This window comes from Kosakonia sp. YIM B13588 (assembly GCF_042788165.1).
Classification (GTDB): Bacteria; Pseudomonadota; Gammaproteobacteria; order Enterobacterales; family Enterobacteriaceae; genus Kosakonia; species Kosakonia sacchari.
Window position 1 is genome coordinate 169731 of the sequence record NZ_JBHZPO010000001.1, and the last position, 230686, is coordinate 400416.

Annotated in this window: 216 protein-coding genes, 2 tRNA genes, 1 other RNA gene and 1 other annotated feature (2 of these 220 only partly in view); of the genes, 105 read left to right on the plus strand and 114 right to left on the minus strand. The window is 53.8% G+C overall.

The window, feature by feature from the left end:
* The 4 genes from ACFX4U_RS00855 to hxpB all read right to left on the minus strand — a co-directional run.
* Nucleotides 1–110 carry the beginning of an L-cystine transporter gene (locus ACFX4U_RS00855; RefSeq protein WP_017456540.1) on the minus strand. It extends 1282 nt beyond the left edge of the window, so only the first 110 of its 1392 coding nucleotides appear in the window; it begins with the start codon at nt 108–110; the stop codon falls past the left edge of the window.
* A gap of 131 nt (nt 111–241) precedes the next feature.
* Complete coding sequence (locus ACFX4U_RS00860) at nt 242–832, minus strand: metal-dependent hydrolase (RefSeq protein WP_200551776.1); 591 nt, start codon at nt 830–832, stop codon at nt 242–244.
* 97 nt (nt 833–929) lie between these two features.
* Complete coding sequence (kduD, locus tag ACFX4U_RS00865) at nt 930–1691, minus strand: 2-dehydro-3-deoxy-D-gluconate 5-dehydrogenase KduD (protein ID WP_305737609.1); 762 nt, start codon at nt 1689–1691, stop codon at nt 930–932.
* Between the two features lie 147 nt (nt 1692–1838).
* Complete coding sequence (hxpB, locus tag ACFX4U_RS00870; protein WP_313509953.1) at nt 1839–2507, minus strand: hexitol phosphatase HxpB; 669 nt, start codon at nt 2505–2507, stop codon at nt 1839–1841.
* 144 nt (nt 2508–2651) lie between these two features.
* Between hxpB and ACFX4U_RS00875 the strand changes: the two genes are divergently transcribed.
* Nucleotides 2652–3188, plus strand: coding sequence for a YniB family protein (locus ACFX4U_RS00875; RefSeq protein WP_313509952.1), 537 nt, complete (start codon nt 2652–2654; stop codon nt 3186–3188).
* Nucleotides 3189–3232: 44 nt separating this feature from the next.
* Here ACFX4U_RS00875 and ACFX4U_RS00880 read toward each other — a convergent pair whose 3' ends face one another.
* From ACFX4U_RS00880 to pfkB, 3 genes are all read right to left on the minus strand, one after another.
* The gene (locus ACFX4U_RS00880) at nt 3233–4093 is read right to left on the minus strand and encodes a fructosamine kinase family protein (RefSeq protein ID WP_305736269.1); all 861 of its coding nucleotides are present in this window, start codon (nt 4091–4093) and stop codon (nt 3233–3235) included.
* 104 nt (nt 4094–4197) lie between these two features.
* A complete protein-coding gene (ghoS, locus tag ACFX4U_RS00885) occupies nt 4198–4488 on the minus strand; it encodes a type V toxin-antitoxin system endoribonuclease antitoxin GhoS (RefSeq protein WP_313509950.1) in 291 nt (96 codons plus the stop codon).
* 110 nt (nt 4489–4598) lie between these two features.
* On the minus strand, nt 4599–5531 hold the full coding sequence (gene pfkB / locus ACFX4U_RS00890) for a 6-phosphofructokinase II (RefSeq protein WP_313509947.1): 933 nt from the start codon (nt 5529–5531) through the stop codon (nt 4599–4601).
* 291 nt (nt 5532–5822) lie between these two features.
* Here pfkB and ACFX4U_RS00895 point away from each other — a divergent pair, with 291 nt between their 5' ends.
* Together ACFX4U_RS00895 and ACFX4U_RS00900 are read left to right on the plus strand one after the other, a co-directional pair.
* A complete protein-coding gene (locus ACFX4U_RS00895) occupies nt 5823–6578 on the plus strand; it encodes a YdiY family protein (RefSeq protein ID WP_313509945.1) in 756 nt (251 codons plus the stop codon).
* Nucleotides 6579–6843: 265 nt separating this feature from the next.
* A complete protein-coding gene (locus tag ACFX4U_RS00900) occupies nt 6844–7059 on the plus strand; it encodes a hypothetical protein (RefSeq protein ID WP_017456549.1) in 216 nt (71 codons plus the stop codon).
* A gap of 164 nt (nt 7060–7223) precedes the next feature.
* On the opposite strand, the gene ACFX4U_RS00905 is transcribed toward ACFX4U_RS00900, so the two are convergent.
* Entirely contained in the window at nt 7224–8669 is a 1446-nt protein-coding gene (locus ACFX4U_RS00905; protein ID WP_313509987.1) for a flagellin, read from the minus strand.
* A gap of 286 nt (nt 8670–8955) precedes the next feature.
* Between ACFX4U_RS00905 and fumD the strand changes: the two genes are divergently transcribed.
* From fumD to selO, 15 genes are all read left to right on the plus strand, one after another.
* On the plus strand, nt 8956–9168 hold the full coding sequence (gene fumD / locus ACFX4U_RS00910) for a fumarate hydratase FumD (protein WP_200551784.1): 213 nt from the start codon (nt 8956–8958) through the stop codon (nt 9166–9168).
* A 591-nt stretch (nt 9169–9759) separates the two neighbouring features.
* Nucleotides 9760–11688 (plus strand): threonine--tRNA ligase, encoded by a 1929-nt coding sequence (gene thrS, locus ACFX4U_RS00915; protein ID WP_017456552.1) that lies wholly within the window; start codon nt 9760–9762, stop codon nt 11686–11688.
* 3 nt (nt 11689–11691) lie between these two features.
* Nucleotides 11692–12234 carry a translation initiation factor IF-3 gene (gene infC / locus ACFX4U_RS00920; protein ID WP_071908164.1) on the plus strand — a complete coding sequence of 181 codons (543 nt, stop codon included), beginning with the start codon at nt 11692–11694 and terminating at the stop codon, nt 12232–12234.
* 92 nt (nt 12235–12326) lie between these two features.
* Complete coding sequence (gene rpmI, locus ACFX4U_RS00925) at nt 12327–12524, plus strand: 50S ribosomal protein L35 (RefSeq protein ID WP_001124225.1); 198 nt, start codon at nt 12327–12329, stop codon at nt 12522–12524.
* Nucleotides 12525–12573: 49 nt separating this feature from the next.
* On the plus strand, nt 12574–12930 hold the full coding sequence (gene rplT / locus ACFX4U_RS00930) for a 50S ribosomal protein L20 (RefSeq protein ID WP_013366084.1): 357 nt from the start codon (nt 12574–12576) through the stop codon (nt 12928–12930).
* Nucleotides 12931–13049: 119 nt separating this feature from the next.
* Nucleotides 13050–13174: a sequence feature (Phe leader region), on the plus strand.
* A complete protein-coding gene (gene pheM, locus ACFX4U_RS00935; RefSeq protein WP_001386830.1) occupies nt 13055–13099 on the plus strand; it encodes a pheST operon leader peptide PheM in 45 nt (14 codons plus the stop codon). (Overlaps the previous feature by 45 nt.)
* Nucleotides 13175–13214: 40 nt before the next feature.
* Nucleotides 13215–14198, plus strand: a complete 984-nt coding sequence (gene pheS, locus ACFX4U_RS00940) for a phenylalanine--tRNA ligase subunit alpha (RefSeq protein ID WP_007374647.1) — start codon at nt 13215–13217, stop codon at nt 14196–14198.
* Nucleotides 14199–14212: 14 nt separating this feature from the next.
* Nucleotides 14213–16600, plus strand: a complete 2388-nt coding sequence (gene pheT / locus ACFX4U_RS00945) for a phenylalanine--tRNA ligase subunit beta (protein ID WP_380217676.1) — start codon at nt 14213–14215, stop codon at nt 16598–16600.
* 4 nt (nt 16601–16604) lie between these two features.
* Entirely contained in the window at nt 16605–16904 is a 300-nt protein-coding gene (gene ihfA / locus ACFX4U_RS00950) for an integration host factor subunit alpha (RefSeq protein ID WP_006820203.1), read from the plus strand.
* Between the two features lie 100 nt (nt 16905–17004).
* Entirely contained in the window at nt 17005–17985 is a 981-nt protein-coding gene (btuC, locus tag ACFX4U_RS00955) for a vitamin B12 ABC transporter permease BtuC (protein ID WP_305736265.1), read from the plus strand.
* Nucleotides 17986–18019: 34 nt separating this feature from the next.
* Nucleotides 18020–18571, plus strand: coding sequence for a glutathione peroxidase (locus ACFX4U_RS00960; protein ID WP_313509888.1), 552 nt, complete (start codon nt 18020–18022; stop codon nt 18569–18571).
* Nucleotides 18571–19320: a vitamin B12 ABC transporter ATP-binding protein BtuD gene (btuD, locus tag ACFX4U_RS00965; RefSeq protein ID WP_313509885.1), complete on the plus strand. Its 750-nt coding sequence runs from the start codon at nt 18571–18573 to the stop codon at nt 19318–19320. The genes ACFX4U_RS00960 and btuD overlap by 1 nt, the downstream gene beginning before the upstream one ends.
* Before the next feature lie 78 nt (nt 19321–19398).
* On the plus strand, nt 19399–19863 hold the full coding sequence (locus ACFX4U_RS00970) for a C40 family peptidase (RefSeq protein ID WP_200551791.1): 465 nt from the start codon (nt 19399–19401) through the stop codon (nt 19861–19863).
* 254 nt (nt 19864–20117) lie between these two features.
* Nucleotides 20118–20831 (plus strand): EAL domain-containing protein, encoded by a 714-nt coding sequence (locus ACFX4U_RS00975; RefSeq protein WP_305736262.1) that lies wholly within the window; start codon nt 20118–20120, stop codon nt 20829–20831.
* Nucleotides 20832–20892: 61 nt separating this feature from the next.
* A complete protein-coding gene (selO, locus tag ACFX4U_RS00980) occupies nt 20893–22335 on the plus strand; it encodes a protein adenylyltransferase SelO (RefSeq protein WP_313509883.1) in 1443 nt (480 codons plus the stop codon).
* A 7-nt stretch (nt 22336–22342) separates the two neighbouring features.
* Here the strand turns inward: selO and hemP are convergent, their stop codons facing one another.
* The 3 genes from hemP to ACFX4U_RS00995 all read right to left on the minus strand — a co-directional run bounded on the left by hemP (nt 22343) and on the right by ACFX4U_RS00995 (nt 24711).
* Entirely contained in the window at nt 22343–22534 is a 192-nt protein-coding gene (gene hemP, locus ACFX4U_RS00985) for a hemin uptake protein HemP (protein ID WP_305736260.1), read from the minus strand.
* 142 nt (nt 22535–22676) lie between these two features.
* A complete protein-coding gene (gene aroH, locus ACFX4U_RS00990; protein ID WP_313509878.1) occupies nt 22677–23723 on the minus strand; it encodes a 3-deoxy-7-phosphoheptulonate synthase AroH in 1047 nt (348 codons plus the stop codon).
* 154 nt (nt 23724–23877) lie between these two features.
* Nucleotides 23878–24711, minus strand: a complete 834-nt coding sequence (locus ACFX4U_RS00995; protein ID WP_016496328.1) for a pyruvate, water dikinase regulatory protein — start codon at nt 24709–24711, stop codon at nt 23878–23880.
* Between the two features lie 331 nt (nt 24712–25042).
* Between ACFX4U_RS00995 and ppsA the strand changes: the two genes are divergently transcribed.
* The 4 genes from ppsA (at nt 25043) to ACFX4U_RS01015 (ending at nt 32217) form a co-directional block, all read left to right on the plus strand.
* Nucleotides 25043–27421, plus strand: a complete 2379-nt coding sequence (ppsA, locus tag ACFX4U_RS01000; protein ID WP_045511496.1) for a phosphoenolpyruvate synthase — start codon at nt 25043–25045, stop codon at nt 27419–27421.
* Between the two features lie 217 nt (nt 27422–27638).
* Nucleotides 27639–29048 (plus strand): MFS transporter, encoded by a 1410-nt coding sequence (locus tag ACFX4U_RS01005; protein WP_313509871.1) that lies wholly within the window; start codon nt 27639–27641, stop codon nt 29046–29048.
* Nucleotides 29045–31423, plus strand: coding sequence for a glycoside hydrolase family 3 N-terminal domain-containing protein (locus ACFX4U_RS01010; RefSeq protein ID WP_313509868.1), 2379 nt, complete (start codon nt 29045–29047; stop codon nt 31421–31423). Before ACFX4U_RS01005 ends, ACFX4U_RS01010 begins: the two co-directional genes overlap by 4 nt.
* A 587-nt stretch (nt 31424–32010) precedes the next feature.
* Nucleotides 32011–32217, plus strand: coding sequence for a hypothetical protein (locus tag ACFX4U_RS01015; protein ID WP_305736256.1), 207 nt, complete (start codon nt 32011–32013; stop codon nt 32215–32217).
* 19 nt (nt 32218–32236) lie between these two features.
* Here ACFX4U_RS01015 and rprA read toward each other — a convergent pair.
* Nucleotides 32237–32344: antisense sRNA RprA (gene rprA / locus ACFX4U_RS01020), an RNA gene on the minus strand.
* A 199-nt stretch (nt 32345–32543) separates the two neighbouring features.
* On the minus strand, nt 32544–33644 hold the full coding sequence (ydiK, locus tag ACFX4U_RS01025) for an AI-2E family transporter YdiK (protein ID WP_200551801.1): 1101 nt from the start codon (nt 33642–33644) through the stop codon (nt 32544–32546).
* Nucleotides 33645–33852: 208 nt separating this feature from the next.
* Between ydiK and ACFX4U_RS01030 the strand changes: the two genes are divergently transcribed.
* The 4 genes from ACFX4U_RS01030 to ACFX4U_RS01045 all read left to right on the plus strand — a co-directional run bounded on the left by ACFX4U_RS01030 (nt 33853) and on the right by ACFX4U_RS01045 (nt 38864).
* Nucleotides 33853–36909, plus strand: a complete 3057-nt coding sequence (locus ACFX4U_RS01030) for an FAD-binding and (Fe-S)-binding domain-containing protein (RefSeq protein ID WP_313509864.1) — start codon at nt 33853–33855, stop codon at nt 36907–36909.
* Nucleotides 36906–37316, plus strand: a complete 411-nt coding sequence (menI, locus tag ACFX4U_RS01035; protein ID WP_160270528.1) for a 1,4-dihydroxy-2-naphthoyl-CoA hydrolase — start codon at nt 36906–36908, stop codon at nt 37314–37316. The genes ACFX4U_RS01030 and menI overlap by 4 nt, the downstream gene beginning before the upstream one ends.
* 208 nt (nt 37317–37524) lie before the next feature.
* Entirely contained in the window at nt 37525–38442 is a 918-nt protein-coding gene (lpxP, locus tag ACFX4U_RS01040; protein WP_175272412.1) for a kdo(2)-lipid IV(A) palmitoleoyltransferase, read from the plus strand.
* A 71-nt stretch (nt 38443–38513) separates the two neighbouring features.
* On the plus strand, nt 38514–38864 hold the full coding sequence (locus ACFX4U_RS01045; protein WP_313509855.1) for a hypothetical protein: 351 nt from the start codon (nt 38514–38516) through the stop codon (nt 38862–38864).
* 61 nt (nt 38865–38925) lie between these two features.
* On the opposite strand, the gene ACFX4U_RS01050 is transcribed toward ACFX4U_RS01045, so the two are convergent.
* The 3 genes from ACFX4U_RS01050 to ACFX4U_RS01060 all read right to left on the minus strand — a co-directional run bounded on the left by ACFX4U_RS01050 (nt 38926) and on the right by ACFX4U_RS01060 (nt 41453).
* Entirely contained in the window at nt 38926–39624 is a 699-nt protein-coding gene (locus tag ACFX4U_RS01050) for an EAL domain-containing protein (protein WP_313509853.1), read from the minus strand.
* Between the two features lie 689 nt (nt 39625–40313).
* Nucleotides 40314–41105, minus strand: coding sequence for an alpha/beta fold hydrolase (locus tag ACFX4U_RS01055; RefSeq protein WP_313509851.1), 792 nt, complete (start codon nt 41103–41105; stop codon nt 40314–40316).
* A gap of 159 nt (nt 41106–41264) precedes the next feature.
* Nucleotides 41265–41453 carry an Ecr family regulatory small membrane protein gene (locus ACFX4U_RS01060; RefSeq protein ID WP_017456575.1) on the minus strand — a complete coding sequence of 63 codons (189 nt, stop codon included), beginning with the start codon at nt 41451–41453 and terminating at the stop codon, nt 41265–41267.
* A 447-nt stretch (nt 41454–41900) separates the two neighbouring features.
* Here ACFX4U_RS01060 and sufA point away from each other — a divergent pair, with 447 nt between their 5' ends.
* The 7 genes from sufA to ACFX4U_RS01095 all read left to right on the plus strand — a co-directional run bounded on the left by sufA (nt 41901) and on the right by ACFX4U_RS01095 (nt 48527).
* A complete protein-coding gene (gene sufA, locus ACFX4U_RS01065) occupies nt 41901–42257 on the plus strand; it encodes a Fe-S cluster assembly scaffold SufA (RefSeq protein ID WP_305736250.1) in 357 nt (118 codons plus the stop codon).
* An 8-nt stretch (nt 42258–42265) separates the two neighbouring features.
* The gene (sufB, locus tag ACFX4U_RS01070; protein WP_313509848.1) at nt 42266–43753 is read left to right on the plus strand and encodes a Fe-S cluster assembly protein SufB; all 1488 of its coding nucleotides are present in this window, start codon (nt 42266–42268) and stop codon (nt 43751–43753) included.
* A 17-nt stretch (nt 43754–43770) separates the two neighbouring features.
* Complete coding sequence (sufC, locus tag ACFX4U_RS01075) at nt 43771–44517, plus strand: Fe-S cluster assembly ATPase SufC (RefSeq protein ID WP_017456578.1); 747 nt, start codon at nt 43771–43773, stop codon at nt 44515–44517.
* On the plus strand, nt 44492–45763 hold the full coding sequence (gene sufD, locus ACFX4U_RS01080; RefSeq protein ID WP_380217666.1) for a Fe-S cluster assembly protein SufD: 1272 nt from the start codon (nt 44492–44494) through the stop codon (nt 45761–45763). Before sufC ends, sufD begins: the two co-directional genes overlap by 26 nt.
* Nucleotides 45760–46980, plus strand: coding sequence for a cysteine desulfurase SufS (gene sufS, locus ACFX4U_RS01085; RefSeq protein ID WP_313509843.1), 1221 nt, complete (start codon nt 45760–45762; stop codon nt 46978–46980). Before sufD ends, sufS begins: the two co-directional genes overlap by 4 nt.
* Nucleotides 46981–46994: 14 nt before the next feature.
* Complete coding sequence (gene sufE, locus ACFX4U_RS01090; RefSeq protein ID WP_017456581.1) at nt 46995–47411, plus strand: cysteine desulfuration protein SufE; 417 nt, start codon at nt 46995–46997, stop codon at nt 47409–47411.
* 102 nt (nt 47412–47513) lie between these two features.
* On the plus strand, nt 47514–48527 hold the full coding sequence (locus ACFX4U_RS01095) for a L,D-transpeptidase family protein (RefSeq protein ID WP_313509839.1): 1014 nt from the start codon (nt 47514–47516) through the stop codon (nt 48525–48527).
* 70 nt (nt 48528–48597) lie between these two features.
* Here the strand turns inward: ACFX4U_RS01095 and ACFX4U_RS01100 are convergent, their stop codons facing one another.
* Together ACFX4U_RS01100 and pykF are read right to left on the minus strand one after the other, a co-directional pair.
* Complete coding sequence (locus ACFX4U_RS01100; protein ID WP_007374746.1) at nt 48598–48834, minus strand: major outer membrane lipoprotein; 237 nt, start codon at nt 48832–48834, stop codon at nt 48598–48600.
* A 308-nt stretch (nt 48835–49142) separates the two neighbouring features.
* Nucleotides 49143–50555: a pyruvate kinase PykF gene (gene pykF / locus ACFX4U_RS01105; RefSeq protein WP_016496308.1), complete on the minus strand. Its 1413-nt coding sequence runs from the start codon at nt 50553–50555 to the stop codon at nt 49143–49145.
* Between the two features lie 996 nt (nt 50556–51551).
* On the opposite strand from pykF, the gene ACFX4U_RS01110 reads away from it, so the two are divergent.
* Both ACFX4U_RS01110 and ACFX4U_RS01115 read left to right on the plus strand, forming a co-directional pair.
* On the plus strand, nt 51552–52808 hold the full coding sequence (locus tag ACFX4U_RS01110; protein ID WP_380217663.1) for an autotransporter strand-loop-strand O-heptosyltransferase: 1257 nt from the start codon (nt 51552–51554) through the stop codon (nt 52806–52808).
* 31 nt (nt 52809–52839) lie between these two features.
* Nucleotides 52840–59643 (plus strand): AIDA repeat-containing protein, encoded by a 6804-nt coding sequence (locus ACFX4U_RS01115; RefSeq protein WP_313507143.1) that lies wholly within the window; start codon nt 52840–52842, stop codon nt 59641–59643.
* Between the two features lie 177 nt (nt 59644–59820).
* Here ACFX4U_RS01115 and ACFX4U_RS01120 read toward each other — a convergent pair.
* From ACFX4U_RS01120 to mdtK, 4 genes are all read right to left on the minus strand, one after another.
* Nucleotides 59821–59897: transfer RNA gene (locus ACFX4U_RS01120), tRNA-Val, on the minus strand.
* A gap of 12 nt (nt 59898–59909) precedes the next feature.
* Nucleotides 59910–59986: transfer RNA gene (locus ACFX4U_RS01125), tRNA-Val, on the minus strand.
* Nucleotides 59987–60600: 614 nt separating this feature from the next.
* Nucleotides 60601–61350, minus strand: coding sequence for a hypothetical protein (locus tag ACFX4U_RS01130; RefSeq protein WP_313507142.1), 750 nt, complete (start codon nt 61348–61350; stop codon nt 60601–60603).
* A gap of 277 nt (nt 61351–61627) precedes the next feature.
* Nucleotides 61628–63001: an MdtK family multidrug efflux MATE transporter gene (gene mdtK / locus ACFX4U_RS01135; protein ID WP_305736244.1), complete on the minus strand. Its 1374-nt coding sequence runs from the start codon at nt 62999–63001 to the stop codon at nt 61628–61630.
* Nucleotides 63002–63315: 314 nt separating this feature from the next.
* On the opposite strand from mdtK, the gene ACFX4U_RS01140 reads away from it, so the two are divergent.
* Nucleotides 63316–63957: a riboflavin synthase subunit alpha gene (locus tag ACFX4U_RS01140; RefSeq protein ID WP_200551815.1), complete on the plus strand. Its 642-nt coding sequence runs from the start codon at nt 63316–63318 to the stop codon at nt 63955–63957.
* A gap of 32 nt (nt 63958–63989) precedes the next feature.
* Here the strand turns inward: ACFX4U_RS01140 and cfa are convergent, their stop codons facing one another.
* The gene (cfa, locus tag ACFX4U_RS01145; protein ID WP_313507140.1) at nt 63990–65138 is read right to left on the minus strand and encodes a cyclopropane fatty acyl phospholipid synthase; all 1149 of its coding nucleotides are present in this window, start codon (nt 65136–65138) and stop codon (nt 63990–63992) included.
* A 308-nt stretch (nt 65139–65446) separates the two neighbouring features.
* Nucleotides 65447–66643 carry a purine nucleoside transporter PunC gene (gene punC / locus ACFX4U_RS01150; RefSeq protein WP_313507139.1) on the minus strand — a complete coding sequence of 399 codons (1197 nt, stop codon included), beginning with the start codon at nt 66641–66643 and terminating at the stop codon, nt 65447–65449.
* Nucleotides 66644–66755: 112 nt separating this feature from the next.
* Here punC and punR point away from each other — a divergent pair, with 112 nt between their 5' ends.
* Nucleotides 66756–67667: a DNA-binding transcriptional activator PunR gene (gene punR, locus ACFX4U_RS01155; RefSeq protein WP_065368642.1), complete on the plus strand. Its 912-nt coding sequence runs from the start codon at nt 66756–66758 to the stop codon at nt 67665–67667.
* Between the two features lie 18 nt (nt 67668–67685).
* On the opposite strand, the gene purR is transcribed toward punR, so the two are convergent.
* The gene (purR, locus tag ACFX4U_RS01160; RefSeq protein WP_305736241.1) at nt 67686–68711 is read right to left on the minus strand and encodes an HTH-type transcriptional repressor PurR; all 1026 of its coding nucleotides are present in this window, start codon (nt 68709–68711) and stop codon (nt 67686–67688) included.
* Between the two features lie 297 nt (nt 68712–69008).
* Here purR and ACFX4U_RS01165 point away from each other — a divergent pair, with 297 nt between their 5' ends.
* Nucleotides 69009–69098 carry a YnhF family membrane protein gene (locus ACFX4U_RS01165; RefSeq protein ID WP_016496299.1) on the plus strand — a complete coding sequence of 30 codons (90 nt, stop codon included), beginning with the start codon at nt 69009–69011 and terminating at the stop codon, nt 69096–69098.
* A 168-nt stretch (nt 69099–69266) separates the two neighbouring features.
* Nucleotides 69267–70436 carry an MFS transporter gene (locus tag ACFX4U_RS01170; RefSeq protein ID WP_305736240.1) on the plus strand — a complete coding sequence of 390 codons (1170 nt, stop codon included), beginning with the start codon at nt 69267–69269 and terminating at the stop codon, nt 70434–70436.
* A gap of 55 nt (nt 70437–70491) precedes the next feature.
* Here ACFX4U_RS01170 and sodB read toward each other — a convergent pair whose 3' ends face one another.
* Nucleotides 70492–71073: a superoxide dismutase [Fe] gene (sodB, locus tag ACFX4U_RS01175; RefSeq protein WP_200551820.1), complete on the minus strand. Its 582-nt coding sequence runs from the start codon at nt 71071–71073 to the stop codon at nt 70492–70494.
* Between the two features lie 124 nt (nt 71074–71197).
* Complete coding sequence (locus tag ACFX4U_RS01180; RefSeq protein ID WP_017456596.1) at nt 71198–72028, minus strand: C40 family peptidase; 831 nt, start codon at nt 72026–72028, stop codon at nt 71198–71200.
* Between the two features lie 339 nt (nt 72029–72367).
* On the opposite strand from ACFX4U_RS01180, the gene ACFX4U_RS01185 reads away from it, so the two are divergent.
* Nucleotides 72368–72712 carry a Grx4 family monothiol glutaredoxin gene (locus tag ACFX4U_RS01185; RefSeq protein WP_016496295.1) on the plus strand — a complete coding sequence of 115 codons (345 nt, stop codon included), beginning with the start codon at nt 72368–72370 and terminating at the stop codon, nt 72710–72712.
* Between the two features lie 38 nt (nt 72713–72750).
* On the opposite strand, the gene rnt is transcribed toward ACFX4U_RS01185, so the two are convergent.
* The 4 genes from rnt to ACFX4U_RS01205 form a co-directional block, all read right to left on the minus strand.
* Nucleotides 72751–73404 carry a ribonuclease T gene (gene rnt, locus ACFX4U_RS01190; RefSeq protein ID WP_305736239.1) on the minus strand — a complete coding sequence of 218 codons (654 nt, stop codon included), beginning with the start codon at nt 73402–73404 and terminating at the stop codon, nt 72751–72753.
* Between the two features lie 92 nt (nt 73405–73496).
* Nucleotides 73497–73904 carry a lactoylglutathione lyase gene (gene gloA / locus ACFX4U_RS01195; protein WP_016496293.1) on the minus strand — a complete coding sequence of 136 codons (408 nt, stop codon included), beginning with the start codon at nt 73902–73904 and terminating at the stop codon, nt 73497–73499.
* 95 nt (nt 73905–73999) lie between these two features.
* Nucleotides 74000–75094, minus strand: a complete 1095-nt coding sequence (locus tag ACFX4U_RS01200; protein ID WP_065368636.1) for an alkene reductase — start codon at nt 75092–75094, stop codon at nt 74000–74002.
* A gap of 56 nt (nt 75095–75150) precedes the next feature.
* Complete coding sequence (locus ACFX4U_RS01205; RefSeq protein WP_065368635.1) at nt 75151–75747, minus strand: TetR/AcrR family transcriptional regulator; 597 nt, start codon at nt 75745–75747, stop codon at nt 75151–75153.
* Between the two features lie 120 nt (nt 75748–75867).
* Here ACFX4U_RS01205 and ACFX4U_RS01210 point away from each other — a divergent pair, with 120 nt between their 5' ends.
* The 3 genes from ACFX4U_RS01210 (at nt 75868) to sodC (ending at nt 77652) form a co-directional block, all read left to right on the plus strand.
* Nucleotides 75868–76107 carry a DUF1289 domain-containing protein gene (locus ACFX4U_RS01210; RefSeq protein ID WP_200551824.1) on the plus strand — a complete coding sequence of 80 codons (240 nt, stop codon included), beginning with the start codon at nt 75868–75870 and terminating at the stop codon, nt 76105–76107.
* Nucleotides 76108–76156: 49 nt separating this feature from the next.
* On the plus strand, nt 76157–77053 hold the full coding sequence (locus ACFX4U_RS01215) for an aldo/keto reductase family oxidoreductase (protein ID WP_313507138.1): 897 nt from the start codon (nt 76157–76159) through the stop codon (nt 77051–77053).
* Nucleotides 77054–77130: 77 nt separating this feature from the next.
* Nucleotides 77131–77652 (plus strand): superoxide dismutase [Cu-Zn] SodC, encoded by a 522-nt coding sequence (gene sodC / locus ACFX4U_RS01220; RefSeq protein ID WP_131412250.1) that lies wholly within the window; start codon nt 77131–77133, stop codon nt 77650–77652.
* Here the strand turns inward: sodC and ACFX4U_RS01225 are convergent.
* From ACFX4U_RS01225 to ACFX4U_RS01235, 3 genes are read right to left on the minus strand one after another with little or no spacing between them, the layout of a single operon-like run.
* A complete protein-coding gene (locus tag ACFX4U_RS01225; RefSeq protein ID WP_313507137.1) occupies nt 77645–79657 on the minus strand; it encodes an FUSC family protein in 2013 nt (670 codons plus the stop codon). The genes sodC and ACFX4U_RS01225 overlap by 8 nt on opposite strands.
* Nucleotides 79657–80517, minus strand: a complete 861-nt coding sequence (locus ACFX4U_RS01230) for an HlyD family secretion protein (RefSeq protein ID WP_313507136.1) — start codon at nt 80515–80517, stop codon at nt 79657–79659. Before ACFX4U_RS01230 ends, ACFX4U_RS01225 begins: the two co-directional genes overlap by 1 nt.
* Before the next feature lie 2 nt (nt 80518–80519).
* A complete protein-coding gene (locus ACFX4U_RS01235; protein WP_305736234.1) occupies nt 80520–80756 on the minus strand; it encodes a DUF1656 domain-containing protein in 237 nt (78 codons plus the stop codon).
* 199 nt (nt 80757–80955) lie between these two features.
* On the opposite strand from ACFX4U_RS01235, the gene slyA reads away from it, so the two are divergent.
* Nucleotides 80956–81396, plus strand: coding sequence for a transcriptional regulator SlyA (gene slyA, locus ACFX4U_RS01240; protein WP_017456607.1), 441 nt, complete (start codon nt 80956–80958; stop codon nt 81394–81396).
* A 96-nt stretch (nt 81397–81492) separates the two neighbouring features.
* Here the strand turns inward: slyA and slyB are convergent, their stop codons facing one another.
* On the minus strand, nt 81493–81960 hold the full coding sequence (gene slyB, locus ACFX4U_RS01245) for an outer membrane lipoprotein SlyB (protein WP_200551829.1): 468 nt from the start codon (nt 81958–81960) through the stop codon (nt 81493–81495).
* A gap of 283 nt (nt 81961–82243) precedes the next feature.
* Between slyB and anmK the strand changes: the two genes are divergently transcribed.
* The 5 genes from anmK (at nt 82244) to pdxY (ending at nt 86845) form a co-directional block, all read left to right on the plus strand.
* The gene (gene anmK, locus ACFX4U_RS01250; RefSeq protein WP_313507135.1) at nt 82244–83368 is read left to right on the plus strand and encodes an anhydro-N-acetylmuramic acid kinase; all 1125 of its coding nucleotides are present in this window, start codon (nt 82244–82246) and stop codon (nt 83366–83368) included.
* A 92-nt stretch (nt 83369–83460) separates the two neighbouring features.
* Nucleotides 83461–83781, plus strand: coding sequence for a C-type lysozyme inhibitor (gene mliC, locus ACFX4U_RS01255; protein WP_017456609.1), 321 nt, complete (start codon nt 83461–83463; stop codon nt 83779–83781).
* Between the two features lie 56 nt (nt 83782–83837).
* Entirely contained in the window at nt 83838–84494 is a 657-nt protein-coding gene (pdxH, locus tag ACFX4U_RS01260; RefSeq protein ID WP_313507153.1) for a pyridoxamine 5'-phosphate oxidase, read from the plus strand.
* 142 nt (nt 84495–84636) lie between these two features.
* Nucleotides 84637–85911 (plus strand): tyrosine--tRNA ligase, encoded by a 1275-nt coding sequence (gene tyrS / locus ACFX4U_RS01265; RefSeq protein ID WP_016496279.1) that lies wholly within the window; start codon nt 84637–84639, stop codon nt 85909–85911.
* Nucleotides 85912–85984: 73 nt separating this feature from the next.
* Nucleotides 85985–86845, plus strand: a complete 861-nt coding sequence (gene pdxY / locus ACFX4U_RS01270; protein ID WP_313507134.1) for a pyridoxal kinase PdxY — start codon at nt 85985–85987, stop codon at nt 86843–86845.
* A 63-nt stretch (nt 86846–86908) separates the two neighbouring features.
* Here pdxY and gstA read toward each other — a convergent pair whose 3' ends face one another.
* Together gstA and dtpA are read right to left on the minus strand one after the other, a co-directional pair.
* On the minus strand, nt 86909–87514 hold the full coding sequence (gstA, locus tag ACFX4U_RS01275; RefSeq protein ID WP_313507133.1) for a glutathione transferase GstA: 606 nt from the start codon (nt 87512–87514) through the stop codon (nt 86909–86911).
* 107 nt (nt 87515–87621) lie between these two features.
* Nucleotides 87622–89124: a dipeptide/tripeptide permease DtpA gene (gene dtpA, locus ACFX4U_RS01280; RefSeq protein ID WP_200551834.1), complete on the minus strand. Its 1503-nt coding sequence runs from the start codon at nt 89122–89124 to the stop codon at nt 87622–87624.
* 743 nt (nt 89125–89867) lie between these two features.
* On the opposite strand from dtpA, the gene ACFX4U_RS01285 reads away from it, so the two are divergent.
* Nucleotides 89868–90293, plus strand: a complete 426-nt coding sequence (locus tag ACFX4U_RS01285) for a CopD family protein (protein WP_313507132.1) — start codon at nt 89868–89870, stop codon at nt 90291–90293.
* Between the two features lie 6 nt (nt 90294–90299).
* On the opposite strand, the gene nth is transcribed toward ACFX4U_RS01285, so the two are convergent.
* From nth to blr, 10 genes are all read right to left on the minus strand, one after another.
* On the minus strand, nt 90300–90935 hold the full coding sequence (gene nth / locus ACFX4U_RS01290) for an endonuclease III (RefSeq protein WP_313507131.1): 636 nt from the start codon (nt 90933–90935) through the stop codon (nt 90300–90302).
* Nucleotides 90935–91633, minus strand: coding sequence for an electron transport complex subunit E (locus ACFX4U_RS01295; RefSeq protein ID WP_313507129.1), 699 nt, complete (start codon nt 91631–91633; stop codon nt 90935–90937). Before ACFX4U_RS01295 ends, nth begins: the two co-directional genes overlap by 1 nt.
* Before the next feature lie 3 nt (nt 91634–91636).
* Complete coding sequence (gene rsxG / locus ACFX4U_RS01300; RefSeq protein ID WP_305736229.1) at nt 91637–92257, minus strand: electron transport complex subunit RsxG; 621 nt, start codon at nt 92255–92257, stop codon at nt 91637–91639.
* A gap of 9 nt (nt 92258–92266) precedes the next feature.
* Nucleotides 92267–93319 (minus strand): electron transport complex subunit RsxD, encoded by a 1053-nt coding sequence (gene rsxD, locus ACFX4U_RS01305; RefSeq protein ID WP_305736228.1) that lies wholly within the window; start codon nt 93317–93319, stop codon nt 92267–92269.
* The gene (rsxC, locus tag ACFX4U_RS01310) at nt 93320–95752 is read right to left on the minus strand and encodes an electron transport complex subunit RsxC (RefSeq protein WP_380217650.1); all 2433 of its coding nucleotides are present in this window, start codon (nt 95750–95752) and stop codon (nt 93320–93322) included. It abuts the gene before it with no gap.
* Nucleotides 95745–96323 (minus strand): electron transport complex subunit RsxB, encoded by a 579-nt coding sequence (gene rsxB, locus ACFX4U_RS01315; protein WP_313507125.1) that lies wholly within the window; start codon nt 96321–96323, stop codon nt 95745–95747. Before rsxB ends, rsxC begins: the two co-directional genes overlap by 8 nt.
* 1 nt (nt 96324) lies before the next feature.
* Complete coding sequence (gene rsxA, locus ACFX4U_RS01320; protein ID WP_313507124.1) at nt 96325–96906, minus strand: electron transport complex subunit RsxA; 582 nt, start codon at nt 96904–96906, stop codon at nt 96325–96327.
* A gap of 77 nt (nt 96907–96983) precedes the next feature.
* Nucleotides 96984–97424, minus strand: a complete 441-nt coding sequence (locus ACFX4U_RS01325; protein WP_017456622.1) for a DUF2569 domain-containing protein — start codon at nt 97422–97424, stop codon at nt 96984–96986.
* Between the two features lie 86 nt (nt 97425–97510).
* On the minus strand, nt 97511–97726 hold the full coding sequence (ydgT, locus tag ACFX4U_RS01330; RefSeq protein ID WP_016496264.1) for a transcription modulator YdgT: 216 nt from the start codon (nt 97724–97726) through the stop codon (nt 97511–97513).
* 245 nt (nt 97727–97971) lie between these two features.
* A complete protein-coding gene (gene blr / locus ACFX4U_RS01335; protein ID WP_313507121.1) occupies nt 97972–98109 on the minus strand; it encodes a division septum protein Blr in 138 nt (45 codons plus the stop codon).
* Nucleotides 98110–98312: 203 nt separating this feature from the next.
* Here blr and ACFX4U_RS01340 point away from each other — a divergent pair, with 203 nt between their 5' ends.
* A complete protein-coding gene (locus ACFX4U_RS01340; protein WP_313507119.1) occupies nt 98313–99353 on the plus strand; it encodes an oxidoreductase in 1041 nt (346 codons plus the stop codon).
* Nucleotides 99354–99393: 40 nt separating this feature from the next.
* On the opposite strand, the gene add is transcribed toward ACFX4U_RS01340, so the two are convergent.
* From add to manA, 5 genes are all read right to left on the minus strand, one after another.
* Complete coding sequence (gene add / locus ACFX4U_RS01345; RefSeq protein WP_313507117.1) at nt 99394–100395, minus strand: adenosine deaminase; 1002 nt, start codon at nt 100393–100395, stop codon at nt 99394–99396.
* 101 nt (nt 100396–100496) lie between these two features.
* Entirely contained in the window at nt 100497–101681 is a 1185-nt protein-coding gene (locus ACFX4U_RS01350; protein WP_313507116.1) for a MalY/PatB family protein, read from the minus strand.
* Between the two features lie 3 nt (nt 101682–101684).
* On the minus strand, nt 101685–103298 hold the full coding sequence (gene malX / locus ACFX4U_RS01355) for a maltose/glucose-specific PTS transporter subunit IIBC (RefSeq protein ID WP_313507115.1): 1614 nt from the start codon (nt 103296–103298) through the stop codon (nt 101685–101687).
* Between the two features lie 166 nt (nt 103299–103464).
* On the minus strand, nt 103465–104994 hold the full coding sequence (locus ACFX4U_RS01360; RefSeq protein WP_200551846.1) for a YdgA family protein: 1530 nt from the start codon (nt 104992–104994) through the stop codon (nt 103465–103467).
* A gap of 105 nt (nt 104995–105099) precedes the next feature.
* Nucleotides 105100–106272: a mannose-6-phosphate isomerase gene (gene manA / locus ACFX4U_RS01365; protein WP_313507113.1), complete on the minus strand. Its 1173-nt coding sequence runs from the start codon at nt 106270–106272 to the stop codon at nt 105100–105102.
* 197 nt (nt 106273–106469) lie between these two features.
* Between manA and fumA the strand changes: the two genes are divergently transcribed.
* Together fumA and fumC are read left to right on the plus strand one after the other, a co-directional pair.
* Nucleotides 106470–108116 (plus strand): class I fumarate hydratase FumA, encoded by a 1647-nt coding sequence (fumA, locus tag ACFX4U_RS01370; RefSeq protein ID WP_313507111.1) that lies wholly within the window; start codon nt 106470–106472, stop codon nt 108114–108116.
* 134 nt (nt 108117–108250) lie between these two features.
* Nucleotides 108251–109651 carry a class II fumarate hydratase gene (gene fumC / locus ACFX4U_RS01375; protein ID WP_313507109.1) on the plus strand — a complete coding sequence of 467 codons (1401 nt, stop codon included), beginning with the start codon at nt 108251–108253 and terminating at the stop codon, nt 109649–109651.
* Here the strand turns inward: fumC and tus are convergent.
* The 3 genes from tus to rstA all read right to left on the minus strand — a co-directional run bounded on the left by tus (nt 109648) and on the right by rstA (nt 112692).
* On the minus strand, nt 109648–110577 hold the full coding sequence (gene tus, locus ACFX4U_RS01380; RefSeq protein WP_313507107.1) for a DNA replication terminus site-binding protein: 930 nt from the start codon (nt 110575–110577) through the stop codon (nt 109648–109650). The genes fumC and tus overlap by 4 nt on opposite strands.
* Nucleotides 110578–110652: 75 nt before the next feature.
* A complete protein-coding gene (gene rstB / locus ACFX4U_RS01385; RefSeq protein ID WP_305736219.1) occupies nt 110653–111948 on the minus strand; it encodes a two-component system sensor histidine kinase RstB in 1296 nt (431 codons plus the stop codon).
* Nucleotides 111949–111969: 21 nt separating this feature from the next.
* Nucleotides 111970–112692, minus strand: a complete 723-nt coding sequence (rstA, locus tag ACFX4U_RS01390) for a two-component system response regulator RstA (RefSeq protein ID WP_065370624.1) — start codon at nt 112690–112692, stop codon at nt 111970–111972.
* 128 nt (nt 112693–112820) lie between these two features.
* On the opposite strand from rstA, the gene ACFX4U_RS01395 reads away from it, so the two are divergent.
* On the plus strand, nt 112821–113156 hold the full coding sequence (locus tag ACFX4U_RS01395; RefSeq protein WP_097402073.1) for a GlpM family protein: 336 nt from the start codon (nt 112821–112823) through the stop codon (nt 113154–113156).
* On the opposite strand, the gene ACFX4U_RS01400 is transcribed toward ACFX4U_RS01395, so the two are convergent.
* On the minus strand, nt 113153–114535 hold the full coding sequence (locus ACFX4U_RS01400) for an amino acid permease (RefSeq protein ID WP_249882043.1): 1383 nt from the start codon (nt 114533–114535) through the stop codon (nt 113153–113155). The genes ACFX4U_RS01395 and ACFX4U_RS01400 overlap by 4 nt on opposite strands.
* Nucleotides 114536–114727: 192 nt before the next feature.
* The gene (gene ydgH / locus ACFX4U_RS01405; protein ID WP_313507102.1) at nt 114728–115672 is read right to left on the minus strand and encodes a DUF1471 family protein YdgH; all 945 of its coding nucleotides are present in this window, start codon (nt 115670–115672) and stop codon (nt 114728–114730) included.
* 502 nt (nt 115673–116174) lie between these two features.
* Here ydgH and pntA point away from each other — a divergent pair.
* From pntA to ACFX4U_RS01420, 3 genes are all read left to right on the plus strand, one after another.
* Nucleotides 116175–117704: a Re/Si-specific NAD(P)(+) transhydrogenase subunit alpha gene (gene pntA / locus ACFX4U_RS01410; protein ID WP_313507100.1), complete on the plus strand. Its 1530-nt coding sequence runs from the start codon at nt 116175–116177 to the stop codon at nt 117702–117704.
* Between the two features lie 10 nt (nt 117705–117714).
* Nucleotides 117715–119103, plus strand: coding sequence for a Re/Si-specific NAD(P)(+) transhydrogenase subunit beta (pntB, locus tag ACFX4U_RS01415; protein ID WP_017456639.1), 1389 nt, complete (start codon nt 117715–117717; stop codon nt 119101–119103).
* A 106-nt stretch (nt 119104–119209) separates the two neighbouring features.
* Entirely contained in the window at nt 119210–120322 is a 1113-nt protein-coding gene (locus tag ACFX4U_RS01420; protein ID WP_200551856.1) for a mechanosensitive ion channel family protein, read from the plus strand.
* A gap of 29 nt (nt 120323–120351) precedes the next feature.
* Here ACFX4U_RS01420 and uspE read toward each other — a convergent pair whose 3' ends face one another.
* From uspE to ogt, 3 genes are all read right to left on the minus strand, one after another.
* Nucleotides 120352–121302, minus strand: a complete 951-nt coding sequence (gene uspE, locus ACFX4U_RS01425; RefSeq protein WP_017456641.1) for a universal stress protein UspE — start codon at nt 121300–121302, stop codon at nt 120352–120354.
* 145 nt (nt 121303–121447) lie between these two features.
* Nucleotides 121448–122200: a fumarate/nitrate reduction transcriptional regulator Fnr gene (gene fnr / locus ACFX4U_RS01430; protein WP_016496244.1), complete on the minus strand. Its 753-nt coding sequence runs from the start codon at nt 122198–122200 to the stop codon at nt 121448–121450.
* Between the two features lie 209 nt (nt 122201–122409).
* On the minus strand, nt 122410–122925 hold the full coding sequence (gene ogt / locus ACFX4U_RS01435) for a methylated-DNA--[protein]-cysteine S-methyltransferase (protein WP_305736213.1): 516 nt from the start codon (nt 122923–122925) through the stop codon (nt 122410–122412).
* A 512-nt stretch (nt 122926–123437) separates the two neighbouring features.
* Here ogt and smrA point away from each other — a divergent pair.
* Entirely contained in the window at nt 123438–124001 is a 564-nt protein-coding gene (gene smrA, locus ACFX4U_RS01440; protein ID WP_305736212.1) for a DNA endonuclease SmrA, read from the plus strand.
* Between the two features lie 76 nt (nt 124002–124077).
* Here the strand turns inward: smrA and ACFX4U_RS01445 are convergent, their stop codons facing one another.
* The 5 genes from ACFX4U_RS01445 to ACFX4U_RS01465 all read right to left on the minus strand — a co-directional run bounded on the left by ACFX4U_RS01445 (nt 124078) and on the right by ACFX4U_RS01465 (nt 128292).
* Nucleotides 124078–124281 (minus strand): hypothetical protein, encoded by a 204-nt coding sequence (locus tag ACFX4U_RS01445; RefSeq protein ID WP_305736211.1) that lies wholly within the window; start codon nt 124279–124281, stop codon nt 124078–124080.
* A gap of 10 nt (nt 124282–124291) precedes the next feature.
* Nucleotides 124292–125362, minus strand: a complete 1071-nt coding sequence (gene buk / locus ACFX4U_RS01450) for a butyrate kinase (RefSeq protein ID WP_380217639.1) — start codon at nt 125360–125362, stop codon at nt 124292–124294.
* A gap of 2 nt (nt 125363–125364) precedes the next feature.
* Complete coding sequence (locus tag ACFX4U_RS01455) at nt 125365–126255, minus strand: phosphate acyltransferase (protein ID WP_313507097.1); 891 nt, start codon at nt 126253–126255, stop codon at nt 125365–125367.
* A 71-nt stretch (nt 126256–126326) separates the two neighbouring features.
* Complete coding sequence (gene phbB, locus ACFX4U_RS01460) at nt 126327–127064, minus strand: acetoacetyl-CoA reductase (protein ID WP_313507096.1); 738 nt, start codon at nt 127062–127064, stop codon at nt 126327–126329.
* A 40-nt stretch (nt 127065–127104) separates the two neighbouring features.
* On the minus strand, nt 127105–128292 hold the full coding sequence (locus ACFX4U_RS01465) for an acetyl-CoA C-acetyltransferase (RefSeq protein WP_313507095.1): 1188 nt from the start codon (nt 128290–128292) through the stop codon (nt 127105–127107).
* A gap of 523 nt (nt 128293–128815) precedes the next feature.
* Here ACFX4U_RS01465 and ACFX4U_RS01470 point away from each other — a divergent pair.
* Nucleotides 128816–129256, plus strand: coding sequence for a MaoC family dehydratase (locus tag ACFX4U_RS01470; RefSeq protein WP_313507094.1), 441 nt, complete (start codon nt 128816–128818; stop codon nt 129254–129256).
* Nucleotides 129256–130449: an enoyl-ACP reductase FabV gene (gene fabV, locus ACFX4U_RS01475; RefSeq protein WP_305736207.1), complete on the plus strand. Its 1194-nt coding sequence runs from the start codon at nt 129256–129258 to the stop codon at nt 130447–130449. Before ACFX4U_RS01470 ends, fabV begins: the two co-directional genes overlap by 1 nt.
* 81 nt (nt 130450–130530) lie before the next feature.
* Here the strand turns inward: fabV and umuC are convergent, their stop codons facing one another.
* A complete protein-coding gene (umuC, locus tag ACFX4U_RS01480) occupies nt 130531–131793 on the minus strand; it encodes a translesion error-prone DNA polymerase V subunit UmuC (RefSeq protein WP_313507093.1) in 1263 nt (420 codons plus the stop codon).
* Complete coding sequence (gene umuD / locus ACFX4U_RS01485) at nt 131777–132211, minus strand: translesion error-prone DNA polymerase V autoproteolytic subunit (protein ID WP_313507092.1); 435 nt, start codon at nt 132209–132211, stop codon at nt 131777–131779. Before umuD ends, umuC begins: the two co-directional genes overlap by 17 nt.
* Before the next feature lie 368 nt (nt 132212–132579).
* Between umuD and ACFX4U_RS01490 the strand changes: the two genes are divergently transcribed.
* Together ACFX4U_RS01490 and ACFX4U_RS01495 are read left to right on the plus strand one after the other, a co-directional pair.
* On the plus strand, nt 132580–133482 hold the full coding sequence (locus ACFX4U_RS01490) for a hypothetical protein (RefSeq protein WP_313507091.1): 903 nt from the start codon (nt 132580–132582) through the stop codon (nt 133480–133482).
* A 62-nt stretch (nt 133483–133544) separates the two neighbouring features.
* Nucleotides 133545–133814: a hypothetical protein gene (locus ACFX4U_RS01495; protein ID WP_249882019.1), complete on the plus strand. Its 270-nt coding sequence runs from the start codon at nt 133545–133547 to the stop codon at nt 133812–133814.
* A 434-nt stretch (nt 133815–134248) separates the two neighbouring features.
* On the opposite strand, the gene ACFX4U_RS01500 is transcribed toward ACFX4U_RS01495, so the two are convergent.
* Entirely contained in the window at nt 134249–135820 is a 1572-nt protein-coding gene (locus tag ACFX4U_RS01500; RefSeq protein ID WP_313507090.1) for a methyl-accepting chemotaxis protein, read from the minus strand.
* 579 nt (nt 135821–136399) lie between these two features.
* Nucleotides 136400–137188, minus strand: coding sequence for a MipA/OmpV family protein (locus tag ACFX4U_RS01505; protein ID WP_380217848.1), 789 nt, complete (start codon nt 137186–137188; stop codon nt 136400–136402).
* 123 nt (nt 137189–137311) lie between these two features.
* Between ACFX4U_RS01505 and ACFX4U_RS01510 the strand changes: the two genes are divergently transcribed.
* The 9 genes from ACFX4U_RS01510 to ACFX4U_RS01550 all read left to right on the plus strand — a co-directional run bounded on the left by ACFX4U_RS01510 (nt 137312) and on the right by ACFX4U_RS01550 (nt 149775).
* Complete coding sequence (locus tag ACFX4U_RS01510; protein ID WP_313507089.1) at nt 137312–138007, plus strand: response regulator; 696 nt, start codon at nt 137312–137314, stop codon at nt 138005–138007.
* The gene (locus ACFX4U_RS01515; protein WP_305736201.1) at nt 138004–139200 is read left to right on the plus strand and encodes a cell wall metabolism sensor histidine kinase WalK; all 1197 of its coding nucleotides are present in this window, start codon (nt 138004–138006) and stop codon (nt 139198–139200) included. Before ACFX4U_RS01510 ends, ACFX4U_RS01515 begins: the two co-directional genes overlap by 4 nt.
* Before the next feature lie 78 nt (nt 139201–139278).
* Entirely contained in the window at nt 139279–140433 is a 1155-nt protein-coding gene (locus ACFX4U_RS01520) for an efflux RND transporter periplasmic adaptor subunit (RefSeq protein ID WP_313507088.1), read from the plus strand.
* Complete coding sequence (locus tag ACFX4U_RS01525) at nt 140430–143486, plus strand: efflux RND transporter permease subunit (protein ID WP_313507087.1); 3057 nt, start codon at nt 140430–140432, stop codon at nt 143484–143486. Before ACFX4U_RS01520 ends, ACFX4U_RS01525 begins: the two co-directional genes overlap by 4 nt.
* A 209-nt stretch (nt 143487–143695) precedes the next feature.
* Nucleotides 143696–145315 (plus strand): EAL domain-containing protein, encoded by a 1620-nt coding sequence (locus ACFX4U_RS01530; RefSeq protein ID WP_313507086.1) that lies wholly within the window; start codon nt 143696–143698, stop codon nt 145313–145315.
* 71 nt (nt 145316–145386) lie between these two features.
* Entirely contained in the window at nt 145387–146451 is a 1065-nt protein-coding gene (locus ACFX4U_RS01535; RefSeq protein WP_313507085.1) for an AI-2E family transporter, read from the plus strand.
* 382 nt (nt 146452–146833) lie between these two features.
* A complete protein-coding gene (gene mdtJ, locus ACFX4U_RS01540; protein ID WP_305736196.1) occupies nt 146834–147190 on the plus strand; it encodes a multidrug/spermidine efflux SMR transporter subunit MdtJ in 357 nt (118 codons plus the stop codon).
* Entirely contained in the window at nt 147177–147506 is a 330-nt protein-coding gene (gene mdtI, locus ACFX4U_RS01545) for a multidrug/spermidine efflux SMR transporter subunit MdtI (RefSeq protein WP_313507084.1), read from the plus strand. Before mdtJ ends, mdtI begins: the two co-directional genes overlap by 14 nt.
* 106 nt (nt 147507–147612) lie before the next feature.
* Complete coding sequence (locus ACFX4U_RS01550; RefSeq protein WP_313507083.1) at nt 147613–149775, plus strand: bifunctional diguanylate cyclase/phosphodiesterase; 2163 nt, start codon at nt 147613–147615, stop codon at nt 149773–149775.
* Between the two features lies 1 nt (nt 149776).
* Here the strand turns inward: ACFX4U_RS01550 and ACFX4U_RS01555 are convergent, their stop codons facing one another.
* The 4 genes from ACFX4U_RS01555 to ACFX4U_RS01570 all read right to left on the minus strand — a co-directional run bounded on the left by ACFX4U_RS01555 (nt 149777) and on the right by ACFX4U_RS01570 (nt 154421).
* Nucleotides 149777–150607: a serine protease gene (locus ACFX4U_RS01555; RefSeq protein ID WP_017456667.1), complete on the minus strand. Its 831-nt coding sequence runs from the start codon at nt 150605–150607 to the stop codon at nt 149777–149779.
* 280 nt (nt 150608–150887) lie between these two features.
* Nucleotides 150888–151235, minus strand: coding sequence for an acid resistance repetitive basic protein Asr (asr, locus tag ACFX4U_RS01560; RefSeq protein WP_289890389.1), 348 nt, complete (start codon nt 151233–151235; stop codon nt 150888–150890).
* 163 nt (nt 151236–151398) lie between these two features.
* On the minus strand, nt 151399–152883 hold the full coding sequence (locus tag ACFX4U_RS01565; protein WP_313507080.1) for a carboxypeptidase M32: 1485 nt from the start codon (nt 152881–152883) through the stop codon (nt 151399–151401).
* 287 nt (nt 152884–153170) lie between these two features.
* Nucleotides 153171–154421 (minus strand): MFS transporter, encoded by a 1251-nt coding sequence (locus tag ACFX4U_RS01570; RefSeq protein WP_017456670.1) that lies wholly within the window; start codon nt 154419–154421, stop codon nt 153171–153173.
* Nucleotides 154422–154541: 120 nt separating this feature from the next.
* Between ACFX4U_RS01570 and ACFX4U_RS01575 the strand changes: the two genes are divergently transcribed.
* The 4 genes from ACFX4U_RS01575 to ACFX4U_RS01590 all read left to right on the plus strand — a co-directional run bounded on the left by ACFX4U_RS01575 (nt 154542) and on the right by ACFX4U_RS01590 (nt 160599).
* Nucleotides 154542–155438, plus strand: a complete 897-nt coding sequence (locus ACFX4U_RS01575) for a LysR family transcriptional regulator (protein ID WP_313507078.1) — start codon at nt 154542–154544, stop codon at nt 155436–155438.
* A 129-nt stretch (nt 155439–155567) separates the two neighbouring features.
* Nucleotides 155568–156788 (plus strand): sugar metabolism global transcriptional regulator Mlc, encoded by a 1221-nt coding sequence (gene mlc, locus ACFX4U_RS01580; protein ID WP_200551883.1) that lies wholly within the window; start codon nt 155568–155570, stop codon nt 156786–156788.
* 125 nt (nt 156789–156913) lie between these two features.
* Nucleotides 156914–157609 (plus strand): dethiobiotin synthase, encoded by a 696-nt coding sequence (gene bioD / locus ACFX4U_RS01585; RefSeq protein WP_044489367.1) that lies wholly within the window; start codon nt 156914–156916, stop codon nt 157607–157609.
* A 95-nt stretch (nt 157610–157704) separates the two neighbouring features.
* Nucleotides 157705–160599, plus strand: coding sequence for an RHS repeat-associated core domain-containing protein (locus ACFX4U_RS01590; protein WP_349350578.1), 2895 nt, complete (start codon nt 157705–157707; stop codon nt 160597–160599).
* Nucleotides 160600–160719: 120 nt separating this feature from the next.
* Here the strand turns inward: ACFX4U_RS01590 and dmsD are convergent, their stop codons facing one another.
* The 6 genes from dmsD to ACFX4U_RS01620 form a co-directional block, all read right to left on the minus strand.
* On the minus strand, nt 160720–161331 hold the full coding sequence (gene dmsD / locus ACFX4U_RS01595) for a Tat proofreading chaperone DmsD (RefSeq protein WP_313507077.1): 612 nt from the start codon (nt 161329–161331) through the stop codon (nt 160720–160722).
* Between the two features lie 39 nt (nt 161332–161370).
* Nucleotides 161371–162228, minus strand: a complete 858-nt coding sequence (locus tag ACFX4U_RS01600) for a dimethyl sulfoxide reductase anchor subunit family protein (protein WP_313507076.1) — start codon at nt 162226–162228, stop codon at nt 161371–161373.
* A 1-nt stretch (nt 162229) separates the two neighbouring features.
* Entirely contained in the window at nt 162230–162847 is a 618-nt protein-coding gene (locus tag ACFX4U_RS01605; protein WP_305736188.1) for a DMSO/selenate family reductase complex B subunit, read from the minus strand.
* Nucleotides 162848–162857: 10 nt separating this feature from the next.
* Nucleotides 162858–165296, minus strand: coding sequence for a selenate/tellurate reductase subunit YnfE (gene ynfE / locus ACFX4U_RS01610; RefSeq protein ID WP_313507075.1), 2439 nt, complete (start codon nt 165294–165296; stop codon nt 162858–162860).
* A 151-nt stretch (nt 165297–165447) separates the two neighbouring features.
* Entirely contained in the window at nt 165448–165729 is a 282-nt protein-coding gene (locus ACFX4U_RS01615; protein ID WP_313507074.1) for a DUF1161 domain-containing protein, read from the minus strand.
* Nucleotides 165730–165815: 86 nt separating this feature from the next.
* Entirely contained in the window at nt 165816–166733 is a 918-nt protein-coding gene (locus ACFX4U_RS01620; RefSeq protein ID WP_313507150.1) for a LysR substrate-binding domain-containing protein, read from the minus strand.
* A 106-nt stretch (nt 166734–166839) separates the two neighbouring features.
* Here ACFX4U_RS01620 and ACFX4U_RS01625 point away from each other — a divergent pair, with 106 nt between their 5' ends.
* Nucleotides 166840–167478: a LysE family transporter gene (locus ACFX4U_RS01625; protein ID WP_313507072.1), complete on the plus strand. Its 639-nt coding sequence runs from the start codon at nt 166840–166842 to the stop codon at nt 167476–167478.
* A 79-nt stretch (nt 167479–167557) separates the two neighbouring features.
* The gene (locus tag ACFX4U_RS01630) at nt 167558–168268 is read left to right on the plus strand and encodes a YnfC family lipoprotein (protein ID WP_313507149.1); all 711 of its coding nucleotides are present in this window, start codon (nt 167558–167560) and stop codon (nt 168266–168268) included.
* Between the two features lie 19 nt (nt 168269–168287).
* On the opposite strand, the gene speG is transcribed toward ACFX4U_RS01630, so the two are convergent.
* Together speG and ACFX4U_RS01640 are read right to left on the minus strand one after the other, a co-directional pair.
* A complete protein-coding gene (speG, locus tag ACFX4U_RS01635) occupies nt 168288–168848 on the minus strand; it encodes a spermidine N1-acetyltransferase (protein ID WP_313507070.1) in 561 nt (186 codons plus the stop codon).
* Between the two features lie 51 nt (nt 168849–168899).
* Nucleotides 168900–169238, minus strand: coding sequence for a DUF1283 family protein (locus ACFX4U_RS01640; protein WP_017456684.1), 339 nt, complete (start codon nt 169236–169238; stop codon nt 168900–168902).
* 148 nt (nt 169239–169386) lie between these two features.
* Between ACFX4U_RS01640 and ACFX4U_RS01645 the strand changes: the two genes are divergently transcribed.
* Together ACFX4U_RS01645 and ACFX4U_RS01650 are read left to right on the plus strand one after the other, a co-directional pair.
* Nucleotides 169387–169713: a YnfA family protein gene (locus ACFX4U_RS01645; protein WP_025263628.1), complete on the plus strand. Its 327-nt coding sequence runs from the start codon at nt 169387–169389 to the stop codon at nt 169711–169713.
* 593 nt (nt 169714–170306) lie between these two features.
* Entirely contained in the window at nt 170307–171770 is a 1464-nt protein-coding gene (locus ACFX4U_RS01650; protein ID WP_349350577.1) for a fructuronate reductase, read from the plus strand.
* 78 nt (nt 171771–171848) lie between these two features.
* Here the strand turns inward: ACFX4U_RS01650 and ydfZ are convergent, their stop codons facing one another.
* From ydfZ to ydfG, 3 genes are all read right to left on the minus strand, one after another.
* Nucleotides 171849–172052, minus strand: a complete 204-nt coding sequence (gene ydfZ, locus ACFX4U_RS01655) for a putative selenium delivery protein YdfZ (RefSeq protein WP_313507068.1) — start codon at nt 172050–172052, stop codon at nt 171849–171851.
* Nucleotides 172053–172220: 168 nt separating this feature from the next.
* On the minus strand, nt 172221–172907 hold the full coding sequence (locus ACFX4U_RS01660) for a GntR family transcriptional regulator (protein WP_313507066.1): 687 nt from the start codon (nt 172905–172907) through the stop codon (nt 172221–172223).
* Between the two features lie 89 nt (nt 172908–172996).
* Nucleotides 172997–173746: a bifunctional NADP-dependent 3-hydroxy acid dehydrogenase/3-hydroxypropionate dehydrogenase YdfG gene (ydfG, locus tag ACFX4U_RS01665; protein WP_313507063.1), complete on the minus strand. Its 750-nt coding sequence runs from the start codon at nt 173744–173746 to the stop codon at nt 172997–172999.
* Between the two features lie 185 nt (nt 173747–173931).
* On the opposite strand from ydfG, the gene dcp reads away from it, so the two are divergent.
* From dcp to ACFX4U_RS01680, 3 genes are all read left to right on the plus strand, one after another.
* The gene (dcp, locus tag ACFX4U_RS01670; protein ID WP_313507062.1) at nt 173932–175977 is read left to right on the plus strand and encodes a peptidyl-dipeptidase Dcp; all 2046 of its coding nucleotides are present in this window, start codon (nt 173932–173934) and stop codon (nt 175975–175977) included.
* A 443-nt stretch (nt 175978–176420) separates the two neighbouring features.
* Nucleotides 176421–176639: a hypothetical protein gene (locus ACFX4U_RS01675; protein ID WP_007374905.1), complete on the plus strand. Its 219-nt coding sequence runs from the start codon at nt 176421–176423 to the stop codon at nt 176637–176639.
* Between the two features lie 49 nt (nt 176640–176688).
* Nucleotides 176689–177117: a hypothetical protein gene (locus ACFX4U_RS01680; protein ID WP_313507057.1), complete on the plus strand. Its 429-nt coding sequence runs from the start codon at nt 176689–176691 to the stop codon at nt 177115–177117.
* 596 nt (nt 177118–177713) lie between these two features.
* On the opposite strand, the gene mgtS is transcribed toward ACFX4U_RS01680, so the two are convergent.
* A complete protein-coding gene (mgtS, locus tag ACFX4U_RS01685; RefSeq protein ID WP_016496180.1) occupies nt 177714–177806 on the minus strand; it encodes a protein MgtS in 93 nt (30 codons plus the stop codon).
* A 109-nt stretch (nt 177807–177915) separates the two neighbouring features.
* Entirely contained in the window at nt 177916–178920 is a 1005-nt protein-coding gene (ftrA, locus tag ACFX4U_RS01690; protein WP_380217623.1) for a transcriptional regulator FtrA, read from the minus strand.
* Between the two features lie 67 nt (nt 178921–178987).
* Here ftrA and ACFX4U_RS01695 point away from each other — a divergent pair, with 67 nt between their 5' ends.
* Together ACFX4U_RS01695 and ACFX4U_RS01700 are read left to right on the plus strand one after the other, a co-directional pair.
* Nucleotides 178988–179401: a rhodanese-like domain-containing protein gene (locus tag ACFX4U_RS01695; RefSeq protein ID WP_313507052.1), complete on the plus strand. Its 414-nt coding sequence runs from the start codon at nt 178988–178990 to the stop codon at nt 179399–179401.
* A gap of 181 nt (nt 179402–179582) precedes the next feature.
* A complete protein-coding gene (locus ACFX4U_RS01700) occupies nt 179583–180686 on the plus strand; it encodes a cobalamin-independent methionine synthase II family protein (RefSeq protein WP_305736176.1) in 1104 nt (367 codons plus the stop codon).
* 32 nt (nt 180687–180718) lie between these two features.
* Here ACFX4U_RS01700 and ydeE read toward each other — a convergent pair whose 3' ends face one another.
* Nucleotides 180719–181906, minus strand: coding sequence for an efflux MFS transporter YdeE (ydeE, locus tag ACFX4U_RS01705; RefSeq protein WP_313507050.1), 1188 nt, complete (start codon nt 181904–181906; stop codon nt 180719–180721).
* 194 nt (nt 181907–182100) lie between these two features.
* Between ydeE and eamA the strand changes: the two genes are divergently transcribed.
* Complete coding sequence (gene eamA, locus ACFX4U_RS01710; RefSeq protein WP_380217620.1) at nt 182101–182994, plus strand: O-acetylserine/cysteine exporter; 894 nt, start codon at nt 182101–182103, stop codon at nt 182992–182994.
* A gap of 35 nt (nt 182995–183029) precedes the next feature.
* Here the strand turns inward: eamA and marB are convergent, their stop codons facing one another.
* From marB to marR, 3 genes are read right to left on the minus strand one after another with little or no spacing between them, the layout of a single operon-like run.
* Nucleotides 183030–183245: a multiple antibiotic resistance protein MarB gene (gene marB, locus ACFX4U_RS01715; RefSeq protein ID WP_016496174.1), complete on the minus strand. Its 216-nt coding sequence runs from the start codon at nt 183243–183245 to the stop codon at nt 183030–183032.
* A 38-nt stretch (nt 183246–183283) separates the two neighbouring features.
* Nucleotides 183284–183664, minus strand: coding sequence for an MDR efflux pump AcrAB transcriptional activator MarA (gene marA / locus ACFX4U_RS01720; RefSeq protein ID WP_016496173.1), 381 nt, complete (start codon nt 183662–183664; stop codon nt 183284–183286).
* A gap of 21 nt (nt 183665–183685) precedes the next feature.
* Nucleotides 183686–184120 carry a multiple antibiotic resistance transcriptional regulator MarR gene (marR, locus tag ACFX4U_RS01725; protein ID WP_017456698.1) on the minus strand — a complete coding sequence of 145 codons (435 nt, stop codon included), beginning with the start codon at nt 184118–184120 and terminating at the stop codon, nt 183686–183688.
* Nucleotides 184121–184361: 241 nt separating this feature from the next.
* Here marR and ACFX4U_RS01730 point away from each other — a divergent pair, with 241 nt between their 5' ends.
* Both ACFX4U_RS01730 and ACFX4U_RS01735 read left to right on the plus strand, forming a co-directional pair.
* Nucleotides 184362–185036 carry a MarC family NAAT transporter gene (locus tag ACFX4U_RS01730; protein WP_313507044.1) on the plus strand — a complete coding sequence of 225 codons (675 nt, stop codon included), beginning with the start codon at nt 184362–184364 and terminating at the stop codon, nt 185034–185036.
* The gene (locus ACFX4U_RS01735; protein ID WP_380217617.1) at nt 185036–186190 is read left to right on the plus strand and encodes an alpha/beta fold hydrolase; all 1155 of its coding nucleotides are present in this window, start codon (nt 185036–185038) and stop codon (nt 186188–186190) included. The genes ACFX4U_RS01730 and ACFX4U_RS01735 overlap by 1 nt, the downstream gene beginning before the upstream one ends.
* A 10-nt stretch (nt 186191–186200) precedes the next feature.
* Here ACFX4U_RS01735 and ACFX4U_RS01740 read toward each other — a convergent pair whose 3' ends face one another.
* Nucleotides 186201–187403 (minus strand): sugar transporter, encoded by a 1203-nt coding sequence (locus ACFX4U_RS01740; protein WP_305736171.1) that lies wholly within the window; start codon nt 187401–187403, stop codon nt 186201–186203.
* A gap of 172 nt (nt 187404–187575) precedes the next feature.
* On the opposite strand from ACFX4U_RS01740, the gene ACFX4U_RS01745 reads away from it, so the two are divergent.
* Nucleotides 187576–188367: a PhzF family phenazine biosynthesis protein gene (locus ACFX4U_RS01745; RefSeq protein WP_305736170.1), complete on the plus strand. Its 792-nt coding sequence runs from the start codon at nt 187576–187578 to the stop codon at nt 188365–188367.
* 51 nt (nt 188368–188418) lie between these two features.
* On the opposite strand, the gene ACFX4U_RS01750 is transcribed toward ACFX4U_RS01745, so the two are convergent.
* From ACFX4U_RS01750 to ACFX4U_RS01775, 6 genes are all read right to left on the minus strand, one after another.
* Nucleotides 188419–189096 (minus strand): SDR family oxidoreductase, encoded by a 678-nt coding sequence (locus ACFX4U_RS01750; protein ID WP_313507038.1) that lies wholly within the window; start codon nt 189094–189096, stop codon nt 188419–188421.
* A gap of 1 nt (nt 189097) precedes the next feature.
* Nucleotides 189098–189568, minus strand: coding sequence for a YhcH/YjgK/YiaL family protein (locus ACFX4U_RS01755; RefSeq protein WP_305736168.1), 471 nt, complete (start codon nt 189566–189568; stop codon nt 189098–189100).
* A gap of 3 nt (nt 189569–189571) precedes the next feature.
* On the minus strand, nt 189572–190732 hold the full coding sequence (locus ACFX4U_RS01760; RefSeq protein WP_313507036.1) for an exo-alpha-sialidase: 1161 nt from the start codon (nt 190730–190732) through the stop codon (nt 189572–189574).
* Between the two features lies 1 nt (nt 190733).
* Nucleotides 190734–192158, minus strand: a complete 1425-nt coding sequence (locus ACFX4U_RS01765) for a sodium:solute symporter family protein (protein ID WP_065368574.1) — start codon at nt 192156–192158, stop codon at nt 190734–190736.
* A gap of 75 nt (nt 192159–192233) precedes the next feature.
* Complete coding sequence (locus ACFX4U_RS01770) at nt 192234–193118, minus strand: dihydrodipicolinate synthase family protein (protein WP_313507030.1); 885 nt, start codon at nt 193116–193118, stop codon at nt 192234–192236.
* Nucleotides 193119–193140: 22 nt separating this feature from the next.
* A complete protein-coding gene (locus tag ACFX4U_RS01775; RefSeq protein WP_305736165.1) occupies nt 193141–194277 on the minus strand; it encodes an iron-containing alcohol dehydrogenase in 1137 nt (378 codons plus the stop codon).
* A 174-nt stretch (nt 194278–194451) separates the two neighbouring features.
* On the opposite strand from ACFX4U_RS01775, the gene ACFX4U_RS01780 reads away from it, so the two are divergent.
* From ACFX4U_RS01780 to ACFX4U_RS01790, 3 genes are read left to right on the plus strand one after another with little or no spacing between them, the layout of a single operon-like run.
* Nucleotides 194452–195699, plus strand: a complete 1248-nt coding sequence (locus ACFX4U_RS01780) for a four-carbon acid sugar kinase family protein (RefSeq protein WP_313507028.1) — start codon at nt 194452–194454, stop codon at nt 195697–195699.
* Complete coding sequence (locus ACFX4U_RS01785) at nt 195692–196678, plus strand: D-threonate 4-phosphate dehydrogenase (RefSeq protein ID WP_349350576.1); 987 nt, start codon at nt 195692–195694, stop codon at nt 196676–196678. The genes ACFX4U_RS01780 and ACFX4U_RS01785 overlap by 8 nt, the downstream gene beginning before the upstream one ends.
* 1 nt (nt 196679) lies before the next feature.
* On the plus strand, nt 196680–197441 hold the full coding sequence (locus ACFX4U_RS01790; protein WP_313507025.1) for a DeoR/GlpR family DNA-binding transcription regulator: 762 nt from the start codon (nt 196680–196682) through the stop codon (nt 197439–197441).
* A 9-nt stretch (nt 197442–197450) separates the two neighbouring features.
* Here ACFX4U_RS01790 and ACFX4U_RS01795 read toward each other — a convergent pair whose 3' ends face one another.
* Nucleotides 197451–198395, minus strand: a complete 945-nt coding sequence (locus ACFX4U_RS01795) for an L-lactate dehydrogenase (RefSeq protein ID WP_313507023.1) — start codon at nt 198393–198395, stop codon at nt 197451–197453.
* A 150-nt stretch (nt 198396–198545) separates the two neighbouring features.
* Here ACFX4U_RS01795 and ACFX4U_RS01800 point away from each other — a divergent pair, with 150 nt between their 5' ends.
* Complete coding sequence (locus tag ACFX4U_RS01800; protein WP_313507022.1) at nt 198546–199025, plus strand: GNAT family N-acetyltransferase; 480 nt, start codon at nt 198546–198548, stop codon at nt 199023–199025.
* On the opposite strand, the gene ACFX4U_RS01805 is transcribed toward ACFX4U_RS01800, so the two are convergent.
* On the minus strand, nt 198979–199857 hold the full coding sequence (locus ACFX4U_RS01805) for a LysR substrate-binding domain-containing protein (RefSeq protein ID WP_313507021.1): 879 nt from the start codon (nt 199855–199857) through the stop codon (nt 198979–198981). The two genes, ACFX4U_RS01800 and ACFX4U_RS01805, sit on opposite strands and share 47 nt — an antisense overlap.
* A 104-nt stretch (nt 199858–199961) precedes the next feature.
* Here ACFX4U_RS01805 and sad point away from each other — a divergent pair, with 104 nt between their 5' ends.
* The 10 genes from sad (at nt 199962) to ACFX4U_RS01855 (ending at nt 211538) form a co-directional block, all read left to right on the plus strand.
* Nucleotides 199962–201350 carry a succinate-semialdehyde dehydrogenase gene (sad, locus tag ACFX4U_RS01810; protein WP_313507019.1) on the plus strand — a complete coding sequence of 463 codons (1389 nt, stop codon included), beginning with the start codon at nt 199962–199964 and terminating at the stop codon, nt 201348–201350.
* A gap of 100 nt (nt 201351–201450) precedes the next feature.
* Nucleotides 201451–203040 carry a methyl-accepting chemotaxis protein gene (locus ACFX4U_RS01815; RefSeq protein ID WP_289892500.1) on the plus strand — a complete coding sequence of 530 codons (1590 nt, stop codon included), beginning with the start codon at nt 201451–201453 and terminating at the stop codon, nt 203038–203040.
* Nucleotides 203041–203102: 62 nt separating this feature from the next.
* Complete coding sequence (gene glsB, locus ACFX4U_RS01820) at nt 203103–204029, plus strand: glutaminase B (RefSeq protein WP_313507016.1); 927 nt, start codon at nt 203103–203105, stop codon at nt 204027–204029.
* Complete coding sequence (locus ACFX4U_RS01825) at nt 204029–204391, plus strand: DUF4186 domain-containing protein (protein WP_200551923.1); 363 nt, start codon at nt 204029–204031, stop codon at nt 204389–204391. Before glsB ends, ACFX4U_RS01825 begins: the two co-directional genes overlap by 1 nt.
* A gap of 72 nt (nt 204392–204463) precedes the next feature.
* Nucleotides 204464–205906, plus strand: a complete 1443-nt coding sequence (locus ACFX4U_RS01830) for a diguanylate cyclase domain-containing protein (RefSeq protein WP_313507015.1) — start codon at nt 204464–204466, stop codon at nt 205904–205906.
* Nucleotides 205907–206096: 190 nt separating this feature from the next.
* A complete protein-coding gene (locus ACFX4U_RS01835; protein WP_313507148.1) occupies nt 206097–207089 on the plus strand; it encodes a diguanylate cyclase in 993 nt (330 codons plus the stop codon).
* A gap of 102 nt (nt 207090–207191) precedes the next feature.
* On the plus strand, nt 207192–208160 hold the full coding sequence (locus ACFX4U_RS01840; protein ID WP_313507014.1) for a sensor domain-containing diguanylate cyclase: 969 nt from the start codon (nt 207192–207194) through the stop codon (nt 208158–208160).
* Between the two features lie 79 nt (nt 208161–208239).
* Complete coding sequence (locus tag ACFX4U_RS01845) at nt 208240–208764, plus strand: GNAT family N-acetyltransferase (protein WP_313507013.1); 525 nt, start codon at nt 208240–208242, stop codon at nt 208762–208764.
* Between the two features lie 116 nt (nt 208765–208880).
* Nucleotides 208881–210332, plus strand: a complete 1452-nt coding sequence (locus ACFX4U_RS01850; protein WP_305736155.1) for a tagaturonate reductase — start codon at nt 208881–208883, stop codon at nt 210330–210332.
* A 291-nt stretch (nt 210333–210623) separates the two neighbouring features.
* A complete protein-coding gene (locus ACFX4U_RS01855; RefSeq protein ID WP_313507012.1) occupies nt 210624–211538 on the plus strand; it encodes a bestrophin family ion channel in 915 nt (304 codons plus the stop codon).
* 164 nt (nt 211539–211702) lie between these two features.
* On the opposite strand, the gene ACFX4U_RS01860 is transcribed toward ACFX4U_RS01855, so the two are convergent.
* Entirely contained in the window at nt 211703–213121 is a 1419-nt protein-coding gene (locus tag ACFX4U_RS01860; protein WP_313507011.1) for a PLP-dependent aminotransferase family protein, read from the minus strand.
* A 92-nt stretch (nt 213122–213213) separates the two neighbouring features.
* Here ACFX4U_RS01860 and ACFX4U_RS01865 point away from each other — a divergent pair, with 92 nt between their 5' ends.
* Entirely contained in the window at nt 213214–213693 is a 480-nt protein-coding gene (locus ACFX4U_RS01865; protein WP_017456727.1) for a carboxymuconolactone decarboxylase family protein, read from the plus strand.
* Here ACFX4U_RS01865 and ACFX4U_RS01870 read toward each other — a convergent pair whose 3' ends face one another.
* Nucleotides 213694–214584: a LysR family transcriptional regulator gene (locus tag ACFX4U_RS01870; protein ID WP_313507009.1), complete on the minus strand. Its 891-nt coding sequence runs from the start codon at nt 214582–214584 to the stop codon at nt 213694–213696.
* 99 nt (nt 214585–214683) lie between these two features.
* Between ACFX4U_RS01870 and ACFX4U_RS01875 the strand changes: the two genes are divergently transcribed.
* Nucleotides 214684–216099, plus strand: a complete 1416-nt coding sequence (locus ACFX4U_RS01875; protein ID WP_313507008.1) for an aldehyde dehydrogenase family protein — start codon at nt 214684–214686, stop codon at nt 216097–216099.
* A gap of 44 nt (nt 216100–216143) precedes the next feature.
* On the opposite strand, the gene ACFX4U_RS01880 is transcribed toward ACFX4U_RS01875, so the two are convergent.
* The 6 genes from ACFX4U_RS01880 to nifL form a co-directional block, all read right to left on the minus strand.
* Nucleotides 216144–217709 (minus strand): methyl-accepting chemotaxis protein, encoded by a 1566-nt coding sequence (locus ACFX4U_RS01880; RefSeq protein ID WP_313507007.1) that lies wholly within the window; start codon nt 217707–217709, stop codon nt 216144–216146.
* 258 nt (nt 217710–217967) lie between these two features.
* Nucleotides 217968–219206, minus strand: a complete 1239-nt coding sequence (locus ACFX4U_RS01885) for an EAL domain-containing protein (RefSeq protein WP_313507006.1) — start codon at nt 219204–219206, stop codon at nt 217968–217970.
* Between the two features lie 207 nt (nt 219207–219413).
* A complete protein-coding gene (locus ACFX4U_RS01890) occupies nt 219414–219926 on the minus strand; it encodes a nitrogen fixation protein NifQ (RefSeq protein ID WP_200551935.1) in 513 nt (170 codons plus the stop codon).
* Nucleotides 219923–221317, minus strand: a complete 1395-nt coding sequence (nifB, locus tag ACFX4U_RS01895; protein ID WP_313507005.1) for a nitrogenase cofactor biosynthesis protein NifB — start codon at nt 221315–221317, stop codon at nt 219923–219925. Before nifB ends, ACFX4U_RS01890 begins: the two co-directional genes overlap by 4 nt.
* A 147-nt stretch (nt 221318–221464) precedes the next feature.
* Complete coding sequence (gene nifA, locus ACFX4U_RS01900; RefSeq protein ID WP_313507003.1) at nt 221465–223039, minus strand: nif-specific transcriptional activator NifA; 1575 nt, start codon at nt 223037–223039, stop codon at nt 221465–221467.
* The gene (nifL, locus tag ACFX4U_RS01905) at nt 223036–224523 is read right to left on the minus strand and encodes a nitrogen fixation negative regulator NifL (protein WP_313507001.1); all 1488 of its coding nucleotides are present in this window, start codon (nt 224521–224523) and stop codon (nt 223036–223038) included. Before nifL ends, nifA begins: the two co-directional genes overlap by 4 nt.
* 354 nt (nt 224524–224877) lie before the next feature.
* Here nifL and ACFX4U_RS01910 point away from each other — a divergent pair, with 354 nt between their 5' ends.
* Nucleotides 224878–225408 carry a flavodoxin gene (locus ACFX4U_RS01910; protein ID WP_313506999.1) on the plus strand — a complete coding sequence of 177 codons (531 nt, stop codon included), beginning with the start codon at nt 224878–224880 and terminating at the stop codon, nt 225406–225408.
* Nucleotides 225409–225444: 36 nt separating this feature from the next.
* On the opposite strand, the gene nifM is transcribed toward ACFX4U_RS01910, so the two are convergent.
* The 7 genes from nifM to ACFX4U_RS01945 all read right to left on the minus strand — a co-directional run.
* Nucleotides 225445–226230 carry a nitrogen fixation protein NifM gene (gene nifM / locus ACFX4U_RS01915; protein ID WP_313506998.1) on the minus strand — a complete coding sequence of 262 codons (786 nt, stop codon included), beginning with the start codon at nt 226228–226230 and terminating at the stop codon, nt 225445–225447.
* A complete protein-coding gene (locus ACFX4U_RS01920; RefSeq protein WP_305736141.1) occupies nt 226227–226670 on the minus strand; it encodes a nitrogen fixation protein NifZ in 444 nt (147 codons plus the stop codon). Before ACFX4U_RS01920 ends, nifM begins: the two co-directional genes overlap by 4 nt.
* On the minus strand, nt 226667–226924 hold the full coding sequence (locus tag ACFX4U_RS01925; RefSeq protein WP_305736140.1) for a nitrogenase-stabilizing/protective protein NifW: 258 nt from the start codon (nt 226922–226924) through the stop codon (nt 226667–226669). The genes ACFX4U_RS01920 and ACFX4U_RS01925 overlap by 4 nt, the downstream gene beginning before the upstream one ends.
* A 2-nt stretch (nt 226925–226926) precedes the next feature.
* Entirely contained in the window at nt 226927–228072 is a 1146-nt protein-coding gene (gene nifV / locus ACFX4U_RS01930; RefSeq protein ID WP_313506996.1) for a homocitrate synthase, read from the minus strand.
* A gap of 9 nt (nt 228073–228081) precedes the next feature.
* On the minus strand, nt 228082–229275 hold the full coding sequence (gene nifS / locus ACFX4U_RS01935; protein WP_313506995.1) for a cysteine desulfurase NifS: 1194 nt from the start codon (nt 229273–229275) through the stop codon (nt 228082–228084).
* Nucleotides 229276–229307: 32 nt separating this feature from the next.
* Nucleotides 229308–230132, minus strand: a complete 825-nt coding sequence (gene nifU / locus ACFX4U_RS01940; protein WP_313507147.1) for a Fe-S cluster assembly protein NifU — start codon at nt 230130–230132, stop codon at nt 229308–229310.
* A gap of 205 nt (nt 230133–230337) precedes the next feature.
* Nucleotides 230338–230686, minus strand: partial view of a NifB/NifX family molybdenum-iron cluster-binding protein gene (locus ACFX4U_RS01945; RefSeq protein ID WP_313506994.1) — the 3' portion only. The gene runs 110 nt beyond the window's last position; the window shows 349 of its 459 coding nt (coding positions 111–459); its start codon lies off the right edge, out of view — the gene reads right to left on this strand; its stop codon occupies nt 230338–230340.

Here is a 230686-nt window from a genome sequence, read left to right on the forward strand (position 1 = left end):
AAACCGACCAGCACTTTTTTTGCCAGGCTCCACTGTTTGTGACGCGCCTGCGCCAGCAAAAACAGCAGTGCCACGAACACTACAACGTTCGCGATGAGTGGAAAATTCATCCCCGTTCTCCTGATATCATTATTCGGTCGGCCTTCTCGGCCGCTCCTGTTGCGCAAGGTTAGCAGAAGTGCTGAAACGGGCTTATATCCAAATGGAATGGGTTATATCGAAATGAAAAAAAAGTGACGATTTAATGTTCAGATTGCTGATGAATAAAGCGATTAAACTGCTCTTGCAGCGACGTTATGATGTGTGATGACCAGCGGACTGCACCGTTTTCGGGCAATGTTTGCGGCATCCATACCGCATAAGTAAATAGCGCCATACATAATACGCGCTCCAGTTGATTACCTTTTTGCGGCACCAGCAGCGGCAGACGGAAGCGCCAGCGACAGGGCCAGAGCAGCGGTACGCCGGCTGGAGTCAGCATGTCCGCCAGAATATGGCTGAGATAACCCACCACCATTCCCTGTAGCGCATCGGCGGGCACTATCCAGCTTTCCGGCACTTTTAAATAAAAGAGCGTCAGTGCCAGAAAAACCGCCAGCAGGCTATGCGTAAATCCGCGATGCCCGAAAGCGCGGGCGACAGGTTTTGATATCCACTTCAGGCGTTGCCCGAGAAAAGATTTCGGATGGTCGATATCCGGCAGCAGGCAGGTGAGAATGGCGGACGGGACAATATGCCACCAGTCACCCTGGGCGAGGACGGGGGTTAACTCAGCGTTTTTGGAAAACACCGCGCAAGCAATGGAAAAAAGCAGGTGTCCTTCCGCCGTCATGGTCAAACTCACTCAACTGTCGATGCATACAGTATAGGATGTTTGTACAGTAGGCGGAAGAGGTGACGGTGTAACTCTTTGTCACAATCCTGAACGTTTAACGCGCCAGCCAGCCACCATCGACGGCAAGGGTGTAACCATTAATATAATCCGCCGCTTTTGAGGCCAGAAACACCGCCGCGCCTTTCAGATCTTCTGGTTCTCCCCAGCGCCCGGCCGGGATACGGTCAAGGATCTCCTGGCTGCGCTCCGCATCTTCCCGCAATTGCTGCGTGTTATTGGTCGCCATATAGCCCGGCGCGATCGCATTAACGTTAATCTGATGTGGTGCCCATTCGTTTGCCAGCAAACGCGTCAAACCCATGACGCCGCTCTTGGATGCTGTATATGAAGGCACGCGGATGCCGCCCTGGTACGAGAGCATCGAAGCGATGTTAATGATTTTCCCGCCATTCCCCTGGGCGATAAATTGCCGCGCCACCACCTGAGAGAGAAAAAAGACCGTTTTCAGGTTCAGGTTCATCACGTCATCCCAGTCTTGCTCACTGAAATCAAGGGCATCGCAGCGGCGAATCGTCCCCGCGTTATTCACCAGAATGTTGATGTGCCCAAAGGTTGCTACGGCTTGCTTAACCACCTCATCAAGACCGTGCTGGTGGCGAAGGTCTGCCTGAATAGCATGGAAACGGCGTCCCAACGCCTGCACGCGGGAAGCAGTTTCCTGCGGCACTTTGCGGCCAACACCGACAATATCGCAGCCCGCTTCCGCAAGCCCTAATGCCATTCCCTGACCCAGCCCGGTGTCACACCCGGTGACGATAGCCACTTTACCCGCAAGCTTAAAGGCTTCCAGTATCATATTTACTCCGGCGTTTTAAATTGTTGTCATGGGCATCTGCGCCTGAAGATCAGGATAGAAGGCGGATAAAGAAAATACAAATAAAAATGAAATAGCGTTTCAAAAAATGAGAGGTAATGGGGTGATTTGTATCACCCCGCAGGAGAATTAACCGCGAAGATGTGTGAGCGTGAGCTGTTCGAGGCTTTCTAGTTTCGCGTTAGCAAGCACGTAGCGCGGGTCAGCGCGATGTTCGGCATCCGGCACAACGATGGAGCGCATTCGCGCCGCTTTGCTGGCAATCATGCCGTTAACTGAATCTTCCAGCGCCACACACGTGAGCGGGTCGACGCCCAGTTTTGCCGCGCAGTCCAGATAAACCTGCGGGTGCGGTTTGCTGTAGGGTAACTTTTCCGCTGAAGCGAGTGCATCGAAACTGTCGCGCAGATCGAACATGGTCAGCACCTTTTCCAGCATGTGCAGCGGCGATGCGGATGCCAGCCCAACTGCCAGTCCGCTGTTCTTACACAGCGCGATGGCTTCATGGACACCCGGCAGCAACGGGCGCTTTTCTTCAACCAGTGAGATGGCGCGCTGAATGATTCTGTCGGTGACTTCCTGACGGCTCGGACCATTCCACGGCTGCTGGGCATACCACAGTTCAACCACCATATCGATGCGCAGGCCAAGCGTATCCGGCAACTCATTACGCCTTGAAATGTCGACGCCAAGGCTTGCCACAACGTCGAGTTCGGCGCGATCCCAGAGCGGTTCAGAGTCAATGAGTAATCCATCCATATCAAAAATGGCAGCAAGAATTTGTCGCGGGGCAGACATAACACCTCTCTATTCATGGATTTTGCAGGGATAAAAGCGAAATTATGGTTAAGCATTCATCATACTGCCTTTAAAGATCAGGCGAAAATGGTTATCAGCAGGTAGACTAAGGCGCAAACAGTGCGTCACTTACAAGGGGAATCCATGACGTATCAACAAGCTGGACGCATCGCCGTGCTGAAACGCGTTCTGGGTTGGGTGATTTTTATTCCAGCCGTCATTTCGACAATTATTTCAGTACTGAAGTTTATGTACGATCACAGCGAAAAACAGCCGGGCATTAATGCCGTGATGCTTGATTTCGCCCATGTGATCATTGAGATGATGCGTTTTAACACGCCATTCCTGAATCTTTTTTGGTATAACTCGCTAACGCCTGATTTCCACCAAAGCCTGAATATCATGTTCTGGATTATTTATGTGCTGATTTTTGTTGGACTGGCGCTGCAGGCGTCCGGTGCGCGCATGAGTCGTCAGGCGCGTTTTCTGCGTGAAGGCGTGGAAAACCAGATGATCCTCGAAAAAGCCAAAGGGCCTGAAGGGTTAACGCGTGAGCAGATTGAAGCACGCATTGTGGTGCCGCATCACACTATCTTTCTGCAAATTTTCCCGCTCTATGTATTGCCGGTGATAATTATTGTTGCAGGCTATTTCTTTTTTACGCTTCTTGGTTTCCTGTAATACCCCAAACCCGAGGCGTCGCGCCCCGGGTCTGAGAATGACACTCACGCCGCCAGCACACGATCCAGCGCTTTTTGCGCATTCACCAGATGTTCGCCACCGAACAAGATAGCCCGATTAAACAAAGTGTAAAGTTGATACAGAGGTTGGCGATCGAGGAAATCAGAGGGAAGCGGGGAGATGGACTGGTAACCGTCATAGATTTGCGGCGGCTGGTCCGGGTGTAGCGGCAGCATCGCCAGGTCACACTCACGGTCGCCCCAGTAGCAAGCAGGGTCGTAAATGTAAGGGCCGTCAGGCCCAAGTGCGCAGTTGGCCGACCAAAGATCGCCATGCAATAGTGAGGCTTGCGGTTGGTGAGAACTCAGCCGTTGCTGAACGTGTTCGACAATCGCATCAATGTTGCCAAACTCCAGCCCTCTTTCCGCCGCCAGCTCTAACTGCCAGCCAATGCGTTGCTCTGCAAAAAACGTTGACCAGCGGCGCTGCCAGGCGTTGGGCTGCGGCGTGGTGGAAAGATCGTTGTCAAAATCAAGGCCAAACTGCGGCTGATCGCTCCACTGGTGCAGGCGCGCTAGCTGCTGGCCCAGCAGAAATGCGCTATGCGCATCAAGCGGGCGGGCAGGAAGATACTCCATGACCAGAAAGCTGTAGTCTCGGTCGCTTCCCACCGCCCAAACCTCAGGGACACGCACGGTGTTACTGCGTGCCAGTAGGGCGAGCTGATCGGCTTCGGCCGTAAAAATGGGGAGCAGTGCGCGATCATCACACTTTACGAAGAGATCGCGCCCGGCGTAGCGTACGTGCCATGCGGCATGGATTTCGCCACCGGGCAGTTCATCGCGTTGCTCAATTTCGCCTTCACCCAGTTGTTCGCTTAACAGACCACTTATCGCTTGCCACATGATGTCTCTCCCATGTAATCAGCCAGATCATAAGGTTAGCGCACTACAGCTGTTGAAAAATCCGACTTAACGCACGCTGGGCATACGCAACGGTGGAAAGGCACTTAATGTTCCTGCTTCTGGAACGCTTCCCAGGTAGTGACAGTGATTACCGTCTCTTCGTCCACCGCGCTTTCAGCAAGCCCGCTTGCCAGTGCATGAACATCCTTTTCACTTAGCGCACTGATGAAACCGAACGTATTGGTGCCAAGGTCGTGTACGTTGCCGTTGTCATCCGCCATCGTGAGGAGAAAGCCGGCACGTGTAAAGTGGTTATTGATCTCGTTGATGTCTGTTAGCGTTTGGTCATGAAATTTGACCTCAACGACGTAGCGGGTAATGCCATCGCTGCCCATCTTTCACCTCGTTGTTATCTTGATGTTTTTTAGCATAGACGGCGAGTGACATTTGTCGACCACCGCGGAGATATTTGATATTTCCCCTTCCAGCCGGAAGGGGAGGTATGTCAGGCATGGCGCAAATAGTCGTAAATTTTTTGCGTGTCTTCCTGCGCGCACAAGCGAGTACCCTGATTGATGGTGGCTGCACTCCCGGCGGCGACGCCGAAACGTACCATGTCATTAAAAGGCGCATCTTGTGCAAGTTTGAGCGTCATTGCGCCAACCATGCTGTCGCCTGCTCCTACCGTGCTTTGGCTTTTCATCGGCGGTGGTACGACCTGAACGCAGTTGTCAGCATCTACCCCCAGCGCGCCCTGCGGGCCAAGAGAGACGACCACGCGCAAGGCTTTGCCCGTTTGAACGATCTCCTGCGCGGCTTTGCGTACATCGTCAGGCTGGGTGAGATCTCTACCGACCAGGGCGCTCAACTCCTTCTGGTTGGGCTTTACCAGCTCGATATTGCCAATTTCGAGCGCTGCGGTTAGTGCCTCGCCCGAGCTATCGACAATGCAGCGAATCCGCTGTTTTTGGGCGGCTTTAATTAGCTGCGTCAGCTTTTCAATCTGGACACCAGGGGGCAGGCTGCCGCTTATCACCAAAATCGCGCCGCGTTCAATAGTCAGGACTTTCTCTTCTATCTGGCGAAACTCGCCTTCGTTCAATGTGGCGCCGGGCATGACAAACCGGTATTGCTCACCGCTGGACTCGACATGAACGTGCAGGTTCTGCCGCGTCCAGTCTTGTGTGGCTACGGTTACGGTCGGTACGTTCTCATCTGCAAGTAATGCGGTGAGATGCTCGCCCGTTGCGCCACCAGCTGGAAATATTGCTGTTGCTTTACCGCCCAGATGTGCAATTGCGCGTGCAACGTTAATACCGCCGCCGCCAGGCTCGAAAACGGGCGCCGTACAACGCAGTTTACCTTCAGGATAAATTTGTGGCGTCAGTGTCGCACTATCCAGCGAAGGTGCCAGCGTAAGGGTGTATATAGCTGCCATGATGACCTCCTTTTTCTCAGACTGATGTAAGCCTGGCACTGTTCAGGCAGAAGGGAAAGGAATTAAGGGCATGATTTCAAAATGATATTGATTTAATGCGCAGCGGTGATTAATAACCGTTTTTGCTGTTTTGAGATCCCTCTTATTCAAAAAATCAAATAAGATTTCATTGATATGTTTAAGCGGCCTTTTTATAATTTGTTACCTTTCTTTGGACCGCTGGTCATTGATCCTAATGAAAGTTTCCGGGACCGTGTTGGTCTCTTTTTTTGCTGTTCGGACTCTAAATAAATGAAGCTTTTGAAGACAGTACCCGCGCTTGTGATGGCGGCGGGTGTGTTTGTATCAATGCACGCGTTTGCAGATGATACTGTTTTTACTGTCATGGATGATCCCTCTACCGCTAAAGCGCCGTTTGAAGGCAGTGTAAACGGTGGTTATCTGGCTCAGTCCGGCAATACAAAGAGCTCCTCTTTGACTGCTGATTCCACCCTGACCTGGTACGGCGATACTACCGCCTGGTCTTTGTGGGGCAACGCCAGCAATACATCGTCAAATGATGTACGTTCGTCTGAAAAATACGCAGTAGGTGGCCGTAGCCGTTATAACATGACGGATTATGACTATCTGTTTGGCCAGGCGAGCTGGTTAACTGACCGCTATAACGGCTATAGCGATCGCGATGTGCTGACTGCTGGTTATGGTCGTCAGTTCCTGAATGGCCCGGTTCACAGCCTGCGCTTTGAATTCGGTCCTGGTGTTCGTCATGACAAGTACACCGACGGCAACACGAAAACGACCGGGCTTGGTTACGCTTCTGGCACCTACGCCTGGCAGATGACCGATACCACGAAATTCACCCAGGGTGTTTCCGTATTTGGTGCGGACGATACTACCGTGAACTCAGAAACAGCGCTGAACGTAGCGATTAACGCGCACTTTGCTCTGAAAGTCGCGTATAACCTGACCTGGAACTCTCAGCCACCGTCAACGGCGCCGGATCATACCGATCGCAGAACGACGGTAACGTTAGGCTATAAAATGTAATTCGTTGGGCCGAAAATATCGGCCCATCTTTTATTTGTTAATTTGTGCTCTTTTCATTCCACCATTCAATTTTCAATTTCGTTTAAGTATTCTTTTCTCTTCATAATTTCCTCACAATTAATATTTGGGTTACATATTCAGTTTATTTGACACGAATGGATAAATAAATTGACTGTGCAAAAGTGTGATCCAGATCTACACTAACAACACGGGCAAAAAAGCGCCCAGCCAGTAAATATAGTTATTCAAGAATGAGAATTTAATTATGAAAAAAATCAAAACCGCTGCGGTCGCCGTCGTGCTTTCTGCACTCTCTTTTGGCGTCTTCGCGGCTCAGCCTGCAGCAACTGCAAGTCAGACTAACACTAACATCACCAATATTGAAGCGGGTTCCAATATGGTTCCGGTGTCTCAATCAACTCAGGGCTCAAATGACAATGCGTTTAATGCGCATACCCTGGTCGCGGGTGAGTGGAATTAAATGCATTCTAAGTTAATTCATTAACTTTGAAAAAACCGGATTAAGTCGTACCGGTTTTTTTATTTTTTCCGCAACGCGGATTCTGTGAAATAAGGTTATTTCGTCGCGGGTGGTAAATGGTTTTGTTATTAAGTGCGGTTATTAAACTTAATGAAAATACCATGTTAGCTGCGAAGAAGCGCCAGAATATTCTCTACCGACTGGTTAGCGACTTTTAGCACCATATCCTGGCTCTGCTGTAATATCTGCGCTTTGGCCATCTTACTGACTTCCAGTGCGTAATCCGCATCTTCAATCCGACTCTTCGCCGCTTGCGTTGCAACGTTTTGTTGTGCCAGTACCGATTTATTCGATTCGAAACGATTGATATATGCGCCATATTGCGCGCGGCAGGCGCTTACTTTATCCAGTGCTTTGTCAAGCGCACCCATTGCAACACCAGCCGAGGCCGCTGTTTGCAAGGATGTCGCGTTTAAACCCAGTGATTTCACGTCAGCCGGCGTGGCTGGCATGGTTACAGATTGAATATCATCACCAACGTTCGCGCTGGTTACGACCTCCCATGGGCGACTCTGTTTCGGCGGTTCCGCAGGTGTTATCGTTGGTTTTGGCAGGGTGCCCCAGGTTAAATTGCTGATAAAAGAACCACTGCCTACGATCATCACCACCAAATCTTCCGTAACGTTATCGATTTTTACCCGCTCGAGCCGGTTTGAACCGTTGCTACCGTCGTTGTAGGCGTTGCCAGGTTCGTAACGGTCACCATCGCCGCTATAAGCAATAGTCATACCGTTGTAGTTCAGCGTCTCGCTACCGTTTAGCGCCCACGATGAGCCTCCTTCAATGAGTAAAGAATCGTCGTAGGTTGCGCCATGCGCAAAACCATTGGCTTCGGAGAGTACACGGCTGGTCGCTTTCGCTGAATCCGTTATACCGCGGCTTTTCCATGTATAGTCCGGCGCTGTGCCATTAATCGGTGTACCGGCCAGATGCTTGCCGTCGCGCGTGAATAACTGAATGTCATCATCCAGGCCCAGTGAATCAATAGTAATAGCAATATTGGTCGAACCGGCAGGGATGTAGGCCAGCGAGACAATGCCTGAACTGAACGAATAATTGGTTCCCTGAACCGGAAACTTTACGTTTAACGGCGGTACATCACCAATCAACTCCGGTGGCAGTTCTGGTGAATCAGTAGCCAACGGGTAGCGTCCAAAAATCTCTGTACCCTCCGAGATTGACTGAATATTGTTAAGAATATTTTGATATTCGTTCTGAATGCTTTGCCGGTCGTTCTCTGAGAGTGTGCTATTTCCGGATTGTATGGCCAGGCTTTTCGCCCGGATCAAAAGTTCGCTAACCGTGCTCAGGCTGCCATCTGCGGTCTGCGCCATACTGATAGCATCATCAAGACCGCGCGACACCACACTGTCCGCACTGGCGTTAGCGCGCATGCGGTTAGCGATAGACTGTCCGGCAGCATCATCTTTCGCGCCATTAATACGCAACCCCGAAGACAGACGTTCAATGCTTTCTTGTAGCGTGGAGGTCGTTTTATTTCGGGCGATAAGATTCAGCCCGATAAACTCATTATGATTGATTGCCTGCATTACCGTCATTAATTCATTCAGACCGCTAATGAATTAATCATCGGCAAAGGGCTAAGTAACTTTAAGGTAAATTCGCAGGCAAATTTAACTTTGTGCAAGTGCCTGAAAATAGATGACGCCCAGAAAAAAGCCGCTTGTGTAGCCTCTTCACGCTGACAGGGGGGAACGACGCAGTGTACAGATGTTGGTAACAATATGCTTTACTGACTCTTTTTACGGAAACGGATACAAGCCGCTTTTTCCGTAAGGCAGCCTGCTTATCAAAACTATCGCTACCGGAGGTGAAATGGGGACGTCAAAAGACGAAGCGTTATATGAAGAGATGTGCCGTGTAGTGGGGAAAGTCGTGTTGGAAATGCGCGACCTGGGACAAGAACCTAAGCATATTGTGATTGCCGGGGTGGTCAGAACCATGCTGGCCAATACGAAAATTAAGCGATCCGAGCTGACGCAAGAAGCGATGGAAACCGTGATCCGCGCTTTAGGTTACAACGCCTGAAAAAGCAGAGTGGAGATAATAAAGAAAGGCACGAGTCATGCGTGCCTTTCTGAACAGTCCTGGCTTGTCAAAGAAACGGTGTTATCCACGCCGTTTCTTGTAACGGCCCGGAAGGGCGCGGGACGACTTCATGCTGTGGTGCTTATAAAACGAAAAAATAATGATCGCGAGAAGTGCGAAAATAACAATGGAGTAAAGGATTACCATGCTTTATCAGTAGGTTAGGCGTTAACGGGTAGCCAAATAAACGGCTTGAGATACCACCATGTCAAGATTTTGCTAAAAAATCAGAAAATCCTCAGCGTGTGTGATTGTTTTTGAAACGTTTTTCCATGCAGAACCGTGAATCCGCAATAAAGCACCACAATTGAGCTGTGTCACACTAACCCTTTCAACCCCCTTCGCAAATGTGTACTATTGCCGGGTACTTAACAGCGGCAGGTAAGGGTATCAGGTAGTGGTTGACCTCTACGCTGTACAGATTCCGCAGAGTGAAGCGAGAAAACTTATCGTCGCGGCTGTTATATCTTTGATCTCTCATTTTGTATGTGCTCTTTCGTGCGGGGCACCACTGCAAATTAAGGAAATGAAATGCCTGTAATTACTCTTCCTGATGGCAGTCAACGCCATTACGATCACGCTGTAAGCCCAATGGATGTTGCGCTGGATATCGGTCCGGGACTGGCGAAAGCCTGTATCGCTGGCCGTGTCAACGGTGAACTGGTAGATGCATGCGATGTGATTGACAGCGATGCCAAACTCGCCATCATCACCGCAAAAGATGAGGACGGCCTGGAAATCATTCGTCACTCTTGTGCGCACCTTTTAGGCCATGCGATTAAGCAACTTTGGCCCAACACCAAAATGGCTATTGGTCCGGTTATTGATAACGGTTTCTACTATGACGTTGATCTTGACCATACGCTGACCCAGGAAGATATCGACGCGCTCGAAAAGCGTATGCATGAGCTCGCCGAAACGAACTACGATGTCATCAAGCAGAAAGTAAGCTGGAAAGAGGCGCGCGAGACGTTTGTTAAACGCGGCGAAAGCTATAAAGTTTCAATCCTTGATGAAAATATTGCCCATGATGACAAGCCTGGCTTGTATCATCATCAGGAATACGTCGACATGTGCCGTGGTCCGCACGTGCCGAACATGCGTTTCTGCCATCACTTCAAATTGATGAAAACAGCAGGTGCCTACTGGCGCGGCGACAGCAATAATAAAATGCTGCAGCGTATCTATGGCACTGCGTGGGCAGATAAAAAAGCGCTGAACGCGTATCTGCAACGTCTGGAAGAAGCGGCAAAACGCGATCACCGTAAAATCGGGAAACAGCTCGATCTGTATCACATGCAGGAAGAAGCGCCGGGTATGGTGTTCTGGCATAACGATGGCTGGACTATCTTCCGCGAACTGGAAACTTTCGTACGTTCTAAACTGAAAGAGTACCAGTATCAGGAAGTAAAAGGCCCGTTCATGATGGACCGTGTGCTGTGGGAAAAAACCGGCCACTGGGACAACTACAAAGATGCCATGTTTACGACTTCTTCTGAGAACCGTGAATATTGCATCAAGCCAATGAACTGCCCGGGTCACGTACAGATCTTTAACCAGGGCTTAAAATCTTACCGCGACCTGCCGTTACGTATGGCGGAGTTCGGTAGTTGCCATCGTAACGAGCCATCAGGCGCTCTGCATGGCTTAATGCGTGTACGCGGCTTCACTCAGGATGACGCCCATATCTTCTGTACAGAAGAGCAGGTGCGTGATGAAGTGAACGCCTGTATTCGTTTGGTCTACGATATGTACAGCACCTTTGGCTTCGAGAAGATCGTCGTCAAACTCTCCACTCGTCCGGAAAAACGTATCGGTAGTGACGAGATGTGGGATCGTGCTGAGGCGGACCTGGCTGTGGCGCTGGAAGAGAATAATATCCCGTTTGAGTATCAACTGGGTGAAGGCGCATTCTACGGTCCGAAAATTGAATTTACCCTGTATGACTGCCTCGATCGTGCATGGCAGTGCGGTACTGTCCAGCTGGACTTCTCCTTGCCGTCTCGTCTGAACGCCTCTTATGTTGGCGAAAGTAACGAGCGACAAGTCCCAGTGATGATTCACCGTGCGATTCTTGGTTCTCTGGAGCGCTTTATCGGCATCCTGACTGAAGAATTTGCGGGCTTCTTCCCAACCTGGCTTGCTCCAGTGCAGGTAGTTGTGATGAACATCACTGATTCGCAGGCTGAATACGTTAATGAATTGACCCGTAAACTGCAAAATGCGGGCATTCGTGTAAAAGCAGACTTGAGAAACGAGAAGATTGGCTTTAAAATCCGCGAGCACACTTTACGTCGTGTCCCTTATATGCTGGTTTGTGGTGACAAAGAGGTTGAAGCCGGCAAAGTTGCTGTGCGTACCCGTCGCGGTAAAGACCTGGGTAGCCTGGACGTAAATGATGTTATCGAGAAGCTGCAACAAGAGATTCGCAGCCGCAGTCTTCAACAACTGGAGGAATAAGGTATTAAAGGCGGAAAACGAGTTCAAACGGCGCGTCCCAATCGTATTAATGGCGAGATTCGCGCCACGGAAGTTCGCTTAACAGGTCTGGAAGGCGAGCAGCTTGGTATTGTGAGTCTCAGAGAAGCTCTGGAAAAAGCTGAAGAAGCCGGGGTCGATTTAGTCGAAATTAGCCCTAACGCCGAGCCGCCCGTTTGCCGTATAATGGATTACGGCAAGTTCCTCTATGAAAAGAGCAAATCTTCTAAGGAACAGAAGAAGAAGCAAAAAGTTATTCAGGTTAAGGAAATCAAATTCCGACCTGGTACAGATGAAGGCGACTATCAGGTAAAACTCCGCAGCCTGATTCGCTTTCTCGAAGAGGGCGATAAGGCCAAAATCACGCTGCGTTTCCGCGGTCGTGAGATGGCCCACCAACAGATCGGTATGGAAGTGCTTAATCGCGTGAAAGAAGATCTGGTCGAACTGGCAGTGGTCGAATCCTTCCCAACGAAGATCGAAGGCCGCCAGATGATCATGGTGCTTGCTCCGAAGAAGAAACAGTAAGGCCATCAAGTAATTAAACCTGTGGGCCATAAGCTCACGGGTTTGATTCGCCTTTGTTTCGTTTATTAACAATGCGAAGTGGAAGTTAAAAAATGCCAAAAATTAAGACCGTACGCGGTGCTGCTAAGCGCTTCAAAAAAACCGGTAAAGGTGGTTTTAAGCACAAGCACGCTAACCTGCGTCATATTCTGACCAAAAAAGCTACCAAGCGTAAACGTCACCTGCGTCCGAAAGCCATGGTTTCCAAAGGCGATCTGGGCCTGGTAATCGCGTGCCTGCCGTACGCATAAGTCGTTAACCTTTTAACTTTTTTAAGAATATAGATACAGGAGAGAGCATATGGCTCGCGTAAAACGTGGTGTGATTGCACGTGCACGTCATAAGAAAATTTTGAAACAAGCTAAAGGTTACTACGGCGCGCGTTCACGCGTTTACCGTGTTGCCTTCCAGGCTGTTATCAAAGCTGGTCAGTACGCTTATCGTGACCGTCGTCAGAAAAAGCGTCAGTTCCGTCAACTGTGGATTGCACGTATCAACGCAGCAGCACGTCAGAACGGTATTTCTTACAGCAAATTCATCAACGGCCTGAAAAAAGCCTCTGTTGAAATCGACCGTAAGATCCTGGCTGACATCGCAGTATTCGACAAAGTGGCATTTACTGCCCTGGTTGAAAAAGCGAAAGCAGCTCTGGCGTAAGCCAGTTTAAGAGAGGGAGCTTGGCTCCCTCTTTTGCTTTAACATCATCAATACATTGACATTTTGCCGTGATGCGTTTTCAATAAGCCATCACCGCCACTTACCCTGTTAAGGTAACGCAAGCATGAATGCTGCTATTTTCCGCTTCTTTTTTTACTTTAGCACCTGAACCCGGGAGGCTAGCGCGTGAAAGAAGAAACGGAAAACAGCGCCAGAAAGCCTCCCTTGTGGAGGCTTTTTTTGTATCTGCCGTTTGTAAATATCGTCATATAACGAGGAAAACCATGTCACATCTCGCAGAGCTGGTTGCCAGTGCGAAGGCAGCCATTAACGATGCTTCAGATGTCGCCGCGCTGGACAACGTACGCGTCGAATACCTGGGCAAGAAAGGGCACCTGACCCTTCAGATGACCACCCTGCGTGAGCTGCCGCCAGAAGAGCGCCCGGCTGCGGGTGCGGTGATCAACGAAGCGAAAGAGCAAGTGCAACAAGCGCTGAATGCGCGTAAATCGGATCTTGAAAATGCTGCATTAAACGCACGCCTGGCCGCCGAAACTATTGATGTGTCGTTGCCGGGGCGTCGCGTGGAGAATGGCGGTTTGCATCCGGTGACTCGCACAATCGACCGCATCGAAAGTTTCTTTGGTGAGCTTGGCTTTACTGTCGCCACCGGTCCGGAAATCGAAGATGATTATCATAACTTCGATGCGTTAAACATTCCAGGTCACCACCCGGCGCGTGCTGATCACGACACCTTCTGGTTTGACGCAACGCGCTTGCTGCGCACCCAGACTTCAGGCGTGCAGATCCGCACGATGGAAAATCAGCAACCGCCTATCCGCATTATTGCGCCGGGCCGCGTGTATCGTAACGACTACGACCAGACGCATACCCCAATGTTCCATCAGATGGAAGGGTTGATTGTTGATAAAAACATCAGCTTCACCAATCTGAAAGGCACGCTGCACGACTTCCTGCGTAACTTCTTTGAAGAAGATTTGCAGATCCGTTTCCGCCCGTCCTATTTCCCGTTTACTGAGCCCTCTGCGGAAGTGGATGTCATGGGTAAAAACGGCAAATGGCTTGAGGTTCTCGGCTGCGGGATGGTGCATCCAAATGTACTGCGTAACGTCGGTATTGATCCGGAAGTTTACTCAGGTTTTGCTTTCGGTATGGGTATGGAGCGTCTGACAATGCTCCGTTACGGTGTCACCGACTTGCGCGCGTTCTTCGAAAACGATTTGCGTTTCCTCAAACAGTTTAAATAAAGGCAGGCAAAACAATGAAATTTAGTGAACTGTGGTTACGCGAATGGGTTAATCCAGCCATTGATAGCGAAGCGCTGTCCGGGCAAATCACCATGGCGGGCCTTGAGGTCGATGGTATTGAGCCGGTTGCAGGTGCGTTTCATGGCGTGGTCGTTGGCGAAGTAATGGAGTGCGCTCAGCACCCGAACGCCGACAAACTGCGCGTAACGAAAGTAAACGTGGGCGGTGAGCGTCTGCTGGACATCGTCTGTGGCGCGCCAAACTGCCGTCTCGGGCTCAAAGTTGCGGTCGCCACTGTCGGTGCGGTATTGCCGGGCGATTTCAAAATCAAAGCGGCAAAACTGCGTGGCGAGCCTTCTGAAGGCATGCTCTGCTCTTTCTCCGAGCTGGGGATTTCTGACGATCATAACGGCATTATTGAACTGCCAGCAGATGCGCCGATCGGTACCGATATCCGTGAATATTTAAAACTCGATGACAACACCATCGAAATCAGCGTGACGCCAAACCGTGCAGATTGCCTCGGTATCATCGGTGTGGCGCGTGATGTTGCGGTGCTCAACAAATCTCCGCTGACCGCGCCGGATATCGCACCGGTTGCCGCTACCATCGCCGATACGCAGCCGATTACTGTGGAAGCGGCAGAAGCCTGCCCGCGCTACCTTGGCCGTGTAGTAAAAGGTATCAACGTCAAAGCACCAACCCCGCTGTGGATGAAAGAGAAGCTGCGCCGTTGCAGCATTCGCTCGATTGACGCCGTTGTGGACGTGACCAACTACGTTCTGCTGGAGCTGGGGCAGCCGATGCATGCGTTTGACCGCGACCGTCTGGATGGTGGCATTGTGGTGCGTATGGCAAAAGAGGGCGAAACCCTGGTGCTGCTGGACGGTAATGAAGCCAAACTGAACGCAGACACGCTGGTGATTGCTGACCATAGCAAAGCGTTGGCAATGGGCGGTATCTTCGGAGGTGAACACTCTGGTGTGAACAGCGAAACGCAGAACGTGCTGCTGGAATGTGCTTTCTTCAATCCGCTGTCAATTACTGGCCGCGCGCGCCGTCACGGTTTGCATACTGATGCTTCTCACCGTTATGAACGTGGTGTCGATCCGCAACTGCAATACAAAGCGATGGAACGCGCCACGCGTCTGCTGCTCGATATCTGCGGCGGTGAAGCTGGCCCGGTAATTGATGTCACGAACGACGCCACGCTGCCGAAACGCGCGACTATCCGTCTGCGCCGTAGCAAACTGGATCGTCTGATTGGTCATCATATTGCCGATGAACAGGTCAGCGATATTCTGAACCGCCTGGGCTGCGAAGTGACTGAAGGCCAGGACGAGTGGCTGGCGGTTGCCCCGAGCTGGCGTTTCGACATGGAAATCGAAGAAGATCTGGTCGAAGAAGTTGCCCGCGTTTATGGCTACAACAATATTCCTGATGAGCCGGTGCAGGCTGGCCTGATTATGGGTGAGCACCGCGAAGCGAACCTGTCGATGAAGCGTGTGAAAACCATGCTCAACGATAAAGGCTACCAGGAGGTCATCACTTACAGTTTTGTCGATCCGAAACTACAGCAACTGATTCATCCGGGCGAAGAAGCTCTCATCCTGCCGAGCCCAATCTCCAGCGAGATGTCGGCGATGCGCCTCTCTCTCTGGACCGGTTTGCTCGGCACTATCGTCTATAACCAGAATCGCCAGCAGAGCCGTGTACGTATTTTCGAAACCGGCCTGCGCTTTGTACCTGATACACAAGCCAATCTTGGCATCCGTCAAGATGTGATGCTGGCAGGCGCGATTTGCGGTAACCGTTATGATGAGCACTGGGATCTGGTGAAAGGAAGCGTCGATTTCTTCGATTTAAAAGGCGATCTTGAGTCCGTGCTGGAACTTACAGGTAAGCTTTCCGCCATTGAATTCCGCGCGGAAACGAATCCTGCTCTGCATCCAGGCCAATCGGCAGCGATTTATCTGAAAGATAAGCGCATTGGTTTTATTGGGGTTGTTCACCCGGAACTGGAACGTAAGCTTGATCTGAACGGCCGCACACTGGTATTTGAACTGGAGTGGAATGCGCTTGCAGACCGCGTGGTGCCTCAGGCTCAGGAGATTTCGCGCTTCCCGGCGAACCGCCGTGATATCGCTGTCGTAGTCGCAGAAAATGTGCCTGCAGCAGATGTTTTGGGCGAATGTAAGAAAGTTGGCGTAAATCAGGTAGTTGGCGTAAACTTATTTGACGTGTACCGCGGTAAGGGTGTAGCGGAAGGGTATAAGAGCCTTGCCATTAGCCTGATCCTTCAGGATACCAGCCGTACACTCGAAGAAGAGGAGATTGCCGCTACCGTTGCCAGATGTGTAGAGGCATTAAAAGAGCGATTCCAGGCATCATTGAGGGATTGAACCTATGGCGCTTACAAAAGCTGAAATGTCAGAATATCTGTTTGATAAGCTTGGGCTTAGCAAACGGGACGCAAAAGAGCTGGTAGAGCTGTTTTTCGAAGAGATCCGTCGTGCTCTGGAAAACGGTGAGCAGGTAAAACTCTCCGGCTTTGGCAATTTCGATTTGCGCGACAAAAATCAACGTCCGGGTCGTAATCCAAAAACGGGCGAAGATATTCCCATTACAGCCCGGCGCGTGGTGACCTTCAGACCCGGCCAGAAGTTAAAGAGCCGTGTCGAAAACGCTTCGCCCAAAGCTGAATGATATGAACTAATTAAAAAGGCCGCATTGCGGCCTTTTTTCTTTTCAGCATCCGGTATCAACTTTAAAATCAGTGGCCTTGCTGACCAATAAAACGGAAAACATGCTGGCATACGCTCGTCTTCAACAGCAACGCAACCGCCGCTGGCTGGGTGGATTGCTGTTGCTCTTACTCTTCGCGCTGCTGTTTAGTCTCTGCGCGGGTGATCAATGGATTTCTCCCGGCGCCTGGTTTACACCGGATGGGCAACTCTTTGTCTGGCAAATTCGTCTGCCGCGTACGCTGGGCGTGTTGCTGGTAGGCGCCGCACTGGCGTTGTGCGGTGCGGTGATGCAGGCACTGTTCGAAAACCCGCTTGCGGAGCCGGGGTTGCTTGGTGTCTCCAGCGGCGCGGGCGTTGGATTAATTGCTGCTGTATTGCTGGGCGGCGGATTGCTGCCAGGTTGGGCGCTGGGCGTTTGTGCGATTGCCGGGGCGCTCGTTGTGACCCTGATCCTGCTGCGTTTCGCGCGCCGCCACATCTCAACCAGCCGTTTACTGCTGGCTGGCGTTGCATTGGGCATCATTTGTACCGCATTGATGACCTGGGCCGTCTATTTCTCTTCCTCATTCGATTTACGCCAGCTGATGTACTGGATGATGGGCGGTTTCGGTGGCGTGGACTGGCAACAAAGTTGGCTGATGGCGGCGCTGGTGCCAGTCATCATTTGGGTCTGTTTCCAGTCGCAGCCACTGAATATGCTGGCGCTGGGAGATATTTCCGCGCGCCAGTTAGGGTTACCGATGTGGCTATGGCGAAACGTACTGGTGATAGCAACGGGTTGGCTGGTCGGCGTAAGCGTCGCGCTGGCGGGCTCAATTGGTTTTATCGGTCTGGTCATTCCCCATATCTTACGTCTGTGCGGTTTGACCGATCATCGGGCATTGCTGCCAGGCTGCGCACTGGCAGGAGCGGTGGCACTATTATTTGCCGATGTGATAGCACGTCTGGCGCTCAGTGCAGCCGAGTTGCCAATAGGTGTTGTGACGTCGACGCTGGGCGCGCCGGTATTTATCTGGCTATTATTGAGAGCCGGGCGTTGAGCCCGCAAACCATAACATTCATTAAGGTGACGCTATGCAACAGGATATTCTGAATACTGAAGTTAAGACTATTGATGGCGAGCAGACAACGCTTGCAGGTTACCTCGGCAAGGTGCTGCTGCTGGTCAACGTCGCCTCTAAATGTGGGCTGACGCCGCAGTATGAACAGCTGGAGCAGATGCAAAAAGAATTTGAAAGTGAAGGTTTTACCGTACTCGGTTTTCCCTGCAATCAGTTTCTCGGCCAGGAACCAGGTTCAGAAGAGGAGATCAAAACCTTCTGTAGCACCACGTATGGCGTAACATTTCCGCTGTTCAGCAAAATCGATGTGAATGGCGAAGCGCGCCACCCGCTGTATAAAAAACTTGTGGCCGCAGCGCCGAAGGCTGTTGCGCCTGAGGGAAGCGGTTTCTACGAACGCATGGAGAGCAAAGGTCGCGCGCCGAAAGAGCCGGGCGATATTCTGTGGAATTTTGAAAAATTCCTGATTGGTCGTGATGGCAACGTGATTCAACGCTTCTCTCCGGATATGACACCGGAAGATCCGATTCTCGTCGACGCGGTGAAACAGGCGCTGGCGAAGTAATGTCAATGCTATTGCAGCTTCAGGATGTGGCTGAACCTGGAAGGCTTGGGCCGATAACGGCATCGATCGGCCAGGGAGAAGTCCTGCATCTTGTCGGGCCGAATGGTGCGGGGAAAAGCACACTGCTGGCGCGCATTGCCGGGTTATCAGGCGGGCAGGGAAGCGTGCTGTTTAATGCCCGTTCGCTGACACAGTGGCCAGCATCGCAGCTGGCGCAACACCGCGCTTACCTGGCCCAGCAGCAGACACCACCGTTCGCTATGCCTGTCTGGCAGTACTTGTCCTTGCATCAGCGCGATAACACACAAACCGCGCTGCTTGCACAGATTGCGGGCAAGCTTGGCCTCAGCGATAAGCTGGGGCGGGCGGTGAATCATCTGTCAGGTGGGGAGTGGCAGCGGGTACGCTTAGCGGCGGTAATTTTACAAATTCACCCGGCTGGTAACCCCTCCGGGAAGCTTTTATTGCTGGATGAGCCGATGAATAGCCTCGATGTTGCCCAGCAGGCGGCACTGGACAAGCTTTTAAACGAGCTGGTTGCCGCAGGAATTACCGTGGTGATGAGTAGCCACGATCTTAACCATACGTTGCACCATGCGCGCCAGGCCTGGCTGCTCAGTGGCGGCAAACTGTTAATGAGCGGGCGGCAGGACGAGGTGCTGACACCATCTCATCTGGCGACGGCGTATGGTTTGGCTTTTCGCCAACTGGATGTGGAAGGTCACCGCGTGCTGATCCCCGCAACGTGACGAAAAGGTGACTTGCCACATATCTGATTCACACGGTAGATTATTCCGAGAAAAAGAAATAAAGAGGCGTGATCCAGGATGCGTATCTGGTTTTTGCTGGCAGTGGCGTTATTCCTTGCAGGATGTAGTTCTCATCGCGCGCCGCCGCCAAATCCAAGATTGTCAGATTCGATAACCGTTATTGCTGGCCTGAATGATCAGCTTAGCCAGTGGCATGGTACGCCGTATCGCTACGGTGGTATGAGCCGTTCCGGCGTTGATTGTTCCGGGTTCGTTATGATGACGTTTCGCGATAAGTTTTCTTTGCAACTGCCGCGCGAGACGCGCCAGCAGGCGGAAATCGGCACGAAAATCGATAAAGATGATTTGCTGCCAGGCGACCTGGTTTTCTTTAAAACCGGTTCCGGAGAGAGCGGGTTGCACGTTGGTATTTACGATACGGATAATGAGTTCATTCATGCCTCAACCAGCCGGGGAGTGATGCGTTCTTCTCTGGATAATGTCTACTGGCGTAAAAATTTCTGGCAAGCACGTCGTATCTAGAATGAGAAAGCCCGCAAGGGCTTTTTTTTAAACCAGGAAATTTCCACTAAATAATCACGTTTATCTTAATTAAGATCTGTGTACATTGGGATCCGGACATCCGTCAATTCGTTATCAGGCTAATAAAGGTTAAGGAGCAGCCCAAAAATAAAACGGGAAAAAATGAAGTTAATCTCATTTAAAACAATACATTTGAAATATCTTCACCTGTGTTTGACAATGCCGGATATCACCCTTAATGCGGGGCTGGCGCAATGATAGTATCGCTGGATGACACATATCGCTCTGAGCTTCTTTTACTTCCTGCGAGAAAAAGTAACGGAATGCTACAGGGACTGGAAATTATCATTAACTTTGTGGGGCCCGACAGCAATGTCCGCACGCCTACAGAGCTGGTCATCCCGCGTCTTACGCCTGAAGAAATACTCACCTTATTCAATGAACAACTGGCACTGCTTGAAGCCTGCCAACTCTTTTTTATCCAACATCAATTAACGGCCTGGATTAATATTGCGCCCTCTTTGATTGATGTCCTGTTAGCAGATGAAATGCTTGCGACAAACATTAGGAAATTTCCTTTTCTGGAATTTACCATTAATGAGAATTTTCCCGATCTAAATAAGGGGAAAGATAATCATCTATTGTTTCTATTGGCGAAACAATATTCACTGGTGCTGGCTAATTTTGGTGCCGGAACCGCCTCGACAAAAGCCATTTTTGATGGCTTATTTAAGCGGGTGGTATTGGATAAAAATTTTGTTCATCAGCGGCTAGCTTCACCTTCATTCGAACCTTTTATGCGGGTGATTGTTTCGCAGCTTGAGCCCTATTGTGATGCATTGATGATTGCAGGCATTGATGATGAACACGCCCTCAACCGGGCTTCGGCCTTTCCCTTCAGCGCCATGTTTGGCGCAATGTGGCCACCCGTCGCCGTCGAACAGTTAACCTCCCTGGTTCAACCATAGCCCTGCTTTTGCCCGGTGTTTAAACACCACAGTTAGCACTACACTAAAGGCAGGAGGAACCATGACCCTGTCTTTTACTACCCACTGGCGAGATGAATTGCCAGATTTTTATACCGCATTATCCCCTACGCCGCTGCACAACGCCCGGTTGCTGTGGCGCAATGAGCCGTTGGCACATGCGCTGGATGTACCGGATGCGTTGTTTCATCCTGCCTCGGGAGCAGGCATTTGGGGCGGCGAAACGCTGTTGCCTGGCATGTCTCCACTGGCGCAGGTCTACAGTGGACATCAATTTGGTGTCTGGGCCGGGCAATTAGGTGATGGGCGCGGGATTTTGCTCGGTGAGCAGCAACTCCCGGACGGCACAACCCGGGACTGGCACTTGAAAGGCGCCGGGTTGACGCCGTATTCGCGCATGGGGGATGGCCGCGCGGTGTTGCGCTCGACCATTCGCGAAAGCCTGGCTTCAGAAGCGATGCATTATCTGGGGATCCCGACCACGCGCGCATTGAGCATTGTGACCAGCAATACGCCGGTGATGCGCGAAACGCAGGAGCAGGGCGCAATGCTGATGCGTATTGCCGAAAGCCATGTGCGGTTTGGTCATTTCGAACATTTTTACTACCGGCGCGATCCGCAAAAAGTCCGTCAACTGGCAGATTTTGTTATCCGTCATCACTGGCCGGAATTGCAAAACGAAAGCGATAAATATGTCGCCTGGTTCCGGGATGTTGTGCGGCGTACCGCGCAGTTGATAGCGCGCTGGCAAGCGGTAGGGTTCGCGCACGGTGTAATGAATACCGATAACATGTCGATCCTTGGTTTAACGATCGACTATGGCCCGTTCGGTTTTCTTGATGATTACCAGCCCGGTTTTATCTGTAACCACTCTGATTACCAGGGGCGGTACAGCTTTGAAAACCAGCCCGCGGTGGCGCTGTGGAATCTCCAGCGCCTGGCGCAGTCGTTATCGCCCTTTATTGCTGCGGAGAGCCTAAACGCCGCGCTGGATGATTACCAGCACCAGTTACTCACTGAATATGGCCTGTTAATGCGCAGCAAACTGGGCTTCTTCACCCGCCAGCAAGGGGATAACGATCTTCTGAATTCGCTGTTTGCCCTCATGGCGCGCGAAGGCAGCGATTATACGCGTACGTTCCGTATGCTCAGCCTGACCGAACAGCAAAGTGCGGCGTCGCCGTTACGCGATGAGTTTATCGATCGCGGCGCATTTGATGACTGGTTTGCGCGATATCGGGCGCGCTTACAGCAGGAAAATATCGATGATGCACAGCGGCAGGCGCATATGCAACAGGTTAACCCGGCGATGGTACTGCGAAACTGGCTGGCGCAGCGCGCCATAGATGCCGCAGAGAAAGGTGATAGCAGCGAGCTGGAGCGACTTCATGAGGCATTACAACAGCCATTTATTGATCGCAGTGATGATTATGTCAGCCGCCCGCCTGACTGGGGCAAACGGCTGGAAGTAAGCTGCTCGAGTTGAAAACGGCCTACTTTGTCAGGATCAATTTTCCGGCGTGCGTCTGGCGCAGCAGATATTGCTGCCCGTTGTGCTCAATAACGACGCGTCCTTCATCTCCCAGCAGTGAATGGCTGTGAACACGGCGATCGGTTGGGGTGATGTGCGTGGGCTTTTCCTGAGGCGTGACGGGTGATGCAGGTGTGCTATCCATTTGCGACATATCCGTTTTAAGACAAACCAACAATGATAATGATTATCAATAGTATGGTGATATGACGCAAGGGCGATTGTTTACCTGAACGCAGTTCCCCCAGGAAAAAGTAGGGGGAACGCGTAGTTCTGAGGGAGTCAGCAGGAAACGGTTAAAAACGGGTGGCAACCGCGGTTGCGAGTTTTTCCAGCAGCAGTTCACTGTCTTCCCAGTTCAGACATGGGTCGGTAATGGATTGCCCGTATACCAGCGGCTGGCCACTGACAATTTTTTGTGTGCCTTCTTGCAGAAAACTTTCCGCCATCACGCCAGAGATCGCCATCGAGCCATTATGGATTTGCGTACAAATGTCGTCGCAGACATCCAACTGGCGGCGGTGCTCTTTCTGGCAGTTGCCATGGCTGAAATCTACCACCAGATGCTCCGGCAAACCAAATTCACGCAGCGTATCGCACGCATTGGCGATATCCCCGGCATGGTAATTCGGTTTTTTACCGCCACGCATAATGATATGGCCGTACGGGTTGCCGCTGGTCTGATAAATGGTCATTTGCCCGCTTTTATCCGGCGAGAGGAACATATGGCTGGCGCGTGAAGCGCGGATCGCATCAACGGCGATACGTGTGTTGCCATCGGTACCATTTTTAAAACCGACCGGGCAGGAAAGCGCCGAGGCCATTTCCCGGTGGATTTGGCTTTCCGTGGTACGCGCGCCAATCGCTCCCCAACTAATTAAATCGGCAATAAACTGGCCGGTCACCATATCGAGGAATTCGGTCGCGGTGGGCACGCCCAGCTCATTGACCTGCAACAGCAGTTTACGCGCCAGCTCAAGACCGTGATTTACGCGGTAACTGCCGTTCAGATCTGGATCGGAAATCAGCCCTTTCCAGCCCACCACGGTGCGCGGTTTTTCGAAGTAGGTGCGCATAACGATTTCGAGCTGCGCGTGGTGTTTTTCACGTAATACTTGTAAACGGCTCGCGTAATCAACGGCTGCGTCAAGATCGTGAATCGAGCAGGGACCAATAATCACCAACAGGCGGTGATCTTCACCATTCAGAATTTTTTCTATCCGCCGACGGGATGCGGTCACATGCTCCGCTACCTCTGAGGTAACAGGGTAGCGCTGCGCAAGTTCAGCTGGTGTCACCAGGCTGCTGATAGGCGCAGTGCGAAGTTCATCAGTTTTGTTCATCAAGAATCTCAAAAATTAGGTGCTTCAGCGGCAGGAATGCCGGAAGTGATGCGCAACACCTTAAACCAATCCCGGCTTATTTCAAGAGGGGTTGCAAAGCACATCACGTTTCCAGGCAGTATCATAGCGCATTTCGCACCCATGTACTAGCTTGTTAGTACATGCGGCGATTTAACCCCATAATATCGAGCATCTTGGTGGCAATTTCTTCTACAGAGTAGTTGGTGCTATTAAGGCAGGGAATTTGATTCTTGCGGTAAAGCGCTTCCACTTCTGCGACTTCCATGCGGCACTGGCGCAACGACGCGTAGCGGCTATTTTCCCGGCGCTCTTCGCGAATGGCGGCAAGACGCTCCGGATTAATGGTCAGACCAAATAATTTATGCTGCAGTGGCTTTAACGCAGCGGGGAGAACGAGGTTGTCCATATCGTCAGCAATAAAAGGATAATTTGCCGCGCGAATACCAAATTGCATCGCCAGATACAGACTGGTCGGTGTTTTTCCGCAGCGCGAAACGCCCAGTAAAATCACCTGTGCCTGATCAAGATTGCGCAAAGAAATACCGTCATCGTGCGCGAGGGTGTAATCAATTGCCGCGATACGCGCATCGTATTTGGTTAAATTACCTGGATTAAGCCCATGTGTGCGATGCGCAATGGGGGTAGGATCGAGTTTTAATTCCTCCTGCAGCGGCGCAACCAGCGCCTGAACGATATCCTGACAAAATCCTTCGCTTTGCAAAATAATGGCGCGAATTTCCGGTATCACAATGGAGTAGAACACCAGTGGACGATTGCCGGTTTGCTGGTAAATGGCGTCTATTTGTTCTTTGACGGCGCGGGCGCGGCTCTCGTTTTCCACAAACGGCAGCGTAATACTGCTGACGGCAACCGGGAATTGCGACATGACCGCATGGCCTAATACTTCAGCGGTGATAGCGGTTCCATCAGAAATATAAAAGACGTGGCGATCAACTGAACTGTCCATTTAACCCATCCTGAATGACATGCGTAATTCTCTGAAAGCATAAATTAAAACCCTCAACATGCGTATCTCCTTTTTCTCATTTTTAAAATGAAATGGTGTTTTTATTTTTAATGAACTCTACGGTTCGTTTTTTTAGTTTCCCCTATAAAAAATAAGGAGATACAGAAATGAGAAATTACTCAAGGTGATTTATTGATGGGAATCTATCCGAAAAACCAGAAATCGTAATTGCTTACACGATTCACCGTTTTTTCAACGGAATTAATTATGCCAGGATAAAAAAGTAGTTCGACGTTTTTACCCATTCATATATCACAAAAGGATTGTTTCGATGTCCAACAATGGCTCGTCTCCGCTGGTGCTTTGGTATGACCAACTCGGCATGAATGATGTAGACAGAGTTGGGGGCAAAAATGCCTCCCTTGGTGAAATGATTACTAATCTGTCCGGTATGGGGGTTTCCGTACCGAATGGGTTTGCGACCACGGCCGATGCGTTTAACCAGTTTCTGGAACAAAGCGGGCTAAATCAGCGCATTTACGAATTACTGGATAAAACCGACATCGATGATGTTTCCGAACTGGCAAAAGCCGGTGCGCAGATCCGCCAGTGGATTGTCGACACGCCGTTCCCGCCTGAGCTGGAAAAAGCCGTCCACGAAGCCTACGCCAAACTCTCCGAAGACGACGCCGAAGCCTCTTTCGCGGTGCGTTCTTCTGCGACAGCAGAAGATATGCCGGATGCCTCGTTTGCCGGTCAGCAGGAAACCTTCCTCAACGTGCAAGGGTATGACGCCGTGCTGGTGGCGGTGAAGCATGTGTTTGCCTCGTTATTTAACGATCGCGCTATCTCCTATCGCGTACATCAGGGCTACGATCATCGCGGCGTCGCGCTTTCTGCTGGTGTGCAGCGCATGGTGCGTTCGGATATCGGATCTTCTGGCGTGATGTTCACCATTGATACGGAATCCGGTTTTGATCAGGTGGTGTTTATCACCTCTGCCTGGGGGCTGGGCGAAATGGTGGTGCAGGGCGCCGTTAACCCTGATGAGTTCTACGTACATAAGCCAACGCTTGCGGCCAATCGTCCAGCGATTGTGCGTCGCACCATGGGGTCGAAGAAAATCCGCATGATCTATGCACCGACGCAAGAGCATGGCAAGCAGGTGCAGATTGAAGATGTTCCGCAGGCCGAGCGTGACCGTTTCTCTCTGACCGACGACGAAGTACAAGCGCTGGCGAAGCAGGCGGTGCAAATCGAGAAACATTATGGCCGTCCAATGGATATTGAATGGGCGAAAGACGGTCATACCGGCAAATTGTTTATCGTACAGGCGCGTCCGGAAACCGTGCGCTCGCGTGGCCAGGTGATGGAGCGTTACACGCTGCATGCCCAGGGGCGCATTATCTCTGAAGGCCGTGCCATTGGGCATCGCATTGGCGCAGGCACGGTAAAAGTGATCCACGATATCAGTGAGATGAACCTGATCGAGCCGGGTGATGTGCTGGTGACCGACATGACCGACCCGGACTGGGAACCGATCATGAAAAAAGCGGCGGCCATTGTCACCAACCGCGGCGGTCGTACCTGCCACGCGGCGATCATTGCGCGTGAGTTAGGTATTCCGGCTGTGGTGGGCTGCGGCGATGCGACCGAACGCATTAAAACCGGTGAGAAAGTCACCGTCTCCTGCGCTGAAGGCGATACCGGTTATGTGTATGCCGATCTGCTGGATTTCAGCGTAAAAAGTTCAAGCGTAGACACCATGCCGGATCTGCCGCTGAAGATCATGATGAACGTCGGCAACCCGGATCGCGCGTTCGATTTTGCTTGCCTGCCAAACGAAGGCGTAGGCCTTGCGCGTCTGGAGTTCATCATCAACCGCATGATCGGTGTGCATCCGCGTGCGCTGCTGGAGTTTGATGACCAGGACGCGAAATTACAAAACGAAATCCGCGAAATGATGAAAGGCTTCGATTCGCCGGTTGAGTTTTATGTCGGTCGTCTGACGGAAGGCATTTCGACACTGGGCGCGGCATTCTGGCCAAAACGCGTGATTGTGCGTCTGTCCGACTTTAAATCGAACGAATACGCGAATCTGGTTGGTGGTGAGCGTTACGAGCCGGAAGAAGAGAACCCGATGCTCGGTTTCCGCGGCGCAGGCCGTTATGTTGCTGACAGCTTCCGCGATTGCTTTGCGCTTGAATGCGAAGCGGTAAAACGCGTGCGTAACGATATGGGACTGACCAACGTGGAAATCATGGTTCCGTTTGTGCGTACCGTTGAACAGGCAAAAGCGGTGGTTGATGAGCTGGCGCGTCAGGGGCTGAAACGCGGTGAGAACGGGCTGAAAATCATCATGATGTGCGAAATCCCGTCCAACGCGCTGCTGGCGGAGCAGTTCCTCGAATATTTCGATGGTTTCTCTATCGGCTCCAACGACATGACTCAACTGGCGCTGGGCCTAGATCGCGATTCCGGCGTGGTCTCTGAATTGTTCGACGAACGTAACGACGCGGTGAAAGCGCTGCTTTCCATGGCGATCCGTGCGGCGAAAAAGCAGGGCAAATATGTCGGTATCTGCGGACAGGGACCTTCGGATCACGAAGACTTTGCCGCCTGGTTGATGGATGAGGGCATTGATAGTCTCTCGCTCAATCCGGACACCGTTGTGCAGACCTGGCTAAGCCTCGCCGAACTGAAAAAATAAAGGCGAAAGTAAAATCCCCGGCATAATGTCGGGGATTTTTTTATTTCAGCCGCGAACTCGGCGGCGATCACAATTACTAAAAAACGTAAAAAGCCTGGCAATTATTGCAATTGTCCCCTCGTAGCCTTCTTCCAATACTTGAGCCTGTAGTGAGCAGCGTGACGTTAATCTGTCGCGCCATGTTGAAATATTTTTTGACCTCACAAGGCTAATAAAAATGACAATCTCCTCTGTCCTGAGTACAAAAGACAAAATAGGTTACGGTCTGGGCGATATGGCAAGCGCCCTGGTCTGGCAAACCGCAACGCTGTTTCTCGCTTATTTCTATACGGATGTGTTTGGGTTGCCTGCCGCAATAATGGGAACCATGTTTTTGGTCGTACGCGCGGTGGATGCTTTTGTCGATCCGTGTATCGGCGCACTGGTGGATCGCACGCAAACGCGACACGGGCGCTTTCGCCCCTGGCTGCTGTGGTTTGCAATACCGTTCGGTGTGAGCTGCATTATAACCTTTTATGTCCCGGATGCCGGGGCAACGGCAAAAATCCTCTATGCCTGCGTCACTTACGCCATCCTTAGCTTTATCTACTCTGCGATTAACGTACCTTACTGCGCAATGCCCGGCGCGCTGACGATGGACCCGCACGAGCGCCATTCGCTGCAGTCCTGGCGCTTTGGTTTATCGTTTATCGGCGGCCTGATCGTGACCGTTATTGCTCTGCCGCTGGTGGCGCATCTGGGGGCCGGTAACGATCAAAAAGGGTATTTCTACGCCATGAGTATGATGGGCGTATTGGGTATTTTTCTGTTCTTTGGCTGCTTCTTTATGACGCGCGAACGTTTTACGCCGCGCAATGACAGCACCGGTTCGCTGCTCAGCGATCTCAAATTGCTGGCGGGAAATACGCAGTGGCGCATTGTCTTTGTGTTTAATATTTTGCTGTTAACCGCGGTTGTAACGCGAGGTTCCGCCACGATGTATTACGTCAAATACGTATTACAGCGCCCGGATATGGTGTTTACCTTTATTGTTTCTGGCATGATCGCTGCCCTAAGCGGAGCGCTATTATCGGCACGGTTGTTAGGGAAATTTGACCGGGTGCGCGCCTACCAGTGGACAATTATTACGTTCGTCGTTTTCGCTGCGCTTATTTTTATTATCCCGCCTACGCAAGTGTGGCTTATTTTTGGCCTCAATATCGTTTTCAGCTTTATTCAGAACCTGACCACGCCACTGCAATGGACCATGTTCTCTGACGTGGTGGATTACGAAGAGCACCGCAGCGGGCGTCGTCTCGACGGACTGGTGTTCTCTACCGCGTTATTCGCCATTAAATTTGGCCTGGCGCTCGGCGGCGCTGTTGTGGGTTGGGTGCTTGGCGCAGTGGACTATGCGCCGAACCAGGCAGCCCAGAGTGCGACGGTGCTGACGACCATTAACGCGCTGTTTACGCTGATCCCCTGCCTGCTGTTTATCTGCATGGTGCTGCTGCTGACCCGCTACAAACTGAATAGCCAGGTTGCCGACAGTATCGCGCAAGATCTGATACGTAAACGCGGTGACAGCGAAAGCGACACGGCACCGCAAACCGCCCCGGATTTCAACAACACAGGAGTGACCCGATGACTGCTATCTACCAGGACGCAAACCGTCCCGTGGCCGAACGCGTTGCGGATTTACTGGCGCGGATGACGCCGGAAGAGAAATTCGCGCAAATGCATGCTCTGTGGCTGGTGCTTTCAGAAGAGGGTGAGCATCGCGAGCGCACCGATCTCAGCGATGAGTTTGCTGGTGTCAGCGCGCAGGCAGCGCTGGCGCAGCGGCTTAAACTGGGCGTCGGGCAAATAACCCGTCCGCTGGGCACGCATATTGTGGAGGCAAAAAGCGGCGTGCGCGCGGCGAATCGGCTGCAAAAAACGTTAGTGGAAGAGACGCGGTTGGGCATTCCGGCGCTGTTCCATGAAGAGTGCCTGGTTGGTTTATTGTGTAAAGACGCGACGTTATTTCCCTCCTCGCTGAATTACGGTTCCACCTGGGATCCGCAACTCGTGCAACGCGCCGCCCATCATATTGGGCTGGAAGCGCGATCAACCGGCTGCAAGCAGGGGCTGGCTCCGGTGCTGGATGTCTCGCGCGATGTGCGCTGGGGGCGCACGGAAGAGACATTTGGCGAAGATCCGTGGCTGGTGGGAGTGATGGCTTGCGCGTACGTGAACGGTTTGCAGGGTGAAAAGGGCGATATGCTGGCGACGCTCAAACACTATGTTGGCCACTCGTTTAGTGAAGGCGCACGTAACCATGCTCCGGTACACCTCGGCTTTTGCGAGCTGAACGACACCTTCTTGCTGCCGTTCGAGATGGCTGTGAAGCTGGCGAAAGCGGGATCGGTGATGCCGGCTTATCACGACATTGATAATCAGCCGGGACACAGTGACCATTTCTTGCTCACCACCCTGCTGCGTGAACAGTGGGGCTTCGAAGGCATTATTGTGGCCGATTACGGCGGCGTCAGCCTGTTGCATCAGCATCACGGCGTGACTCACGATGCTGCAGAATCCGCTGCGCTCTCGTTTAATGCCGGGCTGGATGTTGAGTTGCCAAAAGATGACTGTGCGCGCCATCTGGCAGAGGCCGTTGAGCGCGGCCTTATTTCCATGGCAAAAGTGGACGAAATTGTCGCCCGCGTACTGGCAGTAAAATTTCGTCTTGGTTTGTTCGAACAACCTTATACCGATGAACAGGGTATCGACCTGCAGTCTGCTGAGACACGGCAGGTAGCGCGCGAGGTCGCCACGCGCTCAATGACGATGCTGGAAAATAACGGCATTTTGCCATTGAGCGGCTCGCCGAAAGTGGCAGTAATTGGCCCGACCGCTGACGATCCGCTGGCTTTGCTCAGCGGCTACAGTTTCCCGGTGCATTTGATCATTAGCGATATGCTGGAAGAAACCACGCAGGTCACCACGCCGCTTGCGGCGCTGCGCCAGACGCTGGGCGAGGGGAACGTCCGCTATGCCAAAGGTTGCCATATTATTGAAAAACGTATGGCTGGTGCCCCCGTTTTCCCTGGGGACGCGTCGGGTAAACCGATGCAGCAGTCACCGGTTTCCATGGATGTGAGTCTGATCCCGCACGCGGTGAGCGTGGCGCAAGAAAGCGAGGTGATTATTGCCTGTGTGGGCGATCTTGCCGGGCTGTTCCAGAGCGGCACGGTGGGGGAAGGTTCTGATACGGATAGCCTGACGTTGCCGGGTGTGCAACAACAATTGCTTGAAGCGTTAGTGGCAACGGGGAAACCGGTCGTGGTGGTCATGACCGGCGGACGTCCGTATAACCTGCAAGGGCTGGAGTCGCGCGTTGCCGCATGGTTGATGGCGTGGGCGCCGGGGCAGGAGGGCGGCCAGGCGATTGCCGATGTATTGACCGGACGGGCAGAGCCGCAGGGGCGTCTGGTCGTCAGCGTGCCGAAAAGCGCCGGTGCCATGCCCTATTATTACAACCACAAGCTGAAAAGCGGTGGTACACCGTTTGCCTTCCATTTTGGCGCCCTTTACCCCTTTGGCTACGGAAAGAGCTGGACGCAGTTCGAGTATGTGAACCCGGTGCTGCTTACGCCTGATGTGGCGATCGATGGCGATATTCACGTACAGGTACAGGTACAGGTAAAAAATACCGGCGAGCGCAGCGGAAGCGAAGTGGTGCAGCTGTATGTCCGGGATAAGGTGGCGTCGATGGTGCGTCCGGTGCAGGAGCTAAAAGCGTTCCAGCGCGTGGCATTGTCACCGGGTGAAACGGCGACGCTGACGTTCATCGTGCCGGTAGATATGCTCAGCTTTACGCGCCGTGACGGGCAACGCATTGTCGAACCGGGTGAGTTTGAGTTGCAAATCGGTGCCTCATCGGCAGATATCCGCGCAACGCTTACGGTGAATGTTTACGGCGAGATCCGCGAACTTCCCACCGCCTGGAAAATGATGAGTCAGTGCGAAGTCCGCCAGTGATAAAATCGTAGCCCGTCGAACGATGGGCTATTTTTTTGCACAAACGAGCAACAATAACCCTGCTGAAATAACAACCACACTTCATGGCTTACAATTAAATAAGGTATTTGTGTGATCGTAAGCTATTCGTGCCTGCTCCTGGTATATATTTATTGTATTGATAATTACCCTGCATATAATTCTCTCCAGTGACTTATCTGTTCGTGGTTTTCTATTTGCTTCTGCGCTTGCAGAAACAATTCTATTGAGGTTTTTCGTAATGGGAAAAATAGCTGAGCGCCATTATGTTCATTTTATTTGTAATGGCGTGACGGGGTTTGTCGAAGTTGAACCCGGCGGTATCCAGTGGGTGAACTACGCTGGCGAACGCAGGATTTATAGGGCACTACAGGGCCGGTTACGTAACGTCGTTGATCACGTGCTGTCTCAGCATCACCTTATCAGCAGCTGGCACAGGTAAATACGTAAGCGGATTTATGTTAATTGTTTTTTCGTCGTTTTAATTTATTAACTATTGCAGTTTTTATTTCGCTGTAGCAGAAGGCATATATCTTTTATTTGCCTGCAATAGTCGTGAGGTTATTCAAATGAAACGTTTTTTATTCATGTTTATCGTGCTGGCGTGCGCGACTCTTAATGGCTGCGCGTCTTATAACGATCATATTCGTGCCTGTGACGGACACGATGTGAGCACGATGCATTTAGCATTCGATTATCTACCGATTGGTGCGGCTATTGATAATGGTGCCTGCGCGGTGAGCAGCAAGGGGAGCGCGTCTGCATCCGGCAAATAAGTGCCTGAACGGAAAGCGGCGAAAAAAAAGCCCATCGTGGGAGATGGGCAAAGACTACACACAGCAATTCGTTGTTTCACTCAGGGGATTTCCATGCTTATAAATCAAGGTGTTGATTTATAACCGTGAGCTAATAGTAGGCATGTCGATTTTTTGCGTCGATCAGATTCGTCTCATTAGTTAAACGGACGTGAAGAATATATGGGTTAAACCGCTCATTATTTCGCTTTCAGAGGGATCTGAATGGAGTTTTGCGTTTGAAATGATAAGTAGTGCTTAATAATAATTAAGGCGGGCTACCCCGCCTTAATTATTTTCAGGAAAGGTTATCTACATTCATTGTCGACTTCGCTTAATGCATTATCTGTCGCCGCCGGTTCGGGCGCTTCATTCACCCACGCGGAGAATAGCCGCCAGGAGACCGCCAGTAATACCGGGCCTATAAACAGCCCAATCATGCCGAAAGCGACCAGTCCGCCAATGACCCCCGAAAGAATAAGGATCAGCGGTAAATCAGCGCCCATGCGGATCAGTACCGGGCGGATAAAGTTATCCAGCGTGGCGACAACGCAGCTCCAGACCAGCAGTACAGTGCCCCAGGTGGAATCTCCGCTCCAGTACAGCCAGATAATGGCCGGAACCAGCACCAGTAACGGCCCGAGCTGCACCAGACAGGTCATCAGCATGACCACGGTAAACAACGTGGCGTAAGGCACGCCGGAAATGGCCAGGCCAACGCCGCCAAGCACGGCTTGCACCAGCGCGGTGACCACCACGCCCAGCGCTACGGCACGGATCGCCTGGCCTGCCAGCAGCACGGCGGCATCGCCACGTTTTCCGGCAAGGCGAATGGCGAAATGGCGGATCCCTCTGGCAACTTGCTCACCGCGCCAGTAGAGCAGGGCACTGAACAGCAACATCAGGCCGCAGTGCAGCATAAAGCGTCCGATATGCGCGGCCTGGCCGACAAACCAGGTGGTGGTCGCGCCTACATACGGACGCAGTTTGGCCATAATAGCGCTGCCGCCCATATCCAGCAGGCTGTGCCAGCCCGCGTAGAGCTTCTCACCAACGAAAGGAACGCTGTTTAGCCAGGCTAAATCCGGCGGTGACATGGCGCCGGTACTGATGGCATGGATCACCGGGCCGCTGGAGTCCACCAGGCTATTAACCAGTAGCGCGACCGGAATAATAAACAGCAGGATTAACAGCAGCATCATCACTAACACCGCCAGCGATCGGCGGCCAAACAGCACGCGTTGCAGGCGCACCAGCAGTGGCCAGGTGGCGATCACCACCGTCCCGGCCCAGGCAAAACCGAGGATGAAGGGCTGGACGACCCACAGACAGGCGATAATCATGATTGCTAAAAACAGTACCGACAGCATGATTTGCGGTACATCCCTGGACTGACGTAGATCAACCATACGATTTACTCACCTTATTGAGTGGCTGAAAATTCGGTGTTTCTGGAAATCACCAGTGATAATGATTAATGATTTCAGCAGTTTTGGACAGTCCGATTCTGCCTGTAATTCTCATGGGCGCATAAGAAAAAAATGTGATACAACGATGAATGCTTAAAGCAAACGATTAACTATTCACAACACTAACAGTCAGGCAGGGTCAAGCATAATGATCCCACAGATTTCCCAGGCACCGGGCGTCGTTCAACTGGTGCTGAATTTTTTGCAGGCTTTGGAGCAACAAGGTTTTACCGGTGATACCGCCACCAGCTATGCCGACAGGCTAACGATGGCGACAGACAACAGTATTTACCAGCTATTACCCGATGCCGTCGTTTTCCCTCGTTCAACGTCCGACGTTGCCTTGATCACACGCCTCGCTGCCGAGCCGCGTTTTCGCACGCTGGTCTTTACTCCGCGCGGCGGCGGTACCGGCACCAATGGTCAGGCGCTGAACCAGGGCATCATCGTTGATATGTCCCGCTATATGAACCGCATTATGGAAATTAACCCCGAAGAGGGGTGGGTGCGCGTTGAGGCGGGCGTTATTAAAGATCAGCTCAACCAGTATTTGAAACCTTATGGCTTCTTCTTCGCGCCAGAGCTGTCGACCAGCAATCGTGCGACGCTGGGAGGAATGATCAACACCGACGCCTCCGGGCAGGGTTCTCTGGTGTACGGGAAAACCTCCGACCATGTGCTCGGTGTCCGCGCTGTGTTATTGGGTGGCGATATCCTCGATACGCAGGCGATGCCGGTGGCGCTGGCAGAAACGCTGGGTAACGCCAGCACCGCTATCGGGCGAATTTATAAAACCGTGCTGGAGCGCTGTCGTGATAATCGCCAGTTGATTCTGGATAACTTTCCCAAACTGAACCGTTTTCTCACCGGTTACGATTTGCGTCATGTGTTCAATGACGAGATGACCGAATTTGATTTAACCCGCATTCTGACCGGCTCAGAAGGGACGCTGGCATTTATTACCGAAGCGCGCCTTGATATCACGCCGCTGCCAAAAGTTCGCCGTCTGGTGAACGTAAAATATGATTCGTTTGATTCCGCGCTGCGCAATGCGCCGTTTATGGTGGACGCGCGGGCGCTCTCCGTCGAAACCGTGGATTCGAAAGTGCTTAACCTGGCGCGGGAAGACATTGTCTGGCACTCGGTGAAAGAGTTGATTACCGATGTACCGGATAAAAACTTGCTTGGGCTGAATATTGTTGAGTTTGCCGGTGACGATCAGCTGCTGATTGATGCGCAAGTGCAGTCGCTGTGCCGGCGCCTCGATACGTTGATGGCCAATGGTGAAGGTGGCGTGATTGGCTGGCAATTGTGCGAGGATCTGACGGGCATTGAGCGCATTTACGCTATGCGTAAAAAAGCGGTGGGGTTATTAGGGAACGCGAAAGGCGCAGCCAAGCCGATTCCCTTCGCGGAAGATACCTGCGTGCCGCCGGAACATCTGGCGGACTACATCGTTGAATTCCGTGCGCTGCTTGATGGACACGGCCTGAGCTACGGCATGTTTGGACATGTCGATGCCGGGGTGCTGCACGTGCGACCTGCGCTGGATATGTCCGATCCGCAGCAAGAAGTGCTGATGAAATCCATTTCCGATGATGTGGTGGCGTTGACGGCGAAATATGGCGGTTTGCTGTGGGGTGAGCACGGGAAAGGTTTCCGTGCCGAATATAGTCCGGCTTTTTTTGGCGAGCAGCTGTATGGCGAGTTACGCAAAATCAAAGCGGCGTTCGATCCGGAAAACCGTCTGAACCCCGGTAAAATCTGCCCTCCTGAAGGCCTTGATGCGCCGATGAAGAAGGTGGATGACGTTAAACGCGGTACGTTTGACCGGCAAATTCCTATCGCCGTCCGTTCATCATGGCGCGGCGCGATGGAGTGTAACGGTAACGGCTTGTGCTTTAACTTCGATGTGAAAAGCCCGATGTGTCCGTCGATGAAAATCTCGGCGAACCGTATTCATTCGCCAAAAGGGCGGGCAACGCTGGTGCGCGAATGGCTGCGATTGCTGGCAGATCGTGGCATCGATCCGGTGAAGCTGGAAAAAGAGTTGCCGGAAAAGCGGGCCAGTTTACGCACATTAATCGAGCGTACGCGCAATAGTTGGCATGCACGTCGCGGCGAGTATGATTTCTCGCATGAAGTCAAAGAGGCGATGTCCGGCTGCCTGGCCTGTAAAGCTTGCTCAACGCAGTGCCCGATCAAGATTGATGTGCCGGAATTCCGGTCACGCTTTCTGCAGCTCTATCACAGCCGTTATCTGCGCCCGGTGCGCGACCATCTGGTCGCCACGGTCGAGAGCTATGCGCCATTAATGGCGCGCGCGCCGAAAACATTTAACTTTTTTATGAGCCAGCCGTGGGTGCGCTCCCTTTCCGCAAAGCATATCGGCATGGTGGATTTACCGTTGTTGTCTGTGCCGTCATTGCAGCGTCAGATGGTCGGGCATCGCACGGCGAACATGACGCTTGAGCAGCTTGAACAACTCAACGCCGCGCAGAAAGCGAAAACTGTGCTGGTGGTGCAGGATCCGTTCACCAGCTATTACGATGCGCAAGTGGTGGCCGATTTTGTTCGTCTGGTCGAACGGCTTGGCTTCGAGCCGGTAGTGTTGCCTTTCTCGCCAAATGGCAAGGCGCAACACATTAAAGGTTTCCTGAATCGCTTTGCCAAAACGGCGCAAAAAACCGCAGATTTCCTTAATCGCGTGGCGCAACTGGGCATGCCGATGGTCGGTGTCGACCCGGCTTTGGTGCTCTGCTACCGCGACGAGTACAAGCTGGCGTTGGGTGATAAGCGTGGAGAATTTCATGTGCAACTGGTGCATGAATGGCTGCCAGCAGCGCTGGATAATGTCGGTGAGCGAACGCCCAGCGGCGAGCCATGGTATCTGTTTGGCCACTGCACAGAAGTGACTGCGTTGCCGGGTGCTACGGGGCAATGGGCGTCGATTTTTGCGCGTTTCGGCGCGGTACTGGAAAATGTCAGCGTTGGTTGTTGCGGTATGGCCGGAACCTATGGTCATGAAGTGAAGAACCATGCCAGCTCGCTGGGGATTTATGAGCTTTCCTGGCATCAGGCGATGCAGCGTTTGCCGCGTAATCGCTGTCTGGCGACCGGCTACTCTTGTCGCAGCCAGGTTAAACGAATCGAAGGGAATGGCGTGCGCCATCCATTACAGGCATTACTGGAGATTTTGGGATGATCTGGAAACGTGCGGTTACGCTGGAAGCCCTTAATGCAATGGGTGATGGCAATATGGTGGGGCTGCTGGATATTCGCTTTGAGCGCATCAGTGACGATGCGCTGGAGGCGAGTATGCCGGTAGACCAACGAACTCATCAGCCGTTTGGCCTGCTACACGGTGGCGCGTCGGTGGTGCTGGCGGAAACGCTCGGCTCTGTTGCCGGCTATTTGTGTACGGAAGGGGAGCAGAAAGTGGTGGGACTGGAGGTTAACGCCAACCACTTGCGCTCGGTGCGCAGCGGGCGCGTGCGCGGTGTTTGCCGGGCGTTGCATACGGGTGGGCGGCATCAGGTCTGGCAAATCGATATTTATGACGAACAATCCCGCCTTTGCTGTTCATCACGGCTGACCACGGCTGTTGTCTAATCATTTTCGGCGGTGTAACCGCCGAAAAATCTTCATTTTTTATTCATTATTCTGAGCATTAGATTTTAGCTCTTCGTGCTATATTGTCCGGCACTGGATGTACCGCCCGGTTGTCTGCAACCGAAGCGAGTGGCTGTAACGCGTAATGACCTGATGAAGTGATTCATTGTCTCTTTAAGCGCTACTGAATAGAGGCTTTTAGGTAACAATGATGACATCGTTCAAGCTTGCATTTTTACACCCACGCCATTGGGTGACATGGGCCGGATTAGGTTTGCTCTGGCTGCTCGTTCAACTTCCTTATCCTGTTCTTGCCCGCCTTGGCGCGGGGCTGGGTCGGCAATCGCGTCGATTCCTGCAACGTCGCGAGCGTATCGCTCGCCGTAATCTCGAATTATGTTTCCCCCATATGAGTGATGAGCTGCGCGAGCGGCTGATTGCGAAAAACTTTATGTCGTTGGGCATGGGGTTGATTGAAACCGGCATGGCGTGGTTTTGGTCAGATAAGCGTGTACGTCGCTGGTTTGACGTCGAAGGCTATCAGCACTTGCAGGCCGCCCAGGCCAGCCAGCGTGGCGTGATGGTGGTCGGCGTGCATTTTATGTCGCTGGAGCTGGGTGGGCGTGTAATGGGGCTTTGCCAGCCAATGATGGCAACCTATCGTCCACACAATAATGTGCTGATGGAATGGGTGCAGACGCGCGGGCGTATGCGTTCCAATAAATCGATGATTGATCGCCGTAACCTGAAAGGCCTGGTCAATGCGCTGAAACAAGGTGAAGCCGTTTGGTTTGCGCCGGATCAGGATTACGGGCGCAAAGGCAGTATTTTCGCTCCGTTCTTCAGTGTTCAAAACGCGGCAACGACCAACGGGACATACGTTTTATCGCGCCTTTCCGGGGCAAAAATGTTGACGGTAACGATGGTGCGCAAAGAGGATTTCTCCGGTTATTCGCTGCATATCGGCCAGGCGCTGAATGACTATCCGGTTGAGGATGAGTTTGCCGCCGCTAGCTATATGAACAAAGTGATCGAGCGCGAAATCCTGCGCGCACCGGAGCAGTATCTCTGGATCCACCGGCGTTTTAAAACTCGCCCGGTCGGCGAACCTTCGCTTTATAACTAACCTTTGTTAACGCGCCCCTTCTCAGGGGCGTTGTATTATTCTGTTGCCAACAAAATGTATACGGGATGGTTATGGTCAAGTTTATTGCGGGCGGCTGTTTAGCCTTATTATCGGCATATTCATCTGCTGCGGGTATCACGCTGCAGTGTGATGAATACCGCGCCAGCGTCGAACCGGATGGGCTCACTATCAATGGCCGGCATTACACGAATCCGCAGGAGAAGCCGTATGAGATCTCCGATCAATATTCCGGGCGCTCGCTGATTTATACCGATAGCCAGGATCAAAACAAGGATACCAACTGGGCGGCTATTCATATCATCACGCAGATTGAAACGGGTAAAAAAGCCTTCTTTTACGCGGACAGTAAGCACATTAACGATAAAGCAATTATCTGCACACGCGAAAACGCAGAGGAATAGTGCACGCGCTGTGAGCCTGGCATTTTCACCCAATCACCCCGCCAGCGGCTTGTATGCGAGTTTAAAACCCTTCCAGTAGCTGGAGTTGCTTAAAGGTCAGCGGGCGGGAAAAGGTGTACCCCTGAATACCGCCAGAGTGATACCTGTTAAGCAGAGCGAGGTCGGCGGTGCTATCCACGCCTTCGCAAATCACGTTCGTACCGGCAGGTATCACGCTGCCAATGAAACGGTGCAGTGTTGAAAGTTTTGCCGGGTAACGGGCAATGCCATCAACAAGGAAACGGTCGATTTTAATGGTATTGAATGCAAACAATTGCAGGCGCTCTGCATGTTCATTCCCATGGCCAAACTTACCGAGTGAAACCATAAAGCCATACTCTTTGACTTTCTTTAACGCTGGTAACCTACTGATAAATTGTGGATAAGTGATTTTATCGCTAACTTCAATTTCGATACGTTGCGGGGCAATATTATGGTGCTGGCAGCGTTCAATGAGCTGGGTAAGATAATCCATATCATTAACCAACTGCGGCGATAAAATGAAGGAAAGCGTCATGGTTTCCTTCATTTTTAGTACATGACAAATAACATCAAAAATAAAATCGGTGACTTTTCTGCTGACCGCCGTTTCTTCGAGCAGCGTTGCTGTTTGCTCTGCGGGAATGAGAAAATCCTCAGCGTTATAAAATTGCGCCACCGCTTGATAGCGGAGAATGTTTTTTCCTGAGAGATTAATGATGGGGTGAAACTCTGCCGTCATCAGGAATTTTCTGCCTTTTATTTCCAGTGTGTTAATTTTCATTTTCCTGATTTAGCCCCTACTCAAAAGAACAGGACATTCTTAATGAACAATTTTCAATTCTACACAGGCCCGGATAACGATTGAAAATTGTTTTGAATGATCGATTATCTTATTTTGATAGTCTGTATCTATTACTATCATGAAAATGATCGCTTAAATCTATAAATTGCCAAAGAAGATTATTCTTAATATTTATATTCTGTTGGCTTTTTGATTATGTTCGTTGCGTTTAGTTTGCATTAGGTCGTTGTTTTGTAAGGATAAAGATGATTGACCGCGAATGTGCGTAACGAACTTCTGCATGAAGTTTAGCTTACGATAATAAAGCACGAATTAATTAACAATATTAACCATAAGTAAGATGTTTGCTGGTAATGCGCGCGTGTTTATAAGCCAGAACATTTATTACTTTCTTTGGCATCGATGTGTAACAGATGTATTGAAGGTGTATATAAGATGCGTTTAAAAATAAACTGCCGAACATAAAAATATAATGACAGTTTTATGACGGCTATAACCGGGTTGGGAAGAAAAGAACGAACGGGAAACGTATCGTCTGCTCCAGTTTCCCGTTCGGTTAATTAAAGGGTTAGCAACAGGCTATCGCCGGGGGGCTAATTTCCTGGTTTTAGCAGTGTGCTGACAAATCAACAATGTTGCTTCAGGAAGCCGACAATCAATTGCGAAACATATTCAGGCTTCTCCCGGTTACTGATATGCGCCGCATTTGGAATCAGCGTGAATTCACAGCCTAATGCTTCTGCCATCTGTCGTCCTTCCACTGGCGGGCGCGGTAGATCCAGTTCGCCAGTTGCCACATGCGCCGGGCAAGCCACAGAATCCAGAATAGCCATGCGATCCGGTCGGCCGAAAATCAATTTACCGAGCGGCACAATACTGCTGCGAAGCTGCTCTGCAGAGAGCGAGGACAGATAAGCGGTGAGCTGCTGAATATCTTCAGGCGCGGCAAACTGCGAATAAAATTGACCGACGATATAATCGAGTAACGCCGGGGGAATAGTGCCGGTCGCATCGATGGCGTTGAGCATCGCGAAGTAGCGCTCACGCGCCAGATCCGTTTCATCGCCAATAAAGGTATCAAATAACATCACAGCCTTAACCCGCGCAGGTGCGGCGGCAGCGAGTTCTGCTCCCCACATTCCACCGACCGACAAGCCGACCACGGCAAATTGATCGATCCCGAGCGAGTCCATTAAAGCCAGATGGTCGGCGGCAATATCGGCCAGAGAGGTGGGCGTGGCAGGCAACGCCGGAGATTCACCATGCCCCCATAAATCCGGTGCGATCACACGAAAGTGCCGGCTAAGCGTTTCAATTTGTGGCGACCACATCGCTTTATCAAACAAATAGCTATGGCCCAGCAGCACGGGAAAACCCGTTCCGCTATCTAAAAAAGACATCATTGGTTTTGCATTCATCAATACTCTCCTTGTTTGATGGCTCAGCAACGTGAGCACATTTTAAAAAAGCCGGACATAACTGACTTCATTTCAGAAATGAGGGGGTAATTTCTTCTTTTTCGAATGTTTTTTCTTATCCCATGCTATTTATGCGATAGCGACCAGAACACCATAACTTCACTCCGGTGTGGAGATAGTGGGGTAAAGCAACGTTTCCAGGAAGCTGGCGACTATCCACAGCGTTTCGCTGAAAATTGACCATAAACCCACCACCAGAACCACCACCGCGAGCAGCAGCAAAATCAACGCCGTTTTATCCATAACTTGCTCAAATGTGGTAAAAAATTCTTGTTTTCGGACACTCATTCCAGCATCCGGTTCAACTTTTTACTATGACTATTTTGCCGCCGACGGGCTGACTATTGATATCACTGGAGATTAATTTTAAAAATGCAAAGCGCCGAAGTTGGGGCTACGCGTTTAAGACAGCGTTTTGCGAAAAGATAATGTTTTGATAAGCGGGTCCCTTTTAACATTAAAAAATTTCAAAATCCTATCTCAATAATAGGTATTGGCTATACATCTTTCCTTCTTCAGCGCCTGGTCGCCGCTACGCCCTCTAAAGTCATTATTTATCAATTTATTAAACAAACTTTCACTTACCTGTAAAGCCTTTGCGCAGAGTCTATGCTTATAACATGTGCCGAAAAAAGGGGCTTGTGGCTAATAACCCTTCGGAAAAGAGGTTGAAGTGAGAATCATTATCACTAACATAGCATTATGAGCCTTTGATCTGCTGATGTGAGGTAAACGATGGAATCATTTAATCCGCAAGATTTTACGTGGCGGGGGCTAACCATGACACCCGCTGCCGCAGAACATATTCGTGCGCTGTCCAGTAAACAGGCCGGTGTGCTCGGTGTACGGCTTGGTATCAAGCAGACGGGTTGCGCAGGTTTTGGCTATGTACTCGATACCGTGACGGAGCCAAGCGAAGACGATTTGCTTTACGAATCTGACGGCGCGCGCCTTTATGTACCGCTGCAAGCGATGCCATTTATTGATGGCACCGAAGTGGATTACGTACGTGAAGGTTTAAATCAGATCTTCAAATTTCATAACCCGAAAGCCCAGCACGAATGCGGCTGTGGCGAAAGTTTCGGGGTATAGGCGGTACTATGTCTCGTAATACTGAAGCAACTGACGATGTCAAAATCTGGACCGGCGGCAACCTCAATTATAAAGAGGGCTTTTTTACCCGGCTTAGCACCGACGAGCTGGCAAAAGGCATCAATGAAGAGGTCGTGCGGGCCATTTCAGCGAAGCGCAACGAGCCAGAATGGATGCTCGAGTTTCGCCTGAACGCTTTCCGGGCGTGGCTGGAGATGGAAGAACCGCACTGGCTGAAAGCGCATTACGAAAAACTGGATTACCAGGATTACAGTTACTACTCCGCACCTTCCTGTGGCAACTGCGATGACACGTGCGTCTCGCAGCCTGGCGCGGTGCAACAGACCGGCGCAAATGCCTGGCTGACGGAAGAAGTTGAAGAGGCCTTTAACCAGCTAGGCGTCCCGGTGCGTGAAGGTAAAGAAGTGGCGGTTGACGCCATTTTTGACTCCGTCTCCGTGGCAACGACGTACCGGGAAAAATTGTCAGAGCAAGGGATCATCTTCTGCTCGTTCGGTGAGGCGATTCATGACCATCCGGAACTGGTAAAAAAATACCTCGGAACGGTGGTGCCTTCTAACGACAACTTTTTCGCCGCGCTTAACGCTGCGGTTGCCTCAGATGGCACTTTTATCTACATCCCGAAAGGCGTGCGTTGCCCGATGGAACTGTCGACCTATTTCCGCATTAATGCGGAAAAAACCGGCCAGTTTGAGCGCACTATTTTGGTGGCGGATGAAGGGAGTTACGTCAGCTATATCGAAGGGTGTTCCGCACCGGTTCGCGACAGCTATCAACTGCACGCAGCAGTGGTGGAAGTAATCATCCACAAAGACGCGGAAGTGAAATACTCCACGGTGCAAAACTGGTTCCCGGGGGATAACAACACTGGTGGGATCCTCAACTTCGTGACCAAGCGTGCGCTGTGCGAAGGCGAAAACAGCAAGATGTCATGGACGCAGTCTGAGACGGGCTCCGCCATTACCTGGAAATACCCAAGCTGTATTCTGCGCGGCGATAACTCCATCGGTGAGTTCTTCTCCGTTGCGCTGACCAGCGGGCATCAGCAGGCGGATACCGGCACCAAGATGATCCATATCGGTAAGAACACCAAATCGACGATTATTTCGAAAGGGATCTCCGCCGGGCATAGCCAGAACAGCTATCGCGGGCTGGTGAAAATCATGCCGACGGCGACCAATGCCCGTAATTTCACCCAGTGCGATTCGATGCTGATTGGCCCGGATTGCGGAGCGCATACTTTCCCGTATGTCGAGTGCCGTAACAACAGCGCGCAGCTTGAGCATGAAGCCACGACATCGCGTATCGGTGAAGACCAGCTTTTTTATTGCCTGCAACGCGGGATTAGCGAAGACGATGCCATTTCCATGATCGTCAATGGTTTCTGTAAAGACGTCTTCTCTGAACTGCCGCTGGAGTTTGCCGTTGAAGCGCAAAAACTGCTGGCTATCAGCCTTGAACACAGCGTCGGTTAAGGATTAAAGGATAAGAAATGTTAAGTATTAAAGACTTGCAGGTAAGCGTTGAAGATAAAGAGATCCTGCGTGGTCTGAGCCTGGAGGTGCGCCCCGGTGAAGTCCACGCGATTATGGGGCCGAACGGCTCCGGGAAAAGTACGCTTTCTGCGACGCTGGCCGGTCGTGAAGATTACGAAGTAGTGGGCGGCAGCGTCGAGTTTAAAGGCAAAGATTTGCTGGAGCTTTCGCCCGAAGACCGTGCCGGTGAAGGCGTGTTCATGGCGTTCCAGTATCCGGTGGAGATCCCCGGCGTCAGTAATCAGTTTTTCCTGCAAACGGCGCTTAATGCGGTGCGTGAATATCGCGGCGAAGAGGCGCTGGACCGGTTTGACTTCCAGGATCTGATGGAAGACAAAATCAAGCTGCTGAAAATGCCCGAAGACCTGCTTACCCGTTCGGTCAATGTCGGTTTCTCCGGCGGTGAGAAAAAGCGTAACGACATTCTCCAAATGGCGGTGCTGGAACCTGAACTGTGCATCCTGGATGAAACGGACTCCGGCCTTGATATTGATGCGCTAAAAATTGTTGCGGAAGGGGTGAATGCGCTGCGTGATGAAAAACGCGCATTTATCATTGTCACGCACTATCAGCGGATCCTGGATTACATCAAGCCGGATTTCGTTCATGTGTTGTATCAGGGGCGCATCGTGAAATCCGGTGATTTCACGCTGGTTAAGCAACTGGAGGAGCAGGGCTATGGCTGGCTTACCGAACAGCAGTAACGCGCTGCATCAGTGGCATCATCTGTTTGAAACTAAGGGCGGCGCGCGTTCTGAATCGGCGCAGCAGCATTTGCAGCAAATGCTGCGTTTAGGGTTGCCGACACGCAAACATGAAAACTGGAAATACACGCCGCTGGAAGGCTTGCTGAACAGCCAATTTGTTAGCACCTCCGGCACGATCGGTGTCGCGCAGCGCGATGCGCTGGCATTGCCGGTGCATGCCGTGCGGCTGGTGTTTGTCGATGGTCAGTTTAACGCGGCGCTGAGCGACGACACTGCCGGTTCCGGTTTTGAGGTCAGTTTTGCTGATGTGCGGGCGGATCTGCCTGCGCCGGTGCAGCCGGAAGTGTTCCTGCATCTGACCGAAAGCCTGGCGCAGAGCGTGACCTGGATTCAGGTGGCGCGTAATCAGCGACCAGCTAAGCCATTGCTGCTTACGCATATTACTCAAGGGGTGGCGGGCGACGAGATGAATACCGCCCATTATCGCCACCATCTTGAACTGGCGCAGGGCGCGGAAGCGACAGTGTACGAACACTACGTCAGCCTGAACGACGCGCGCCACTTTACAGGGTCACGCCTGACGATGAATGTGGCGGCGAATGCGCATCTGCACCACGTCAAGCTGGCGTTTGAAAACCCGCAAAGTTACCACTTTTCGCATAATGACATCTTGCTTGCGGCCGATGCGGCGGCAGATAGCCACAGTTTCCTGCTCGGCGGCGCGGTGTTGCGCCATAACACCAGCACGCAACTTAATGGTGAAAACACGCAGTTGCGCATCAACAGCCTGGCGATGCCGGTGAAATCGGAAGTGTGTGATACCCGCACCTGGCTTGAGCATAATCAGGGCTACTGCAACAGCCGCCAGTTGCATAAAACCATCGTCAGCGATAAAGGCCGCGCGGTGTTTAATGGCCTGATCAAGGTTGCGCAACACGCCATCAAAACCGACGGACAGATGACCAACAATAATCTGTTGCTCGGACGTCTGGCGGAAGTGGACACCAAGCCGCAACTGGAAATTTATGCCGATGATGTGAAATGCAGCCACGGCGCGACGGTTGGCCGCATTGATGATGAACAGATGTTTTATTTGCGCTCGCGCGGGATCAATCAACAGGCGGCGCAACAGATGATAATCCATGCCTTCGCAGCTGAACTGACGGAAGCCATTAGCGACGAAGCATTGAAACGACAGGTTCTGGCGCGTATCAGCCAGCGCCTGGCAGGGGGCAGAGTATGAGTTTTCCCGTGAACGCCGTTCGCGCCGATTTCCCGGTGCTGCAACGTGAAGTGAACGGACTACCGTTGGCCTATCTCGACAGCGCGGCCAGTGCGCAAAAGCCGAACCAGGTGATTGATGCCGAAGCTGAATTTTTCCGCCACGGGTACGCGGCGGTTCACCGCGGCATTCATACGCTGAGCGCGGAAGCCACCCAGCGGATGGAAAATGTGCGAGTGCAGGCGGCGGCGTTTCTTAATGCACGTTTACCTGAAGAGCTGGTGTTTGTGCGCGGCACGACCGAGGGAATTAACCTGGTGGCGAACAGCTGGGGGAACAGCCGGGTGCGCGCGGGCGACAACATTATCATTAGCGCGATGGAACACCATGCCAATATCGTTCCGTGGCAGATGCTGTGCGAGCGCGTGGGTGCTGAGTTGCGCGTGATCCCGCTTAATCAGGATGGCACGCTGCAGCTGGACGTGTTGCCAACGCTACTGGATGAACGCTCGCGGCTGCTGGCGATCACGCAGGTATCGAACGTGCTGGGCACCGAAAACCCGGTGGCGGAAATTATTGCACTCGCGCATCAGCATGGCGCGAAAGTGCTGGTGGATGGCGCTCAGGCGGTTATGCATCACCCGGTGGATGTGCAGGCGCTGGACTGCGATTTCTATGTTTTCTCCGGTCATAAACTGTATGGGCCTACCGGCATCGGCGTGCTGTATGCCAAAGAGGACATTTTACAGGATATGCCACCGTGGGAAGGGGGCGGCTCGATGATCGCCACCGTTAGCCTGACTGAGGGCACGACCTATGCAAAAGCGCCGTGGCGTTTTGAGGCCGGCACGCCCAATACAGGCGGCATTATCGGTCTTGGCGCGGCAATTGAGTATGTCCGCAAGTTGGGGCTGGAAGCGATTGGTGAATACGAGCAGACGCTGATGCATTACGCACTTAACGCGCTGGCGGATGTGCAGGATCTGACGCTTTATGGCCCGGCGCAGCGCAAAGGTGTCATCGCGTTTAATCTCGGGAAACATCACGCCTATGATGTCGGCAGTTTCCTCGACAATTACGGCGTTGCGGTGCGCACCGGGCACCATTGCGCGATGCCGCTGATGGCGTTTTACAATGTGCCCGCCATGTGCCGTGCGTCGCTGGTTATGTACAATACGGAAGAAGAGGTGGATCGTCTGGTAACTGGCCTGAAACGCATTCATCAGTTGCTGGGCTAACGTGAGAGGCAAAAATGGCCGCATTACCCGACAAAGAAAAACTGCTGCGCAATTTTAGCCGCTGTGCCAACTGGGAAGAGAAGTACCTCTATATTATTGAGCTGGGGCAGCGTCTACCGGAATTAAGTGCCGAAGCGCACAATCCTGAGAACATTATTCAGGGCTGTCAGAGCCAGGTCTGGATTGTCATGCATCGCAATGAGGCGGGTGTGATGGAATTAGCTGGTGACAGCGATGCCGCGATTGTCAAAGGGCTTATTGCCATCGTCTTTGTGCTCTACCAGCAGATGACTGCGCAAGATATTGTGGCGTTTGACGTGCGCCCGTGGTTTGAAAAGATGTCCCTCACGCAACATCTGACGCCTTCCCGCTCGCAGGGGCTTGAGGCGATGATCCGCGCGATTCGCAACAAAGCCGCCAACATTAGCTAAACTTAAAAGACCATATTTCATCCTGTTACGACGCGAGGCGTTTAGCGCCTCGCTGGATCTTCAGCTTTCTGACACCTTGTCAGTGGATACAGGAACTTCAGTATGAAACGCGCGTCTTTGCTCTCCTTATATCTTTTCAGCGTCTTAAGCGTCCAGGTGGCTCATGCAGCAGAGTATCCCCTGCCTGCCGATGGTAGCCGTGTTATTGGGCAAAACCAGACTTACACCGTGCAGGCGGGGGATAAAAACCTGCAAGCGATCGCCCGCCATTTCGACACGGCAGCAATGTTGATCCTTGAAGCCAATAACACGATTGCACCCGTACCGCGGCCGGGCACGATCGTCACCATCCCTTCACAAATGATTTTGCCCGATACGCCACGCGAAGGGATTGTGGTTAATCTGGCTGAGCTGCGCCTGTATTATTTCCCGCCGGGGAAAAGCAGTGTGCAGGTTTACCCGATTGGTATTGGGCAACAGGGGCTGGAAACGCCGGTTTCCGTGACGCGAGTCAGTCAGAAGATCCCAAACCCAACCTGGACACCGACAGCGGGCATTCGCGCGCGTTCACTAGCAAACGGCATAGAATTGCCGCCGGTGATACCCGCTGGCCCAAATAACCCATTAGGGCGCTTTGCGCTGCGTCTGGGGATTGGCAATGGTGAATATCTTATTCACGGAACAAATGCACAGGATAGCGTTGGGTTGCGGGTAAGTTCAGGCTGTATTCGCATGAATGCGCCTGATATCCAGGCGCTGTTTGCTCAGGTTGCGGCTGGTACGCGCGTGACGATTATCAACGAACCGGTGAAATACGCCGTAGAGCCTGACGGGCGGCATTTTATTGAAGTGCATCGTCCGCTGGCACAAAAGGTTGAAGAAAACACCCAGACGGTGCCGATTAATTTCTCTCCCGCGCTGGAGGCTTTTATTCACAATGCCGGCGGTGATAGTGGCATGATTACGCAGGCACTGAATCGTCGGGCAGGTTACCCGATAGCGATTCCGGTTAAGACAGCGGCAGCAGCATCGCCGGAAAGCGTGTTGTCCGTACAGAACAGTGCGAAAGAAACGACGGTGGATGCAGAAGCCCAACAGAAGGCGGTAACGCAGTAGACGAAAAGGAAGGACAAATTACAGGCAAAAAAAATGGCGCACCGAGTGCGCCATTTCATTACAGGAACTCTTACTTACGGTAAGAGTGAGCCTGGTTGTCCAGACGCTGGTTAGCGCGAGCTGCGTCATCTTTAGCAGCCTGAACGTCGGAACGGATTGCGTTCACGTCGTTGCTCAGCTGGTCAACTTTAGCGTTCAGAGTCTGAACGTCAGAAGACAGCTGATCGATTTTAGCATTGCTGGAGCAACCAGCCAGCAGAGTAGAACCCAGGATTACCGCGCCCAGTACCAGTTTAGTACGATTCATTATTAATACCCTCTAGATTGAGTTAATCTCCATGTAGCGTTACAAGTATTACACAAAGTTTTTTAGGTTGAGAATATTTTTTTGATGGGAATCCACTTAAATTTGATCGTTCGCTCAAAGAAGCACCGACTTTCAATAAAAGGTTAAAAAACGCGTGTTAAAACAGCGAGCTTCCATCGGATTCATCTTAGATAATGGCCAGTTTAAATAGTGAAATCCGATTGGATTTTTTATTTTAAATGGAGGCGGGAATATAAAAAAAGCGCCACAAGGGCGCTTTTTTATCAGTCCGAATTGTCCGGTTATTATTACAGGACGTGGACGGAAGCCGTGTTTGTAGTGCCGCTCGGAACCAGTGCGCCGGAAACCATAACAACCACGTCGCCTTTGCTTGCCAGGCCGCTTTCCAGCGCCACTTCTTTACCCAGACGGTAAAAATCATCTGTAGAAGAGATCTCTTTCACCAACTGCGGGATAACGCCTTTGCTCAGCACCAGCTGACGCGCGGTCACTTCGTTGGTAGTCAGCGCCAGAATAGTGGCATCCGGGAAGTATTTACGCACAGCGCGAGCAGATTTGCCGCCCTGAGTCGCAACAACAATCAGCGGAGCTTCCAGTTTTTCAGCAGTTTCAACAGCACCACGGCAAACAGCTTCAGTGATGCGCAGTTTACGGCTGTCGTTGTTGAAATCCAGACGGCTGGTCATCACGCGATCGGTACGCTCGCAAATGGTGGCCATAATAGTCACCGCTTCCAGCGGGTATTTCCCTTTAGCGGATTCGCCAGACAGCATCACTGCGTCGGTGCCGTCGAGAATGGCGTTCGCCACGTCGCCAGCTTCAGCGCGGGTCGGACGCGGGTTTTTAATCATTGAATCCAGCATCTGGGTCGCAGTGATAACGACTTTGCGCGCGCGGATACATTTTTCAATCATCATCTTCTGCGCGAAGATCACTTCTTCAACCGGGATTTCAACGCCCAGGTCACCACGCGCAACCATGATGCCGTCGGAGGCTTCGAGGATTTCGTCGAAGTTGTTCAGGCCTTCCTGGTTTTCAATTTTGGAGATGATCTGAATGTTCTCGCCGCCGTGCGCTTTCAGGTGCTCACGAATTTCAACCACGTCAGAACGTTTACGGATGAAGGAGGCTGCAACAAAGTCGACGCCTTGTTCGCAACCGAAAATCAGGTCTTGCTTATCTTTTTCAGCCAGCGCCGGCAGGGCGATGGAAACGCCAGGCAGGTTTACGCCTTTGTTTTCACCGAGGTCGCCGTTATTCAGCACTTTACAGATAACTTTATTGCCAACGATTTCGGTCACTTCCATACCGATCAGACCATCGTCTACCAGTACGGTGTTACCAACGCTCAGATCGTTGGTGAAACCTTCGTACGTCACGGCAACAGTATCCGCGTTGCCGACAACAGATTTGTCAGTGGTGAAGGTGAATGTCTGACCTGCTTTCAGGGAGACGTCATTGCCACCTTCCAGTTTGATGGTGCGGATTTCCGGACCTTTGGTGTCCAGCAGAATTGCCGCTTTTTTACCGGTTTTGCTCATCACGTTGCGCAGGTTTTTGATGCGCTGGCCGTGCTCAGCATAGTCACCGTGAGAGAAGTTTAAACGCATGACGTTCATGCCAGCGTCCAGCATTTTCGCCAGCATCTCTTCGGATTCGGTTTTCGGACCGATGGTGCAAACAATTTTGGTCTTTTTCATGACAGTTCTGGTCTTTAAGTTTGAGTTGAGAAGGATTGGGAATTTACGCTCCGGTTAGCGCACGGCTCCGGAGTCAAACCTGTGTTGCGAAAAGAGCGATGCCACAGTCTAAGGATAGGTGACATCAAAAAAGCGTGCAGAAGAATGTGTGCCTGAGATTCAGCCAGATCGGGGAAAAATTGATGTGAGTAATTTGTTTTACAGTTCAATCAGCTGAATCCATTCAAATTAGGATGGCGGCATTATAGCGTCGACATCGACAGAAAGGAATTAAAAACGCCGTTTCAAAATACGAATTTATCATCATTATCGATTTGTTGTGTAACCGTTATCACAAAATTGCGCAACCGTTGCGTAACCGAGGCAGACTGTGGCCTGACCCTGATGTCGGCATCAGTTTTACCCACTCTGCGACACCGGTATTTTTCTGCTACCGTTACGCTTATTTCATCACTTACTTCTTGAGGCGGGAAAATAAACAATAAGATTGTTCTGTTTATTTTGCTGCATAAAGTTGTGTGGGGTGAATTAAATAAAAACTGTGCGCCACTTTGCTTTTTAAATAACTGGTGAGATGGTGTTTTTTTACTTCCTTCTCTCTTCTGCGTGAAGCGGATATATCAGCATGGCACCCCTGCTAAAGTGGGAATATATTTTATATTTCTGAATTAATATCACGTTTTTGCATAAAATTTGTTTTAAGGATAATCTTAAATTGCTTGCTTTGGTTGTTGATTAACTGTTTGTTTTTTATAGGTTATTAGAATAAAGTGCGAAAGTAGATAAAAACTAAATAATTGATATTTATGGATCTTAACTTTTAGAAAGAATTTGCAATAAAACGCCTTGTTACTACTCTTAATCGACTCTTGATGAGACCCGAAAAATTTATAAAAAATTTCGTTCCGGATTATTAACTCCGGAGGTCGGCTGGTGCCTGCTTATTATTTACTGCCAGCCCTATTTAATGCATTTACTCATGATGAAGGTTGGGTGATGACAACTTCCGCTGTTGTTGGGCAGGGCTATGCTTTTATTCCGCCGCCAGAAATTCCTACCCAGCAGGGACCGATGGGTATCCTGTATGATTTTAATGACGGTGCCCGGTTATTGCTGCCGGCCGGTAACTGGCGGGTAGAAATAAGCGATGATGAAACGGGAAATATCCTGTTTGCCGACGATGTCGCGCAGGGCTGGGTGATCAGCACAAAAAAATATTATGTGCCGTTTCGTCTGCGGGTCTGGGACGGCGTCCAGTCGGAGCCGGTGCTGGACCACGTTCTGGATATGCGCGGCAAAACGGTACTGGTTTCATTTCCCGGCGGTACACTGGGCGACCTCATCGGTTGGGTGCCTTACGCCGAACGCTTTCGGCAGACGTACCAGTGCAACGTCTATTGCACCATGGCCCAGCCGATCGTCGATCTCTTCAAGCCCGTCTATCCGCAGCTTAATTGCGCTACCCCCGAGGAGTGGCAAGCCGGACCGGGCGTGAGCGAGCCGCCTTACGCCAGCTGGCGCGTCGGGTTGTTTTTTCACGGCGATCTCGACAAGCAACCCTTTGATTTTCGCGCCGTGGGTCTGCACCGCACCGCCGGACATATTCTCGGCGTCGATCCCACGGAAATCGTTCCGGACTTGCGCCAGCGCAGCGCGCGTCGTATCGCGGAACCCTACGTCTGCATCGCAACCCAGTCCACCAGCCAGGCCAAGTTCTGGAACAACGGCAATGGCTGGCATGAAGTTATCGACTATCTGAAAGAGCAGGGCTACCGCGTGCTATGTATCGACAAAGAGCGCGTGGTAGGCCGCGGTTACATCTGGAACAAAATCCCCCACGGCGCGGAAGATTTCACCGGCAATCTGCCCCTCGCTGAACGTGTGGCACTGCTGGAGCATGCCGAATTTTTTATCGGCCTCGGCAGCGGTCTCTCCTGGCTTGCCTGGGGCTGCCGTATTCCGGTGGTGCTGATCAGTGGATTCAGCCTGCCGAACAGCGAATTTCATACCCCCTGGCGCGTCATCAACACCCATGTCTGCAACGGCTGTTGGGATGACGTGCGGTTCAATTTTGATCATCAGGACTATTTCTGGTGTCCGCGCCACAAAGGCACGGACCGGCAGTACGAATGCACACGTTTTATCACTGGCAAGCAGGTCATTGGCCATCTTCGTCGGCTGATTGCCCTGCGAAGCAATCCCTTTGGCATCAAAACAACAGCATTGGCAGACCCCGAACAACACGCCGCCTGACGGATGAGAGACGGGTTTCGAGGACATAGAAATGAAAAAAAGTCTTAACTGCAGTTACCGGCTGGTGTGGAATGACGTTCAGCGGGCGTTTGTGGTGGTTTCAGAACTGACCCGAGCGAAAGGCAAGCGCGCAGGCGGCGCGGTATTGATCTCAGCGGCGGTGGGGGGCCTGTTCGCAAGCAGCGGGGCGATGGCGTTCACCCCTGATGTCACTGGTTCGACGCAGGATGAGGTGGTGCAGGAAGGCGTACAGAACGTGCGTCCTGGCGGCTTAACCACCAACCATACCATCAGCACCCGTGGCACCCAGATAGTGGCGGGCGGTCAGACCGTGGATACCCGAGTTCAGGATGGCGGTTCGCAGATTGTGCGGCAGAACGGCCAGACGACGGGTACCGTTGTCACTGACGGGACACAGATTGTTGAAGTGGACGGGACGGCAACAGGCACGCAGCTTAACAGCGGCGGCAAGCAGGCAGTCGCCGGTAAGGCTAATAGCACCATTGTCGGTGCTGGCGGTGTGCAGACTGTGCAGGAAAGCGGGGTGGCAAGCCAGACGATTATTAACACTGGCGGCGTGCAAGCCGTTAACGGCAGTTCCGTCCAGGGCGTCATTAACGCAGGCGGCAGCCAGCTCATCAACAGCGGTGGTTTCTCTCAGGACGCGACAGTCAACAGCGGGGGGCTCCAGCACGTTAACGTCGGCGGTTCCGCGGCCGACACCGCCATCTTTGGCGGCGGCAATCAGGTCGTGGCCGGTACGGTATCGGGTGCGCATCTCAACGACGGTGGCGCGCAACTGGTTCAGCAAACCGGCAAAGCCACCGGCACCATCATCAACAACCGCGGTACGCAGACCGTAGACGGCACCGCTATCTCCGCCGTTGTCAACGGCGGCGGCACCCAACTGGTGCATAGCGGCGCGCTGGCGGCGGGCACCATCGTGAACAGCGGTGGGGTTCAGCATATCAATCAGGGCGGCGCAGCCTCCGACGGCGTGGTGTTTGGCGGCGGCACCCAGGTACTGGCGGGAACCGCATCTGGCACCAGCGTCAACGATGGCGGTGCGCAGCTGGTACAGAAAACCGGCAAATCCACCGGAACCATCATCAACAATCGCGGCACGCAGACCGTAGACGGCCAGGCTATCTCTTCTGTCGTCAATGCGGGCGGTACGCAGCAGGTTAATCGCGGCGGGCTGGCAACAGGCGGTGTGGTAAACACTGGCGGTCTGCAGCATATCAGCGAAGGCGGTGCGGCATCGGATGCCATTCTGCTCGGCGGCACACAACTGGTGGAAGGCACCACCTCCGGCACCATTATTAATAACGGCGGTCTGCAGCAAATCCACGCCAGCGGCATGAGCAGTGATGCGGTGGTTAACGCCGGCGGTAAACAGGATGTGGACGGCGTTTCGTTCTCCGCTGAAGTGAACGATGGCGGCCTGCAGAAAGTCCGCAGCGGCGGTGCCGCCGCCAGCGCGGTGATCAACAGTGGCGGGATTCAGAATGTACTCTCAGGTGGGTCAACCGCCTTCACCACGCTGTTGGGCGGTATTCAGCAACTGGCGGGCGTAGCGGCAGATACCATTATCGGTGCCGGCGGCGTACAGCACGTTCAGGTCGGTGGCAGCGCCAGCGGATCGCTGATTAATGAAGGCGGCCTGCAGCGCGTGGATGGCACAGCCAACTCATCGGTTATCTATGACGGCGGCATCCAGTTGGTGAACAGCGGGGGGCTGGCGGATAACGCGACCGTTAACAGTGGCGGCCTGCAACATATCAATGAAGGCGGCGCTGCGTCCGACACCACGGTGTTTGGCGGCGGTCGGCAAGTTGTTGCCGGTACGGCCTCCGGCACCAGCATCAATGATGGCGCTTACCAGCTTGTACAGGTCACCGGTAAAGCTATCGACACCATCATCAACAGCGGCGGTACTCAGGCAGTTGACGGCACGGCGATTTCCGCTGTGGTCAATGATAGCGGGGTGCAACTGATCCATTCCGGCGCGCTTGCCGCGGGCTCGCTGGTTAATTCCGGTGGTCTGCAGCATATCAATGAAGGCGGCGCTGCCTCGGATGCGCTGCTGTTTGGCGGTACCCAGATTGTCGAAGGCACGGCATCCGACACCCGCGTAGACTCAGGCGGTGTGCAGCAAGTTCACGTTACCGGGAAAACCATCGACAGCAAAATCTATGACGGCGGTTTCCAGGATGTTGACGGCACGGCTAATGGCACGATCGTCTACACCGGCGGTAAACAGCTGATCCGCAGTGGCGGTCATGCGAACGACACCCGCGTCGATAAAGATGGTGTGCAGATTGTCCGTGCTGGCGGCGCGGCCTCAAAAACGACGCTGCTGGGAGGAACGCAGCAGGTCGCGGGTATGGCGGGCGACACCGTCATCGGCGACGGCGGCATTCAGCACGTCCAGGTGGGCGGCATTGCTGCGGGAGCGCTTATCAACAGTGGCGGTTTGCAGCGTGTTGACGGTTCGGCGACCTCCGCCGTGGTGAACAATGGCGGCGTACAGTTGGTGAACAGCGGTGGGCTGGCCGCGGGCTCCATCGTCAACAGCGGTGGCCTGCAGCACATCAACCTTGGTGGCGCAGCGTCTGATGGCACCATCTTCGGCGGCGGCAAACAGCTGGTGGCCGGGACCGCGTCCGGGACCAGCGTCAGCGATGGCGGTCTGCAGATCGTGCAGGCCAGCGGCAAAACCTCCGGTACCCAAATTAACAGCGGCGGCGTGCAGAGTGTCGACGGCAGCGCTTCCTCATCCGTGGTACGCAATGGCGGCATCCAGTTGGTGAATAACGGCGGCCTGGCAGCAGGTACCGCCGTTCACAGCGGCGGTCTGCAGCACATCAACCTCGGCGGCGCGGCGTCTGATGGCACCATCTTCGGCGGCGGTAAACAGGTGGTGGCGGGCACGGCGTCCGGTACCAGCCTGAACGATGGCGCCTATCAGATCGTCATGACCACCGGGAAAGCGACCGGCACCCTGATCAACAGCGGCGGTGTGCAGAGTGTTGATGGTAACGCGACCTCGGCAGTGGTGCGCAACGGCGGCATCCAGTTGGTGAATAAAGGTGGTCTGGCGGCAGGCACCACGGTGAACAGCGGCGGTCTGCAGCACATCAATCTCGGCGGCGCGGCGTCTGACGGCACCATCTTCGGCGGCGGCAAGCAACTGGTGGAAGGTACTGCCTCCGGTGCCAGCGTGAACGATGGGGGTACGCAACTGGTAGCCGGGAGCGGTAAAACTACCGATACCCACATCAACAGCGGCGGTGTGCAGAGCGTAGACGGTACGGCCATCTCGTCCGTGATCAATGACGGCGGCCAGCAAATCGTCAACTACGGTGGCCTCGCTGCCGGTTCGATCGTGAATAACGGTGGGGTGCAACACGTCTCAGCCGGCGGCGCGGCGTCCGACGGCACGGTGTTCGGCGGCGGTACCCAACTGGTGGAAGGTTCGGCTTCCGGCACCAGCATCAGCGACGGCGGGGTACAACTGGTGACCAAGAGCGGTCAGGCCAGCGGCACGCTGATTAACAGCGGCGGCGTACAGCGCGTACATGGTCAGTCGTTCGACGCGGTGATTAATAACGGCGGGGCGCAGATCGTTGACCCGTATGGCTGGGCCCGCCAGAGCGTCATTAACGCCGGCGGGAAGCAGATCCTCAGCAACTCCGCTGTGGCGATCTCCACCGTGATGAACGGCGGTGAGCAGCACGTCAATAACGGCGCGAAATCCTTCGCAGCGCGCCTGCTAGGCGGTACGCAAAATATCGGCAGCGGCGGGCAGGCCTTCGAAACCAGCGTCGAGAAGGGGGGCGTGCAGAACGTTAACTCGGGCGGTTACACCTACGGTGGCACTATCTCCACCGGCGGCAGACAAAACGTTGCCTCCGGCGGCGTCACCGACTTCACCTTTGTCGATGGTGGCCTGCAGGTGGTTGACGGCACCTCGATTGTCAGCATCGTGAAAAACGGCGGGCGTCAGGTTGTCAACAAAAATGCCAATGCCGAAGTCTCTGTGGTGATAGATGGCGGCATTCAGGAAGTCCTCGGCACCACCACCGGATCGGAAATCACCCGGGCGGAACAGCGCGTCTTTAGCGGAGGTACAGCCACCTCTACCGTGCTGAGCGACGGTGCGGTTCAGGGGATTTACTACGGCGCGATAGTGACCGATACCCGTAACCGTAACAGCATCCAGAATGTGTACAGCGGTGGGCGTGCGCAAAACAACCTGATGGATGATTTTGCAGTGCAGAACATCGCTGCGGGCGCAGCGGCGGTGAACACTTCGATGATCAACTCCAGCCAGCAGAATGTGCGCGGCAGTGCCGTTGATACCGATCTTTCCGCGAACGCCGTGCAGAACGTCTATCGCGGCGGGGCTGCGACTCGCACGACGATCTACGAGCGCGGTATTCAGAATATCTATAGCGGCGGTGAATCGATACTTGCCGTCATCCAGGCTGGTGGGATCCAGAACGTGCTGAACGGCGGTACCGCCACCCGCACCACTATTAACGGTGGCGGTACCCAGAACGTCAACAGCGGCGGGACGGTGATCTCCACCATTATCCGTGAGGGCGGGATCCAGAACGTTAATGACGGGGCGATCGTTATCGACAACCAGGTGGTCGGCGATCAGGTGGTCAATCAGGGCGGCACCGTGGCTTCGTCCACCGTCAGCGAAAACGGTACCCAGAGTGTCACTTTCGGCGGCACGGCTATCGCCACTACCGTCAGCAAAGGCGGCGCCCAGTTCGTTCGCGCCGGGGGCGTGGCGGATCTGACGGCGATTGAGCGCGGCGGCATGCTGGCGCTGGAAGATGGTGCAACGGTCACCAATATCAATCTCAATAGCGGTGCCGCGTTGATGGCGGGCACCGACACCACGCTCAACGGCACCAACGCGCTTGGCAGCTTCTCCATTGCCAATAAAGTTGCTGATAGCGTGCTGCTGGAAAGCGGCGGTCTGCTGTCGGTTGCCGCTGACGGCAGCGCCAACAATACCGTGGTAAGCGAGAACGGTACGCTGAGCGTCGCCGAGGGCGGTATGCTGACCGGGGTCACCAAAGTCAACGATGGCGCTACGCTTGCTGGTAACGTCAACAACAGCGGTGAATTGCGCATCACCACCGACACCAGTGCCAGCACCGTAAACGCGGCCATCAACGGCAACGGTACGCTGTATAAAGAAGGTGATAATACGCTGACTCTGAGCGGCACACTTAATCAGGCGGGCGGCACTTACCTGCAGAGTGGTACGCTGGTGTTCAGCGGGCTGGATGCCGTGACCGATATCATCGCCCAGCGCGGCACCTCGCTGCAGCTGACCAACGGCACTACGCTTACCGGGATGATCGACCCAACCGACCTGACCGTTGATGCCGGTTCAAGCTGGCTGATGACTGAAGACTCCCTGCTCAATAACCTGACGCTGGGCGGCTCGATTGATTACCAGGCACCGACCGGAACGTTTGTCCCGAAAACCCTGACCGTCACCAACCTGGTGGGCAATGGCGGGACCATTACCCTGAACACGCTGTTTAACGGTAATAGCGCAGTGAGTGACAGCCTGGTGCTGGATGGCGGTACCGCGACCGGTAATACGTGGATCGCCATTCGTAGCCAGGGCGGTCTGGGTGCGCGGACCACCGGCAACGGCATTCAGGTGGTGAATGCCATCAACGGCGCGACCACGACCGATGATGCTTTCAGCCTCAGCGGCAGCCTGCAGGCGGGGGCGTATAACTACACTCTGCAACAGGGCAGCGCCGACGAGAGCTGGTATCTGACCACCGCTGAAGCCGGCAGCAACGAGAACGGCCCGCAGAACTACCGTTCGGCGACGTATCTCTATAGCTCCGTCTATGCGCAGGCAATGGACTACGACAGTGCGCTGCTCGGCTCGCTGGATGCCCGTCGCTATGCGGCGCGCACCGCAGCCGAAAGCGGTAGCAACATGTGGGCTCGTTTCCAGGCCGGTCAGTTGAGCCACGATCACGGCAGCAACGATCTGCGCAGCGGCAACACGCCGGATAGTAAAGGCGGCTACACCTTCCTGCAGATCGGTAGCGATCTGTGGCAGGGATCGGCTTCAACGATGGAATGGACCGTAGGGGTGTACGGTGCGGCGGGGCTCTCTGCCGTCGACGTACAGCGCAACGACAAGTCGAAAGCCGGTACGGTACGCGACGACGCCTATAGCGGCGGCCTCTACCTCAACGGTGTGCATGAGAGCGGCTGGTGGATGGATGTGGTGGCCCAGGGAACACGCCACAACTTCGATACCAACCCGCGCGATGGCGACGGTCTGAAAACCCACGGCTGGGGCTATGTTGGTTCTTTCGAAACCGGTCTGCCGTTTGAAATCGGCGGCGGTCTGGTGCTGGAACCGCAGGTGCAGTACCAGTATCGCGGCGTGAACCTGAAAGATGGCAATGATGACGTCGCAGATGTGCAGTTCGGCGACGGTCACAGCCAGCAGGTGCGTGCCGGTCTGCGTCTGGGCAACAAAGCGACGCTGAAAGAGACAGGCAAACCGGTACCGGTAAGCTGGTGGGTGCGTCCGTCCTTCATCCAGACCTTCGACTCGAAGGGCTCAGTGAACGTCAGCGCGCCAGGCGTAGCAGGCAGCGAGGTCGCGTTCAATCCGGATCAGGACGGCACCGCTGCATCGCTGGATGTCGGCATCGACGGCCAGATCCGCGATAACGTTACCCTCGGGGTGCGCGCGGGCTACACCCGGAGCATCGACGACGCAGGCACCGGCGGCTACGGCGGTCAAATCACGCTGAAAGTCGGCTTCTGATAGCCAGGTTGTAACACGAAAAGCCGTGCCGCAAGGTGCGGCTTTTTTTTGCCTGCTAATGCAGCAGCGCGCATACGAGGGAAGGTCGCTTTATCACTGTCGCTAACACGCAGTCGGCGTGGCGGTGATGCTTATGCTGAGATAAAACTAAAGGGTGAAACTGAGACTGACTAAGAATGGTGCGTCCGAATGGACTCGAACCATCGACCCCCACCATGTCAAGGTGGTGCTCTAACCAACTGAGCTACGGACGCACTGAAAAGGAATGGTGCGTTCAATTGGACTCGAACCAACGACCCCCACCATGTCAAGGTGGTGCTCTAACCAACTGAGCTATGAACGCAGTGTTGTGGTTGACAACGGGGACGAATATTAGCGGCAGGCCGGAGATGTGGCAAGTGGAAAATGGCAAATTTCTTACGTAATTCGCTCGACTGCGGAACTTTTACGCAAGATGCGGCTATTTTACTGATGTAAAAGAATAAATCTTAAGTATTCATCAAATTAACCACATTCGGCTGCGCGTCTCTCTCAATATCAACGGTACGACTTCTTGCGCTGAGCAGAGGATTTTGCTCATCTTTGCGCTGATTCTTGACAACAATAGCGTTTGTTCTTCTCACAACTAACGTTTAACTTTCGCGAAGGATCTTTATAGCTTTAAACGAACTGACACTGTGATTGCATAATCAGTGGTGAATTGAAAAACCTGACTGAGCGTCCCGCTGGTTCAGATGAAATTTCTCTCTGCCGGGAGGCGGGAGAAAAACATCCTCAAGACATCGTGAACAAAATGAAAACGTGGCTCGCGGTAAATGATAAGTCTGCGTTTACATCAACATCAGAAATAAAGGGCCTTTACGCGAAGGCCCAAATAATAGTGTGCATAGTGATAAAATATGAACCTGTGATTATTTCATTGTCTTTCGATAACAGGTTAAATAAGTCTGCGTTTATTTATGAGATTTTTTGTAGAGAAATGCTGCCATCACTAACGGAATTTACCGGTGATACCGGAGAATAAACAATCTGGCTCGATGTGCCAAAAATTGAATTCTGATAAAGGTTGCCACTTTCAACCACAATCGCAATATTACTATCCGGAACACCGCTCCCGGATGAATTAATAACGACTTTCTTTAATGCCGCGCTGGATTCTTTCGGCATATTAATCCCCACCACCGTGATTGTGCTGTCTTCAAAAAACAGCCCAACCAAACCGGTGCTGGTTGAGTTGATATTTAAATCGTACCATGCCAGATCCGGTGTTGCGTAAGCGCGAGAATAGCCACTAAAAGAAACCGCATTACCATTGGTTGGAATTTGAATGTTATTAATTCCGCTCAATGGTAAGAACAGGCTAACGGCATACACGTCAACTGACGAATTCTGCTGCGCCTGATCGGGAACGGATACGGTAATTTCAAATGCTTTCGTTACGCTTGGGTCAATAAGATATGCGAGGCCCAGCGAAAACCCCTGACCCTGAACTGACTGCACGCTGTAATTCTGCGGTTTTTGGTTATTATAAGCGACATTAAATGGTGTCGTATTACCGGTATTATTATAAACCACAATTGCTACTGGCTGGTTAGGCAGATTCGTATACGTTACTGCTTGCCCTTTACCCAGTGTAGTTCTACTGCCATCGGAAATGGATGACTGAAAACCTGCGGACGCATTCATAGCATAAGCTGTCGTGAACATATTAAATATCCTCTACGAGTAGAAAGCTGAATGTTAATGGCAATATTGGCAGGTGAGTTTTTCGCCAACAAATTAAAAGTAGAATTATCCTGGTTTGTTTTCAAATAAATATTTATGAAGATTTTTATACTGAATAAAATCAACGATCATGCTGGTGTACTCGTTAATATATATCTGGCATGTAGGATATATAAATAAGGCTGTATAGAATATATCTGTTCTTCCTTATTACTTAATTAGCGAGCAAAGAAATAGCCGCCTTTGGCGGCTATATTTGTTAGCGCGCAGCACGCTGCAAAATGGTCGCCGAGGGCTGGCGTTGCAGGAAACGCATCCGCAGCATCATCATTATCGCCGCCGACGTCAGGCCAATAATAAAGCCCATCCAGAAGCCCGCAGGGCCCATTCTGTCGACCACTAAATCAGTTAACGCCAGCGTGTAACCCACCGGTAAACCCAACACCCAATATGCAATAAAGGTGATAAAAAAGATCGAGCGCGTATCTTTATAACCACGCAGGATACCGCTGCCAATCACCTGAATGGAGTCGGAGATTTGGTAAATCGCCGCCAGCAACATCAAGTGCGATGCCAACGTCACGACCTCTGGATTATCGTTATAGATCAGTGCGATATGCTCACGCATTAACGCGGTAAAAATCGCCGTCAATGCCGCCATGGAGATGCCGACCAATAACCCCGTATGGGCTGAGGTTTTCGCATCCAGCGTTGAACCCTGGCCGAGACGAAACCCGACGCGAATTGTCACCGCCGCTGACAGCGAGAGCGGTAAAACAAACATCAGCGAACTGAAATTAAGCGCGATCTGATGTCCGGCGACATCGACAATGCCCAACGGCGAAACGAGCAGTGCCACCACGGCAAACAGCGTCACTTCGAAAAAGAGCGCCAGCGCAATGGGCAGCCCGAGCTGTGTCAGGCGTTTTAACACCGCGAAGTCAGGTTTGGCAAAACGTTGCATCGCTTGAATATCACGCATCGCGCGGGCGCGTTTAACATACAGGCGCATGCAGATAAACATCACCCAATAGACGGACGCGGTTGCCACGCCGCAGCCCACGCCGCCGAGTTCGGGCATACCGAAATGGCCGTAAATAAAGATGTAGTTCACCGGGATATTCACCAGCAGGCCGACAAACCCCATCAGCATACCCGGGATCGTGCGGGCGAGGCCTTCGCACTGATTACGCATCACCTGGAAAAAGAGATAGCCTGGTGCACCCCACATCAACGCACGTAAAAAACGTACGGCTTTATCCGCCAGTTGCGGATCGATGTTATGCATGGCGTAAATAATATGACCGGCATTCCACAGTACAATCATGATCAACACCGCGACCATGCCCGCCAGCCAGAAGCCCTGACCGACCTGATGGGCAATTCTGTCGCGACGTCCGGAACCATTTAACTGGGCAATCACTGGCGTCATCGCCAGCAGCAGACCATGACCAAACAGAATGGCGGGAAACCAGATGGACGTCCCGATTGCCACCGCCGCCATATCCGTAGCGCTGTAGCCACCGGCCATTACCGTATCGACGAAACCCATGGCTGTCTGGGCGACCTGCGCGAAAATAACCGGCACGGCGAGTGCCAGTAACTGACCCGCTTCTCTCATATACTTCTGCACGAGAACACCTTTATCTTGTTGTTATAAGAAAGAATGGAACGACTAATCAGGAAGGAGTTTTTCCTTGTGCTAAAAAGGATGCCGCACAGCGATGGGTGCGACATGTGTACAAATATTACCTGCTATAGCGTGCTTTTGCCATGCCAGTCATAACGCAAAATTATCTTTTAGCACGCGGCGCTACGCTTATCATCTCGCCAGAGTGGCGGCAAAAAAGGCGGCAGGGCGATTGAAACTGGCAAGGGTAAATTTCACCTGTTATTGTGCGTAAAGAACACGGTAATGTCCGAATGAATGGAACAGGAGTGGTAAGCATGTTTACGGGTATTGTACAGGGCACGGCGAAACTGGTGTCCATTGATGATAAACCCAATTTCCGCACTCACGTTGTTGAGTTGCCTGAGACGATGCTGGATGGCATTGAGACCGGCGCTTCCATTGCCAATAATGGTTGCTGCCTGACAGTGACGGCGATTAACGGTAGCCATATTAGCTTCGATCTGATGAAAGAGACGCTGCGTATCACCAACCTCGGCGATCTGAATGTGGGCGACACGGTAAACGTAGAACGCGCCGCAAAATTCAGTGACGAAATTGGCGGTCACTTAATGTCGGGTCATATTATGACCACTGCCGAAATCGTTAAAATTCTCACCTCGGAAAATAACCGCCAGATCTGGTTCAAAGTGCAGGATCCTGCACTGATGAAATACATTCTGTACAAAGGTTTTATCGGCATTGACGGGATCAGCCTGACGGTTGGTGAAGTTACCAGTAGCCGCTTCTGCGTGCATTTAATTCCGGAAACGCTGCAGCGTACGACGCTTGGCGCAAAAAAACTGGGGCATCGCGTGAATATCGAAATCGACCCGCAAACGCAGGCGGTTGTTGACACCGTGGAGCGCGTGCTGGCCTCGAAAGAAGCGGCGATCGTCGCCGCAGCCAGCGAAGAGTAAAAATAAACCCCGGCATGCCGGGGTTTATTTTTTTAACGCGCCACGCGCAACCCGTGTTCAATACCCCGGCTAAAAACCACCTGCCAGAGCTGAATATCGCGCGCACGAAATGCCCCCGCGCAGGCATTGAGGTAATAGCTGAACATCCGTTTAAAGCGTTCCGAATAGTTGTCGGCGATTTCCGGCCAGGCGGCAAGAAAACGCTCATACCACGCCATTAACGTACGGTCATAATCCGCACCGAAATTGTGCCAGTCTTCCATCACGAAGTGTGATTCGCTGGCATCCGCAATCTGGCGCACAGAAGGCAGACAACCATTCGGGAAGATGTAGCGGTTGATCCACGGATCAACATTGTGATCGGTACGTTTTGAGCCGATGGTGTGCAGTAAAAAAATGCCATCGGGCTTCAGATTACGATCGACGACGCGGAAATAGGTTGCGTAGTTTTTTGGCCCTACATGTTCAAACATGCCAACGGAGACAATGCGGTCAAATTGCTCGTCGAGGTCGCGATAATCCTGCAAACGAATATCGACATCCAGCCCTTCGCAACGCTTCTGCGCCAGTTTTTGCTGTTCTGCAGAAATCGTCACGCCCACCACACTGACGCCGTAATTTTGCGCCATAAACTGCGCCAGACCGCCCCATCCACAGCCAATATCCAGCACGCGCATGCCGGGTTTTAACTTGAGCTTTTCACCAATAAGCCGCAGTTTTGCCCGTTGTGCGTCGTCCAGCGTTTCAGCGTCTTTCCAGTAGGCGCAAGAGTATTGCATCTGCGGATCCAGCATGCGGGTAAACAGATCATTACCGAGATCGTAATGTTCTTTGCCCACAATCCAGGCTCTTTTTTTACTTTGCAGATTAAATAATCTTGCTCCGGCAATGCGGAGTGTGTCTTTGAGATGGTGCGGAAGTTGGTTTTCCAGCCCGGCGCGCAGAACTTTGGTAAAGAATATGTCCAGGCGGGCGCAATCCCACCAGCCGTCCATATAACTTTCGCCGAGTCCGAGCGAACCTTCCTGTAAAACGCGTTTGAAAAAATCAGGGTTTTTCACCTGAATATCTGACGCTGCGGGACCATTGACGCGAATACCTGCGCGACCCAGCAGTTCGTTTGCTATACGGAACCAATTGTCATCCCGTACGCTAACTTCTTCTATACACGATGAACTCATAACTTCTCCATCACTCGCAGTGATCAGAACCTTCAAACAGCGTAGACGCTTTTTCAGGCTTGTGAGAAATCTCACGGTTTTCACCGTGAGGCTGATATCCGACGTAGAACAGAGGAAGGGAGAGGACCCTTGCCGAAAGGCCTTCCATGGGTAAACGGGTACAATCCGGTACCCGTTAATGCATAATATTTATCGTATTTATCAAACAGCCGAAAATGAGTATAGGCGCCAAAATCGGGTGATTCAATAAAAAGCCATTAGCAAGCTAACCGCTGAGTTATTGATAGTCGCTTGCGCAACTATTAATGCTAATGCGACGAGGGAGCCACAACCTCTTTATCCGCCAGTTCATCGTGAGTGCGGCGCTGTAGCCGATAGCCCAACGCGACCAGCAACACCATTGACACCATAACACTGGTCGTCGTCAGCAGTGGTGTGGCGATAAGCCACGAAACGAACAGACTTGCCAGGAAACATAACCCCAGTTGTAGCGTATTCTGCAAGGCGGCTGCGCGACCGGTGGCCTGCGGGAATGGACGCAGCGCCTGCGCGACCACGATAGGGTAAATCGCGCCGTTGGCCATTGCCATAAAGCAGAAGGGGATGAGCAGCGCAGTCAGCGACACGTCCGACATAAAACCGACGGCCCAGGTGGCGAGAACACTTAACGCGAAAGCCCCCAGCAGCCACGGCAGCAAACGGGAGCCCTGCCATTTCTGCAACGCGGCACGACAACCATAACCGCCTACCAAAAAGGCGATGGTTTGCGGCACATAACTGAGGCCAATAACCGATGGGCCATAACCCATTTCGTGAAGAATAAACGGCGAACCGGTCAGCCAGGCGAAGAAACTGGCCGAGCAGGCGGCATAGATAATCACATTTCCGCGATAATCCTTTGCTCGCAGCAGATCCATAAATGTCAGCGGTTGTTCGTGGTGTTCACTTTTCTTCGCCGGCGATTTCAGCCGCCACGCTGGGATCATCAGAATTAATGTAATCGCCAGTAAGGTGGCGAAAATGGTCTGCCAGTTGAAATGCGCAAGGATCCAGGCGCCCAGCAGCGGTGCCAGTGCTGGCGTCAAACCCACGAGCGGCATAATGGTGGCGAAGATGCGATTGACGCGATGCGCGGGATAGTTATCCGCCACCAGCGCCTGCCAGCTTACTGTCGCGGCGCAAACGCCTACCGCTTGTACAAAGCGCAGCACCAGCAGCAGGGTTGCATCGCGTACCCATAATGTTCCCAGACAGCCCAGCGCGAAAATCGCCAGCCCGGCCAGCAAAACCGGCTTGCGACCATAGCGATCTGATAGCGGCCCCCATACCAGTTGCGCAATGGCAAAGCCCGCCAGAAACAGGCTTAAGGTTGCGCTAACCACCGCAGACGATGTGTGTAAATCTTGCTGTATCGCGCTGAAGGCGGGGAGGTACATATCAGTGGCTAAAAAGCCGAGCACGCTTAATCCCGCGAGCCAGACTAAAAATCCGTTGCCAGGTTGCATTTAGGTTTTCTCTTTATTGCAGGTAATCAGGGCTGTCGAGTGTAAGGAGTGCATTAGCGCTTGTGAAACGCTAATATTTGCAGAGTGATTTCAAAATTTTTGCAGGCAGATTATGTGGTCAGAATATTCGCTGGAAGTGGTTGATGCTGTCGCGCGCAATGGCAGTTTTAGCGGTGCGGCGCAGGAGTTACACCGTGTACCTTCTGCGGTGAGCTATACCGTGCGACAGCTTGAAGAGTGGCTGGCTGTTCCGCTGTTTGAACGTCGCCATCGGGATGTAGAACTCACGCCCGCCGGGGTCTGGTTTTTGAAAGAAGGGCGAGCTGTTATCAAAAAAATGCAGATCACCCGTCAGCAGTGCCAGCAAATCGCCAACGGCTGGCGCGGACAACTGGCGATTGCCGTCGATAATATTGTAAAACCTGAACGTACCCGGCAATTGATCGTCGATTTCTATCGCCATTTCAGTGATGTTGAATTGCAGGTTTACCAGGAAGTCTTTAACGGTGTCTGGGATGCGCTTGCTGACGGGCGGGTTGAGCTGGCGATCGGCGCAACGCAGGCTATTCCCGTCGGTGGGCGTTATGCGTTTCGCGATATGGGAATGCTGAGCTGGAAATGCGTGGTTTCCAGTCGTCATCCGCTGGCGTCACTGGCAGGCCCGCTTAGCGACGATACCTTGCGCAACTGGCCTTCACTTATCCAGGAAGATACGTCCCGCTCGTTGCCGAAACGTATTACCTGGCTGCTGGATAATCAGAAACGCGTGATCGTTCCTGATTGGGCATCGTCGGAGGCTTGCTTATCGGCAGGGTTATGCGTGGGAATGGTACCGGCACACTTTGCCCGCCCGCGGCTCGACAGTGGTGACTGGGTTGCGCTGAACCTGGAAAACCCCTTCCCGGATGCGGCGTGCTGCCTGACGTGGCAACAAAATGAGGCTTCCCCGGCGTTAAACTGGCTGCTGGAATATCTGGGGGACAGTGAAACACTGAATGACGAGTGGTTACGGGAGCCGAATTAACGGCTCCGTAATCAGCGGTTAGCGGCGGTAATCGCGGAACGGGCCATCGGCCACGGAGCGGCGCTCGACCAGGCGCGGATGCACTTCAATAGATTGCGACACTTCGCGTTTGTTGACGATGCGATCAAGCAGCATGGTAAACGCTGTTTCTCCCAGCGAATCTTTCGGCTGGTGAATCGTGGTTAATGCCGGGGTGAAGAAGCGTGAGTTACGCACATTGTCATAACCGATCAGGGAAATATCCTGCGGTACGCGTAAGCCCATCTCATCGGCAGCACACAGCGCGCCCATCGCCATAATGTCGCCACCGCAAAACACCGCGGTAGGACGATGCGCCTGGCCGAGGATTTGCTGCATCGCGCGATAGCCGGATTCCGGCTCGAAATCGCCCTGTACGATCCAGTTTTCCGGCACGGTGATAAGGGCTTCTTCCATCGCTTTCATAAAGCCAGCCAGACGGCCAGCGCCAGTGTTACGCTCCAGAGGGCCAGGGATCACACCAATATCGCGGTGTCCGCGGTCAATAAGGTAGCGACCGGCCATATAACCGCCTTCAAAAGCGTTATCAATAACGGAATCAGTAAAGTCGGCTTTCGATTCGCCCCAGTCCATCACGACCATGGGAATATGGCGGTACTCTTCCAGCATGCTCAATAGTGATTCCGGGTATTCGGAACACATCACCAGCAAGCCATCGACGCGCTTTTGCGCCATCATCGACAGATAAGCACGCTGTTTTTCCAGGCTATTCCAGGCATTGCCGAGGATCAGGGTGTAACCCTTCTGGAAGCACTTTTTCTCTACGGCTTCAATAATTTCAGCAAAATAGGCCGCTTCACTGCTGGTAGCCAGCAAGCCGATCGATTTTGTGTGATTCACTTTCAGGCTGCGGGCGACGGCGCTGGGGGAATAGTGCAACTCTTTAATTGCCGCCCACACGGCGTTGCGCGTCTCTTCGGCGACGAAACGGGTCTTGTTAATTACATGTGATACGGTTGTAGTGGAAACGTTTGCTCGTTTCGCTACGTCTTTAATCGTTGCCATCAGATATCACTCCAGACCATATCATAAGCTCCTGATAATACTTAAGGTAAACGTTTGCCTTTAATCACCCTGTACCCATCAAAGGGGGTGCGGTACGCCGGGAAAACGACACTGGACGTCAGGAGGGGAGTCAATGGCCGGTACGCTAATAAATTTAGCGTCGAATTTTGTCTGATCTTGAGCAAAAGGGGAAGTATTAAAACGTTTCTCCTGCGAATTCCCGCAAGATTTTTAAGATAATTTGTGCAAAAATGCGTTATCTCACTTTTTGTGGGGAAATTAAAAAGGGGAAAATTGATGAGCACCGATCTGAAGTATTCTTTAATCACTACCGTCATCGTTCTGAGCCTGATTGTTTTCGGCGGTCTGACTGCTGCGCTGCATTGATCTATCGCGAGGGAGAGCCTCTTCTCCCTCGGTTTTCTTCCCCGCTATTGTTATCACTTCTGCAATAATCTTTTGTCATTCTGCTAACTTCTGTTTTTTGTGATAGCTGTCATACTTTTGACTTCAGCGACAGGGTCGCTAGTCGGCATGTCTATTTTGGAGTCACAGATGAAAATTAATTTTCCTTTGCTTGCCCTGGCGATTGGCGCCTTCGGCATTGGTACTACCGAGTTTTCCCCGATGGGATTACTGCCGGTTATTGCCCGCGGCGTTGACGTTTCTATTCCGGCGGCGGGGATGCTGATTAGCGCCTACGCTATCGGCGTGATGGTTGGCGCGCCGTTAATGACGTTGTTGCTGTCTCACCGCGGCAGACGTAATGCCCTGATCTTTTTGATGGCGATTTTTACACTTGGTAACGTGCTATCGGCGATTGCGCCGGATTACACCACATTAATGCTGGCGCGTATCGTCACTAGCCTGAACCATGGCGCTTTCTTTGGTCTTGGCTCGGTGGTGGCAGCAAGCGTGGTCGCCAAAGAGAAACAGGCCAGCGCGGTCGCCACCATGTTTATGGGGCTGACAATTGCTAATATCGGCGGTGTACCTGCCGCGACCTGGCTGGGTGAAACCATTGGCTGGCGTATGTCGTTCATGGCTACCGCCGGACTGGGTGTGATTGCTATGGCGAGCCTGTTCTTTTCGTTGCCGAAAGGTGGCGCTGGTGAGCGCCCGGACGTTCGTAAAGAGCTGTCGGTGCTGGTGCGCCCACAAGTGTTGTCCGCATTGCTGACCACCGTGCTCGGCGCAGGTGCCATGTTCACGCTGTATACCTACATTGCGCCGGTGCTGCACACGATTACCGATGCCTCTTCCGTTTTTGTGACGGCGATGCTGGTATTGATTGGCGTTGGCTTCTCCATTGGTAACTATCTCGGCGGTAAACTGGCGGATCGCTCGGTCACCGGCACGCTGAAAGGTTTTTTGATTCTGCTGATTGCTATCATGCTGGCGATCCCATTCCTGGCGCGCAGTGAAGTGGGCGCAGCCATCAGTATGGTGGTGTGGGGCGCGGCGACGTTTGCGGTGGTTCCGCCGTTGCAGATGCGTGTCATGCGAGTTGCGCACGAAGCGCCAGGTCTTTCATCGTCGGTTAATATCGGTGCCTTTAACCTCGGTAACGCGCTGGGCGCGGCAGCCGGTGGGGCAGTGATTTCCGCTGGGATGGGTTATGATTTCGTCCCGGTTATGGGGGCGATTATTGCCGGGCTGGGCCTGCTGGTGGTGCTGTTCTCTGGCCGCTCACAGCCAGAACGTATTTATGCCGCAGCAGAATAAATAGCACAAATGCAAAAAAAGGAGGGGCTAGCCCCTCCTTTGTTTTATGCCACATTTATGCAGCTAAATTTTTTGCAACGAATGACCAGTTTACCAGCGCCCAGAAATGTTCGAGGTAGTTCGGACGCGCATTACGATAATCGATGTAATACGCATGTTCCCACACATCGACGGTTAACAGCGGGGTTGCGTCGCTTGTCAGCGGAGTGCCCGCATTAGACGTTGACACAATGGCCAATGCGCCATCCGCTTTTTTCACCAGCCATGTCCAGCCTGCGCCGAAGTTTTTCACTGCCGCATCGGTGAATTGCGCTTTGAATTCGGCAAAGCTGCCGAAGGATTTGGCGATAGCCGCCGCCAGCTCACCAGTCGGTTCACCGCCAGCATTCGGGGCCAGGCAGTTCCAGTAGAAGGTATGGTTCCAGACCTGGGCGGCATTGTTGAACACGCCGCCTTCGCTGCTTTTCACAATCTCTTCAAGAGATTTACCTTCAAAAGCGCTGCCTTTGATCAGGTTGTTGAGGTTGGTGACATACGTCTGATGATGTTTACCATAGTGGTATTCCAGCGTTTCGGCTGAGATATGCGGCGCCAGGGCGTCTTTTGCATACGGTAATGCAGGTAATTCGAACGACATTGCTATTCTCCTTTCATTATTTTAATGGCACCCAATAGCCCTATTGGATGTGCGGATTAGGGTAGCAAATCGAAAGGTCAGACAAAAGAGGGAGTTACCTGCCGCCGATGCGGCAGGTGAGGGGTTAGCGAATGGTTTTCGGTGTCACGACGCGACGCGCGCCGACATAATGACGCTGCCAGTAATCTTCACTCAGCGAGGTGACCTGAATATCCTGGCCGCTACGCGGAGACTGAATGAATTTACCATTGCCGACGTACACGCCAACGTGATCGGCTGTACCACGACCCTGGGTACGGAAGAACACCAGATCGCCACTCTCCAGTTCCGCCACATTCACCGGCGATGCATCGCGCAGGTGATACATTTCATTGGCGGTACGCGGAATACGGAATTTCACCAGATCCTTATACGCGTAATAGACCAGACCACTGCAATCGAAACCGGTGCTCGGTGAGGTGCCACCCCAGTGATAAGGCTTGCCAATCTGATTCATCAGCTTGGACATGGCGGTTTTTTGTGCTTTTTGAATGCGAACTTTATGCACATCGGCGATGGCGTTAGTGCTTTTGACCTTCACACAATGCGGCTTGTGGCCTTTGCGCGGCGTACATTTTTCAGTCCAGGTGACGGCGGTAGTTTTTAACGGGCTGGATGCATTACGACGCGAAGTGATTTTGCTGGCTTTTTTGCTGGTAGTAACTTTTTTGTTTGCCGGAGTTTTTTTGCTCTCCGTTGTTTTTTTGCTGGTGGTTTTTTCTGCCGGACTGCGACTGTTTTTCTTTGATGTCTTTTGTGATGTATTTTTTTTCTTACGTTCGGATGCTTTCGCCAGATGCGCTTTTTGCACGGCCGACGCTCGCGCCTGTTCAGAGGCACTCGCTAATGGCGTGAAAGAAAGCGTGGTGAACAACAAAGCACAGAGCGTGATTGAAGCTTTTGGTATCCGCGCCACTGAGCAATCCCCTGTTAGGGCAAGCATTTAATATGCCTGCAAATGGTTTTTTAAAACTCGTCGATTCTAATCCATAAAAACCCCAAAAGTTAATACTGTTTTTGCATCTATAGCTTCGTTTCGTTAACAAGCGCAAAAAAAAGCAGCAAAACGTTTCTATGTGCTCAAGAGTTAGGCAGCAAGCGGGACGGCGAGTTGAGTTAAGTCATATTCCTAAGGCAACTTTTGCCGACAGACGATAAAATCATGAACGGTGAACAAAATGTTATTTTCCGATGCCCCTCTGAACCGTTACAATGGCGAACATCTGCCGTAGAAGAAGTTGAAGGAAGCAAGACAATGAGCACAACACTTGAAAAAATCCAGCGCCAGATCGCTGAAAACCCGATTCTGCTGTATATGAAAGGCTCTCCGAAGCTGCCAAGCTGCGGTTTCTCCGCCCAGGCGGTGCAAGCGCTCTCTGCATGCGGTGAACGTTTTGCCTATGTCGACATTTTGCAAAACCCGGATATTCGCGCAGAACTGCCGAAATACGCTAACTGGCCAACCTTCCCGCAGCTGTGGGTTGAAGGTGAACTTGTTGGCGGCTGCGATATCGTGATTGAAATGTATCAGCGCGGTGAATTGCAGACGCTTATCAAAGAAGCGGCGGCAAAACATAAAGACGAGCCGAGTGCAGAGTAATTTCTGCCAACAAAAAAGCGACCTGATGGTCGCTTTTTTTATGCCTGATTTTCATCCGTCATGGGCAACGGCCAGCCTCCGAGACGCTTCCAGCGGTTGACGATTTCGCAAAACAGCAGGGCGGTTTGTTCTGTATCGTACAGTGCGGAGTGCGCCTGCGAGGCGTCAAACGCTATGCCCGCCGCGCCACACGCTTTAGACAGCACCGTTTGCCCGAGCGCCAGCCCGCTTAATGACGCGGTATCAAACGTGACAAACGGGTGGAACGGGTTGCGTTTCAGCGAAGCGCGCTCCGCAGCGGCCATCATAAAACTGTGATCGAACGTTGCGTTGTGCGCCACCATAATTGCGCGGTTACAACCCTGATCTTTAATGCCTTTGCGCACCATTTTAAAAATGGCATGTAGCGCGTCATGCTCACTTATCGCACCACGCAGCGGGTTGTTCGGATCAATACCGTTAAAGGCCAGCGCTTCGGGTTGCAGATTCGCGCCTTCGAAAGGCTCAACGTGGAAATGCAGCGTGCTGTCGGGCATGAGCCAGCCTTGTTCATCCATTTTCAGCGTAATGGCGGCGACTTCCAGCAGCGCGTCGGTTTTGGCGTTAAACCCGGCGGTTTCAACATCTATTACCACAGGGTAAAAACCGCGAAAACGGTCGCACAGACCAGTCAGTTGAGCGTTATCGGACATCAGGATCTCTTGATACGGGAAAATGGCAGCGCATTATGGCAAATTTTACGAAGGGATGTAAAACAGCGGGCGCAAAGCGCGCCCGGAGGGGATTAGTTACCCAGGCCTTTACCGGCGTCTTTCTCTTCGATCAGCTCGATTTTGTAACCGTCCGGATCTTCAACGAAGGCGATAACCGTGGTTCCACCTTTAACCGGACCCGCTTCACGCGTCACATTACCGCCGTTGTTGCGGATAGCTTCGCAAGCTTGCGCCGCGTTTTCCACGCTCAGCGCGATATGGCCGTAAGCATTACCCAGATCGTAGCTTTCCACGCCCCAGTTGTAGGTCAGTTCAATCACCGCTTCTTCGCTTTCCGGGCCGTAGCCAACGAAAGCCAGCGAATATTTATATTCCGGGTTTTCACTGGTACGCAGCAGCTTCATGCCCAGCACGTTAGTATAAAATTCGATGGAGCGTTGCAGGTTGCCGACGCGCAGCATGGTGTGAAGTAAGCGCATAATGTCCTCTTGTATGAATGTGTTAACGTTCCGAATAGAAACACAGTTTTAGTATAGCGGCGCAGACCCGCCGCTATCAATGAACAATCAGAGGATCACAGAGAAGGGTAGTCGGTATAGCCTTCCGCGCCGCCGCCATAGAAGCTTTCCGGGCGCTGCGGGTTCAGTTCCGCTTTCAGTTGCAGACGTTTCACCAGGTCCGGGTTGGCGATATAAGCGCGACCAAAGGCTACCGCGTCAATCAAACCTTTCTCGATCAACTCTTCTGCTTTTTCCGGGGTATAGGCACCTGCACCAATGATCGGGCCGTGGAAACGTGCGCGCACTTTTTCACGGAAAGCATCGGTGTACGGTTCGCCGCCTGCCCAGTCCGGCTCTGACATATGCAGGTAAGCAATGCCGCGCTTGCCCAGTTCTTCAATCAGATACAACGCATCGGCTTCTTCGTTCGGGCCGTTATCCATATTCTGGAAAGAACCGATTGGAGACACGCGAATACCAATGCGTTCTGCGTCCCACTCTTTGCTTACCGCATCGACCACTTCCAGTACCAGGCGCGCGCGATTTTCCACGCTTCCGCCGTACTGGTCGGTACGCTGGTTCGCCGACGGTGAAAGGAACTGGTGCAACAGATAACCATGGGCCGAGTGCAGCTCAACCAGATCAAACCCGGCGTCGCGCGCATTGGCGACGGCCTGGCGGAAATCATTAACAATACCCGGGATCTCATCGGTTTCCAGCGCGCGCGGCGTGGAGGTGTCTTCTCGCGTGGCGTTACCGTTGGCATCACGCAGAGAGGTACGTGTTCCCGCGTTGATGGCTGACGGTGCGACCGGCGCCGCCCCGCCCGGTTGCAGGCTGCTGTGCGAGATACGACCGGTATGCCACAGCTGTACGGCGATACGGCCGTTTTCGCTATGCACGGCATCGGTGATTTTCTGCCATGCCGCGATTTGTTCCGCGCTGTGCAGACCCGGTGCGCCAGCATAGCCTTTCGCCTGGGCGGAGATTTGCGTGGCTTCGCTGATAATCAGGCCGGAGCTGGCGCGCTGACGATAATATTCCGCCATTAACGGCGTAGGAATATCACCCGGTTCAATGCTGCGCAGTCGCGTCAACGGCGCCATAAAAACGCGGTTTGGAACGGTAATCGCGCCCACTTTCAGCGGCGTAAATAATTTACTGGACATAACAACTCCTGAATAGACCGGTCGACTAGTAAAAAGTGAAATAAAAATGCCTGTTATCAGACAGGCGTTGCGATGATGTTATTTGCGTGCGCCAGCGCGCTTTCCAGCGGCAGGGCGCTTCGCGAAATTTTGGCCTGCAAATTGGCACCTAACCACAGGGAGTACAACACTTGCGCCTGCGTTAGCGGTTCGCCCTGAAACGTTAAGCTGCGATCGTTACGCCCGTTTTCCAGCGTATCTGCGAGCAGGGCGATAACGCCGCGCGCGCCTTTGTCCATTGCTGAACGCATATCTTCCGACAGATCGCACACTTCAGCCGACAGTTTCACCGTCAGGCAACCGCTAATAATTCCCTGTTGGCTAAACTGCCGGAGCGTTTCCTGATAATACGCCAGCAGTCTGTCGCGGTAGTTTCCCGGACCGCTGGCAAAATGGGTCGCCAGCCGCTGGTGATAAGCGGCATAGTGACGCTCAAGCAACGCCACGCCGAACGCCTCTTTGGAGCGAAAATAGTGGTAAAAAGAGCCTTTTGGCACTTCCGCCGTTTTCAGTAATTCGCTCAGACCCATACCGGTAAACCCGCGATGCATGCAAAGCTGCTCGCCGGTCGCCAGTAAATGTTCACGCGTGTCATGTTCGGTATTTCTGCTCATCGCGCCACTCTACTAGACCGATCGGTCTGTTGCAAGTGGCGAACAGTGCGCTTTTCACCTTGCACGTTATCGACAGGCAGTCTTCAATAAAGAGAACTGCCTGTATTACCGGAGACGACTGTGCCAGAACAACTGGAGTTTTTCCCCGTCCAGAGCCCGTGCCGTGGTATTTGCCAGTCGGATGAGCGCGGCTTTTGTCGTGGCTGCATGCGTAGTCGCGATGAGCGTTTTAACTGGCAAAAAATGACCGATACGCAAAAGCAAGAGGTGCTACGTTTGTGCCGCCAGCGCTTGCAGCGCAAAATGCGCGCAAACAAAGCGTCCCCTGCGGAAGAACCTCAGCAACCTTCACTGTTTTAATAGCGAAAATGCGTATACTCGAAGGCAAATTACCTTCGAGGAAATCATTATGGTTCAACGTATTGCCCTCGCGCCGCAAGGCCCGGAATTTTCCCGTTTTGTGATGGGCTACTGGCGTTTAATGGACTGGAACATGTCCCCGCAGCAGCTGGTTAGCTTCATTGAGTCTCACCTTGATCTCGGTGTGACTACCGTCGATCACGCGGATATCTACGGCGGTTATCTGTGTGAAGGCGCGTTTGGCGAGGCGCTCAAGCTCGCTCCTCATCTGCGCGCCCGTATGGAGATTGTCAGCAAATGCGGGATCGCCACCACCGCGAAACCGGAACATGCGCTGGGTCATTACATTACTGAACGCGACCACATTATTCGCAGTGCCGAACAGTCATTGGTGAATCTTGCTACCGATCATCTTGATTTGTTATTGATCCACCGTCCCGATCCGTTGATGGATGCCGATGAAGTAGCGGAAGCTTTTCTGCATTTGCATCAGAGCGGAAAAGTGCGCCACTTCGGCGTTTCCAACTTCACACCCGCTCAGTTCTCTCTGTTGCAGTCACGCCTGCCATTTACGCTCGCGACCAACCAGGTCGAGATCTCACCCGTTCACCAGCCGCTATTACTGGATGGCACGCTGGATCAACTGCAACAGTTGCGTATTCGCCCGATGGCATGGTCGTGTCTCGGCGGCGGGCGTCTGTTTAACGATGCGGCGTTTCAGCCGCTGCGTGATGAACTGGCGCGCGTTGCGCAGGAACTGAATGCCGAAACCATCGAACAGGTGGTCTATGCCTGGGTGATGCGTCTGCCGTCTGCGCCGCTGCCCATTATTGGCTCGGGTAAAATTGAGCGCGTGCGTTCGGCGCTGGGGGCACTGAACCTCCAGATGACGTGCCAGCAGTGGTTCCGTATTCGCAAAGCGGCGCTTGGTTACGACGTGCCATAACGCAGGCAAATGACCTCCCGGTGAAATCTGCCATCCTGGTTTAAACTTACAGGGCAAAACAGACCAAAGGAGGTCATATGAAGCGTTTTAGTCTGGCTGTGCTGGCGCTCGTTGTTTGCGCCGGGGCGCAAGCCGCCAGTGAAGAAGTGGAAATGAACCTTGTCACTGCGCAAGGCGTTGGGCAGTCTGTTGGTAGTGTAAAAATCAGCGAAACCGACAAGGGGCTGGAATTTGCGCCCGATCTGAAAGCCCTGCCGCCCGGTGAGCATGGTTTTCACGTCCATGCCAAAGGCAGTTGCCAGCCTGCTATTAAAGAGGGGAAAGCCTCTGCGGCTGAAGCTGCGGGAGGGCACCTCGATCCGCAGCATACCGGCAAGCATGAAGGGCCAGAAGGCGCCGGACATTTAGGCGACCTGCCGGTGCTGGTGGTCAACAACGACGGTAAAGCGACCGACCCGGTGGTGGCGCCGCGTCTGAAAAAACTCTCGGATGTGAAAGGCAAAGCGCTGATGGTGCACGTCGGCGGCGATAATATGTCCGATCAACCGAAACCGCTCGGTGGTGGCGGCGCACGTTATGCCTGCGGTGTTATCAAGTAAGCGTCCCGGCTGCCGGGGCTTGCTCCAGCTGCGATAGCGCGCAATATAAGCGCCAGACAACCGAGGCCAGCTCCCGCGCGGCCGGCTGGTGATGTTTACCCAGCACCGCGCTAATCCGCTGCAGCTCGGTCAGCGTGGCAGAAAGTGTTCGTTGCTGGACGCCACGCTCACTCATCACATCCCGCAATAAAACAATGCATAACTCGCGCACTTTGGCGAGGGGATCTGAGCGGATTTCCCAACCGCGTAGCTGCCAGACAACATGCGAGCAATTCAACAACACGACACCCCAGCGCAGCAGCCAGCGCCGTGCTTGCGCGTCCTGGCTATGACTTAACTGGCTAATGTGGTGATAAACCACCGATTCAAACTCATGCTCACTCAGTTGTGGCACGCGGCTTAGTTGATCGACAAAACTGCGGCGCAGCGTGCGAATGTGACGCCGACTTTTGCGGGCATCCGAGCCCGGACGTAAAACAGCGAATGCGAGCCACGCCAGCGCGACGCCTGAGATCTTCGCCAGGTTGTCATTTAAGAAGTCCGCAAAGTCATAAACCGGTGGATTGGTTACTGCGATAAACGAGCCCATAAAAACAATCAATTGCCCCCACAACCCGGCCAGCTTTGGCATTTGCAGTTTTAACAATTGCAGGGTGGTTAACAGCGGGAAGAGAAACAGCAGAAATACTGCCAGCTCGCTGATTTGTACCATCAGGCCAAATTTCACCATAAAGCTGAACAGCGACAGCAACACTAAGGTGCGCAACAGCAGCGTCAGGGAGTTAAACGGTGCGGGTGAGACGGAGTAAAGCACACAGCTGATAGCCGCCAGCGTCAGCGCCGCCGAACCCGATTCCCACTGCGTATTGATGCTCCATGCGCCGACCAGACTCAGTGCGCAAAAGGTGCGAATGCCGCTCCACAGCGCTTCGGCATTATCCGTATAACGCATCAATCCCGGGCTTCTCGGCGGCGTATAACTGCTGACCGGCGAAGCATTCTCCACGCGCGCTAGCCAGCGGCTACTGGTGAGGTATAAACGACAAAAATAGCGTAACCGCTGCCAGAATGCGTGGTGCCGGTAATCATCGCTTATGCCGGGCGCGAGCGGGGCGATAATGCGTGCGACGGTAAGCGCATCCGCGCGTGGATGAGCTAGCGCGGCGAGCAGTTGTTCGAGAATTGGGCGCAAATTTTCCGGCGCGTCGGGCCAGTTCAGTAGCATTCTGCGCAGGCTGGAGATCACACTGGTCATGCGCAACTGTTGGTGCAGTAACCAGGTCAGCAAACTGTTTTGCCGCCGGAAACGGTAATGGCTCCAGAACGCCTGAATTCGCAGTAAATTGGTGGTGAGGATCTGGCCGATAACGCTCTCATGGGCGGTGCGGATAGCGTCTGTGGTTTCTGGCTGCCACAGGAGGCTGGCATGTTCCAGCAATCGCGCATGCATTTTTTTCAATGCCGTCAGCAGGGTGGTTCCGTCCGCGTTGCCGGGCAGGATCATCATCATCATGCCACCGCACAAAATCCCCAGAATCACTTCGCACACCCGCGCCTGAGCAATGACCCACAGCTCGGTAATATCGGTCACATCGACCATCGCAAACGCGATAATCGCGGCGGTATAACCCGCCAGTTGAAAGGCATAGGCGACATTATTGGTGAACTGCGCACAGGCCCAGGTACAAAAGCCAATCCAGGTAGCCATAGCGAACAAAAATAGCCACGGATCGTTAAGCGTCTGACCGGCAATGATCAGCGCTGCGCTGGCCCCAAGCAGGCTCCCGGCAATACGTCCAAGGCTTTTACTGATCACGCCGCCGACGGTGGGAAAGCTGACAACGGCTGCGGATGTCATGGCCCAGTAAGGTTCATCGAGATCGAGATAATAAGCCACCGTGAGCGCCAGACACATCGCGATACCGTTACGCAGAGCATAACGCCACTGTCCGGACGTGGCTTTCACCCATGGCAGATTTTGCCAGAGCCAGACAGGCGATTTCATTACTGACCGCCAATCGCCACGGTGCAGGTGGTGCCGGAAACCAGCGTCAGCCCGGCGGGCAGGTTATCAAACTGAATACGGACCGGCACACGTTGCGCCAGCCGTACCCACGGCACGTTTGGTTTGATATCGGCAACCAGGCCGCTATCCGTCTCGACACTTTGATCATAAATCGCGCGACCAATGCTGGAAACGTGACCCTGTAACGTCACTTCGCCGCTATAAAGGACGATTTTCGCTGGTGCCCCTTCCTGGATATGGCGCAATTTGGTCTCTTCGAAGTAACCCATCACATAAAACGAATGGCTGTCTACCAGCGCGAAAACCGGTTGCCCGGCGGTGGCGTAATTCCCGGTGCGGGTGGAAAGGTTCGTGACCCAGCCGTCCACCGGTGCCTTCACTTTAGTTTGCGCCAACTGCCATTGTGCCTGCGCAAGTTGCGCCTGCGCCGCCGCAACGCTTGCCTGAGCGGCTTTAACACTAATATTGGCAGTATCGAGATCTTCTGCGGAGATGTAGTTTTGTGAAAGATGGCGGCGGCGATTGGCTTCATTATTCGCTTTCGCCAGATCGGTTTGCATTCGAGCCAACTGGGCCTCGGCGTTCAGTACGGCAATGTGGTAAGGCGTATCGTCAATACGAAATAGCACATCGCCTGCTTTAACCAACTGGTTATCGTTCACCTTCAATTCGGTGATGCTGCCTGAGACCTGCGGCGTAATACTGACCTGCTCAGCGCGGATCTTTCCATCACGCGTCCAGGGGGATTGCATATAAACGTTCCACATCCACCAGGCCGCGACAATCGCTACGGCCAGCACCAGGAGCGTGGAAAAATATTTCAGGGATTTCAGGCGCATAATTACCACACAATTAGCAAGCCGAGGGCGAGGCTCAGCGCAATAACAAATAAGGAGAGATCCATCAGGATGGGGTGCCAGATATCACCCGCATAAATCCACCCGCGCAACAGCCGGTGAGCAATAAGCCAGAACAGGAAGCCCAGCATGACCACTTTAAATATGGGAGGGAAATAGACCGATGCGCCAAAAATCAGGTCTTGCAGGGGTAAGTTCGGGAAACTTGGGTTCAACTTCACACTTTGTGTCCTGTGCAACCTAACGGATCGCCAGATTGGTGATTATCATTAGATAAGTACCAACCACTGCGTGTTGCTAAGGCAGGTGGAATCTCAGCGTAAGCCCCGGCGAGAACCGCAATACATTTGTTTTACCAATATAAATACTGCAAACTATTCTAAAATGAGTATAATAACTTAGCAAGCTAATTATAAGGAGATGAAATTGGAATCGCCATTAGGTTCTGATCTGGCACGCTTAGTGCGCGTCTGGCGCGCTTTGATTGACCATCGCCTAAAACCTCTGGAATTAACGCAGACTCACTGGGTAACGCTGCATAATATTCATCAGCTGCCGCCCGATCAGTCGCAAATTCAACTGGCAAAAGCGATTGGCATTGAGCAGCCTTCGCTGGTGCGTACGCTGGATCAACTGGAAGAGAAAGGCCTTATTTCTCGCCAGACCTGCGCCAACGATCGCCGGGCAAAGCGGATCAAATTGACAGAAAAAGCGGACCCAATCATTGAAGAGATGGAGACGGTTATTCGTAAAACCCGGGGGGAAATACTTTCCGGGATCTCTGCGGAAGAACTCGATCTGTTGATTAAAATGATTGCGCGGCTGGAACAAAACATCAGTGAGCTTCAGTCGCGAGACTGACCAGCAAAGCCTTGCATCCGCAAGGCTTTTTTATATCAACATTCAGTATCGGCAATATGAAAGGGCGGCCACTGGCGTGACCACCTGATGCGGCAATTAACGCGGGGAAACGGTAATCTGACGACCGTTGCTTGCCATCACAACGCGCTGGCCTGCGGAGAAACGGGTGTTACCCTGTTTCTGTACGACCATAATGGTGTTGCCATCATCTTTACGAATTTCCAGCTCAACGCCCTGCGTTTTATTCAGTGAACCCTGGACGGATTGCCCTGCAACGCCACCGGCTACCGCGCCTGCTGCGGTGGCCAGAGAACGACCCGTGCCGCCACCAACGGTGTTACCAAGGAAACCACCCAGCACTGCACCGCCAAGCGCGCCGATGACATTGTTATCATCGCCACCCTGAATCTGTACCGGACGGACGTTAACAATGGTGCCGTAAGTGACATTCTGCACCTGTTTAGCTTCGGATGCAGAGTAGACATCACCGGAAAGCGTGTCGTTATTCACGCAGCCAGCCAAAGTAAAACCAATCAGCGAAACTGCCAGTGCACGTAACATCATTTATGAATCTCCTGTTCACCATGAAACGCCCTAGCGGGCATCCGACATGGTTAAATTATATGGCATTTTAGCAATACCAGGTCATATCTTCTGCCAAATCCCGGCAAAAATAATAATCAACGCGAGTTTAACCAGATTTAAACGAAGCGATTATAAGCGCAGCCCGGCGCAATTTCACTTAACGAAAATCCAGCCGATTGTTAAAAAGTGTTTGCAGCCGATGGCGTTAACCCCCGCTTTATGGTGGAGTGGTGCCCTTCGGTCATGCATTAAAGGAAGGCGTATGAAATCGGGTCGCTACATTGGGGTGATGTCTGGAACAAGTCTGGATGGGGTTGATGTGGTGCTGGCGGCAATTGATGAAACCATGGTCGCGCAGCAAGCGAGCCTGACGTTTCCGATTCCGCTGCCGTTAAAAGAGGCGATTCTTGGCATTTGTCAGGGGCAGCAACTCACACTCTCGCAACTGGGGCGGCTGGATATCCAACTGGGCCAATTGTTCGCCGACGCGGTGCTGACGCTAATGGACCGAGAGCAACTCCACCCGGAAGATATCGTCGCGATTGGCTGTCACGGGCAAACCGTCTGGCATGAGCCGACAGGTATTGCGCCGCATACTCTGCAGATTGGTGATAATAACCAAATCGCGGCGCGTACGGGTGTGACGGTGGTCGGTGACTTTCGCCGCCGTGATATCGCGCTTGGTGGGCAGGGCGCGCCGCTGGTGCCTGCCTTTCACCATGCACTGCTGGCGCACCCGGTAGAACGGCGCATGGTGCTCAACATTGGTGGCATCGCCAATCTATCGCTGTTGATCCCCGGTCAGCCGGTCAGAGGTTATGACACCGGTCCGGGTAATATGCTCATGGACGCGTGGATTTGGCGGCAAAAAGGCAAACCCTACGACAAAGATGCGCAATGGGCGAGCGAAGGCAAAGTGGTGCTGCCGCTACTGCAAAACATGCTAAGTGATACCTACTTTGCCACTCCTGCGCCGAAAAGCACCGGTCGTGAATATTTTAATTACAGCTGGCTGGAACGCCACCTGGCACACTTCCCGGGGTTAAGCGCCAGCGATGTGCAGACAACACTGGCTGAATTGACGGCGATGACAATATCCGAGCAGGTGCTGCTCAGTGGCGGTTGTGAACGCCTGCTGGTCTGCGGCGGTGGAAGTCGAAATCCGTTGCTCATGGCCCGTCTGGCGGGGCTGCTGCCAGGTACAGAAGTCACCACTACGGATGAAGCCGGTATCAGCGGCGACGACATGGAAGCGCTGGCGTTTGCCTGGCTTGCGTGGCGAACCCTGGCCGGACTGCCTGGCAATCTGCCATCCGTCACCGGCGCGTCCGCTGCCTCGGTGCTTGGCGCGATTTACCCCGCTAACCCGCGGCAGAATCAGAGTTAACCGCATTTCACTTTAGTTGCGCCGGGCTAGACTGACCAGGCTTAGGGAGGGCGTTTCGCCCTCCGTGACCAGGACCGTCCCGGGAATACTCTATGAAAAAAATACTCATCGCCTGTCTGCCTGCACTGCTTGCCGGATGCAGCTATTACAATCAGTTTGTAGAACGCATGCATACCGATACGTTGGTTTACCAGTGCGACGAAAAACCACTCACCGTGAAAATTAATAACACCCGTCAGCAGGCGAGTTTTGTCTGGGATGATAAATTGCTGACCTTACAGCAAGGGCTTTCAGCCTCTGGCGCACGCTATACGGATGGCGTCTACGTTTTCTGGTCGAAGGGTGAGAGTGCGACCGTCTACAAGCGCGATCGCATTGTACTGAATAATTGCCAGCTTATTCCGCAGCGTTGAGATTTTTACAGGGGGGCGCATAATAGCCCCACCTGATGATTACTTTCGCTAACGCCATGTCTGATAACGATCAATTGCAGCAAATCGCGCATCTGCGCCGTGAATACACCAAAGGTGGTCTGCGACGCGGCGACCTTCCCGCCGAACCGTTGACATTATTTGAACGCTGGCTGGGGCAGGCCTGTGAAGCCCAGCTGGCCGATCCTACCGCGATGGTTGTCGCGACAGTGGATGAAAACGGCCAACCGTACCAGCGCATCGTATTGCTTAAACATTACGATGAAAAAGGGCTGGTATTCTATACCAACCTTGGCAGCCGCAAGGCGCATCACATTGAAAACAACCCCGCTGTCAGTCTGCTGTTCCCATGGCATATGCTGGAACGTCAAGTGATGGTCACCGGCAAAGCAGAACGGCTTTCAACGCTGGAAGTCGTTAAGTATTTCCACAGTCGCCCGCGTGACAGCCAAATCGGCGCCTGGGTATCGAAACAATCGAGCCGCATCTCCGCGCGCGGTATTCTGGAAAGCAAGTTCCTTGAACTTAAGCAAAAATTCCAGCTGGGTGAAATCCCGTTACCCAGTTTCTGGGGCGGCTACCGCGTCAGTATCGACCAGATGGAGTTCTGGCAAGGCGGTGCCAATCGCCTGCATGACCGTTTTTTATACCAGCGTGAGAACGCTGCGTGGAAAATTGACCGCCTCGCGCCGTAATCCCTGAAAAATGTTGCTATAAGCGCTGGCACTCCGTGTTCCGGCGCTTTATTCTATCTGCCCCCCATGAAGTATCCTTTCGCATCTGGCGAAAAGTCGTGTACCGGCAAAGGTGCAGTCCGTTTTATACATGGAGATTTTGATGGCAAGCAGTAACTTGATTAAACAATTGCAAGAGCGGGGCCTCGTGGCCCAGGTGACGGATGAGGAAGCGTTAGCAGAGCGACTGGCGCAGGGCCCGATCGCGCTCTATTGCGGCTTCGATCCCACCGCTGACAGCTTGCATTTGGGGCATCTGGTTCCATTGTTATGCCTGAAACGCTTCCAGCAGGCTGGCCACAAGCCAGTGGCGCTGGTGGGTGGTGCGACCGGTCTGATTGGCGACCCGAGCTTTAAAGCTACCGAGCGTAAACTGAACACCGAAGATACCGTGCAGGAGTGGGTAGATAAAATCCGCAAACAGGTCGCACCGTTCCTCGATTTCGATTGTGGCGACAACTCCGCTATCGCTGCGAACAACTACGACTGGTTTGGCAGCATGAACGTGCTGACTTTCCTGCGCGATATCGGCAAACACTTCTCTGTTAACCAGATGATTAACAAAGAAGCGGTCAAGCAGCGGCTGAACCGCGATGATGTCGGCATCTCGTTCACCGAGTTTTCCTACAACCTGCTGCAAGGTTACGACTTTGCCTGCCTGAACGAACTGCATAATGTCGTGTTGCAGATTGGCGGTTCTGACCAGTGGGGCAACATCACGTCGGGTATCGATCTGACTCGCCGCCTGCACCAAAACCAGGTCTTTGGCCTGACGGTTCCGCTGATCACTAAAGCCGATGGCACCAAATTTGGTAAAACCGAAGGCGGCGCGGTGTGGCTGGATCCGAAGAAAACCAGCCCGTATAAGTTCTACCAGTTCTGGATCAACACCGCCGATGCGGATGTTTATCGCTTCCTGAAGTTCTTCACCTTTATGGATATCGCGGAAATTAACGCGCTGGAAGAAGAAGACAAAAACAGCGGTAAAGCGCCGCGTGCGCAATATGTGCTGGCTGAGCAGGTGACGCGTCTGGTACATGGCGAAGAGGGTTTAACTGCCGCTAAACGCATCACCGAAAGCCTGTTCAACGGTACACTGAGCGACCTGAGCGAAGCCGATTTCGAGCAGCTGGCGCAGGATGGCGTACCGATGGTTGAGATGGAAAAAGGCGCCGATCTGATGCAGGCACTGGTTGATTCTGAGCTGCAGCCGTCCCGCGGCCAGGCGCGTAAAACCATCGCGTCCAACGCCGTTACCATCAACGGCGAAAAACAATCCGATCCGGAGTATTTCTTCACTGACGGCGATCGCCTGTTTGGTCGCTACACGCTGCTGCGCCGTGGTAAGAAAAACTACTGCTTGATCTGCTGGAAATAAAAACAGACCTGCCGAAGGGAGTGAGAAATCACTCCCTTCTTTTTATTGCTCCATTCTTGCAAGGCTACCAACAATGAAGAATATCCTCGCCATTCAATCGCATGTGGTCTTTGGTCATGCGGGGAACAGTGCCGCCGAGTTTCCGATGCGCCGCCTGGGTGCTAACGTCTGGCCGCTGAACACGGTGCAGTTTTCTAACCATACTCAGTACGGCAAATGGACCGGCAGCGTGATGCCGCCAGCTCATCTGACCGAAATTGTGCAGGGCATTGCGGCGATTGACCAACTGAAACGCTGTGACGCGGTGCTGAGCGGCTATCTGGGTTCGGCAGAGCAGGGAGAGCATATTCTGGGTATCGTTCGTCAGGTGAAAGCGGCCAACCCACAGGCGAAATATTTCTGCGATCCGGTCATGGGACACCCGGAGAAAGGCTGTATCGTTGCGCCAGGGGTTGCCGAGTTTCATGTCCGCCACGCTTTGCCTGCCAGCGATATCATTGCGCCAAATCTGATTGAGCTGGAGATCCTCTGCGAGCATGCGGTTAACACGGTGGAAGACGCGGTGGCTGCGGCGCGCGAGCTAATTGCGCAAGGGCCGCAAATTGTGCTGGTGAAACATCTGGCACGCGCGGGATTGAGCGCCGATCGCTTTGAAATGTTGCTGGTAACGCCCAGTGAAGCCTGGCACATTAGCCGTCCGCTGGTGGATTTTGGCGCACGTCAGCCTGTCGGTGTGGGCGATGTGACCAGCGGGTTGTTACTGGTGAAATTGTTGCAGGGTGCGAGCGTACGTGAAGCGCTGGAGCACGTAACGGCGGCAGTGTATGAAATTATGCTGGCGACTAAAAATTTGCAGGAGTATGAACTGCAGGTGGTCGCGGCACAGGACAGAATTGCGCAACCAGAGCATCTTTTTAGCGCCACATTGCTGTAAAAAAGGCGGGGATCCCCGCCTTTTTCATGCCCGCTAAACAGTGTCTTCGCGGGCAATCACATTTTACTGAATACCTTCTGCCGCCATTGCAGCCGCCACCGCAGGACGAGCGGCAACACGCGCCATATACGCGTCAATATTCGACAGACCTTCCATATTCAATTTCACCGCGCGCGCCCAGCGCAGAACCGTGAACAGATAACCGTCGGCAATGGTAAAGTTCGCACCGCTGATCCACGCGTTATTGCTCAGGGATTCATTCACGTAGTGCAATTTTTTCTCAAGCAAGGCGCGTACGGTGGGTTTGTACTCTTCCGGTGTGTCCGGGCGGAACAGCGGGGTGAAGCCTTTATGCAGCTCGGTTGCGATAAAGTTCAGCCACTCCAGCGTTTTGTAACGCGGCAAGGTACCCACAGGTGCCAGTAACTGGCTCTCAGGCGCGCTGTCAGCAACGTATTGCATAATCGCCACGCCTTCGGTGATCAGCGTGTTGTCATTCAACAGCAGCGCCGGGATTTGCCCTTTCGGGTTGATAGCAAAAAAATCATCGCCGTTTTCAAGGCGTTTTTTCATCAAATCAACGCTTATCAGATCCACATCTTTTCCGGTCTCACGCAGAGCAATGTGCGATGCGAGAGAGCAGGCGCCCGGCTTGTAAAACAGTTTCATTATCTTTTCCTTATGGCTGATTTCCGGCATAGGTTATTACGCGGCGGAATAAAAAAAAAGCCGCTAACTTGCGTTAGCGGCTGAATAATTCGAGTTCCCCGCGGCGATTAAGCCGTAGCGGTTTCCGACGTTTCGCGAGTGGTATCTTCGCTCTGCGTCATGCGGTTCAGCTTCGGTGCGGTGACGATCATCAGCAAAGCGATAACCGCCGTAGCGATACCAATTTGCAGGAACACGGAGCCGTAGATGTTCAGTGACATCAGCGGATCGGTCACATTTTCCGGGATAGCCATCTGATTAGCCACATAGCCGGCGATGATGTTCGCGCCAGCCGTGGTCAGGAACCAGCTTCCCATAATGAAGCCCATCAGACGCTGCGGCACCAGTTGCGCAACCATCGCCAGACCGAGACCGGAGATCATCAGTTCACCGATACTTTGCAGGCCATAGCTTGCGATCAGCCAGCTTACGGAAACGATACCCGCCTCAGAGGCGAATTTCGTGCCCAGCGGCAGCACCAGGAACGCGCCAGAGCACAGCACCATACCAATGGCGAATTTGTGCGGCATCGGCAGTGTATCGCCCATTTTGTTATAGATAGCGGCCAGAATCGGGCTACCAATAATGATCCAGAACGGGTTCAGCGCCTGATACTGTTCAGGTTCGAAAGCGATACCAAACAGCGTGTGCTCAACGTTACGGATAGCAAAGAAGTTCAGCGATGTCGGCATCTGACTGTAGAGCACGAAGAAGACAATCGCTTGTACCATCAGAATGAAGGCGACGATCATTTTACGACGAGCAGCACCTTTTAGCGCGAAAGTCTCTTTGGCGAAGATGCAGATAATACCCAGCGCCACAACGCCCAGCACCATACGTGCGATACCCTGGTTGTGCAGCAGCCAGGTGGCGATAGCGATCAGCGCCACGATACCGACAATGGTCGCCAGCAGATAGCCAACGCGCAGCGGTTCGAAATCCGGTTTAGAACCGTGATTTTTCACCCAACGTTTGCAGAAGGAGAAGTTAACGATGGTGATCAGCAGACCCACCACGCTCAGACCAAACGCGGTACTCCAGCCGAATTTCGCGGCCAGCCACGGTGTTGCCAGCATGGAGAAGAATGAGCCGACGTTAACGGACATGTAGTACATAGTAAATGCACCGTCCAGACGCGGGTCGTCTTTCGCATAGCAGGTCGAGAGCAGGGAGGACGGGTTGGCTTTAAACAGACCATTACCCACGGCGATGGCCGCCATGCCCATATAGACAATGCTCGCATCATGACCAGACCACGCCACCAGCGCATAACCGACGGCCAGCACGATAGCGCCCAGCATAATCACGCGTTTGGTGCCCAGCACTTTGTCACCCAGCCAGCCACCGATGGCAACCAGGCCATAAACCAGTGCGCTGAAGGAGGAGAACAGTGTAATAGAGTCCGCTTCTGACATACCCAGTTGTTTCACCAGGTAAACAGCCATAATCCCTTGCAGGCCGTAGTAACCAAAACGTTCCCATAACTCGATAGAGAAGATCAGATAAAACGCTTTCGGTTGTTTAAAAGCGTTCAGACTGACGCTTTCCGTTGGTTTGTTTGCAGTTGACACATATACCTCTTTTTTTACATCCCATATTAACGGGGGTGTTCAGCGCGCAATGACCAGAGTTCATCACGCTTATAGTTATATTGGGAGGGGAAAACGGCGGTTAATGTTCACTATCCCGCGCGTTCAGGCAAGCCTTTTGACATATTCTGTTACATAGATCCAGGGCATTACAATGCTCGGTGTTTTTATTTGTTATTCAGAGTTAAATTTCATCATGGAAACAAAAGTGGATTTTTCTACTACAGTCCGGGGGTTAGATTGCACATTAAGGCATATGTTCTGCTATTTTGGCTAAATGGTAGTGTATTGGGCTGGTTTATGTGATCAATATGGTCATATCTCTTGCTAAATGTGATTAAAGTTTGCACTGCAACCATTCCGTGTACATTGTTAATCTCTTTTTTAACATTGTGTTAGCAATAGTCACCGAAATCGTCATTAGTTGGATTTTTTTCTTCTAAAAAAAGGAATAACCTTATTAAATACGCATAAGTGGACGATTATTTGCTCAATATCACGATTTGTGCGCAATCATTCGACGTTTTGAGTAATTTACAGAGACGTGAGCGTTATCACATAAAGTTATGACATAAAATCAGCGAGTTCTCTTATCCGCGACTCGTTGGGTAACCAATCCGGGATCAATAACGAGACCTTTTCTGCTATTTGCCGCGCATTGTTCATGACAGGGGGCAGATACGCTGTCAGACTTGCCGCAGTCTTTATTACACTGGAGTCGAAATATGAACTTTCATCCATGGCTCAATGCGTTACATATCGCGGCGGCCATCGTCTGGATAGGCGGAATGCTGGTTATGGCTGTTGTTGCCGGCTGGTGCGCCACACAAGCGGATAACACTGCGCGTGTCGCACTGGCGGGCGATGTACGCCGCTGGAGCCGTAAAATTACCACGCCTGCAATGTTACTGCTGTGGGTTGCGGGTGCGGTAATGGTGATTGCGCACGGTCAAATGCCGCATCTGTGGCTGATAATCAAGGTGGTGGTAGTGCTGCTGCTTTCCGGTCTGCATGGTTTTCTCTCTGCCACGCTGCGCCGCATAGCGGCAGGTGAAGCGGTGAAAAGCATGGGGGCTATTCGCAATGCCACCAGCCTAACCATTATCGCCGTCGCGGTGATTATTCTGCTGGCAGTGATACGCCCGTTCTGACGGGCGTTAACTATCGACTTTACTGTCGTACTCGCACAGATCTTCGATAATGCAGGAGCCGCAGCGCGGCTTACGGGCGATGCAGGTGTATCGCCCGTGCAGGATCAACCAGTGGTGGCAATCGACTTTAAATTCCGCAGGCACCACTTTCAGCAGCTTCTCTTCAACTTCCTCAACGTTTTTACCCGGCGCGAAACGCGTGCGGTTAGAAACGCGAAAAATATGCGTGTCCACAGCAATGGTCGGCCAGCCAAATGCGGTGTTGAGCACCACATTGGCGGTTTTACGCCCGACGCCCGGCAGGGCTTCCAGTGCGGCTCTGTCTTCCGGCACTTCGCCATTGTGCTTTTCCAGCAAAATACGGCAGGTCTTAATGACATTTTCTGCTTTGCTGTTAAACAAGCCGATGGTTTTGATGTACTGTTTCACCCCTTCAACGCCAAGCTCCAGCATTGCTTTGGGCGTGCTTGCCACCGGGTAGAGTAGCGCGGTGGCTTTATTGACGCTGACATCGGTGGCCTGCGCAGAGAGCAGTACGGCGATCAACAGCTCAAATGGTGAGGTGAAATTCAGCTCGGTGGTCGGGTGCGGGTTGTTTTCCCGTAAGCGGGTTAAAATTTCCAGTCGTTTTGCTTTATTCATTATGCCTTCCCGGGCGCGGTCTGAGTGCTGTCGTTTGCCGCAGTCGCCGCCGCTTCACGGCGTTTTTTCATCTTCTGATCGATAAGGTATTTCACCGCCAGCATCATGCCTAGGCCAATAAATGCGCCCGGCGGCAACATCGCCAGCAGGAATGGGGAATCGGTGTGGAACACTTCTATGCGCAGCACTTTCGCCCAGCCGCCTAACAGCCCATCTGCGCCGTCAAACAGCGTACCGTTACCAAGGATCTCACGCAGGGAACCCAGCACAAACATCGCGCAGGTTGCCCCCATACCAATAGAGAAGCCATCGAGTGCTGAAAGCGCCGGGCCTTTTTTCGCCGCAAAGGCTTCAGCACGACCGACCACGATACAGTTGGTGACGATCAGCGGAATAAAAATGCCCAGTGACTGGTAAAGACCGAACGCATAGGCGTTGATCAGCATTTGTACCGCGCTGACCACCGAGGCGATGATCATCACGTAAATCGGGATGCGGATCTCATCCGGCGTCCAGCGACGCAGGGTGGAAATAAACAGGTTGGTCAGGGTTAACACCAGCGTTGTTGCCAGCCCCAGACCCAGTGCGTTGGTGGCGGTGGACGTCACCGCCAGTAGCGGACACATACCCAGCAGTTGTACCAGCGCAGAGTTGTTTTTCCACAGCCCCTGAACAATAACCTCTTTAACTTCGCTCATCGCTTACTCTCCACAACCCGGTAAACGGGAAAGCTGTTCCGGTAGTGTCATCGCGTACAGGCCGGTCCGTTTTACCGCGTTAACAACCGCGCGTGGCGTGATGGTCGCCCCGGTAAACTGATCAAAATCACCGCCATCTTTTTTCACCGCAAAGTGACCATCGGTCGCGCCGTCAATCCGCTTCCCGGCGAAGTGGGTGATCCAGTCGGAAATACGTAGCTCAATCTTATCGCCGAGACCCGGTGTTTCATGGTGCTCCGTCACGCGCACGCCCAGCACGGTGCCGCTGAAATCGGCGCCCACAAGCAGCTGGATGGCGCCTGAGTAACCATCTGGTGCGGTCGCTTCAAGGACAGCCGCAACAGGCTTGTCATCTTTTTTGGCGATCCACACATGGTGTTGCCCTTTGCCAAGCGCCGGATCGCTGACCAGAAAACAGCTCTGTTGTAGCGCGTTATTATAGCTGTCGCCTGGGATCACCTGATCAAACAGCGCTTTTTGTTGCAGCGCAGCCTGATCGGCAATAGTTGTTTTGGTCATTTGGTCTATTGCGGCGGTCAGCCCGGTAGAACCTGCGGCGAACAGCGCCAGCGTCACGCCATGTTTACGCATTGTCTTTAGCATGGCGGCTCCTTAACGATGCCCGTACACGCGCGGACGCGTGTAGTAATCAATCAACGGCACGGTAATATTTGCCAGTAATACGGCAAAGGCCACGCCATCCGGGTAGCCGCCAAAACTGCGGATAAGCCATACCAGCACGCCCGCCAGCGCGCCAAAAATCAGACGCCCTTTGTTGGTGGTCGAGGCGGTAACCGGATCGGTCAGAATGAAAAACGCGCCCAGCATGGTTGCGCCAGAGAACAGATGCAGTTGCGGCGCGGCCAGGGATTGCGGGGCGAAAACCCAGCCGAGTGTGGCACAAATCGTCAGGGTCAGCAGGAAGCTTACCGGGATATGCCAGCGAATGGTTTTCTGCCACAGAAGGAACAGACCACCGGCCAGATAACCGAGGTTGACCCACTGCCAGCCCGCACCGGCCAGAACACCGCTATAGATAGGGGAGCGCAGGATCTGCTCAACGCTGTGTCCGGCATGCAATGAGGTTTTAAAAGTATCGAGCGGCGTCGCCTGGCTGATGCCATCAATACCAATGCGCAGCGTTTCCATATTCGCGCCAGCGGCAGTATGACCAGTAAAAATCACCTGTACCGCATCCATAAAGCCTGGGACGGTGCGCGCGATTTCATACGGCGGCAGCCAGTTCGTCATCTGCACCGGGAAGGAGATAAGCAGCACCACATAGCCAATCATTGCCGGGTTAAATGGGTTGTGGCCCAATCCGCCGTAAAGCTGCTTGGCGATAACCACAGCGAACACCGTGCCAAGCACCACCATCCACCACGGGGCGAAAGAGGGAATACTAATAGCCAGCAGCAGACCGGTTAACAGGGCAGAATTATCTGCCAGGATCGCGCCAACGTTCTGCTTGCGTAATTTCAGTACCAGCGCTTCGGCAGCCAGCGCGCTGATAATCGCGAGAATAAGCTGTATCAGCGTTCCCCAACCGAAAAACCACAGTTGCGCAGCAATGCCCGGCACGGTCGCGAGCGTCACCAGCAGCATAATACGTGAGGTCTGGCGCTGGTTATGGGTGTAAGGGGAACTTGCGATTCTGAAAACCATTTAATCCTCGTTAACAGCTTGCTGTGCAGCCTTCTTCGCCTGAACACGGGCGATGGCTGCGGCGACTGCGGCTTTGCGCGGGTCGTCATTAGCGGCCTGCGCAAAAGACGAGACATCATCAGCTTGCGTGGCGGCTTGTACTTGTTCTAATTTGCGCGCTTTGGCGCGGGCAATCGCCGCTTCAACCGCAGCTTTACGCGGATCGACCGGTGCAGATTCAGCTTGTTGTTCGGCTTCCACCTGCGGCTGCTCAGCGTTGGCTGCAGATTCAGCGGGCTGGCTCTGCGCGAGCTTACGCGCTTTGGCGCGGGCAATTGCCGCTTCAACGGCGGCCTTACGCGGATCGACCGGTGCAGATTCAGCGTGTTGTTCGGCTTCAATCTGCGGCTGCTCAGCGTTGGCTGCGGATCCTTCGGGCTGGCTTTGTGCGAGCTTACGCGCTTTAGCGCGGGCAATCGCCGCTTCAACCGCAGCTTTACGCGGATCGACAGGTGCAGATTCAGCTTGTTGTTCGGCTTTCACCTGCTGCTCAGCGTTGGCTGCGGATGCAGCGGGCTGGGTCTGTGCGAGCTTGCGTGCTTTAGCGCGGGCAATTGCCGCTTCAACGGCGGCTTTGCGCGGATCGACAAGTGCAGATTCAGCTTGTTGTTCGGCTTCGACCTGCGGCTGCTCAGCGTTGGCTTCGGACGCATTGGGCTGGCTTTGGGCGAGCTTACGCGCTTTAGCGCGGGCAATTGCCGCCTCAACGGCGGCTTTGCGCGGATCGGCTGTTTCGTCCGTGGCGGCACTGTTTTCCGTCTGCAGCGCTTTTTCTGCCTGGCGGGCGCGTGCCTGCGCTTTGCGTGCTTCGCGCGCCGCGATCGCTTCGCTGTTATCGGGCTGGGCACCAGCCTGAATCACGACTGGCTGTGCGGCGGTCGTCTGTTTTTCGCGTACGCGCGCCAGTGCGGCATCAATCGCCTGCTGATCTTTAGCGGCAGGTTGAACCGCAGCCTGTTTATGACGCTGCTGGCGGGCTATTTTTTCACGCTCAAGGCGTGCCTGCCGCGCTTCAAAGCGTGCTTTGGCTTCGGCGTTGCGTTTTTCTTCCTCGGCGATGGCGTAAATCTCTGCCTTTTCCTGGCGGAAATATTGCACCAGCGGAATATTACTTGGGCACACCCAGGCGCAGGCACCGCATTCGATGCAATCGGAAAGGTTATGTGCCGTTGCTTTGTCGTGCTGCTGGCCTTTGCTGAACCAGTAGAGTTGCTGAGGCAGCAAATCGGCCGGACAGGCGTCAGCGCAGGCGCTGCAGCGAATGCAGCCTTTCTCTTCCTGCGGCTCGCCCATCTCGCTGGCAGAAGGCGCTAACAGGCAGTTGGTGATTTTGACTACCGGCACATCCAGCCATGGCAGCGTGAAGCCCATCAGTGGACCGCCCATAATGACCAGTTGCTCAGCGGAAGGGCAGAAACCGGCGAAATCCAGCAGATGGCGCACCGGTGTTCCCAGGCGAGCCCAGACATTGCCCGGTCGGGTAACCGCTTCACCGGTCACCGTCACAACGCGCTCCGTTAAAGGCTCGCCGTCGATAACCGCGCGTTTAACCGCATACGCGGTACCCACGTTTTGCATCAGAATACCGATATCCGACGAACGCCCGCCGTGCGGCACCTGCTTGCCGGTGAGGATCTGCGTAAGCTGTTTGGCACCGCCGGAAGGATATTTCGTTGGGATGACTTTCAACTGAATATCATGGCTGCCCGCCAGCACCGCACGCATCATCGAGATCGCCTGCGGTTTATTATCTTCAATCCCGATAAGCACCTTACGCGGTTTAAGAATGTGCGCCAGAATGCGCACACCTTCCATAATTTGCGCCGCGCAGTCCTGCATTAAACGGTCATCAGCGGTGATATAGGGCTCGCATTCCGCAGCGTTAATAATCAGCGTGTCGATTTTATCGCCGCCGCCGTGCAGTTTTGCTGCGGTAGGGAAGCCCGCACCGCCAAGCCCCGCAACGCCAAACTGATGGATACGCTCAATTAACGCTTCATAACTGTGGGAACGGTAATCAGGCCAGCCGTCGCGATCAATCCAGCGATCTTCACCATCCGCTTCAATAATGACGCTCATCTCAGGTAACGCAGAGGGGTGCGCGGTGGAGTGCGGCGCAATTGCGATCACGGTGCCGGACGTCGGCGCATGAACAGGTAACATACGGCCACGGCCGCGCGTCAGCGGCTGGCCGCGCAGCACCTTGTCACCCACGCGCACGCACAGTTCGCCTTCAGCGCCAAGGTGCTGCTTGAGAGGGATCACAAAGCGGTTCGCCAGTGGCAACTGGCGCAGCGGCGTACCGTTTGATTGGGTTTTCATTTCAGGCGGATGAATGCCGCCGTGAAAATCCCACAGTTTCTCTTTTCGGAAAGCGGAAAATAACTTAAACATGGTGTTCCACAGGAATATTACGCACCGGAATGGACTGCAAATCCCATTTCCAGCTATGGGTGGTCGTTTCCACAGGACGCAGTTCAATGCACTGCGTCGGGCACGGATCCACACAAAGGTTACAGCCGGTGCACAAATCGCTCATCACCGTATGCATGGCGCGCGTTGCGCCGAGAATGGCGTCTACCGGGCAAGCCTGAATGCATTTTGTGCAACCAATACAATTGTTCTCATCGATTACCGCCAGCATACGCACAGGCTCAAGCGCTGCGGCATCGCCATCAATCGGTTGCGGATCGACATTCAGCAGCGCGGCGATTTTCAGCATCACGGCTTCGCCGCCGGGGGCGCAGCGGTTAATTTTTTCACCCTGCAGACCGACCGCCTCAGCGTAAGGGCGACAGCCAGGGTAGCCGCACTGCCCGCACTGGCTTTGCGGCAATAATTCATCCACGCGCTCAACGACCGGGTCATCCTCAACCGCAAAACGGCGGGAGGCATAACCCAGAATCACGCCAAACAGCAGCCCCAGCACGCTCAGTGCGGCAACGGCTATGGAAATCGCACTCATATTACAGTTTCACCAGACCACTAAAGCCCATAAAGGCCAGAGACATTAAGCCCGCAGTGATTAACGCAATCGCATTGCCGCGAAAGGGCGCGGGCACATCGGCAACGGCAAGACGTTCGCGAATCGCGGCGAACAACACCATCACCAGTGAGAACCCTACGGCGGCGGCGAAGCCATACATCGCCGACTGCATGAAATTGTGCCCAAGGTTGATATTGAGCAGGGCCACGCCGAGCACCGCGCAGTTAGTGGTGATAAGCGGCAAGAAGATACCCAGCAGGCGATAGAGCGCCGGGCTGGTTTTGCGTACCACCATTTCGGTGAACTGCACCACCACGGCGATAATCAGGATAAACGCCAGCGTGCGCAGATAGACTAAATCCAGCGGGATCAGCACCCATGTATCGATGAGCCAGGCACAGATAGACGCCATCGTCATCACGAAGGTGGTCGCCAGTCCCATGCCCATTGCGCTTTCCAGTTTTTTGGAAACGCCCATAAACGGACACAAGCCAAGAAACTTCACCAGCACGAAGTTGTTGACCAGTACCGTTCCGATAAATAGCAGCAGATAGTCTGTCATTATGTGGCCTGAAATAAAAAAAGCCGCCTATTATCGGTCAAACAGCACCGGGCGACAACAGGATAACTGTAAGGTTATTACGGATTAACAAAGGTCCTTTTCACGCGGCTTGAGCGCTTGAAATAGGGCACCATCAACGCGGCGGCAAGCAGCGGAAAGAGTAACTGACGCAGCGCCAGTTCATCGGTGACAGGAGCGAACGCAAAGGCTTTCACGGAGAGCAATACGCAAACCAAAAGCCAGATAATATAGTGCTTCGGCACGCTGCGGCGGCGTTTAAAAAAGGCGATAACCAGCCAGAAGGTGTAATACCAGATGGCGATAGCGAAGGCAAAAGAGACGAACCACAGTATGGTTTGTTTCAGCGGTTGTGCGCCCAGCGCCGTTACCGACTGAGGTGTCATTAAGGCAGTAGCGTACAGCAATAATGCCAGCGAGGTGCTTAATAACGCGACCAGCAACCAGGCCAGAGGACCGAGTAACCAGCCTCCGATTCTTTCTGCAGGAGTCGTTGTCATGCGTATTCCTCTGTTAAGGCATTAATGCTCTGAATGATTTCGCCGGGCGAGGAGTATAAAGCATTACACGACGAATGCCAGCAGCGTTACTGCACGTAGCGCCATACCGAGCGCGGAACGCACCCAATGTCAAACAGACGGCCGCCAGAAACCAGTTCCGCCCGGCGATGATCGGCTGCGCGGTACATGTTGATAATTTCACCGCTGTCGGTCAGCGTGTAGTTGAGGTGATCAAACAATTTTTCCAGACTTTCAAGCGAACTGATTTTGCGGAATTTTAATAAATAGTCCTGAACGGTCATGTCGAGGGGTGTCCATATAATAAGAAAGAGGCAGAAAATATACGCGGGCTAATTTTGTACGAATAATAAACATTATTACCCGGGCGTAAATAGCACAGGAATGGTCTGCCACTAAATTAAGAGTTTTCTTTTCAGGTGAAACCAGGCGCCAGAACAGCGCCCGGCTGTGAAGATTAACGCCCTTCGCCATGACTGGCAATAAACATATGACGCTGAGTTGCACTTTGCGCCTTTTAAGGCGGCGATTATTTCTTTTGTGTCGCGACGCTCTGTTCAGGGGGCTGATAATTATCGATATGGCTCGCAAAAACCAAAAGAATGGTCGATACGCCGAGTACCACCCAGCCCATTAATTCAATAATCCGATTGAAAATTCCGGCCATACTTTTACTACTCCCTGATGTTAACTTTTGTCTGCAGCTGTCGATAAAAACCGGTGCCTGGTTGCAGATTTAAGCAGATTTTTTAGGCAGAAACCAGGGCTGAGCACGGTAAATTCATTCGTTTCGCTAATGGGTTACTGAAGCGGTTGTCGCCACTTGGCAGATGGTGTGAAATAGACGTTCCAATAAGGAGAGACCACTCTATGAGCGATAATATCCGTGTCGGATTAATAGGTTATGGCTACGCCAGCAAAACATTTCATGCGCCGTTGATTGCCGGAACGGCGGGAATGGAGCTGGCCGCGATTTCCAGCAGTGACGAATCGAAAGTAAAAGCGGATTGGCCAGCCGTGCCGGTTGTCTCTGAGCCGAAGCATCTGTTTAACGATCCGTCGATTGACCTGATTGTTATCCCCACGCCGAACGATACCCATTTCCCGCTGGCCAAAGCGGCGCTGGAAGCTGGCAAACATGTGGTGGTGGATAAACCCTTTACAGTGACACTGTCACAAGCTCGTGAGCTGGACGCGCTGGCGCGTAGCCTCGGACGTGTGTTGTCGGTGTTCCATAACCGGCGTTGGGACAGTGATTTTCTGACGCTGAAAGCCTTGCTGGCCGACGGCGCGCTGGGCGAAGTGGCTTATTTCGAATCACACTTTGACCGTTTCCGCCCGCAGGTGCGTAACCGCTGGCGCGAACAAGGCGGACCCGGCAGCGGCATCTGGTATGATTTGGCGCCGCATCTGCTCGATCAGGCGGTTAACCTCTTCGGCTTACCGGTATCAATGACGGTAGATCTGGCGCAACTGCGCCCTGGTGCACAATCAACAGACTATTTTCACGCGGTGCTTGCCTACCCGCAACGGCGCGTTGTGTTGCACGGCACCATGCTGGCCGCTGCAGAATCGGCCCGTTATATCGTGCATGGCTCGCGCGGCAGTTATGTGAAATATGGGCTGGACCCGCAGGAAGAGTGCCTGAAAAGCGGCGCGCGGCTGCCGCAGGCCGACTGGGGTTATGACATGCGCGACGGCGTATTAACCCGCGTTGACGGTGAAGATCGTACGGAAGAGAACTGGCTGACGCTACCGGGCAACTACCCGGCCTATTACGCGGCCATTCGCGATGCGCTGAACGGCGTGGGGGAAAACCCGGTTCCGGCCAGCCAGGCAATCCAGATAATGGAACTGATTGAGCTGGGCATTGAATCTGCAAAACATCGTTCTACGCTGAGTCTGACCTGAAAAAACGCCGCTCACGCATTGTCGTGAGCGGTTTTTCTTTTTATACCTTCGCAACGCTATCGCGCAGCGCCTGTTTTTCCGCCGCGCTGAGAAAGGCCATCTCCAGCCCGTTAATCTGCGCCTGGCGAATCTGTTCGCGACTCAGCCCGGCAGCCGGGGCTGCAACCTGATATTCATGACCAATTTCGACACCTTGCACGGCCGGATCGTCGGTATTGATGCTCGCCAGAATGCCATGCTCAAGGAAGGTTTTCAGCGGATGGCGGGCGAGGGACGGCACGGTGCTGGTCTGAATATTCGACGTCAGGCAGGATTCAATACCAATGCGTTGTTCGGCGAGAAAATCCATCAGCGCGGCATCTTCAATCGCCTTCACACCGTGGCCGATTCGCACGGCGCCGAGTTCACGAATCGCCTGCCAGATACTTTCCGGGCCGGCGGCTTCACCTGCATGAACCGTTATCTGCCAGCCCGCATCGCGCGCACGGTTAAAGTGTGAAAGGAAAAGGCTGCCGGGAAAACCCAGCTCATCACCGGCCAGATCCAGCGCGGTAATGCCGTCGCGGTGCGCCAGCAGCGCGTCGAGTTCCTGTAAACATGCGGCCTCGCCGAAGGTGCGGCTCATAATGCCGATTAAGCGCGCCTGCACGTTGAAATCACGGCTCCCTTCGCGTACACCGGCAATCACCGCTTCCACAACGCCCGCTACCGGCAGGTTGTGGGTCATCGCCATGTAACCTGGCGAAAAGCGCAATTCAACGTAGTGCAAGCCGTTCAGCGCCGCGTCCTGCATGTTTTCGTAAGCGACGCGGCGACAGGCATCCAGCGACGCCAGCACTTTGACACCCCAGTCGAGTTTTGCGAGGAAGCTGACCAAATCCGGCTCATTAGAAGTGACCTGAACGTGCGGACGCAGTGCTTCAAGGGTTTGTGCAGGAAGGGGGAGATTGTACTGGCGGCCAAGATCCAGAATCGTTTGTGCACGGATGTTTCCGTCGAGATGGCGATGAATATCAGTTAATGGCAGGTTGGGATCAATCATGGTCGCACTCTTATTTTAAGAAAGTGCTCGCCATTATAGAGACAAAAGGCGGTAAAAAGCTATCTTGCGCAACCAGGAGGGCAAGTTGCGCAAATTTTGGCTTAATGAAGTGACGCTAATGCCGCGATTAATCCCTTCACGCCTTGCTCGAGTTTTACCCGTGGGCAACCGACATTCAGACGCACAAACCCTCGTCCTTCCGCGCCGTAAGTGTCGCCGCGCATAATGGCCACCTTTTGCTCCTCGATCAGCGCTTTTTGCAGTGCGGAATCATCAATCCCTAACGGGCGCAAATCTATCCATGCCAGATAAGTGGATTCCGGTACTTGCCAGTTCAGCGCTGGAAAGGCGTTATTCAGGCTGTCTGCCAGGTAAGCAAGATTGGCGCGTAAGTAAGCGCGAAGCGCATCCAGCCACGGCGCGCCGTCGCGGTAAGCGGCGATATGTGCGACGACCGACAGCACTGCCGGAGAGGAGAGGCCGTTGCTGTTTTTCAGCGCCTCCAGCCAGCCATTGCGCGACGGCGCATTATCAATAAGCCCCCACGCGCCGGTCAGCGCAGGAATATTGAAGCTTTTCGATGCCGAACTAAACAGCGCCCACGGCCCACGTGCAACAGCGCGCCAGGGAATGTGCGGTTGGCTGCTCCAGACCATATCCATATGAATTTCATCGCTTATCACTTTCACGTTATGGCACTCACACAGCGCGGCCATGGTTTCCAGTTCATGGCGTGTCCACACTTTCCCGGTCGGGTTTTGCGGGCTGCACAGCAGCAGGATTTTACTCTCCGGTCTTGCCAGCACGGCGTCGAGCTGTGCCATATCGCAAAACCAGCCTGCATTGTTGTGTTGTAGCGGCACGGCCAGCAACTGCCGCTGATTCCCCTGAATGGCTTTATAAAACGCATCGTACGCCGGGGTATGAACCACGATGCCATCGCCCGGCCGTGACCACTGGCGGATCATTTCGGCAATCATCCAGATAACCGACGGACCATAAACAATGTTTTCAGCATCAATCTGTGTATTAAAGCGGCTGGTCATCCAGTGCGAAATAGCCCCCAGAAACTCCTCGTTTTTCCAGCGGCTGTAACCCAGCACACCATGCGTAAGCCGCTGTTGCAGGGCGTTAATTACACACGGCGCGGTGGCAAAATCCATATCGGAAATCGTGAAAGGGAGTAAGTCCGCGCGGCCAAAGCGATCGGCGACATAATCCCACTGCGTACACCAGGTGCCGTGGCGGTCAATGGGGGAGGAGAAATCGAACGTATCCGTGGTCATTTTTTATTCCGCCTCCACCGGGGTGCCAAACTGTTGTGCATTGATAAGCTGCACCATTTCATCTTTTACCGACTGCACCTGCGGCCCAATCACCACCTGCAAGTCATGTTCGTTCACTTTGATAACGCCAATCGCGCGGTTGGCCTTGAGGGCGTCAACATTAACTTTATCCATCTCATTGACCGACAGGCGTAAGCGGGTGATGCAGTTATCCAGCGTTGCGACGTTATCCGCTCCGCCAAGCGCGGTAAGCAGGGCAGGCACGTCATAACCGGATTTGCCCGTCACACCCTGCGTTGCAGAATCTGCGCTTTCCGCCACGGCGCTGTCGCGGCCCGGTGTTTTCAGGTCGAAATGGGTGATAGCGAAACGGAATAAGGCGTAGTAAACGGCGAACCAGATAGCAGCAACCAGCGGCACCAGATACCACTTTGTTGCCATGCCGTGCAGCACGCCGAAGACAATGAAATCGATAACGTTGCCGTCCGTGTTGCCGATCGTCACGCCGAGCACGGCCATCACGGTAAAGCCCAGGCCGGTAAGCAAGGCATGAATTAAATAGAGCACCGGGGCGACAAACAGGAACAGGAATTCGATCGGTTCGGTCGTACCGCCCACCACGCAGGCAATGACGCCGGAAATCATCAACCCTTTTATTTTATGGCGATTTTCAGGCCGTGCGCAGTGGTACATCGCCAGCGCCGCGCCGGGTAAGCCGCCGAGAAAAGCGGGCATCTTGCCTTGCGAGAGAAAACGCGTCGCGCTTTCGGCGAAACCGTGCGTTTGCGGGCAGTTAAGCTGCGCCTGGAAAATAGTCAATGCGCCGCTGACATTATGTCCGCAGACCTCCATCGTTCCGCCGGCTTCCGTAAAACGGATCAACGCCACCAGAATATGTTGCAGACCAAAGGGCAGCAGCAGGCGTTCGCCAGTGCCGAAAATCATCGGCCCGAAATCTCCGGCGCGATCGATAATGTGCCCCAGGCCGCTAATCGCCATGGCAAACCACGGCCAGACCAACGGGATCGCAAGCCCCACCAAACCCATCACGACACTGGTGACAATCGGCACCGAGCGCGTACCACCGAAAAAGGCCAGCGCGTCCGGCAGGCGCAGGGTGTGAAAGCGTTCATGTAAACGCCAGATAATAATCCCGGCAATCACCGCGCCGAGGATCCCGGTATCAATGGACTGGATGCCGAGCACATTCTGCACGTTATGCGCTTTGAGCAATGAGGCATCGTTAGTGGGCAATATGCCCTGGGCGGTGAGCCAGAAATTCACCGCCAGGTTCATCACCGCATAGCCGACAAAACCGGAAAAAGCCGCCACGCCCTTATCTTCACGCGCCAGTCCCAGTGGGATCGCGATGCAGAACATCACGGGCAGGAAACTGAACGCGAATGAGCCTATTTTGTTCATCCAGATAAAAATGGCCTGCAGCAGCGGATGGCCTAACACTGGCAGCAGGGTTATCACATCGCGGCTGCTCAGCGAGCTGCCAATGCCGAGCATGATGCCGCAAAACGACAGCAGTGCGACGGGCAGCATAAAGGTTTTACCGAGCTGCTGGAAAAATGCCCACAGGTTCGCTTTTTGCGCGGTTTTCCCCGCCATAACCTCTCCTTACGTAAAAAGAATGCTCTGGCGGATGCGCAGAGCGCAGACGGTTTTATCAGTTTTTGTCGCGCAAAAAACGCGAGCCGGTAACGGGGTTGTCGTTTTCGGATTCCGGCAAGATGACCCGATAGAAAATAAAAAGCCCCTCGAAAGGGGCTGAAAATTACTGCTGCGGTACTGCCGGAACAGGCGGCGTCGCGTCGTCCGGTTGGGCAGGCTGCAGCCCTGGCATACCAAACATCCCGACAAACTGCTCGAGCGGCATTTTTTCGCCGTTCAGCGTCACCTGGCCGTTAGCATATTGCAGGCTGGTGAGGATGCTGTTGTTTTCCACGGTGGTGATGCGGAACATCTGGCCCATCGCCGCCAGGCCTTTCACCTGCTGGCTTGCCAGTTTCGCCGCGTCCTCTTGCTGATAGCCTTCAAGTTTTGCCACCTGAGTCATCATTTCGGTGGCCATATCCAGCGGGATCGTCAGCTTGCTGTCGAGGGATTTCACCGTGCGGTCAACTTGCTCGGCCAGCGTTTGCGGCGTGCCGGTTGCGGTTGACGGATCTTTCAGGAACAGGGACAGGTTAAAGGTCGCTTCGCCTTTAGCGTTTTTCCAGCTTAGCGGCGCAACGGTCAACACGGGTTCACCTTTCAGCAACAGCGGAACAATGCTGAGGAACGCTTCGGTGGCTTTCTGCTGGTAGAGTTCCGGGTTCTGCGCGATATCCGGCTGCGCCATTAAGGCACGGATTTGCGCGTCGTACTGCTCGCTGGCCTGGTGCCAGGCTTTGCCGTCAATCTGGCCCACTTTCAGCGTCAGTTTTCCGCTGCCGAGATCCTGGCCCTGCACCTTCAGGCTGTTCAGGGAGTAATCCAGCTGGCTGTTGAGGCTCTTTTTGTCGTCCGCAACGTCAGATTTTGCGGTTAAGTTCATGCCTTCAAGCAGCGCCATCTCTTTATTTTCAATAGAGATCGCGAGCTTATCGAGGCTCATCTTCTGGTTGCCGGTACGCTCATCAAAGCTGGACATTTCGCTGGAGCCATCGGTTTTCAGGTTATTGAACGACAGCTGCACTTTCTGCCCATATTCATTCACCGTATCCACCAGGCCGCTTTCGGCTTCGCCGCTCAGCGACAACGCATTACCTTTGCTGTCCGCGCTGAAGCGGAAATGACCGCCGCTAAAGGCAACTTTGTCGCCGTCTTTTTCTGAATTCAGCGGGCTCAGCGTGACATCCGTGCGGGTGTCGCCGCTGTAGCCAATGCGGGTGTCAGCAGAGAAGGGCGCCTGACCTTTGGCGATATCAAACAACCCTTTTGTCACATCGTTATTGACCAGTTGCGTATGCACGGAAGCCATCGCAGGCGTCAGGCTAAAGGTTTTAAGCTGCGCCAGCGGGAAGGGACCATGATCGACCGTTTCGTGCAGAACAATGGCTTGCCCCGGTTTCAGCCAGGTATTGGTGCTACCGGCGAGCGGTTTTATATTTAACGTTAACTGGCTGGAAAAGAGGCCGCGCTGATAATCCTGCGCAGAGAGCTCAATATTGGCCTCTGGCGCGTTGCGCTTAATTTGTGCGTTCGCCTGGCTGACCATCTCCGCCAGACGACCTTCAAGTTGTTTGCCGGTGTACCAGGCTCCGCCCGTCCAGACGATACCGAGCGCGACGATAATCCCTGCGGCAACCCACGTTTTTTTCATACTATTTATCCCTAAAAAAGAAACCAGGCGGTTAACGCCGCCTGGATGTCGAGTGATGTGCCTTCAAGCTTAGCAATCCTTGCTAAAAAGTTCAGTAACTTACTCTCACTTATTAAACACTCGCGCCACGCGACCGGTGCCACTTACGCCAACAGGTGATTCGTCGGCGGCGATAAACGCCGATTCACCCGCTTTCAGCACTAATTGCTGGCTCGCTTTGCTGAGCACCGCTTCGCCTTCCACGCAGAAGACAATGGCCGCGCTCTGTTGCGCCAGTTGGGTTTCGTTGGTGCTGAGATCGTGCAGGGAGAACGCAAAGTCGTCTACCGGGATCGGGAAATCCAGCTCCGCGCCGTGCTGCGTCGGTTGCGTCAGCAGCTCATGTGCCGGTTTTGGCGTGAATTTTACGTTCGCTACCAGTTCCGGGATGTCGATGTATTTCGGCGTCAGTCCGGCGCGCAGGACGTTGTCAGAGTTCGCCATCACCTCCAGCGCCACGCCTTGCAGGTAGGCATGCGGGGTTTCGGCAAACAAGAACATCGCTTCGCCTGGGTTCAGTTTCACCACATTCAGCAGCAGCGGAGAGAAGAGGCCGCTGTCATCCGGGTAGAACTCGCTAATCAGGCGAATGGTCTGCCACGGTTCGCCGGAGTGATTGCCAAGCGCGGATTTCAGCACCGCCAGCGCGCGGGATTTCTCCTCGCCTTGCATATTGAGCAGCGCGGCAAAAAGCTCGCTCAGGCGCTCTGCGCCCGGTGCTTGCAGGAAATGGGCGATAGCCGGGTGTGCGCCCGCCACCGGTTGCAGCAAGGAAACAATGTCGGAAAACTCGCGGAAGGCGTTCATGGCAAGGAACGGCGTCAGGGCAAACACCAGCTCCGGCTTATGGTTTGGATCTTTGTAGTTGCGTTCTGCGGCGTCCAGCGGAATGCCTGCGGCGTTCTCTTTGGCAAAACCAGTCTCGGAGTTTTTCTTGTTGGGATGCACCTGAATCGACAGCGGCTGGTCGGCGCACAGCACTTTAAACAGAAACGGTAATTCGCCAAAACGATTCGCAACTGCGCTGCCCAGCAGGCGGGTTTTATCCTGATCAATCACCTCACGCAACGCACGGGTCTGGCCGCTGGCATCCTGCACCTTTGAGCTGCTCTTCGGGTGCGCGCCCATCCACAATTCGGCCATTGGCAGATGGTCAGGATTGGCAATGCCGTAGAGATCCGTTAATGCCGTTTTACTTCCCCAGGCGTAGTTCTGCGCGGAGTTGATGAGTTTTTGCATTATCAAGCCCTTTCTCATTAATGAAATTATGGCGTTATTAAAGCAACAAAGCCGACGGAAGTAACCTGCGAGGGTAAAAAGTCGTACTAGTCTCAGTTTTTGTTAAAAAATTGTGTAGGATATGGCGACTCGCTTTAACACAGGCAGATGGATTGACTGCCTGAACAATAACCAGATCAGCCGTAAGTGAGAGAACAATGTCGAACAAACCCTTCTATTATCAGGATCCTTTTCCGCTCGGAAAGGATGACACCGAATACTACCTGCTAAGCCGCGACTATGTTTCTGTGGCTGAGTTCGAAGGCCAGCAGATCCTGAAAGTGGATCCGCAAGCGCTGACGCTGCTGGCGCAACACGCTTTCCACGACGCCTCATTTTTACTGCGCCCGGCGCACCAGCAGCAGGTCGCCGATATCCTTACCGATCCCGAAGCCAGTGAAAACGACAAATATGTCGCCCTGCAATTCCTGCGCAACTCGGACATTGCCGCGAAAGGCATTCTGCCGACCTGCCAGGACACTGGCACGGCGATCATCATGGGCAAGAAAGGCCAGCGCGTCTGGACCGGTGGCGGGGATGAAGCGGCGCTGGCACGCGGTGTTTACAACACCTACACCGAAGAGAACCTGCGCTATTCGCAAAACGCCCCGCTGGATATGTACAAAGAGGTGAATACCGGTACCAACCTGCCGGCGCAGATTGATCTCTACAGCGTTGATGGCGACGAGTATAAATTCCTCTGCATCGCCAAAGGTGGCGGTTCAGCCAACAAAACGTATCTCTACCAGGAAACCAAAGCGCTGATCACCCCGGCGAAGCTGAAAAACTACCTGGTTGAGAAGATGCGCACCCTCGGTACGGCGGCTTGCCCGCCTTACCATGTCGCGTTTGTGATTGGCGGTACCTCAGCGGAAGCGACGCTGAAAACGGTCAAACTTGCCTCCACCAAATATTATGACGCGCTGCCAACTGAAGGTAATGAGCACGGACAGGCGTTCCGCGACGTGCAACTGGAGCAAGAGCTGCTGGTGGAAGCGCAGAATCTCGGTCTTGGCGCGCAGTTTGGCGGCAAATATTTCGCGCATGATATTCGCGTGATCCGCCTGCCGCGCCACGGTGCATCTTGCCCGGTTGGCATGGGCGTTTCCTGTTCTGCCGATCGCAACATCAAAGGTAAAATCAACCGCGATGGCATCTGGCTGGAGCGTTTAGAGCAGAATCCGGGCAAATACATTCCTGAAGCACTGCGCGAGGCCGGTGAAGGCGAAGCGGTGAAAGTGGATCTTAACCGCCCGATGAAAGCGATCCTCGCCCAGCTCTCGCAGTACCCGGTCTCTACGCGCTTGTCGCTTACCGGCACGATTATCGTCGCGCGCGATATCGCCCATGCAAAGCTCAAAGAGCTGATGGACAGCGGCGAGCACCTGCCGCAGTACATTAAAGATCACCCGATTTACTATGCTGGCCCGGCAAAAACGCCGGAAGGTTATGCCTCCGGTTCGCTGGGGCCGACCACTGCCGGGCGTATGGATTCGTATGTCGATCAACTGCAGTCGCAGGGCGGCAGCATGATCATGCTGGCGAAAGGTAACCGCAGCCAGCAGGTGACGGATGCCTGCCATAAGCATGGTGGTTTTTACCTTGGCAGCATTGGCGGCCCGGCGGCGATCCTTGCGCAGAACAGTATCAAAAGCCTTGAATGTGTGGCTTATCCGGAACTGGGTATGGAAGCTATCTGGAAAATTGAAGTGGAAGATTTTCCGGCGTTTATCCTGGTGGATGACAAAGGCAACGACTTCTTCCAGCAAATTCAATCCGGGCAGTGTGCCCGCTGCGTTAAATAGTATTGACCGCCCTTCGGGGCGGTTTTTTTAAGCACAAAGCAGTAAACAACATTATAAAAAGCATCAATACTTTTACTTGTTTGCAGGTGAGCAATGTCGCAACCCAATATCACTTTGTAACCAAGGAGAGAGTCATGGCAACGCATCGCAGTGAGAAAGATTCAATGGGCGCAATCGACGTCCCGGCAGACAAACTGTGGGGAGCGCAAACCCAGCGGTCGCTTGAGCATTTTCGTATCTCAACGGAAAAAATGCCGGTCTCACTGATCCACGCACTGGCGCTGACCAAACGCGCAGCGGCGAAGGTTAATCAGGATTTGGGGTTACTGCCCGAAGAGAAAGCGCGCGCGATCATCGCGGCGGCGGATGAAGTGCTGGCCGGGCAACATCCCGATGAGTTTCCGCTCGCTATCTGGCAGACCGGGTCCGGTACGCAGAGCAACATGAACATGAATGAGGTGCTGGCCAACCGCGGCAGCGAAATCCTCGGCGGCGTGCGCGGTATGGAGCGCAAGATCCATCCCAATGACGACGTGAATAAAAGCCAGAGTTCAAATGATGTTTTCCCTACAGCGATGCATGTGGCGGCGGTGATTGGCGTGCGCGAGCAACTGATCCCGCAGCTACAGGTGCTGAAAAAGACGCTTAATGAGAAAGCCACCGCATTTGCCGGTATTGTCAAAATCGGCCGTACGCATTTGCAGGACGCGACGCCGCTGACGCTGGGCCAGGAGATCTCCGGTTGGGTGGCGATGCTTGAGCATAACCTTAAACATATCGAACAGAGCTTGCCGCACCTGAGCGAACTGGCGCTGGGCGGCACCGCCGTGGGCACCGGGCTGAATACGCACCCGGAATATGCCGTGCGCGTGGCGCAAGAGCTGGCTAGCTTTACCGGGCAACCGTTTATTACCGCGCCCAATAAATTTGAAGCGCTGGCGACCTGCGATGCACTGGTGCATGCGCATGGCGCGCTGAAAGGGCTGGCCTCTTCATTAATGAAAATCGCTAACGATGTACGCTGGCTCGCCTCTGGCCCGCGTTGTGGTATTGGTGAAATCGCGATCCCGGAAAACGAACCGGGCAGTTCGATCATGCCGGGTAAAGTTAACCCCACGCAGTGCGAAGCGATGACCATGCTATGCAGCCAGGTGCTGGGCAATGATGTTGCGGTGAATATAGGTGGCGCGTCTGGCAACTTTGAGCTGAACGTCTTCCGCCCGATGGTTATCCATAATTTCCTGCAATCGGTACGTCTGCTGGCGGACGGGATGGAGAGCTTTAACGAGCATTGCGCTGTGGGGATTGAACCTAACCGCGAGCGTATTGATCAACTGCTCAATGAGTCTTTGATGTTAGTGACAGCACTTAATACCCATATCGGCTACGACAAAGCGGCGGAAATTGCCAAAAAGGCGCACAAAGAGGGGCTGACGCTGAAAGCTTCTGCGCTGGCGCTCGGCTACCTGACGGAAGCCGAGTTTGACAGCTGGGTGCGTCCGGAATCAATGGTCGGCAGTTTGCAACAGGCTTAACCCGCCAGATACAGATGCAGCCGCGGAATAATCAGCGTCAGCGGCTGCGCCTGTGGTTTATAGCGGTGTTGAATAGTTTCCGCGTTGTAATCCAATAGCTCGCCAATATCCGGGACGGTTCCGCCATTCTTTTCTGAAATCAGCGTGATAAGCGGTGTCGGGCAGGCATATTGCACCTGTTTTTGTGAACCGGCATACCAGACGCGGGCAATAGGCTGCACTTTCACCGGCCGCTTGATTTTCAGCCGCGCCTGTTTTGGCAGGGCGGCAATATCGTTGTACTCCTGCTCAATGCGTCCCAGCCACTCTTCACGCGTCCACGCGGAGACGGCGCGCGGGGATTTCAGGCTCTTTTCCAGTTGCGCCAGCACCTCATCGCGAGTGAGGTTTTTTATAATATGCTTATTCGCCCAGCCAAAACGGATGGTTGCCGGTGCGCGAATAGCCGTTAGTGTCCGGTAAGCATTTAAGGTGATAAGCCCCGGCAGATGGCGGTGTACCCATTCAAACCGGGCAGCGGGAGCCAGCCCCGATTCCTGAGTGACTATTCGTTCAAAGGTTAATTTCAGCGCGTTTACTGTGCTGATGCGTTCAGTCAGCGCGTTAAGCGAGGCCTCATTCGCCTGATAGCAGATAACGCCCGGCAGCCGCACGGCGGCTTTGCTGCTGCGGTTTTCCGACTGCTGCTGAATAAATAAATGGGTGTAATGAGTATGGGCAAGCTCTGCCGCCTGCTGACCAAGATGTTGCTCGACATGAATCGCGGTAAGCGGGTTGTGTTCCGCGCCTTTGGGCACATCCGGCAGGCTGAATACGCGTGCGGCCATTAACCGGCAGCCCGCTAACTCGGTTTTTAGCGCAGCCAGTTCATGTTCCAGCTGCCGGAAGGTGGTATTGAGGCGTTCGATCAAGTCTAAAGCAGCCATTTTGCATTCCATTAGTTACAACATACTTGTGTTTATAGCACAATCACCGGGATTCGGCCACTGTGCGAATAATCGTCAGGAGGGCAAAACAATATGGTGGTAAATCGGCCAGTGGAAAGAAAATTTCGCGCCGCCCAGTTCGCTCTGCGCGCAACTGACTTCGCCGCCGAAGGCCTGCGCGATGGAATGCACAATCGCCAGCCCTAACCCGCAGCCGCCGGTCGCGCGGTCGCGGCTGGGATCGAGGCGAACAAAGGGTTCAAACACGCGTTCGCGCTCTTCGGGCGCAATACCGGGGCCATCATCTTCGACGATCATGCAGGCTTGTGCACCTTCGCGTTGTAAGGTGACTTTTACCGTTTGCTGGCTGTAGCGCAGGGCGTTATTCACCAGATTATCCAGAACTCGCTCCATCAGACGCATATCCAGCGCGCCATAATCTTCACCCGGCGTTGTTGTCAGTAAAAAGGTGTACTGTGGGTTCATGCTGCGCGCATCGTCAAGGTAACTGCTGAACCACGCGGGCAGATCCGGTGAGGTGAGTTTCAGCTCGGTCTGCGGGCGATCGAGACGGGCGTATGTCAGCAACTCTTCTATCAGCGCTTCCAGTTGCCCGATATCGCGATTTAACGCCGCATGCTCGGTTTCGCTGAGGTTTTCACTCATCTCCAGCCGGTAACGCAGCCTGACCAGCGGCGTGCGCAGTTCGTGAGCTATGCCGTCTATAAGATGCTTTTTACTGGCGATCAGCGCATTGATATTGTCCGCCATCTGGTTAAAGGCGATGCCGAGCCGTTCAAAACTCGAGGCACTGTCAAAATGAATGCGCTCTTCTAAATGCCCCTCGCCGAAGCGTTGTGCTGCTGATTCAAGCCGCAACATCTCCTGCCAGTGCGGGCGCATCCAGATAAATACCGGGAAGGCGAGAGAGATAGCAATCAGCGCCATCAAACCCATATCCAGCAGCCGCGTTTCATGCAGGAAAAAGAGATACGGTACCGGGCCGACCGCCAAAACATAATGGCTGCGGGGAATACGCTGGATAAAGGTGTATTCCGAATCAAGTGCCACGATATCGCCTTCACGCAGCCGCTGTGCCGGGCGCGGTTCCAGCGTGTATTTGCTCATCGGCTCAATGCGCAGATTAAACGACAGATTGAGATCCAGCTCCTTCAGAGTTCTGGCCCATTGGTTGGGCGGGATCTCGCGCAGCTCGCTACGCATCAGGTAGAGCGAGCTTTTCATCAGGTCGTCAAGGGACTGGCGACCAGCGCGCTCGGCGGTGAATTTATAAACCAGACCCACCAGCATCGTCATGACCAGAAAGCAGACGAACAGCAAAAGGTAAAACTGGACGAACAGCTTTTTCATAGCGACACCTGGTTGTGCGTTTTAGTTGTCCCACGCATGCGGGGCGAACAGATAGCCTTTGTTGCGAACGGTTTTAATCCGGTAGGGTTCCGTTGCGCTGTCGAGCAATTTTTTACGCAGGCGGGAAATCGCCACATCAACGCTGCGATCCATGCCATCGTAGCTTACACCACGCAAGTTCTTCAGCAGCGCATCGCGGTCCATAATCTGTCCGGCGTGGGTCGCTAATTCCCAGAGCAATTCGAAATCGGCGGTGGAGAGGGCAACTTGTTGCCCGGCCAGCATCACCTGGCGGTTAACCGGATCGATAGACAAGGTGCCAAAGCTGATCGTCTTATGTTGTTTCAGCGAGGGCGTGGCGGGTTCGGCGACGGTATTCACACTGCTGCGCTGGCGCAAATGCAAACGCAGTCGCGCCAGCAATACGGCAGGCGGCGTGGTTTTCAGAATGTAGTCGTTGGCGCCCATCTCCAGTGAAAGAATGTGGTTCATATCACTGTCCAGCGAGGTGAGCAGCACAATCGGGCCGTTCCACTGGTTACGCAGGTCGCGACACAAGGTCATGCCATCTTTACCGGGCAGCATGATATCCAGCAGCACCAGTTCGGGTTTTTCGCGGGCGATCACCTCTTCGGCGCGATCGCCACGGGGTTCGACAATGACGTCCATATCGTGTTTGCCCAGATAAGCGGCAATCAGTGCGCCCACTTCCGGGTCATCTTCCACAAAAACGATCTTATTCATAAGCCATCGCGATTGTTCAAAAACGTCAACATACACCGCCTTGCTATAAGCTGCCATTAATCTTTTCTAAACGAAGAGGCTTCCGTTATGCTGTAGGTCATTGTTGTTGCAGTGATAAAGGGAAAATCATGGGGTTGGTGATTAAAGCGGCTATCGGGGCGCTGGTGGTGGTGTTGATTGGTCTGTTAGCCAAAACAAAAAATTACTATATCGCCGGGCTAATCCCGTTATTCCCGACTTTCGCGCTGATTGCGCACTATATTGTCGCCACCGAGCGTGGCATTGAGGCGCTGCGCACCACGATCGTGTTCGGCATGTGGGCGATTATTCCCTATTTTATCTATTTACTGTCGCTCTGGTATTTCACCGGTTTTATGCGGGTCTGGCCGGCGCTGGGCTGTGCGGTTATTTGCTGGAGCCTCAGCGCCTGGTTGTTAATTTATTGCTGGAGTCGCCTGCACTAGCGCATCAGCATCCAGGTGGCTGGAACGGCGGCAATTAACAAGGCGCCAATCAGCGCTTTTTCATGCTGCTTGAGCATTTCCGTCATTTCATGTGTGCGACGGGCGTACATAAACACCAGCAGACCCGGTGCGTAAAGCACCACCGACAGCAATAAATGCATCGGACCGGATGCGTACAGTAGCCACAAGCCATATACGCAAGCGCCAATCGCCACCGCCTGGTGCAAGGGACGCTGCGCGATTTTCCACAGGAACGCGCCGACAAGGAAATAGGGCACCAGAATCATCTCTGACGCAATGGTCAGCAACGTGTTGTAATCCGAACCGGTGAGCCAAATAAGCACCAGGCAAACCTGCACGCTGATATTGGTCAGCCATAAAGAGGCAGCAGGCGCGTTGTTTTTATTCTGTCGCGCGAAAATTTTCGGGAACGCTTTATGCGTTGCGGCCAGTAACGGCACTTCCGCCGCCATAATCGTCCAGCTCAGGTACGCGCCGCAGACGGAGACAATCAAACCCGCCGCAATAATGACTTCGCCCCAGCTCCCCAGCAGTTTCACCATCAGGCCGGCCATCGACGGATTACGCATTTCCGCGAGTTCCGGGCGGGCAACAACGCCGAGCGAAAGCAGGGTAACCAGCAGATAGACGGTCAGCGCCGCCAGCACTGCGAGCAGTGTGGCGCGGCCAACATCATGCTTATTGCGTGCCCTGGCAGAAACCACAACCGCGCCTTCGACACCAATAAATACCCACAGGGTAATCAGCATGGTGTTTTTCACCTGCTCCCACACCGGAACGCCCAGCGCGATGCCGCTGAAATCAAGGCGGAACTTGTCGAGGTTAAAGGCCAGCGCCGCCAGCACAATAAACAGCCCGAGCGGCACCAGTTTCGCTAGCGTCGCGGCCAGATTGATACTCGCAGCGGTTTGTACGCCGCGCAGAACCAGCGCATGCACAATCCACAATAACGCGGATGCGCCTACAATCGCCTGCCAGGTGTTGCCATCGCCAAACAAGCGCAACGATGGCGTGTCGGTAAAGAAACTCAGGGCGGAAAAGACGATTACCAGATAAGAGACGTTAGCGATAACCGCGCACAGCCAGTAGCCCCAGGCCGAACAAAAGCCAATCAGCTCCCCAAAACCTTCGCGGGCGTAAGTGAATATGCCGCCATCCAGATCCGGGCGAATACGGGTCAGGATCAGCATGGCAAAGGCGAGCAATAAAATCCCCGCCCCGGTGATCATCCAGCCAATGATCAGTGCCGCCGGGCTGGCAACTTCCGCCATATTTTGCGGCAGGCTGAAAACGCCAGCGCCCAGCATCGAGCTTAAAACCAGCGCAGTTAATGCGCTAAGGCCAAGTTTCTTTTCCATGGTTATCCTGTCAAAAAAGCAACTAATCCAGAATAATTATTTTGCCGTGGCGCATAAATATGGTGGATATCACTAAGGCGCGGGATTTTACGGAGAGTCGACGGGCCATGCAATGAGGTGGCACGACAATTTTACGAAAAAGGGTAAAAAAATAAAAAAGGCGGCCGTAGCCGCCTGATTCATAAATGCAGATTATTTATACAGATCGGCGCTGATGGTCATGTTGTTGCCGCTTTCTGACCACTGGCGGGTGATGTGATAGTACTTAGCACCTTTTTGCGCGGCGCGTTTGGCAACCTGATAAGAGATCTCGGTCATGTTGCCATAGTTGCCGGTGAACTTGATGCTGTCGAAAGGCACCATCTGCGCGGCGGTGATTTTATTCACCTCTTCGACTTTTGTTCCGTCAGGCAGCGTGACACTGTAACGACCACCGGAAGAGGATTGGGTTTCAAAGAAACGACCTACACCGACGCCCGCTGTCGCATCGCTGGCGATGCCTGGGATCTCAACTTTTTTCGCTTCTTCACCGCCTTTTGCCAGCGCGGCGCGGCCAGCATCCGAGTCACGCGGGATAGCATCCGCGCTCTGGATAACGCGTTTTTTCGCGTCTGCTTTATAGATGAAGGCCGTGACGATCTGGTTGCCACCCTGGTTAGCATCAACCTGGCGAACAATAAAGAAAGAGGCTGCGCCTTTCTCTTTAGCAGCTTTAGTTATTGCGTCGTTCACTTCCGGCTGAGTGCGGAAGAAACCCTGAACGGTCACCGTATCGTACGGCTGAAGCGCAATCGCTTGATCTTTAGGTAACTCGGTCACGCCGTTAATAACACGGAAAGCAGGACGCTCCGCTTTTGCGGCGTCAGCCTTGTATAAATCGACCGTGGCGCGCTGGTTGCCGCTGTTGCCCGCGTCGGAGGTATCAACAACGTAAAATGATGCGGCACCTTCTTTATCCGCGCGTTTGGATGCTGCGTTAACGACGTCGCCAATGGCATTAAAACGGCCGGTGATCACGATGCGATCGTAAGGTTTTACCGCTGCCGCTTGCTCCGGTGTTAACTCTGTCGCTGCGTTGGCGGTAAATGCCGTTGCCGAGAGAAGTGCTGACGCCAGGAGGGTGTACTTAAGCTTCATAAAAATAATCCTTCGCCTTGCGCAAACCATAAACTGGTGTTGTTGTTGGGAAAACGTCGGTGATTATTGCATTTAAACAGCGCAACTGTCTGCGTCATTTTTCACTGACTGTGCGGCTGAGGGGGAAATAACGATAACCTTTAGTGATATGTTGAAAAAACAGACGCTTGACCAGCAAAACCGATAAAGGTTATGACTTTTTTAAGTTAATACATTGTTAAAAAGCGAATCTGCACCGGAGATTAATCGTGTTTTGCCGCTTCGCTTGAGCGGAATATCGGCCTTTATGCGGGAATTTAAGGCAAATAAGCTTGCCTGCGGCCTCCGACAGTTAATTTTCACGGATAAATGCATAATTTCTCTTTTCCGGCTGTGGATCACAGGCGTTATTTTCAGTAGGTTATAGAAAGTTTGTTACTGTTTTATTTTCCGCAGCGTTGCGTAAATAACCGCGCCGGAACCACTGACAAACCATCATCTAAAACCGATGGAAGGGAAAACTATGCGTATTGGTGTACCTAAAGAACGGTTGGCCAATGAAACCCGCGTTGCTGCGACGCCGAAAACGGTCGAGCAACTGCTTAAACTGGGTTTTACCGTCGCGATTGAAAGCGGCGCGGGCAAGCTGGCAAGTTTCGATGACGATGCGTTCGTCCAGTCCGGGGCGACGATTGTCGATGGGAGCAACGTCTGGCACTCGGACGTTATCCTCAAAGTTAACGCACCGAACGACGAAGAGATCGCGCTGCTTAATCCAGGCACGACGCTGGTGAGTTTTATCTGGCCTGCGCAAAATCCGGCATTAATGGAGAAGCTGGCCGCGCGTAACATTACCGTGATGGCAATGGATTCCGTGCCGCGTATCTCACGTGCTCAGTCGCTGGATGCGCTGAGCTCAATGGCCAACATCGCGGGATATCGTGCGATTGTTGAAGCGGCGCATGAATTCGGCCGTTTCTTTACCGGGCAGATCACGGCGGCGGGCAAAGTACCTCCGGCGAAAGTGATGGTGATTGGCGCGGGCGTTGCCGGTCTGGCGGCGATTGGCGCGGCTAACAGCCTTGGAGCCATTGTGCGTGCGTTCGACACGCGCCCTGAAGTCAAAGAGCAGGTGCAGAGTATGGGCGCCGAGTTCCTGGAGCTGGATTTCCAGGAAGAAGCGGGCAGCGGCGACGGTTATGCGAAAGTGATGTCCGAAGCCTTTATCAAAGCAGAAATGGAACTCTTCGCAGCCCAGGCGAAAGATGTCGACATTATTGTCACCACGGCGCTTATTCCGGGGAAACCCGCACCGAAGCTGATCACCCGTGAAATGGTTGACTCCATGAAACCGGGCAGCGTTATTGTTGACCTTGCTGCGCAAAACGGCGGCAACTGCGAATACACGGTACCGAACGAGGTCAGCACCACCGGCAATGGTGTGAAAGTGATCGGTTATACCGATTTACCAGGCCGTTTGCCTACGCAGTCTTCCCAGCTTTATGGCACCAACCTTGTTAACCTGCTGAAATTGCTGTGCGTTGAAAAAGACGGCAACGTGGTTGTCGATTTTGATGACGTAGTGGTTCGTGGGGTTACCGTGGTTCGCGAGGGTGAAGTTACCTGGCCTGCACCACCGATTCAGGTTTCTGCACAGCCGCAAGCTGCGCCAAAAGCGGCTGCGGCACCAAAAGAAGAGGCCAAACCGGCTTCGCCGTGGCGGAAATATGCCTTTATGGCACTGGCGATCATTCTGTTTGGCTGGCTTGCGGATGTTGCGCCAAAAGAGTTCCTCGGTCACTTTACCGTTTTCGCTCTGGCTTGCGTGGTCGGTTACTACGTGGTGTGGAACGTCTCGCATGCGCTGCACACGCCTTTGATGTCGGTGACGAACGCCATTTCCGGCATAATCGTTGTCGGCGCGCTGTTGCAGATTGGGCACGGCGGCTGGGTCAGCTTCTTGAGTTTTATTGCGGTACTGATTGCCAGCATTAATATTTTTGGTGGTTTCACCGTCACTCAGCGCATGCTGAAAATGTTCCGGAAGAACTAAGGGGTAACAGATGTCTGGAGGATTAGTTACAGCTGCATACATTGTTGCCGCGATCCTGTTTATTTTCAGCCTGGCGGGACTTTCTAAACACGAAACGTCCCAGCAGGGGAATAACTTTGGTATCGCCGGGATGGCGATTGCGCTGATTGCAACCATCTTTGGCCCGGACACCGGCAATGTCGCCTGGATTTTAGTGGCGATGATTATCGGCGGCGCGATTGGTATTCGCCTGGCGAAGAAAGTTGAAATGACCGAAATGCCAGAGCTGGTGGCGGTGCTGCACAGCTTCGTCGGCCTGGCTGCGGTACTGGTAGGCTTTAACAGCTATCTTGACCACGAAGTGGGATTGGATCCGGTGCTGGTGAATATTCACCTGACGGAAGTGTTCCTCGGCATCTTTATTGGTGCGGTGACCTTCACCGGTTCTATTGTCGCTTTCGGTAAACTGCGCGGGAAGATCTCTTCTAAGCCGCTGATGCTGCCGCATCGCCACAAACTGAACCTGGCGGCGTTAGTGGTTTCTTTCGTGCTGCTGCTGGTGTTTGTGCGCACTGAAAGCGTCGGTCTGCAAGTGTTGGCGCTGTTGGTGATGACGATGATTGCGCTGGTGTTTGGCTGGCATCTGGTGGCCTCTATCGGCGGTGCGGATATGCCGGTTGTGGTTTCCATGCTGAACTCCTATTCCGGTTGGGCGGCAGCGGCGGCGGGCTTTATGCTCAGCAATGACCTGCTGATCGTGACCGGTGCGCTGGTCGGTTCTTCCGGTGCGATCCTCTCTTACATTATGTGTAAGGCGATGAACCGCTCCTTTATCAGCGTGATTGCCGGTGGTTTTGGTACTGACGGCTCCTCAACCGGTAGTGATGAAGAAGCGGGCGAGCACCGTGAAATCAATGCCGAAGAGACTGCAGAGCTGCTGAAAAACTCGCATTCGGTCATCATCACCCCAGGCTACGGCATGGCGGTAGCGCAGGCGCAGTATCCGGTGGCGGAAATCACTGAGAAACTGCGCGCGCGCGGCGTGAAGGTGCGTTTCGGTATTCACCCGGTTGCCGGACGTTTGCCGGGCCATATGAACGTGCTGCTGGCGGAAGCGAAAGTGCCGTACGACATCGTGCTGGAAATGGACGAAATCAACGATGATTTCGCCGACACCGACACCGTGCTGGTTATCGGTGCGAACGACACGGTTAACCCGGCGGCGCAGGATGATCCGAAGAGCCCGATCGCAGGTATGCCGGTGCTGGAAGTGTGGAAAGCGCAGAACGTGATTGTGTTCAAGCGTTCCATGAACACTGGTTACGCGGGCGTGCAAAACCCCTTGTTCTTCAAAGAGAACACGCAGATGCTGTTTGGCGATGCCAAAGCCAGCGTCGACGCTATCCTCAAAGCGCTGTAAATCGTACAGATTGAAAAACCGCTCTTCGGAGCGGTTTTTTTTGGTCCGCGTAGACGAAAGCAGAGTGTCTATACTTTTATCTTCATGTTTTTTATGAGGAGGAAGGATGACGTTTTTGTCACGTTTTGACTTTATATCCATATTGATGCTGCCATCATTCTGGATTGGTCTTGCCACGGTGGTTATCGTTACGCTGGTTGTCTACTGGCTGTTCACCTACTTACTGAATATGGTGCTGAAAGGCGCGCGCAACTGGAGTGAAAAGCAGGAGGGCGTCGGCAGGCTGCAGCATGTTGTAGTGGATATGCTCAGACGCACCAGCAAATTCCTGCTCTTTGTGGCGGCGTTACTCTTCAGCCTGCGGTTTGTCGATCTCCCCGATCACCTGTTTAACACGCTCGGGCACGCCTGGTTTTTAGTGCTGGCGATCCAAATCGCCCTCTGGCTTGATCAGGGCGTGGTGTCGTGGATGCGTCACTTGATGTTCTCGCCCAATACCAGTAAAAACCCGGTCACTATGGTCATCGCTGGTCTGCTGCTGCGCATGATGCTGTGGACGATGATGTTGTTATCGATTCTGGCGAATGTCGGGGTCAACATTACCGCGCTGGTCGCCAGTCTTGGCGTGGGCGGTATCGCCATTGCGCTGGCGGTACAAACCATTCTCAGCGATGTTTTTGCCTCACTTTCTATCGGTTTTGATAAACCTTTCGAGATTGGTGACTTTGTCGTTTTCGGCGACGTTGCCGGCACCATTGAGCATATTGGCCTGAAAACAACGCGTATCCGTAGCCTGAGCGGGGAGCAGATTGTCTGCGGTAACGCCATCCTGCTTCAGCAAACGCTTCATAACTACAAACGTATGCAGACCCGGCGCATCGTCTTCACTTTTGGTCTGGCGCTCACAACGCCGCCGGAGAAACTGCGTAAAGTCGGCGAGATGGTGCGTAGCATCATCACTGATGTTGGCAACACGCGTTTTGACCGTGCTCATTTCCTCGGGTTTGGTACCGATCGGCTGAATTTTGAAGTGGTGCATATCGTCAATTCGGCAGACTACAACACCTACATGGATATCCAGCAAGAAATCAATATCCGCATCATGGAGCATCTGGCCGCAGAGGAGATTGAACTGGCACTGCCGTGCGTAGTGGTGAAAGGGGGAGTGGCTGTTGAAACGCCGCCCGCAGAGCCACAGGGGGAACAAACGGCTGTATAAAAAAACCCGCCTTGCGGCGGGTTGCTTGTTTAGTCGTCTTCTTCGTCGTCCAGCTCGACAGGTGTCTGGTATTCATCCGGTTTAATGACCAGCAGATCGCAACGCAGATGATCAATAACCTGCTCGGCGGTGTTGCCAAGGAAGGCGGCGGAGATCCCGGTGCGCCCGATGGTGCCAAGCACGACAATCCCTGCCTGCAGGTGTTCAGCCAGATCCGGGATCACCTCTTCAGGTAACCCTTTTTCCACATGCGTGAGTTTTTCATCGATGCCAAATTTCTGCCGCAACGCTTTCATCGCCAGCAAGTGCTGACCGCGAATGGCGTCGTTGTACACGCTGGGATCAAATTCCGGCAGTTCAATCGCGATGTTGATAGGCGTCACCGGATAAGCGCCAACGAGATGCACTTCGGTGTGGTTTACCTGTTCGGCCAGATGCAGCGTCTCTTTGACCAGCTTTTCATTCAGCGAGTTGTGGTAAATCTCTTCGCTGGCGAGATTGACTGCGACCACTGCACGCCCGGCTTCTGGCCAGGGTTGGTCTTTCACCATCCACACCGGGCACGGGCATTTACGCAGCAGATGCCAGTCGGTCGGGGTAAAAATAACGGATTCCAGTTTGTCATGCTGGTGGGTCATCTTCAGCAGTAAATCGTGTCCACCAGCCAGAACTTCCTGAATGATGGCTTCGAAGGGACGATTGTGCCAGACCACTTTGATTTCGATTGGCACACCCGCGTCGATATAGTATTTCGCCTGCTCGCGGATCCACGCGGTGCGCTGGCTGATGACGCCCTGGCGCATTGCGGTTCGCTCGTCAGGGGACAGAAGGGTGGTCATTTCGTAAGAGAAGTCATAGATAGGCAAAAACGCTTTAATGCGGCCGCCAATCCGTTGATGCAAATACACAGCACGTCGTAACGCTGGCTGATCGTCCTGATTGGGATCGATGGCGACCAACATATTCTGATACTTAGCCATACAGGGTCTCCTTACATCTGTCACCACAGTCTGTCAGTAAAAGATAACCCATAAGTGCTGAATGAAACAGGGGAAAGCCTTCGCCAGATCAATAAATCAGATAAATTTAATGCCCTGGCAAAGGTGAGATCAAGCGGGGGAAAACTCAGGCAACGTTACGCGCATGACCAGCCAATTGCGCCAGCATGTCACTATTTTCAATGGTGATATATTTCCCTTTCACCGCCAGCATGCCGCTCTTCTGGAAGCGGCCTAACAGACGGCTGATGGTTTCCACCGTCAGGCCCAGATAGTTGCCGATATCGCCACGCGTCATCGTCAGGCGGAATTCACGCGGGGAGAAACCACGCTGTGCAAAACGGCGTGAGAGGTTATAAATAAACGCCGCCAGGCGCTCTTCTGCATTTTTCTTCGAAAGCAGCAGGATCATATCCTGATCGCCTTTGATCTCGCCGCTCATCAAACGCATCATCTGCTGACGCAGGTTGGGCATTTTACCCGAGAGGTCATCCAGCGTTTCAAAGGGGATTTCACAGACCATTGATGTTTCAAGCGCCTGTGCGAAGCTCGGGTGATGACCTGTACCGATGGCATCAAAGCCCACCAAATCGCCCGCCAGATGGAAACCGGTGATCTGCTCGTCGCCCTGTTCGGTAATGGTGTAGCTTTTGATCGTACCGGAGCGGATAGCGTAAAGCGATTTCAATTCATCCCCGGCTTTGAACAAGGTCTGACCTTTCTGGATGGGCTTTTTACGCTCAATGATGTTATCGAGCTGATCCAGCTCATGTTCATTCAGAGTAAAGGGGATGCAAAGCTGGCTAATGCTGCAATCCTGGCAATGGATTGCACAACCGCCAGACTGAATGCGTCGTATAATTCGCTTTTCCGGGATCATAGGTCTGCTCAACGCCGTAATTGATATTGGTCAATTTTAACAGCTTTTTACTGGGCGCGTAAGCCCGGTAAAACGTCAATTCACGATTAATAAAACGGGAGGCAGAAATGAAAAGAGATGATATTGCACCATCTCTTTGAAATTCCATCATTTCGCTAAGGTTTTTACCACAAAAGAGGGTGAAAAGAACGCTAAATATGCGTTTTTTCTCACAATAGAAGGTACCCTTCATGGCGTAGCAACCACTCTTTTCGCTGCACGCCGCCCGCATATCCCGTCATCGTGCCATTACTGCCGATAACGCGATGGCAGGGCACGACAATACTCACCGGATTTGAACCATTCGCTGCGCCGACCGCGCGTGCGGCACCTGCACGACCCAGTTTTATCGCCAGTTGACCATAATGCATTACCTGGCCACAGGGGATGGTGCGTAGCGCTTGCCATACTTCGCGCTGAAAAGGTGTGCCACCAGTCGCCGTCGGCAGGGTTTCAATTACGGCTAAATCGCCGTCAAAATAGTCCTGCAGTTTTTGGCTTAAGCCGCCCGGATTATGCGCTGCCACTCGTTGGTAACCCTCCCGACGATAGTGAATATTCAGTAACTCAACCATTCGATCGCTGTGTTCTTCCCATTCAACCGCGCGAAGCTGGAATTGCTCATCGCACAGAACCCAAAGCGGGCCAAGCGGTGTGGAAATAGTATCTTCAAGTAAAGTCAGCATCTGGCATCCTTTTCAGTGGTCAACGGCGCCAATTTACCAAACGTACAGCGATGCTGCTATACCCCGAAAGGGACTATATTCTGGATAAAGAAATAAGCTGGTGAAATAATAGTCAGCGAAGTATGCATTATTTAATAGATGATATATTGCGCTTATTTCGCGAATAAAAAAATAGAGCCTGCCGACATCCGTCAGGCTCTACAGTACACACAGCAGCGCATCCGTTCGTTATTTTATGCATTTTCATCCTTGCGCGGTAAATATAGTTATAGCGTTCCTGCATCATATTTCCAGTCTGAATTGGTGATTGATTTCACGTTAATTTAACTGAAATTCAGAATATTAATTTTCCTTAAGGTTAAGTTCTAATAGCATTACGAAGAATGATGTTATTGGAATATCGTCCAGCAGAACCAATCGCTATTATCTAAAAACCAATTTAGTACCGGCCATTGTGAGCGCAGGCCCTGCCAGCTATAGTACGGAGGCAGAAGTAGGTGGAGGACTGCCCTATGAACCCTGACGACAAATCGCTTTTCCTTGACGCCATGGAAGATGTCCAACCCCTGAAGCGCAGTGCCGATGTGCACTGGCAACCGAGCCACAATTCGCGCACGTTACAACGCGTCGACACGCTGCAACTCGACAACTTTCTGACCACCGGCTTTCTTGATATCGTGCCGCTTGGCTCACCGCTGGAGTTCAAACGAGAAGGCCTGCAACAAGGTGTGCTTGATAAACTGCGCCAGGGGAAATATGGCCAACAGGCAAGCCTGAACTTACTGCGCCAACCGGTAGAGCAGTGCCGACAAATGGTGTTCCGTTTTATGTATCATGCGCGCCAGGATGGGCTACGCAATGTGCTTATCATTCATGGTAAAGCGCGTGAAGACGGCTCGCATGCGAATATCATTCGGAGTTATCTGGCGCGCTGGCTGCCTGAATTCGATGAGGTTCAGGCGTTTTGCACTGCGTTGCCGCACCATGGCGGAAGTGGTGCTTGCTATGTCGCGATCCGCAAGTCCGAGCAGGCAAAACAGGATAACTGGGAACGGCATGCAAAACGCAGCCGTTGAAGAACGCAGCGGAATCGGGAAATTAGCTTGCGAATGGTAAATAAAAGGCGGGAACCAGACAGGTTCCCGTTGTTTTTTAATCGGCATATTCGGCCGCAATAAGGATTTCACTTTGCTGGCTACCCAGCGCGCTTGAAAGATGTTCTGCCTCCGTACTATTCAGCTCAATTGAAATATCATCCCGCCCATCGTTAAAAGTGATGTGCAGGCATACGCTGCCATTAGGTTTTGTCACGGTGATTTGATTTGGAAACAATGCAATATTCTTTTGACCCATCATTTATACCTCTTCAGTATTCGACTAACTCCCTTTGACCTTCCATCGCTGCCAGTACCCCATCGGCCAGCGCGAACATTTCATCCTCACCAGGATAAATGACGATTTCAGGTGTAATAAAACTGACGCGCTGACGGATAAGTTCGACAATTCTTCTGTTGTAGGCAATGCCGCCGGTAATGATGATGGCATCGACCCATCCCTCCAGTACGGCGGCGCACGAGGCGATCTCTTTGGCTATCTGATAGGCCATCGCTTCCAGAATGTCCCGCGCCTTTTTATTCCCATCCATAATCTGTTGTTCAACATCGCGGATATCCTTGGTGCCGAGATAACCATATACGCCGCCTTCCCCAATCAACTTCTTCTTTAGTTGCGCATAAGTGTACTGCCCTGAAAAACACAGTTTTAATAATTCATAGCTGGGAAGCCGGCCAGCGCGTTCCGGCGAAAATGGCCCATCGCCGCCCAGGGCTGAATTCACATCCACAATACGGCCATCGCGGTGAGCGCCCACGCTGATACCGCCACCTAAATGGGCAACGATCAATTTAAGCGTGGAATAGGGGCGGTTTGTTTCTGTGGCATAACGATGCGCGACTGCCTTTTGATTTAGCGCGTGAAAAGCACCAACGCGTGAAATTTCCGGCACTCCGGATATTTTTGCTATCGGGTCATATTCGTCGACGACGACAGGATCAACGGTATAAGCCATCTCTTCTTTATTTACCGCCCGCGCGAGTTCCCAGGCCAATATGGCTCCCAGGTTAGAAGCATGTTCACCGTTCAGGCCAACACTGGCATCGTGAATATAGTCATCATTAATACGATAAACGCCACTTTGCAAATGACGCACCAGACCACCGCGACCGATAAATATATCAATGTCGTTTAAGCGAAAACCATGCTCCTGCAATATGTCGAGAATTATCTGTTTGCGAAAGGCTTTTTGATCCAAAACCGTGGAAAAAGCCGCCATCTCTTTTTCATCATGGTTAAATGTACGGTAAATAAGCTGCGTGCGGTTGTTATATACCGCAATTTTCGTAGACGTTGAACCTGGATTTACCACCAAAATATACATAATCAGTCCTTGCATTGAGAAATCGCACAAGCAATAGCAAAATATTTTGTTTTAGCGGTGTCCGATCGCGAGGTAAATACCACCGGTTTTGACGTTCCCGTTAGCGTACTTGCGCTCAATGCTCCGCCAAGCTGCATCACCGTTTTATAAAAGACATTGGCGCTGTTGATATCCGGAAGGACGACCAGGTCAATATCGCCGCCAACCTGTGAATGCAACCCTTTATGTCGGCAGGAGTCTTTATTAAACGCCAGATCGATGGACAGCGGACCTTCAACAAGACAGTTATCATAAGTGATGCCACTCAGCGCCGCGGCATCCACGGTAGCGGTGATTGCGGGCGTAATATGCTCAACGGCGGCAATCAGCGCGACTTTGGGCACTGCGATACCAACCTGATGCAGGACATTAACCGACTGGGCAATCATCGTGGCTTTATCTCGTTGATCAGGTGTAATCGTGATGCCAGCGTCGGTGATCGCAAACAGCTTGTGATAATGCGGGCTTTCGATAAAGGCTAATTGCGTGACAAGCCGTGATGCCGCAATGCCAGTCTCTTTATTTAAAATCGCTCGCAGATAAATGGCGCTATCGACCAGTCCTTTCATTAAAATATGCGCTTGCCCGGATTTGACGACTCGCACTGCCTCTTTGCAGGCTTCAGCTTTATCTGGAATATCCACTATTTCTATATGGCTGATATCAAATTTAAGGTTTTCGGCGAGCGAGGTTATTTTATTCCGGCAACCAATCAGAATGGCCTCTGCCAGCCCATCATTTCTGATCCATTTAATGGCTTCGAGTGCATGAGAATCTTCTGCTGCGGCAACGGCAACTATTTTCGGCTTTTTCCTGCGCGCGAGCTCAACAAACGAACTTAATTTTTCAAGCATGATAAAAATCCTGAGTCCCCAATATGGCCTCACCAGACGTATCGCCGGTGAGGTCAGTAATTAACATGTCCTTAATACATATGCTGGCCGCCATTGATGGCGATATTGGAGCCGGTAATAAACCCGGCCTTATCACTGGTCAGATACATGGCAAGTTCGGCGATTTCATCGGCTTCGCCGAGGCGACCAACGGGAATTTGCGCCACAATAGCTTCCAGAACATCGGTGGGGATGGCCTGCATCATTTCGGTGTTGATGTAGCCTGGGGAGATGGTATTAACGGTAATATTTTTACGTGCCACCTCCTGCGCCAGCGCTTTCGTGAAACCATGCACACCCGCTTTGGCGGCCGAATAATTAACCTGGCCAAACTGTCCTTTCTGACCATTTATCGACGATATATTAATGATGCGCCCGCGCTGGTTTGCCAGCATGTTATCCAGAACGGGTTTGGTCATATTGAACATGCTGTTCAGATTGACCTGAATAACCGCATCCCATTGCGATTTATCCATTTTTTTAAAGGTTGCATCGCGGGTAATACCTGCGTTGTTCACCAGAACATCAATATGACCATATTGTTTCAGCAGCGTGCTGACCGCGTCCTGACACTGCGCATAATCGCTGACGTCACAACGAATCGCATCGGCTTTGGCAAACCCTGCTGCGCGCTGGATTTCAATCCACTCTTTCAGGTGATCCGCATCTGTATCAACCGCGATAACCTGGTAATGTTCCAGCAGAAAGCGAAGGCTGATTTTTCCACCAATACCGCGGATCCCACCGGTCACAAGCGCAACTTTACCCATCATCATTTCCTCACGTTAAATAACATTCTTCATAGCGGCGTTATTCCATTTCGACGGTGACGGCGATGCCCATACCACCGCCAATGCACAGCGTTGCCAGACCTTTTTTGCTTTTTCTGCGCTGCATTTCATGGAGCAAAGAGACGAAAATTCGCGTACCAGATGCACCGATAGGGTGGCCGAGCGCAATCGCGCCGCCATTGACATTCACTCTGGAAAGGTCCCAGCCCATTTCCCGGTTGACGGCGATGGCCTGAGCGGCAAAGGCTTCATTGGCTTCGATAAGATCCAGCTCATCAACCTGCCAGTTCGACCTGGCCAGCGCATGACGAGACGCCGTGATGGGGCCGGTTCCCATGATTTCTGGCAAGACGCCTGAAGTACCGAACGCCACGATCCTGGCCAGCGGAGCGATCCCCAACTCACGTGCTTTTTTCGCCATTGCCAGCATAACCATTGCCGCCCCATCGTTAACGCCAGAGGCATTGCCGGCGGTGACGGTGCCGTCGGTTTTAAACGCTGGCCGGAGTTTGGCTAAGCCTTCCCGTGATGTTTGCGGACGGGGGAATTCATCGGTATCAAACAGGACGGGCTCTTTACGAGGCCGGGTGATGTCAACCGGAACAATTTCACTGGCAAAATGATGCGTTTCTAACGCGATCGCCGCTTTGTGTTGTGACGCAAGGGCGAAAGCATCCTGCTCTTCACGTGTGATCGCATATTTTTCGGCCACATTCTCAGCGGTGATCCCCATGTGATAATCATGAAAAGCATCCCACAGGCCATCCTTCACCATGCTGTCCTGCATTGGCCAGTTACCCATTTTCATACCGCTACGTGAATGGGGTAAAACATGTGGCGACTGGCTCATACTTTCTTGCCCCCCGGCAATAATTAATTCGGCATCACCGCATTTCAGCGCTTGCCATGCCAGTTGCAGCGCTTTTAACCCCGAACCACACACTTTATTAATTGTCAGCGCCGGAACATCGGTGGGAATACCTGCCTGAATTAATGTCTGGCGCGCCGGATTTTGTCCACTTCCTGCGGTAAGAACCTGGCCGATAATAACTTCATCGATCTCTTTTGCTGCAATCCTCGTTTTTTCCAGAAGCGCTTTAATCACCGTAGCACCTAATTGAGGTGCGCTAATTTCTGCCAAAGATCCATTAAGTACGCCGATGGCAGTTCTTGCACAATCAAGAACGACAATATCCGTGTCCTTCATTTGTATTACCTTTTGATTTAAATGATTCAACTATTAATGCGCAGAGATCTTTCTGCAGTATTGATATGCGTCAATACTTAAAAGTTGTTAAAGATGGAGTTAGAATTGCGGCACTTCTTATTTTTTCGTAATTAGTCTTATCTGTTGAATTTGTCTGTTTGTTTTTTATTCCTCATTGCTCCGTTGATAATGATCTTTTTCTTAGCTTTTAATAAGAATTGCGTGTAGATCTTTCTTGATGGTATTGGGCTTATCTTGTTGATAACGGAACTTTTTCTCTGCTGGTTGCCATGAAGTTGGCTCCGCGTTGCGATTTTGTCTTAAGTAAAAAAACTAATTTAAGAATTGATTTACAAATGCGCTGTATCTGAAAAGAGAAATATAAATCCATTCTTATAGCTAATGAGAACTCGATGGGGGTTGACGGGATTGGGAAAACCAGGTGTATATGGATGCAATTAGTTGTTTCTCTAAATGCTTCCGTTAAACGCTTTCAGAATATATTTAAAAGGACGTGTGCTTTATGGTTAATACAATCCACAATTTGCATATTGGTCAGTGTGCAGAGTTTAAAAAAACATTGACGGATAATGACGTCGCAGATTTTGCATTGGCATCTGGCGATACCAATCCTGTTCATCTGGATGAGAGTGTAGGGCGGGAAAGTATATTTGGGCAACGCGTGGTGCATGGTATTTTGGTAAGTGGACTTATCTCTGCAGTCATCGCCAATAAATTACCCGGTAACGGTTCTATTTATCTCGGACAAGATCTCAAGTTTATTAAACCAACATTTATTGGCGATACGATTACGGCGACGGCGGAAGTTATCGCGATTAATTGCGAAAAAAACCGGGTGCGGCTCAAAACCACGTGCACCAATCAGCATGGGGATCAGGTTATTGTCGGTGAAGCCGTCGTTTTGCCGCCGCAGGAAAAAGCGCTGGCTGAGGAGGCGAACTGATGGAACTCATTATTCAAGGCAATGTGGCTAAAAACTGCCATCCCGAAGGTTTACGCCAGGGCATTGATAAACAAATTAACTATGTCGAATCGCATGGGGAAATTTATGGCCCGCGAAAGGTGTTGGTGATTGGTGCCTCTTCCGGATATGGGCTGGCCTCACGCATCGCGGTGGCCTTTGGTGGCGGTGCCGATACGATTGGCATTTCATTTGAAAAAAGTCCGGGTGAAAAAGGTATGGGCAGCGCCGGATGGTATAACAATATTTTTTTTCGTCGCCGGGCACATGAGAAAGGGCTGATTGCGAAAAATTTTATCGCGGATGCTTTTTCCGATACGACCCGCAACGACGTGATTGCGTACATCAAGCAGGAGTTTGGCGGCAGCATTGATTTGCTTATCTATTCGGTTGCCTCTGGCGTGCGTATTTGCCCGGATGGTACGCGCTACACCTCGACGCTTGGCGTGCGCGGGCAAGCCTTTTCTGGCCCGGGTTTTGACCTGGAAACCCGCAAGATGGTGAATCAGACGCTGGAACCGGTGACCGAACAACAACTTGCCGATACGGTAAAAGTTATGGGTGGGGAAGACTGGCAACGCTGGATTGATATGTTATCGGCGGCTGGTGTGCTGGCTGAGGGGTTCAAAACGGTGGCGTACTCTTATACTGGCCCGAAATCAACGTGGCCGCTCTATAAAGAGGGCGCGTTAGGCGCGGCGAAAGCCCATCTGCACGCAACAGCCGATCATCTTGACGCACAGCTCCAGCGCATTAATGGTCATGCCTACGCGGTGGTCTGCAAAGCGCTGGTGACCAAAGCCAGCGCATTTATCCCTATGTTTCCGTTATATATTACGTTGCTGTACAAAGTAATGAAGCAGAAGCGGTTGCATGAAACCTGCATTGAGCAGATGCACAGACTGATGTTAAACCACCTTTACCCGCCAATGGGCAACGTCATCACGGATGACGAGCGACGGATCCGCCTTGATGATTTCGAGCTGCGCCCGGATGTTCAGCAAGCCGTGGAGTTGCTAAGAAAACGGGTCACCACCGAGAACTTTAAAACCGTTGGTGACTTCGCCGGGTATCTCACCGAGTTTTATGCGTTGAATGGCTTCTCAATGCCGGACGTGGATTACTCCTCTGAGCTGGATCTGCGCCAACTGGTAAAAGAGTACAGCCACGCATAAGCATACCTGATATGACAATGCGCCCGTCCGTCGGCGCATTTGTTGATGAAAATCGCGGTCGTTATAGCTTCTGTACGGTCTTTATTTCACAACGGGCAGGTCGGAATAGCGTGTGGTATAGGCGGGGGAAAGCATCTCGCGTTTCATCGCCCAGTTTTTTTCAATTCCCTGTCCTGCAAACCAGACGCTTCCTTTTCCCGAGGTATTTAAACGATCAATGGTTTCCATCAGCGCCGCACTGTTCGCGTAGGGGCGGTGTTCATCAAATAGATTGAGTTGAGCAACGCCGCTGCTGAAAAAATCTGAAAGCATCACTCCAGCCTTCATATAGCGATGCTCCTCCCGCCATATCTGATCCAATGAGCTTGTCGCCGCACGGATAATGTCGCGCGTATCATTGGTCGGCGTCATCAACGTCACGGATGCCTGGTTTCCGTAGTAAATACGATTATCCGCATGCGGGCTGGTACGAATAAAAATGCTGATGAATCGGCAGAATTGATGTTCAGCGCGTAGCTTCTCCGCCGCGCGTTCAGCATAGGCGCAAATGGCCTGATGCATATCTGAATACTGCGTGATCCGCTTGCCAAAAGAGCGGCTACAAATAATTTGCTGCTTAGTCGGGATAAATTCATCAAACGCCAGGCATGATTCGCCGCGCAGTTCCCGCACTGTACGTTCCAGCACAACATTGAAGTGTTTACGGATAACCCAGGTTGAGCTGTCGGCAAGTTGCAGCGCGTTTTCAATGCCCATTAACGCCAGCTTTTTACTGATACGACGTCCCACGCCCCAGACCTCCTGTATCGGCACACGAAGCAGGAGTTTGCGTTGCCTCTCCCGGGAGGAAATATCCACAACACCACCGTAGCTGACCCACCTTTTGGCGGCGTAATTGGCCACCTTGGCGAGGGTTTTCGTTGGTGCAATGCCAACGCCGGTTGTCAGCCCGGTATTTTTCAGGATCTGAGTACGAATTTGGTGGCCGAATGCCTCAAGTGAAATACAGTTTGATACGCCAGACAGATCGATAAAAGCTTCATCAATCGAATAAAGCTCGACGGCGGGGGTGATTTCAGACAGCGTCGACATAACCCGATTGCTGAGGTCGGCATACAGCGCATAATTTGAGCTAAATACTGTAACGTTCTGACGATGAAGCTCATCTTTGATCTTGAAATAAGGCGCAGCCATGTCTATGCCGAGATTCTTTGCCTCACGCGATCGCGAAATAATGCACCCATCGTTGTTGGATACGACAACGACAGGTTTCCCCTGAAGATCCGGGCGAAACAGCGTCTCACAGGAGGCGTAGAAGTTATTTACATCAACAAGCGCGAACATGTCGGTTTGATTTCAACGTAAATGTCACGACGCCGAAGATCTGCAACTCTTCCTCAGCCTGGAAAACAATCGGTGCATAATGAACATTATGCGGGATGAGCTGAAGAACAGGGCGGGTCCGCAACTCCTTCACCGTAAATTCCCCGGCAACCGCCGCAACAACAATGTCACCGTGCCTGGCGGTCAATGAGCGATCGACCACCAGCAAATCACCATCGCTAATCCCTGCACCGATCATCGAATCTCCGCTTACCCTGACAAAGTAAGTCGCGCTGGGGTGTTTTACGACCAGTTTGTTTAAATCAAGCTGCTCTTCGACATAATCCTGCGCCGGGCTTGGGAACCCACATGGAACGCGTTCAGCAAAGAGCGGAAGGGGAATGAGGTGATCACTCTCGGTCGATGGGATGAACTGCATGATGATGAACCCGGTTAACTGTATTTATATACAGTATTGCTAAATTCAGCCACTGATCAAGAGGCGAAGCGGGCCACATTCAGGAAATGTTTGAAGTAGCAAAGAATTTAGCTAAAAAGTCTCGCCAAAAGCTGGTACCTGAAAGCGGGTGAAAATAGACTGTTCCCCGTAGGGAAAATCTCATTTGGGCCTGATGCAAGCGCATTGAAGCGTTCTCTTGCCGCGAGCCACTGCGTGCCGGTTTGTGAGTGCGACCGAATAATCAGGTCTTGCGCATATAAGTGCTGCAAACATTTAAACGTGAACGCCTGGCGATGCGAGATACAGGCGCAACCCAAACAGATAATAAATACACACAGGAATGAATCATGATCAAAAAAATAACTTACGCATCGGCCATGTTGCTTGCGACCTGCACCAGCTTTAACGCGAGTGCAGCACCTAAAACCGCGGCAAATAAATGCCCGGCAGCGATGGACGTGGATAGTGTTGAAATTCGCGATGGTCAGCAGCTTATGATCCTGACGAAAACGGCATTAGAAAACTATGAAATGGCGGTAGCCAAAGACGCTAAGTGTGTATCAATTTATCGTGATACATATCGGGCTAAATATCTCCCTGAACTCAAGAAACTGGATGCCAGTACCTCGGAACCTGTCGTCAAATTAAAAAGCTCGCCATTGCTGGCTGCTTTTGAAAATGTTATGCAGCCTGGCGTAGATATAAAGGAAACGGATAGCAGGGTTAACGCCTACTATGAGCTCGCAAATGCCTACCTTGAGACAGCGATGCCGGGTAAATGGAAAGTATCAGAAGATAGCGACGAAATGCGGGGCGAAAAAACGTATCTGTATACGCTGGAGTCTGAGGATGTCGCAAAGCTTTCGTCTCCCTATAAACAAGCAAAGGCGACGATTCTGGTGATGCAGAAGGAGAAAGCAGGCGTGATTAGCGACCCGAAAATTATGTATTACGTTTCAGAGGGTCAATTAACTCTCCCTGTAGAAGGCGGTGAAATCGCGGCGAAATATGACGACGATGGAATCAGCCGCTATGACGGTACGATATGCAGTGATGACAATCGTGCTTTCTGCCCTGATCTGACTATTTACCAGCTGTTTGCTTATCTGGATGTGCGCAGTAGCCACAAGGCTATCATTGAGTTGCCGTTCTATATTGATGGCCCTTATCAATATCATTTTAAAACCACTGGCTTAATAACCCGGCGCACAACACCGGATTACTTGCTGCCAAAAAATGCAGGGAAATAGCACAGCATCATAAGTTCAGTCATGTAGGGTTACTATTTTTCGCGTATTGAGGAGATGCTTAGATGTTAAATATTGCCAGAAGCACCGGTAATACCACTACCGGTGTGCATATGCTACAACGCTTTAAAAATGGCTACCGCATTCGTTGTAATCGCGAGACGTTAAGGCGGTTCACTTCTATCGATGTTAAGCCGGAATATCAGCATCTGTTCGGCGCAGATGGCGAGGGGATATACCATTCGGCCACCTTTCCAACTATTGCTGAAGGGGCGCAAGCCCTGTGTAACTTCATCCAGACGGTTTGCGGCCTGGAGTGTCACTGGAAACCGTAACGGTTTTAGGGGTTCACGCTTTGGATTTGTAAAAATAAGGGCGTTTACGAACATTTTAGCGACTGTTTTTAAAGTATTTTTCAACGTTTCTTGGTCGTGAGTTTCAAACCTGCATTACATGTCGCAGTGCGGCATTAGCCATTATCACAAACACCCGACGTAAAAGTGCCCGGAAAGTATTTACCGGGGAGCAAAAAAGAAGCTAAAAGTCGGGTCTTTCAGGAAATCTCTAAAGTTATCCTGGGGGCAGATGGAAAGTACGGCGGCATCTCATCCGCGCCGGGAAATAGTAGCGACGCCGTTGCTGACGTTGATACGGGGATTTACGTCGGCTGGCAAGAGACCAGCCGACGATATTATTGTTGCGCACGTCGCCGATTTACGGCGGCGTATTCATCACGACAGTTTTTCCTGCGAATCGTATTTGCGCAGGATCACGCACCCGCCGGAACCCTGAAAACACTCACCAGATCTTTCATCACTCTGGCTTGTTCGTTGAGCATTTCAGACGCGGCAACCGACTCTTCGACCAGCGCCGCATTTTGCTGGGTTGTGGTATCAATCTGACCGATCGCAATATTGATTTGCTGTACGCCATCACTCTGTTCGAGGCTCGCTTGTTCGATCTCTTTCAGAATGCTGGAGACGTTATCCACGTTCTCGACCATTTCGTCCATTTTACCGTTCACCTGACGCACCATTTCCAGGCCGCGCACGCTCTGCTGCGTTGAGTTTTCAATCAGCGCACGAATATCTTTCGACGAGTTCGCCGTTTTCTGCGCCAGATTGCGAACTTCCTGCGCCACCACGGCAAACCCTTTGCCGTGTTCACCTGCACGCGCTGCTTCAACCGCGGCGTTAAGTGCCAGGATATTGGTCTGGAAGGCGATAGAATCAATCAAATTAATGATGTCAGACATTTTGTCCGCCGAGCTGCTGATATTGTGGATTTCCTGAGTCAGCGAGGTCATCAATTTGCCGTTATCTTTCGCCGCATCACTGGCTCTTGCAGAAAGCTGTGACGCATTTGCCGTATTATCGCCCGTATTCTTAACCGTTGATGAGATTTGCTCCATGGAGGCAGCAGTTTGCTCAATGGAACTCGCTTGTTCTTCCGTACGGGCAGACAAATCGCGCGTGCCGGCCATGATCTGCGATGCGCCAGTGGCGATATTTTCGGCGCCGCTACGGATCTCCAGAACAATTTTTTTCAGCTCTTCCTGCATGTGGCCGATTGCGCCGGTCAGTAGCCCCGTTTCGTCTTTGGAGGTGACTTTTATCTCGGTGCCCAGATCGCCTTTCGCAATTCGAATAGCCGCATCAACGGCATGTTTAATAGGATCAACAATGGCACGCGAAATAATGATTGCCATGATAATGCCGAATATAAAACAGCTGAGAGTAATGAAGATCATCACCATTCGGCTCAGATTGTAATCATGCAAAAAATCACTATATGACGTTTGCATTTCATCCCGTTGCAGGCTGATAAAGTTATTAATCTTTTCTATATACTGGCTTTCATAATTACGCGTGTTGGTTGTATATTCCGTGATGGCGGCATCAGGATTGGTTTGTATATTGCCAATCACTTTGCTACGGGACTGAATATAAAGACTGCGCGCGGCGGTGATTTTCTCTAACAGCGCCTGAGATGCACCATCATCGGCCTGTTGATTCAGTTGCTTATACAGTTCGCTTATTTGTTCCGATTTGGCAGCAAGGTCGATAATCAACTGCGCTTTTTTGGCGGCATCTTTTTCAATGATCGCATTAAGAAATAGCGTTGTTGAGCCATTAACATCGCGGATTAAATTATTACCCAGCGCGGTGGTGGGATAATCTTCGGTGACGATCCTGGAGATTTTATTTTTCGCTTCATCAAGCCGGTAAATCGCGTTTCCGGCAATAAAAAGTAATAACAGTAATAATATCCCGAAAGATAGCATTATCTTATTTCGGATACTTATACCCTTTGGCTTACCGATCGTTGTTGTATTTTCCATGGTCTTCCCTTAGTGAAATTTATCTGCATGCCTGGCCGCTATAGCGGTCGGCATCTACGTTTTATCGGCCATGAGAAGGTATTGATTAGACATTGATCGTTAAAATCTTAATAAAAGTGAAAAGCAATAGTTTATGCCTATCAATGGTTATCTGATCGATCGTTGATATATTGTATAATTTTGATGCAGCAGTTTTTTTGAACGAAAGTGATATTGTTAACGTAAATTAAAGAAATATCATTAGGGACAGAAACCGCGTAAATAAGATGTATGCTGGTAATAAAACGTAACACACCGATCTATAGAGCAATATTTATTGCCAGAAAATAAATAATCACCTAAGTAAATACTTCAGAAATATTGCATAAGAAATGCATCAAACCAGACAGATATCGCCACTTTTTGTATGCCGCACGGCGTTCTGTGTCCAGCACGGCATTCACGATGGTTACTGCTACAGCATTTTTACGATTAACTGCTGATATAGGTCAGATAAGCCGCCAGATAAACGACACCACAGGCAAACCATATTTTTGCCAGAAACTGATAATCGTTTTTGTCCATCTTTTCCCGCACCTTTCAAAAAGTATACGTAATGGCAATAACCGCTGAGCCTTCGTTACGACGCAGCACAATTGGGCTGTCTGCGGCGTGATCGTTCAGCCATGTGTAATTGGCGCTCAGCAATGTTCCCCAGTGTGCATCAAATTGATGGCTCCACGTCAGGCTATTATCGATCCCATAAAATCCCTGTTCTGCGTGGTAGCGCGCATAGCCGGAACGCAGACTTTGCTTTTGGCTGACACCGTAAAACGTATTCATATATCGGCTATCGCCAAACAGCGCGGCAGACTGGAAAGCCAGCGTATCGCGGGTGGTCTGCACCGGCAGCAAGGTGAGGGACGCCTGATACTGCACGCCCTGGCTATCGGTAAGTGGCAGGGTGGCTTTGCTTTCCAGCACCAGCCAGTCGGTGGCTTGCCAGCCAACCGCCAGCGCGGTATTCAGCGTGGCATCAATATTGCCCATGCCTTTTAAGTTTTCCGCACCGTCCCGCCAGCCAGAATCACGATCGGCCCGGCCTAACGCATAACCCAGCGTATGTTCCAGATAAAAACCATTGTCGGTTTGCAGGTCATAACCCAGCCCTTTTTGCGAATCAAAAAAGAGCGCATTATCGCGGGCCTGAATCAGCGGAACCACCTGTACACGTTGCTTGTCTGAACCGCTGTAGCGCGGCGCATACTCGCCGCCAATGCCCACCGTCACTCCGTTTTGCACGGCGGGAGTGTCATCGGCCCAGGCCGTGGAGGCAAACAGGGCCAGCAGTGAACAGGCGCTATACAACGCGGTTTTTCTCATTATCATCATCACATCTCGCTGGTGGGATAGTATGCTGCGGCGAAGGTTCGCCATGTCCTGACAAGGAATATAGACAGGTCATATCAATAAACGGTCAGGGAATTATTAAGAAATGGTCAAGGTGAGCAAATGATATCCCGTAGAGTACTTGTGATTGAAGATGATGCCGATGCGGCCAGCGTACTGGAAGCCTATCTGCGACGTGAAAACTATGACGTTTCGCTGGCCGGAGATGGGCTGACAGGGCTGGAAATGGCGCAGCGCTGGAAACCCGATCTGATCTTACTGGATATCATGTTGCCGGGCATGAATGGCACCGAGGTGCTGGCGGCGCTGCGCCGCATTAACGATGTTCCGGTGATCATGGTCACCGCCATGGGGGATACCTCTGAGCGCATAGGGGCATTGCGATACGGGGCCGATGATTATGTGGTGAAACCGTATCACCCTGGCGAAGTGGTGGCGCGCGTGCAGGCGGTGTTGCGGCGCAGCAAACGAACGGCCGTGCAAGAAGAGGTGCTCCGCTGGCAAGCGCTGGAGGTGGATACCGTCGCCATCACCGCAACGGTCACGCAGGCTGAAAACAGTTTGCGCAGCCTGGAGCTGACGCCAACGGAGTTTTCTATTCTGATAACGCTAATGCGCCACCCGACCTTGCCGTTTTCCCGCCAGCACTTGCTTGAACACTGTTTGCCGGAGAGCGAAGCGCTGGAGCGCGTGGTCGATACGCATGTCTACAACTTGCGCAAAAAGCTGGAAAACGCGGGTGTTACAGGCGTTTTAGCAAATGTGCGCGGTATTGGCTACAGGTTCCGCCAGCCATGAAAAATCCCGCTCATCAATCGCTGTGGCGCTGGATTTGTGCGCGCATTATCGCGCTGGCTATCGGCGCTGTTATTGTCATTGCCCTGTGTATGTGGCTGCGTTATGCCGTGCAAAACTACTGGGTTTTGCATGATATGCCGTCTGCGGTGAAGGCGGAGTTCCTCATTCTGCTGGACAATCCGCAGGCGAACCCGGATCGCTTTCATGAAATCGTCGATAAATGGTGGGGGATAAGCTATTCGAAGCCGTCCATTGCCTCGGCCGACTGGCTCATGGTTGGCGTGCTGGTACTGGTGATGATCCCCTTTATTGTGATTATGGGGCTACGTTACGCCCGGCCACTCTCTTTACAGTTCAGCCACCTGCGTGATGCAGCCGATGAAGTCACGCAAGGCGAATTTGGCCGCCAGGCGGATCTGGTAAAAGATGCGCCCGCCGAAGTGGTACGTTTTGCCAGCGATTTTAACGACATGACCCGCCAACTGGCACGCTACGACCGGGAGCTGCGCGCGTCGCACGTTGCGATGGCGCACGAGCTGCGCTCACCGCTAACCGCCGCCATTGGTCGCCTGCAAGGAATGCTTGATGGCGTCTTCGAACCCAGCCCGCAACAACTGGGGATGGTGATGAAACAGCTGCAGCACCTGAGCCGCCTTACGGATGAGCTGCATCTGCTCTCGCTTGCCGATGCTGGTCAACTGACGCTTAACCTTCAGCCGCTGTCGCTGGAGGATCTGTTAGGTGAGCGGGTCGCCTGGCTGAAACCGCAGGCTGATGCCGCAGGAATGACCATGGTGGTGACCTCCCGTTCATCTTCGCTGTTTACTGGCGATGCCTTCCGGCTGGGGCAGGTCTTTACCGTGCTGATGGAAAATGCGCTGCGCTATGGCCGGCGGGGCGGCCAGCTTGCGATCCACCTTAGTAAGCAGGGTAACGCGTGGCGGATCGATTTTGAGGATGACGGACCGGGCGTGGAAAGCGATTTTCTGCCAATCATGTTCGATCGCTTTACCCGCGCGGAAACCTCCCGCGCCAGGCATTCCGGCGGCAGCGGGCTGGGGCTTTCTATCGCGCGGGCGATATGTGTTGCCCACGGCGGCAGTATCAGCGCGGCACTGCCGGAAAAAGGCGGGCTGCGGATCAGCATCACGCTCCCTGTGGACGGGCGCGGCGAAAAAAAATTGCACTCTTGATGAATTCTTGACGAAACGTGGAGTGATTCTCGACGCACGCCACGTTAAATGGCGCCATTACCGATCCGGAGTGGCGTTATGTCAGAACAATTTACCGATTATTTTCGTCAGAGCCTGCACCACCTTTTTAATGCGGCACGCGCGTTATCCTTCCTTGCTCTGCTTCCGCTGCTGGTTATGGCGGCGGTCATTCCGCTGTTGACGGGGTGCGGAGAGAAAAAAACAGACCACGCTGCGCCGCCCAGATCTGTGCGTTATCTGGTTGTTGCGGCGTCCTCCCCGAACCTGGGAACAGTACGAACCGGCGAGATCCGCGCCCATGATGAAACGGTGCTGGCTTTTCGGCTGGATGGCCGCATGGTCAGCCGGCTGGTGGATATCGGCGCGCGCGTACATGCCGGGCAGGTGCTTGCCACGCTGGAGAGTGAGACCGGCAAGAATCAACTGGCCAGCGCCAGCGCCGATCTGGAAAGCGCCCGCGCCGCCGAGCAGCTTGCCGCGCTGAACCTGAACCGGATGCAGAAACTGATGCCCTCCGGCGCGATTGCCCGCACGCAGCTTGATAGCGCCCGTGCCGACTGGCAGTCCGCCGCATCCCGCCTTAAAAGCAGCGCTGCAGCGCTGCGCAATGCACAGGATAATCTGGCCTGGACACAACTGACCGCGCCTGCCGATGGGGTTATCACCCGCGTTAGCGCCTCAGCGGGGCAAGTAGTCAGCGCCGGGGAAAGCATCTTCACGCTGGCGACCAGCGACGCGCGCGATGTGGTTTTTGCTATCGCCGATCCGCAATTACTGCCCGCACAGTCAGCAAAAACGCCCCTGTTTTCGGTCGCACTGCTGGCCGATCCCACGCAGAAAACCAGCGGCGTATTGCGTGATATCAGCCCGCAGGCCGATCCGCAAACGCGCACATGGCAGGTCAGGCTCACGCTTCAGTCCCCACCAGCGGCGATGGCGCTGGGTGCCAGCGCCATCGTTGATATTCCGGTGGCGACATCGCCCGGTTTTGTGGTGCCTGCCTCGGCGTTGAGCCGCGTTGGCGACCAGCCGGCGGTCTTTATTATCGACAAACAATCGCAGGCGCAGCTTCGTACGGTCACGCTTGCGAGCTACACCGCCTCGTCTGCGGTGATTGCAACCGGCATCAGTCCGGGTGACCGGGTTATCACCGCAGGCGTAAGCAAACTGCGCGCCGGTGAAAAAGTGACTCCAGGAGAGCTGCAGCCATGAGCTCTGTTGAAACCAAATCGCGCTTTAATCTTTCTGCCTGGGCGCTTGAACACCAGCAACTGGTGAGCTTTTTTATGATGCTGATTATCGCCACCGGCATCCTCTGTTATGAAAACCTGCCGCGCAATGAAGATCCGGCATTTACCATCAAAACGGCGGTAGTCTCCGCGCAGTGGCCTGGCGCGACAGTTGCCGACACAACCCGGCTGGTCACGGATGTACTGGAAAAAAAATTACAGGAGACGCCGTGGCTGGATTACATCGAAAGCGAAAGCCGGGCTGGCAGCGCTGTTATCAATGTGAACCTGCGTGATGACACCCCGCCGGCGCAAGTACCGGGCATCTGGTACCAGGTGCGCAAAAAGATGCAGGACATTGCGCCTTCGCTGCCGCAGGGGGCGCAGGGACCGGCGGTAAATGATGAATTTGATGATACGTTCGGCACGATTTATGGCTTCACGGCGGAGGGCTACACGGCGCGTGAACTGCGCGATCGGGTGGAAGATATTCGCCGCAACCTGATGTCAGTGCACGATATCGGCAGAATCACTCTGCTGGGAGAGCAGCAGGAGCAGATTGTCATTGCTTTTTCTCCCCGGCAACTGGCCGGAATGGGGCTCGATATCCAGCAGGTGAGCGATGCGCTCAACGCGCAAAATGCCGTCGAGCCAGCCGGTATTATTCGTACCGGGCAGGATAACGTTGCGCTGCGGGTCAGCGGCGCGCTGACCACGGAAGAGAGCCTGCGGGCGGTTACTTTGCATATTAATGATCGCTATATCCCTTTAAGCGATATTGCCACCGTGAGCCGCCAGCTTGCCGAGCCGCCAGCGCCGGTGTTTCGTGTCAACGGTCAGCCCGCGCTAGGGCTGGCCATTTCCATGGCTTCCACCGGCAATATGCTGCGTTTCGGCCAGGCGCTCAATGCCAGGATGGCGGAGATTAACACCAGGTTGCCCCACGGTATTGAGATGACAAAAGTCGCCGATCAGTCCGCCGTAGTGAGTGATGCGGTTAGCGGCTTTGTGCGGGTGCTGGTCGAAGCGGTGCTGATTGTGCTGGCTGTTTCATTTGTCTCGCTGGGGATGCGGGCAGGGCTGGTGGTTGCCGCCGCCATACCGCTGGTGCTGGCGATGACGTTCGCCGGAATGATGCTGGCCGGCATTGGCTTGCAGCGAATTTCACTGGGCGCGCTGATCATTGCGCTTGGCCTGCTGGTGGATGATGCCATGATCACCGTCGAAACCATGGTGGCCAGGCTGGAAGCTGGTGAATCGCGCAAAAGCGCCGCCACCTATGCTTTTAAAACCACCGCGTTTCCAATGCTTACCGGGACGCTGGTGATGATCGCCGGTTTTATTCCCGTCGGATTTGCCGCCTCCAGCGCTGGAGAGTACTGCTTTTCGCTGTTTGCCGTGGTGCTGATAGCGCTGCTTTGTTCGTGGGTGGTGGCGATCCTGTTCTCGCCGTTGACCGGCGCCTGGCTGCTGCCCGCCAGAATAGAAGGGCACAGCAAAGGCAGCGGACGCCTGGCGCGTGCCTACCAGGCATTACTGACGCGCGCGTTGCGCCACCGCTTATTGACCATTGGCATCGCGGTGGCCTCGCTGGCGCTGGCGTGCGTGGGCGCGACCAGAATGCAGGGGGAGTTTTTCCCGGCCTCCGATCGCCCCGAGTTGTTGGTCAGCCTGTCGTTGCCCGCCAATACCGCGCAGCAGGAAACGGAAAGGCAAGCCGAACGGCTGGAAAACGTGCTGAACGGTAACAAAAATATCGATCACTACACGACTTATGTCGGTTCCGGCGCGATACGTTTTTATCTGCCGATGGATGTCCTGCTGGATAACGAAAACACGGCGCAACTGGTGGTGGTGGCAAAAGATCTGGCGGCGCGCGATCGTCTGCGCCAGCAACTGAATAGCGTGCTGGAAAGCCAGTTCGCCGGGTTTACCACGCGCGTTTCGCCGCTGGAATTAGGGCCGCCGGTGGGGTGGCCGGTAAAATACCGGGTGAGCGGGCCGGATTATGCGCAGGTACAAAAGTTTTCACGCCAACTGGCGACAGCAATTGGCACATCGTCACTTGCCCGCGAAGTGAATTTAACCGCCGGTGAACCGGAAAGAACCATCACTTTGCAGGTGAATCAGACTGCGGCACGGGCGGCAGGGGTTTCGTCGCAAAGCATTGCGCAAATGCTTAATACGGTCTGGTCCGGGCGTACGGTGACCACAGTGCGGGATAATGATCGGCTGGTGGATGTGGTCCTCCGTGGCAACGATCGTGAGCGGCTGGATATCGGTACGTTATCGACCCTGATGTTGCCTGGCGCTAACGGTACGAAGATTCCGCTGAACGAAGTGGCAACCGTGGGCTGGGGCGTGGGCGATCCGGTTATCTGGCGTCGCCAGCGGCTGCCATTTATTACGGTTCAAACCGATCTGGCGCCCGGCGTGAGTGCCGAAAACCTGTCGGCTGGCCTGCGACCGACGGTGGACAAATTGCGTGCGCAACTGCCTGCAGGATACCGGATCGAAGAGGGCGGCACGGTCGCGGAATCGGCAAAGGGGAACGGCTCGGTTTATGCGGTGCTACCGGTGACGCTTATCGTGATGCTGGTGTTGTTAATGCTCCAGTTGCAGCGTTTTTCCCGCATGTTGCTGGCGCTGTTGATGGCACCTTTCGGTTTGCCGGGCATTGTACTGGCGATGCTGCCGACCGGAACGCCGATGGGGTTTGTCGCCTTGCTTGGCGTGATTGCGCTGGCAGGAATGATTATTCGCAACGCAGTTATTCTGATAAGCGAAGTGGACAGCAATCTGGCGCAGGGGATGGCCGCGAACGAGGCGATTGTGGCTGCCGCCGAACACCGCGCCCGACCCATTATGCTGACAGCATGTGCCGCCATTCTGGGCATGATCCCGATTTCACATCAGGTGTTCTGGGGGCCGATGGCGTATGCCATTATCGGCGGGCTGGTTGTCGCTACGCTGGTGACGCTTACCGTTTTACCGGCGGCGTTCAGCCTGCTGCTGGATAAAGAAAGACGTCATTAATTGGGGGAGCCAGGAGGGGTCATAACACGCCAGATTGGGATGCCTTTAAAGTAAATGTCAAAAGCGCCGATAAGGAGAGTGGGGCGCATGCAGGATTTGTCAGCGCCGGAAGAGATAAAGTAACCGGGATGTTGCCAATAATTTTCTGCAAAAGGGATTGATGACAGGCAGACCGCCAGCGCGAGGCGGTCTGCATAAAGGTATTCAAAATGATAAAGGTGCTGAAAAAAAGCGGTTCCCTATACATAGCAGCGTTATTATTATCTTTTGCTTTTTTCTATATTGTTGCGCAAGTCGCCTACTATGCTTTTATCCAGGAAAAGGTAGAAGATTATGCCGAATCGATACTTGCCCGCAGCGATAATATTATTCTTCAGGTACGCGAAATCAACGCATTACGCGAAGAGTTTTCCGTCTACACACCGTGTAGCGATCCTTATCTGCATGCGTTAAGAAAACGCTTATGGCCTTATCCGCTGATAAAAGATATTGGCTATGTTGAAGACGGCAGAATAATCTGTTCAGCGCTGTGGGGGAAATATACTGTCCCGTTATCTCTTAATGTGTTCAAAAATAAAGTGAGCAGAGGCAGTTATACATGGGTGTTTGATGCGCTGATTGAGAATAATATTACTGCTGATGTCGTTTATAATAATAATTTTTCTGTCACCGTGTCACCCTTTGCTTTTACCCGTTTTCGTGAAGATTCTATCCGGTGGGGTTTTAATGCGGTGGTCGGAGACTACAATCACAAACAACATTTTTTCCTCGTAGGCAATAATACATCGCTGCTCGAAAATATAGAGCATGGTAAAGTGCATGAGTTCTTTTTTATTACTGAAAAGTCATGTGATGCGCGGCATGATATCTGCGTTGTGGCTGGCGTCAGACACTCTTTCGTATTTAATAACAATGGTTATATTCTTCTTTTCCTGTTTTGCGTGGCTTCGCTGGTGGGGCTGTTTGTTGGCGCGTTAATCAGTAAAAATCAGCATGAGAACCAGTCATTATTAACCAGGTTAGAAAATGCCATTATTAATAAAGAGTTGCATTTTGTTTATCAACCGCTTTACCGGGTAAAAGATAAAAGTATCATCGGGGTGGAAGTGCTGTTGCGCTGGAATGATAAACAGATGGGCAATATCGGTCCGGATATTTTCATTCCGCTGGCAGAAGAAAACGGCTTAATTAATAAGATAAGTCTCTACGTGGTTGAACATGCGATCAAAGAGTGTGGCGCCGCGTTGCGAGAGAAAGATATCACGCTAAGTATTAACGTCAGTTGTTCAGATATCTGTTCAAAGACGTTTTATCAACGGCTTATCGATACCCTGCAACAGGAAGGCGTGGCAGGGAAACATATCATGCTGGAAATCACCGAAAGGCAAAGTGGTCGCATAGAAGATATTATGCAGTCAATATGTTTATATAAAGAGCATGGAGTATTATTTGCGCTGGATGATTTTGGTACCGGTTATTCGAATTTAAAATGGCTGTCCATGCTCGATGTTGATGAAATAAAAATTGATAAATCAATAACCGATTCTATCGGTACACAGTCCATTAACCGACATATACTTCCTGGCCTTATTGCGATGTTTAAAGATATGCCACGCACTATTGTTTTCGAAGGCGTTGAAAATGAAGCTCAGCATCTTTTTTTACAAGGCAATTTACCGGAATCCTGCGCGCAGGGCTGGTATTTTTCCAAAGCATTAGCTTTTTCTGAGATAGAAAATCTTCTGGCACAGGTAAAACAGATAGATGAGGGCGCTGACAGCAACGTCGCCGTGCTGACACCGGAACAGCGAAACGGCTCTGCCGCCTGAGGCGGCTCTGTTTTTACAATCAATGGGTAACGCTCTACACTGGTGAGCAGTTTCCCGATTGGATGTCCCGGATGACGACACTTAAAAGTAATAATTTCTTCTTTATCATTCTGTTATTACTGGTCAGTCTGGCGTTTTTCAGCCTGATCCAACCTTACTACTCCGCCATTATCTGGGCGGTGATCCTGGCGCTGATTTTTTACCCGCTGCGCATGCGTTTATCGGCACTGCTCGGCGGGCGCAACGGCGTGGCATCGCTTATCACCGTAGTGCTGATCTGCGTGATTGTCTTTATTCCATTGATGATGGTGCTCTCCTCGATCGCCGTGGAGGTTAACAGCCTGTACCAGCGCTTGCAGAATAACGGCACCGATTTGCCGCAGCTGTTAAGCAACGGGATCGCGCATTTGCCGGAGTGGGCAAAAAACTCGCTGCGTGAAAATGATTTCGATTCGGTCGCCGCGATCCGCGAAAAACTCTCCGGCGTGGCGCTGAGCGTTGGGCGCTATCTGGCGGGCAGCGCGGTACTGATCGGCAAAGGCACGCTGGGAATTACTGTCGGCTTCTGTTTGATGGTCTATTTGCTGTTCTTTTTACTGAAAGATGGCGCAGAGCTGGTGCGCAAAATCTACGACGTGGTGCCGCTGTCGGCGACCATCAAACGCCGCCTGTTCCTGAAATTCGCCGGTGTGGCGCGCGCAACGGTAAAAGGCACGCTGGTCGTGGCGATTGTACAGGGGGCGCTGGGCGGTATCGGTTTTTGGTTTGCCGGGTTCAACGGCAGCCTGCTGTGGGCGACGTTAATGGCGTTTTTGTCGCTGATCCCGGCGGTGGGCACGGCGATTGTCTGGGTCCCGGCGGTGCTCTTTCTCTACTCCACCGGCGAGCTGGTCACGGCGACCATCCTGACGCTCTACTTCGTGATTGTGGTGGGGCTGGCTGACAATCTGTTGCGCCCGCTGCTGGTGGGCAAAGATACCCGCATGCCGGACTATTTGATCCTGCTTACTACGCTCGGCGGGCTGCAGTTCTTTGGCATTAACGGTTTTGTGCTGGGACCGATGATTGCCGCGCTGTTTATTACTTCATGGAATTTGCTGGCGCAGTCGCGAGCGAATACGCAAAAACAAGCGTAATAATATTTAAAAACGCCGCCTGCTAAATTAGGGCGGCGTTTTTTATTTGGCGTAAAGAAATGCAAAGGCTTTGAGTAAAATCTTATCCTGTGATAAATATAGGCGGTGTTTAACTACCGAGGACAATTTATTTCCGCCACGATGAGAAGCAATTCGCGGATAATTGTAATTATATGGACATTCTGTTCAGCGTCTTAAAACCTGACTTTTCCCTCCCGTCTTCTTCCTGCTGCCTGTTGGCAGATGACCAGTACTGGCGCTCTGCGCTGTAGTTTTCTCTCTGCCTGAGCTGGCACGTTGTGCCCGGCTGACATCGTTGTTTTTCCGGTTTCCCGTTATTCGGTAAGCCGCAGGAAAGTATGTTCTCAAGCAGGAGAAAAAAATGATTTACTGGATTTTATTAGCTCTGGCAATTATTGCTGAAATAACTGGCACGTTGTCGATGAAATGGGCAAGTATTAGCGATAGTCATACCGGTTTTATTTTAATGCTGGTGATGATTGCGCTGTCGTATATCTTTCTGTCATTCGCGGTTAAAAAAATAGCCCTCGGCGTGGCGTACGCATTATGGGAAGGCGTTGGCATATTCATAATTACTATTTGTAGCGTCTTTCTTTTTGATGAACCATTATCGACGCTGAAAGCCGCCGGTCTGGCCACGCTGGTACTGGGCATTGTGTTGATCAAATCCGGGACGCGCAAAGCCGTGCGTCAGGAGCGTAACCATGCTGCAGTTTGAGTGGATTCACGGCCTGTGGCTGGCAATGGCGATTGTGCTGGAGATCGCGGCGAACATCTTTTTAAAATTCTCAGACGGTTTTCGCCGCAAGTTGTATGGTTTCGCTTCCATTTTCGCTGTGTTAGCGGCATTTAGCGCCTTATCGCAGGCGGTAAAAGGAATCGATCTTGCGGTGGCGTATGCACTGTGGGGCGGGTTTGGCATCGTCGCCACGCTCGCCGCCGGTTGGGTGCTCTTTGGACAGCGCCTGAATTATAAAGGCTGGATTGGACTTGCCCTGCTGATTGTCGGTATGACGCTGATAAAACTCGCCTAATGTTAAGTTGCCCACGTTTGTGGGCAATGAAATTCGCGGGCTGTATTACGCTTAGGATACTATCTCTCACACCTCTGTTTCCCCGGACACCAGTAAGGGACGGCCAATGTTTAATCCGTTAAGCTGGCGCAATCTCCCCACGGCAAGGACGCTGTTTATCATGCTCTTTATGGCCGGCATCGGACTGATTGTTTCCGTTGTCGCGCTGCTCTATCTTTCGCTGCACCTTATTAGCTCCAAGGCCAATGAAATTGATGAACATCGCACCGCGCTGTCTGTGCAGGGCGCGATTCAGACGGCGGTAAACCGCACCCGGTCGCTGGTCATTGATAACGCCGTCTGGGATGAAGCCGTTCAGGAAGCCTATCGCCCACAACTGGATAGCGCGTGGCTATACAGCACCTGGGGTGCGGGCTTTAAAATCAATAACCTGTACGACGGCACCTTTGTGCTGGATGAGAAGTTCGCCGTGCTGTGGGGGGCGTTTCGCAGCCAGCCTTTTACCGAGCCTAATCTCGCGTTTTTTGGTGACGGGCTGGCCGCGCTGATTCGCAACCACAGCGAGCCGCTGCGCGAAGGGAAAGAGGTTTTCGCGGGCATCACCCGCACGCGCGAAGGGGTGGCATTTGTCAGTATCGGGCTTATTCGCCCGGCGAGCGGGCGGCTTAACGTTTATGACGCGACACGCCGCTACCTGGTGATTACCCGCCATCTCAACGCAAAGATCCTCAGCGATCTGGGAAATACCTTTCAGATTGACGACTTGCGCTTGCAGGCACGAAATGCCGCCGTCGCCAGCATACCGCTACGCGGATCGGCAGGTGAAACGCTGGGATATCTAAGCTGGACGCCGCATTTACCCGGCGCGGAGGCCGCGCAGGCGGCTGCGGCCAATATCCGCCAGATAGCCGCGCTGGCGGCGGGTTTGATTCTGCTGTTTATCGCACTCAGCAGCGCCGGGCTTTACAAACTGGCGCGTGGGGAAAAGCTGGCGCGCAAAATCGCGCTGACGGACTGGCTAAGCCGTTTACCTAACCGTCGCGCGCTGATTGAACACCTCGATAACCTGAGCGCAATGGGCGATCCCGAAATGATCAGCGTGGTGTTTATCGATCTCGACGGCTTTAAAGACGTGAATGACATTTACGGCCACGATGTCGGCGACCGGCTGATTGTGACGATAGCCGATACGTTACGGCAAAAAGTGCCGACCGGCGGCATGCTGGCGCGGATGGGCGGCGATGAGTTCGCCATGACGCTGAGCGGCCCGTGGTCGCTGGAAAAGGCCGATGATTTTGCGCATAACGTGTTGCGCTACCTTGAGATGCCCGTGCGCATTGGCAAACGCACTATTCATATTGGTGCCAGCATCGGTGTTGCCAGCGGCACGCTGCTGGAGTGTTCCAGTTCAGAGTTGTTTCGCCGCGCAGATATCGCCATGTATCACTCGAAAATTACCGGCAAAGCGCGGATGACGCATTATGACGCAGAGTTGAACAGCGCGCGTGAACGGCAATTAATCATTGAGAATGATATCCGTGACGGGCTGGAGCGTGATGAGTTTGATGTCTGGTATCAACCGATTGTCGATGCGCAAAGTCAGATGATGATTGGCGTTGAAGCGCTGGCGCGCTGGCCGCGCCGTCCGGATGGCGAACTCAGGCCGGACGATTTTATCCCGGTCGCCGAAACCAGCGGGCTTATCTATGCGCTCGGGCAGTTTGTGCTGCGCCGCGCCTGTAGCGATTTGCAGCAGCTTAACCACCTGAAGTTGTCGGTCAATATCTCGCCCGCACAGTTTCGCGATCCGGAGTTTGAAGACAAAGTGGCGCGGGTGCTGGAAACCTGCCTGTTTCCGGCGCACCGCTTACAGCTGGAGGTGACAGAAACCTACGTGCTGGAAAACCCTGAGCGCGCCCGTTCGGCCATCGCTAATCTCAAAGCGCTGGGCACGGCGGTTGCGCTGGATGATTTCGGCACGGGCTATTCGAGTATTGGTTATCTGCGGCGCTTTAATTTCGACACTATCAAAATTGATAAATCGCTGGCCGGGCTGGTGGATGATGACGAACAAGCCTCGGCGCTGGTGAGCGGCACGATCCGTATCGCCAGCGCGCTGGGCATGCAGGTGGTGGCGGAAGGTGTGGAAAACGAAAAGCAGATGAAACTGCTGCGGCTGGCCGGCTGCGACCAGCTGCAGGGTTACTATTTCAGCGAACCGATGCCGCTTAAGGATATTTTGCAGTTACGTTTGCTACGAAAGGGCTGAATTACTCGTCTGCCTCTTTTGCCAGCGCTTCCAGTTTGTCACGAAAACCGGTAACCGAAATGGCGCGGTTGTCGGCGCGCCAGCGATCTTTCGCCGCCGGCGCCGAGCTTTGCACGGCAATCAACTGCCAGCCCGCATCGGTTTTTAACATCAATGGCGAACCGCTGTCGCCCGGCAGCGTGTCGCACTGGTGCGACAACACGCTATTTTGCGCCCAGCCAGTGACGACACAGTCCTGGTGGCTGAAGAGGCTATCAAGATGATCTTCCGGATAACCCGCCTGCGTCACTTTACGGTCGGTCGCTTTTAATGCGGCGGTGAGTTCATCTTTATCACCAACGAAGATCGGCAGCGGCGTAATGCCGGAAGGGGGGTAACGTAACACGATAAGCCCGAAATCCCAGGGCGCGGCAGAAGAGGGAACAATCCAGCCATCGCCGTCGGCTTTCAGGCGGTGGCCGAGCGACGCATCGACACGGCCTTCGATACCGTGAATTTCATACCGCCAGCTGCCTCGTTGCGAAACAAAGCGCAGTGCTACGGCTTTGTCCGCTTTGCCGCGCGGCGGCGTTAACAGGCAGTGCCCGGCGGTTAATGCCAGGTGCGGAGAGATGAGCGTCGCTGTGCACAAATTGCCGCTGGCGGTTTCCAGTTGGCCAATCGCATCCCACGGCGCTTTGGTAGGGGTAGTAACAGGAACTCTGTCATCATGACCAAAAAAGAGCGTTTTCACATCACGGGCGCTTATCGCGTCATCGCCGCCATCGTCAGCATGTCCAACAGCGGAAAACAAAAACAGCGGTCCCAGCAACAGCACAACGGTTTTTCGCATATCACACTCTGGTGGGGTAATTATGATTATTAACGTAAGCCCAGGTAAACAAATATAGACGGGACGAGCAGAAAGTGGGAGTAAAATCAGCGTGCTACATTAATAAAGATAAAAGCGGACGGCAATCAGTGCGCAGATGATTAACATCGCCAGAATCACTTCAAAACGATAACGTCGCAGCATCATAGGCCCTCCAGAGAAAAACGGCGCTTCACCCGAAGGGTTCAGCGCCGACTTGTCACAGCGTTCTGCTACGAACGCCGGTATCAGACACGTTTACTTATGCAGCCGGTTGTGCAGCCGGTTTGGTCGCAGTGTGTTTAACGTGTTTTTTGTGGTGTTTTTTCGCAGCCTGAGCTTTCTGTTCTACAGCTGGTTTAGCCGCTTTTTTGTGGTGTTTTTTCACTTTCGCAGCCTGAGCTTTCTGCTCTACAGCCGGTTTAGCCGCTTTTTTGTGTTTCTTATGCATTTTTTTAGCCGGTGCAGCGTTAGTGGTAGCAGCCGGTGCAGCGGTCGTTGCTGCCGGAGCAGCAGCCGGAGCCTGGGTAGAAGTAGCGGTGTCAGCAGCGAAAGCAGCAGAAGACAGACCCAGAGCAGCGGCAACAACCAGAGCTAATACTTTTTTCATTCCGATATCCTCGAATTGGTTTCTTCATTCAACCCCACTGCGGGGCCGTTGAAAGAACTATATCCCTGTAATTGAACGCCTTCCGTGAGTGATTGGTTTCGGCGTGTAACGTAATGTACAGAGCGAGGAACCGCGCCGAAACTGCCGTTCCGGCGCGGGTTTATCAGAGGTAACGGCGGAGAAGATGCTGATGGAAATAATCGGCGTTTAGCGCTTCGCCGGTGGCATTCTGAATAAGCTGCGCGGTGCTGAAGCGACTGCCGTGCTGCCAGATGTTTTGTCGCAGCCAGTCAAAGAGCGCCGTAAGATCGCCCGCGGCAATCGCTTCGTCCAGCCCTGGCAGCGCGGTACGCGCGGCGTGGAACAACTGAGCAGCGTACATGGCGCCGAGCGTATACGACGGGAAATAACCAAAGCCGCCATCGGTCCAGTGAATATCCTGCATACAGCCGTTGCGGTAGTTGCCTTCGGTGGAAAGCCCCAGCCAGGCCTGCATTTTTTCATTCCACAAACCTGGAATGTCATCAACCTCAATCTCGCCGTCGATCAGCGCGCGTTCAATCTCATAGCGCAGGATCACATGCGCTGGATAACTCACTTCGTCTGCATCGACACGGATATAACCCGGTTTTACGCGCTGGTTCCAGGCGACAAAATTATGTTCTTCAAACGCCGGTTGCATACCGAAACGTTCAATAATGGCCGGTTGCAGACGGCGCAGGAAAGCCTCGCTGCGACCTAACTGCATTTCAAAGAACAGGCTTTGTGATTCATGAATCGCCGTGGAACGCGCCAGCGCAATAGGCTGACCCGGCCAGCTGCGCGGCAGATTTTGTTCATAACGCGCATGGCCGGTTTCATGTACCACGCCAAACAGCGCGCTCAGCAACTCATTTTCATCGTAACGCGTGGTAATACGCACATCTTCCGGTACGCCGCCGCAGAAAGGATGGGCACTGACATCGAGCCGCCCGCCGTTAAAGTCGAAACCGAGTTCCTTCATCGCCTGCAAACCCAGTTCGCGCTGGTCGGCAATCGGGAACGGCCCCTGCGGGGCAATCAACGCTTGCTGCTCCTGTTTTGCCACCGCTTTTTTCAGCAGATCCGGCAGCCAGGATTTTACCTCGCCAAACAATTCATCAAGGCGGGCGCTGGTCATATCTGGCTCGAATTTATCGAGCAGCGCATCATACGGGGAACACCCTTTCGCGGCGGCTCGCAGTCTGGCTTCTTCGCGTGCCAGTTTAACCACCTCTTTCAGGTTGGCGGAGAAACCAGCCCAGTCATTGGCGGGGCGCTGCGTGCGCCAGGCGTGCTCACATTTACTGCCCGCCAGCGACTGCGCTTCAACCAGCGATTCCGGCAGCAATGCCGCTTCCTGATAGTGCCGCTCGATTTCGCGCAGGTTGGCCTGCTCAATATCGTCCAGATCTTCTTGTCGTGCGTTGGCGATCCACTCGCCAACTTGTTTGTCGGTCAGGATTTGGTGGCGCAGGACACTTAATTCTGCCAGCGCTTCGCCGCGTGCTACGCTACCGCCTGGCGGCATCATGGCAAACATATCCCAACTGGCAATCGAAGCGAGGTGTGAAAAGCGCGACAGGCGCAGGAAAGTGCGGGTGAGCTGGTGATAGTTGTGCTTGTCCATAATGCCTCTGATTTTTAGCGTGTGATCGTGTAACCACCTAAAAGTAGTAGTTATTCAATACATTTCCTGAACTGTACCATAATAGGAATAATCTATTTAAATAACCAATGCCAACGCGTAACGCAGTAATATTATGAATCCATTTTTCTGGGTAATATTTGCTCTGCTGGCGCTTGATGCGGTGCGGGAATTAATGGGCGCGGCGTCGATTTTGAGTCTGCTTTGACACACACGAGCAAAAAGTAAAAAAAAGCCCTGCATGCGCAGGGCCGTTGACTATCGCAGCATTAATGCAGGCGAGAGTGGAGCCTGCTTCCCACCAAAATGGCAATCACCAGCATGGCGGCGATAAAACCGCCGACGCCGTTCCAGCCATAGCTATGCCAGAACACCCCGCCTAGTGTCCCCGCCACGCTGGAACCGAGATAGTAGCTAAATAAGTAGAGCGACGAGGCCTGGCCTTTGGCGCGCCGCGCGCGCGGGCCAATCCAACTGCTGGCGACAGAATGGGCGGCAAAGAAACCTGCGGTAAACAGCAGCATACCGATGAAAATCACCCCCAGCGTTGAGAACAGCGTAAGCAACAGCCCCAGCAGCATGATAGCGGTAGCACCGACCATCACCGGTCCGCGTCCGTATTTATTGGTCATCATCCCGGCTTTCGGCGAACTCCAGGTGCCCGTCAAATAGGCGACGGAAAGCAGGCCCACCACCGCCTGGCTCAGCGTCCATGGTGATTGCATCAGGCGGTAACCGATGTAATTAAACAGGGTGACGAACGAGCCCATCAGCAAAAAGCCTTCCAGGAACAACAGCGGCAGCCCCTGGTCACGCCAGTGCAGGCGGAAATTGATAAACAGTGTTTTTGGCCGCAGCGAAGTCGGGCGGAAATGGCGTGATTCGGGCAGGATCCGCCAGAACATCAGCGCGGAGGCCAGCGCAAAACAGCCAATCACCGCCAGCGCGATACGCCAGTTAAAAAAGTCGGTAAACACGCCGCTCAGCAGACGTCCGCTCATGCCGCCAATGGAGTTGCCGCTGATATACAGCCCCATCGAGAAGGCAACAAAACTGGGGTGGATCTCTTCACTTAAATAGGTCATGCCAACGGCCGCAACGCCGCTCAGCGATAAGCCAATCAACGCGCGCATCACCAGGATGCCATGCCAGCTGGTCATCATCGTTGACAATAACGTGCAGCACGACGCCAGCAGCAGTGCGGTAACCATTACTTTTTTTCGCCCGATGGCGTCAGAAAGCGGGCCGGTGAACAGCAGACCAATCGCCAGCATGGCGGTGGATATCGAGAGGGAAATACTGCTGCTGGCCGGAGAGACGCCAAACTCCTGCGACAGCACCGGTAAAATAGGTTGCACACAGTAGAGCAAGGCGAATGTCGCTAACCCGGCGGAAAAGAGCGCCAGCGTGACGCGCATAAATTGGGGAGTACCACGTTTAATAAATTGTCCCGGCAAAGAGACAGGTTTTTCGTCGACGACGCTTGCCGGCCCGGTGTCAACGGTTGTTGTACGACTCACTGGAGATCCTTAACGTTTTATACCCGTGTTTTTGGTGACGGGCTTACCACGTCGCTAAGGGTATGAAAGTGGCAATATTCTGTCTAATATATTAATAATCTCAAATAATATGTTTTAAATATGAATATTGAACTGCGTCATTTACGTTACTTTATTGCCGTTGCCGAGGAGTTGCATTTTGGTCATGCGGCGGCGCGGCTGAATATCTCGCAGCCGCCGTTAAGCCAGCAAATTCAGATCCTTGAACAACAAGTCGGTGCGCGCTTGCTTGCCCGTACCAACCGCAGTGTGTCGCTCACGCCTGCCGGGCGGCAGTTTCTGGCGGATAGTCGGCAAATCTTAAGCCAGGTCGATGAAGCCGCCGCTCGCGCCATGCGCTTGCATCAGGGGGAAACCGGGGAGCTGCGCATTGGTTTTACCTCCTCCGCGCCGTTTATAAAAGCGGTCTCCGACACCCTCTCTTCGTTTCGCCAGCATTACCCGGATGTGCATATCCAGACGCGCGAAATCAACACCCGCGAACAGATCTCACCGCTCAATGAAGGCTTGCTGGATTTGGGGCTGATGCGTAACACGCCGTTGCCGGAAACGCTGGCCTGGGATGTGATTCTGCGTGAGCCGCTGCTGGCGATGATCCACAAAGATCATCCTTTAGCGGCGCGTTCGGCGGTGTCGCTGGTGGAACTGGCACAGGAGCCATTCGTCTTTTTCGACCCGCATGTCGGTACCGGTCTGTATGACGAGATCCTCGGCCTGATGCGTCGTTATCAACTGACGCCAACCATTACGCAAGAAGTGGGCGAAGCGATGACCATTATTGGCCTGGTAGCGGCCGGGTTAGGCGTGTCGATATTACCGGCGTCATTCCGGCGTGTTCAGCTAACGGAAATGCGCTGGGTGCCGATTATTGAAGCGGATGCGGTATCGGAAATGTGGTTAGTCTGGTCAAAACATCATGAGCAGGGCAGCGCGGCCGCACGCTTTAAGCAGCAGTTGATCGCCGCCGCTGACGGATAAATTTTGCGCATAAGTCATTGCAAAATGTGCTGTAAATCACACGCCGGGGTAAATATTTGACGGCGACCAGTGAAGTGTTTCACCATAGCCGAACGTTTATTTCGAAGCGTGAAAATAAGGGAGTCAGAGGTGGTTGCTGATAGTCAGCCTGGGCATATTGATCAAATTAAGCAGACCAACGCGGGGGCGGTGTACCGCCTGATTGATCAGCTTGGCCCGGTGTCGCGCATCGATCTCTCACGCCTGGCGCAACTCGCCCCGGCCAGTATTACGAAAATTGTGCGCGAAATGCTCGAAGCCCACCTGGTGCAGGAGACGGAAATCCAGGAGCCTGGCAGCCGCGGGCGTCCGGCGGTCGGGCTGGTGGTCGAGACCGAAGCCTGGCACTACCTTTCTTTGCGCATCAGCCGGGAAGAGATCTTTCTTTCCCTGCGCGACCTTAGCAGCAAGCTGGTCGTCGAAGATCGCCTTGAGTTACCACTGGTGGCTGAACTGCCGCTGCTGGACCGTATTATTCTGCATATTGACCGCTTTTTTACCCGCCATCAGAACAAACTGGAACGTTTGACCGCCATCGCGATTACGCTACCCGGCATTATTGATACCGAAAACGGTATCGTTCATCGCATGCCCTTTTATGACGATGTTAAAGATATGCCGCTGGGTGAAGCGCTGGAAAAGCACACTGGCGTGCCGGTGTATGTCCAGCATGACATCAGCGCGTGGACGATGGCCGAAGCCCTGTTTGGCGCGTCGCGCGGGGCAAGGGATGTGATTCAGGTGGTTATCGATCACAACGTTGGGGCAGGGGTGATTACTGACGGGCGCTTATTGCATGCGGGAAGCAGCAGCCTGGTGGAGATCGGTCACACACAGGTCGATCCCTACGGCAAACGCTGTTATTGCGGCAACCACGGTTGCCTTGAAACCATTGCCAGCGTCGAGAGCGTACTGGAGCTGGCGCAGTTGCGCATGAGCCAGTCAATGAGTTCGATGCTGCACCAAAAACCGCTGACCGTGGAGTGGCTTTGCCAGGCTGCACAGCAGGGCGATCTATTAGCGAAAGATATCATTAGCGGCGTGGGTGCGAACATTGGTCGCATTCTTGCCATTATGGTGAATTTGTTCAACCCGCAAAAAATACTGATTGGATCGCCGCTCAGCAAAGCGGCCGACGTACTTTTTCCCGCCATTGCCGCCTGCATTCGCCAGCAGGCGTTGCCCGCGTACAGCCAGCACATCAGCGTAGAGAGCACACAATTTACCAACCAGGGCACCATGGCCGGTGCGGCGCTGGTAAAAGACGCGATGTATAACGGATCTTTACTTATCCGTTTGTTGCAGGGGTAACATTTTTACACTGTTGCCATAAAAATTGCGCTACCTCAATCTTGCCCCCTGGCAGTTACCTTAGACTTTCCCCACTGAATTATTTTCCTGGTTTATATTTTCGTAGAACAACGGTGGGATGAGTGATGCTTAAGCGTTTCTTTGTAACGGGTACAGACACTTCTGTCGGGAAGACAGTGGCGTCCCGCGCGCTACTCCAGGCGCTGGCAGCCAGTGGTAAAACGGTGGCGGGTTACAAGCCTGTTGCCAAAGGGAGCAAAGAGACGCCGGAAGGGCTGCGCAATAAAGACGCGCTGGTGCTGCAAAGCGTTTCGTCGCTGGAGCTACCTTACCAGGCGGTCAACCCCATCGCATTAAGCGAAGAAGAGAGCAGCGTCGCGCACAGTTGCCCCATCAATTACACCCTGTTGTCGAATGGTCTGGCGGATCTCTGCAATCGCGTCGATCACGTGGTTGTGGAAGGCACCGGCGGCTGGCGTAGCTTAATGAATGATTTACGCCCGCTTTCGGAGTGGGTAGTGCAGGAGCAGATGGCGGTGGTGATGGTGGTGGGTATTCAGGAAGGTTGTCTCAACCACGCCTTGCTGACCGCTCAGGCCATCGCCAGCGACGGTTTGCCGCTGATTGGTTGGGTGGCGAACCGTATCAATCCGGGCCTTGCACACTACGCCGAAATTATTAACGTGTTGAGCAAAAAACTGCCCGCGCCGCTGGTCGGTGAATTGCCGTATCTGCCGCGCCCGGAACAGCGCGATTTGGCGCAATACATCAATCTGCAAATGGCGACCGGCATGCTAGTTGCCGACCGTATTCTGGCCTGACGCGGCCGTTCGCCTACAGCCCGTTATTTCTGTTTCTCCGCTTATACTCTTTATTGCATTTGATGCAAAAGTAGACAATTTAAGCGGAGAATCTTATGAGCACATCCCTTTACAGTAAAACCCCGTCAGTCACGGTGCTTGATAACCGCGCGCTGGCGGTACGCATTATCGCGTATCACCGCCATCCGGACACCCCGGACATCACCGACGAGCGTATCACCCGCCATCAGTTTGATGCGCGTGGCCTGCCGTCAGAAAGCGCTGATCCGCGCCTGTACGCTGCCGGGCTGGCGAATTTCAGTTATCTCCATGGACTGAACGGTATGACGCTGCGCACGCAGAGTGCCGATGCCGGTACATCCGTTGCCCTGAATGATGCCTCCGGGCGGACGTTTTTGCAGGTCAGCAATATTGGTGCGGCGAATGACCGCAGCGCTGCCGTGACCCGCACTTTTCAGTATGAAGAGGCCAGCCTGCCGGGGCGGCTGCTGGGCATTACCGAACAGGTTGCCGGCGACAGCGCGCACGTCACTGAGCGGTTTGTCTGGGGTGGTCATTCCGCAGATGAACAGAGCCACAATCTCGCCGGTCAGCTGGTCAGCCATTACGACCCGGCAGGCCTGCTTTCGACGGGCAGCATTTCTCTTGGCGGCGTACCGCTTTCCGTCACCCGCCAGCTGTTGCCGGATGACGCAGAAGCGGACTGGCAGGGCGCGGACGCCTCGGCGTGGAATGACCTGCTGGCGGGCGAAACCTACACTACCAACAGCACGGTCGACGCGGCCGGGAATGTACTGACCACCACCGACGCGAAAGGCAATATCCAGCGCGTGGCGTTTGATGTGGCGGGTCTGCTGAAGGGCAGCTGGCTGATGATGAATGGCGGTTCCGAGCAGATTATCGTGAAATCCCTGACATACTCCGCCGCCGGGCAGAAATTGCGCGAGGAGCACGGCAACGGTGTGGTCACCACATATTCGTACGAAGCGGAAACGCAGCGCCTTGTTGGCATTAAAACGGAACGAGTCTCCGCCGCAAAAGTGCTGCAGGATTTGCGCTACGAGTACGACCCGGTGGGTAACGTGCTGGTGATTACTAACGATGCCGAGGAGACGCGTTTCTGGCGCAATCAGCAAGTCGTTCCCGAAAACACCTACGCCTACGACAGCCTGTACCAGCTGGTCAGCGCCACTGGGAGCGAAATGGCCAGTGCGGTGCAGCAGACCAGCAACCTTCCGGCATATTCCTCTTTTGATGACGCCACCTACACGAACTACTCCCGCACTTACACCTACGATAATGCAGACAACCTGACAAAGATTCAGCACAGCGCACCCGCGTCCGGCAATAACTACACCACCAGCATCACCGTATCCGACCGTAGCAACCGCGCAGTGCTCAGCACACTCACGGAAAACCCGGCGGATGTGGAGGCGCTGTTCACTGCCGGTGGTCAGCAGAAACAGCTTTTACCGGGGCAGAGCCTGCTGTGGACGGCGCGCCAGGAACTGCAGAAAGTCACACCCGTAACCCGCGACGGCGCAGCCGACGACAGCGAACGTTACCGCTACGACGCCGCCAGCCAGCGCGTGCTGAAAATTACCTCACATCTGACCGGCAGCACCACGCAGACAAAACGGGTGATTTATCTGCCGGGACTGGAGCTGCGCAGCAGTGCAGCCGAAGAGTTACAGGTAATAGCCGTCGGCGTTGCCGGGCGCGCGCAGGTTCGGGTGCTGCACTGGGAAAGCGGGCAACCCGCCGGTATCAGTAACGACCCGATTCGTTACAGCTACGACAACCTCACCGGCAGCAGCGCACTGGAAGTGGACGGCAGCGGCGAACTTATCAGCCAGGAAGAGTATTACCCGTACGGCGGCACGGCGCTGTTTGCTGCACGCAGCCAGCTGGAGGCGGATTACAAAACGATTCGTTATTCCGGCAAGGAGCAGGACGCAACGGGGCTTTATTACTACGGTTACCGCTATTACCAGCCGTGGGCGGGGCGGTGGTTGAGTGTTGACCCGGCAGGCAGAATGGACGGGCTGAATTTGTTCAGAATGGTACGCAACAATCCCATCACGCTTCACGATAACAATGGGCTTGCACCCGTCGCAAAATCCCTTACCGCGCATGTACAACGCGCCGGTTTACAGGCCGAGCCGGTAGAAAGCTATCAGGATGTTTTTCACGCCATATTCCATGTTCATGGCGAGGCGGCATATAACGATGTTTGGGCAACACTCAGTGCAACTATTCCGTTAAGCAGCTCAGAGGCGATTACGCTGGAACATATGGAAGCGGTCGCTGATTTTATTGAAAAAAGGGGAATTGTTTCAGGAATGATTTATGCGAGTACAACGCCAGAGGACATAAGCATTGATGTCAGTGAAATAGAAAAAGAATTGCACAAAATACCGCTGAACGTATTGGAAAAAGCACATTCATTAGGCCAATTCATTACAGCCACGAATGATAATATTACTAATCATCCGGCCAGACGTTATTTAAAAGGCGTCACGCCGAGAGGCTGGCCGGAAGGGATGACATGGGATACGGTGCCTGGCGTGGGGGCTGTAGGCCAGGGCGCAGGGGAAGGATCTCATCCTGATGAAACCATTATTGCCTTAAGCCAAAATGCACAGGGCGGCTGGTCGCTGGCTGAGGGGCATTCATCATCAAGTTTAGTGTTACACGAATACGCACATGCTATTGATCGCAGTTTCGGTGAAAAGGCGCAGATGGGACCAAAAGGGACGGGTGCAGTTGGGGACTTTTTAAGCAGGCGAAATAGTTTCATCGTTGCCTGGGAACAAGATTTAGAGCACACCGATCCTGCCTCTGCTGATAATTATTACTGGCAAGGCGGTAGTGGAGGGGGCGCGGAAGAAGCATTTGCTGAAGGATTTAGCGAAATATACTCAGGGAAAAATGTTCACAATTGGCCGAATGTGAAATCCTATATTTCACATAAAATGCAACATCTCTAATGAGTCATTTATAAACGTTGAAGCATAAAGAATATTTTTGAACGGATAAATGGCGCGTGGTGGATAATCGTTCACCATTTGTTTAAAGCGGAACGTCAAAAGACGTTCCGCTTTACATTTTTAGCGAAACAGCGGTTTTTGCGCCACCGGAATAAGCAACTGCGATTGCCAATGCGCCAGCGTAAGCCGTGCAAGTTGCCCCAGCGCGTTGAAAAACGGGTGCTGCGCGTTATCACAAAACTCGGTAAGAAATCGCCCGCTCCACGGCAGCAGATGCCAGGCCAGTAATTGATCGCAGGCGGCGTGATTGCCTTGCTCCTCCAGCCATGCCACCATCAGCAGCAAGGTGCCGAAGTGATCTTCCGGCTCGTTTTGCCCGGTAGCGAACGCAATATTGTTGTCGCGCATCCACTGGCGCAGCGCCAGCGTCGAGTCGCCAAACAGTACGCTCTCTTTATCCAGCCATACCGAACCCCACGGCGGCGCGGGTAGCGCCCATGGGCCGATCAATAATCGTTGCCAGGCCTCGTTTAGCGGCTCGTCACAAGGTTGCGCGAACGCGTCGGCCAGCGGAATAAGTGTCTCTTCCGGTAACGGCCATTGTTCCAGCCACTCGCGGCTGCGTAGCGCGGCGACGAGCGGCGCGAACGGTTCGCTCTCTGGTGGATAGTAAAACAGCGCGCCCAGCACGCGGGCGGTAAAAATAAAAGTCTCGCGGGTTGCGTCCGTCATGGTTTCTCCAAAAAGCGCGGGTTTCCCCGCGCACTGTTATTAACCCGCGACGGCAACGCCAACGGTCATATGCAGGCCGTAAAACAGACCACGGCCAATGATTTCACCGGCTACCACCAGCACAACGCCCGCCAGCAAGCTGCTGACTTTCGGCTGTCTGCGCATCACCAGCGGGCAGATCCAGCAACCGAGACCGAGAGCGACCAGCAATAAACGCACCACCTGTAACAGACCGTAATCTGGTACCAGCGTTACGGCTTGCTGCACTGAGCTGTGGGTTTCGCCAAGCTGTATGCTTTGCAACGTCACTACGGCAACGCTTGCGATAAGTGCCGCAACGCTGATGGCGGCAAAACGAGAGGCCGGAAAGCGCATGCCCGCCAGACGCAGCAGCAACGCCGCCAGCAGCGGCCCACCCGTCAACATGGTGAGGAAAAATGCGGCGGTGGTGTAGCCGTTATGCCAGGTCGGCACGGTATCAATCTGGTAAACCCGCGTCATCGCCCAGACAAACAGCACCCCCAGCACCATGCTGATAATCAGCCAGCCGCGCCCCAGTGCATCGGGCAGTTTGCCAAGCCAGGCCAGCAGCCACCAGAAGCCGCCGACGGCGAAAAACAGCGATCCGGCGGCGATTTCATTACTGAGTGACGATGCGCCAATGCGGTTCAGCGAATTAAACGCACGCAGCGGTGAACCGAGGTGCATCATCGAGGCGATAAAACCGATGCCCATCAACACCCACAGCAAAAACTGGCTGCGGACAATCCGCACCTGGCCAGTATTGTCATCTCTGGCGTTCATCCAGACGAAGCCGGTGACAATCAATCCGCCCGCCACGCACTGGCCGAGCACCGTAAACAGAACCAGCGGCCATTCATGCCATCCGTTTCCCATCTCACACCTCCTGCGGGTTTGCCAGATAGCCAGTGGTATCCCCTGTCGGGCGGCTGTTGGCGTTTGGTTTGATGACAATATTGGGCTTCGTGAAGTGCGATGCCGGAAGCGGGGCGATAGCAGCGAGTTCTCCATGCTGCTTACGCAGTTCCTCAATCGGGCCGAAATCGAGCGCGCGCAGCGGGCAGGATCCCACGCAGATGGGCTTTTTCCCTTCTGCAACGCGGTCATAACAGCCGTCGCATTTGGTCATATGACCTTTTGCGGCGTTGTATTGCGGCGCGCCGTACGGGCAGGCCATATGGCAGTAGCGACAGCCGATGCAGACATCTTCGTCCACCACCACAAAACCGTCTTCCCGTTTGTGCATCGCACCGCTCGGGCAGACTTTGGTACAGGCCGGATCTTCGCAGTGGTTACAGGAAATCGACAGGTAATAGGCAAACACGTTTTGCTGCCAGACACCGTTATCTTCTTGCCAGTTGCCGCCAGCGTATTCATACACGCGGCGGAAGCTGACGTCCGGGGTTAAGTTTTTATAATCTTTACAGGCCAGCTCGCAGGTTTTACAACCGGTGCACCGGGCAGAATCGATAAAAAATCCATACTGGGTTGTCATCGGCTACTCCTTAAACCTTTTGAATGTCGACCAGATTGGTGTGCTGCGGGTTACCTTTCGCCAGCGGCGAAGGGCGGTGCGTGGTGAGCGTGTTCATGCAGCCACCGTGGTCAACGCGATCGCCGTCCATATTGGCTTGATGCCAGGCTCCCTGGCCCATGGCGCTGACGCCCGGCATGATGCGCGGCGTCACTTTCGCAGCGATACGTACTTCTCCGCGTTCGTTAAAGACGCGCACCATATCGCCCTGTTTGATCCCGCGTCGTTTCGCGTCAATCGGGTTGATCCACACCTCCTGGCGACACGCTTCCTGCAGCACATCAATGTTGCCGTAGCTGGAGTGGGTGCGCGCTTTGTAGTGAAAACCGAATAATTGCAGCGGGAGTTTCTCACGCGCCGGATCGTCCCAGCCTTCAAACGTTGAGGCGTAAATTGGCAGCGGGCTAATCACTTCGTCTTTATCCAGTTCCCAGCTGTTGGCAATTTCCGCCAGCTTGCTGGAGTAGATTTCAATTTTGCCGGAGGGGGTTTTCAGCGGGTTGGCGATCGGGTCGTCGCGGAATTTTTTATAGGCAACAAAGTGGCCGTTCGGATCTTTGCGCTTATAAATACCCATCGCTTTCAGGTCTTCATAAGAGGGCAGTTGCGGATCTTTGGCGACCATTTTGGCGTACAGGTATTTCAGCCACTCTTCCTGCGTGCGCCCTTCGGTAAATTTCTGATAGATATCCGGCCCCAGGCGGCGAGCGATTTCGCTGGTTATCCAGTAAATCGGTTTACGTTCGAACTTCGGCGCGGTGACGGGCTGGAGGAAAATCAGATAGCCCATGTTCCCGGCATAATCATTGGGGATGATGTCTTCCTGTTCGACGGTCATCAAATCCGGCAGCAGAATGTCAGCATACATCGCCGATGAGGTCATAAAGTTCTCAATGACCACAATCATTTCGCACTTGCTGTCGTCCTGCAGAATATCGTGGGTACGGTTGATATCGCCGTGCTGGTTGGTAATGGTGTTACCGGCATAGTTCCAGATAAATTTAATCGGCACATCAAGCTTATCTTTGCCGCGCACACCGTCGCGTTTGGCGGTCATTTCCGGGCCGCGGGCAATAGCATCGGTCCAGGTAAAGCACGAAATCGACGTTTTCACCGGATTTTCCGGCATCGGCATCCGTTCAATGGTGATGGTATAGGTGGATTCGCGCGCACCGCTGTTGCCGCCGTTGATGCCGACGTTACCCGTGAGGATCGGCAACATGGCAATGGCGCGCGAGGTCAACTCGCCGTTGGCCTGGCGCTGCGGTCCCCAGCCCTGGCAGATATAAGCGGGTTTGGCGCTGCCAATTTCCCGCGCCAGTTTGATGATTTTATCGGCGGGAATACCGGTGATGCGCGATGCCCACTGCGGTGTTTTAGCGATGCCGTCTTCGCCCTGGCCGAGAATATAGGCTTTGTAATGGCTGTTGGCGGGCGCATCGGCAGGCAGCGTTTTTTCGTCGTAGCCGACGCAATATTTATCCAGAAACGGTTGATCGACGAGGTTTTCGTTAATCAGCACCCACGCCATGCCGGCAACCAGCGCGGCATCGGTACCCGGACGAATCGGCACCCACTCATCTTCGCGTCCGGCGGCCGTATCGGTATAACGCGGATCGATAACGATCATCCGCGCATTTGAGCGTTCGCGTGCCTGCTCAAGGAAATAGGTAATGCCGCCGCCGCTCATGCGGGTTTCCGCCGGGTTGTTGCCGAACATCACTACCAGTTTGGTGTTTTCGATATCCGAGGTGCTGTTACCTTCATTAGAGCCGTAGGTGTAGGGCATCGCACAGGAGATTTGCGCGGTGCTGTAGGTGCCGTACTGGTTGAGAAAACCGCCATACATCGCCATCAGGCGGGCAATAATCGACGCTGAAGGGGAAGAGCGGGTGATGTTGCCGCCAACAATACCGGAGGAGTAATTAATGTAGACCGCTTCGTTACCGTATTTTTGCACCACGCTTTTCAAGCTGTTGGCGATAGTATCCAGTGCTTCGTCCCAACTGATGCGTTCAAACTTGCCTTCGCCGCGTTTACCGACGCGTTTCATGGGGTAGTTCAGGCGATCCGGATGGTTGATGCGCCGACGAATAGAACGCCCGCGCAGGCAGGCACGCACCTGGTGATTGCCGTAGATATCCTCGCCGGTATTATCGGTTTCGACCCAGTAAACTTCATCGTCACGGACATGCAAACGCAGCGCGCAGCGGCTACCGCAGTTGACCGAGCAGGCCCCCCACACCACTTTGTCTGGCGCGGGTTGCATCGCCTGTTGCACGGCAGCAGCGGCAGAACGCAGGCCAAAGGGCAGGGAAAAACTTCCGGCTGCCAGCGCAAGCGACCCTAAAGCAGTGGATTTAACCAACGTTCGTCGGCTGATCCCACCCTGGTGTTCAGTGTCGGACATAGCTCACTCCATTATTATTTATAATAAAAAGAAATTACCTGGCGTATTAAAAGCAGGCTAATGAAGTGATCATGTTAATCATTAGGGAGTAGAAGAATCTTAAGCGTGATCAAATAGAGGGAAATCCCCCTGAAATTGAGGGGGATTATATTTACTGCGTGCCGGTGCTTTCCTCGCTCTGCTGAACTGAACCGCTGTTGCGGGTGTAGAGAATTTTGTAAGTGTCATTGGCGCAATGACCGACGACCTGCGAACCTGCCTGGTCAGCCTGATCATTAGGCACGATGGTTAGCGTAAATCCCGTTTCCGGCACGCCATTATTGATAATACGTTGCTGAATATCGCTTTTAACCCGTTCGCATGAATCCGGCGCAGCGAACGCCGGTACAGAACCCACCAGCAGTAATGCGCAAAGCCAACGTGAATAGTGCATCCTCGTCTCCTTTTGTTTTACCCGCTCTAAGCTTAGCACCTGCGATGCCCACAAAAGGTAAATATCTGAATCATCTGAATAAGCCGCTATCGCTGTTTTAATAATTGCACCTCCGGTGGGAAATTGACCGGCACGGCGGTACTCAGGAATTCGCCAAGACGGTCAATGTTCTTTTTGCGCGGTGAATCTTTTGGCCACACCAGCCAGTAACTGTCGCCAGTGCTTATTGCTTGTGGGAAGGGTAGCGTTAGCTGATTTTGCGCCAGCGCGGACAGGCTGAGCAGCAGATCGCCAACCGCCACACCATGACCACCGATTGCCGCCTGGTAGGCTTGTTCCAGCGTGTCAAACACCGCGCCGCCGCCAGGGACGAGCGTGGGAAATAAACCGCTCCCGGCCTGCCAGCGCCGCCAGTCGCGGCGATCGCGTGAAGGGTGAATTAAGGTGCAATTGCTCAGATCGCGTTGCGCCAGTTCTTTAAGCGCCGGGGCGCAGAGCGGGATCAACCACTCATCAAATAAATGCAGGCATTGCGTGTACTCACCAAAATGGCCGTTGCCGAGCAGGATGGCGCAATCGAAGGGTTCGGTGCGGAAATCGACGGTGTCGATATCCATCCACACACTGCTGATCTCTACCTGCGGCGTGCTGTGTTGCTGGCGAAAAACGTTTAACACATCCAATAACCAGCGCATCGTCAGCGTCGACGGGGCTTTGAGCCGCAGTTGATGCTGGTGGCTGCGCAGTGTCTGGCAGGCATTTTCCAGTTGCAAAAAACCGTCCTGTAAACGAACAGCCAGCTGGCTTCCTGCGTCGGTCAGGGTAATTTTCGGGCCATGGCGCAGAAACAAACGACACCCAAACCACTCTTCAAGGGTGCGAATATGGCGGCTTACCGCACCGGGTGTGACATTGAGAAAAAGGGCTGCCTGGCTAAATGATGCCATTTGTGCGGCAACGGTAAATGCCCGTAATGCATAAAGTGGCGGCAGGTTTTGGTTCATCGGTTCGTTATCCATTGTGAGTTTTTTGCATAGCGAACGGCAGTTTAACTCGTTTTTCAGACCCGCGCTTTCTGGCGATACTCCGTCAATAAATAAAAGGAGGGAGATGATGGGGTCACTGAATGTGGTGCTGCTGGGAACGTACATTGGTGTGGTACTGACGTTACTGGCAACGCCCGGGCCGGTGGTGGCGCTGGTGTGCGCGGCGGCAGCGCGGGGCAACCATGCGCGCGCGTTTTTAACATTGGCAGGCACCAATCTGGCCTCGCTGGTGTTAATTGCGCTGGCGGGGTTAACGCTGGCCGGCGTGGTTACGCTCTCGGCCTGGCTACTAAATATGGTAGGGCTGGTGGGTTCGCTCTTTGTTGCGGTTAGCGCGGTGCAAGCATTGCGCGCCGTGCGGCGAGAAAAAGGCACAGAGATGTCGCAAAACGGCGGACAAGGCGGGTTTGTTATGAGCTTTATGACGGCCATCGCTAACCCAAAAGATATTCTGTTTTTTATCGCTTTTTTCCCGCAGTTTATCGGTATTACTGGCGATTTCACCGCCAGCATCTCGGTGCTTACTGTTATCTGGGTGGTGCTGGATTTTAGTGTCTTGACGCTCTATATCCTGGCCGTTAAACGCTGGCTACCAACGGGGCAAAGTGGACGTTTTGCTACCTTCTCATCGCTGATTTTATTGTTAATAGGCGTAAGCGGCGTTAGTTATTCGCTGTTGTTACTCGCCAGTCACCAGGCATAGCCACAAAGAAGTCATTGCCCTAAGCTATAAAGCTTTTGCTAATATAAGCGCATTACAAAAGAAAAATGTGGTGAAACCATTGAAAAAACAGCTGTTACTTATCTCTCTGGCGGTGGTGCTTGCCGGATGTGATAAGCCGAAGGGACCCGTTTCATTCACGCCGGAAATGGCGAGCTTCTCGAATGAATTCGATTTTGATCCGTTGCGTGGACCGGTTAAAGATTTCAGCCAGACGTTACTTAACGATAAAGGTGAAGTCACGAAACGCGTTACCGGAACGATGTCGAAAGAGGGATGTTTCGATACGCTTGAACTGCACGATCTCGAAAACAACAGCGGCGTGTCTCTGGTGCTGGATGCCAACTACTATGTCGAGGCGGAATCGAAGGAAAAACGTCTGCGTTTGCAGGGCAAATGCCAACTGGCGGAGTTCCCGGCAGCGGGCGTAACCTGGGACACCGACGATAACGGATTTGTGGTTCGCGCAACCGGCAAGGAGATAGAGGTCAAATACCGCTATGACGATGAAGGGTATCCGCTGGGGAAAACCACGGCATCGAAAGACGCGACGTTGTCTGTTGTGTCTACGCCTTCGAAAGACAAGCGCAAAAAGCTCGATTACACCTCTGTCAGCACGCTGAACGATAAGCCGCTGGGCAATGTCAAACAGGCCTGCGAATACGACAGCCATGATAACCCGGTGAGTTGCAGCCTGGAGATTGTGGACGAAAGTGTTACGCCGCAGGTGACGCATAAATACAGCATCAAAAACACCATCGAGTATTATTGATGCCGCTGGCCACCGTGCTTTATTGCGCGGTGGGTTTCAGTAGCGTCGGGCCGCTTGTTTTGTGGTTTTCAAGATATTGCTGCTGGAAAATACACATGCGAATGGTGTTGCGGTACTCACCATTAATAAAGAATTCATGGATTAATTCACCTTCGACCATAAATCCCAGCTTGCGGTAAATGTGAATCGCTTTTTCGTTCTCTTTATCAACGATCAGATAGAGCTTGTACAGATTCAGTACCGTAAATCCGTAATCCATCGCCAGCTTCGCGGCTTGTGATGCCAGCCCTTTGCCCTGATATTCCGGGGAGATGATTATCTGAAATTCTGCACGGCGGTGAACGTGGTTGATTTCGACCAGCTCCACTAATCCGGCTTTTTCACCATCGCACTCCACCACAAAACGGCGTTCGCTTTGATCGTGAATATGCTTGTCATACAAGTCAGAAAGTTCAACAAAGGCTTCGTAGGGTTCTTCAAACCAGTAACGCATGACGCTGGCGTTGTTATCCAGTTGGTGAACGAAGCGCAAATCCTCGCGCTCGAGCGGGCGCAGGCGGACGGTGTAAACGTCACTCATGAAAAGTCCTTTTAGGTAAGCGGAAATCGGGCGCGCAAGCGCCCGGGGCGGTTAGCGAATTTGCTGTCCGGTACGGCGATCCAGACAACGCAGAGTGTTGGGTTCCCAGTAGGCGTTGAGGTTGCTGCTTTTCTGGCATTTGTCCTGCGCATCAAACGCGACATCGGTTTTATCCCACTCTTTTTCCACGCGTTTGTTCACTTTGCTACGCAGGCTGCGGGTGTCATTCCATTGCTCTTTTTCCATCGCTGCGGATTGGCGGCTTTGCGCGTTATCGCCGGATTCAATCACCAGACGGTTGGTTTCGGCCAGTGCGGAGGTGGTGTACACGATGGCACCCAGCGTCAGCATTGCGGTGAGGCACAGGCGTTTGCTAAGTGTTTTAGTCATTGCGATTTCCTTAATTTGAGGGAGAAACAAGATGCCCATATCACTCTATTCTATGCGATCTCAGCCACACGGGATAGCCAGCCGGGACTCACTCTCAGAGCATTATCAGGTATGATAGTTCAACCAAGTTTGAATCAACGTGTCTCTGATGCTGAAAACAACACTCCTGTTCTTTGCCACCGCGCTGTGTGAAATCGTCGGTTGTTTTTTGCCCTGGCTGTGGCTAAAACGCGGCGCTACGCCACTGTTAATTATTCCCGCAGCGTTCGCGCTGGCCATGTTCGTCTGGTTGTTAACACTGCATCCGGCGGCCAGTGGGCGCGTTTACGCGGCTTACGGCGGCGTTTATGTGTGTACCGCATTGATTTGGCTACGAGTGGTCGATGGCGTAAAACTCAGCGTTTATGACTGGCTTGGGGCGCTCATCGCCATGTGCGGGATGTTGATCATTGTTGCGGGCTGGGGACGCGCGTAATGTACGCCGTTTTCGATACTGAGTGTGGCAGACTGGCTGTCCGCATGCCTTCTTCGTTTCTCTCCACGCTTTAGCTCTTTGTGAGACGGTTTGAATAGCCCCAGAGGCGATACCCGGCTCGCGAAGCCGCTTCTGGCGCATGGTGCTTATGACGCACAGTTGCAGATTTTGACCTTGCGGGAATTTCTTCACTATTGCCGGTTCAGCAAGTCTGTTTAAAATGATGTCCGCTGCATACTAACGGATTGATTTTTTGTCGAACTCTTCATGCGTATTGCTCGCGAGCGTTATTATTTTTAAAACGCTTTTTCCACAATTCCACAATTCCACAATTCCACAATTCCACAATTCCACAATTCCACAATTCCACAATTCCACATCGCCACGCATTCTGCACAAACACGTTAACTCCTCTCATTTTCGCGCTGAATACATTCATCGGTTTAAAGCAAAGTTGAATATGTGGTTTTTTGACACATTTGGTTACCATTCTAGTTAGTGTAGTCCGCAAATCCTGTCGCAAATCATAGTCTGCTTTACAGCAGTCCGTAATCTATTGAACCACTGTTTCACTTAATAAGATGAGTCTCACCATGGAAAACAGGCTATTAAAGGCGAAAGCCACGTTACCTACTTATGACCGTAACAAACTGGTTGCGCGCATTGTGCACCTCGGTTTTGGCGCGTTTCATCGCGCGCATCAGTCAGTTTATGCCGATATTCTTGCCGCAGAGCATGGCAGTGACTGGGGCTATTGCGAGGTCAATTTGATTGGCGGTGAGCAGCAAATTGCCGATCTCAAGCAGCAGGATAACCTCTATACCGTGGCGGAAATGTCTGCCGACGCGTGGACTGCGCGTGTGGTTGGCGTAGCAAAACGCGCCCTGCACGCACAGGTGGATGGCCTGGAAACCGTGCTCGCTGCTATGTGCGAACCGCAGGTTGCCATTGTTTCACTGACCATCACCGAGAAAGGCTATTGCCACTCTCCGGCGACCGGCAAACTGATGCTCGATCACCCATTAATTGTCGGCGACCTGCAAAACCCGCAGCAGCCAAAATCGGCCGCGGGCGTGGTCGTGGAAGCCCTGGCGCGCCGTAAAGCCGCCGGTTTACCGGCGTTCAGCGTGATGTCCTGCGACAACATGCCGGAAAACGGCCATGTCACCCGCAATGTGGTCTGCGCTTACGCGCGCGCGGTGAGCGCAGAATTGGGTGACTGGATTGAAGCGAATGTGACGTTCCCGTCAACCATGGTAGACAGAATTGTTCCGGCTGTGACCGCCGAAACGCTGGATAAAATCGAACAACTGACCGGTGTCCGCGATCCTGCGGGCGTGGCCTGTGAGCCGTTCCGCCAGTGGGTGATTGAAGATAATTTCGTGGCGGGTCGTCCGGCGTGGGAAAAAGCTGGCGCTGAGCTGGTGGCGGATGTGGTGCCGTTTGAAGAGATGAAACTGCGCATGCTGAACGGCAGCCACTCCTTCCTGGCGTATCTGGGTTATCTGGCCGGTTATCAGCACATTAACGAGTGTATGGAAGACGAGAATTATCGTCGCGCCGCGCACGCGTTGATGTTGAAAGAGCAGGCGCCAACGCTGAAAGTGCAGGGTGTGGATCTGGCGCATTACGCCGATCTGCTGATCGCGCGTTACAGCAATACCGCATTGCGTCACCGCACCTGGCAGATCGCCATGGACGGTAGCCAGAAACTGCCGCAGCGTATGCTGGATTCTGTGCGCTGGCATTTAGTGCATCAGCGTGATTTCTCCCTGCTGGCGCTGGGTATTGCTGGCTGGATGCGCTATGTAGGTGGCGTCGACGAGCAGGGGCAAGCGATCGAAGTGTGCGATCCGTTGCTGACAGTGATTCAGAACGCGGTTAACAGCAGCGCGCAAGGTGAAGCCCGTGTGCAGGCATTGCTTGGAATTGAGGCGATTTTTGGCAATGAAATGCCCAAAGACGCGACCTTTGTGGCTCAGGTGAAAAAAGCCTATCTGACATTGCTGGAGAAAGGCGCGAAAGTCACAGTGGCGCAGTACGCCGCAGCGCTTTAACTGCGAGCCTTTAATTCAATACAGAAACAGTGAATGCCGCCATGGCGGCATTCTTTTTTACCACACGCTTTTTAACGCTTAGTGCAAGCCAAGACGAATCAATTCAACCGGTTCGAATTTACCTTCGCAGCCTTCCACTTCCACCGTTTTGCTACGGCGCACCTGCGCGGGGTTTAATCCATCGGCGTGAATCGCGACGATTTTGCCAGTACGGCCAGTGCCATTAATCATCACGCGCGTACCGGTGGTGATAGCGTTACGGTTACGATCATACGTCATCATGGTGGTTTCTCCTTATTGAAATCCGCAAAACGAAACGGGGCAGAAGATGTCCCCGAAATGGACGCCTTATAAATACGCCCCTGAGCTGATGAGTTTTTGTTTTTGATCAAAGTCACACTTTTTTGCGCGAAAAAAATGTGACCTGGCGGAGATAAGAAAGGGGGAGGATTACTCTTCGCTGAACCAGTCGCGGTTTTCCTGGCGGATGGTTTTTACTGACTCGCTGATTTCCTGCAAATGCAGGGTCATGGCGCGATCAACGGCGTCGGCATCGCGTTTTTCCAGCGCGGTGAAAATATCGATGTGCTGGCGCAGCAGCATTTCTGGCGGCGAAACATGATCAAGGCTCATGTAACGCACGCGGTCGATGGTCGCTTTAATATTTTCGATAGTGTCCCACGCTAACTGGCAGTCGGCGATGAGCGCCAGCTTCTGGTGGAAATTATCGTCCAGCTCAAAAAAGTCATTCAGTTGCTTACGCTCAATCGCGGTACGCTGCTGATTCAGGTTTTGCTCCAGCTGATAACAGGCGCTGTCATCAATCATCGTTGCGGCGCGGCGGGCGACGGCGCACTCAATGGCCTGACGAACAAAACAGCCGTTACGCACCTGCGTCATGGAGATTTTATTGACGTAGCTACCGCGCTGCGGGCGGATTTGAATCAAGCCGTTTTCAGCTAGTTTAATAAAGGCTTCGCGTACCGGCTGGCGTGAAACGTCAAAGCGCACCGACACCTCTTTTTCGGACAACGGCGTGCCTGGCGGGATCAGGCAATGGACGATGTCCCGCCGTAAGATGCGGTAAATTTGTTGATTGACGGGCTGTGTAGGGTTGAGTTGCGTTTCAGCGGCCATTCGCTCTTACTTTTTAAAGGGTTAACCTGTCTACCATACCATTAATTTAACGTACATCCCATACCCGGCCCGCAGGCCGGGCGGGGAAATTACCCTTCGCGGTGCACGCTAAGACCAGCATATGTCTGGCTGACCGGCATCATTTCGAGGGTGTTGATATTGACATGCTTCGGTAACGTGGCGACCCACCACACCGCTTCGGTAACGTCTTCCGGCGTCAGCGCAGTGGTGTTCTCGTAAGTTTTCCCGGCTTTCGCGTCATCGCCTTTAAAGCGCACATTTGAAAACTCGGTGCCGCCTACCAGACCCGGCTCGATATTGGTCACGCGCACGGCGGTGCCGCTGAGATCGGTACGTAAGTTGAGGCTGAATTGCCGTACAAAGGCTTTGCTCGCGCCATAGACGTTACCGCCTGCATAAGGCCAGCTGCCGGCGGTGGAACCGATATTGATGACGTGGCCGCGATTACGCTCAACCATGCCCGGCAGCACCGCGCGCGTCATATACACCAGACCTTTATTGTTGGTGTCGATCATGGTTTCCCAGTCATCGACATTCGCTCGGTGTGCCGGCTCCAGACCCAACGCCAGACCTGCGTTGTTAACCAGTACATCAATTTCGCGCCACGCGGCAGGCAGGGTAGAGATAAACTCTTCAATCGCCGCGCGGTTGCGCACGTCCAGTTGTGCGGTATAGAGGTTATCGCCCAGTTCGTCCTTCAGTTCCTGCAAACGCTCCTGACGGCGGCCTGTAGCAATCACTTTATGGCCGTTCTGAATAAAACGGCGTGTAATACCTTCGCCAAAACCCGCGGTTGCCCCGGTAACCAGAATAATCATCTCACTGTTCCTCAACGCTTTTTGTGGTGTAGCGACATAGCATGCACCGCTTTATAGCGGTAACACAACTTATCCCGCATACAGTGTGGCAAAAAACGCTGGCTCATGCGCGAAAGCAGAGAAATGATTGCGATGCGCGCGGCGGATGCCTACTCTGAGATGAATCACGCATTCAGGAGCGAAATATGTCGGTCACGAATCCTTTCTTTTCTGCCAGCACACTGCCTTACCAGGCGCCGCCGTTTGATGTCATTAATCAGGAGCATTACCGCCCGGCGTTTGATGAAGGAATACGACAAAAACGCGCTGAAATCGCCGCTATCACGCAGGATCCTGCGCCAGCGGATTTCGACAACACCTTGTTGGCTCTGGAGCGCAGCGGCGCGCTGCTCACCTATGTCACCAGTGTCTTTTTTGCCATGACATCGGCCCATACCAATGACTTTTTACAACAGCTGGATGAGGCGTTTTCAACTGAACTGGCAGAGCTGGCGAACGATATTTACCTCGACGATGCCCTGTTTGCCCGCGTGGAAGCGGTATGGAAGCAGCGCGACGCGCTGTCTCTGGATGCCGAATCCTTGCGTCTGGTGGAAACCACTTATCAGCGCTTTATGCTGGCGGGCGCAACGCTGAGCGCGCAGGACAAAGCGACGCTGAAAGCGCTGAACACCGAATCAGCCACTTTGACGAGCCAGTTTAACCAGCGTCTGCTGGCGGCGGACAAAGCCGGCGGGCTGGTGGTGGATTATGCCCATCAGCTTGATGGTTTGAGTGCAGAAGAGATTGCCATTGCTGCCGAGGCAGCAAAAGCCAAAGGGCTGGAAAACCGTTGGTTGTTATCGTTATTGAATACCACCCAGCAACCGGCGCTGGCGGCGTTACGCGATCGCCAGACGCGTGAAAATCTGTTTAAGGCGAGCTGGCTGCGAACGCAAAAAGGGGATGCCAACGACACCCGCGCTATTGTGTTGCGCCTTGTGCAGTTACGCGCGAAGCAAGCCAAACTTCTCGGATTTGCCGATTTTGCCAGCTGGAAGATTGCCGATCAGATGGCGGCAACGCCGCAGGCGGCGCTGGATTTCATGCGTGATATTGCACCCGCCGCGCGTGCACGCGCCGAACGAGAACTGGCCGATATCCAGCAGGTTATCGATACGCAGCAGGGCGGTTTTACCGCGCAGGCCTGGGATTGGGCGTTTTATGCCGAGCAGGTGCGTCTGGCGAAATATTCGCTGGATGAATCACAAATCAAACCGTATTTTGCGCTGAATACCGTGCTTACCGAGGGCGTTTTTTGGGCCGCGAGCGAGCTGTTTGGTCTTCGTTTTACTGAACGGTTTGATATTCCTGTCTATCACCCGGATGTTCGCGTATGGGAAATTTTTGACGCGGATGGTGCTGGATTAGCGCTGTTCTATGGTGATTATTTCGCCCGCGACTCAAAAAGCGGGGGCGCATGGATGGGCAATTTCGTCGAGCAGTCAACGCTCAACGGCACACAACCGGTGATCTACAACGTTTGTAATTACCAGAAACCCGCAGCCGGGCAGACGGCGTTGCTTTCGTGGGATGACGTCATTACGCTGTTCCATGAATTTGGACACACCCTGCACGGGCTGTTCGCCAGCCAACGTTACGCCAGCCTCTCCGGCACCAATACGCCGCGTGATTTTGTCGAGTTCCCGTCGCAAATCAATGAGCACTGGGCCAGCCAGCCGCAGGTATTTACCCGCTATGCCCGCCACTACCAAAGCGGTGAACCGATGCCGGAGGCACTGCGCGAGAAGATGTTGCGCGCCACGCAGTTTAATAAAGGTTACGACATGACCGAACTATTAAGCGCAGCGCTGCTGGATATGAACTGGCATGCGCTGGCGGACGGCGAGAACGTAAGCGATGTGGAGAGTTTTGAGGCGCAAGCACTGCGCAAAGAGCATCCCGATTTGGCAGCGGTTCCGCCGCGGTATCGCAGCAGCTATTTTGCCCATATTTTCGGCGGCGGTTATGCGGCCGGTTATTACGCTTATCTATGGACGCAAATGCTGGCGGATGATGGTTATCAGTGGTTTGTGGAGCAGGGCGGATTAACGCGCGAAAACGGGCAGAAGTTCCGGGAGGCGATTTTATCCCGTGGCAACAGCGAAGATCTGGCTGCGCTTTATCGCCAGTGGCGCGGTCACGATCCTGAGATCGAACCGATGCTGAAAAACCGGGGATTGAGTGAATAGCGCGAGAAAATTGCTTTAAAAACTTACATAACCCGCCAGAGCATTGACCTGAATATGCCCGGCAAATACCGTGGACGTGGTGATGAATCCCCCTGCGCGGAGGGGCTACCAGTCATACCTTTTTGGGGTGAAAGCGGGTTCTGCGGGCTGGAGCAGACTCACCGGGAGGCACCCGGCATCACCGAAATCTGTATCGCCAGAGGCTTTTTTTCTTAAAGGCCTCTGGCGTTTTTCTTAAATCACCACGCCTCAAATCCCTGTTTTTACCCATTTCATTTATTAAATTGCGGGCTAGTTCACACTTCCTGGCGTAGCGTTATCCCTCTCATTAAGCCAAATTAAAGGATCTGATTTTACGGCTTAACATTCTGTGGCATTACGCAGGCAGTGAGAAAGTGGCTGTGCTAATGTCGAGTGCTATTTAAGCAACTGAGGTAACCGACATGACCAAAAATGTAGTGGTAATACGCGCCGGTGGTAAGGTTGAAAACGTGACCGTGGAAGATAATGCAAAATCGGTCACGTTTAAAAATGAGCAAAGCTCTTTTCTTGAAATCCCAATTGAACCCTGGGAACTAGATGGAGAAACCTTCCTCGTTGCCCGATTTTCTGACCTGGTCAGCCAGCAGGAAACTGAACAAGCCATCCGGAAATTTTACTGATCAACAACCGCCCGCGGGCGGTTTTTTTATGCAGTATGCGGAGATGTAAATGGAAAATGAACGTGAAGTTTCAGACACTGCCGCTCCTACGGTGAGCACCCAGGATAGCGCCTTATCGCATCTGGTCTCCTGTGCCAACCTTGGCGCAGGTATGGTGGTGACGTTGGTTGTCGGTGGCCAGGTGGTGGCGGGTGAACTCGTATCCGGGCAGGAATATGCGTTATATACCGCGAAATCTATTCGAGCTATTCAGGGAGATGACGCGTCGCTGAAAAATTCCATCGCGCTTTTCTTTGATGATCTGGCTAATGATTATCGCGTTGAAGAGGGGCACGATATTCCGCTTAATTATTTACATATTAAAGATCCCTCATGGATGACGGGAACTGGCGGTTGGACGAGCGTAAAAGGGACAATATTACGTGTCCATATTGCGAAAGTGAGCGGCTTTTCTTTAGGGAAAGCGAAAAACGCCTGAATAAAGGAAATTAAAAGGGCCTCAAATGAGGCCCTTCCTATAACACTTGTTTTGGCCACCGCCTTCTTCGTAGTGCGGGTATACAGGATCTGGCTGTAAGTCTTGCGCCACAAACCGAGCAAATGGCCCCGTGAGGCATACGTTGACCCGGGCAGAATGTGGTAAATAAAAACTTTTGGCTGCTGCAAACCGGGCATTTAAATTTGATATTGGGGATAACCCCTCCGGTCTGTGAAATGGAGATACGACGTTATCACAAACTTTATACGCCGAAAGATATATCTTCTGTAATTTCAATAGCAAAAGACACTTCACCACAGAAAAACGTTTCGATGAAACCCGTTTCACTAATGATGCGAGCGAGGATCGTTCTACGCTTGTTTAGGTTTTATTGAGGAAGGCAATGCTAGATTGGTTGGCAGTCGTTAACCTGTCGTTTGAGTTAGCGCGTAGAACAATAGCAATCTATCCATGCAAGCATTGACCGCCTTTTAAGGGCGGTTTTTTTTTGCCTGTTTGTTCCGGACGAGCAAAAAGAAATGGCCCCTTACGTTTTTTCGCAAGGGGCCATATCGGCGGGGGATTATCAGCGATCATCAGTCATCCCATTTGTGGCTGAAATAAGCAGCAAGGAACCCGGAAAAAACAATAATGCCCAGTACTGCGATAAAAACATGCATATTTGCCATGGTGTCAACTCTCCATTTAATTAACCAACTTGCCTCTCTTACCTTAATTGGTGGCCGCGATGGAGAAAGAATAGCCAGGTAAACGTCAATAAATGATGAATAGCGTGAATTATTTCGCCGCAGCGGTATATTTTTTGCGGTATGCCGCCGGGGATATTCCACGTTGCTGCTGAAAATGGTGGCGCAGTGAAGCCGCAGTAGCGAATCCACTGTGCCCGGCAATCAGCTCAATGCTCATTCGTGAATGAATCAGTAAATCCTCGGCCCGGCGTAAACGCTCCTGCAAAATCCAGCGAGCGGGTGTGGTTCCGGTTGACTCTTCGAAACGGCGCAAAAACGTACGCGGGCTCATGCCAGTTTGTTTCGCCAGTGACGCGACTGTGTGGCTGCCGGCTAAGTGTTGATGAAGGAAATCGAACAACTGTCCCAGTTGGCGACTTTCACGCGTGCGGGCAACCGGGCGTTGAAGTTGCTGAGTTTGAGAGCCATCCCGGTGCGGCTGCACCACAAGCCGCCGGGCGACATTGTTAGCGACCTCAATACCAAAATCCTCGCGCACGACGTGCAGACACAAGTCGATCCCCGCCGCGCTGCCCGCCGAGGTCATCACATTTCCTTCATCGTAATAGAGAGCGTCATCCAGCACGATAATCGCCGGATAGGCCTCCCGCAACATGTCGGTATAGCGCCAGTGGGTGGTGGCTTTACGACCATTAAGCAACCCGGCTGCGGCCAGTACAAACACCCCGGAACAAATAGAAATCACACGGCAGCCGCGCTGCCAGGCCTGATATAACACGCTACATAATGCGGCCGGTACGGGCGTTTGCGCGCCGCGCCAGCCGGGAACCACAATGGTGTCGGCATTTTCGAGTAGTTCCAGCCCGCCTTCCGCCATCACGCGAATACCGCCCGTCGCCCGCAATTCCCCCTCATCCACGGCGGCAACGGTAAATGTGTACCAGTTATCGCCCAGCTCCGGGCGTGGCAAACCGAAAATTTCCGTAGCGACGCCAAATTCAAAGGTGCACAGCCCATCATAGGCAAGCGCAACCACGCGGTGGCGGGCAGGGGCGTGTCGTGAAGTTGTCATTATCCTGGTGTTATCTGGCATAGAAGGGGGCAGCGAGGTTGTCCGGTGTTGGTTAAATTAGTGTTAACACAAACAAGGAGAAAAAACGATGAGTTATGTATCTGAAGTCCCCGCTGCATCACCCGAAGAGGCCGCCAGCCATTTCTTCCGCCGCCTGAGTGTCGAAACGGACTGCGCCGATGTCCATCATGCGATCACCCATCACGAGCAGGATTTTGTCTTGTTGCATGTGGTGGGTAGCGCGCAGGCTTTTGCCCGCCGTCACCTGCCGGGAGCATTACATTTGCCCCATAGCATGATGAGTGCAGAACGCATGGCCCGCTGGCCTGCAGATACGTTGTTTGTGGTCTATTGCGCCGGGCCACACTGCAATGGTGCCGATCGCGCCGCGCTGAAACTGGCGCGCATGGGGCTGGCGGTGAAAATCATGATTGGCGGCATCACCGGCTGGGAAGATGAAGGGTATACCTTTGCCAGCGGCGAGAGCGAAGCGGCCTTCTGATCCTTTTCTTCATCTTTCACGGTGCGATGGTGAATTTTTTTCATGTGCCGTGAAATTTTCTCGGTTGCTGCTTTTCCTGCGCTATGACATTTTGTTTGGACATTTAGCCATCCAGAAGTCTAAAATTCAAATAATGAATTATCACGTTGGGAAATCATTCCCCGGCGCAGAGGAGAGTAATATGCAGCGACATCAGGCCCCATTCCGTGCAGACGTAGTCGGTAGTTTCCTGCGCCCGGACGCCATCAAGCAGGCGCGTCAGCAGTTTGCGCAGGGTGAAATCAGCGCTCAGCAGTTGCGCAGTGTTGAGGATAGCGCGATTCGCCAGGTGGTTGAGCAGCAATGTGCCTGCGGTCTGCATGTTGTTACCGACGGTGAATTTCGCCGCGCATGGTGGCATTTTGACTTCTTCGACGGACTCGAAGGTGTGGAGCGCTACGATTCCGATAAAGGCATTCAGTTTAACGGTGTGCAAACCAAAGCCCACGGCGTGCGTGTCACCGGTAAATTACGCTTTGGCGACCACCCGATGCTGGAAGATTTTCGCTTCCTCAAAAGCATCAGCGGCACCGCGCAACCGAAGATGACCATTCCCAGCCCAAGCGTGCTGCACTTTCGCGGCGGGCGCAAAGACATTGACGCGACGGTTTATCCGCAGCTTGACGCCTACTTTGACGATCTGGCGACCACCTGGCGCGATGCGATCCAGGCGTTCTATGCCGCAGGCTGCCGCTATCTGCAACTGGATGATACGGTTTGGGCCTATCTCTGCTCTGACGATCAGCGTCGCCAGATCCGCGAACGTGGCGACGATCCCGATGAACTGGCGCGCATTTATGCCCGCGTAATTAACCGGGCGCTGGAAGGTAAACCGGACGATTTAACCATTGGTCTGCATGTGTGCCGCGGTAATTTCCGCTCCACCTGGATCTCCGAAGGCGGTTACGAACCCGTTGCGGAAGTGCTGTTTGGTAGCGTGAACGTTGACGCGTTCTTCCTCGAATATGACAACGACCGTTCCGGCGATTTCGCCCCATTGCGTTTTGTCCGTCCGGGTAAACAGCAGGTGGTTCTCGGGCTTATCACCACCAAAAACGGCGAGCTGGAAAATCCGGAAGGGGTAAAAGCACGTATTCAGGAAGCGGCGAAGTTTGTCGATATCAACCAGATTTGCCTCAGCCCGCAGTGCGGTTTTGCTTCCACTGAAGAGGGCAACACGCTCACGCCTGCCCAGCAGTGGGACAAAGTGCGGCTGGTAACGAAAATCGCCGAACAGGTATGGTAAATAAAAAACGGCGCTCAGTGCGCCGCTTTTTATTACTGCGCCTGCAATCCGCCGAGCGGCCGTGCCTGCATGCCTTTGAGCATCATCAGCCAGGCCACAATGATGGTCACCATCAGGATGACAAACAGTGAGGCTGCGGGCAGCGTGGTCAGGATAACCCCGGTAAGTAACGGGTTCATTGCCGCGCCCAGCCAGCCCAGCGCCTGTGCAGAGAAGTAGGTCGCTTTCATTCCCGCAGGGGCGATGTTATCGATCAACATATATTCACCGGGGGCGTAAATCACTTCTCCCAGCGTAAACACCGCGGCGGAAAGCCCCCAGAACCACAAGTTATCGCCGGATAACATAAAACCGATAAGGCCGATAACAAAACTGACGGTGCCAATTGCCATCGCTGGACGCAAGTTGGAGGCGGTGAGTTTACGGCCCACCGCATACTGCAACGTGACCACAATGGCGGCGTTGACTGGCAGCACCACGGCCACTACGCGTTCGGCGAACTCGCTGCTGGCCACCGTCATCACATATTGTGACAGGCAGGACGCAAAAGAACCGGCGACAAACGAGGCGAGAAAATTCGATAAAGTAAACCAGCCGAGCGCTTTATCTTTCAGCAACACGGAAGGATCCCACGCCACAGGGCTGTCGAGGCTTTCGCCAACCGCAACACGGCGAACAAACAGCTGAATAAACACCAGCGGAAAGGCCGCACAAATTGCCGCCAGCCAGAACGGCAAGTTAATGCTCTGCATGACCAGCAGCGTGCCGAGCGGCGGACCGACGGTCCAGCCGACATTAAGCACCGTGTAGTTGAGCGAGAAAATTTTCGCTTTCGCCGCAGGCGCGAGTGTGTCGGCAAAGTAGGCCTTCAGTACGGTGGAAAACACCGAATAAGCGCAGTTAATCAGGGCAAAAAACAGCACCACTAACCCCGCATGGTGTGATAGCGGGATGGCGGCAAAACCGGCAATAAAGGCGACAATCGCCAGCAGCATATAGCGTTTTTTATCGAACTTATCCGCCAGCATGCCGAAGCCGAGGCTGAACACTACGCCAATAGTCAGCGCGATAGACATCGCATAACCGACCTGATCGACCGACATCCCGTACTGGCGATTCAGGTAGATAGTCATAAACGGCAGCGTGGCACCGCGGCCAATGGTTAATAAAAGTGAAGATGCCAGTAACGCGGCGGTGGAGCGTGTTTGCTTGATGGTCATGTTCCTGCCCGACATGCGGTTGTTATATTTTTTTGTGATGTATACAGCTTTAACATGCATAAAGTGTGATGCACAACCGCAGTTTTGTCGGGAAATGCCCAAACTGACCTACCTGAATTAATGATCTGTCGCTGTACAATTTTTTGCGTTAACGTAAATTTTTTACAAAAGTTTAAAAAACAAAAGGTCGAAGAATGACGCGTAAAGATGTCCTGCTGGCGATGCTGGTAGTTGTAGCGTGGGGGCTGAATTTTGTGGTGATCAAAGTGGGCCTGCACAACATGCCGCCGTTAATGCTGGCCGGGTTACGCTTTGTGCTGGTGGCCTTTCCGGCCATTCTGTTTGTTGCTCGCCCCAGGGTGCCGCTGCGTTTGTTGCTCGGTTACGGCCTGACGATCAGCTTCGGGCAGTTTGCTTTTCTGTTTTGCGCCATCAAGTTTGGCATGCCCGCAGGGCTGGCGTCGCTGGTGTTACAGGCGCAGGCGTTTTTCACCATTATTCTTGGCGCAGGCGTGTTTGGTGAACGTTTACAGATAAAACAACTGGTTGGCATCACACTTGCGGTGCTGGGCGTGCTGGTGCTGATCGAGTCCAGCCTGAACGGTCAGCATGTTCCGCTGTTGGGGTTCCTGTTGACGCTGGCGGGCGCGTTTAGCTGGGCCTGCGGCAATATCTTCAACAAAAAAATCATGCAGCATAGCTCGCGTCCGGCGGTGATGTCGCTGGTGGTATGGAGCGCGCTGATTCCGATTGTGCCGTTTATGGTCGCCTCGCTGATTTTCGACGGCCCGGCGCTGATGCTGCAAAGCGTGGTCAGTATTGATTTCACCACGCTGTTGTCGCTGGTCTATCTGGCGTTTGTCGCCACCATTCTGGGATATGGCATCTGGGGAACGCTGCTGGGTCGCTACGAAACCTGGCATGTTGCGCCGCTGTCGCTGCTGGTGCCGGTGGTCGGCATGGCGAGTGCTGCGTTACTGCTGGGTGAGACGCTATCGGCGCTACAACTCGTGGGTGCCGTACTGGTGATGGCGGGGCTGTATATCAATGTGTTTGGTTTTCGTCTGCGCCGGGCGGTGCAGGCATAAGTAAAAAAAGCCCCGCATTATGCGGGGCGAGACGTTTAGCTGCGCTGATGGTAATACGGCACACCTAATGCGTCGGATTTGTCGCTACCCACGCCCATATGGTTAAAATCAAAAGGCGATGTTTGCTGGGCGGTGGGTAAAATCATCGCGTCACGGTTGTTCTGCTGTGCGGGATGATTAACTTGCTCCGCATAACTCTGGCCGGATAACAGCACCATCAGGGTGACAGCGGCACAGGCGATACGTTTCATACTTTCCTCGATACGTCTTTTTACTGCAGGCGATTAAATTAACAAGCGTGATTCAGCGGGAACAGATACCGGGACTCTGCCGGGATATCCGTCACGCGGAATTTATGCGGCGGCACGTCGAAATAGTTCTTAAACGTGCGCGTTAAGGTTTGTTGCGATTCAAACCCGTAACGCTCTGCCAGATACAGGATCGGCTCATTACTTCCCTTGAGCTTTTGCGCAATTTCCGTCAGCTTGCGGCTGCGAATGTACTGGCCCAGCGAATGACCAGTCTCTTTTTTAAACATCCGTTGCAGGTGCCACTTGGAGTAACCAGAACGCTCTGACACTTTTTCCAGCGACAGCGGCGATTCCAGGTTGTCCTCGATCCAGTCCAAAATGCTATGAATAGTGATAGCGTCAGTATTGCGTCTGGACATCGTCATACCTCTTTGTTTTTTTTACGGCAAAATTTTCTTGAGCAAATACTCAAGGGTTGCCACTTCTTCTGTCGTTAAGTTTTTTGTTAATTCCTGGTGCAGGTTATGCCCTACTAATTGATGACATTGCTCACACAGCGCCGCGCCTTCGTCGGTTAACCGCACCAGCACGCCGCGCTTGTCATTCGGATTCGGGTTACGTTCGATCCAGCCTTTGCATACCAGTCTGTCCAGCATGCGGGTCAGGGCGCCGAGATCGACAGAAAGCACCTTTTTCAGTTCCACCGGGGTGATACACACTTCGCAGCGGATGGAGCAGAGCACCTTAAACTGGGTGGCGGTGATATCCAGCGGCGACAGGTAGTCGTTAAGTAAACGATCTTTTTTCTGGTTAACCATGTGGATCAAGCGGCCAAGAGGAATGATGTCGTTAAATAGATCATTCGTGCTTTTCACAATGGTTGCCCCGGCAAGTAGATTAGTCACGGCAGATATTATTGCTCAGGCAAATATAAGTCAACCGAATGAATCCACGATGCCACTATTTGCTAAAACGTTTCACGTCAGCAAAAAAATACAATCGTAACGTACTGAAAGTAATCATCTAATCAGGACGTGTCCTGAGTCCGGGCATGCCATTGCCGCCGCGTTATGGCTATACTGGCGGGGTTTTGACCTTGCAAGGAGTGACCGTCAGATGCTGGAACTATTTAAAGCCATTGGGCTTGGGCTGGTGGTATTGCTACCGCTTGCAAACCCGTTAACTACCGTAGCGCTGTTTTTAGGGCTGGCGGGCAATATGAATAGCGCCCAACGTAACCTGCAGGCGCGGATGGCCTCGATCTACGTCTTCATTATTATGATGGTGGCGTACTACGCTGGTCAGGTGGTGATGAACACCTTCGGTATCTCCATTCCGGGGTTGCGTATTGCCGGTGGATTAATCGTGGCCTTTATCGGTTTTCGCATGCTGTTTCCGGCGCAAAAACCGCATCAGGCACCAGAAGTGAAAAGCAAGTCAGAAGAGCTGGAAGAGGAGCCCGGTGCCAATATCGCCTTTGTGCCGCTGGCCATGCCGAGCACCGCCGGGCCTGGTACCATCGCCATGATCATCAGTTCTGCCTCAACCATTCGCCACGGCGCTGAGTTTCCTGAGTGGGTCATCACCGTTGCGCCAACGCTAATTTTTGCCATTGTGGCGCTGATATTATGGGTAAGCCTGCGCAGTTCCGGGGCGATCATGCGGCTGGTGGGCAAGGGCGGTATAGAAGCCATCTCGCGGCTGATGGGCTTTCTGCTGGTCTGTATGGGCGTACAATTTATCATTAATGGCGTGCTGGAAATCATCACCACTTTTCATGCCGGAGCCTGATGCGTACATTTCTCTCCTGCCTGGTCGTGGCGCTGGTTGCGCTAACCGGCTGTCAGCAGCGCCCCGGCGCTCAACCGCCGCTGGCGCAAAAAAGCTTTACGGCATATCAACAGCAAACGCGTGATTTTGTCGCCGCGCACCGGGCGTTTCAGACGCTGGATAAAGCGAGCGAACTGCGGCTCAACACACCACAGGAGTGGCGTCCGGCGCTGCCCGCGCACAAAGGCATTTTGCTGATCCACGGCCTGGGCGACGGGCCAGGATCGTTTGTGGATATTGCCCCCGAACTGGCAAAACAGGGCTTTCTGGTGCGCACCGTGCTGTTACCAGGCCACGGTACGCGACCTGCGGATCTGCTGGATGTCGATGTTTCTCAGTGGCGGCAAGTGGTGAGCGAGCAGGCCGATATTCTGGGCAAAGAGGTCGATGCCCTTTGGCTCGGCGGTTTTTCCACTGGTGGAAATCTGGCGCTGGAATATGCGATGGCGCATGACAACGTGCAGGGGCTGCTGCTGTTTTCCCCGGCGTTAAAATCCAGCACCGGTTACGATTTTCTCGCGCCGACAGTGGCGCTGTTTCGCGACTGGTTGCGCCCGCCGAGCGCTGTGTTCCCGCAGCAAATCGCCACCCGCTACTTGCGTGTGCCGACCAACGGTTTCGCCCAGTTCTGGCGCACCAGCGCCAGCGCGCAGCGGCTGCTTGCGCGTAAGCCGTGGACAAAACCGGCGCTGCTGGTGTTAACCGAACATGATTCGGTGCTCAATACGCGCTGGATCCTCGATCAATTCGATCGCAGTTTCACCAACCCGGCCAGCCGCCTGATTTGGTACGGCACACCGCCACCAGAAGCCGCAAAAATGTCCCGCTTACGGGTAAAAACGGATTATCTGCCGCAGGATCGCATCAGCCAGTTTTCCCATATGTCGGTGCTCTTTTCGCCTCGTAATCCGCTGTACGGACGCAAAGGCAGCGTGCTGCTCTGTGCGAATGGTCAGTCAGAAGAGGCGGCAAAGCGCTGTCTGGCGGGGGAAGAGGTGTGGTATTCAGACTGGGGGCTGGTCGAGGCAAACAAAATTCATGCCCGCCTGACCTGGAATCCGTGGTTTGACTGGCAAACCACGGTGATGGATGAGGTTGTCGCGGCCGCGCAGTAACCGGCGCGGTTTACACGTGGCTGGCGTGGGTTTGCTCTTCCAGTTTCACCGGCCAGCGGCGGAAAATCACCACCGCCCATACCAGCGCAGCAATCGCCGGGATCGCCCCGGCGTAACCGATGACGTTCATCGACCAGTGCAGGCTTATCTGGTTGCCAACCAGCGCACCCGCGCCGATACCAATATTAAAAATGCCAGAAAACAGCGACATCGCCACATCGGTAGCATCCGGTGCCAGCGCCAGCACTTTTACCTGCATACCCAGGCCGATAATCATAATCGCGATGCCCCATACCACGCTCAGCACCGCCAGATGCATTTCGCTACCGGATGCGGGCAGCATCATCACCAGTGAAATCACCAGCAGACCAATCGCGCTGCACACCAGGCCAGAGGCGTGCTGGTTCCCCAGCTTGCCGAACAGCACGCTACCAATAATCCCGGCACCGCCAAGCACTAACAGCAGCAGGGTGGCGAAATTGGCGCTAAAGCCCGCAACATTTTGCACGAACGGCTCAATGTAGCTGTAAGCCGTGTAATGCGCGGTAACCACCACCACGGTGAGCAAATAAATGCACATCAGCGCCGGGCGACGGAACAGCACCGGCAGGCTTTTCAGCGAACCCGAATGTTCGCTCGGCAGCGCGGGCAGCAGTTTCACCAGGCACACCAGCGTCACCAGCGCGCCCATACCGATGGCGAAAAAGGTGGTACGCCAGCCGAAATATTGCCCGACGATACGGCCAATCGGCAGCCCGAGCACCATCGCCAGCGCTGTACCAGTGGCGAGCAGGCTCAATGCCTGCGCACCTTTCCCGGCAGGCGCGAGGCGAATGGCCAGCGAGGCGGTAATCGACCAGAAAATCGCATGGGCGAAAGCAATGCCAATGCGGCTGATGACCAGCACCTCAAAACTCCAGGCGAGGAACGACAACACATGGCTGGCGATAAACAGCACAAAGAGCGCAATCAACAATTTGCGGCGCTCAATCTGGCTGGTCAGCAGCATAAAGGGCAGCGACATTAACGCCACAACCCAGGCATAGATGGTCAACATGATCCCCACCTGGGCGGTTTCCATGTCGAAGCTCTGCGCGATATCCGACAGCAAACCCACAGGCACGAATTCGGTGGTGTTAAAAATAAATGCGGCGACAGCAAGCGTCACTACCCGCAGCCACGCGACTTTTCGTGAAACGGTATTGGTAGTCATAAGGGTATTTGGGGTTGGTTGGCGAAAAGAAGAGGCCACGATCTTACTGCCTTTGCTGGCGAAAATACAAACATTTTGTGATGTAGATCTCACTTTTTATTCGTGTGGAAAATACCTGTTGCAACGTTTCCGAATAGCGCTCAAAAACAGAAGACGAAAAAGAGGAAATGCTATGCAAACCATCGATTTTTATATGGTCGACGCCTTCAGCGACCGCACTTTTGGCGGTAATGCCGCCGCCGTCTGCCCCCTGACCGAATGGTTAGCCGATGATGTGCTGCTGCGCATGGCGCAGCAGCATAACCAGTCCGAAACCGCCTTCTTCGTGCGTAACGACAGCGGTTTTGAGCTGCGCTGGTTCACCACCCAGGATGAGATCAATCTCTGCGGCCATGCGACTCTCGCCGCTGCGCACGTGATCTTTGAATATCTCGATTACCCGGATACCGAAATTCTGTTCACCACCCGCTTTGTCGGTGAACTGAAAGTGAGCCGCAATGGCGACTGGCTGACGCTGGATTTCCCGGCCTGGTCGACGGAAACGGTAAGCGAGGTTCCGGCGCTGCTGCTGAAAACACTGGGCATTGAACGCGCAAAAGAAGTGCGTGTGGCGCGGGATTACCTGGTGGTGCTGGAAAGCCAGGCGCAGGTAGAAGCCCTAACGCCGGATATCGCGGCAATGAAACCGCTTGGCAAAATGGTCTGCGTGACCGCGCCCGGTGAGAACGTTGATTTTGTCAGCCGCTTCTTCTGCCCGGGTGAGTCGGTGGCGGAAGATCCGGTGACCGGTTCGGCGCACAGCATGCTGATTCCATACTGGGGCGAAAAACTGGGTAAAAACAGCCTGCAGGCGCGGCAGGTTTCCGCGCGCGGCGGCGATTTACGCTGTGAATGGCGCGGCGATCGCGTGCTGATTGGCGGTCAGGCAACGCTCTATCTGTTGGGCAAAGTGTTCCTACGCTAAAAGCCGCCCGGCAGTCACGCCGGGCGAATCTCTTCCTGCACTGCGCAGAAATCACTTCAGCGACGCACCGCCGCATATCACCAGCTCCTGCCCGGTGATGGCGGCCGCATCTGGTGATAAGACAAAACTCACCAGCGCTGCCACTTCCTGCGGCGTAATTAAGCGGCCAATCGGCGGCACATTCGGCGGCGAGCTTTCCCGCCCCGGCGCGCTGAGCATCGGCGTCTGTGTTGCTCCCGGTGCCACAACATTGGCGGTGATGCCGCGCGGTGCCAGTTCCGCCGCCCAGCTTCTGACCATCCCTACCAGCGCCGCTTTGGTGGCGACATACTGCGAGCGGCCCGCCGCGCCACGCGAGGTGCGGCTGCCAATCACCACAATTCGGCCACCTTGCGACATCTGGGGCGCAAAATGGTTGACCAGCGTTTCTGCCGCCTGCACATGCAACCGCCACAGACGCTCGCTGGCCATGGGATCGAGTTCACCAAGCGGTGCGGCGGCCATCATGCCTGCTGCATGAACCAGCGCCTGCGGCGTCGGCAGAGTGGCTATTACCTGGCGCAACGCCTCGCTGTTGCTGAGATCAACCTGTACACAGCGAAACGCCTGATCCGCCCGCGTTACCGGCGAGCGGGATAAACCGGTAACCTGCCAGCCTTGCGCCAGCAGCTTATCGACAATGGCTTCGCCAATACCGGAACTGGCACCGGTTACTACGGCATGCGACATCTCAGGCCTCCAGCCGTGCGCGCGGCACTTTGAACACCGCTTTGCGCACCGTCATGGGCGCATCGACAGCGCACAGCGCCTGGTGCGGTTCGCCGGGCAAAAAGACGGCGAAATCCCCGGCGCGTAACGTCACGCTAACCGGTAAGAGCGCGTGTGTGGTGATGTAGAGATCCGGTTTGCGCTGCTCATCCTCTTCCCGCGCGGCGTAGTGCGTTCCGGCGTTGATCATTTCCTCACCGGCCAGTACCACCTGAATATCGGCCCACAGGGTGTGATATTCCGTATGACGCTGCGCCTGCGGTTGTGTGTTCGCCGGGCCGATGGTGCAAAACCAGTCGGCGTTTTCCGGCTGCCAGCGCCCGTCGTCCCGTGCCTGTAACGCCGCCAGCGAACATTGCGGTAAGGCAAGGATCGCGCGAAGCGGGAAGGGTAACCCTGCCAGCGGCAGGGCGTTAAGGTTGCCCACAATCATCGGTTACTCCTTTACCCAGTCCGGTGAGATGCGCACATATTTAATCGCCTGGCGAAAATAGGTGTAGGCGATATGCAGCTTGCCGTCCGCGCCTTGTTTGATGCTCGGATAGGAGAACTCGCGGTTGAGTTTTTCCTGCGAGTTATTGGTCATGCAGTAGCCGTCGCCCTCATCCAGATGGCGCTGCCACGGCCAGCTTTTACCGCCATCCGGCGAGATCGCCACCGTCATCGGCGCGCGCGGTGCGCCCCAGAACGCGCTGCGCCCGCTGGTCACCGTCGGCTCTTTACGCCCGTCACCGTCGTCAATTTCATCGTACAGCGAAGCACGGCGTTCGCTGGCTCCGGCGGCGTTCATGTGATTAAACACCAGCGCCAGCGCGCCGTCGGCAAGCGTTGTCACCTGAATCGACGAGTTGTTGTTTGGCAATGTCGTCGGTTCCGGTACCGACCAGCTTTCGCCGCCGTCGGTCGACTGGCTGTAGTAAATGTTGTCCGCCCAGCGGCTGCGAAACAGCGCCACCAGTTGCCCGCCTGGCAGCGCGGTGATGTTCATATGCACACAGCCGAGGCTCTGCGGTACTTCAACATCGCGCCAGCTATTGCCCTGATCGGATGAGATTTTCACCGCGCTGATGTCGTCATTGCCGACCCATTTTTCCCCCGGCTGGGTGCGGCAATAAAACACCGGTAACAGCCAGTTGCCGTTTTCCAGCACGGTGATTGGCTGGCGGATAAAGGTGCCAGGTTTGTCGAGCAAGGTTTTAATGTCACCCCAGCTGGCACCAAAATCATGCGACTGGCGATAGCGCACAATCGCCGTGTCCTGATTGCCGGAGATCTGCGCGGTCCACAGCAGCCACAGCACGTTGTCCTGGGCGAGGAACAGCACCGGGTTTTGCTCTGAACGGGTCGGATCGTCCGAGAGTTTTACCGCCTCGCTCCAGGCGCAGGCACCGGGTGCCAGCCGCGAACTCCATACCGAAATATCCGCCACGCCTTCCTGTGAACCGCCAAACCAGACGCACATCAGCGTGCCATCCGGCAGTGGCAGAATATTGGCCGCGTGGTTTTGCGGGCAGGGGGATGGCAGCATTGCCGTCACAACCTGAGCGTCTTGTGCTTGCGGGCGTAAAACACCATCGCGATTTACCGTTACGGACATATCAAACTCCATTGTTGCGAACAGGGGTGGGCGCGTTATTTACCGCTTTTTGTACCGCTTTATTCGGGATTAAGCGGTCCAGCACCATCACCACGGCCGGGGTCACCAGCGCGATATACATATTGTTAATACCAAACGGGTCGCCGAGCAGATACCACACCGAGGTCACCACACAGGCGGCGATCAAACCGGCGTTAGCACCGCGCGCGCTTTTGAAGAACGGGGCATAGAAGGCGATCACCGCGACTACAGAGATAGAGAGGCGGATGGCACGGGTAAAGAAGGAGAGTTTCAGCACTTCCGGCACCAGCAGCACGAAAATCAGCGGCAGGAAACCAATCAGCAGCGACAACCAGCGAGTGGCTTTAAACTCTTGTTCCGGCGTGGGTTTACGGTACGGCACGTAGAAATCTTTCACCACCAGCGAGGCGATGGCCAGCGCAACGGTACTGACGCTGACAAAGATCGACGCAACGAGTGACGTTGTCACTAGTCCGGCAACCCATGGGTTCATGTCCTGTAAAAAAATCGGCATCGCATACAGGCTGTTGATCTCCGGGTGCAGGTATTTCGCCGCCACGCCAATCACCGCAATGGCCAGCGCAATCGGCAAACAGAAGAAGAAGGCGACCCAGGTGGAACGCTTCGCCGATTTCACATCTTTGGTCGAACAAATCGCCTGAATCACAAACTGGGTACAGAAGATGGAACCGATAGTGCCAATCAGCCAGGCAAAAATGGTGCTCGCGCCGAAGTTACCGTCCCAGGTCCAGTAGTATTTCGGCATGTTTTCGATCATCGGTGTGAAACCGCCGGTTTTCGACAGGGCAAAACCCATGATCGCCAGAATGCCGAAATATTTAAGCGCGCTGTGCAGCAGCGTCACCCATGCCACGCCTTTCATACCGCCAAAGGCGAAATAGAAGGTACTGACAACCGCGGTGATAAACGCCGCCACCGGCAGGTTCACTTTCAGCACCGTCGAGATGGCCGCCGCGCCGCTCACGTAGTTGCCAACGTTAACCAGCAGCAGGGCGTAAATCATGATAATCGAGATAATATTTTTGGTGCTGTTGCCATATTTTTCGGCGATCGCGCCAGAGATAGTGATTTTCCCGGTGTTATAGATGCGTTTGACCAGCAGCAGGCCAAACAGCGGGAAACCAATCGCCGCGCCGATAACCGACCACGACGCGGCAAAACCGTCTTCGAAAGCGGCCTGGGCGGTGCCTACCGTGGATTTCGCGCCAATGTATTCGGACATCAACAAAATCCCGACGATAAAGGCAGGCATCGCGCGCGAGCCTTCCATAAAATCGCCGGTGTTCTTGCTTCGTAAGCGAAACGTCAGCCAGGTGGTGAACAGAATATACGCCACCACAATGCCAACGATTATCAGGGTATCTTGAGCAGTAAAGGTGTTCATCTTTGCCTCTCTTCAGGGCGAGTGAATCCTGAGCGCCGCAGGCGCCCGGTTTTCTTATGACGAATAATCCCGCTATCAGTGAAGGTACTGGGTCACTATCTGGCGGATCTGTTGATGTTGCTGTTCGCTAAACGTGACAGCGTAACGGCTGTCGCCAACGTCGTATCCCATGATATGTAATGCTTTTTTCACCGCAGCCGGAGAGAACGCGACGCGGTAGAGATCGGTGCGTAGCCCCGTAACGTTCTCCTGTGCCGCACGGGAACCGTCGATATTTCCGGCGTTAAAGCGCGACCAGATAGCGTTGATCGCCTGCGGCGCGACGTTCGCCAGACCGGAAATACAGGCCGAGCAGCCGTCGACAAATCCCTGATGAATTAGCGAATCCGGGCCGTTCAGTACGTCAAAATTTTCGCAATCCTTCACCGCCTGCAAAAAACCGCTCAGGCTTTCATAGCTGCCTGCGCTGTCTTTGATGCCGATGATATTCGGGTGTGCCGCCAGCGTGCGGGCGGTTTGCGGTTCAATGGTGTTACCGGTGCGCGCCGGGATGTTGTAGAGAAAGACCGGAACGCTTAACGCATCCGCCACGGCGGTGTAGTGGGCAATCAATTCATCTTGTTTCAGCGGCACAAAATAGGGCGTGATAACCGATACCGCATCAACACCCAGTTTTTCAATCTGCTTACCCAGACGAATGGTGTCGCGCGTGGAGATTTCGCCGATATGCGCCACCACGGGCATACGCCCGGCAACTTCATCGACGCAGGTCGCGGTGACGGCCACTTTTTCCTGCTCATTCAGCACGAAGAATTCGCCGTTGGTGCCACCGCAAAAAATGCCGTTTCCGGCTGCCAACTGGCGGTTGATCTGCTGTTTGAGCGCCTGCGGGTTAACGTCCCCGTCAACGTCAAAAGGCGTCACGATGGCGGTCAGCACGCCATTAATCTGCTTACTCATGACTCACTCCCTCGAATTGGGGTTAAAACAGCGTCTGATAAATGGCCTGCACGTCCTGGTGGCTGACGGTGCATGGGGCGTTGTTCATCAGGCGCTTCACATTTAGCGCGGCGTCGCTCAGCGCCGGGACATCCTCGCGCGGCACGCCGAGCGCCTCGAGGTTGTCGGGCAGATTCAGGCGTTTGACCAGCGCGGCAAACCACGCCACCAGCGCGTGCGATTTCGCTTCCGCACTCAGGGTGGTGTCGGCGTCAGGTACCAGATCCCACACCTGGGCAAATTTCTCTACCGCGTGCGGGCGTACCACTTTCATGCATGGCGCGAGCAGAATGGCGTTCGCCACACCGTGCGGCAGGTGGTATTTGCCACCAAGCGGATACGAAAGCGCATGCACCAGATGGGTTCCGGCATGAGTGATCGCCGCGCCGCCGTAATAAGAGGCCCACAGCATCTCAAGCCTGGCGGTCAGGTTGTGCGGTTCATTGACTGCCGTTTCGATATTGCGCAGCAGTTTGCCTAAACCGATCAGCGCCACGTTGTCACTCACCGGGTTGGCGATGGTGGCGGTGAAGCACTCAATCAAATGGCACAGGGCATCAATGCCGGTAGAAGAGGCGATGTGCGCGGGCATGCTGGTGGTCAGCTCCGGCAGCAACGCCACGTAATCGGGCAGCATCACCGGTGAAATAATGCCGATTTTGGTGTCCTGCTCTGGAATAGCGAGAATGGCGTTGGGCGTGGCTTCCGAGCCGGTACCGGCGGTGGCGGGGATCAGCAGCGAAGCAACGCGGTCAGTCGGTTTTTCTCCCGCCAGTAGCGCGTCCAGCCCCGGTGATGCCGGGTGGCATAACACCGACAGCAGTTTGGCGACATCCAGCACGCTGCCGCCGCCAATACCCACGACCAGATCTACGGCGGTGTCGTGCAGGTTCTGCAGAATATTCGCCACATCGTGCTGGCTGGGTTCGGGCGGAACATTATCAATGAGTTGCACGCGGCGACCATTCGTCTCCAGCAATGCGCGGATCTGCTGGGTGGCAGCCAGTTTGATAATGTTGCCGTCGCTGACCAGTAACACTTTCTCTTTACCCGCAAGCAGCGGGGCAATCGCCGGAATTGCCCCCGCGCCGCTTATCAGGGTGCTGTTAATCGTTACCACAACCTTCTCCTGTCTCTGTTATGGTGATTGAACTCAATCATCTTTTATTCATCACCGTCACTGCATGGCCTAAATTTATAATTTATTCGCAAACTGAATAAGTTGATCTTGCTCACATATAATCAATCATGATTGAATATAATCATATCCAGTGCATAATGACCCGGAGAAGGGATGAACGAACAACGCGTGGACAAACAGGTGGTGATGCTGGCTGACGATTTTACCGGCGCGAATGATGCAGGTGTCAGCCTGGCGCAAACCGGGATGCAGGTCGATGTCGTGTTAACGACACCGTTTGTAAGTACGGCGCAGGCGATCATTTTTAACAGCGACAGCCGGGCGCTGAGCGTGAGCGAGGCAATGGCGCGCGTCACGGCATTCGCCAACGAGATAACCGCACGCTACAACCCCGGCTGGCTGGTGAAAAAGATCGACTCCACGTTGCGCGGCAACGTCGGCGCGGAAGTCGCGGCGATGAGGCAAGCCTGCAACGCGGCGGCGGTGATCATTGCCCCGGCATTTCCGGCAGCCGGGCGCATCACCCGTAATGGTCAGTGCTATGTCAATGGTGAACTGCTCACGCAAACCGAGTTTGCCAGCGACCCAAAAACGCCAGTGACCAGCGCCGATATTGGCGCACTGCTGGCAGCCCACAGCAATGCAGAGTGTCGCAATGTGCAGCCTGCGCAACTGGCAAATGCACTCGCACAGGCTACGCCAGATGCGCCGTTGCTGCTGGTGGTCGATGCGCAGAGTGATGAAGATCTTGATGCGATCATCGCTCAGGCGGCAAACGCAGCCACAACGCCGCTGCTGGTCGGCTCTGCCGGATTATGCGACGCGCTGGCGCGCAGGCTGGCGGCCGAAAAGCCGCATGCGGTGCTGGCGGTGGTCGGCTCAATGAGTGAAATCGCTCAACAGCAGGTGGCGCGCGTCGCTCAGCAACCAAACGTGGAACATCTGCTGATTGATATCGATACGGTGTTTAGCGCCGCACAACCTGCGTATCGCCAGACAATTGTGGCCGCGCTGGCACAGGGGAAACACTGCATTGTCCACACCTGCGCGGATGAACAGGCGCGCCATCAGATAGCCGCACTTTGTGCGCGGCTGGGCGTAAGCCGTAGCGAGTTGGGAGAGCGTATCTGCACGTTTCTGGCACAGCTCACCTGCGAAGTGTTGCGTGAGGTGACGCCCGCAGCGCTTTATCTCTCCGGCGGGGATGTGGCGGTGGCGGTCGCACAGGCGTTAGGAGCAACACGTTTTCGTATCCAGGGACGCGCCGCAGGGTGCGTACCGTGGGGTTATTTTTCAGGTTGCGAATGGCAACGACCGGTGATGACCAAAGCGGGTGGCTTTGGTGACGAAACTACCTTGCTTAAGGTTCTGCATTTTATCGAGGAGAAATCGAGTGACTAATATCATTGCTGTAACGATGGGCGACCCGGCGGGTATTGGCCCGGAAATTATTATTAAATCGCTGGTCGAGGGAGAGTTATCCGGTGCGCCGGTCGTGGTGGTGGGCTGTGCGCAAACCTTGCAACGTATTCTGGCGCTCAATATCACGCCGCATGCCGAACTGAAAGTGGTTGAGCAGGTGGCGGACGCACGTTTTGCCCCCGGCATCATTAACGTCATTGACGAACCACTGGTCGATCCCGCCGGGTTGCAACCGGGCGTTGTGCAGGCGCAGGCGGGGGATCTGGCCTACCGCTGTGTGAAACGCGCGACCGAACTGGCGATGAAAGGCGAAGTGAAAGCCATCGCCACCGCACCGCTGAATAAAGAGGCGCTGCACTTAGCCGGGCACCATTATCCGGGGCATACCGAACTGCTGGCGCACCTGACCGACAGCAAAGATTACGCCATGGTGCTGTATACCGACAAGCTGAAAGTCATCCATATCACCACCCATATCGCGCTGCGAAAATTTCTCGACACGCTTAATCAGGAGCGGGTGAAAACGGTGATCCGCGTTGCCGATACGTTCCTGCGTCGCGTTGGCTATGACAACCCGCGTATTGCGGTGGCGGGCGTCAATCCGCACGCCGGGGAAAATGGTCTGTTTGGCGATGAAGAGATCAAGATTGTCGGCCCGGCGGTACAAGCGATGAAAGGCGAAGGGCTGAACGTTAGCGGGCCGTGTCCGCCGGATACGGTGTTTATGCAGTGCCATGAAGGGATGTATGACATGGTGGTGGCGATGTACCACGACCAGGGACATATTCCGTTAAAATTGCTGGGCTTTTACGATGGCGTTAATATCACCGCGGGTTTGCCGTTTATTCGCACCTCTGCGGATCACGGCACCGCATTTGATATTGCCTGGCGCGGAAAAGCGAAAGCGGAAAGCATGGCGGTATCCATCCAGTTAGCGATGCAAATTACACGGGAATAATATGAAGGGATATAACCGGTTAGAGCAGATTATGGACTACCTGAAAGGGCATAATCTGGTGACGGTAGATCAACTAGTGGCCGCTACGGACGCTTCACCGGCGACCATTCGCCGCGACCTGATTAAGCTTGATCAGGAAGGGGTGATCAGCCGTACGCACGGCGGCGTCACGCTGAACCGGTTTATCCCCACGCAGCCCACCACCAGCGAGAAAATGCAGCGCAACCTGGCTGAGAAACATGCCATCGCCTGTGCGGCGGCAGCACTGGTGAAAGCGGGCGACGCCATTGTGCTTGATGCCGGCACGACAATGATTGAGCTGGCACGCCAGCTGACGCACTTGCCGCTGCGGGTGATCACCAGCGATCTGCACATTGCGCTGTTTCTGTCTGAATTTAAACAGATAGAAGTAACGATCATCGGCGGGCGCATTGATGATTCCAGCCAGTCCTGCATTGGTGAGCACGGGCGTAAATTGCTGCAAAATATCTGGCCGGATCTGGCGTTTGTCAGCTGTAACGGCTGGGATTTACAGCGCGGCATTACCGCGCCGACCGAGGAGAAAGCGGCGCTGAAACACGATTTGATCGTCAATGCAAAACGCCGGGTGTTGCTGGCAGACAGCAGTAAATACGGTGCGTGGTCGTTGTTTAACGTGGCGAATCTCGATTCGCTGACCGATATCATTACCGATACGCAGCTTAGCCCCGAGATCCGCCAGCAGCTTGCCACTTTGCCAGGCCGGTTAACCTTTGCCGGTTAACGGTGTCAGTTAGGGCAAGCGGGCAATATTTGCTTTAATAACCTCTGCGGAGTGGTTGAATTTCGCCACTTCGTCACCTTCCAGTTGCAGTTCAATAATCTGTTGAACGCCGTTTTGCGCCAGCACGGCCGGTACGCCAATCGCCACGTCGCTGACGCCATATTCCCCGTCCAGAATGCAGGAGATTGCCAGCGCGCGGTGGCTGCCGGTGAAGATATTACGGCAGATCTCGGCGATGGTGCCGGCGATGCCGTACTCCGTACAGCCTTTACGGGCGTAAATCTCAAAGCCGTGGCGGCGTACTTTGTCCGCCAGTGCGTCGACATCCAGCCGCTGGCCGGTTTTGCGCCGGTAAACATCGGCAATTGGCGAACCGTACACCGACGAGTGCGACCACACCGGGAACTGGGTGTCGCCATGCTCGCCGAGGATAAACGCATCGATACTTTGCGCGCCAATATCCAGCGCCTGGGCCAGCGCGCGGCGTAAGCGAGTGGTATCCAGCCAGACGCCGGTGCCAATCACCTGGTTGCGCGGAAGCCCGGAAAGTTTCCACACCTGCCAGGTAATGATGTCGCACGGATTGGTTGCCACCAGGAAAATGCCATTAAAACCGTTTGCCATCATCGACGGCACAATGTTTTTAACGATCCGCGCGGTGTTGGTCAGCTCATCAAGACGCGTTTGCCCTGGCTTTAACGCGCCGCCGGAAACGGTGATCACCGCAATATCCACATCCGCGCACTCTTCAACCGGGCGGGTGGAAATGGTCATCATACCGGGCATATACGCGGCGGCATCCGCCAGATCCTGGGCGTGGCCTTCTACACGTTGCTGGTCTAAATCCACCAGAATTAACTCTTCACAAATGTTCTGGTTCAGCAGGGCATAAGCAGCAGATGCGCCGACATTGCCTGTGCCGATAATCATCACTTTCCGGGCTTTGGTGTTCATGAATATTCCATTTTCTGCATCATATGTTGCGTAAGGTACAACCTATATTCTCCGCAGCGCAATCTCGTCAGGCGTAGCTATAGGTTATTCATATGACAGAGGTAGCAAATTCTTGTTTATTTTTAACAGGCTAATAACAAGGAGCCCGCTATGTACCGCATCGTTGATGCCACCACCACGCAACCGGATCTGATTGCGCTGATTGCTGCCCTGGACACCTACCAGAGCGCACTTTACCCGGCAGAGAGTAACCATCTGCTTGATCTCGCGGCATTACCCGCCGGAACGCTGATTTTGCGTAAAATTGTGCATCACCACGAGGCCGTCGGCTGCGGCGCGGTGGTACTGAACGGCGACGGCAGCGGCGAGATGAAACGGGTGTTTATCGATCCCCGCCATCGCGGTCAGCGACTGGGGGAAAAATTGCTTGCGGCGCTGGAAGAGGCGGCCGCCGGGAAATCGTGTCATACCTTGCGGCTGGAAACCGGCATTGAACAGCATGCCGCGGTGAAACTGTATCAGCGCTGCGGGTATCAAATTTGTGAGGCGTTCGCGCCGTACAGCGCCGATCCGCTAAGTATTTTTATGCAGAAGGCGCTGGTTGTGGAGCCACATTCAGCAGGGCAATAAACGCCTCCAGATGACGGGTTTTCGCGCCGCGCCGCCATACCAGCCAGGTGGTAAGCCAGCGCCAGTTCTCCGCCAGCGGCCAGGCTTCCACCTGATGATGACCGGGCATGCTTTCCAGCATACTGCGCGGGATCAGCGCCAGGCCCGCCCCGGCAATGACGCACGCCAGCATGCCGTGGTAAGACTCCATTTCATGAATTTTACCGGGCGTGGCGCGATCGGCGTGAAACCAGCTTTCAAAATGGCGACGGTAGGAGCAGTTGGCGCGAAACGCGTAAATGCTGGCACCGTTTACCTGAGCCGCATGGGTAATCACTTCATGGCCGACAGGCGCGACGATCATCATCTCTTCGCGGTAAACCGGAATGCCTTCCAGGCCGGGATGCATAATCGGGCCGTCAACAAACGCCGCGCTGAGCCGCCCCTCCAGCACGCCATCGATCATGGTGCCGGAAGGGCCGGTGGCGAGATCAAACTGAATGCGCGGATAGCGCTGGTTGTAGTGCGCCAGCGTGGCCGGAATGCGCACCGCAGCGGTGCTTTCCAGTGCGCCGAGCGAGAACAGCCCTTGCGGTTCGTCACCGGCGACCACCATGCGCGCTTCATCGACCAGCGCGAGGATCTGCTGACTGTAGCGCAAAAAGCTGTGCCCGGCGGGAGAAAGGCGCAGGCGCTGGTTTTCGCGGATAAACAGATCCACGCCGAGATCGGATTCCAGCTGGCGAATGCGCGTCGTCAGGTTTGACGGCACGCGATGCACCTTCTGCGCCGCCTGGGTAATGCTGCCGGTCTGCGCCACGGCGTTAAACATCTCAAGCTGGGTTAAGTCCATGCCATTCTCTCTTTGTGAACAGTGTGGTTAATATTATTCAGTTTTCAGAAATAGCAAATTGCGCCATCCTTGCGCAAGTCCTGAACACATTTAGCGGAGTATTTATGCCTGTTTCCTCAACGACGCACGCGCTTTCCATCAACCCGGCCACCGGCGAAACCCTGCGCGCAACACCCTGGGCCAGCCATGAAGAGGTTGATACGGCAATCGAACTGGCAGCCAGCGGTTACCGCCAGTGGCGGCGGTTGGCCGTCAGCGAACGTGCGCAAACCTTACGTCGCCTCGGCGACGCGCTGCGCAAGCGCGGGGAAGAGATGGCGCAGATGATCCGCCAGGAGATGGGCAAGCCAATTTTGCAGGCGCGCGCGGAAGTGAACAAATCTTCTGCGCTGTGCGACTGGTACGCAGAACACGGCCCGGCAATGCTGGACAGTGAGCCGACGCAGGTCGAACAGCAGCGGGCAACCATTGAGTACCGCCCGCTGGGACCGATTCTGGCGGTGATGCCATGGAACTTCCCGCTGTGGCAGGTGCTGCGCGGTGCGGTGCCGATCCTGCTGGCAGGCAACAGCTACCTGCTTAAACATGCGCCAAATGTGCTGGGTTGCGCGGCGTTAATGGGCGAGATCTTCGCTGACGCTGGCGTCCCACACGGTGTTTTTGGCTGGGTGAATGCCACCAACGACGGCGTGACTCAGGCGATTAACGATCCACGCATTGCCGCCATTACCGTAACCGGCAGCGTGCGCGCGGGAGCCGCTATTGGCGCGCAGGCCGGGGCGGCGCTGAAAAAATGCGTCCTTGAACTGGGCGGTTCTGATCCCTTTATTGTGCTCAACGATGCGGATCTTGAACTGGCGGTGAAAGCCGCAGTGGCAGGACGTTACCAGAACACCGGGCAGGTCTGCGCCGCTGCCAAACGTTTTATCGTCGAAGAGGGCATTGCCCAGGCTTTTACGGAGAAATTTGTTGCTGCCGCCGCCGCGTTAAAGCAGGGCGCGCCGGACCACGAAGAGAATTATCTCGGGCCAATGGCACGCTTTGATCTGCGTGACGAGCTGCATGCGCAGGTCGAAGCCAGCATTAACGAGGGCGCAACGTTGCTGCTCGGCGGTGAGAAAATGGCGGGCGAAGGAAATTACTACCCGGCCACCGTGCTGAGCGGTGTGACACCAGAGATGACGGCGTTTCGCCAGGAGCTGTTTGGCCCGGTCGCGGCTATCGCAACCGCACGCGATGCACAGCATGCGCTGGAGATGGCGAACAACAGTGATTTCGGCTTGTCTGCTACCGTCTTTACCGCCGATCCTGCGCAGGCGCAACGTTTTGCCGAACAGCTTGAGTGCGGTGGCGTGTTTATCAACGGCTACAGCGCCAGCGATGCCCGTGTGGCCTTTGGCGGCGTGAAAAAGAGTGGCTTTGGCCGCGAGCTTTCACACTTCGGCCTGCATGAGTTTTGCAATATCCAGACGGTGTGGAAAGATCGTCTGTAAGCGAAACGCGCCCCGGCGGGGCGCGTCACTGCTGGCTGTCATGGACCTGTCATGATCCTTTTGTAGACTCACGGCAACTTTGTGGTTATAGAAGAATATCATGAACTTAAAGCAAATTTTCCGCCGTATTTTGCGGCGTGTTTCTCCACGACAGTTTGGTTTGCTCGCCGGGATTTTCTGCATTATTGGCTTGTTTTCGGCCCTGCAAATCGCCTCCTCGTTTGTCCTTTCCGCGTCACTACGTAACGCCCAGCATAATGAACAACTCAACCAGCAAGCGCACCTGCAACAGGTGCGGGTCGACGAAGCGCGCATTGCGCTCCTGACGGCAAGTGATCTGCTCAACCGGGCGGGCGTCTATTTTATGCAGGATAAAGAGACCGGCTCGGAAGGAAGCTGGCACAGCCTGATGGATGAAACCCATAAAGCGCTGGAGACATCGCAAAAAGCCTGGCAGGCGTGGCTGGCGCTCAACCCGCCTAAAGATGAGGCGCTGATCAACAGCTATCAGCTTTTCTACGGTGCGCTAAAAGAGCAGGCCGATGGCTTAGTGAAAACCCAGTCGATTGACGCCTTCTTCGCCGTGCCGGCGCAGGCGTTTCAGGCGGATTTCAATGACAACTATGCCCGTTTCCAGCAGGCCAGCGAAGCGCGCGCCGAACAGGGACGCCAGGCGCTGATGGCTAACCTTGCGCAATTGCAGCATGTGTTTGTGCTGGTGCCGGCGCTGCTGGTGGTGATTGCGGTGCTGGTCTGGTTTGCCATGTCGCGCTGGGTGATTACCCCGCTGCGCAGCCTGATAGCACACATTAATATTCTGGCGGCCGGCGATCTGGGTACACCATTGCCACCAGTGAAACGCTTTAACCGGGAAGTTGACCAGCTCGGCCTCAGTATCGGCACTATGCAACAGGGGTTGCAGCAACTGGTGATGCAAGTCAGCGACGCCACCTCGTCGATGGTCGATACCATTCGCCGTCTGGCTGAGGACAATCAGTCGTTGTATCAGCAGTCGGCGAAACAGGCGCAGGAACTGACGGATGTAACTGAGCATATCGCCACACTGGAATCGCATGTTGAAGGCAATACCGGTTTTGCTGAACAGGCGCGCAAACAGGCCGATGAGGCGCGGGAAGTCGCCGCCGGTGGCGATCGAATGATGGATACGGTGAATCAATCGATGCGCGAGATTGTCGAGCGCTCGGCGGAGATGCGCAACATTGTGGCGATGATTGATGGCGTCGCTTTCCAGACCAATATTCTGGCGCTGAATGCGGCGATTGAAGCGGCGCATGCGGGCAACCACGGTCGCGGCTTCGCGGTGGTGGCGAAAGAAGTGGGGCTGCTGGCGCGCAAAAGCAGCCACTCCACGCAAACCATTCAGCAATTGATCAATCACTCCTTGCAAGGCATCAACGACGGCACCCAGGCAGTAAGCCGTCTTGAGGATAACCTGCAACAGGTCACCGGGCTGGTCGGGCATTTAAGCGGCGTACTGAGCGAAATTTCTGCCGCCACCCTCAGCCAGGGCGACAGCATTCACAAAATGACGCGCCGCCTGCACTCGCTTAACAATGTTGCTCGTCGTACCGGGGAACTGGTCTCGACGGCCACCGAAGCCTCGGAAAAATTGCACAACGATTCTCATCAATTGATGCAAGCGGTTGCGCGTTTTCGACTTCCTGCCTGACGCAACACATTCGCCTCTGTTATACTCGCAGGCCATTTTTGGCCTGTGGGCAAGGAGTCAGAGTGGCAACGGTGATGGATAACGGCGTACTGGAAGCGGTGCTCGCTGAAGTACGCCCGCTGTTAGGGCGTGGCAAGGTTGCGGATTACATTCCGGCGCTGGCGTCGGTGAGCGGCAACAAGTTGGGTATTGCCATCAGCACCGTGCAGGGCGAACACTTCCAGGCGGGCGATGCCGACGAGCGTTTCTCCATTCAGTCAATTTCCAAAGTGCTGAGCCTGGTGGTGGCGATGAACCACTACGCGGAAGAGGAGATCTGGCAGCGGGTGGGCAAAGATCCCTCCGGTCAGCCGTTTAACTCACTGTTACAACTGGAAATTGAGCAGGGCAAGCCGCGTAATCCCTTTATCAACGCCGGGGCGCTGGTGGTGTGCGATATGCTGCAAAGCCGCCTTAGCGCGCCGCGCCAGCGCATGCTGGAAATTGTGCGCAAACTCTGCGCCGCGCCGGATATCGCCTACGACAGCCTGGTCGCGCGCTCTGAATTCGAGCACTCCGCCCGCAATATGGCCATCGCCTGGCTGATGAAGTCCTTCGGTAATTTTCACAACGATGTCGCCACCGTGTTGCAAAACTACTTCCACTATTGCGCACTCAAAATGAGCTGTGCCGAATTGTCGCGCACCTTTTTATTTCTCGCCGATGGCGGACACAGCGCGCAGCAGGCGACGCCGGTGGTGACGCCGATGCAGGCGCGGCAGATTAACGCCCTGATGGCGACCAGTGGCATGTACCAGAACGCCGGAGAGTTTGCCTGGCGTGTCGGTTTACCGGCGAAATCCGGGGTCGGCGGTGGCATTGTGGCGATTGTGCCGCATGAGATGGCGATTGCGGTCTGGAGCCCGGAACTGGATGAGGCGGGCAACTCACTGGCCGGTGTCGCGGTGCTGGAAGCGTTAACGCGAAAACTGGGGAGATCGGTCTATTGATGAATGATTTCGCGCCGTTGTTTGCCCGGCTGGGACGGTCAACATTCCGTTCGCGTTTTCGCCTTGGGGTGAAAGAGCGCCAGTACTGCCTGGATAAAGGTGCGGAGGTGATTGCGTCCCACGCGGCGGATTTTGTCGCAAAACGCCTTGCGCCAGCGCAACCGCAAAATGATGGCAAACAGACGCCAATGCGCGGTCACCCGGTGTTTATCGCTCAGCATGCCACGGCCACCTGCTGCCGTGGATGTCTGGAAAAGTGGCATAACATCCCGCATGGTCAGGCGCTAACACAATCGCAACAACAGTACATCGTTGAGGTGATTTACCAGTGGCTGGTTATTCAGATGAATGCGTCGCGCTGAAAAGCGTCGGGTAAGCCTGCTCCGCTGGTACTTCGGGACGATAGCAACGTTAGTGATATGGATTGAGATTTGATGCGCGCATTTTTTTCATCCCCTTTCCGCCCTTTTCGGCAAGAGACGCCGTACACCAGTGCGGTCATGGTGTTTGTCCTGACAACGCTGTTTTATCTGCTGGGTGCGATGATGCGCCTGGTGGAAGAGCTTTCCCTCTTCTGGCCGCTCAATGCGGTGATGGCCGGTGTTTTCGCGCGTTATGCCTGGTTGCAGCGCTGGCAGTACTATCTGATTAGCTATGTTGCCATGCTGGCGTATGACGCCATCACCACTTCCTGGGGCACGGCGTCGCTGATTATCAACTTCTCTAATATGGTGTTTATTATCACCATGGCGCAGCTTATCGGGCTTGAACGTAACCAGATGACCAACGCGCCGGAGCCGGTTAACGCCCTGAAACTTTTCGGCTACTGTCTGCTTGCGGCGCTGCTGTGTGCGTTTTTTGGCGCGCTTGGCTCCGTTGGGATCAATGGTCAGGGGTTTGGCCTGCTGCTGGCCGACTGGTTTGGCGAGCAGTTCTCAACGGGCGTGCTGATCCTGCCCTGTATGCTGACTATGAGCTGGCCGCGTAAACCACTGAACGTCGAGATGCGCAATGTTATGCCGGTGCTCGCCGTTGGCGTATCGATTATCGCGTCGGTCGCGATTGGCGGCGCAGGCAGCCTGGCGTTTCCGCTCCCGGCGCTGATCTGGTGTGCGGTGCGTTACTCACTGCCGCTGACGTGCCTGGTGACGCTGCTGACCGGCGGGCTGGAGATAATCCTTGTCGCCAGCGGGCATATCAATATTTTCGTCAGTTCACCGCTGCAGATCCCGCATATGTTCTCCGCGCGCCTGGGGATTGCCACCATGGCCATTTGCCCGGTGATTGTCTCGGTCAGCGTTGAGGCGATAAACCGTCTGATGCATCAGGTTTCCTTGCGCGCCGATTTCGATTTCCTGACCCGCGTGTACTCGCGCTCGGGTTTGTATGAGGCGTTAAACCGCGACGTAAAACGCTTTGCCGACAAACACATCACCGTGATGTTGCTGGATATTGATTACTTCAAAAGTGTCAATGACAGCTACGGTCACGAATGTGGCGATCGGGTGCTGACCTCCTTTGCGCGAAAAGTGCAGCAGGCGCTGGGCACGCGTGGTGTGCTCGCCCGCATGGGCGGGGAAGAGTTCGCTGTCGTGGCGACAACACAAGACGCCAGTGAAGGAAAACAGCTGGCGGAAACGCTGCGCGAAAAAGTGGCACTATATCCGTTCAAATGGCGTCAACAAACGCTGCATTTAACCGTCAGTATTGGTATCAGCCATGGTCAAGCCGACGCCGGGCAATTAACGTCAACATTCAACGCGCTGCTGGCGGTGGCAGATGAAAATCTCTATCGCTCGAAAAAACGCGGTCGTAACTGCACAACAGATGCTGAACATAACGCGCCGGAAATAGCGGGAAGTGCCATCGGCGGATAATTCCTCGCGCGTGTTGCACCTGGTGATGACGATAGCGGCAATTAATATCGATAACTTATTAAATTGCTTGCTACTAATTTTTATCGTCAATACTATTATTGCGTATACGTAGCGGAATCATCGCGTTATGAGCGGATCGGATAATTTGAATAAACACGAGCGGATCCCAGGCAGGCGTTTTGCCAGGCGGATGTATCTGATGCGTATTCTGGGAACGCTACTCTGCTTTTTCCCCATTCTTTCCGTCCTTCTTGAACTGCATCGCCCCGTATGGAGCGTGGTGTTGCTGTGCGCTAATGCGTTTTTATGGCCTACCGTCGCGTTTTTGCGCGCGCGCAACGCGCAGATGCCGCTGCAAATTGAACATCAAAACCTGGTCTTTGACGCTGGCGCAGGCGGGTTCTGGATTGCGCTGATGGCGGTTAACCCGCTGCCGTCGGTGGTGATTGCCACCATTTTGCTCTCTGACCGCTTATCGGCGGGCGGTTTTTTGCTGATGCGTAAAGCGACGCTGGCCCTGCTTGCGGCGTTCTTACTTACCTGGCTGGCGCTCGGTTTACCGCTGGAGTTGCAGGTGACACAGCGAACGATGTTCGCCACGTTGCCGCTCATCGGCATCTATATTCTGGCGCTCAGCGCACTCACCGACAGCATTGCCGTCAGGTTGCGGATAAAAAGCCGCGAACTTGAGCGTATCGCGATGATGGATCCGTTGCTTGATATCGCCAATCGCCGTCTGCTGGAAAAACGGATTCAGTACGAGCTTGAAAAACTGCACGTGACGCCGCGCCACTCCTCGTTGATGTTTATCGATATCGATAATTTTAAAGAGGTGAATGACCGCTTTGGTCATAAAATTGGCGATGCATTATTGGTCACCGTGTCGAAAATTTTGCATATCACCACCCGCACAACGGACACGCCCGCGCGCCTCGGTGGCGATGAATTTGTGATTTTATTGCCCGATACGCCAGCCGAAGAGGCGTATGCGGTGGCAACCCGGATCATGGATGCGGCTGCGGTAATGACAGTGATGCAGGAGCATGCGTTCAAATGTACGTTAAGCATCGGTATCGCCAGCGCGCTACCGGAAATGAACAGTGTTACCGACTGGTTAAAAGCCGCAGACGACGCGCTTTATCGGGCTAAACGACTGGGAAAAAACCAGATCTACTCACACTGACAAACGTGCTGAATAAGCTACGCTTTATGCTGTATGCCGTGAAATTAACGACACTTTTTATAGTGTTGCGCATTAACCGCCTGAGAATGGAAACGGCCCCTTATGAAAATACCTGCTATTCCCGCAGATGAGGAACAACGACTGGCGTCGCTGCGCGACTCCGGGCTTCTGGAAACCGGCGTAACCGAGCGTCTTGACCGGCTTACCCGGCTGGCTAAGCGCATGTTTGATGTCCGTGCGGCGCTGATCACACTGGTTGATGAAGAGATGCTCTTCTTCAAATCCACGTCGGGTACCGTGCGTGAACCGCTCCCGCGTAAGATTACCTTTTGTGGTCACACCATCTTGCATACTGAACCGTTAATTATTCCGGATACTCACGGCGATGATCGGTTTGCCGATAATCCGCTGGTGACCGGAGAGATGGATATCCGTTTCTATGCCGGGTATCCATTACGTTTGCCGGACGGCGCGGTGGTTGGTGCATTCTGCCTGGTGGATAGCACCGCGCGACAGTTCACGGATGCAGAGCGGGATTACCTGAAAGATTTTGCCATGATCGTTGAAGATGAGTTCGCGGTGATGAGCGCGGCCACTACGGACGAACTGACCGGTTTATTTAACCGTCGCGGTTTTGAAAGCCTGGCGAAGTTCGCCATTGTGGGCGCGCGTCGTCGCGCGGAACCATTAACGCTGGCGTGGATCGATCTCGACAATTTTAAAACGATTAACGACACCTGGGGCCATGGCGAAGGTGACGAAGCGCTGAAAGCGATGGCCTCGGTGATGAACGCCAGCCTGCGCGAAGCGGATCTGCGAGTGCGTTATGGCGGCGACGAATTCGCGATCCTCTTTTCCGATACCGATGAACAGGGCGCATGGATTGCGATGCAGCATCTGGTAGAACAGGTTGAGGCGTGGAATCAGACCTCTGGTAAACCGTGGAAACTGGCGTTTTCCTGGGGGATCAGTGAGTTTGATCATGATGGCTGCGGTGAACTGAAGCCGTGGATGAAGGCAGCAGATCAACAGATGTATGCCATGAAAGAGCGCAACCATCGCGGCCGCTGAATCATCACAAAAACCTATGTTTGCTGAGCTTGTGTTAACAAGTTGTAAAGCTGATAGTGGTTGTTTTTAAGGAACAAAAATGACCACTTATCATATCCATTCGCTGGCGGGCGAAGCGCTCGCGTCTCAGATTCATTCCCTTTGCGAAGTGCTGGAAAACTGTGTTTCCGGCGGCGCTTCTGTCAGTTTCATGCACCCGCTTTCGCGTGAGAAATCCCTGCAATTCTGGTCTGGCGTCGCCGCCAGTGCCGCGCGTGGGGAACGCATTGTACTGGTGGCGCAAGATGACGCCGATGAGATTGTCGGCACCGTGCAGGTGGTGCTGGAACAACCTGAAAACCAGCCACATCGCGCCGATGTGTCAAAGTTACTGGTACATGAAAAAGCCCGCCGCCAGGGGCTGGCGCGCCGTCTGATGGATGCGCTGGAAAGTGAGGCGCTGGCGCACGGTAAAACCGTGCTGGTGCTGGATACTTCCACCGGTAGCGGGGCGGAACATTTCTACCAGCAATGCGGCTGGCAGCGGGTGGGTGAGATCCCGCGCTTCGCGCTGATGCCGGATGGAAATGTGACGGCGACGACAATTTTTTACAAGTTCTTATAATTCGCGCTAATAAGACATCCCATTTTGATCAAAACAGGGTTTCATGGTCTAAAAGTCTGGTAAGTTATTACACCAATCTTCCCAGGTTGTATGACTAATCAAAAAAGGAACCCACTGTGAACACATTAAACCGTCGCAACTTTCCCGGCGCTGAATACCCTGAACGTATTATTCAGTTCGGCGAAGGGAATTTTTTGCGCGCTTTTGTCGACTGGCAAATCGATCTGCTGAATGAGCACACCGACCTCAACGCCGGTGTGGTGGTTGTTCGCCCGATCCAAAGTGATTTCCCGCCGTCCCTGAGTACTCAGGATGGCCTGTATACCACCATTATTCGCGGCCTGAATGAGCAGGGCGAAGCGGTGAGCGACGCGCGCCTGATCCGCTCTGTAAACCGTGAAATCAGCGTCTATTCCCAGTACGACGAGTTCCTGAAACTTGCCCATAATCCGGATATCCGCTTTGTTTTTTCAAACACCACTGAAGCGGGTATTAGTTACCACGCGGGTGATAAATTTGCAGATGCCCCGGCCGTTAGCTACCCGGCCAAACTGACGCGCCTGCTGTTCGAACGCTTCACCCATTTCTCTGGCGCGGCGGATAAAGGCTGGGTGATCATCCCTTGTGAACTGATTGATTACAACGGCGACGCGTTGCGCGAGCTGGTGCTGCGTTATGCGCAGGAGTGGGCGCTGGGCGCGGAGTTTACTCAGTGGCTGGATACCGCCAACGCCTTCTGCTCCACGCTGGTTGACCGGATCGTTACCGGTTACCCGCGTGATGAAGTGGCGAAACTGGAAGCAGAGCTGGGCTACCAGGATTCATTCCTTGATACCGCTGAACACTTCTACCTGTTTGTAATTCAGGGGCCGAAATCACTGGCGTCTGAGCTGCGCCTGGATAAATTCCCGCTTAACGTACTGATTGTTGACGATATTAAACCGTATAAAGAGCGTAAAGTGGCGATCCTCAATGGTGCGCACACAGCACTGGTGCCGGTGGCGTATCAGGCGGGTCTTGATACTGTCGGCGAGGCGATGAACGACAGCGAAATCTGTGCGTTTGTAGAAAAAGCGATTTACGAAGAGATTATTCCGGTGCTGGATCTGCCGCGCGATGAGCTGGAATCTTTTGCCAGTGCAGTGACCGGGCGTTTCCGTAACCCGTACATCAAACACCAGTTGCTGTCGATTGCCCTGAACGGCATGACCAAATTCCGCACCCGTATTCTGCCGCAATTGCTGGCAGGGCAAAAAGCCCACGGCAAATTGCCTGCGCGCCTGACTTTTGCGCTGGCGGCGTTGATTGCGTTCTATCGCGGTGAACGTAACGGGCAGACGTATCCGGTGCAGGATGATGCGCATTGGATCGAGCGCTACCAGCAGTTGTGGAGCCAGCATGGCGATCGCCAGATCAGCACCAGTGAACTGGTAAAAGCGGTGCTGTCCGTAAGCGATCACTGGGAACAAGATCTGAGTAAAGTGGCGGGTCTGGTGGAGCAGGTTTCGCTGGATCTGGACGCTATCCTGCTGCGCGGCATGCGCGATGCGGTTAAACCGCTGTGCTAATAGCACGTTATTAAGAGAATATCTAACCCGGCTCCGGCCGGGTTTTTCTTTTTTAATCATGGCTAGCTGTGCAGCCGCTGAGCGGCAAGAGGAATAACTTCGCGGGAATGTTGTATTTATCGGCCATTAGTTACAACATACTATTAAAATAGTTGTATAACAGGTTTCAGCAACCTCTGCGCCAGCAAAAGTCTCCCAGGGCGACCTTTCGTCACAATTTGTTATCAAACTTGCAACCGTGATTGCGATCACGTTTAATAGTGCCGCTCTCCCTAATGCACACAATTCAAGATGATCGTTCGACCTCAACAACACTGGCTTACCCGTCTTTTCGTCTGGCACGGTTCCGTACTGCCTAAAATCACGTCGCGTTTGCTGATGAATTTCCTGCTCTCCATCGCCGTGATCTGGATGCTGCCGTGGTACACCTCGCTGGGTATCAAGCTGACCGTTGCCCCGTTCAGCATTCTTGGTGTCGCTATCGCTATCTTTTTAGGTTTTCGTAACAACGCTTGTTTTGCCCGCTACAGCGAGGCAAGGGTGTTATGGGGACAGTTGATGATCGCCTCGCGTTCGCTGCTGCGTGAAGTAAAAACAACGCTGCCAGACGACGAGGGATTACGGCACTTTATTCAATTGCAAATCGCCTTTGCGCACTCTCTGCGCATGACATTGCGCCGCAAGCCACAGGGTGACGTGCTGGCGAAATATCTGAGCCAAAACGATCTGCATAACGTGCTGAACGCGCATTCACCGGCCAACCGCATTCTGTTGTTAATGGGTGAATGGTTAGGTGAGCGCCGGGCGCAGGGCGCGCTTTCGGATGTTTTATTCAGCAGCATTAATCAGCGGCTGCATGATATGTCCGCCGTGCTCTCTGGCTGCGAGCGCATTTTCACCACGCCGCTGCCGTTTGCCTATTCGTTGATCCTGCATCGCACCGTGTATCTGTTTTGCATCATGCTGCCGTTCGCGCTGGTGGTGGATTTGCACTTTATGACCCCGTTTATCTCAGTGTTGATTTCCTACACCTTTATTTCGCTCGATACGCTGGCAGAAGAGCTGGAAGATCCGTTTGGCGAAGAGGATAACGACCTGCCGCTGGATGCTATCAGCAACGCCATCGAGATTGATTTACTGCAAATGGTGGATGCCGATGTGCTTCCGCACAAAATGACACCAGGCAAAAATTATCAATTAACCTAAACTTTGCTCTGGAGAGTCATCGATCTTTCGATTTTTTCAGTCTGATAGCGAAACCCACAACAGAGAGGGACGTGCGATGGAAAAGTCCGACAGAACTATCTCATTTGCGTTGACCCTGCTGGTCAGCTTCTCGCTTCTCGCCACGGCGTGGGATCTCTCCTTCGTCAGTAGCTTGCCTTAATATCATTGGCCGCCAGCAGCGCCCGTGTTTCTTCAGCCGGGCGCTGCAATAGCGCCAGTGCTTCTTCCGCTGAACGCACATTGGTATAACCGATAATCACGCCGTAGCGTTTGGCGGGAGTGTTATACCAGCGCGAGAGCGGGCTAACCTGCAATTGAAACCGCTGCCAGATGTCCGCCAGCGCGATATCCTGCGTGCTGGTGCGTAAAAACGCGGCGATATGCATGCCGCCATCGCTCACTTCCACGGTAAAAAGCCCCGGATAAATGTGCTCCAGCGCGTCCAGCACATATTTTCTGCGCTGCGAATAGAGCGTACGCATCTTTTTTAAATGCTTATAAAAGTGACCTTCGCCGAGAAACGCCGCGAGGATTTTCTGCGTCAGCACCGGCTGACCGCTTTCGGTAAGTTCTGCCGTTTCACGAAACGCGACAAGTGTCGCGCGCGGCATCACAATATAGCTAATGCGCAGCGCAGGCATCACCGTCTTGCTGAAAGTGCCCATATAGATAACCCGATCATCAGTATCAAGGCTTTTCAGCGACGGAAGCACTTTGCGGGTGTAGTGAAACTCGCCGTCGTAATCATCTTCGATAATCCAGCTGTTATGCTGGCTGGCCCAGGCCAGTAATTGCTGCTTGCGCGGGAGCGAAAGGGTTACCGCCAGTGGGCTATGATGTGACGGTGTCACAAAAACCAGCTGCGCATCGCGGTGGTATTGCTGCAAATAGTCGACATTCAGGCCCTGGCTGTCCACCGGGACAAAGTGCAGATTATTGGCGGCGCGTTTCAGCGCCTGGGTACCAAAATAGTAACCGGGATCTTCGAACAGCACTTTATCCCGTGCCGTGGTCAGCGCATTGAGGATTAACCGTAGGTTGTTGCTGTACCCGCTGGTGATGAAAATCTGATCGGCCGTGCAGGATAAGCCGCGCGACACATTCACATAATGGGCAATCGCTTCACGCAGCGGCGTGTAACCCAGCAGCGGCGGGTTGGTCATCTCCATTGGCGACATCGATCGCACCGCTTTGCCGCACAACAGTAGCCATTTTTTGTAGGGGAAAGCATCCAGAGACGGAATGCCGGGACGCAAAAAACCGGGGCGATCGCGCAGTACATCCGCAATGCCCGGTGGCGCGTCTGCTGCCTGCGGCGCAATATCCGGGGTGGAGGGTTCGCTCAGCACCAGATCCGGGTTGACCCGCGTGCCTCGCGCGCCGTGGCTTACCAGATAGCCTTCGCCGACCAGAATTGCCCAGGCCGTTTCCACCGTTTTGCGCGCGACCCCCAATTCGCTGGCCAGCACACGCACCGAAGGCACCTTATCACCCGGTTTTAGCAACCCGCTGGCAATGCTGCGCCGATACTGCTCATAAATGGCTTTATAACCCGGCCTCATGTCCTACCTCTATTTACGGTTTTTGCATCTTTTTACTATGGCATAAAAGCGTACTATAGCGGCTGTTGAATCCATAAACGAGGCTAAAGACGATGAGCAATCGCGTAAATCTGTTCCAGACCGTTCCGGCATTAATTAAAACCCTCGGCGATGCCAGCCAGGCGTCGCACGCCAGCAGTCTGGACATTGGTATTAAAAATCTGGTTGATATCCGCGCCTCGCAGCTCAATGGTTGCGCATTCTGCCTGGATATGCATGTGAAACAGGCGAAACTGCACGGTGAGCGCGAACTGCGCATTTACCATGTGGCTATCTGGCGTGAATCGCCGCTGTTTACCGCCAAAGAGAAAGCCGCGCTGGCGCTATGTGAAGCGTTGACCAAACTCGACGCGCATGGCGTGCCTGATGAGTTGTACCGTGAGGCGCGGGAGCATTTCAGCGAAGTGGAGCTTTCCGAACTGGCGTTTTCCATTGCCATCATTAATAGCTGGAACCGCCTGATGGTTCTGTCGCAAACCTTACCTGGCGCGCTGGATAAAGCCTATGGGCTCGATCGCGCACACCTTGAGTAATTAACGCGACTCCCGGATAAAGGCAATAAACGCCTGCAACCCCACAGGGATGTGGCGATGTCCGGGATAGTACAAACACAGTCCTTTAAACGGCTGTGTCCACGCATCCAGCACGCTCACCAGCGTTCCGTTACGCAAATCCTCTTCAATGTAAAACCCCGGCAGAAAACCCACGCCCAGGCCTGCGCGCACGGCGGCAATCGAGGTAAACAGATCGGTGGTCGACAGCCGCGGTGGAACGGCAACCGCCATGCGCTCACCGTGGCGCGACAGCTCCCAGCGGTAATTTCCGCCGCTGGACATACGCATGCAAATGCCCTGGTGCTGGCGTAAATCGTCTGGCGTCTGCGGCGTGCCGTGCGTGGCAAACCACTTAGGTGTTGCCACCACTCGCATGCGAATATCCGGCGTGAGCGGCACGGCAATCATATCCTGTGGGACAGACTCCGCCAGACGGATCCCGGCATCGTAACCGTCGGCCACAATGTCGATCATCTTCGCTTCAGCGGCGACCTCCATGCGTATCTGCGGGTAGCGCGCCAGAAAACGCACCAGCAGATCATCTAAGAACAGTTGTCCGACGGCTTGCGGGACATTCAGGCGCAATGTGCCGGAAGGTTCTTCCGCCACGCTGTGGATCTCTTCATGCGCGTGCTGGATTTCGCGCAGCGCCGGGCCAATACGTGCAACAAACCGCTGCCCGGCTTCGGTCAGCGCCACGCTGCGGGTGGTGCGGTGAAACAACCGAATCGCCAGGCGGCTCTCCAGCCCGGCAATAGCGTTACTCACCGCCGTTGGCGACATTCCCAGCTCCTGCGCGGCGGCGCGAAAACTGCCCCGGCGCATCACCGCCATCACCACTTCCAGCTCAATCAAACCTGAACGATGCATAGATTATCCCGAATTTCGCAACAACCTTTGCAGCATAGCGTGGATTATCAGCGCGATAAAGGCGTGCCACACTGGCTTTATTGTGAACAGGAGGTGGTTATGCATGCGATTGAACAGATCTCAATAAATGGCGAATGGGTCACGCCGCAGGGCACAGAGCGTTTCGACCTGTTTAACCCGGCAACCGGCGACGTCACCGGTCAGGTGCGGCTCGCTAATGAAGCCGATGCGCTTAACGCCATTGCGGCGGCAAAAGCGGCGTTTCCCGGCTGGTCGCAAACCAGCCGCGATGAACGCATTGCCGCCCTGATGCGTATGCGCGACGCACTGGAGGCCTGCCAGCCCGCGTTGTTGCAGGCGATTGTCGAGGAATACGGTGCGCCGGCGTCACGTGCCAGCTGGATGGCGCATTATCCGGTTTCGGTTATCGAGGCGGCGATCAGCGCGCTGAAAGCGTTTGAGTTCGAATCCGTGGTGGGTCAGGCGCGGGTGGTGATGACACTGCTCGGCGTCGCCGGATTGATCACGCCATGGAACAGCGATGCCGGGTTCATCTGCGGCAAACTGGCGGCGGCGCTAGCCGCAGGTTGCACGGCGGTGGTTAAACCGAGCGAGATGAGTGCGCTGCAAACCCACATTGTCACGCAGGCACTGCATCAGGCGCAGTTGCCGCCGGGTGTGTTCAATATTGTTACCGGGCGCGGCGAGGTGGTTGGCGAGACGCTCAGCCGTCATCCGGAGGTGGCGAAAATCTCTTTTACCGGCTCGACGGCGACGGGCAAAGCCATTTTGCGTAACGCAGCAGAAACGTTTAAACGCGTCACGCTGGAACTGGGTGGCAAGTCGCCGACCATTATTCTGGAGGATGCCGATTTAGCCGACGCCGTGCCGCTGGCGATTCAGGCCGGATTTATGAACAGCGGCCAGGCCTGCGTCGCGGGAACGCGCATTCTGGTGCCTGCCTCGCGCAAAGCCGAGTGCGAAGCGGCGCTGGCACAGGCAGTCGCAGGGGTAAAATCGGGCGATCCGCACGATCCCGCCACGGAAGTTGGCCCGATGGTCAGCGAAAAACAGTGGCAACGCGTGCAGTCCTACATTCGTCTTGGTCAGCAGGAAGGCGCACGCCTGTTAGCGGGCGGAGAAGGGCGCGCAGCCGGGTGCGAGCGCGGATGGTCGGTGCGGCCTACGCTGTTTAGCGAGGTAAAAAACAGCATGCGTATTGCGCGGGAAGAGATTTTTGGCCCGGTGTTATCGGTAATTACGTATCGGGATGACGCCGAGGCGATCGCTATCGCTAACGACACCGATTACGGCCTGAGCGCGCTGGTGCTGGGCAGCGATCCCGCACGCGCACGTCGCGTTGCCGGGCAAATCACCACCGGGCGGGTGTTGGTCAATACGCTGGCGCACGAGGCTGCCGCGCCATTTGGCGGGTTTAAACATTCAGGCATCGGGCGTGAAATGGGGCGCTGGGGACTGGCGGCCTTTATGGAGCCGAAAAGCATCGTCATGTAACAGGAAAACGCCGTGCCACTCAAAGCGAGTGGCACGGATTACGATTAACGCGCCAGCTGGAAGAAGCGCACGGAGTCGCGCAGTATCTCGCTCTGTTCGGTCATCGACTGGGCGGCAACTGCCGCTTGTTCCACCAGCGTGGCGTTCTGCTGGGTCACCTGGTCCATCTGATCGATCGCGACGCTAATCTCTTTGATCCCCTGATGTTGCTCGGTAGAGGCGGCAGAGATCTCAGCAACAATATCCGTCACTTTGTTTACGGAGGTCACAATCTCTTCCATCGCGCGGCTGGCGGTGTCGGCGTAGCGGGAACCGTCAGTTATCTTCTCAACGGTGCCTTCAATCAGCTGTTTGATCTCTTTCGCCGCATCGGCACTTTTCTGCGCCAGGTTGCGCACTTCACCAGCCACCACGGCAAAACCTTTACCCTGTTCACCGGCACGCGCGGCTTCAACAGCAGCGTTCAGCGCCAGGATATTGGTCTGGAAAGCGATGCCTTCAATCACCGAAATGATGTCGACAATTTTCTGCGAGCTGTCAGAGATTTCATGCATGCGTTTCAGCATGTCATGCACCTCTTTGCCGCCTTTAACCGCCGTTTGTGACGTCTGGCGCGCCAGGTCGCTCGCTTTGCGGGCGTTTTCGGCGTTACTCTTCACGTTTTCGGTAATTTGCTGCATGTTCGACGACGTTTGCACCAGCGAGGCCGCTTGTTCTTCGGTACGCTGTGACAAATCGTTATTGCCTTCGGCAATTTCGCCTGCGGCGTGGGAAATCGATTCGCTGCCGTCAATAATACCGGTAATAATTTCCGCCAGTTTACTGTTCATTAAATGGATGGTCGCCAGCAGGCTTTCGCTGTCGCCCTCGCGCAGCGCAACCTGGGTGCCCAGTTTGCCGTCAGCGACTGCCTTCATAATCGACATCGCATAGGCCGGTTCACCGCCAAGCTGGCGGGAGAGATTACGCGAAATAAACAGCGCAATCACGCCGGTGGCGATCAGCGCCAGCAGCAGCAAGCCGCTCAGCAAATAAAGCGCCTGGCGATAACCCGCCTGAGAATCTTCCCCGGCTTTATCACCAATCGCGACTTCCATATCCACCAGCGTCGCCAGATCTTTCATCAACTGGGTACGATATTTTGCGGATACCGCGCCGCTGATTTTGGCCGCTTCCGCCGCATCGCCGCGATTCATAGCGTCGATCACTTTGGCGTTAACGTCGACAAAGTTTTTAAAGTTATCCACCACGGTAGTGAACAGCGCGCGCATCTCTTGCGGCTCATTGGCCGAGATTTTTGCGTACTGCTGCTGAGCATTCAGGAAAGTTGCCTGGTTTTGCAGCAATTCGCCGCGGTGTTGATCCAGCGACGCAGGCGTGGTGGAGGCAATATACTGCACCTGTTGCAAACGCATTTCTGCTAAGACGCCTCGCATTTCAAGGGTATAGCGAACGCCTGGCATTCTGCTTTCGCGGAACTGGTCAATATTTTTATTGGTGTTGTTAAGCTGATAAATAGAAACAACGCCCAGCAGCAACATCATCACGATCAAGATGGAGAAGCCGATAAGCAGTTTGGTTAATACGGTGGCCTGCGCTATTTTTTTCATAATCCACAACTAAGTAAAGAAAGGTAATATTAATAACGGCAATATTTTAGGAAAAATTGATCTATTTATCTGATCTCAATCACATATCGCTATGATTTTTGTGCAATAGCACACATCGGATTTTTAATTTAGATTAAGGCAAGAGGGGTTGTTAAAAAGGTGGGTGAATTATACTTCAGTGAAGTGAAATATTGTTTCAAACAGTGTCTTTGTGCTGGGGTTTATTTTCTGCACACTGCCTTTAGTGTGCAGAAAAAATTAATGAGAAATAGTAATCGGCAGTTCATCTGCCCATTTTGCTGCCTGGTTCATCATCTCGGAAATCGCCGAATTGGGTAAGCCAATTTCGTGCGCCACGTCGCTGGCTTCATCCCACATTCGCTGCTCGTACAGACGCGCCAGTCGCACATACGGGTAGAGTTCACCGCTGTTCGCTTCTAGCGCTTTTGCCACTTCCGGCGAGACAGCGATTTGCGCCATCAGCTCTTCCAGCGGTAGCCCGAGGATCACATCCAGCAGCGAAAAGAGACCCGCCATAAAGGCGTCGTTAGAGATGTTATTGGCCGAGGTGCGCGCCGCTACCAGTTCGCAGAACTTGGCGCGGATCAGGCTCAGGTAATAGATTTCGGTGTTGGTAACATCCTCGAAGGAGGTCAGACACGCCACCAGTACAAAACGGCGCATTTCGCTGATGCCAAGGTAGACCACGATGTCGCGCAGTGATTGATTGCGAAAACCGCTAATGCCGCGGGTGTTATATAAAATGTTTTGCGCATAACGCATAATTTTAAAAGAGAGTGAAACATCGCGTTTCAGCAAATCTTCTATTTTGTTTAAATTGGGTGATTCAACGTTAACTTCCTGCATCAGCTTCAGGGCAAACGCACGATTTTGCGCCAGTTTATTTCGTTTAGTAACCACCGGCTTGCTGAAAAAATACCCCTGAAAAAGATGAAAACCTAATTTTTTAAAGGTCTCAAACTCTTCATAGGTTTCCACTTTCTCGGCCAGAAAAACCGCATGGCGTAATAATTCCCGATTGGCGAGGATATAGTCGCTAATTTTTTCGCGCGGGCTTCTCCTTATGTCAAATTTAATCACGTTGACATAGGGCATAAAGGCTTCCCACTGGTTTCCGGGTTCGAAATCATCCAGCGCAATGCGAAATCCCAGCGTGTGCATTCGTTTGACGGTTTCCAGCAGTTTGAGATCCGGTTCGGCGTTTTCCAGAATTTCAATCACCACGCGGTTTATCGGCAGCGTTTCCGCGAGGCCTTCCACCAGCAACTGGTAGGGAAAATTGACGTAAACCGTACTATTGTCGCTCTTACGGCCCACCGGTGCACTGAGGAACTGCTCTTCGATTAATTGCGTGGTGGCCTGTTCCGCAGACATATCGGGGAAGCGGTTATCCATGCTGTTCCGAAAGAGGAGTTCGTAACCGACGGTGTTCAATTGGTTATCAAAGATCGCCTGTCTGGCCACAAAAGAATACATTCGCCACCTCGCACACCGTGTACTTTTGTATATGTTTTCCAAATATATAAGCAACATTAACACCCTGGCTACCGGAACCGTGTGACTGCGGCAAAATATTTGACTTTTATTGTGAAAGAATAGGACAGCAAAGCGGTAAGTGTACAGGCGGCGCGGGTTTTTGCGCGGTGTTAAAGCCTGATTACCTGCGATATCAGGCTGGTTACATTACGAAGGTTCAAAACAGAGCGGGCGTTCGCAGCAGGCATCACAACTCGGCGAGCGGCACACCACTTCGCCTTCGCTATGCAGACAACGCTGGCGGTAGAAAAACTTTTTCCAGCGCATATTGTTGCTGTTCATCTCAACTAAAGGGGCGAAGCAATCGCTCATTAGCTCCCGCAACTCTGCGCGCGAGCTGAGTCCCAGATCCTGCCACAGGTGATTAAAAGCCAGTGAGACGCTGGCAATAATGTGCTGCATCGGTGCGGCATCCGCCGACATATGGCACGCCAGCCACTGTGCCAGCTCCGCGCGCTCTGCGGTGCGTGTGGCGTTAAGTTCGCTCATCAGTTTTTGCCGCAGACGGCAGTCTGCAGGCATTTCTGGCGCAGGCGGGGCGAAACGCGCCTGCAAATTTTCCCAGTCGCTCACGCTTAAACCCATTCTTTCCGGGTAGCAACCTTCACCGTGCAAATAAAGCCACAACAAGCGCCGTAGCCAGTCATCAACGGGCATCATGCCACCCCCTTGTTTTGCCCCTTTGTCGGCGCAGCCTGCCACCAGCGTAACAGCGAGGAAGTGATGGGTTGCCAGGCATCATCGACGCAGGGCTGAATGCCGCGCGATTGCAATTTTTGCCACGGTTCGTAGCCGATGCGGGCGCAGAAAACGGCTTTCACATCGCCCAGCAAGTCGAGCACTGTCGCCATTCGCGCGTCGTTTTCCGGCGGCTCACAATTATCCGACCCCTGGCAATATTTGGGTGTGAAACGCTCGTTGACCAACACGGCACCCGAGGCCGATAAACTGTAAATTCGAAAGCAATCCGCATGACCAAAATGGCAGTCGATCAGCTCGCCATGCGTTGACGCCACCGCCACCAGACAGGCCTCTGCATCTTCGGATTCTCCTTTGGTGACGATACTGGCGTGAAGCTGCGCGCGACGAAACAGCGTCGGCAACCACGGCTGGGGAGCGGATTCTACAGGTAGCAGGGTAAATTGCTGGCTGCGATCTTCGCCAAGCATACCAATCGCATCCGCGCGGCATTGCTGACAGTGCGTCATTTGCGGCATCACTTCGCCACAGCTTTCGCGCACGCGCGCGACCATCTCTGCATCGGGTTCCGCCTGGCCGTTAAGACCAAACACCGTGCCGTGCTCCGGGCGGGCTATCAGCGGCATAATGTTATGGATAAACGCGCCAGCTTCGCGCAGTTCGCGGCTGACATCGGCCAGCGCGAAATCGTTAATACCGGGGATCAACACCGAGTTGATTTTCACCAGCACGCCTTGCGCCGTCAGGCGACGAACGCCTTCCAGCTGGCGGGCTATCAATATTTCACCCGCTTCACGTCCGCTGTACCGTTCACCATCGAGCCAAAGCCAGGCGTAGATCTGCGCGGCAATCTGCGGATCGAGCGTATTGATGGTCACCGTCACGTGATCGACACCGAGGCTGACCAGCCGATCAACGGCGTCAGGCAGCATTAATCCATTGGTGGAGAGGCACAATTTCATATCCGGCAACTGTTCACGCACCATCTCCAGCGTGGTGAAGGTGCGTACGATATTCGCCAGTGGGTCGCCCGGCCCGGCAATGCCAACCACCGAAAGTTGCGGGATAGCCGTCGCAACTTGTCGTACTTTCGCCACCGCCTGTTCGGGGGTTAACAGCGAGGAGGAGACGCCAGGCCGGGATTCGTTACTGCAATCGAATTTGCGATTGCAGTAGTTACATTGCAGGTTACAGGCGGGCGCTACCGGTAAATGCATCCGCGCAAAGCGGTGATGACCGCTTTTTGAGTAGCACGGGTGCAGCGCCACTTTACCGGCGATGGCAGCAGAAAGCGGCTCAGACGGCGTTGGCTGACAGCGGGAACCGCCCGCGGCGGATGAACAGGACATCATGGAAGTACCTCCGTTTACGGAATTATTCTAGGTTGTTGCAAATCCTGTTCCTGATACAACATATTGAAAAATAGCAGTATTTGTTTTGTGGGGGTTGTCGGTTTTGTGGCATTTGGCTGACAATGTACCGAATGCCACAACCGCTGTTTATAGCCTTGGCAGGGTAATATCCATCGTCTGAATGCGATAGGCGACCTGGCGCGGCGTCATCCCCAGCAAGCGCGCGGCTTTGGCTTGTACCCATCCCGCTTTTTCCAGCGCTGCAATCAGCCGCTGACGCTCGTCAAGGTTGTTATCGAGCCAGCTATCATCATGCGAGACGCTGATAACCAGCGGTTTGGCTGGCTGGTCGCGATGATTAAACAAAATCACATCCCGATCGATCAGACCGTTCTCCGACATCACCGCCGAGCGCTCAAGGCAGTTTTCCAGTTCGCGCACATTACCGGGCCAGTTGTAGCTCATCAGCAGGCGGATAGCGCCCTCGCTAATGCGCAGCGTACGGCTCTGGTTATGGGCAATTTTACGCACCAGAAAGTGCGCCAGCTCGGCAATGTCCTCCTGGCGTTCGCGCAGCGGCGGCAGGGCGATGGGCATCACATTCAGGCGATAATAGAGATCTTCGCGAAAGTGTCCCAGCCGGACTTCATCTTCAAGGTTGCGGTTCGTTGCGGCAATAATGCGCACATTCACTTGCAGTGTCTCGTCGCCGCCGACGCGTTCCATTTCGCCTTCCTGCAAAATGCGCAGCAGCTTCGCCTGGAACGAGGCGCTACTTTCCCCAATCTCGTCGAGAAACAGCGTACCGCCATCGGCCAGCTCAAAACGGCCTTTACGCTGGCGTACCGCACCGGTAAAGGCCCCTTTTTCATGACCGAACAATTCGCTTTCAAGCAGTGTGTCCGGCAGCGCCGCACAGTTGAATTTCACAAATGGCGCACCGGCGCGCGGCGAATTGTGATGGATGGCGTTGGCAATCAGTTCCTTGCCGGTGCCGCTCTCTCCGCGTACCAGAACGGTGGTGTCCCAGCGCGAAACCTGACGGATAATTTCCATTGTCTGGCGCATCGCCGGGCTGTTACCGACCATATTTTCAAAGCCAAATGCGCGTGAGGCCGTGCAGGATTTCGGGCTGGCGGCCTGTGTTATGGCGGCGCGCGGGGAAGGGCGCACTGCCGGTGGTGCCATCAAACGCACGGTTTGCGCGACCAGGTTGGCGACCGTTTCCAGAAAGCGGGTGCAGGCGGGTAATCGCTCTTCGTAACGCGCCATGGGTTGTGCCGTCAGCACACCGAAAGTCTGCGCATCTGGCCCTATCAGCGGCACGGCGATAAACGGCAGGTTGTAATCATACAACCCGAGCCGGTCAAGAAAGCGCTGATCGTCAGCAACGCGCGCCAGCACTAATGATTGGCCCTGCGAAAGCACCGTCCCGACCAGCCCTTCGCCCGGACGATAGCGGATTTGCGAGCTGCCGGGGATTAACTGCTGATCGGCTTCCTGCAAAGCCTCAATATTCAAAATCGCCTGCTGGCTGTCGTACAGACAGATCATGCCGTGCTGCAAAAAGGCGTCATTGTGCAATACGCACAGCACTTGCTGGAGCGTCTGATCGACCTCGGTCGCCCGGCTGAGTACCACGCTTATGCGCTGCATCGCAGTGAACTGCTGGGACAAATCGAAGCGCCAGACGGTATTACCCGACTCGGTTCGCTGGGTCATTTTGAGCCTCCGGTCAGTGAATGAAATAGCGGGAATCGTAGGGTCAGGCAGCTTCCCCCTTCGGGGTGTGAAGTGAGTTCTATTGCGCCGTGGTGGTGTGCCACCAGCGTCTGGATCAGGCGCAGCTCCATGCCTTTTCCCGGAGCGTTAAGCGCATCCGGCGAGTGGGTGTGGCGCAGCGGGATCAGCGGCACATTGTCAGTAATATACAAAGAGAGCCAGCCCTCTTCTTCGCGGGCGTAAATCTGCGTTTGCGCGGTGAAATCACCCAGCCCGGCGGCAATATCCAGCGTGCGATCGAGCCACAGACTCAGGCAGGCCAACAGTTGCGTACGTTGACCAAATCCCACCAGATGATGGGAATCCAGTGTGACCTGCAAATTTTTCCCCTGCTCATAGCGGGTGTGATAAAGCGCGCGCAGATCGTCAAAAAAGGGTTGTAGCGGCCAGACGGCCGCACTTTCCAGTTCCAGCGACGGGCGGCAACGTTTCAGCCGTGCCATCGCCTCTTCACCTTCGCGCCACGCGGCGTCGAGCGCCACATTGTTGTTATCACTGCCATTTAAACGTCGCGCCGCCGCCAGCATATTGATGGGGCAGTTAAGCTGGATCAGCGCGGCGTCAAGCGCTTCGCGGATCGCCGCCAGTAGTTTGCCGTTGGTCATCTGCTGCTTAAGGCGGTCAAGCCGGCCCTGTTCCTGTTGCTGGCGTTGTTGGGTGTCGTCGGTGATCACCACCAGCGTGCGCGTCAGCCTGTTATCAATAAAGTAGCGACTGGCTTCTTCGCTGACGCCCGGCAGCGCCCAGCAGGTCACCGACAACCAGCGCACCTCACCGCACAGCACCACCGGTAAGACCTGGCCGTTTGCCAGCTCCGCTTTTCGGGTTGAAAAATTGAGTTCGCTCAGGAGCTCTTTTCCGCCGCAGTCGGCACAGAACGTTTTGTAGGCAAGGTTATCCATAACCACATGATCGCGTTCATCCACTACAACCACCGCCGCCGGAATGTTATTCAGCACCGCTTCGGTCAGCGTCATGTGATTACGCAACCGCTGCTCCAGCGCATAACTGGCGCTGATATCGCGCTGCATTGCCAGGTAGTGTTCCAGTTCGCCAAACGGGTTAATCACCGGGGTGATATCGATCTCGACCAGATACAGGCTGCCGTCGCGGTGGCGGTTAATCAATTGCCCGCGCCACGGTCGGCGTTGTAACAAGGTGTGCCACATATCCTGATAGATTTCCCGTGGGGTTTGGCGACTTGCAAGCAGGCGGGGATTTTGCTGCAACAACGCTTCTAGTTCATAGCCGGTCTGGCGGCAGAAAGCCGGGTTGGCATAGACAATGCGTGCGTCGGCATCAGTCAGCGAAATGGCGACGGGCGCTTCTTCAACGATGGTAAAAAACAGCCCAGGATGGTGTCGCGAAAGCGCACCGGCGATTGCCTCGGGCGCGCCGGCATCTATCATCATATTCAGGGTCATCGCACACTCCTGCGGTCAGTTAGTCGTGTCGTAGTTCTGACAATTTGTGCCACCAGGCCGTTTGTCGCCCGGACAACATGTCAGGCACGTATAACCATGCAAAGAGTGCACCTTTTGGCTGATAACCCGACAAAACCTTGATCCAGATCGGTATTCAGCGCGCTATCAGCACCAAAGCCGTGCCTGGCGGGCATTAGCGAGGAGAAACCCGGCGAAAAAAAGCGCCAGGCTGGTGCATTAATAACCAAACTGGTGCAGGTTTTGCCCGCGACCAAAACTGGCACACTCTTCGCAATATCAGACACGTTCACCGCATTTCCCGGCGGGATCTCTTTTTCAACAGGAGCGTGTGTTATGGCAAATATTGGTATTTTTTTCGGCACCGACACCGGCAAGACCCGCAAAATCGCCAAACAGATCCACCAGAAACTGGGCGGGCTGGCGGATGCGCCGGTCAATATCAACCGAACCGATGTAGACACTTTTCTCTCGTATCCGGTGCTGATATTAGGCACCCCGACGCTCGGCGACGGGCAACTGCCGGGGCTGGCTGCCGGTTGCGAGGATGAGTCCTGGAGTGAATTTGTCACCCAACTGCAAAGCGAAAGCCTGCGTGGTAAAACGGTGGCGCTGTTTGGTCTGGGTGATCAGGTGGGTTACCCGGATAATTTCGCCAGCGGCCTGCGCCCGTTATACGACACGCTGAAAAGCTGCGGGGCGCAGATGGTCGGCCACTGGCCCAATGAGGGATATACCTTTGGTTCATCGTCCGCGCTTGAGGCTGATAACTTTATCGGTCTGGTGCTGGATCAGGATAACCAGTACGACCTGACCGATGAACGCATCGAAGCGTGGCTGGATACGCTCAAACCGCTGATCTTCTAATGCCTGAAGCCCGGTTGATAACCGATCACCGGGCTTTCAGCTCGCCTGTAATAATGACGCCAGCCACTGGCGTTGCCACTGTTGCTGGGACTGACGGAACAAATACTCCCGCGCTTTCGCCAGCGCATCAGCCTTCGCCATCAGTGCCGGTTGGTGGATCTGTTCGCACCATAACAAATGCCAGCCCAGCGCCGTTTCGACCGGCTGGCTGACCTCATCCGTTTGCAGCGCAAACAGCGCGTTTTCCAGTTCCGCAAAGAGCAGGCCACGGCTTACCCAGCCCAGACGCCCACCTTCCAGCGCGCTGGGGCAGTGCGAATGGCGCGCCGCCAGCCGGGGAAAGGCCGCGCGGTTGTCACGGATTTGCTGATAAAAGCGGGTGATCTGTTTTCTTATTCCGGCGTGGTTTTGCTCTGTGGTCAGCAGCAGATGCGAGGTTAAGCGTTGTTCCGGGCGCATAAATTGCGCCTGATGTTGCTGATACCAGCGCAACACACTCGCATCGTCCGGAACCGGCGCTTTGCTGGCAACTTCAGCAAACTGCCTTTCCAGACAGGCATGATGCGCGATCACCGCCTGGCGCTCGGCAGGGGTAAAAGGGCATTCATCAAGCTGCGGTGCCAGCGATGTAGCCACGGCATTACGCAGCTCGTCAGGAATGATGGCGTCGCGCGTAATAGCAACGACCGCCCGTTCGAGCTGACGCTGGCGCGCCCAGGCGTGGTCAAATGCCTGCTGGTGTGCCGCCGGGATGTTTTCCGGCTCGCAGTGCCAGCGGGTCAGCGCCAGCCGTCGACGGGCGAAACGCTCCCACGCCATCATAGCGGCGTCTCCAGCAAGATCATGGCGCGGGCGGGAACCTGAAACCAGCGCCCGGAAAAGGTGACGGTGTAACTCTCTTCATCGTCTCCCTGGCCCGTGGCGGTGATCTGGCCTTGTTCTCCGGCGGCCACCACGATGTTATCACCGATGGCCAGCGCGTGGCGGCAGGCGACGGTATCACCGTACTGGAACTGTCCGGCGTGCCAGGGCGCGGAAAGCGGCAGCAGTTCCTGCTCACGGCAACCCACAATCAAACCGCAGTCGGGAAAATGGATTTGATAAATCACTTTTTCCAGCAGAAAAGTACCCCATTCGCGGACAAAACCCGTGCTACCACGGCGCACCAGCAAATCGCCGCGCCGGTAACCCGGCATGGTGCCATCGTTGCGGATAGTACGGCTAACGCGAACTTCCTCACCAAACGCATACAGTGGTTTCATGATGTCGGCTCCGTTGCACAGTGCTCGTAGCTTTCTGCCAGCAGTCTGCGCGCCAGTAGCCAGGGCTCGCGGGGAGTGGCTTCGAGCAGATTCCGCAGCGGCACATGGTCACGCAGGCGCTGGTGAAATTCGCGCAGCACCAGCAGGCAGCAACGGCGCAGCGTCAGCGGTTCATAAGGTACGGAGAAAAAAGTAAAAAAGGACTCGGCGCTGTCGAGTTCAGCCACGCCGGGGATCTGATAAAACCATTCCATCTTTAGCCCCTCGCCAGGTGTGGGGCGCTTGTGCCACACAACGTGGTGTAAAGCGCAATCAGTTCATCGTCTTGCGGTGTGCGTTTGCTGTTTTCCGCCACGCGGCGAATGGCGGGCAGCAGCAGGTCGACTTGCAGGGCGTTAAGGTGATAGCCCAGCCGGGTAAACACACCTTCCACGGCCTGGCGTCCGGAGTGCTTACCGAGCACCAGCCGGTATTCGCGCCCGATCAGCGCCGGGTCGATGGCCTGGTAGCTTTCGCGATCGCGCAGCAGGGCGGCGACATGCACGCCGGATTCGTGGGTAAATACCTGCGCGCCAACCAGCGGTTGCTGTGGGTCAATGGGGCGCCGGGCGGCATCGGCGACCTGCTGGCAGAGCAACGGTAATTGCGTGAAATCCACGCCGCTATCCAGCCCCAGACAGCGGCTCAGACCGAGCGCAACGGTTTCCAGCGCGGCGTTACCGGCGCGTTCGCCAAGACCCAGCACGGTCGTATTGACACTGGTTGCTCCGGCGCGTACCGCCGCCAGCGTATTGGCGGTCGCCATACCGAGATCGTTATGGGCGTGCATCTCAATTTCACCAGACCAGTTTTGACGCAGGGCGCTGATACGCTGGGCGGTGGTGAAGGGATCGAGCAGGCCAAGGGTATCGGCAAAACGCAAGCGCTGCGCGCCTGCGCTGCGGGCGACGTGCGCAATCTCCGCTAATGTCCGATCGCTGGCGCGTGATGCGTCTTCGCAACCAATACAGACCTGTAACCCCTGGCGTCGCGCCTGGGCAATCAGCGTGGCCAGCTTATCCAGCACCACTGGCAGCGGTTCGCGCAATTTGTACTGGCGCAGCTTGTCAGAAGCCGGTAGCGAGATATCCACCCAGTTCATGCCGAGATCGGCGCTCTGGCTGATTTCATCGGTATTCATGCGACACCAGGCCATGAGCGTGGCGTCAGGCAACAGCTGGCGCACCTGGCGCATCCGTTGGCGTTCTTCGCCGCCCATCGCCGGGGTGCCGACTTCCAGCGCGGTCACCCCGGCGGCAAACAGCGCTTCGGCAATGGCGATTTTCTCGCTGGCGCAAAAGGCGACGCCGGGGCTCTGTTCGCCGTCGCGCAGCGTGGTGTCATTGATCACGACCCTGGACATGTCGCCGCCTTAGCCGTAAACCGGCGTAAAGGTGGCGGGGGTCGGGCCGTCCTGCCAGTAGGGAGAAAGCGCGCGCAGACGCGTAATAATGGCTGGCAGCGTCTCTATCACATAGTCGATCTCTTTTTCCCGCGTATAGCGCGAGAGTGAAAAACGAATACTGCCATGCGCTGCTGTGTAGGGAATGTTCATGGCCCGCATCACATGCGACGGTTCCAGCGAACCCGAAGTGCAGGCGCTGCCGCTGGAGGCGGCGATCCCGGCCTGGTTGAGGAGCAGCAAAATGGCTTCCCCTTCGATAAATTCGAACGCCAGGTTCGCCGTGCCGGGGACGCGGGGTTGATCGCCGCCCATCACCATTACTGACGGCACCTGTTTCACCAGTTCGTCTTGCAGGCGATCGCGCAGGCTGGCGATGCCCGCGCTACCCGGCAGGTGGATCTGCGCCAGTTCGCACGCCGCGCCCATGCCGACAATCCCGGCGATATTCTCTGTACCGGCGCGGCGGCCGCGCTCCTGATGCCCACCGCGCAGCAGCGGACGAAAGCGGGTGCCACGGCGCAAATAGAGGCAACCCACACCTTTTGGCCCGTGCAGTTTATGCGCCGAGCAGGAGAGCATATCGATCTGCGTGCGGGCGATATCCAGCGGGATTTTGCCCACCACTTGTACCGCATCGCAGTGAAACAGCGCGCCATATTCCTGCGCCATGGCGGCCATTTCGATCACCGGAAACAGCACGCCGGTTTCGTTATTCGCCCACATGACGCTGACCGCCGCCACACGCGTGCTCAGCACGCGGCGATACTGTTCCATATCCAGTGCGCCGCTGGCATTCACACCAATGCGATGGATAAGGTAGCCCTGGCGTTCCAGATGTTCACACACGGCGAGGGTAGCCGGGTGTTCAACGGCGGTGGTAATTATCTCCCGGCGCTCCGGCATCAGCTCAACGCAGGCGTGCAGCGCGGTGCTGGTGGCCTCGGTCGCGCAAGAGGTGAAAATGATTTCGCTAGTGTGATCGGCCCCCAGCAGCGCGGCGACTTGCTGGCGAGCACGTTCAAGCGCGGCGCGGGAGGGGGTGCCAAAGTCGTGAATCGACGACGGGTTACCGTAATGTTCGGTTAAGAATGGCATCATCGCTTCCAGCACCATCGGGTCGATACGGGTGGTGGCGTTATTGTCCAGATAGACCTGTTTCATAGTTTCTCCCCCAACGGTTGACATGTGGTGGCTCAGGCGGCCACGACGTCCATATAACAGCCGGTACGCTCCATCAGTTTTTGCTGGAGCCAGGCGAGCGTCATATCGGTCATCATGCAGCCGCTGCAACTGCCGGAAAGGCTGACGGTGACGGTATGATTGTTGACGCTAAGCAGCGACATATCGCCGCCATCGGCCTGGATGTGCGGGCGTAATTCGGTGATCGCATCGACAACTTCCTGCCAGTGCGGATCTTTTTCAGCAGTGACGACAGCCGCGGCCTGCGGGTGCTTAGCGAGAATATCGGCCAGCGCCAGTTCAATTTTTTCATGACACGCGGTGCAGCCACCGCCCGCTTTGGTGTAGTTGATCACCTCGTCAAGGGTGGTCAGCCCGTTACTCAGCACCGCGCGGCGAATTTGCCCTTCATCGACGCCAAAACATTTGCAAATCAGCGCGCCTTCTTCGTGCTCATCGATCAGCGTTTCGCCACGGTAGTGGGCAATCGCCGCCCGCAGCGCCTCCTGACCCATCACCGAGCAGTGCATTTTTTGCGGCGGCAGGCCATCGAGGTAATCCGCGATCTGCTGGTTGGTTACCTGCTCAGCCTGTGCCAGCGTGCGGCCGATAATCAGCTCGGTGAGCGCCGAAGAGGAGGCAATCGCGCTGCCGCAGCCAAACGTCTGAAACCCGGCTTCGAGGATGGTTTCACTTTGCGGATCCACGCGCAGCATCAGCCGCAGCGCATCGCCACAGCTCAACGAACCCACATCGCCCACGGCGTTGGCGTTATCCACCACCCGTGCGTTACGGGGATTAAAAAAATGATCTTTCACTTTCTCGGAGTAATTCCACATGTGCTGGCTCCCATGAGAGATGACGGAAAGCGCCGTGGCGCATTTCACCGCCTCAATCAACGGCGGGTGATGACAATCAAGCAAAAGCAATACCAGAAGGGAAAAACGTTGTATTTCAATGAAGTAAATTGAATGGCCAACATAAAACCCGGTGCTGTGTCGCGATTTTATGTTGGCTTTGTCACACAACCGACACGGCGTGTGACTAATGCTCATCCTCTTCCTGCCATGTTTGTTCCTGTAGCATGCGGGCGAAGCGCTGCGGATTGCGGGCGGTTTTACGCTGCTCTTTGTCATACCAGTAGTGCTGAATTTCCTGCAACAACCCGGCAATGGTGGTCGCTTGCGGCACGCGAACCGCACGTACGCCGATTTGCAAAAGCTGGCGAAAAACCGCTTCGCCAATCGCCACGCAGTAGAGCGTGACGCAATCTTCCAGCGCGTGAATGCGACAATCGAGCTTCTCTTGCTGGTGCCCGGCGAGCACCGAGAAATCCACCACCCGCAACAGCGTGACGTCGTGCTCTTTCACGCCATAGATCACCAATTTTGGC

Excerpts from the sequence above, each read along its gene's own strand:
- ACFX4U_RS00860 (WP_200551776.1), bottom strand. The coding sequence starts at position 832 with ATGACGGCGGAAGGACACCTGCTTTTTTCCATTGCTTGCGCGGTGTTT.
- kduD (WP_305737609.1), bottom strand. The coding sequence starts at position 1,691 with ATGATACTGGAAGCCTTTAAGCTTGCGGGTAAAGTGGCTATCGTCACC.
- hxpB (WP_313509953.1), bottom strand. The coding sequence starts at position 2,507 with ATGTCTGCCCCGCGACAAATTCTTGCTGCCATTTTTGATATGGATGGA.
- ACFX4U_RS00875 (WP_313509952.1), top strand. The coding sequence starts at position 2,652 with ATGACGTATCAACAAGCTGGACGCATCGCCGTGCTGAAACGCGTTCTG.
- ACFX4U_RS00880 (WP_305736269.1), bottom strand. The coding sequence starts at position 4,093 with ATGTGGCAAGCGATAAGTGGTCTGTTAAGCGAACAACTGGGTGAAGGC.
- ghoS (WP_313509950.1), bottom strand. The coding sequence starts at position 4,488 with ATGGGCAGCGATGGCATTACCCGCTACGTCGTTGAGGTCAAATTTCAT.
- pfkB (WP_313509947.1), bottom strand. The coding sequence starts at position 5,531 with ATGGCAGCTATATACACCCTTACGCTGGCACCTTCGCTGGATAGTGCG.
- ACFX4U_RS00895 (WP_313509945.1), top strand. The coding sequence starts at position 5,823 with ATGAAGCTTTTGAAGACAGTACCCGCGCTTGTGATGGCGGCGGGTGTG.
- ACFX4U_RS00900 (WP_017456549.1), top strand. The coding sequence starts at position 6,844 with ATGAAAAAAATCAAAACCGCTGCGGTCGCCGTCGTGCTTTCTGCACTC.
- ACFX4U_RS00905 (WP_313509987.1), bottom strand. The coding sequence starts at position 8,669 with ATGCAGGCAATCAATCATAATGAGTTTATCGGGCTGAATCTTATCGCC.
- fumD (WP_200551784.1), top strand. The coding sequence starts at position 8,956 with ATGGGGACGTCAAAAGACGAAGCGTTATATGAAGAGATGTGCCGTGTA.
- thrS (WP_017456552.1), top strand. The coding sequence starts at position 9,760 with ATGCCTGTAATTACTCTTCCTGATGGCAGTCAACGCCATTACGATCAC.
- rpmI (WP_001124225.1), top strand. The coding sequence starts at position 12,327 with ATGCCAAAAATTAAGACCGTACGCGGTGCTGCTAAGCGCTTCAAAAAA.
- rplT (WP_013366084.1), top strand. The coding sequence starts at position 12,574 with ATGGCTCGCGTAAAACGTGGTGTGATTGCACGTGCACGTCATAAGAAA.
- pheS (WP_007374647.1), top strand. The coding sequence starts at position 13,215 with ATGTCACATCTCGCAGAGCTGGTTGCCAGTGCGAAGGCAGCCATTAAC.
- pheT (WP_380217676.1), top strand. The coding sequence starts at position 14,213 with ATGAAATTTAGTGAACTGTGGTTACGCGAATGGGTTAATCCAGCCATT.
- ihfA (WP_006820203.1), top strand. The coding sequence starts at position 16,605 with ATGGCGCTTACAAAAGCTGAAATGTCAGAATATCTGTTTGATAAGCTT.
- btuC (WP_305736265.1), top strand. The coding sequence starts at position 17,005 with ATGCTGGCATACGCTCGTCTTCAACAGCAACGCAACCGCCGCTGGCTG.
- ACFX4U_RS00960 (WP_313509888.1), top strand. The coding sequence starts at position 18,020 with ATGCAACAGGATATTCTGAATACTGAAGTTAAGACTATTGATGGCGAG.
- btuD (WP_313509885.1), top strand. The coding sequence starts at position 18,571 with ATGTCAATGCTATTGCAGCTTCAGGATGTGGCTGAACCTGGAAGGCTT.
- ACFX4U_RS00970 (WP_200551791.1), top strand. The coding sequence starts at position 19,399 with ATGCGTATCTGGTTTTTGCTGGCAGTGGCGTTATTCCTTGCAGGATGT.
- ACFX4U_RS00975 (WP_305736262.1), top strand. The coding sequence starts at position 20,118 with ATGATAGTATCGCTGGATGACACATATCGCTCTGAGCTTCTTTTACTT.
- selO (WP_313509883.1), top strand. The coding sequence starts at position 20,893 with ATGACCCTGTCTTTTACTACCCACTGGCGAGATGAATTGCCAGATTTT.
- hemP (WP_305736260.1), bottom strand. The coding sequence starts at position 22,534 with ATGTCGCAAATGGATAGCACACCTGCATCACCCGTCACGCCTCAGGAA.
- aroH (WP_313509878.1), bottom strand. The coding sequence starts at position 23,723 with ATGAACAAAACTGATGAACTTCGCACTGCGCCTATCAGCAGCCTGGTG.
- ACFX4U_RS00995 (WP_016496328.1), bottom strand. The coding sequence starts at position 24,711 with ATGGACAGTTCAGTTGATCGCCACGTCTTTTATATTTCTGATGGAACC.
- ppsA (WP_045511496.1), top strand. The coding sequence starts at position 25,043 with ATGTCCAACAATGGCTCGTCTCCGCTGGTGCTTTGGTATGACCAACTC.
- ACFX4U_RS01005 (WP_313509871.1), top strand. The coding sequence starts at position 27,639 with ATGACAATCTCCTCTGTCCTGAGTACAAAAGACAAAATAGGTTACGGT.
- ACFX4U_RS01010 (WP_313509868.1), top strand. The coding sequence starts at position 29,045 with ATGACTGCTATCTACCAGGACGCAAACCGTCCCGTGGCCGAACGCGTT.
- ACFX4U_RS01015 (WP_305736256.1), top strand. The coding sequence starts at position 32,011 with ATGAAACGTTTTTTATTCATGTTTATCGTGCTGGCGTGCGCGACTCTT.
- ydiK (WP_200551801.1), bottom strand. The coding sequence starts at position 33,644 with ATGGTTGATCTACGTCAGTCCAGGGATGTACCGCAAATCATGCTGTCG.
- ACFX4U_RS01030 (WP_313509864.1), top strand. The coding sequence starts at position 33,853 with ATGATCCCACAGATTTCCCAGGCACCGGGCGTCGTTCAACTGGTGCTG.
- menI (WP_160270528.1), top strand. The coding sequence starts at position 36,906 with ATGATCTGGAAACGTGCGGTTACGCTGGAAGCCCTTAATGCAATGGGT.
- lpxP (WP_175272412.1), top strand. The coding sequence starts at position 37,525 with ATGATGACATCGTTCAAGCTTGCATTTTTACACCCACGCCATTGGGTG.
- ACFX4U_RS01045 (WP_313509855.1), top strand. The coding sequence starts at position 38,514 with ATGGTCAAGTTTATTGCGGGCGGCTGTTTAGCCTTATTATCGGCATAT.
- ACFX4U_RS01050 (WP_313509853.1), bottom strand. The coding sequence starts at position 39,624 with ATGACGGCAGAGTTTCACCCCATCATTAATCTCTCAGGAAAAAACATT.
- ACFX4U_RS01055 (WP_313509851.1), bottom strand. The coding sequence starts at position 41,105 with ATGAATGCAAAACCAATGATGTCTTTTTTAGATAGCGGAACGGGTTTT.
- ACFX4U_RS01060 (WP_017456575.1), bottom strand. The coding sequence starts at position 41,453 with ATGAGTGTCCGAAAACAAGAATTTTTTACCACATTTGAGCAAGTTATG.
- sufA (WP_305736250.1), top strand. The coding sequence starts at position 41,901 with ATGGAATCATTTAATCCGCAAGATTTTACGTGGCGGGGGCTAACCATG.
- sufB (WP_313509848.1), top strand. The coding sequence starts at position 42,266 with ATGTCTCGTAATACTGAAGCAACTGACGATGTCAAAATCTGGACCGGC.
- sufC (WP_017456578.1), top strand. The coding sequence starts at position 43,771 with ATGTTAAGTATTAAAGACTTGCAGGTAAGCGTTGAAGATAAAGAGATC.
- sufD (WP_380217666.1), top strand. The coding sequence starts at position 44,492 with ATGGCTGGCTTACCGAACAGCAGTAACGCGCTGCATCAGTGGCATCAT.
- sufS (WP_313509843.1), top strand. The coding sequence starts at position 45,760 with ATGAGTTTTCCCGTGAACGCCGTTCGCGCCGATTTCCCGGTGCTGCAA.
- sufE (WP_017456581.1), top strand. The coding sequence starts at position 46,995 with ATGGCCGCATTACCCGACAAAGAAAAACTGCTGCGCAATTTTAGCCGC.
- ACFX4U_RS01095 (WP_313509839.1), top strand. The coding sequence starts at position 47,514 with ATGAAACGCGCGTCTTTGCTCTCCTTATATCTTTTCAGCGTCTTAAGC.
- ACFX4U_RS01100 (WP_007374746.1), bottom strand. The coding sequence starts at position 48,834 with ATGAATCGTACTAAACTGGTACTGGGCGCGGTAATCCTGGGTTCTACT.
- pykF (WP_016496308.1), bottom strand. The coding sequence starts at position 50,555 with ATGAAAAAGACCAAAATTGTTTGCACCATCGGTCCGAAAACCGAATCC.
- ACFX4U_RS01110 (WP_380217663.1), top strand. The coding sequence starts at position 51,552 with ATGACAACTTCCGCTGTTGTTGGGCAGGGCTATGCTTTTATTCCGCCG.
- ACFX4U_RS01115 (WP_313507143.1), top strand. The coding sequence starts at position 52,840 with ATGAAAAAAAGTCTTAACTGCAGTTACCGGCTGGTGTGGAATGACGTT.
- ACFX4U_RS01130 (WP_313507142.1), bottom strand. The coding sequence starts at position 61,350 with ATGTTCACGACAGCTTATGCTATGAATGCGTCCGCAGGTTTTCAGTCA.
- ACFX4U_RS01140 (WP_200551815.1), top strand. The coding sequence starts at position 63,316 with ATGTTTACGGGTATTGTACAGGGCACGGCGAAACTGGTGTCCATTGAT.
- cfa (WP_313507140.1), bottom strand. The coding sequence starts at position 65,138 with ATGAGTTCATCGTGTATAGAAGAAGTTAGCGTACGGGATGACAATTGG.
- punC (WP_313507139.1), bottom strand. The coding sequence starts at position 66,643 with ATGCAACCTGGCAACGGATTTTTAGTCTGGCTCGCGGGATTAAGCGTG.
- punR (WP_065368642.1), top strand. The coding sequence starts at position 66,756 with ATGTGGTCAGAATATTCGCTGGAAGTGGTTGATGCTGTCGCGCGCAAT.
- purR (WP_305736241.1), bottom strand. The coding sequence starts at position 68,711 with ATGGCAACGATTAAAGACGTAGCGAAACGAGCAAACGTTTCCACTACA.
- ACFX4U_RS01165 (WP_016496299.1), top strand. The coding sequence starts at position 69,009 with ATGAGCACCGATCTGAAGTATTCTTTAATCACTACCGTCATCGTTCTG.
- ACFX4U_RS01170 (WP_305736240.1), top strand. The coding sequence starts at position 69,267 with ATGAAAATTAATTTTCCTTTGCTTGCCCTGGCGATTGGCGCCTTCGGC.
- sodB (WP_200551820.1), bottom strand. The coding sequence starts at position 71,073 with ATGTCGTTCGAATTACCTGCATTACCGTATGCAAAAGACGCCCTGGCG.
- ACFX4U_RS01185 (WP_016496295.1), top strand. The coding sequence starts at position 72,368 with ATGAGCACAACACTTGAAAAAATCCAGCGCCAGATCGCTGAAAACCCG.
- rnt (WP_305736239.1), bottom strand. The coding sequence starts at position 73,404 with ATGTCCGATAACGCTCAACTGACTGGTCTGTGCGACCGTTTTCGCGGT.
- gloA (WP_016496293.1), bottom strand. The coding sequence starts at position 73,904 with ATGCGCTTACTTCACACCATGCTGCGCGTCGGCAACCTGCAACGCTCC.
- ACFX4U_RS01200 (WP_065368636.1), bottom strand. The coding sequence starts at position 75,094 with ATGTCCAGTAAATTATTTACGCCGCTGAAAGTGGGCGCGATTACCGTT.
- ACFX4U_RS01205 (WP_065368635.1), bottom strand. The coding sequence starts at position 75,747 with ATGAGCAGAAATACCGAACATGACACGCGTGAACATTTACTGGCGACC.
- ACFX4U_RS01215 (WP_313507138.1), top strand. The coding sequence starts at position 76,157 with ATGGTTCAACGTATTGCCCTCGCGCCGCAAGGCCCGGAATTTTCCCGT.
- sodC (WP_131412250.1), top strand. The coding sequence starts at position 77,131 with ATGAAGCGTTTTAGTCTGGCTGTGCTGGCGCTCGTTGTTTGCGCCGGG.
- ACFX4U_RS01225 (WP_313507137.1), bottom strand. The coding sequence starts at position 79,657 with ATGAAATCGCCTGTCTGGCTCTGGCAAAATCTGCCATGGGTGAAAGCC.
- ACFX4U_RS01230 (WP_313507136.1), bottom strand. The coding sequence starts at position 80,517 with ATGCGCCTGAAATCCCTGAAATATTTTTCCACGCTCCTGGTGCTGGCC.
- slyA (WP_017456607.1), top strand. The coding sequence starts at position 80,956 with ATGAAATTGGAATCGCCATTAGGTTCTGATCTGGCACGCTTAGTGCGC.
- slyB (WP_200551829.1), bottom strand. The coding sequence starts at position 81,960 with ATGATGTTACGTGCACTGGCAGTTTCGCTGATTGGTTTTACTTTGGCT.
- anmK (WP_313507135.1), top strand. The coding sequence starts at position 82,244 with ATGAAATCGGGTCGCTACATTGGGGTGATGTCTGGAACAAGTCTGGAT.
- mliC (WP_017456609.1), top strand. The coding sequence starts at position 83,461 with ATGAAAAAAATACTCATCGCCTGTCTGCCTGCACTGCTTGCCGGATGC.
- pdxH (WP_313507153.1), top strand. The coding sequence starts at position 83,838 with ATGTCTGATAACGATCAATTGCAGCAAATCGCGCATCTGCGCCGTGAA.
- tyrS (WP_016496279.1), top strand. The coding sequence starts at position 84,637 with ATGGCAAGCAGTAACTTGATTAAACAATTGCAAGAGCGGGGCCTCGTG.
- pdxY (WP_313507134.1), top strand. The coding sequence starts at position 85,985 with ATGAAGAATATCCTCGCCATTCAATCGCATGTGGTCTTTGGTCATGCG.
- gstA (WP_313507133.1), bottom strand. The coding sequence starts at position 87,514 with ATGAAACTGTTTTACAAGCCGGGCGCCTGCTCTCTCGCATCGCACATT.
- ACFX4U_RS01285 (WP_313507132.1), top strand. The coding sequence starts at position 89,868 with ATGAACTTTCATCCATGGCTCAATGCGTTACATATCGCGGCGGCCATC.
- nth (WP_313507131.1), bottom strand. The coding sequence starts at position 90,935 with ATGAATAAAGCAAAACGACTGGAAATTTTAACCCGCTTACGGGAAAAC.
- ACFX4U_RS01295 (WP_313507129.1), bottom strand. The coding sequence starts at position 91,633 with ATGAGCGAAGTTAAAGAGGTTATTGTTCAGGGGCTGTGGAAAAACAAC.
- rsxG (WP_305736229.1), bottom strand. The coding sequence starts at position 92,257 with ATGCTAAAGACAATGCGTAAACATGGCGTGACGCTGGCGCTGTTCGCC.
- rsxD (WP_305736228.1), bottom strand. The coding sequence starts at position 93,319 with ATGGTTTTCAGAATCGCAAGTTCCCCTTACACCCATAACCAGCGCCAG.
- rsxC (WP_380217650.1), bottom strand. The coding sequence starts at position 95,752 with ATGTTTAAGTTATTTTCCGCTTTCCGAAAAGAGAAACTGTGGGATTTT.
- rsxB (WP_313507125.1), bottom strand. The coding sequence starts at position 96,323 with ATGAGTGCGATTTCCATAGCCGTTGCCGCACTGAGCGTGCTGGGGCTG.
- rsxA (WP_313507124.1), bottom strand. The coding sequence starts at position 96,906 with ATGACAGACTATCTGCTGCTATTTATCGGAACGGTACTGGTCAACAAC.
- ACFX4U_RS01325 (WP_017456622.1), bottom strand. The coding sequence starts at position 97,424 with ATGACAACGACTCCTGCAGAAAGAATCGGAGGCTGGTTACTCGGTCCT.
- ydgT (WP_016496264.1), bottom strand. The coding sequence starts at position 97,726 with ATGACCGTTCAGGACTATTTATTAAAATTCCGCAAAATCAGTTCGCTT.
- blr (WP_313507121.1), bottom strand. The coding sequence starts at position 98,109 with ATGGCCGGAATTTTCAATCGGATTATTGAATTAATGGGCTGGGTGGTA.
- ACFX4U_RS01340 (WP_313507119.1), top strand. The coding sequence starts at position 98,313 with ATGAGCGATAATATCCGTGTCGGATTAATAGGTTATGGCTACGCCAGC.
- add (WP_313507117.1), bottom strand. The coding sequence starts at position 100,395 with ATGATTGATCCCAACCTGCCATTAACTGATATTCATCGCCATCTCGAC.
- ACFX4U_RS01350 (WP_313507116.1), bottom strand. The coding sequence starts at position 101,681 with ATGACCACGGATACGTTCGATTTCTCCTCCCCCATTGACCGCCACGGC.
- malX (WP_313507115.1), bottom strand. The coding sequence starts at position 103,298 with ATGGCGGGGAAAACCGCGCAAAAAGCGAACCTGTGGGCATTTTTCCAG.
- ACFX4U_RS01360 (WP_200551846.1), bottom strand. The coding sequence starts at position 104,994 with ATGAAAAAAACGTGGGTTGCCGCAGGGATTATCGTCGCGCTCGGTATC.
- manA (WP_313507113.1), bottom strand. The coding sequence starts at position 106,272 with ATGCAAAAACTCATCAACTCCGCGCAGAACTACGCCTGGGGAAGTAAA.
- fumA (WP_313507111.1), top strand. The coding sequence starts at position 106,470 with ATGTCGAACAAACCCTTCTATTATCAGGATCCTTTTCCGCTCGGAAAG.
- fumC (WP_313507109.1), top strand. The coding sequence starts at position 108,251 with ATGGCAACGCATCGCAGTGAGAAAGATTCAATGGGCGCAATCGACGTC.
- tus (WP_313507107.1), bottom strand. The coding sequence starts at position 110,577 with ATGGCTGCTTTAGACTTGATCGAACGCCTCAATACCACCTTCCGGCAG.
- rstB (WP_305736219.1), bottom strand. The coding sequence starts at position 111,948 with ATGAAAAAGCTGTTCGTCCAGTTTTACCTTTTGCTGTTCGTCTGCTTT.
- rstA (WP_065370624.1), bottom strand. The coding sequence starts at position 112,692 with ATGAATAAGATCGTTTTTGTGGAAGATGACCCGGAAGTGGGCGCACTG.
- ACFX4U_RS01395 (WP_097402073.1), top strand. The coding sequence starts at position 112,821 with ATGGGGTTGGTGATTAAAGCGGCTATCGGGGCGCTGGTGGTGGTGTTG.
- ACFX4U_RS01400 (WP_249882043.1), bottom strand. The coding sequence starts at position 114,535 with ATGGAAAAGAAACTTGGCCTTAGCGCATTAACTGCGCTGGTTTTAAGC.
- ydgH (WP_313507102.1), bottom strand. The coding sequence starts at position 115,672 with ATGAAGCTTAAGTACACCCTCCTGGCGTCAGCACTTCTCTCGGCAACG.
- pntA (WP_313507100.1), top strand. The coding sequence starts at position 116,175 with ATGCGTATTGGTGTACCTAAAGAACGGTTGGCCAATGAAACCCGCGTT.
- pntB (WP_017456639.1), top strand. The coding sequence starts at position 117,715 with ATGTCTGGAGGATTAGTTACAGCTGCATACATTGTTGCCGCGATCCTG.
- ACFX4U_RS01420 (WP_200551856.1), top strand. The coding sequence starts at position 119,210 with ATGACGTTTTTGTCACGTTTTGACTTTATATCCATATTGATGCTGCCA.
- uspE (WP_017456641.1), bottom strand. The coding sequence starts at position 121,302 with ATGGCTAAGTATCAGAATATGTTGGTCGCCATCGATCCCAATCAGGAC.
- fnr (WP_016496244.1), bottom strand. The coding sequence starts at position 122,200 with ATGATCCCGGAAAAGCGAATTATACGACGCATTCAGTCTGGCGGTTGT.
- ogt (WP_305736213.1), bottom strand. The coding sequence starts at position 122,925 with ATGCTGACTTTACTTGAAGATACTATTTCCACACCGCTTGGCCCGCTT.
- smrA (WP_305736212.1), top strand. The coding sequence starts at position 123,438 with ATGAACCCTGACGACAAATCGCTTTTCCTTGACGCCATGGAAGATGTC.
- ACFX4U_RS01445 (WP_305736211.1), bottom strand. The coding sequence starts at position 124,281 with ATGATGGGTCAAAAGAATATTGCATTGTTTCCAAATCAAATCACCGTG.
- buk (WP_380217639.1), bottom strand. The coding sequence starts at position 125,362 with ATGTATATTTTGGTGGTAAATCCAGGTTCAACGTCTACGAAAATTGCG.
- ACFX4U_RS01455 (WP_313507097.1), bottom strand. The coding sequence starts at position 126,255 with ATGCTTGAAAAATTAAGTTCGTTTGTTGAGCTCGCGCGCAGGAAAAAG.
- phbB (WP_313507096.1), bottom strand. The coding sequence starts at position 127,064 with ATGGGTAAAGTTGCGCTTGTGACCGGTGGGATCCGCGGTATTGGTGGA.
- ACFX4U_RS01465 (WP_313507095.1), bottom strand. The coding sequence starts at position 128,292 with ATGAAGGACACGGATATTGTCGTTCTTGATTGTGCAAGAACTGCCATC.
- ACFX4U_RS01470 (WP_313507094.1), top strand. The coding sequence starts at position 128,816 with ATGGTTAATACAATCCACAATTTGCATATTGGTCAGTGTGCAGAGTTT.
- fabV (WP_305736207.1), top strand. The coding sequence starts at position 129,256 with ATGGAACTCATTATTCAAGGCAATGTGGCTAAAAACTGCCATCCCGAA.
- umuC (WP_313507093.1), bottom strand. The coding sequence starts at position 131,793 with ATGTTCGCGCTTGTTGATGTAAATAACTTCTACGCCTCCTGTGAGACG.
- umuD (WP_313507092.1), bottom strand. The coding sequence starts at position 132,211 with ATGCAGTTCATCCCATCGACCGAGAGTGATCACCTCATTCCCCTTCCG.
- ACFX4U_RS01490 (WP_313507091.1), top strand. The coding sequence starts at position 132,580 with ATGATCAAAAAAATAACTTACGCATCGGCCATGTTGCTTGCGACCTGC.
- ACFX4U_RS01495 (WP_249882019.1), top strand. The coding sequence starts at position 133,545 with ATGTTAAATATTGCCAGAAGCACCGGTAATACCACTACCGGTGTGCAT.
- ACFX4U_RS01500 (WP_313507090.1), bottom strand. The coding sequence starts at position 135,820 with ATGGAAAATACAACAACGATCGGTAAGCCAAAGGGTATAAGTATCCGA.
- ACFX4U_RS01505 (WP_380217848.1), bottom strand. The coding sequence starts at position 137,188 with ATGATAATGAGAAAAACCGCGTTGTATAGCGCCTGTTCACTGCTGGCC.
- ACFX4U_RS01510 (WP_313507089.1), top strand. The coding sequence starts at position 137,312 with ATGATATCCCGTAGAGTACTTGTGATTGAAGATGATGCCGATGCGGCC.
- ACFX4U_RS01515 (WP_305736201.1), top strand. The coding sequence starts at position 138,004 with ATGAAAAATCCCGCTCATCAATCGCTGTGGCGCTGGATTTGTGCGCGC.
- ACFX4U_RS01520 (WP_313507088.1), top strand. The coding sequence starts at position 139,279 with ATGTCAGAACAATTTACCGATTATTTTCGTCAGAGCCTGCACCACCTT.
- ACFX4U_RS01525 (WP_313507087.1), top strand. The coding sequence starts at position 140,430 with ATGAGCTCTGTTGAAACCAAATCGCGCTTTAATCTTTCTGCCTGGGCG.
- ACFX4U_RS01530 (WP_313507086.1), top strand. The coding sequence starts at position 143,696 with ATGATAAAGGTGCTGAAAAAAAGCGGTTCCCTATACATAGCAGCGTTA.
- ACFX4U_RS01535 (WP_313507085.1), top strand. The coding sequence starts at position 145,387 with ATGACGACACTTAAAAGTAATAATTTCTTCTTTATCATTCTGTTATTA.
- mdtJ (WP_305736196.1), top strand. The coding sequence starts at position 146,834 with ATGATTTACTGGATTTTATTAGCTCTGGCAATTATTGCTGAAATAACT.
- mdtI (WP_313507084.1), top strand. The coding sequence starts at position 147,177 with ATGCTGCAGTTTGAGTGGATTCACGGCCTGTGGCTGGCAATGGCGATT.
- ACFX4U_RS01550 (WP_313507083.1), top strand. The coding sequence starts at position 147,613 with ATGTTTAATCCGTTAAGCTGGCGCAATCTCCCCACGGCAAGGACGCTG.
- ACFX4U_RS01555 (WP_017456667.1), bottom strand. The coding sequence starts at position 150,607 with ATGCGAAAAACCGTTGTGCTGTTGCTGGGACCGCTGTTTTTGTTTTCC.
- asr (WP_289890389.1), bottom strand. The coding sequence starts at position 151,235 with ATGAAAAAAGTATTAGCTCTGGTTGTTGCCGCTGCTCTGGGTCTGTCT.
- ACFX4U_RS01565 (WP_313507080.1), bottom strand. The coding sequence starts at position 152,883 with ATGGACAAGCACAACTATCACCAGCTCACCCGCACTTTCCTGCGCCTG.
- ACFX4U_RS01575 (WP_313507078.1), top strand. The coding sequence starts at position 154,542 with ATGAATATTGAACTGCGTCATTTACGTTACTTTATTGCCGTTGCCGAG.
- bioD (WP_044489367.1), top strand. The coding sequence starts at position 156,914 with ATGCTTAAGCGTTTCTTTGTAACGGGTACAGACACTTCTGTCGGGAAG.
- ACFX4U_RS01590 (WP_349350578.1), top strand. The coding sequence starts at position 157,705 with ATGAGCACATCCCTTTACAGTAAAACCCCGTCAGTCACGGTGCTTGAT.
- dmsD (WP_313507077.1), bottom strand. The coding sequence starts at position 161,331 with ATGACGGACGCAACCCGCGAGACTTTTATTTTTACCGCCCGCGTGCTG.
- ACFX4U_RS01600 (WP_313507076.1), bottom strand. The coding sequence starts at position 162,228 with ATGGGAAACGGATGGCATGAATGGCCGCTGGTTCTGTTTACGGTGCTC.
- ACFX4U_RS01605 (WP_305736188.1), bottom strand. The coding sequence starts at position 162,847 with ATGACAACCCAGTATGGATTTTTTATCGATTCTGCCCGGTGCACCGGT.
- ynfE (WP_313507075.1), bottom strand. The coding sequence starts at position 165,296 with ATGTCCGACACTGAACACCAGGGTGGGATCAGCCGACGAACGTTGGTT.
- ACFX4U_RS01615 (WP_313507074.1), bottom strand. The coding sequence starts at position 165,729 with ATGCACTATTCACGTTGGCTTTGCGCATTACTGCTGGTGGGTTCTGTA.
- ACFX4U_RS01620 (WP_313507150.1), bottom strand. The coding sequence starts at position 166,733 with ATGAACCAAAACCTGCCGCCACTTTATGCATTACGGGCATTTACCGTT.
- ACFX4U_RS01625 (WP_313507072.1), top strand. The coding sequence starts at position 166,840 with ATGATGGGGTCACTGAATGTGGTGCTGCTGGGAACGTACATTGGTGTG.
- speG (WP_313507070.1), bottom strand. The coding sequence starts at position 168,848 with ATGAGTGACGTTTACACCGTCCGCCTGCGCCCGCTCGAGCGCGAGGAT.
- ACFX4U_RS01640 (WP_017456684.1), bottom strand. The coding sequence starts at position 169,238 with ATGACTAAAACACTTAGCAAACGCCTGTGCCTCACCGCAATGCTGACG.
- ACFX4U_RS01645 (WP_025263628.1), top strand. The coding sequence starts at position 169,387 with ATGCTGAAAACAACACTCCTGTTCTTTGCCACCGCGCTGTGTGAAATC.
- ACFX4U_RS01650 (WP_349350577.1), top strand. The coding sequence starts at position 170,307 with ATGGAAAACAGGCTATTAAAGGCGAAAGCCACGTTACCTACTTATGAC.
- ydfZ (WP_313507068.1), bottom strand. The coding sequence starts at position 172,052 with ATGATGACGTATGATCGTAACCGTAACGCTATCACCACCGGTACGCGC.
- ACFX4U_RS01660 (WP_313507066.1), bottom strand. The coding sequence starts at position 172,907 with ATGGCCGCTGAAACGCAACTCAACCCTACACAGCCCGTCAATCAACAA.
- ydfG (WP_313507063.1), bottom strand. The coding sequence starts at position 173,746 with ATGATTATTCTGGTTACCGGGGCAACCGCGGGTTTTGGCGAAGGTATT.
- dcp (WP_313507062.1), top strand. The coding sequence starts at position 173,932 with ATGTCGGTCACGAATCCTTTCTTTTCTGCCAGCACACTGCCTTACCAG.
- ACFX4U_RS01675 (WP_007374905.1), top strand. The coding sequence starts at position 176,421 with ATGACCAAAAATGTAGTGGTAATACGCGCCGGTGGTAAGGTTGAAAAC.
- ACFX4U_RS01680 (WP_313507057.1), top strand. The coding sequence starts at position 176,689 with ATGGAAAATGAACGTGAAGTTTCAGACACTGCCGCTCCTACGGTGAGC.
- mgtS (WP_016496180.1), bottom strand. The coding sequence starts at position 177,806 with ATGGCAAATATGCATGTTTTTATCGCAGTACTGGGCATTATTGTTTTT.
- ftrA (WP_380217623.1), bottom strand. The coding sequence starts at position 178,920 with ATGCCAGATAACACCAGGATAATGACAACTTCACGACACGCCCCTGCC.
- ACFX4U_RS01695 (WP_313507052.1), top strand. The coding sequence starts at position 178,988 with ATGAGTTATGTATCTGAAGTCCCCGCTGCATCACCCGAAGAGGCCGCC.
- ACFX4U_RS01700 (WP_305736176.1), top strand. The coding sequence starts at position 179,583 with ATGCAGCGACATCAGGCCCCATTCCGTGCAGACGTAGTCGGTAGTTTC.
- ydeE (WP_313507050.1), bottom strand. The coding sequence starts at position 181,906 with ATGACCATCAAGCAAACACGCTCCACCGCCGCGTTACTGGCATCTTCA.
- eamA (WP_380217620.1), top strand. The coding sequence starts at position 182,101 with ATGACGCGTAAAGATGTCCTGCTGGCGATGCTGGTAGTTGTAGCGTGG.
- marB (WP_016496174.1), bottom strand. The coding sequence starts at position 183,245 with ATGAAACGTATCGCCTGTGCCGCTGTCACCCTGATGGTGCTGTTATCC.
- marA (WP_016496173.1), bottom strand. The coding sequence starts at position 183,664 with ATGTCCAGACGCAATACTGACGCTATCACTATTCATAGCATTTTGGAC.
- ACFX4U_RS01730 (WP_313507044.1), top strand. The coding sequence starts at position 184,362 with ATGCTGGAACTATTTAAAGCCATTGGGCTTGGGCTGGTGGTATTGCTA.
- ACFX4U_RS01735 (WP_380217617.1), top strand. The coding sequence starts at position 185,036 with ATGCGTACATTTCTCTCCTGCCTGGTCGTGGCGCTGGTTGCGCTAACC.
- ACFX4U_RS01740 (WP_305736171.1), bottom strand. The coding sequence starts at position 187,403 with ATGACTACCAATACCGTTTCACGAAAAGTCGCGTGGCTGCGGGTAGTG.
- ACFX4U_RS01745 (WP_305736170.1), top strand. The coding sequence starts at position 187,576 with ATGCAAACCATCGATTTTTATATGGTCGACGCCTTCAGCGACCGCACT.
- ACFX4U_RS01750 (WP_313507038.1), bottom strand. The coding sequence starts at position 189,096 with ATGTCGCATGCCGTAGTAACCGGTGCCAGTTCCGGTATTGGCGAAGCC.
- ACFX4U_RS01755 (WP_305736168.1), bottom strand. The coding sequence starts at position 189,568 with ATGATTGTGGGCAACCTTAACGCCCTGCCGCTGGCAGGGTTACCCTTC.
- ACFX4U_RS01760 (WP_313507036.1), bottom strand. The coding sequence starts at position 190,732 with ATGTCCGTAACGGTAAATCGCGATGGTGTTTTACGCCCGCAAGCACAA.
- ACFX4U_RS01765 (WP_065368574.1), bottom strand. The coding sequence starts at position 192,158 with ATGAACACCTTTACTGCTCAAGATACCCTGATAATCGTTGGCATTGTG.
- ACFX4U_RS01770 (WP_313507030.1), bottom strand. The coding sequence starts at position 193,118 with ATGAGTAAGCAGATTAATGGCGTGCTGACCGCCATCGTGACGCCTTTT.
- ACFX4U_RS01780 (WP_313507028.1), top strand. The coding sequence starts at position 194,452 with ATGAACGAACAACGCGTGGACAAACAGGTGGTGATGCTGGCTGACGAT.
- ACFX4U_RS01790 (WP_313507025.1), top strand. The coding sequence starts at position 196,680 with ATGAAGGGATATAACCGGTTAGAGCAGATTATGGACTACCTGAAAGGG.
- ACFX4U_RS01795 (WP_313507023.1), bottom strand. The coding sequence starts at position 198,395 with ATGAACACCAAAGCCCGGAAAGTGATGATTATCGGCACAGGCAATGTC.
- ACFX4U_RS01800 (WP_313507022.1), top strand. The coding sequence starts at position 198,546 with ATGTACCGCATCGTTGATGCCACCACCACGCAACCGGATCTGATTGCG.
- ACFX4U_RS01805 (WP_313507021.1), bottom strand. The coding sequence starts at position 199,857 with ATGGACTTAACCCAGCTTGAGATGTTTAACGCCGTGGCGCAGACCGGC.
- sad (WP_313507019.1), top strand. The coding sequence starts at position 199,962 with ATGCCTGTTTCCTCAACGACGCACGCGCTTTCCATCAACCCGGCCACC.
- ACFX4U_RS01815 (WP_289892500.1), top strand. The coding sequence starts at position 201,451 with ATGAACTTAAAGCAAATTTTCCGCCGTATTTTGCGGCGTGTTTCTCCA.
- ACFX4U_RS01825 (WP_200551923.1), top strand. The coding sequence starts at position 204,029 with ATGAATGATTTCGCGCCGTTGTTTGCCCGGCTGGGACGGTCAACATTC.
- ACFX4U_RS01830 (WP_313507015.1), top strand. The coding sequence starts at position 204,464 with ATGCGCGCATTTTTTTCATCCCCTTTCCGCCCTTTTCGGCAAGAGACG.
- ACFX4U_RS01835 (WP_313507148.1), top strand. The coding sequence starts at position 206,097 with ATGTATCTGATGCGTATTCTGGGAACGCTACTCTGCTTTTTCCCCATT.
- ACFX4U_RS01840 (WP_313507014.1), top strand. The coding sequence starts at position 207,192 with ATGAAAATACCTGCTATTCCCGCAGATGAGGAACAACGACTGGCGTCG.
- ACFX4U_RS01845 (WP_313507013.1), top strand. The coding sequence starts at position 208,240 with ATGACCACTTATCATATCCATTCGCTGGCGGGCGAAGCGCTCGCGTCT.
- ACFX4U_RS01855 (WP_313507012.1), top strand. The coding sequence starts at position 210,624 with ATGATCGTTCGACCTCAACAACACTGGCTTACCCGTCTTTTCGTCTGG.
- ACFX4U_RS01860 (WP_313507011.1), bottom strand. The coding sequence starts at position 213,121 with ATGAGGCCGGGTTATAAAGCCATTTATGAGCAGTATCGGCGCAGCATT.
- ACFX4U_RS01865 (WP_017456727.1), top strand. The coding sequence starts at position 213,214 with ATGAGCAATCGCGTAAATCTGTTCCAGACCGTTCCGGCATTAATTAAA.
- ACFX4U_RS01870 (WP_313507009.1), bottom strand. The coding sequence starts at position 214,584 with ATGCATCGTTCAGGTTTGATTGAGCTGGAAGTGGTGATGGCGGTGATG.
- ACFX4U_RS01875 (WP_313507008.1), top strand. The coding sequence starts at position 214,684 with ATGCATGCGATTGAACAGATCTCAATAAATGGCGAATGGGTCACGCCG.
- ACFX4U_RS01880 (WP_313507007.1), bottom strand. The coding sequence starts at position 217,709 with ATGAAAAAAATAGCGCAGGCCACCGTATTAACCAAACTGCTTATCGGC.
- ACFX4U_RS01885 (WP_313507006.1), bottom strand. The coding sequence starts at position 219,206 with ATGTATTCTTTTGTGGCCAGACAGGCGATCTTTGATAACCAATTGAAC.
- ACFX4U_RS01890 (WP_200551935.1), bottom strand. The coding sequence starts at position 219,926 with ATGATGCCCGTTGATGACTGGCTACGGCGCTTGTTGTGGCTTTATTTG.
- nifB (WP_313507005.1), bottom strand. The coding sequence starts at position 221,317 with ATGATGTCCTGTTCATCCGCCGCGGGCGGTTCCCGCTGTCAGCCAACG.
- nifA (WP_313507003.1), bottom strand. The coding sequence starts at position 223,039 with ATGACCCAGCGAACCGAGTCGGGTAATACCGTCTGGCGCTTCGATTTG.
- nifL (WP_313507001.1), bottom strand. The coding sequence starts at position 224,523 with ATGACCCTGAATATGATGATAGATGCCGGCGCGCCCGAGGCAATCGCC.
- ACFX4U_RS01910 (WP_313506999.1), top strand. The coding sequence starts at position 224,878 with ATGGCAAATATTGGTATTTTTTTCGGCACCGACACCGGCAAGACCCGC.
- nifM (WP_313506998.1), bottom strand. The coding sequence starts at position 226,230 with ATGATGGCGTGGGAGCGTTTCGCCCGTCGACGGCTGGCGCTGACCCGC.
- ACFX4U_RS01920 (WP_305736141.1), bottom strand. The coding sequence starts at position 226,670 with ATGAAACCACTGTATGCGTTTGGTGAGGAAGTTCGCGTTAGCCGTACT.
- ACFX4U_RS01925 (WP_305736140.1), bottom strand. The coding sequence starts at position 226,924 with ATGGAATGGTTTTATCAGATCCCCGGCGTGGCTGAACTCGACAGCGCC.
- nifV (WP_313506996.1), bottom strand. The coding sequence starts at position 228,072 with ATGTCCAGGGTCGTGATCAATGACACCACGCTGCGCGACGGCGAACAG.
- nifS (WP_313506995.1), bottom strand. The coding sequence starts at position 229,275 with ATGAAACAGGTCTATCTGGACAATAACGCCACCACCCGTATCGACCCG.
- nifU (WP_313507147.1), bottom strand. The coding sequence starts at position 230,132 with ATGTGGAATTACTCCGAGAAAGTGAAAGATCATTTTTTTAATCCCCGT.